We start from the raw sequence: 230686 nt of genomic DNA, 5'->3' as shown, positions 1-230686 counted from the left end.
ATTCATCAAACTTAAATCTACCCGCATCTAATTCATCATTTGGTGCAGCATCGTTTTTAGGGCCATACCAAACATTCCCTGCATCCGTGAACCAAGCGGCATGCCAGTTGGCTCCAAACAAATCGCGTATAAAAACTTGTCGTGCTTCAGTAAAAGCAGCCAATTTAATCTCACCACCGTTAATGCGGACCTCTTCGGATTTTATTCGTCCCGGACCTAACTGAAAAGGACCCCAGCCACGAATGTCGTTACTTCCACCAGCAAAGAATCGTCTATTTAAGGGTATAGTTGTACTTTTTCCGTAAGGGTGGGCAATACCTCCAAACAACCTCCACGAAAATACAGCAGAATTTGAAATAGGAATATATCGCCTGTAATCGGCTGTAGCCTTTACATACCTACTATAACTCAAACTATTTTCACTGAGCTTAAATAGGGAAGGAAGGTTTTGTTCTAGAGTATCTGGAGTAATTACAAAACGATCTAAGGCATAGGGAATATTACCACCAGCCGAGAGTGAATATTCACTGAAATAGCCATAGTTTCTTTTAATTAGATCGGTATTCTGACTTCTAAACGTATATCGTGTAACCGAAGAAACCTGTGGTCGGAAATCTTCAAGAATTCTGGTTAGCTCAATAGGATCGATAATGGTCCCATCGTTTAATGTGTCAGAGCCAAAGTCATTTCTTAGGTTATTGATAAAGGCATCCGTTGGAGATGGATCTACAATATCGAGTTCCAAGAGATCAAAGAAACTACTGAATTTGTTATTGTGCTGTACTTCATAGCGAAGGTTGAACTGCACATCAGAGTTAATATCAAAGTAAAGCTGATCAGATCTACTGTATGACAATGAGTAACGGGTAATACCGCTTGTAAAGAATCGAGTGTTATCTAAGAAAGCGAAGGGGAAGTTTAAACGAGGTACTGTGTAATCTCCTCTAAGCTCATAACTTCTGAAAACGGATGACTGTGAAGTTGTATCTGCAATGTCTTCAAGTACACTTTTACTAACAAACTCAAAGCTTGCATTAGCAGCTAATGAAAAGCTCTCTGCCTTACCAAAAGCATTGTTATTGGTGTAATCCACTCCAAAACCGGTACCAAATCCGTATCGCTTCATACCAAATAATTCTGAACTGATACGATGTTTGGTTAATGTTTGAAGGTCGAAATAAGTTGGAATAGATGATTTTGAAAAATCAGGTTGTGTGCCACTCTCATTCTGGCCGAACCTGCGAATGAATAGCATCCCCAAATTCTGATATTCCTTAATGGTGTTTAAATACAACTCATGGTTATAAGTCTCGCCAGGCTTGAATAAAATTTGGTCAGTGAGTAATGAGAATTTTGTTTGTGTAGCTGGTTCCTTCGCCAAATAAATCTTGGTAGTGTCATTCAGTGTGTAGTTACCACCTGCTAAAGTATCTCGTTCTACCAGTGTAGTTTCAGTTTCAGTATCAGCTAAGGATACTTTTACTTCACCAAAAGTATATACTTTACCCGCATTAATTTTAAAGAGTACTTTAATATCAGTAGGGATGGTTGGGTCTTTTTGCACATAGGCGATTACAGAATCTCTCTGAATAGATGCATACCCATTATTTTTTAAGAATGTGATGATGCGCTGTTGCTCATTCCCTAGTTCTTGCGTGTTATACTGTCGTTCTACAGTGAAGAGGGTATCATTCAGTCGGCCACGCGTTAGTGGACTTCCTTGTAGAAAATCGAGCCTCTTTTCGGGTTCTTCGAAATAGGGTAGACCACTATAAGCGATCGTTTTAATAGTTGAGGCTGGGCCTTCTGTAATGATGAAAGAAACTTCGACTTTATCCGTCTTATATTCTACGATTGTTGTATCAACTGCAACGTCTAAAAAACCAAGTGATTGGTAGTATAAAGATATGCGCTCCATGTCGTTAGCAACAACAGTTCGGTCAAGATATATGGGGTCTTCTCCAAATTTTCCGTTAGAGAGTTCCCACACGTAATACCAAGGGGTGAAACGTGGAATGCCCAAAAACTCTCGGTTTATTCGTGTTCTTATAAGGGTTTCGAGCGTACGATCTTTCACAAATTTATTACCAGAAAACCGAATTCGACGTACTACTTTGTCGGATGATACAGAGTCGGGTTCAGTTACCTGTTGAGCGGATAGATCGAAACTTAAAACGAAAAATATGAGAACCGAAAAGAGTAGGGTTAAGGGGCTTAAAGCTGATATTGATGATGTAATTGTTCTCAATAGATAAGGGCTACAGAGTATTCTGCAGCCGCAATAATTGGGTTAGAGACTATACGTCGTCGTAATCGAAACCTTCATCTTCTTCGTTATGGAAGAAATCTTCTTTCTGAATGTAATCTGGCCAAATATCTTCGATACTCTCGTAGATAGTGTGTTCACCTTCATCAATTTCTTCTAATTCTTCCAGATTTGTGATAACCTGAGTAGGAAGACCGTTCCTTTCGGCCCATTCTATCAACTCATCTCTACTGGCTGGAAATGGAGCTTCATCTAAAGCTGCTGCGAGTTCTACTGTCCAAATCATAGGAGTAATATTGGTTTATTTAGTGAGTGTATGATAAAATTGTATCGGAATTATACAAGTATCAGTTAAATATTTTTTGATCATAAATCGTGCCGAAAATATTGTTATCTTGGCACAAATACATCAACTAAATCCAAAGAGGATTATTTTATGTTTAGTAAGTTTGGAGCCCCCGAAATTTTGATCATCGCGATTGTGGTACTTGTACTATTTGGGGCGAAGAGAATCCCCGAACTCGCAAAAGGATTAGGGCAAGGAATTAAAGAGTTTAAGAAAGCTTCCAAAGACATTAAGAAGGAAATAGAAGAAGGTTCTAAAGATATTGAAGACGCTATAAATTCAGAAGAATCAAACTCTAAAACAAAATAATAGACGATTGAGCATCTACAGTATTTCAGAGGCTAGGCAAAAAATCCAAGACGGTGAACTTGCCTTAAAAGACCTTGTAAATCAGTATATCACAGAAATTAATTCCCAAAATGGCTCTATAAATGCCTTCGTTTCTACCTATCATAATGAGGCTTTAGAGCAGGCAGAAGAGATTGAAAAAAAGATAAAAAATGGCACCGCAGGCTCTCTAGCTGGTGCAGTTTTGGGTATCAAAGACTTAATTGCTGAGCGCGACAAGCAAGCTACTTGCGCATCAGAGATCTTAGATGGTTTCGAAAGTGTGTATGATGCTACAGTAATTGAAAAGTTAAAAAAAGAAGATGCCATCTTTATTGGACGAACGAACATGGATGAGTTTGCCATGGGTTCAACCAATGAATTTAGTAAGTATGGGGCAGTTAAAAACCCACACGATACTACCAAGGTGCCTGGTGGTTCCTCAGGAGGAAGTGCCGCTGCTGTTGCCGCAAATATGTGTAATGCTACTTTAGGTTCAGATACAGGTGGCTCTATTCGTCAACCTGCTTCATTTTGTGGAGTGGTAGGACTAAAACCAACTTATGGTCGTGTTTCTAGATATGGGTTAATTGCTTTTGCATCATCATTTGATTGCATTGGTCCATTTGCTCATAACGTGGAAGATACAGCTCGTGTGCTTCAAGCCATTGCCGGTTTTGATGAAAGAGATAATACTTCAGCTAATGTACCTGTTGATGATTATGTATCTGCTATTCAAGAGCCTAAAAAGGACATCGTTATAGGCGTACCTGAAGAATATTTTGGGGATGGCCTAGATAGTGAAATTGAATCTACTATTCGTGAGCAATTAGCTCAGTTAGAGAAAGAAGGTGCTACTTTAGTACCTATTAGCTTGCCTCATTCTAAGTACAGTGTATCCACATATTATGTGTTAGCTACGGCAGAAGCTTCAAGTAACTTAGCTAGATATGACGGTATCCGTTTTGGTTATAGAGCAGATAAAGCTACTGTTATCGACGAACTAAAAGCGGAGGAAAAAGAAATCCGCTCAAAATATGATGCCTCAAAAGCTGATGAAGCGGATAAAATGGAAGCAGAACTAGCTCGTTTAGATAGCGCGTTAATTCGTCTCTACAAAAAATCTAGAACCGAAGGTTTTGGTAATGAAGTGAAGCGTAGAATCATGTTAGGTACCTATGTGCTTAGCTCAGGTTATTACGACGCTTATTATGCAAAAGCACAAAAAGTTCGAAGACTTATTCAAGAAGATTTCAAAAAAGCATTTGAGAAAGTGGATGTGATTGTAAGCCCTACAGCACCTACTACTGCTTTTGATCTTGGTTCAAAATTAAATGATCCTGTTCAAATGTATTTGAACGACATTTATACTACATCAGCAAACCTTGCAGGTATCTGTGGTATTAGTGTTCCTGTTGGTACGCATTCGAATGGTTTACCATTTGGAATTCAGTTCTTGGGTGATACCTTTCAGGAGACGAAAATTTTGAATGCAGCAAGGCTGATTGAGTTACAAACTAAGTAACAAATCCCTTCAATACTGAGCTATGAAGAACAGACTTGAACAAAAAACAGTACTGATTACCGGAGCTACATCCGGCATAGGAAAAGCAACCGCAGAAGAATTCGCCACACTAAAAGCGAATTTAATTCTAACGGGTAGAAGGGAAGAGCGACTTAAAGCTTTAAAGGATGACTTAGAGGCAAAATATTCGATCTCAGTAAAAATTGAAGCCTTTGATTTAACCGACACACAAGCATGTGAACGTTTTGTGGCTTCCATCGATACTCCTATTGATGTACTAGTAAACAACGCAGGCTTAGCATTAGGTGTGGATCCAGTCTATGCCCTACAAGAAAGCGATGTTGAGCAAATGTTTAGTGTGAATGTGAAAGCACTATTAACACTCACAAAGCTAATTTCTCCACAAATGAGAAGTAGAAATGAAGGACATATTATAAATATCAGTTCTACAGCTGCTCATGAGGCTTATGCAGGTGGAGTGGTATATTGTGCTTCGAAACACGCAGTTAAAGCAATTACAGAGGCTACAAAAAAAGATCTTCATGGTACCAATGTAAGAGTTAGTATGGTTTCACCAGGATTAGTTGAAACAGAATTTAGCCAAGTTCGCTTTAAAGGTGATGTAAGTAAAGCTGATTCGGTATACGCTGGACTGAAGCCATTAGTGGCTGAAGATATCGCTGAAATTATTACTTTTGTTGCCAATCGTCCTGCACATGTAAATATAATGGATACTATCATTTACCCGGTATATCAATCTTCCCCAACCATGGTTCATAGAGATGAATAAATTAACATTACTCCTTTTCGTTACTGCTTGCTTAGTTTCGGCATGTTCTCAAAAAGAGGGACTTACTTTTAAAGATAAAAATAATGCTGTTCCGGCTTTTTCGAGTGATTCAGCGTATGTATTTACAGAAGTACAGGTAAATTTTGGTCCACGAGTACCAGGCACCTATGGGCATGCACAAACAAGAGCTTATTTAGAGCAAAAGTTTAGAACTTATGCTGGGCAGAATAGTGTGTTTTCACAAGAATTTAGCAAAGAGGTTTATGGTAAAAACCTTGAGATGGCAAATATTATAGCCGCATTTAATACTTCAGCTACTGATCGAATCATGCTGAGTGCCCATTGGGATACGAGGCCTAGAGCTGATCAAGATACAGCACGGACATCAGATTTTATTTTAGGTGCTGATGATGGTGCAAGTGGAGTAGGAGTTTTAGTAGAATTGGCACGCATATTCTCAGAAAACCCACCGCCCGTTGGCGTTGATATTGTTTTATTTGACGGCGAAGATTATGGTAGTTCTGGTGATCTTCAAAATTACTTCCTTGGTTCTAGGCATTGGGCAAATAATCCACCAGTACCGGGTTATAGTCCCAGGTTTGGAATCCTTTTAGATATGGTAGGAGCCGAATATGCGGTGTTTCCTAAAGAAGATTATTCTACAAGGTATGCGCCTAATCTAATGGATGAGATTTGGAATATTGCGGCCGATAAGGGTTATGGCGATATCTTTCTAGATGAACCAGGTGCAAGTGTACTCGATGATCATTACATCGTAAACCAAGAAGCAGGAATTCCAATGATTGATATTATCAATCATACAGTAGGTGCAGATGGGAACATTCGTTTTCCAGATTATTGGCACACTCATCGTGATAACATGTCCATAATCGACAAGCAGACTCTACAGGCTGTAGGTGACGTATTACTAGAACTTATTTACAACAGAATTTAATGGATTATATCCGACTACATATTGCGATCAAAGACGATTATCACGAACTATTAATAGCTGAATTATTTGAGTTAGATTTTGAAGGCTTTGAACAAGAAAATAACAAGGTGATTGCTTCAGTTCCGGCTAATAGATTCGATGATGTAAAGCGAGAGGAAATTGAACAGATACTTGTCAGATTTCACGATTCTCATCTTATTGAAGAGGAGTTAGTAAACCCACAAAATTGGAACCAGAAATGGGAACAATCTATTCAACCTCAGGCAATTGGGAAGTTTTATGTTCGCCCAACATGGGGTGAACCACTACCAGATAACTCAGATTTAGTAGAGTTACTTATTGATCCTAAAATGGCTTTTGGTACTGGTTATCATGCTACAACGCGACTTATTCTTGAATGGTTACCTGATATAGTTGAAGAACATGATGTTGTATTAGATGCAGGTACCGGTACTGGAATACTGGGTATAGGCGCTCTTAAGCTAGGTGCAGAATCGGTTTTTGGCTTCGATATCGATGAATGGAGTGAGGATAATTGCAATGAAAATGTGCAACTCAACCAAGTAAAGAATTTTAATGTAGAGTTAGGATCCATTGAAACGATACCTACTGATGCGAGCTATGACTTGATACTCGCCAACATTAATAGGAACGCACTTATAGAGCTCATACCAGAGCTACTAAAATATTTAAAACCAAATGGAAGAATTTTACTTTCGGGCTTGCTTGAAGATGATGAACAAACAATATTGTCGCAGTCATCTTTAAAGGCATTAAATCATATTCAAACTAAACAATTAGGCGAGTGGATCGCCCTTCTATTTAAAGCATGAAAGCAGCGATAGACATAGGAACCAATACCGTATTACTTTTGATTGGTGAAACTGATCAGGGTAAAGTAATTGTACACCACGAAGAACAGCGTATGCCTCGATTAGGGAAAGGAGTAGACGCGGATAAAACACTTCACTCAGAGAGTATAGCAAGAGTTATTGCTGTATTGAAGGAGTACAAACAAATTATTGAAAGTGAATACCCACTTGTAGACGACGTAACGGTTACGGCAACAAGTGCTGTGCGGGATGCTTCTAATCGAGATGCATTCATTGAGCAAGTTAAACAGGAAACAGGCTACAATATCATTTTAGTATCTGGAGATAACGAAGCTCGATATACCTTTCAAGGAGCTATTTCAGTTATTGATATCGAAACCAATCAAGATGTGTTTGTTTTAGATATTGGTGGTGGAAGTACAGAATTAGCACTAGGTCGAAAAGGAGACCTTTTGGAAGGACATTCCTACGATATGGGATGTGTACGATTTTCAGAACGGTTTTTAACTCAAGACCCACCATTCCAAGAACAAATTCAAGAATGTCGTGAAGCTATTCGAGAGTTACTTGAATCCAAGAAGTTTAAAACCAAGAGAGGGGTTAAAGCTGTAGGTGTAGCTGGAACTCTAACCTCATTAGCAGCTATCGATCTTCAAGTAGAAGACTATGATGCTGAAAAAATAAACATGCATGTTATCAAGCGAGAAAAACTCAAAAAAGGAATTGAGTTATTTAGCTTACATACACATGAACAACTCCTTGAAATAAGTCCAACAATCCTAAAAGGAAGAGAAGATATTTTCTTAGCTGGACTATTGATTCTAGAAGAATTTCTAAACTTCTATAATCTAGACGAGATTATGGTTTCAACAGGTGGGATTCGCCATGGTGTGCTTAGTTCACTCTTTGCAACAGCCGATTAAACTTTTATGAAAAAAGGATTTTCATTTACGCGAAGCTTTGTATTTTAGCGCACCATACTTTTTCAGTTAATGTCGAACACTATCTCAGAAAATAAAGCTACATCACCCCGCGAAAATGCCTCTGCAAGCAGTATAGAGGATGATAAATTCGTTTCTCGTGCTCTAAGTGGCGACGAGTCCGCTTATAAAGATCTTGTGAATAAATATGATCGCCCGATCTATTTTCACATTCGCAAAATGATCAAAGAGCAGGAGCTGGTTGAAGATTTAGTACAAGAGGTGTTTATGAAGGCGTTCAACAACCTTTCTACGTACAGCAACGAGTATGCGTTTTCAACATGGTTGTATCGTATTGCTACAAACCACACCATCGATTACCTGCGAAAGAAGAAGCTTCAAACGCTTTCTATAAACGACCCCTATAAAACAAAAGATGGGGAGTTTGAGATTCAGTTGCCAGATGAGTCGTTCGCAACGGATAAGCAGGTAATGAAAAAGCAACGTAAACAAATAGTTCACGAAGCTATAGATGCGCTACCTGAGAAGTATAAAGCGGTGATTCAAATGCGTCATATGGACGAATTGAGTTACCAAGAGATATCGGATGAGTTGGATCTGCCACTAGGCACTGTAAAAGCTCATATTTTTAGAGCACGTGAGCTTCTATATAAGGCCCTTATCGAGAAAAAAGAGACTTTTTAAGCAACGGATTTAAATCCCTTTCTCTTTAACGGCCTTTATATTTCTTGAAAGTCCTGAATATTTAGTTCGCTTTACGGCACTTCCTTCGAATATTTGATCAAACTGCTCAGGGGTAAGTAATTCCCATTGCTCATTCGTCATTGAAGTCACTCGCTCTCTGGGGTGAAGGTCTACAAAATTAGAGATTTGGGAATGGCGGGTCCATGGACACACATCTTGGCAAATATCGCAACCAAAGATCCAATTGTTGAGCATTTCTTTTTGAGAATCATTAAATGACTCTCTATGCTCTATGGTTAGATAAGATATACATTTAGTTGCATCCACACGGTAAGGCTCGTATATCGCATTTGTAGGGCATGCATCTATGCATCGCGTGCATGTACCGCAGTGATCGGTTTCCGTTTGGCTATAGCTTAATGGTATATCAATAATTAGCTCTCCAATGAATAGATAAGAGCCCAATTCTTTATTGATTAAATTGGAATGTTTACCAATCCAGCCTAAACCCGCTCGTACTGCCCAAGCTTTATCAAGAACAGGCGCTGAATCTGTAAAAAAACGACCTTCAACACCACCATTGATTTCACCAATGTATTGAAAGAGCTTCTTTAGATTGCTCTTGAGCACTTTATGGTAATCACGACCATGCGCATACTTTGCAATCTTCATTTCATGTGCATCATACTGTTGGCGATGGGAGGGGTGATGATAACTTGCCAATACAGATACCACTGTTTTAGCACCTGGAACGAGTAAACCTGGGTGGACCCGTTTATCGAAATGATTTTCCATCCACTGCATGGATGCATTCCTTTTTTGATTCAGCCATTCTTCTAAACGGCGAGCTTCATCTTCCATGAACTCAACCTTGGCAAAACCACACGCATCAAAACCTAACTGTAAGGCACGGGTTTTAATGGCCTGTGTTAGTTGGGCTTGATTCATATTACTAAAGGGTTATTGAGTTTTAACTGGGATTAATTTATCGCCTTTCCATTGTAACTCTTGCAGTTCACCATCAATAATTCGCACCGTTCTAAAGGGGTATTTCTTTACCAATGCATAATCGTGGGTGATCATTAAGACAGCCATCCCGCGATTGTTGATTTGCTTTAGAAGCTCCATAATGTCTTTACTAGCACCAGGATCTAAGTTTCCAGTTGGCTCATCAGCTAATAAAATACGAGGCTCATTTGCTAGTGCTCTTGCAATCACAACACGCTGCTGTTCACCCCCAGATAGGTCACTTGGCATATGCTTTCTTCGGTGGCTTAGCCCGACCATTGTAAGCACTTCTAGAACGCGTTGTTTTATAAATTTCGTTTTTTCGCCTGTTACTTGAAGAGCAAATGCTACATTATCAAATACATTGCGATCTTGTAGAAGCTGAAAATCTTGAAATACAATACCTAATCTTCTGCGAAGCATAGGCACTTCTTTCATACTGATCTTATTTACAGGATAATCGGTAACGCGAACTGAGCCCGTATCTGGAACAATGTCTCGGTATAGCAATTTTAAAAACGAACTTTTACCGATACCGGTGGTACCTATCAAATAGGTAAATTCACCATTATGCAGTTTAAAATTTATGTTGTTGAGTATTCTGCGATTCTCAAAACTTAGGCTTACGCCTCGTAATTCAATTACTGCTGTTTCTGACATTTAAGTACTAAGGTTATGCGTGCACTATTTTCATCGGCCTCGTCGAGGTCGAAATCTCCATATTTTGCAACTAGATGATAGGGCGTTTGTTTCAAAATTAACAGCATTTCATCTAAAGTATAAATCTTCTGCTTATGCTCTTCTAAATAATTACCAATTATGTTCTTTTTGTCGGTTGACAACCGCTCAATATTGAAGCTGTTGGTATGAATTTTAAGATGAGGATCATAGTTACTAGTTCTGAAATACCTAAAATCAGCGGTGGAGCCTTCTTCATTATTTAAATAATCTACCGCTTCCAAAGAATTCCGAGGGGTACTGAAATCAAAAATGAGTAATCCTTCATGCTTTAAAGCCCGTTCACATCCCTCTAGCATTTTTAAGATATCCCGTTCTGAATGCAAATAGTTCACACTATCGAATACTGAAAATATCACATCATACTCGCGTTCAGTTCGGATATTCAAAAAGTTCATGGGTTTGAACTTTACCGAGGAGTTTTGCTCAATTCCTTTTTTTATGGCTACTTCAATCATCTCAGGAGATAGGTCAGTAGCTAAAATGCGATAGTAACCCAATTCATCGAGCGATAAAGAAACAGACCCAGTGCCACATGCAAGTTCTAACAAATAAGTTGATTCAGGGGCATGTTCTTGAATAATCTCATCGATATAATCTGCCCATGCCTCATAATCCACATCTTCCATTAGTTTGTCATAAAGTGGAGCTAAATATGAATAGGGTGCTGTTTGTTTCATTTAGAAGAGTTTAATTGAGCTAGTTCAACGGCTAAATTATAAGCTTGTAAAAATGACGATGGATCTGCTTTGCCTGTTCCAGCAATATTAAAAGCTGTTCCATGGTCTGGTGATGTGCGAATTATCGGTAAACCCGCAGAAAAATTTATTCCTTTACCAAAGGATAAAGCTTTAAAAGGCGCCAACCCTTGATCATGATACATCGCTAAAACACCATCATAGTTGAGATACTGTTTTTGGCCAAAGAAACCATCAGCTGGGAAGGGGCCATCCGCTTGAATGCCTTGTTGATTTAGCGACTCAATAGCAGGATTAATAATCGTTTGTTCTTCCTTTCCAATAACCCCACCATCCCCGGCATGCGGGTTTAATCCTAAGAGAGCAATACGTGGACTATTAATCGCAAAATCATTCTTTAAACTCTCATTTAGTAAAGTTGATTTTCGAATGATTCGATCAACGCTGAGTTCATGAACAATTGAACTGATTGGAATATGAACCGTTGCTAAGGCGACTCTCAGATTACCATTCACTAGCATCATAAGTACATCTGACGCATTCGTTTTTTCTGCAAGAAACTCAGTATGGCCTGGAATATTAAACCCTGCTTTATTTACCGCTTCTTTTGAAATTGGTAAGGTTACCATCGCATCGATGTATTTAGCATTGCAAAGATCTATAGCTAATTGAATGGATTGCATCGCAATTTGACCCCCAAACACAGTTAATTCTCCAGGTTCGGGCAAGTATCTCTGAGTTTGATCAATCTGAAGTACATTCAGTGAATTCGGAATAGCATCATTCACCTCTTTTATCAAGTGGATAGAAGGAGAGAGGTCGAGTAACTCTGAATAAAACTTTAAAACTCTTAATGGTGAAATAAGAATGGGTATAGACTGACTAAAATCTATTTGCTGAACTGCTTTGAGAGCTAGTTCAGGCCCAATTCCGTTAACATCACCAATGGTAATTCCAATTTTAGGTATCATGGGGCTAAGTTAAAGTTTTAGCCCCTAAATCTCAGAATTTATTCTTTGCCAAGTAGAATGAAATCTGAGAATCCTGTTCCTTTTTCAAATACAAAATTACGGTTCGGGTAGGTCCATGTCTCAATGACTCTTCCTTTACTAGGAAAGCTGCGCTCACGTGCACTTGGCGGACCATATTTTATGTAGATTTTACCACGATCTGTTTCGTGTCCATCAGGATTTTCAGGGTTTCTATATTCTCTAAAAGCAAAATCGATTCTTCGATAATATTCCGTCATTAGTTCATTGAACTCTGAGTCTGGAGTTGGATCTCTTTGTTCCCAAAATGCTCTAAACCGTTTTTCCTTTTCTTGGGCATTTCCATCCTTCATTGCCTTAATTCGATCTTCGGGTAATATGTACATAAGTAGGTCTATGGATACATCAAGATTCAATAGAGCAGGAGGGATATCAGGCCAGAATGAACGAACCACTTTTGTGGCAATGGGCTTTTTAGACTGACCTTCCTTTACAATGATCTTATACACCGAATTCTCATAATTTTTATTAGGTACTTCAATCAAAGCGTAGGTGAAAGATCCATTTTCTTTGTTTAATGAAAGTGAAGGTGAGTTCGTGTCATTAATGGTTAATTCACTATTGGAAAAAATGTTATCAGCTGAGATAGGAAGGTTTTCTCTTACACTAACAACGGTAGTATCTTTCCTACCAATGTTTGCCTTGCTTATTTCAGCACTATAGGATGAGTTACTGTTATAATTCGGAATTCGAATGAGCAAGTGATAATTCTCTCCATAACGTACGCTATTGCCTCTATTCACTAATTTAAGATCAAATTGGCTTCCATTTTGCTCAGATGTAACTTCATCAATTAAATAGATTTCGCCCATTTTCTTAGTCTTGAAATCTGGTATTTCAATATCCTGGCGTTGTGAATTTCGTTCATTGGTTTCACCCATAGTACTTAGTTGAAGTACAAAATTATAAGTGCCGGGATTTAAGGAAGCTTTTAGCACACCGTCAGAGAAAAGCATTTCAGATTTAGTGTCCTCAAATGATGCTGCGTAGAGGGTATCTTGCCAAACATCTCGTGCCACTGTGGCTAAGTTTTCTAACTCTTTTTTGGAGGCTTTTCCTCGAAAGATATCAGCACTGAATCGTGCAGTAGTATAAAATTGATTGCCACCTAATTTATCTACTTCATCATTTAATGTAATTTTCTTGAAGGGTAAGAAATTATTACTCATGCTAAAGGTTAATAACAACTGATGATTGTCTGAATTGGAACTCGGAATGATCAATTCATCAAAGAAAAGGGTAGGCACCGAAGCTCTATTTACAAGTGATGTGTAGGTAACGTCGCCTCTGCGTTGGGCATAAAGGTCAGTTCCAAGAAGTATGATTAAACCAAAAGCTAAAAGTGTATTGGTGATTTTATTCATTGTAAATCTTTTTTTAAATAGAATTTCAGACTATAACATCCATCAGTGTTAGAAAATGCCTATACTCAACGCAATTATCATCAAGTGTATTATATAATAACAGATTTCTAGCATAATGAGCACAAATTCTACAGGAACAAAACAAAATTGGCTTTCTGAACTACTTGCAGAATTTAAAGATCAAGAAAAAACCATAAAACTGGGTGGTGGTAAGGCTCGCATCAATAAAGAACATGGTAAAGGTAAGCTTACCGCTAGAGAGCGCATAAAGAAACTGATTGATAAAGGCTCTGACTTTTATGAGCTAGGTCTTTGGGCTGGCTATGAAATGTATGAAGAACAGGGTGGATGCCCAGCAGGCGGTGTAATAACTGGGATTGGAAAAGTGCATGGACGTGAATGCATGATTGTTGCCAACGACGCCACGGTAAAAGCTGGAGCTTGGTTCCCAATTACAGCTAAAAAGAACTTAAGAGCGCAAGAAATAGCGATTGAAAATCATATCCCACTCATCTATTTAGTGGATTCAGCTGGGGTTTATTTGCCAATGCAGGATGAGATTTTCCCTGATAAAGATCACTTCGGAAGAATGTTTAGAAATAATGCAGTGATCTCTGCCAAAGGTATACCTCAGATTGCAGCTATCATGGGTAGTTGTGTAGCAGGTGGCGCTTACTTGCCAATAATGAGCGATGAAGCCCTTATTGTAGATGGTACTGGAAGCGTTTTCTTAGCCGGAAGTTATCTAGTGAAAGCGGCTATAGGTGAGGATGTAGATAACGAAACTCTTGGAGGTGCTACCACTCACACTGAAATTAGTGGTGTTACCGATTATAAAATGGAAGACGATGTTGAATGCTTAAAAACCATTCGAGATTTGGTGGATAAATTTGGTCCACAACCAACTGCCGGATTTAATAGAGCTGAACCTGTAAAACCCGCTAAACCAGCGAGCCATATAGCTAATGTTTTACCGGAGTCTAGAACGTCTCCTTATAATATGCACGACCTTCTGGAGTGCATAATTGACAAAGATTCGTTTACAGAGTTTAAAAAAGGCTATGGCGAGACTATTATTACGGGCTATGCTCGTATTGATGGTTGGAGTGTAGGAATTGTAGCTAATCAACGAACGGTATCTAAAACTAAGTCTGGTGAGATGCAGATTGGTGGCGTTATCTATTCGGATTCAGCGGATAAAGCCGCACGTTTTATCATGAACTGTAATCAGAAGAAAATTCCGTTAATCTTCTTACAAGATGTAACAGGGTTCATGATTGGCAAGCGTAGTGAGCATGGCGGTATCATCAAAGATGGTGCTAAAATGGTGAATGCTATGAGTAACAGTACCGTACCTAAAATTACAATCGTTGTGGGTAATAGTTATGGGGCCGGTAATTACGCTATGTGTGGTAGAGCTTACGATCCACGATTTATGTATGCGTGGCCAACAGCAAATATCGCTGTTATGAGTGGAGCTTCTGCTGCAAAAACACTTACTCAAATTCAGGTAGCCACTCTTAAAAAGAAAGGCGAAGAGATTAGCGAAGAACGTCAGGCTGAATTAGCTAAGGAAATAACTGATCGATATAATAAGCAGACAGATGTGAGATATGCTGCTTCTAGATTATGGGTTGATGGAATAATAAATCCTGAAGATACTCGAGCAAGAATATCAAATGCCTTAGCTTGCGCTAATTTAAATCCAGAAATTCCTGAGTTTAAAACAGGTGTAATCCAAACCTAGAGTAATCTAGTTAGTTTATTAGTCGACCGTATACTGAAACTATTTGAGCTACTTAATGGTAAGGAGATAACATTATTTAAAGCTCGATAGTAATGCGGTATCAGTTCACAGACCAACCACCTAAACTAATTGTACAAATTGAATCAAGGTTTACCTTAATCGATTTTACTGTACTGTTGGTGTGTTTTATACTGGGATTTATATTCGCACTTTTCTTTTGGATTTTCTTCGTCGCTGTATTCCTAAAGCTGTTTGTTTCTTTTGAATTTGTGTTCGATTCAGAGGAAGAAAAAGTGCTGCACTTCATTAAACTATTTAGCTATATAAAGTTTAAACGAAGGGAGTTTCAATTTGATGAAGTCTCTGAGATTCGACTTAGTAATGAGGATAGTGGCCCCGCCCTTCAACACAAATTAGTGAACAAAGATTGGTACTCGCTTACTATTCTATTGTCTAACTCCTATATAAGGATGGCAAAAGTCCAAATGGATGAGTTCGAAGAGCTATATCATTTGTATACCCAACTACATCAACATTTAGGGCATCATTTATTATTTAAACTCCAAATTAGTCACATCTCGAGTTTAGAAGACCACGTTTAAGTAATGAATTTTAAATACTTATAGAAATTAAGCTGTATGTATTAGAAAATGGTAACTAGGGAACATTTAAATACTCTTTAACTTTAAACATGCAGGTCGATTGCTTTGAAAGGTAATTTGACCTGAACCATAAATAAATATATAGATTATGAACTCTCTAAGATTCTACAAATTAAAATCATTTTTAACAGTATTAACTGCAGCTTTTGTATTTGGTGCTTGCTCTACAAGCGATTCCGGTGATTCCGCACAAATGCGATTAAATGCTACTTCAAAAAGTAATAACTCTGCTCAAAAAGCAAAATCTCAAGCAGATACTTTAATCATAACGGAAGCAAAATTCAGAATTAGTGAATTAGAAGTTGAAAGCGCTCAAGCAGATTCAGCTGATTTTGAAGGCGGCCCATTTATATTAGACTTGAATATCTCTGGTGGTATAACAGAATTAGCTACTACTGAAATTAAAGCTGGTATTTATGAAGAACTAGAAATTGAAATTGAAAAACCAGATTCTGGTGAAACTCCAAGTGATCCTGATTTTAAAATAGGTGAAGGCGAGAATGAAAGATTCTCTTTAATTATCCGTGGTACTTATAACGGAAATGAATTTACATTCCGCTCAAGTAAGGATTTTGAAATCGAAGTTGAATTCGAACAAGGTGTAGAAATCCAATCTAATACTGAAGGATTGATAGACGTTACCCTAAGTATTGATAGTGCAATTTGGTTTGTAGATGCTAATGGCAACACCTTAGATCCAACACTAGTTGAAAACCAAGCAATGATAGAAGCGGCTATAGAAGCATCATTTGAAGCATTCGAAGATGACGACCGCGACGGTGAAATTGACGATTAATCGTTGAGCTCCTAAAAAACAAAAGCCCCAAAAGTGATTTTGGGGCTTTTTTTTATGCAATGTATTTGAATTCAACTATTAGATATTGGAAAGGATTGTATTAAGTGTTGCACTAGGACGCATAGCATTTGATGCTAATTCGTCGTTAGGCTGATAATAGCCTCCAATTTCTACAGCATTGCCTTGCACTTCTATGAGCTCAGCATTAATGCTTTCTTCATTGGTTTTTAGTGCAGCCACAACTTCAGCGAATTTAGCTTTTAATTCTGTATCCTCAGTTTGTTCAGCTAATGCTTCAGCCCAATAAAGCGCTAAGTAAAAGTGACTTCCACGGTTATCAATTTGGCCTAGTCTGCGAGCAGGGGACTTGTCATTTTGAAGAAACTTTGACGTCGCTGTATCTAAAGTGGTAGCTAATGTTTTAGCTTTTGCATTACCAAATACTTTAGATAGGTGTTCCAGAGATACAGAAAGTGCTAAGAATTCACCTAATGAATCCCAACGAAGGTAATTTTCAGCAACAAATTGTTGAACATGTTTTGGAGCTGAACCACCAGCACCTGTTTCGAATAACCCACCACCGTTCATAAGTGGAACGATAGAAAGCATTTTAGCACTGGTTCCTAATTCAAGAATAGGGAATAGATCTGTTAGGTAATCTCGGAGTACATTTCCAGTAACAGAAATCGTGTCTTTGCCTTCACGAATACGATCTAATGAATACTGTGTCGCTTTTACTGGCGACATGATATGAATTTCTAATCCTTCAGTATCGTGGTCGGCTAAGTAAGTGTTTACTTTTTTGATGAGTTCAGCATCATGCGAACGTTCTTCATCTAACCAAAATACCGCAGGAACACCGGTATCTTTAGCTCTAGAAACAGCTAATTTTACCCAGTCTCTAATAGGAGCGTCTTTCACCTGACACATTCTCCAAATGTCGCCTTCATTCACTTCGTGTGAGAGAAGTACATTGCCAGCTGCATCAAGAACGTTGATGGTTCCAGAGTCACTTAATTCAAAAGTTTTATCATGAGATCCATATTCCTCAGCTTTTTGAGCCATTAAGCCCACATTAGGAACACTACCCATTGTTGTTGGGTCAAAAGCACCATTCTTTTTACAGTCATCAATAACTACCTGGTAAATACCTGCATAGCTACTATCTGGAATTACGGCTTTGGTATCCTGAGTTTTACCTTCTTTATTCCACATGCAACCCGAAGTACGAATCATAGCTGGCATTGAAGCATCTATGATTACATCACTAGGCACGTGCAAGTTGGTAATGCCTCGGTCTGAATCAACCATGGCTAAATCAGCACGCTCTTCATAACAAGCTTGTATATCCGCCTCAATAGCACCTCTGTCTTCATCCGAAAGTTCTTGAATTTTAGCTAAGAGATCACCAAATCCATTATTGGTATCAACACCAATCTTGGCAAGCTTAGTACTGTGCTTTTCAAATACAGGCTTAAAAAAAGTATTCACGGCATGTCCAAAGATGATAGGATCGGATACCTTCATCATAGTAGCTTTCATGTGAAGGGAGAACAGTACCCCTTGCGCTTTAGCATCCTCGATTTGCTCCTCAATAAAACGAAGTAATGCTTCTCGGTTCATTACCGAAGCATCAATCACTTCACCTTCTTGTAGGTGTAATCCTTCTTTGAGAATCGCAGTTTCACCATTTGATTTCTCAAACTCGATGCGAGCAGTAGTCGCTTTATCTAAGGTGGTTGACTTCTCGTTGTTCCTAAAGTCACCTGCTTCCATTGTAGCAACGTGTGATTTAGAATCGGCACTCCATTTCCCCATAGAATGTGGATTTTTGCGCGCATACTCCTTAACAGCTTTTGGGGCACGACGATCCGAATTCCCTTCACGAAGTACAGGATTAACCGCACTACCTTTTACTTTATCATAACGTGCCTTTACTTCTTTTTCTTCATCACTCTTAGGCTCTTCAGGGTAGTTTGGTAAGTCGTATCCTTTAGATTGAAGCTCTTTGATGGCTGCAACCAATTGAGGAATAGAAGCACTGATGTTCGGAAGCTTAATGATATTTGCTTCAGGTTTTTTAGCCAGTTCACCTAGCTCAGCAAGTGCATCTGAAATTTTTTGGTCTTCTTTTAAATACTCTGGAAAATTTGCAATAATTCTTCCAGCTAAGGATATATCTCTTGTTTCTACTTTTACGCCAGCCGCCTTGGTAAAAGACTGGATAATTGGTAAAAGTGAATAGGTAGCAAGTGCGGGAGCTTCGTCTGTCTTGGTGTAAATAATTCTGGCGTCGTCAGTGGTCATTCGTCTCAAGTAGTTTGTTACCGTTAAGTCTATACTTTAAAGGGTAGTAGTTAAGGATTAATTAAGTGGCATGAGTTTACGAAAAAAGTCGTAAGGAAAGTAGGGAATGAAGGAATCAAATTCGTCTCTGGTCATTTATTCTTTTATATTAAAGACGAACTTTGAACTTAATACGTTGGAGTTTTAAAACCACAAAAAAGAGGTATAATTATGATTAGACCAATGTTTGGTTTTAGGCCAAAACCGAAAAAATTTGATTTACCATTTCGCTACTACGATCCTGAGCAAGAGGAACGTGAAAATGAGCGAAGAAAACGACGCATTAAGTTCGAAACACACAATAGAGTGCGACCAAAACAAAACTTAAGAGTGTTATCTCTAGCTTTACTATTAGCTTTGGTTGTCTATATCATTTCACTTTAATAATTGGACTTTTTTTTGAGCGAGACGCAAGAAAGCACCTCTATCATACATCAATTACCCCCAGAAATAAGTAATAAAATTGCAGCTGGAGAGGTAATACAACGCCCTTCATCAGTAGTTAAGGAGTTATTGGATAATGCCATTGATGCTGGTGCAGATTCTGTTAAGATTTTAATTGAACATGCAGGCCGTACTTTAATTCAAGTTATTGATAACGGTTGTGGTATGAGTGCAGAAGACTTACCTCTTTGTTTTGAACGCCATGCCACGTCCAAGATTAATACAGTAGACGATTTATTTAAAATTCGCACTTTGGGGTTCAGAGGCGAAGCGATGGCTTCCATCGCATCCGTATCTCAAATCACGGTACGTACAAAAAGAGCTGAAGATGAAAGTGGTTGGGAGTTCGAATTAGATGGAGGAAAAGATAAAGGCATTCAGCCAGTTGCTACCCCTGATGGAACTTCCATTTCAGTACGAAATCTGTTTTTTAATGTACCAGCAAGGCGACAATTCCTAAAAACGGATGTCACCGAATTACGCCATATACTCAGAACGGTACAGTACGCAGCCCTTTCGAATAGCAACATTGGTTTCCAGGTAATTGCGGATAATGAAGAGATTTATAATCTACCCCCTCAAACATTAAAAGAACGTGTAGCGGGTATATTTGGCTCAACTTACAAAGCGAGCCTAATTAGTTTTGCAGAAGAAACAAGCTACGTTCGAATTTACGGTTTTGCTTCTGATCCTAAATTAGCCAAGAAAAGTAGGGGAGAACAATTTCTCTTTGTGAACGGTCGCCCATTTCAGCACCGCTACTTAACCCACGTTATACTAAGTTTGTACGATGCGTGGACGAAAAATAATGAATATCCCTTTTATACTCTTTTCTTTGAAATAGACCCTTCTAAAGTAGATGTAAACGTTCATCCATCAAAGATGGAAGTTAAGTTCGAAGATGAGAGAAGTGTAATTCAGTTAGCTCGTTCTGTAGTGAATAGAGCTCTAAATGAACATTTTAAAGTTCCAAACTTGCCTCAACAAGAGGATACATTTTTATCAGATCACCCTACTCAAGGGTTTGATTCAGTTTTTGGTTTTAATACCGAGCAGAAAAAAATCACTCAGAATGAAACCGGATTTCAGATTCCTTCTAGAATAAATAGAAGTAGTTCTCCGGCACCGCAAAGTTCTTCTTTTGGGAATAGTGATTACTCTGATTTGCTATATGGAGATTCAGGAAGCAAACACCGCCCAAATGAAGGAAGCTTCTCAGGATTTTCAGAGGAAGAAAATGATAAAGCAAAGCCAACCGAAAAGAACGGGTTTTTCCAGTTGCATAATGGGTACATCTTAACACAAACTCGAAGTGGTGTTTGTATCATAGATCAGCATTTAGCCCATAAACGAATCATTTTTGAAAAGGCTCTAACCGCTACCGAAGAAGCTCTTCCTAGTACGCAGCAATTACTGTTTGCTCAAACTATGGAGCTTTCTGCAAGTGATTATACGCTATTAAAAGAATTGCATCCCATTCTACAACGAATGGGGTTCTCCGTTCAATTAATGAGTGGGAATACGGCCATGATTAATGGGGTACCTGCTGATATTGAGATCGGAAATGAGCAAGAAGTACTGATTGCTATGCTTCATCAATATCAAGAACTGGGACAGAAGCTTCAGCTCGAAGCTCGCGAAAAAGTAGCCATTTCTTTTGCTTCAAAAGCAGCTATTCAACGAGGGAAAAAATTAACTCCTGAAGAAATGGAAGCTCTTGTAGACCAATTGTTTGCATGCGATCAGCCGTATATAGATCCTTTACAAAAGCCGACAATCGTTTATCTTTCACTGGACGAAATTCAATCCAGATTTAGATAAGATGAATATACTTGCTATCGAACCATTCTACAGTGGCTCTCACAAAGCTTTTTTAAAAGGTTTGATAGATAATTCTTCGCATAACATCATCCCCATAAAGTTGAACTACAAAGGATGGAAGTGGAGGATGCATGGGGATTCGGTAACCCTAGCTCAGCTTACCAACCAAGTAACAGAAGAAATTGATCTACTCGTTACGAGTAGTATGACCAACTTGCCTGCGTTTATTGCCCTTACAAATCCTCGATTTGCGCATGTACCTAAGTTGATGTATATGCACGACAATCAGTTTACGCGTCCAATTCCAGAAGGAGAGACTCGTGATCTAACATACTGCTACATAAACTATTTAAGTATGTTAGTGGCCGACAAACTATTGTTTACATCTCAATTTCAAATTGATGATTTGCTAGAAGCCTTACCCGGTTTTTTAGAAAACTATCCTGATGACAAGCACTATACGTATGTGGATGAAATCAGAAAAAAGAGTGTGATTCTTCAGCCTGGCCTAGATTTAAAAGCCTTTGATGAAGAGCCAGATAGTAGAAGTAACAATAAAAATCCAGTGATTGTCTGGAATCAACGTTGGCAGTTTGATCGAAATCCAGCCATGTTTTTCAGAGTTTTAAATCGACTCAATGACATCGACTTAAAGTTTGATTTAATCTTAGCCGGAGATACGAAACACGATAAACCAGCTGAGTTTGAAAAGGCATGGCAACGCTTTGGTCAACAGATTACCCATTTTGGATATGTTGATGACAAAAAGAACTACAGCAAACTATTGCATTCAGGTGATATCGTAGTATCAACAGCGACTTATGAGTTTTTCTGTACACCTATTATGGAGGCGGTTTATTGCGGATGTCATCCTCTCGTGCCTAATGCACTCCATTACCCAGAACTGATACCGGATGCTCTGCACAAACCATTACTTCATGCTCCTACATTATACCAAACAGAAGATGAGTTATTCCATCATTTGAAGGATTTATTGATGGGAAAAACAAAACCGCTCCCCAAAAGCTCTCTTCAAACAATTAATAAGCATTTCGATTGGTCGCGAAAAATTAAAGACTACGACAAATTATTTGAAGAGCTAGTTGATGACTTTAATTAGTTCGGACTATTTAAAGCTTTCAATAAATTGAATCATCAGTTTTGAATAATCTTCGAATTCTGTGAAGGGCAAGGTTTCAAATTTATCATGTATATCATGATACGCCTTAATGCCCCCTAAGGTGTAGATATAAAAACCAGGGACACCTGCTTCATCAAAAAAGCAATGATCACTATTACAGGCTTTGCCTCTAATTTTTACTTGAGGTAATAGATTTTGATTAGCATTCAGTTCAGTAAGTAGGTCGAATTTGTTTTTAAATACGCTACCATTTACTACTTGAACCCCTTCATCACCTGTACCCGCTAAATCAAAATTGAGATAAAATTTTATATTTGATAATTCTATAGTCGGATTTTGAACAAAATACCTTGAGCCCATCAATCCAAGTTCTTCAGCACCAAATGCGATTAGCACTATATCAAATGGTGGAGGGTTAGTGCCAAAATGTTTAGCCATAGTTAGAAGCATAGCAACACCACTACTGTTATCATTGGCTCCATAAAAAATGGTTTCTTTACCTATTGTACCTAAATGATCGTAGTGAGCCATGAGTACGATTGTAGAATCAGAGCTCATACCTTTTACTCTGCCCATCACATTTTGTGTAGGATAATTCAATGTATACTCTTGCTCAATATGTAGCTTGATTTGAGAATTTGGTTCTATCTCAATTTCATCGGATAAAATGATTCCAGCTTTTTCATCCAGAATGGAGGATGGTCGCCAAGTCAGTTTCCCATTGGAATGATATATAAATCCCTTCACAGGTAGGTTGGGATTTCTCTTTATGAATTGGATAAAGCCATTGAGTAGATCTGTATTCTCCTTACTTGTATTATCTTTATTGAGTTCAGGTAAGTAAATGAATTTATTAACGGAAGCTTTTATTGCTTCAATCATGTCCTGCTGACTAACTAAGTCATTGAAATAAATGCTATGAATCTCAAAACTACCATTAATTGTTGGTGAGCCAGGTTCAACGAGATAATCTATTCCAGGGGTGAGTTCTTTGTCATTCAGGTTTAGTTCAACAGTTGAGGGAAATGAATTTATGGAAACCTCGAAATTCTGATAAAACTCACCGTCAATAGGTTCAACACCATGTTTTATAAATTCATCTTTTATAAAACTGGCTGCTTTTTTGTCAGCATCGAAAGTGTACCCTCGACCATAGTATTCACTAGAACTTAAAGTTTTAACGACGAACTTAGCGTAATCTAAATCTTGTGCAGTTGTTTTTGTTGGAATAGCACAAAAGAAGATTAGTATAACTGTAGTAAGTATCGACCGCATAAAAACCATTTTAGAAAGGGGCGTCTTCGTCGGGAGCTGGGTTATGAGGCATAGGTGGTGCTCCAGAAGGAGAGAAATCATCTGGGAGGGCAGGAGTGTTGCCACCACCTCCATCATTGAGGTAGCTATCCCCATGATCGGCGGTTGTTAAGTTCTCAAACCGAGCATAATCTTTAACGAAATAATGCATTTTACTACCTACCGGTCCGTTTCTTTGCTTACCTATAATTACCTCTGCTAAACCAGCCGTTGATTGTCCCTCAGCGGTGGTTGTAATTCCATAGTATTCAGGACGATACAGGAACATCACCACATCGGCATCCTGCTCAATAGATCCAGATTCACGAAGATCACTTAATTGTGGTCGCTTATCACCACCACGTTGTTCTACGGCTCTAGAGAGCTGAGATAAGGCGATTACTGGGACATCTAATTCCTTAGCTAGCGACTTCAACCCTCGAGAGATAGAGGCAATTTCTTGTTCACGATTTCCAGAATCCTTTGCATTGCCCTGCATAAGCTGTAGGTAATCAATTACGATTAACCCAATATCATGTTCACTTTTCAGTCTTCTACATTTAGTACGCAATTCCATTAATGTGATAGCTGGCGTATCATCAATAAAAATACCTGCAGTAAATAAGCGACCTGCTGCTTCAATCAGTTGTTTAAAGCTGTCATCATTTAAAGTACCTTTTCTAGCTTCATCAGCACGAACGCGAGCTTCCATGGTGAGTAAACGTTGAACTAGAGATTGATTTGACATCTCTAAACTGAAGATAGCGATAGGGGTTTTAAGCTTTTCATCAAGGTGCATAGCCGCATTTCTAGCAGCCGTTAATACAAAGGCCGTTTTACCCATAGATGGTCGCGCGGCGATGATTATAAGATCACCTTTTTGCCAACCAGCAGTCATTTGATCGATAGCCAATCCAGTAGGTACACCAGTAATACCACCTTCTTTGCCTCGCATGTCTTCTAAATAGGCTAGGGTATCTTTTAAGATTTCTGAAACAGGTTGAGAGGCATTTTTTGTCTTCTGATTCGCTAAATCAAAAATACGTTGCTCGGCATCATCTAAAACATCATAAGCATCTGAAGTTGAATCGTATGATTCTTTAATAACATCCGTACAGTTCAGAATCAGGTTTCTTTTAATAGCTTTTTCAATGATAATTTGAGCATGATACTCAATATTAGCCGCCGAACTTACAGAACGTGTTAAATCAGATAAATAGGATGAACCACCACAAACATCGAGCAAATTGTTATCGCGAAGTTCATTCTCAACTGTAAGAAGATCTAAAGGATTATCTCTTTCAGATAAGTTCGATATAGTTTCGAAAATATGACGGTGGGCAGGCTTATAAAAGTCATCCGCTTTCAGCATACCAATAGCGATGGTAGCAGCGCCCGTTTCGATGAGCATGGCACCTAATACGGCTTCTTCAACTTCAACCGCTTGAGGAGGCACTCGGCCTTCTTTCTCTAATATGCTAGATGGATCTTCGTAAGTCTTCTTTTTGTATGCTGAACCGTTTTTTGCCATTTCCTTTTTATTCCCTGAATCGACCTAGTAATTGCCTATAATTTTTTAAAGTAGAATTGCAGTGCGTTGATCTTACTGTATAAAATTCAACGTCAGTAATTTAGTTAAAATATGCATGCACTGTAGATTATTTCCCCACAACTTTTAAACAAAATTGTTAACAATTGAAGTGACTTTAGCGCCTGTTCAAATGCTCTTTTAAAATTTTTAAGTCTTCCCAACATGGTCGCTTTAACGACTCATCCAATAGTAGTTGTGCGGGGTGATAAGTCGCAAAGTAGTTTTGCTCCTCTACAGTATGTAAACGACCTCGAAGACTGTCAAAATCCGATGAATCATTTATTAGTGTTTGCGTTGCAAGTTCGCCTACACAAAGCACAATATTCGGTTGAAGGATGTCAATTTCCTTCTTAATGAAAGTGGTGTTCATCTGAGTGAATTCAGCGTTGTCTAGTTCACTCTTAGAAGGTCTAAATTTTAAAATATTGCTAAAGTATAAATCTGATTTACTAAGACTTATGGCCGTTAATATCTTATCTAATAACTTACCTACCTTTCCTGAAAAAGGTCGCCCATCTTTATAATCGTTTTTACCTGGAGCTCCTCCAATAATCATAACTTTTGGGGAGTTGCTACCTTTTCCAAATACGAAATCGTTGGTGTTTTTAATTAGCTCTGAATAAAGGCTATTCAATGCTTCTACACTTGAACAAGCGGCAATTCTTTCTTCTGAAGATTGCTCATCATTGGTTGGTTCAATTTGCTCAGTTACACCTTCTGACTTTGATTCCGGTACTACGTGATACTCTTTATTCCCATTTGAAGCAGATGGAGTGGGTACCGGAGCAGGAATAGCAGGTTCTTCTCTAGTGTTTAGGTCTACTGATTTAACAGAAAAATCGCCAAACAACTCTCTTTGTTGTTTCAAGAAACGTATTACTCTGTCGGTTATAAAAGCTGTGTTTGTAGAATCACTCATTATCCAATAAGCTCTTCAATTACTTGCTCTTCTGCTAATATTTTTTGATTTAATTCCCCTTCATAATATCCATCTGTAGTAAGTGTATTCAGCCTTACGGGTTGAATGGTGTTCGCTAACCTTGGATTGTGTGGGATTGCAACACGAACATAATTGTTGGTCCAGCCAAACATGAGCCCATCTTTGTTTTCTTCTTCGAATAGGGTAGGGCGTATTTCGCCTTCGAATCGACCATCAAAATTAAATCGCTTCTTCTTTGATAATCTTCGAAGTTTATGTGTACGCTTTTTTCTCTCTGGCTTAGGTACTATAGGGCTTAAACTTAATGCATGAGTATTAGGACGTTCTGAATAGGTGAACACATGTAAGTACGATACATCTAGGCTATCAATGAATGCCATGGATTCTTCGAATAAGGCTTCTGTTTCGCCAGGGTGACCCGTTATTACATCTACTCCAATACATGCATCTGGAATAAGCTCACGAATAAGTTCAACACGTCCTCTATAAAGATCCGATTTGTAACGCCGACGCATTGTTTTAAGCATCTTATCCGACCCACTTTGTAATGGAATATGGAAGTGAGGCTGAAGCTTAGTTGAAGTAGCTGCGAATCGAATAATTTCTTCAGTAAGTAAATTTGGTTCTATAGATGAAACTCGGAGTCTCTCTAAGCCTTTTACATCTTCTAGTGCTTGTAGTAATTGATAGAAATTTTCATCCGTACCATAACCGAAATCACCTGAGTTCACTCCAGTAATGATGATTTCTTTAAATCCTTCTGATACCAGCTGTTCAGCATTCCGTACAACGGTAGCAATTTTAGGGCTACGACTTGCACCCCGTGCTAGAGGAATAGTGCAAAATGAACACTTGTAATTACACCCATCCTGTACCTTAAGAAAAGCACGCGTTCGGTCATCCGATGAAAAAGCATTGTGGAAGTCGACTGCTTCATTAACATCGGTATTGTGGATGATGGTTTTCTCTTGTTTAACAAAATCGTCAAATAGGTCTAATAGCTTGAACTTGTCTTTGGCCCCTAAAACAACATCAACACCTTCAATTTGAGCAATTTCTTCTGGTTCAAGCTGAGCATAACATCCAACAACAGCTACAAAGGCATCTGGGTTACGCTTTAAGGCTTGTCGAACTGTTTTACGGCAAGCACTATTAGCATCTAAGGTTACTGAACAGGTATTAATGACATAGATATCTGCTTTGTCATCAAATTCTTTGAGTTCAAATCCTTCAACCTCGAAATCTCTCCTCATAGAAGAGGTTTCTGAGAAATTTAATTTACATCCTAGAGTTTCAAATGCGGCACTTTTCATGCGCCAAAGATAAGGAGAATCGATAGTGTTTGCAGAGATAAATTGAGTAGAATCTATTAATCAATATCTATTTATCACTTAGCAATAAATATTGAGAGATTATCCCATTTTGGGATGGTAGATTAAGTTTTTGTAGGCATGTACCATCAATTCTTGAGAGGCTCCAGCAAAATACATCATAAACACAACTAGGTTCGCGAAGTTAACTTGGAAATAGCCATTGTGATCATATTTTCGAGCTGATACAAAGGCATCTTTTTGAATGACTCTGAAGCTTTTCCTATTCATTAGTTTCTGAATAAAATCATAATCTTCCATAATCAGATAATCTTCCCTGAATCCACCTAATTCATTAAATAAATCTTTTTTGATAAATAAGGTTTGGTCTCCACCTCTACACATTATCCTTTTAAAGCGAGTACAGTAGGCATTAATGCGTAATAGTGGCGTAGGATAATCCTTGAACTGATAGCGATAACAACCTGATTCATAGTTTGAAGTAAAGCTTTCGAGAATATCATCTACAAATGTTAAAGGGGGCTGAGTGTCGGCGTGAACAAAATAAAGGATATCATTCTTAGCAATTGATGCACCGTAATTCATTTGTGCCGCTCTTCCTTTTGAAGGGGAACGAACAGCCGTTACATTCTTTGAACGTGCTTTGGCCGTTGTTTCATCACTACTACCGCCATCAACAATAATTATTTCTGCCTTTGATAGCCCCTCAATCCCTTTAAGTAAATAATCAATTTGATCCGAAATCGTACATTCTTCGTTATAAGTTGGTACAATGATACTTATTGCCATATTAGATGATCGATAATGCGTAATTAATTGTAGAGATAGTAAATTAAAAAACGAACTCCTGCCAAATATGGATGTAACTTTTATGAAATTAATATCGACTTCTTTTTTGAATCTATTGATACTGAGTGGACTTAGCCTCAGTTCCAATGCCCTTGCTCAAGGAAATTCGTTTGATGAATTGCCTGATTCATTGAATTCATATACGGAAGTTTCCATACAACTTTTGAATCATGTTCGAACTGGAAAACCCACTCTTGAGCTACAAAAGCTATTGGCTGATGTTTCTAAAGAAGATTTAAATGCTGATTTAGACACAGAAGAAGAGAAGAAGGCATTCTGGCTCAATGTGTATAATGCCTATGTTCAAATTCTATTATTAGATAACCCAGAATTGTTTGATGATCGTGCATCATGGTTTGGTTACAACTTTTTTTCCTCACCTCAAGTTACCATTGCTGGACATGAATTAAGTTTTGATGATATAGAACATGGAATCATCCGCCATTCAAAGATAAAGCTATCTATGGGTTACTTAGATAAATGGTTCCCTGATGAGTTTGAAAAAACTTTCAGATGGAAGGAAGTAGATCCGCGAATTCATTTCGCGCTTAATTGTGGTGCGAAATCATGTCCATATATTGCAATTTATGAAGCTGACAGGGTAGAAGAACAATTGGATATTACCTCAAAACAATATCTCGAACGAACCACCGATTTTTTAGAAGAAGAGAATAAAGTATTTGTAAATCGCTTAATGAGTTGGTTTAAAGCAGATTTTGGCGGAAAGAAGGGAAGTATTCAGATGCTTAAGAAGTATGGGATTATCCCAGAGTCAGCTAATCCAAAAATCAGTTATATAAAATACGACTGGACCCTTGAATTAGATAACTATAAAGACATATAACTATTTATTTCGAATAAATACGAACCGGAAGCTCCACTTTAATAGAAGTTCCTTTATCGATTTCTGACTCAATATTTAGTTTTCCATTCATCGATTGAACTAAATGATGTGCTAACTGAAAACCAAAGCCAAACCCGCGTTCATTGCTGGTGCCTTTGGTAGAGAATGATTTATCGCCTAAAAGCTGATTCTTCTGCTCTTCACTGATACCTATTCCAGTATCTTTCACTTCAAAATGGAGTTTCCCACTATTTACAGAATCTTCAATCATTTGAAGGTTTACATGCACTGAACCGCCATTGTCAGTGAATTTTATGGCATTAGTAATGAGGTTGCCAAATATCTGCAGCAGCTTTCGTTTTGGGATGTTTTCATTAAACTCATTGTTAGTCAATGTTACATCAAAGCTCACATTTTTTAATTGAGCTTGAGGCTTATATAAATCAACAAGTTTTTCTTTGAGCTGAGTTAAAGCTAATGATTCACTAGAGGAAATGGGGTCTTGCTTGATTTCTTTATGTGTAGATAGTATTTCATCCGCTAATTCTAAGACGGTTTTACCACCCCGATTAATCATCTCAATCAATTCGATGATATTAGTTAAATCTTCACGTTCAGCATTCTCTTTTATGAGTTGAGATAATCCAATAATACCACCAATTGGGCCACGGATATCATGACTCACTTTCCGTGATACTTCATCCGCTTCATCTAATTTCATTTTTAATTCTTTGATGAGCTTCAAATGTTCTAACCTTCTCATTACCTCCTCAGCAATGATATTGAACATTTCAACTTTTTCAGGGGTGATGGATCTAGTCTTGGTATCGAGTACACATAATGCACCAATTCTATGCCCATCTATGCTTTTTAAAGGGACGCCAAAGTAATATCGAAGATTGGGATCACTTGTAACATATTCTTTTTCTTTAAAGCGATCATCTTTGTCTAGTTCAGGAACTTCGAAAGGTTCGTCATCCTGAATAGTATGATTACATATCGACTCTTCACGTGGCATTTGATCAACATCAAACCCATAATTTGAGATAGACCATTGGGTATGTGGACCAACTATATTTATGAGTGATATTTCAGTTCCTACTATATGAGCTGCTAATCTAGTTAAATCGTCTAAGTCTTTGAAGTCCTTAGAGTAATCTAAATCATATTCAGCTAGTTTAAGTATACGTTGGAACTCTTCTTTTTCCTGAACCTCTTTAACCGTCATGATACTTTGTTAGTTATTTTTCTTCTATAAGCTTATATCGCTTGAGTAATGTAACCGATGAAGTGTAATTACAATATTAAACTATGTAACTAATCTGAATTCAAGTTATAAAAACAAGAACAGCCTAGATGGCTGTATCATCAGTTCTTAGTAGAGGATAGAGACCAAAAGTCAACTCTATCAAATGCTATATAGGGTACAGCAATTATTAAGTTCCGATTATCGAGGCCAATATCAGCGGGTCGGCCTGGTGTGTTAATTAGAACCTGATCCAGTTCAGAACGGTTTATTCGAATACTTTGATCCACTTGGCTAGCTATAATTAAATAGTCTTCAAAAGGTTCAATACCGTCAAAATTACCACCTTTTGAGCTGGTGAATTCGGTTACCATTCCTGAAACATCAAAGGCGTAGAAAGTAGTGTCACCTCGCCAAGGAGCGAGTGTAAAAAGTTCTTCTTCTGCTAAATAAGTAATCCCATTTGGGTAAACAGGAAGTGAGTCAAGAAACACAGATGCTGTTTGGTTTTCAATCTTATAAACCACAGGCTTACCGGTGTCGGTAACATATAGAGTACCGGAGCCATCTCCTGAGATGTCATTTAGAAAACCTGGTTCAAAACCTGAAAAGTCTATAAAGTTTAGATGATTGCCTGTATTTATATCAAAGGTATGAACACCAAACACATCGGCTACCCATAGCTGCTCATTTTGTATGAACATGCCACGAGGTGCATGAAGAGGGTAGGAGTCGGTACCTGTCATGTATTCCATTTCAACAAGGGTACCATTGGCATCTACTTTTGTTATAAAGCCATTAGCGTCGGCGTCATTACCGCCACCATTGAAATTGGAGATGTAAAAGGAGTTTGTTATTTCATCAAAACGAACCGCTTCCGGACCTTTTAAATCTTCTACACTAAATAAAATGTTGGTAGAATCTTGAACAGCATCAAGATTTATAGAAGGTGTTGTTTCAGTCGACTGACAAGCAATGCCTGAAAGTCCTAACAATGCGAAAGCGGCTATTTTGATAGAATTCATTTTATACTCCTACGGGTACATGTTCTGGTTTAGCATCTTTATACGCAGGACGAGGGGTTAATCCAAATAATTCGAACATATGCATATCTTCATCAAGTTCGTTGTTATTGGTTGTTAACAGCTTCTCGCCTGTAAAGATCGAATTAGCACCAGCCATAAAACACAGTGCTTGTTCTTCGAAATTCATTCTAACTCTACCTGCAGACAGTCTAACCATCGATTTTGGCATCAATATTCTTGCAGTAGCAATCATGCGTGCCATATCCCAAGAAGGTACTTTAGGTTGGTTTTCCATAGGGGTTCCTTCTACAGCTATTAAAGCATTTACAGGAACTGATTCTGGGTGTGTTTCTAAATTTGATAGTGTGTATAGAAGTCCAATTCTGTCTTCATGCGATTCGCCCATTCCAATTATACCGCCTGAACAAACAGATATGTTATTATCCTGAACTTTTTTAATGGTATCTAAACGGTCTTCATAGGTACGAGTAGTGATGATTTTTTTATAGAAGTCTTCACTTGAATCAAGGTTATGATTGTATGCATATAACCCAGCTTCTTTTAGCTTAGCTGCTTGTTCATCATTAAGCATACCTAGAGTAGCACAAACTTCTAAGCCAAGATCAGCAACAGAAGACACTACATCTAATACTTCGTCAAAATCTTTAGTTTTACGTGCGCTTCTCCAAGCAGCGCCCATACAAAAGCGAGTAGAACCTGCATCTTTTGCGCGTTCAGCGGCCGCTAAAATCATTTCTTTAGGCATCATTTTTTCAGCCTTTACTCCCGTATCGTAACGTGCAGATTGAGGGCAGTAAGAACAATCCTCTGAACATCCACCTGTTTTAATAGATAAAAGGGTGCAAACTTGAACTTCACCTGTTTTATGATATTCTCGGTGTATAGTAGCTGCTCTATAGATGAGCTCCATTAATGGAGTATTGTATATTTCTGAAATTTCTTCTTTGGTCCAGTCGTTTCTAATTACTGACATAAATAGGTGTTTAAGTGATCTTGTAATTCCTCAAAAGTAAGGTGAAAGAATTCAAATGCCAATGTACATTTCCATTTATTTAATCCTTAAAAAACGGTATAGTCTACCAAAAAGTAAATGAAAGAAGTACTCATCTCAGGCAAAACTTCATTTAAAATTGAAGTTCCATATAAACTATATGAAGTAGGCGAGAAAGGTGAAAAACCTTTGATAATCTATTTACATGGATATAGGCAGAATATTGAGAAGTTTGAAAAATTAGTAGAGCCAATGCTTTCCTTGAAAGCCTATCATTTATTTATTCAAGGACCTTATCCAATCTATGATGAGACTAGATCCGTAAATGTATCTCAATGGGGTAGAGCTTGGTATTTGTATGATGGCAATAGAGGTCAATTTACAAAGTCGTTAGAGCTTGCCTCAGAATTCATTCAAGAAATAGTAGATGGGTTACTTCCCAACATCGACGTTAATAAAATCACTTTATTCGGATATTCAATGGGTGGTTATTTAGCCGGTTACTTCGCTCTTTCTAGGTGGAAACATGTAAACGAAGCTATTGTAGTAGGTGCTCGCATAAAAACGGAAGTGTTTGAAGATCGGTTGGAAGATGCAAAACATATTCATTTTTTGGCCCTTCACGGCAAAAATGACCAGAGTGTATTTCCCGGTCCTCAGCAACAAGAAATTGAAAAATTGAAGGCATTAGGTTATAGTGCTGAGTTCGTAGAAATTGACGACGCACACAAATTAACGGAGCCATTTGTTGTTGAAACAATCAATTGGCTTCAGAAACATGAATTCGAATATTCAAATTAGAAAACGTGTTAGGTTTTCTTTCTAATGTTTATTAAGTTTTTTTAACTTTGATCGGTTGAAAGCTGATAAATATCAGGGTTTTGCAAATAAAAATAATAAGTTAAGCTGTATATGAATATACTAGTTGTTGAAGATGATCCATCCGTAAGAACGCTTGTTAAAGCAGTTCTAGAGCACAATGGAAATTCGGTAAGTACTGCCGAAACAGCCCATGATGGACAAACAATGGCTGTAGAGAACGACTACGAAATGATTGTTCTTGACTTGGGATTACCAGATGGAGACGGGTATGAAGTTTGTAAACATCTTCGAGATGAAGGGATTACAACTCCAGTATTAGTTCTTTCAGGTGAACAAGAAACAGACGTCAAAGTAAAGTGCTTAAAAGTAGGTGCTGATGATTATCTCACCAAGCCATTTAATACGGAAGAACTTTTAGCCCGTATGGAGGCGATTAAAAGAAGAACCGAATCTTCTGGTGATCAACTTCTTACATGTGGCGAACTCAAAGTTGACCTGCTCAAGCGTGAATTCATGGTTAACAATGAGAAAGTACAGCTTACTAATAATGAGTTTAATTTATTGGTTTACTTCTTGAAGAATAAAAACCGAATTATTACTCAAGAAGAACTTGCTGAAAAAGTTTGGGATATTCACTTCGATACTCAAACCAATTATATAAATGTGTACATCAGCTATTTGAGGAAAAAAATACGTGAGTACACTGAAACTGATTACATTGAAACAATCAGAAAAAAAGGATTCACATTTAGATGTGAATAATTGAGATTATTATTAGGCCGCCATTTGGTGGCCTTTTTTATGTATTCTTATGAATAAGGAATTAGAAGAGTATTTACGTGAATTCATCTCACTTGAACGATGGGATCGAATAAATAACGTATTAGAGCAACGGACTCGAAAAATAACCGTTGTACTTGAGGATATCTATCAACCGCATAACGCAAGTGCGGTATTGCGTAGTTGTGATGGCTTTGGGATTCAAGATGTGCATATCATTGAAAATCGAAATCAATTCGATGCTTCATCTGAAGTAACTATTGGAGCTGATCAGTGGCTAGATCTTCATAGATATAACAAGACTAACCATGATAATGTATCTGAATGTTTTACTGAATTAAGAAATAAAGGCTATAAAATTGTAGCTACTACGCCTCATGAGCAGGATTCTAATCTGAATGAATTAGCCTTATCTACGCCTATTGCTTTAGTATTTGGTACCGAACTTGAAGGGGTGACCGATCAAGTAAAAGAACAGGCGGATGCTTTCGTAAAAATCCCAATGCATGGTTTTAGTGAAAGTTTTAATATTTCAGTGAGTGCCGCTATATGTTTATATGATACTACCACACGTTTAAGAAAAGAACGTTTGGATTGGATGCTATCAGAGAATGAAAAATCTGAAATCAGAATTGAATGGTTGAAGAAATCTATTAAAGCGGGTGATCAGCTTGTTAAGAGATTCATGGAAGAGCATAAAGAAGCTCATTAATAACATAACGAGCTTCTTTTACTGATTTCTTATCGTGGTAATGTAATAGTGATATCAGCAACTAATGCTGCAAAAACGGCCATGGTAGCAACCGACTCGTTAAAATCATCAATGTTCAGTTTGTCGATCGTATCAGCTGCGGTATGATGAAACCAGAAGTATTTACTGCCATCCACAACTAGTCCCATTCCAGGCACGCCATCTTGCATAAGTGGTCCAATATCAGCACCACCGCCGCCTTTTCTTACTTCACCTGAATCGGCTTTGCGTAATTCTTTTCCAATTTCCACTAGTATATTATAGGCTTCATCGCTGCCACTAAATCCAAAACCAATGGGGTCAAATACTCCACTATCTGATTCTATAGCTAGTATATGTTTGTTTAAACTTTTCTCTTCCTCTTTAACCCAGCGATGATATTCATTAGCCCCACGCAATCCATTTTCTTCGTTTGTCCATAGCACAACCCTGATTGTTCGTTTAGGCCTGATACCACTTTGCTTGATAAGTCTAAGAGCTTCCCAAGCAGCTACACAACCGCCACCATCATCCATTGCACCTTGGCCTACGTCCCAAGAGTCTATATGTCCACCCATTACAATAATTTCATCAGGGTACTCACTACCTTTAATTTCGGCAATTACGTTATGGGATAATGCATCTTCTAAAGTTTTTGCTTCCATGTTGAGGGTGATTTCTACAGTTTCACCTCGTTTAGAAAATCGCTCAATGAGATTCGCATCCTCTACAGTAATTGCAGCGTGTGGAATTTTAGCTACACCATCTTCATAGTTCATAGTGCCAGTATGAGGCGTTTGCATTGAATAAGAGGCTACAGAAGCGATTATGCTTGCTATAGCACCATGTTTGGCTGCCGCTGAAGCACCATTCATTCTATATTGAACCGTTTTGCCATAACTTGTGAAGGGAGCATTAAAGAGTACTATCTTACCTTTTGCTAATTCAGATTTATTCTCTAGATCTTCAAAAGATGTAACTACTAACACCTCAGCGGTAAGGGCTTTCCCATTTGTCCCAGCACTGCCGCCCATACTAAGCATGGGTAATTCTTTTTTTATGGGTGTGTTTAGAATTGCAGATTCTTTACCTCGAACCCAATGTGGAACCATTACAGGTTGTTTCCAAACACGGTCAAATCCATCGTTTTCCATTTCTGAAACGATCCAGTCAATTGCATCTTCTAAAGTTTTTGAGCCACTTAATCTGGGACCATAGTAATCGGTTAAGTGCGTAAGTCGATTAAACCCAAAATTACTTTTTAACGCATCTTTGATTAGGCTTTGAGCCCAATCACTTTGTGGTTCCGAGACGTGAGATTGGGCAACTGAATTAAATAGAGAAGTACTAAGAAATAGTATTAGAAAGGGGAGGAGTAGATGTTTTCGCATTCTTCAACGTTAATTTTTTGATTAGCTGAAGAAAGTAAAAAGAAGAATTAATTGCTTGGATTAGGAGACTTAATCCATTGATTTAGTATTTGTCTTAGCAAATTCTTTGAACATCAAATATTCCTCAGGTGAGATATCCGCAAATAGGTAGTTGATAGGATCTACTTTGATATCATTAAGATGTACTTCATAGTGAAGATGCGGACCTTCTGTTAACCCTGAATTACCAGAATATGCGATTAGATCTCCACGGTTTACTTTATTTCCTTTTTTCAATCCTTTTGGAACCGAAGAAAGATGGGCATAGAGTGTTTCGTATCCATAACCGTGATCTATCACTACAATACGACCAAGAGTACCTCTTAAGCCAACATATTTGATGGTACCGTTTGCAGTAGCATATACTTCACTTCCGATGTCTGCTCTAAAGTCGGCAGCGGCATGCATTCTTGTGTAACCTAACACTGGATGATCTCGCATTCCAAAGCTACTTAGAAGAATACCTTTAGTAGGTTTAATTGCAGGAATGTGTTTTAATTTCTCAGCATTATTATTGTAGGCTTCCTTCAATTCTTCAAAGCTGAGTTTCTGAATATTTATTTTACGCTCTAGATTATTCAGCTTATTAGTGGTCCAACGTAATAACTCTGCCGTCGATTCTGAAAATACATCAAGTTCTTCATCTGGGAGCGCACCACCTGTACCTGCTTCTCGTTCATCAGATGAAATATCTTCTAGTCCGAGTACAGATCTATATATTTCGTTGTCATTTTTAGCTATTTCCTGAAGCTGTTCATCAATGGAAAGGATCGACTCTTTTGTCTCTTCAAGTTGTGCAGCAAGGGCATCATTTTCAGCCTTCAATGCTAATTCAGCAGGTGTACCTACAAAATTGGATAATAGCATTATCCCTAAGCCGGATAATACCACACCCGTGAGTATCCATACAGATAAGTTATATACGACTTGCTCTGCTTTATTATACTCGATAGGTATAAATTCACATTTTTGTTCGTCGTAATAGAAATGATTCTTTAATGGCATAAACTAATTTTAATCCTCGAAAAGGTACCAACAACCTCGCTTCTTATCAAAGAGTGTAAAAGCATTCTAATGTTACTCCAAATCACCTTCAAAGTATTCAATAGCTCTTTTAGGTCCTTGATGCATTCCTTTAGTTTTTAAAGCAATTTGAGATTGAATTCTATCTTGGAAGGCTTTTGCGGGATCGTAGCCATAATGTTTCAATAAATAATTCATGGCTATTACTTCTGCAATTACGGTGATGTTTTTACCAGGGGTGATAGGGAGTTGAATTAATGGTATGTCTAAATCTAGAACAGATACAGAGTCATGGTTTAATCCTGTTCGTTCAATGTCTTCGGTTTCATCCCATAAAGTTAATTCTAACACTACCTCTAATCTTTTTTGGTATCGAATAGATCGAATACCAAACATCGACATTACATCAACGATTCCTAACCCACGAATCTCCATAAAATGTTTACTCATCTCCGTTGCCGAAGACATTAACACATTACTCTTTTTGGTTAACATCACAACATCGTCAGCCACTAAGCGGTGCCCACGTTCAATTAAGTCTAAAGCGACTTCACTTTTACCAATACCTGATTTACCTGTAATAAGGATTCCTATACCATAAACATCAACCATTGCTCCATGAACCATTGTTTGCACAGCAAACTGGTCTTCTAGAAAATCTCTAAGAAGAAACATGAATCGTGTGGTTTCTAAGGATGAGGTATAGACGGGTATACCTGCGTTATTGGCCATTTCTATGAGCTCAGGTGGGAGTGTGTTACCATCAGTTAGGAATATTACAGGTATATCAAATTTAGTGATGAAGGAAAAGGCTTCTTTTCGCTTATCAATGTCTAAATTATTTAAGAACTGAGATTCGGTATTCCCAAGAATTTGAATTCGTTGGTAGGTAAATAAATCCACATACCCTGCTAGCGCCATTCCCGGCCGATGTAAATCGGCCTCGGTTACAAATTTATCTTCTGAAGTTTCAGTGTTTGTACATGCAATCAAATTAATTTGAACACGCTGTTTCAATTTTTGAACAATGTAACTAACACTAATTTGTTCTTTTTTGGGAATGGGCTGGCTAGGTGAAAATGGCATGTATGTGGTTAATTAATGTACAGCGTGTAGTTTTTCTTTATATCGTTTGATTTGACGAGTGGCTACATCCACCGCATCTGAAATTGCTTTTTCGTAGGTCTCGGCTTTCTCATTAACAGCAATTACTTTTCTGGGCACTTTAATAATGATCTCAGCTTTTTGAGGGTGCTTGGGATCAGAAGTTGGTTCTAATATAATATCGCAAGAGACAATTCTGTCGTAAAATTGTTCGAGTTTTTCAACGCTTCCAATACTAAATTCTTTAAGATTCTCGCTTGCATCAAAATGGCGTGATGTTATTGAAATATTCATAGTGTCTCCTAGTTATTTTTATTTTGTTTTAGCTCTCGGATGTGCATGCTCATACACATTCTTGAGGCGTTCTACACTTGTATGTGTGTAGATCTGGGTTGCTGATAAATTGGAATGACCCAGGAACTCCTTAATGATTCTGATGTCTGCCCCGTTATTAAGCATATGCGTTGCAAAGCTATGTCTTAACACGTGAGGGCTTTTTTGTGTAACCTCGCTTGTTTTACTTAAATATTTCTCAACTATCCGTTGAGCGTATCGTGCATACATTCTTTGTCCGTTTCCAGCTAAAAATACAGCCTTCAAAGCATCGTTATCCGTTCTGCTTCCAAACAATTTTTCTTTAGTCTCAAGATGATCTTTAAGAGCTTCATAAGCTCTATTACCTAATGGGATGATGCGTTGTTTATTGCCTTTACCAAGTACGGTTATTTGTTTTTTATGTAAATCTAAATGTGATATATCTAAACCAATTAGTTCACTTAAACGAATACCCGTTGCATAAAAAAGTTCCAATACAGCCCGACTCTGCTTTCCTTTGGGAGTGTCTGTGTTTACTACATCCATCATTCGTTGGATGTCTTCCGGCGTAGTAGTTTTAGGAAGTGTCTTGTCTTTTTTAGGAACCACCAACAGATGAGCTGGATTTTTTTGGATATACCCTCGACTAAAACTGTATTTAAAAAATGATCTTAGAGAAGCTACTTTACGAGCTATACTACTTTTTGCTAATCCCTCTTCAGATAAATTTCCTAACCAAAGCCTAATAGTAAGTCGGTCTATCTGAGCTAGATCAATTTTATCACTTTCTTTTTCAAATTGATGGGTACAAAAATCGAGAAAATTGAGGAGATCATTTTCATACGAAGTGATGGTGTGAGGAGAGGCATTCTTTTCAACACTCAAATATCGGAGATATTTATCAATAGTCACTTTCATATGTTGGAATATGTATAACCGTACACAAAAAAGAAAACGATTATTAAAATATAATGAAGTCTAAAAATTAGACCTTACGGCCTTTCCAAGCTACTTTTTTGCCTGTTATACTATCTATCAAACATCGAATACCAAGGAGTTGAAACCAGAGAACTCCAATACTGTGTGTAAAAGCAGAATAAATCTCCCATTTATAGATATAGTTTAGAATCATACGGTGTATCCAAGGGATTAAAATTAGTATGGATGAAAGTATGATTATAGGGGAACTGGAAGATTTGAAGCCAACCCAAAACGCATAGTAGGGGAGAATAAATGTAACGAGATGAAGTATGCCCATCACTATAAATAGAAAGGTACTATTAAAGCCCAATAAAAAGTTTTTCCGTAATCCATTCCATATTTCTGAATAGCTGGTATACATTCTACAGTAAACGGTATTGATTCCAGATAACATTCGAAGTGAAAATCCTTGACGTTTTACTTCTTTAGCAAGTTGTACATCATCTAAAATATATTGTTTAATGCCTTTATGACCACCAATTTCTTCATAAATGGATTTCTTAAATGCGATAAATTGTCCACATGCAGCCGAGAACTCTGGACCTAATTTGTATTTTAATGACTGAGGCATCCATTTAGGATCTCGTTCAACATATTTGGCGGGTAGAAGAGTGTACAGGGCGTAGTATATATGTGGAATTATTTGTCGTTCCCAATAGGATTCTACTATCTGTTGTGGCCAAACAGTAATGGCATCAAATTGATTGAATTGAGAACTCGCCTTCGTTAGTGCATTACGTGCAAGCCATACATCCGCATCGATGAAAACGAGAACATCGCCTGTAGCTGCTTCACTAAGCTGATGGCATGCCCAAGGCTTGCCTAACCAATCATCAGGTTTAGCGGCTCCGTTTAATATGGTAAGATTTGGGTGTTCGTTTGACAGCTGCTGAAGAATGGAATTTGTTTCATCTGTTGAATGATCGTCGAGAACGAGAACTTCAAGATATGGGTAGTCTTGATTTAAAATCGATTCAACACATCGCTTGATTACTTTGGCTTCATTCCGCGCAGGTATGCATACACTAATTGCTGGCTTAGTATCAATATTAGTATTAGGTAAATCTTTTATTTTGTTGAACTCAAATAAATTACGGAGCAGAACAGTGCTCGTAAATAATAGATACCCTAAAGCGATATATAAAAATATTTCAAACATATAATGAACGTAATGTAAGATTGCTTTGGTTAAGCTTCACTTTATTGTAAGTTTTAAGCTATGAATATATCTACTGATTTTAAGGATGAAAGCCCTTTTCAAAATAAGCTATCTGGTGCTTATGAATGGTGGTATTTCGACGCTCTTACTAATGATAAAAATTGGGGAATCGTTGCAATATTTTATGAAGGTAACCCATTTTCCCCAAATTATATTGAAGGGATAACATCTAGAAATGCCACTCCCAATAATTTCCCTGCAGTAAGCATTTCTATTTATCACAAAAAGCAGACCGAATACTATAGTTTTAAAGAATATTCAGCTAATGATTTCGAATTTAATGAAGTAAGCAATGAATATAAGATCGGTGATTGTGCATTTCAGAGGACAGTAGGTCAAGATGGAATCAGCTATAAGCTTACTTTTGATCAGTTTTTAGTATCTGGGTTTAGCTTAGTAGGACAGTTAACATTTAAGTCTCCTAAATTATTAAAGGGCACTATAGCTCAAAAGTCTTCTAACGACCATCATCTTTGGAATCTGATACAACCGCAAGCTGAGGTAAAAGGAGACTTAACAATTAGTGGTAAAACCAAAAACCACGAAATTCAATTTGAAGGGCTAGGGTATCATGATCACAATGTTGGTTTTAAACCAATGAAAGATGATTTTGAGGATTGGTATTGGGGGAGGTTTCATTTCGACGATGCTACTCTTATTTATTATATCATGAATCAAAATTCTGGGCGTCAGTACCAAGCTTGGTTAATTGATAATAAAGACCCTAGTTCCATTAATGAGTTCACGAATATTGAATTGAAAGAAGAAGGATTAACGCCATTTGGACTTCGTTCTTCGAGAGTAATAAGTTTGAGTTCAAAGGAACTACAAGTTCATATACAGCAAAGCCACTGTGTTGATTCTGGCCCATTCTATCAACGGTTCATAGCTGAAGCGGTGCTAAATAATGGAGAATCGTTAAAAACTAGTACGGGAATATCAGAATACATTAAACCTGAAAGAATTTATAACAAGATATTTTGGCCGGCAGTCCGAATGCGTTTACAATTTATGAACCAAAAAGCACACTGGGTTCAAAAAAGCAAACGAATGTATCCTTGGACTTGGTAAGCTAAATAGGTTTAAATCCTTCATCTGTAAAGCCAGCCACATTTCTAGTTTGAGTTAGAAGATGTTGTAAGGCTAACTCAAAATGATTTGTGAGTTTTTGATTGGTGAGATTTTTTGTGGGTTTCGTAGACTCACCAATATAGATGTATAACTCTGGTTTGCTGTCTCTAAAAGTTTGTTGATATAAGGCAATTGGTACAAAATCTACTTCTGCTTCCATTTGTTTGTATAACCAACTTAAGCCTGATTTGAAAGTTGGTTGATTAGAACTAACAGGGGTTATTTCACCTTCTGGATAAATAAATAAACTCGAGTTAGATCGTTTCATTGAATTAATGGCATATCTCAGTGATCTTATAGTTGATTTTGAATCCTTTAGATTTATAGAAAAGGCACCAATTTTAGAAAAGAAAGGGTGTTTAATCATTTGTTCATCTTCCATGATAGCTCGAGCATGTTGCTTAAAATGATAGCTATTCAAATACAACGGTATTAAACCATCCCACCAAGAATTGTGATTTAAGTAGTACACAGTTTTTGAAGCCTTCGAAGGAGTATAGTGCTGCTTTATATAAACTCTTTTAAAACGTCGCTTCATTAGCCATTTCGTGTATAAACTAAAGAAGTGGATATAAAACTTAGATTCTTGTGAAGGTATAAAACTCAATGTGATACTTTTATTGGTGATGATAGGGGCTTCTGCCTTATCTTTGATGCATGAAGAAACACAGAGGAAAACCTATCGTTCAAATAACTCATCCAGAAATTGAGCAATATGCTGAAAATCACACAACGGATGAAAGCTCGGATATTCATAAACTCATTTCATCAAGCGATGATAAGTTAGAATATATTGATATGCTAAGCGGAAAATTAGTGAGCCAAATATTAAAAATGCTCATTAGAATTTCGGGAGCAAAGAATATTTTAGAGATTGGTACTTTTACAGGATATTCGGCATTGGCTATGGCGGAGGCGATAGAAGAAGGAGGAAGGATAACCACCATAGAGATGAACCTTCGTTACCAAAAAATTGCAGAGGAACATTTTGCTGAATTTGATAAAAAAGGTGTAATAAAATTATTGAAAGGTAATGCTCAGAGCTTAATTAATGAGCTAGATGGACCATTCGATATAATTTATATGGATGCGGATAAACTAAGATACGCCTATTACTTCGAACAGTCGCTACCGTTATTAAAAGAGGGTGGGTTAATGGTTATTGATAATGTGCTTTGGGATGGTACAGTTCTTGACCCAACAGATCACAAAGCCGAAGCCATTGCAAACTTTAATAAACTTGTGGCCGATCACCCTGAAGTTGAACAAGTGTTGCTACCTATTCGGGATGGATTACTAATAGCTGAAAAGCTAACTAAATAGATATCATCATTTAAAACATTCGTAGATCACAAAGCGATCGTTCTCTTTTAGAATTCTTGTGGATGTAAATAAAGGGTCTAGATGAGTAAATAGGTTTAAATGTTTACTCGTAACCATAGCAAATCGACCATTTTCTTTTATTATGCGTTGCACTCCCTTGAACAATTGAATGGCCACTTCAATGTTGTTTTCATGACCGAAATGGAACGGGGGATTAGAAACAACGAGGTCTATACTCTGATCTTGGAACACTTCTAAACTGTCGGAATAGTGAAATGCTTCATTCGGTAAATCAGGTAGATTCATTTTTGATGATTCAATAGCTAAGAAAGAATCATCCATCAAATGCAGTTCATTAGGCTTAAAGGAATCATATAATTCCTTGGCTATTATCCCATTTCCGGAGGCTAAGTCTAAAACACTCTGTTCATTTTCTTTTGCTTCAAAATGCTCTAAGAAAAATTGAGTTGCGAAATCAATATGACCAGATGAAAACACACCTTTATATTGCTTAATATCATAATCTTTATAAAAAATGGATTCAACTATGTCTTTAGCGGGTTGGTCTTTTTTCCCCTTTAGAGTTAATACTCTAGCTTTCTTTTTCGCTTTTGATTGTTCTACCGAGTCAAAATAATACTCAGCTATCTCTATTAATCTTGGCGAGAAATGGCGGGTCATAAAACCGGCAAAGATTACGCCTTCATCTGCTATACCACTATGAAGTTGTTGAATAAGTAGTTCAAATAGATTCAGTGATTTTGGGATTTTCAATAGCGCAAAATCAAAGGTATCAATCGTATCAAGTGGAGATCTAAATTGTAACCGCTCAACCGGGATATCATTCAACTTAGCATTCTTATAGAGTGCCTTTTCTTGGCTTTTGTATGCAATGATATGCTGAGTTGGATTGGTATTGAATAGATTCGCTAACACTCCAAAACGGTCATTCGATATACATAACTTTGAATGAGGCTCTACCTGGTTTTCAAGAGTTTGATGGAGCAGCTCATCGGCGGCATTCCATGCTCGTAATGATTTATTCGTGGTTGAAGGGTAACGTTTAAAATTGAATGTTCGGTCTTTAGTTTTATAGATCATTCCATGATTGACTTACATACATAATCTGGGATAATACCCGTGGCTTCAATTTGTGACTTATAAGTGTCTTCTCTGGTATTTCCAGATAGTACTAACATGGTTTTTATACCAAATTTGTTACCACCAAGAATGTCAGTTTCTAATGTGTCGCCAACCATTAAAATTTCATCTTTATTGATAAAGCCATCCTTTGTTAACTGTTCATAAGCAAACATAAACATTTGAGAATCAGGCTTACCGTAATGAATGAATTTCTTACCTAACATATTTTCCACCAACTTAGCTATTCCTCCAGTTGCTATGGCAATATCATTGGATGAAACAGGATAGTAGTAGTCAGAATTAGCTAGTATTACAGGCATATTCTTTTTACGAAGAAGGTTAACCACTTTATTGATATCAGTATTCCAGTCGAAGCCTTCATCATCTAGGAAAACACAGGCAGATATATCTTCTATATGGTCTAGATCTATATCTTTTACCGCCACATGTTCCAGCCCAGATTGGAGTATGTAATCAGCTGAGTTTTCAGTGCCCAAATAAGCAATTCGTCCTTCAGTAATTTTTTGTTCTAAGAAATGCTTAGCCATCATACCTGAAGTGAGCATTTCATGAAGTTCAATACCATGAAGTCCTAATTCGTTATACTTTTCAATTTGCTGTATAGGACTTCGGGAAGCATCGTTCGTCAAAACTCTAAAGAGCTTTTTCTCATCACGAATAAATTTTAGTGTTCTTTCTGCTCCTTCTATTAAACCATTGTGATTTTTTATAACGCCATAAGAATCTAGCAGAATTGCTTTAAACTGTTTGGCAATGTCAAAGAATGAAGGGTAACTCATTTTATAGATCCAGAGCTTTTAATAATGGTTCAGGGTTGAATGTGTTTTCAAGAGAGGGTAGATGCGTTTCTAAAGCCTCTTTTTGTAATTTTGTAGCAAATATCTCGTGGAAAAAGAATCGACCATACTTAACAACATAGTTGAGTATGAAAAAACGATAGGCATCTTTAAGAAATCGTATTTCTTTTTCTGTAAGTGGGAATTCTTTGTGATAGGCTTTTAGAAAGATGATAAAACGATCTTCCATCATAACATCCACATTGTAGGTAAAGACGGTTTTATCACCTATGTCGGATGAAACGCGTGCAAAGAAATAAAAATCAAGCATTCGAGTACTCATCCTAAACCAATCATAATCCCACCTAGAATAAAGTTTAAAATTGGGGGTGACTGAGAAGTTGCCAATATTCCAATCTACAAACACAGGAATAGACTCGAGTTTGTCAGCTCCTATGGTATCATAATTTGCTAAAAAAGCATCGCAATGGTTTTTAATTAGCGATCGATGCATGGGATACTCATATTTGCTTGAAGTGTCGTCAAGTATTTTTATGAGATCATTGATATCATCCTTCATGGTTTTAGAAGACCGAGGAAGGGTCGCTTTTACCGTATCACATGCCTTATGAAACCGAGCGGTTTGCTGCCCAAGTTTAGCTATTTGGTCTTCGTCTAATCGCTTAGGTAACTTTTCTTTTATATGAATAGGGCGATAGAACACTACCCAAGCATCAATTACTTGGCTCTGATAGCGATACACGTATAATTTATTTCCTTTCATTAATGATCGTGCAAGGAAATTTTCGAATGGAAACGGAAGGTTATTCGATAAAGTATTTATGATGCTATGATCTTCAACAAAATGGTCATATTTACCGAAGTAGGAGAGCTTAGCTACTATGTAATTTCTATCTTTTAAGGTAATTCTATACACATGGTTGGTAGATACTTTTGCACTTATATCTACGATATGAGCGATCTCTCGACTAGGGTCATAATCGTTCCACGCTTCTCTGATGATGGTATCAAAATCTATAAACGCCATTAGATCAACTCAAAGTACCTTTTAAGTTCCCAGTTATCAATTTGTGGCTCGTATTGCTTCCATTCCCATTCTCGAGTGCGAATAAAATGATCTACAAAATTTACTCCAAAAAGCTCATTGGCAATTGGTGATTCCTTCATAGCCTTGGTAGCTTTGAATAAATTGGTAGGGAGTGATTTTAATTTCTGATTATCGTAAGCATTACCATTTACAAAAGTATCATCTTCTAACTTGAGCTTATGTTTTATGCCATATAAACCTGAAGCTAATGCAGCAGACATCGCTAAGTATGGATTAATATCCGCACCAGGAACACGGTGTTCAATACGAGTTGCATTACAATCAGGATTGATGACTCTTAATGCCGTTGTTCTGTTCTCAATACCCCAGCTGATTGATGTGGGGGCCCAAGAGCCATCTACAAATCGCTTGTAACTGTTAACAGTAGGAGCAAACATGGGTAGTATATGAGGTAGACAGTGTAATTGCCCAGCAAGAAACTGTTTCATTGTTTCACTCATATTATTCTCATCATCCGAATCATAAAATAGGTTCTTTGAGTCTTTAAGATCCCACAAGCTTTGATGAATATGTGCACTACATCCTGGCAATGCAGCATTCCATTTCGCCATAAAACTAGCTAGTATCTCATACTGATAGGCAATTTCTTTAACAACAGTTTTAAAGATAATGGCTTGGTCGGCAGCCGTTGATAAATCGTCATAGGTGATACAGGCTTCATAAACCCCATGGCCAGTTTCAGTATGTAAGCCTTCTAAAGGAATGTTGAGCTCTTTAAGGGTATCAAATATTTCGTTAATGTATTCTTGATTTAATGACGATCGCAGAAGTGAATATCCGAACATACCCGGTGTAAGTGGGGTAGGGTTTCTATAGTCTTTTTCATAAAGACTTTGCGGTGTTTCGCTGAAGTTGAACCATTCAAATTCACAGGCATATTTTGGAAGTAATCCTAAATCAAAAGCTTGTTTTTCGATGTTCTTTAATAACGTTCGAGGACATATATCTTTAAAAACATCGTCATGCCGAAAGTCGCCAATTAAGAATGGTTTGTCATCATCCCAAGGAATAGAAATTAAGGTATCAACATCAATGAAAGCTTGTGCATCTGGGTATCCTGTATGCCAACCGCTTGCTTCGGTATTGGTATAGCACGCATCATTGATATCCCAACCAAAAATGACATTGCAGAAACCAATTTTACCGGATTTGAGGGCTTTGAGTACTTTATCTTTGCTTAGAAATTTACCCCTTAATACACCGTCTATATCAGTTACGGCAAATCGAATGTTATTAGCACTCGATTTTTCAATGCGATTTATAACTGCTTCTTTGTTAGATACTTCCGTTTTAACCATAACGGAATATAGAAAAGCTTTAGCTAGATATTAAGCCTAATCACAGCTTAAATACATAGCTTAAATAGAAGTCTACACCTGAACCATCTAGCCTAGGAAATAAAGTGTCGCCAGAAGCTTGTTCGTATTCAACATTATAGTATTTAACTCCAGCTGTGAGCAGACCTGTAGGGTAGTTTTCTTCATATTCTAAAATGAAATGAAGCCCACTCGTGTTTTCGTAAACCGTGTTAATGGAGTTTTGAGTGTCATCATTGGAATCCACAACAAGCTTTCCATTCATATATAATCCAACCCCACCACCATAATTAATAAAGGAGTTGTCTTTAATTTTGATGGGTAGCTTAATTTCGGGTAAGAAAGCAACACGTTTAAATGACGCACTTCCGTTTTTAGTAACTGGGGTTAGCTCACTAGTGAGATATTGAACCGACGCACCAACCGTAATGTTTTTTTCTGTTGTATAGTAGATGCCTGAGCCAAAAAAGAGTCCACCACCGGCACTTATAGTTGCTTCATCACCTTTAGGGGTAGTAAGTACTGGATTATTTTGTGAACCCATACCACCACCAAATATTAGTGGAACAGTAAAGCCTGAAATACTCAAAGGTTTCTCAGGGACATTAATTAAAGAGTCGAGAGGAGTAACTTCAACATCTTGAGCAATCAATGAAGGATAAATACAGAATAGAAAGAGGGAACTCAGTAATAGCCGCTTAAATATCATTGCCAGTTTTGGATAAATCGCGTACGCATGTACGTCTATAGATAAATTTTTAAACTGAACGGGTTTACTTCAGACTTAGTACATCATAATTCTTAAATCTTCGGAATGACCCCCGAAAAGTTCGGGGGATAAGTTAAAACTCTGAGCGCTTAAATGAAGGAGCTTTTCGTATTTTTGTTGCTTGTTCAAAAGAGTAAGCGATTTCAATAAGTTGAGGCTCCGACCATGCCTTACCAAAGAATGATATACCTACTGGAAGTCCATCAATAAAGCCCATTGGTACGGTAATATTTGGGTAGCCAGCGCGAGCTGCAGGGGAACTAGATGATGTCCCAAAGTTATCACCATTGGTATGATCAATTTTCCAAGCTGGACCACCTGTAACCCCTATGAAGGCATCAAGATCATGCTCGGCCATTACTTTATCTATTCCATTTTCACGAGAGGCTTTAAGCATATTAGCCCTAGCATTAATGTACTCTTCAGAGTTTAAATCACCTTTATTCTGTGCTTGAATTAGAATGTCGTGGTCAAATTTCATTTCTACTGAATCAGCCAAAGTCTTTTCTATAATCTCCTCTAAGTTAGCAACAGGTGCGTTTTCACCTAGCGATTCGAGATACTTATTAACACCGTCTTTGAATTCATATAGCAGAACATTGTAACTATCTCGACCTGATACATTACCAATTCTGTCAATCTCAACAATGGTGGCTCCTTGTGCTTCTAAAAAACGAATAGTTTGATGCATTAAAGTGTCAGTTTTATGATCACTACCCAAAGAAGGTTTATACAATCCGAGTCTTTTTCCATTTAATGCACCTGTTTTTAGGAAAGGAGTATAATCAGTGTGATACATGCCTTCACTTATGTCGGTATAGCTATCTCTACTGTCAACACCAACCATTGTGCCCAGCATAATGGCTGCATCTGCAACCGTTCTTGCCATAGGACCTGGTGTATCTTGAGTTTCCGAGATAGGTATAATTCCAGATCGACTCAGTAATCCAACTGTTGGTTTAATTCCTACAACACCATTGGCTGAAGCAGGGCATGTGATAGAGCCGTTGGTTTCAGTCCCAATTGCTAACATGGTAAAGTTAGCGGAAACTGATGCACCAGATCCAGCACTTGAACCGCAGGGATTGCGTGTAATATCATATGGGTTGCGAGTTTGCCCACCTAAGCCACTCCATCCAGAGGAAGAATTATTACTATGGAAATTGGCCCATTCACTTAGATTAGCTTTACCAATTATCACAGCACCACTTTCTCGAAGCTTCTCAACTATATAACTGTCTTGAAGGGGCATAGATTTCGCCATAACACGTGCACCGGCAGTATTAGGCATCTTATCTTTGGTATCGATGTTATCTTTCAATACCACTGGAATTCCAAAAAGTGGTCCTTTATTTGCACCATTTTGTAATAGCTCATCTAATGATTTAGCAATATGAATAGCATCAGGATTAATGGTTATGATCGAGTTAATTTTTGGACCGCTTTGATCGTACTGCTCAATGCGCTGGAGGTAAGCTTCAACAACATCTGTTACGGTATATGTGCCATTGTTATAACCATCATGAAGTTCTTGAATTGTAGCATCTTCTAATTTTAGATCATCAAATTTAGATTGAGATGGTTGTACAGAACAGGCAACAGTTAAAAAGAATATCCCCAGTGATATTCGATAGAATGCTTTCATTTTTAGATACTTAGTGCTTAAAAATTTAAAAAAGAATATACAGCACTTTATCAAATTTGAAAGAATGATTCTAATACCAATCTAAGTCCATCATTCCGCCTTTTAAAAAGGCGGGGTGATGGAAGTAGAGTAAAGCCAGAGTAATTTATAACTTGAAAATGTTTCCTCAATTGAACTCCATCAGCCGGGGTACCGACAGATGGATAGGTAGTTTCTAAATCAATCTCACTCCATCATTCCGCCCTGGGTAAATTTACATACAGGGGATAAAATCAAACTTAAGGGATGTTAGTTTATATAGTGCAATTAGGCGGGGTGATGGACTCTGAGCAACGCCTAGTCACATTCAATCTTGAAAATGTTTCCTCAATTGAACTCCATCAGCCGGGGTACCGACAGATGGATAGGTAGTTTCTAAATCAATCTCACTCCATCATTCCGCCCTAGGTAATTTACATACAGGGGATAAAATCAAACTTAAGGGATGTTAGTTTATATAGTGCAATTAGGCGGGGTGATGGAAATTGAGTAAAGCCAGAGTACTTTATAACTTGAAAATGTTTCCTTAACTAAACTCCATCAGCCGGTGTACCGACAGATGGATAGGTAGATTGTTAAAAGCTTGAATTTCCTATTCAAATAACTGTTATTACTAAATGCAATTCTTGCCAAGTCATATCTATCACGTATATAATCAAGGAAATAACAGAACACAGATATTCTTTGATCAATCTGATTATTTATTATTCCTCCAGAAAATGAAAACAGCTTTATTACCTCATTGTTCCATAATTGCATGGTGTTTAATGCCTAACCATTTTCATTGGCTCATATTGATTAATAATGACTATGAAGCAGAGTATGATTGTAATGATAGAACGAAAAAATTAAACCCACTGAACAAGAGTATTGGCAGTTTATTAAGTTCATACACTCAACGAATCAATAGAAAACGAGGTAGATCAGGATCCTTGTTCAGAAAAAGAACTAAAGCCAAATCCCTGAATGATAAGATGAATAAAGATGATGATTATTTGCTGAATTGTTTCCTATACATTCATCAAAATCCAATTAGAGCAGGATTGGTTTCTAAGTACGAAGATTGGGAATTTTCCTCCTATAAAGACTACGCAGGGTTAAGAAATGGGAAACTTTGTGATAAAGACTTGATGTATGGTTTTGCTCAAATACCAAGTTCATTTTTAGAATTTCAAAAGCTGTCTATACAGACTATTCCAGAGTTTTATTATCAAAAAATTTCAAAGCATAGTTGAGTCCATCATTTCGCTTTTAAAAAGGCGGGGTGATGGAAATTGAGTAAGGATGGAGCTCTTTATAACTTGAAAATGTACCCACAATTGAACTCCATCAGCTTGAGAACCGACAGATGGATGGGTAGTTTCTAAATCAACCACAACCGGGGAACCGACTGATGGAGAGGCTAATTAGTAAAGCTCATACTCCAACAATCGGCACTCGATTGTAGAGTTATATAGTTCAATACGTTGACTTGTTCTAAGCCCCACTTTCTTGGCAAGGTCGAAATTACCAGTGAAAACATATCCCCATTTACCAGAACATTCTTGCTTAAAGAAATCACCAATAGTTTTGTATAGATCATAAAGTTCTTGATCATGACCAATACGTTCCCCATAAGGTGGATTAAACACTACCACACCATCACCTTCGGGAATAGGGGTATCTTGAAAGTCACAACGGTGAAATTCAATTAGGTGATCAACACCGGCAGTTTGAGCGTTTTTCTGAGCTGCTTTTATTGCTCTATTATCAATATCGGTAGCAATAATTTTTCCTTTAAAATCTTTATTCGCGCTATGCTTTAAGTCTGAACGTAAGCTGTTCCATTCTCCAACATCAAAGCCAAGAATATGTTTGATTCCATAGTTTGGGCGTAATAAACCTGCGGGTCTTCCAAGCGCCATTAAAGCTGCCTCAATAGCAAGGGTACCACTACCACACATAGGGTTTATAAAATGTTGACCTACTTTCCATTTACTTGCCTGAATAATGGTAGAGGCTAAGGTTTCTTGCATAGGTGCAGTATGATTTCTAACTCTATATCCTCTCCTTGATATCGATTCACCAGAGGTATCTAAATATATACTAGCTTCTGTTCCTTTCCAGAATAAGAACACTACTGTTTTATTTAAATCTGAACCAGAATCGGGTCTACTTCCTGTTTTTTCACGGATTCGATCTACAATGGCATCTTTTACCTTTAAATTGGCAAACTGGGTGTTATTGATGGTCTTATTTTTGATAAACGAAGTAATACTCACATATCCATGCTTATCTATATAATCTTCCCATGGAATAGTAACGAGTTCTTTATGTAGTTCGTCGGCATTATTTGCTGTGAATGTTTTTAGCAAATAGTGAACTCGATGTGCAGTACTTAAGCACAGGTTAAGCTTCATACAATCATGCAAACTTCCCTTTAACTCAACACCAGCATAGCGTTGATGTTGAACGGTAAAACCTAAATCCTCTACTTCTTTCTTAAGGAAAGGAGAGATCATTTTAGGGCAAGTGATAGAAATAGTGGAGGGTTTATGAAAGTCGGCCATAGTAAATTGAGTATAGTATAAAAAAACAGGCTACAACAAATAAATGATGTAGCCTGAGTAATCGATTTAAAACAGGATTATACAATCTCTACTACTTCAATTTGAAAAGTAAGATCTTGACCTGCTAATGGATGGTTCGCATCCAAAGTTACTTTATCGTCTTCAATACCAGTAATTTGTACAGGAATAGCCTGTCCATCAGGTTGGTTTAGTTGAAGCTGCATGCCCACTTGTGGCTCCATTTCAGCTGGTAACTGATCTGCAGTAACTTCAACAATCATTTGTGGATTTGGCTCGCCGTAAGCTTCAGCTGCAGGAATATTTGCAGTTGTTGAATCGCCCACTTCTAATCCTTCAATAGCTTTTTCAAAGCCTGGAATCAATTGTCCTGAGCCCATAGTAAATTCTAAAGGTTCTCTCTGTAAAGAAGAATCAAATACTGATCCGTCGTTTAATTGACCAGTGTAATGAACTTTTACGGTGTCGCCGCTTTTAATTTTTGACAAAACGTTTCTTTCTTTTGGAATTATAATATTGATTAAGACCTTTAAGATAAGGAAAGTATCATACAATATTTGAAACTCTAATCATTAATCATCTAGGGCATGCCTTTAACTATTCCACCTATCAAAGAGGTTCTTAATAATTCTAAAACTATTGCTGTAATTGGATGCTCAGCCAATCCTTACCGAACAAGTAATTACATAGCTAAGTTTATGCAAGAAAGGGGATACGAAGTGATACCGGTTAACCCAGGACATGATGAGATGATTGGGACTAAATGCTATCGTTCTTTAAAAGACATCCCATCTGATGTTCAAATAGACATTATTAATGTGTTTAGGTCATCCGAACATACGGCATCTGTAATGGATGAAGTTAAAGAGTGGAACGCAAAAACAGGTCAAAACCCTGTTGTGTGGACTCAGATGGATGTTTCATCCCCTGAAGCGGAGGAAATTGCGGAAGAAGCAAATATACCCTACATCCCTAACAAATGCATAATGGTAGAGAGGGAAAGAAACTAAAAAAGGAGCATTAGCTCCTTTTATAATCATTATTTCATATTGGTGAATTGAAGAGGGACTCCAAAATCTTTGGACTTCATTAGTCGTATGATTTCTTGAAGGTCATCAATTTTTTTCCCCGTCACTCGTACTTGATCGTCTTGAATCTGAGGCTGAACTTTAAGCTTTGTAGCTTTAATCTCTTTAACGATTTTTTTTGCCGTTTCTCTATCAATTCCTTCTTTGAGAGTGGCATCCATCTTTAAATATCCTTGAGAAGTACCTTCTTCAGTACCAAACTCAAGTACTTTTGAATCAATGCCTCGTTTGATAAAGTTTTTAATCAGCATCTCTTGTACAGCTTTCATCTTCATACTTTCGGCTGCTACAATATGAACTCTATTCTCTTTGCTATGAAAGGTTACTTCAGTATGTAATCCTCTAAAATCGTAGCGAGTACTGATCTCTTTAACGGTATTGTTGATAGCATTATCTACTTCTTGTTGGTTTATTTCGTTAACGATGTCGAATGAAGCCATAACTTGTATTTATTTAGAGTTCTTCAGGGAATATACACACACTAATGCTACTTAGTCATCCTCTGTTTCAAGTTTCTCCATCATTTTTCCATTCAATAACTTTTCCACGCGAACTTGATCGGATGTTGGGATAATAGTTTGATATACCTTGATAGTATCATTCATTTCATATTCTATTTCAATGGTTTCTTCTGATACCCATTTATAACTCGTTAAGGCTTTCCATTCAATCATCTGATCTATAATCACAATTCCTTTCTTTTTGAATTCAGGTACTACACTCAATGTGATAATTAATACTCCCAAAGAAAGAATCGATATTGCAGAGGATACACGAATAGGAGTGATGGGTAATTCGTTAAAAATACCAGTACGTGCAAATGACAGAATAAGTAAAGTAACAGCGAGTAGGGAAGGTATTATATCGGTGACTAAGTTCTTATTTGAATACTCTAGTTTTCCAGCTTTTTGCTTTAGTGAATAGATGTCATAAGCCGCACCAAATAATATCCCACCAATACAGCTATAGGTGTTGGTCAGAATAGCCGCAGCTAGATGATCAGAAATGAACCCTAAATCATTTACTATTCTCATTATTAGTAGTGTAAAACTCGCTCCAATAATAAAGAGAAAGAAGCCACGCGCTGTAATTTGATATAACTTAATAGGACGTTTTTTACCTATCCAAATACTAAGTATAAACACTAAAACACTAGAGATAATAATCCAGATCATTTCTTAAGTTTGAACAAAAATTATAGCATTATGAATGAATCCATTTTTCCAACAGGTATCGAAGTTAGTAACAATGACCAAGTTCTCGAAATTGAATGGAGTGATGGGCTAAAATCAAGTTACCCATTGTTTGGATTACGCCAAAATTGTCCTTGTGTAATGTGTCGAGGAGGACATGCTCACATGAGTGAATTCAATCCAGAGGCCTTTTTTGAAAAACATCCGTCTAAAATTGATATCAAAGACATTCAGCAAGTTGGGAACCATGCCATTCAAATTACTTGGGCCGATGGCCACAATAGCGGAATGTACCGATGGGAGACTTTGAGAATGTTAGACCCTGCAAATTACTCTAAAGACCATAAATCGTAAAAATACTTTACAATCTTTATTTAGATTATTTCTATATAAGCCTTATTTTGGTGCCGAATTAACTATATCACCAAACTAAAAATCATGAAATTTCTACAGTTTTCATTTTTCGCACTTCTATTAGTTATAAGTGCTTGTAACAACCCGAAAGAATTAAATATTTATTCAGCTCGCCACTATGATACCGATCAGGATTTATATGCTGATTTTACTGCTGAAACTGGTATCAAAATTAACTTAATCGAAGGTGGGTCTGATGAACTCATCGAAAGAATTAAGAGTGAGGGTATAAACTCACCAGCTGACATCTTAGTAACCGTTGATGCAGGTAGAATTTGGAGAGCTGAAGAGAATGGCATTCTAGCTTCCGTTGAATCTGAAGTATTAGAAGAAAGAATTCCATCAGCTTTACGTCATCCAGATGGATTATGGTTTGGGATCTCTAAACGAATTCGTGGGATGGTTGTGAATCCTGAGAAAGTAGAAGATCCATCAACACTTACTTACGAAGACTTAGCTTCAGAAGAGTGGAATGGTCGAGTATGTATCCGTTCTTCAAATAATATTTACAACCAATCTTTAGTAGCATCTTTAGTTGAAACCATTGGTGCTGAAGCAACGGAAGAATGGGCGAAAGGCCTTGTTGAAAATATGGCTAGAAATCCTCAGGGTGGAGATCGTGATCAAATTAGAGCGGTTGCAGCAGGTGTATGTGATGTAGCCGTAGTAAATCACTATTACTTTGCTATGATGCTTCAAGGTAATGATGAAGATGATAAGGCTATTGCTGAAAGCTTACAGTTTGTGTTTCCTAACCAAGGTGAGAATGGCCGTGGAGCTCACGTAAACATCAGTGTTGTAGGTGTGCTTGAAAATGCTCCTAATCGTGATGCTGCTGTTAAATTTGTAGAGTACATGACCAATGAAAAAGCACAAGAGTACTTAACTGTTGGTAACAATGAATACCCAATTAATGACAATGCAAACATCAACAGTACACTGGAGAGCTTTGGTAGCTATAAAAGTGATGCTGTTAATGTTTCTGCTTTAGGGCGTAATAACCCAGAAGCTATTCGAATTATGGATAGAGCTGGTTGGCAGTAAACCACTTTTAATAACCTATTGCAAAAGAGAAGCTTAAACGGCTTCTCTTTTTTTTTGCTATAGATTTTTATCTGTTTTACGAGTTTTAGTAATGGTTTTACTAAGTAGTATAACAGGAATTATACCAACCAATACAATGGCAAGAGCTGCTCCAGAGGATTCTCCGAGGCGTTCGTCTGAAGCTAAGCGGTACACCTGAACGGCTAAGGTATCAAAGTTAAATGGCCTAATAATGATGGTAGCAGGTAATTCTTTCATTACATCAACAAATACTAACAGAAAAGCTGATACTAGACTTCCTGATAGTATAGGTATATGAATTTTGCGAAGTATCTGAGTGAAATTATATCCCATGCCTCGTGATGCTTCATCTACATTAGAGGATATTTTTTGAAGACTAGAATGGATTCCATTATAGGATACCGATAGAAAACGCACTACATACGCAAATATCATTGCGAACAGAGTTCCACTTAATAATAAACCAGTAGAGGTTTCAAAATTTGAACGAGCGAATGAATCAATGGTATTATCAAGCCAACCAAAAGGGATAAGAATTCCAACAGCAATTACGGAACCTGGTATCGCATATCCTAAGGCACCAAACTGATTCAAGCCTCTGATTAATTTCGTAGGATTTAATCGCGATGAATATGCCATTAACAAAGCAAGGCTTACAGTAATTACCCCAGCTATAGCGGCTACGCTTAGTGTGTTTAGTGCATAGATTATAAATCTCGTATTTACGGAATCAAGATTATTTAAAAACATGAGTATGAGCAATACTACAGGAAGAATAAAACCAAGTATTACCGGTATGGAGCATAAAACGATGGCAGCATATTTTTTTACTCCATTCAATTCAAATTTTTGAATGCGCTTAAAGCGTGCGGTTACATTAACTTGGTCTTTTATTTTAGATCTTGACCAGCGTTCTACAATTAAGAGCACTATGATAAATAATAATAGAAAACCAGCTAATTGGGCCGCAGTTGGACGTTCTCCTAAACCAAACCAGGTTCGATAAATACCTGTTGTAAATGTTTGCACACCAAAGTACTGAACGGTACCAAAATCATTTAACGTTTCCATTAATGCGAGTGCTAATCCTGCAGCAATTCCAGGGCGTGCCAACGGTAAAGCTACCTTATAAAAACTTTGTGTTGAGCTATAACCCATGATCCTACTTGCTTCGAATAATGAAGTAGATTGGTTTAAAAATGCTGATCTGGCCAACATGTAAACATAAGGGTAGAAGGCTAGTGTCATAATGAGCACAGCGCCCCATACTGAGCGAATTTCTGGGAAAAAATAATCACCAATTTCTAAGCCAAAATTTCCCCTTATAAATGATTGAAAAGTACCTGCAATACCTAAAAAATCAGTATAAATGTAGGCCAATAAATAAGCTGGAATTGAAAAGGGTAGTACCGCAGCCCATTCAAAGTACTTTTGCCCAGGGAAAGAACACATGGTAATAACCCATGCTAACGATACACCAATTAAAATTACTCCTGTTGATACTCCAACGATCAATATGAGTGAATTGATCACATAACTACTAAGTACCGTACTCGCTAAATGACTCCATATTTCACCCGATGAGATGAAAAATGAGGATAGCACAGATAGTATGGGAATGGATACAAGAAGTGCTATAAATCCAGATATAAAAGCCCATTTTTTGGATAAGCTAATATTGCGGGAATAGGATGGAGTTTTGGAGTAATTGCCAGTTAAGTTTTTAAGTGCTTTTAGCATGCCTAAAAATACGAGAATCTTTACTTAGAGCGTAGTCTTAATCCCATATTCTTTACGTAAAACACTTTTTGCAGCGTAGAATCCACTCATGCCATGAACACCGCCTCCTGGAGGGGTAGAAGAGGAACATATATAAAGGTTTTCGACAGGTAGATCGTAAGGATCCCACTTTAATAATGGTCGACCAAAGAGCTGTGAGAGTGTTTGAGCTCCTCCGTTTATATCGCCACCAATATAATTCGGATTATATTTTTGAAACTGAGTGGCTGACATCGAATGTGATTCAATAATAGTATCTCTAAAACCGGGTGCATATCGCTCAATTTGTTTAATAATAGCCTCTTTCATATCAGTTTTACTTCCATTGGGTACGTGGCAATAACTCCATAAAACATGTTTGCCTTCAGGGGCTCTACTGGGATCAGAAGCAGTTGGTTGTGCGATTAACACATAAGGGTTATCTGGGTGAATGGCATTCCATACTTCCCGTTCAGCTTTTGCAAGTTCATTAAAAGTACCTCCTAAGTGAAGAGTACCTGCTTTTTTACACTCTTCGTTCACCCAAGGAACAGGTTCAGAAAGCGCAAAATCTACTTTGAATGCACCTGGTCCATATACATAATCACCTAATTTTTTCTTGGTAGATGATGGAAGTTTATCTTCAACAATATCTACTATTTGATGTGGAGTAAGGTCAAAGAGAATTGGTTTTCCTTCCGGCAATTCATGAATGGATGTTATAGGTCTATTTAACTCAACTTCGCCTCCTAAGCTTAGAAAATGAGCCTGTAACGCATTGGTAATAGATTGTGAACCACCTTTTGCAATGGGCCAACCAACAGTGTGCACAGAGGTTCCTAATATTAAACCAAATGAAGCCGTAAATGCTTTTTCTAATGGAATGATGCTGTGAGCAGCTAAACCTGCGAAATAAGCTTTAGTGCGTTCATTTTTGAAAAAACTATCCGCTATAATTTTAGCTGAAAACATACCATACCACCCAAAGCGTGCCATAGTAAGTGGGTGCGATGGTATTCTTAAATTTGAGAACACATCTGAAGAGAGTTTATCCCAAGAGTTTATAAATCCTTGGAAGAGGCTTTTATAACCTTTTGCATCTTTGCCTAAGCGAGCTAAAGTGTTCTCAAATGATTTTTCAATGATAACCGCATCCCCATTATCCAAGGGATGAGCAACACCAATCTCTGGTTGAATCCACTCTAAGCCGTGTTTTGCTAAGGGTAATTTATTGAAGATAGGCGAGCCAGCTGCTGTAGGGTGTACGGCTGAACATATATCGTGTAAAAAACCTGCTGAGGTTATTTCCTTAGTTCGCGTACCTCCACCAATAGTATCTTTGGCTTCAATGATTTTTACTTTTAATCCTTGTTCAGCTAAAGTAATAGCAGAAGAAAAGCCATTGGGACCTGATCCTATAACAAATGCATCAAAATAAGAATCGGCTTTACTCAAATCAGTGGGTGCCTAATGTTTTATTCTCAGACTTTAAAAGGGCATTATATATATTCAATAGTCCACCTGAGGCTGATAAACTTCCGAAAGGTACGGCCTCATCAGTACCAGGCTTATAAACAATTCGATTAGAATGATTTGTAGCGCTACTGATCAGTAATTGCTTTACCTCTTGAGCACTTAATTCAGGGTAATATGCCATTATAAGTGCTGCAGCCCCCGCTACCACTGGACTAGCCATACTTGTACCGTCTTCTGCTTTGTAAGTATTCTCAGGGTAAGTTGAGTATATAGATACACCAGGCGCGAATATATCAACTCGATTGCCGTAATTTGTGAAAGAGGACGCTAGGAGAGAATCACCTTCCCAAGAGGATGCTCCAACTGTGATGTAGTTTTGCATACTACCACCTTCTGTATAAAACTTGTTAGGAAAGTTGTTTGTAGAGTCAATGTTCGCACCTGAATTTCCTGCTGCATGAACAACAAGTACGCCTTGTTCGTCCGCAAACTTTAACGCTTCATCAACATAAAATTTACGGGGCGAATAATCTTTTCCGAAACTCATATTGATAATGTCAGCCCCGTTTTCAACGGCATACCGGATAGCATTACCAACATCTTTATCTCGCTCATCACCATCTGGAACGGCACGTAATACCATAATCGAAACATGGTTCGCAACACCATTCATGCCTTTATTGTTATTTCTTACGGCCCCAATAATTCCAGCTACATGAGTACCATGATTACTTCTAGGACCTTTAACATCATTATTACCGTAATATCGGTTCGATAAATCTGAAAAATCATCACCTACAATATGCCGAGGGTCAAAATCTGTGTTATAGGCATAGTTATACATTTTATCGAAGTGATTATAAGCTTCTTCAATATCCTCTTCCTTTACACCATTGCTTTTAAAATACATGAACATCTGCTTCGCTTGTTGTTCATAGGCATTATCTGAAGGGGAGGGCTTTAATTTGTCAACTGAAATAGAATCAATTGAAGACACACCAAGCACACTTTTTGCACCCTCTAAAGCTTGCTTAACTTGTACTAAATTATTGTAGTTTTGCTTGGCTTCTAAACGGTTTTTTTCTAATTCAGCCTTTACTTCCTCATATAAGGCAAATTCTTCTGAATCCTTTTTAGATACAATTACAAAGTCGTCATCTTTAAATTTTTCATGAAGCCTATTATATATGCGGGTTACTTCGTAGGTATCTTTATTTACATGACTCCCATCTTTACCACCAATGAAATTCCACCCATGGATGTCATCAACGTAACCGTTATCGTCATCATCTATGCCGTTTCCAGCAATCTCATCTTCATTTATCCAAATATTCGCACTTAAATCTTCGTGTTCAATATCTACGCCAGAGTCAATGACCGCTACAACAACTTTTTTCTTCGGGCTTTTATTGACTAATAATTCGGAATAAGCTTTTTCTGAACCAATTCCTTCAAAACCATTTTTACTGTTAGGATCTGTGTGATGCCAGTTTTCTGTGGCTTCATTTACCGTAATTTCTACAACCGGTTCAGTTGATCTATTTTCAGAAGTGTTTGAAGGGTTTCTTTTTACCGTGTTTTGACTAGAAGAACAACCGATTACTAAAATTAGAGCAATCAGTGAGATATAATTTTTGAACATATCTGTTAGTTAAGCAATTTGTTAGTCGACGACCTCTGTAGATGTACTCTTTTTTTGATAGTGAAATAAAAGAGTATCGACTCCAAAAGTAATCGAAATTATTACTACCAACAACAAAAGGCTACCAATTGGTTTCCAAATAATAAAACCACCTAAAGTTCCTAATACGGCCCCTAAATATTGAATGTATTGCAGTTGATCGTTACTGGCGTTTTTTATCAATCGCTCAAGTCTTTTTTCGTCGTATTCACGAAGATTATCTTCAACTAAGGCATGAACATCTAATTGATTTACAAGTTTATATAGTAAAGTGGTTACAAGATCCTCAATGGTGTCGCTATGTCGATTAATTTTATCTGGTAACTCATCCAAGAATTCGTCCATTTTATCTAAACCTTTTTCAACTCCGCCTGGTAACTTAGTGAGTGCGTCCTCAACCAAATCTTGCATTTCCTGACCTTTCAAAAATGAATAGGCCTTCAAAGCTACCTTTTCAAAGGTGTTTTCTTCTATGTTATCCTCAATTTGCCTCATTATAGATTTTGCTATCGTAGCTCTAACCTCAGGCTGTGCTACCATTTCGTCTACATAGTTAACGGCTAAGGCTTTTAATTCCGTCCTAAAGTCTGGGTCATCAATTACTTGCCGGATATATTCAGTTGCTTGCTCACGGTATTTGGCAATGGCATTCGACTCATGAATCTTACGCTTAATGATCTCTGGGTTGATTAAATCTTCACTTACAGCGGCTGCAAGTCGATATGAGATACGATCTTTTTGAGCAGGAATCAGGCCTTGACCAAATATCGGTCTTCTTTTATTGGGCCTAAATAACATGGTAATGGCAAGCCAATTTGTTAAAAAGCCAATCAATCCACTAATGCTCAATATCCTCATGAGTCCTTCAAATTCAATTAAGAAGCCAAATACTTCTGTTTGAAGTCCATCAAAATCCCAATAAAATGAAAAGCTAAATGTAATTACTAAAAGTACAGGGAAGAGAAAGAGTAGTTTTAGAAGATACTTATGTTCTGACTCTTTTTTGGGAAGGGGAGTTCGAGTTACTTTTTGTTGATCGGAATCTGACTGATTATCGATCTGTTTTTGAATAAGTGACCAAAGTTGTTTTCCGTATTCTTTGGATCGGTCTTTTATAATACTTTTGTTTTGTTCTGCCATGCTAAAGATAATTTTATGGCCACTACGAGAGAATCAGATATGGGTTACTTTAAAATCAAAGATAAATACAGATTTTCAAGTTCAGTCATCTTGGCTTTTTCTGAATCGGTTTGGTCATCATAACCACATAAATGCAATAATCCATGCGCCAATATACGATAGGTTTCTGTTGTTTTATCTTCACCGAATTCATCGGCTTGTTCAATAATTCGAGGTAAACAGCAGTATAAAGTTCCTTCTATGCCTTCATTGTCGTAGGAGTCATCATCATACCTGAAGGAAATGATATCGGTAATATAATCTCGGCTTAAAAACTCTTTATTGATACGAACTATTTCTTGTTCATCAACATAGGCTACTTCAACCGATTCAAAGAGTATTTCTTCACCTTTTTGAATTGCTTCTAATAATTTAAAAGCCGTATTCTCGCTTATTGGCAGCGCTAGTTCGGTAGTATTAAATATTTGCAGGTTGTGGGATGTAGGCACGGCTTACATTAAAAGCTGAAGTCATCATCCATAGATTCTGTAAGTGACAATGCAATACCGCACATCATCAAATCTTCCGGAAGTTGAGTGAAATCTCCAGTTAATAAGGCTTCATCAACATTAGCATATAGAGAACATCCAGCCGCTTTCTCAACGATTAAGCCAGAGGTTTTATCTCCTGATTTCCCAAAAAAGGTTACCTGTTGAAGGATGTCACTTGCCACGAATGCAGTACAATTATGTAGCTGTAGGAATGTATTATAAGCGTATACCGACACCATATTCATTTCTTCGCCATTTACATCAAGACCAAGGTGAATCTCTAGCGCTAGCTTACGATTTTCTTCTTCATTTTTAACTTCAATACGGTATACGTCTTTACCTAATGGTTTTGGCTCTGCGCCTAGTACTTTACCGATTGTGGATATGTTTTCTGCTGTAAATTGGTGAATCATAATGGTCTAATATTAGCTCCCGGCAATATACGATACCGGGAGCTAAGTAAAAATATACTGATTAATTGATTCCGTACTGTGTAGTTACAATACGCATGGTTTCTTCTTTAGTAGCTGGCACAGGGGGTATTTGTGTGCCTTCAAACTGACTGTTTGTCGATTCAGCAATAGCCAGTGCTTTCTCGTCATTACCTGATTTGAAATACACATATTGAGACAATACAAGTACTTGACGTTCACGCATCACCGTTTGTGATTGCTCTTGTGCTCGTCTAATTGTTGCATTGAGTTTGGTACGTAACGTACGTTGCTTCTTAAGATCTGCATTACGACGTGCTTGTTCGTATTCAGCATTTAGCATATTCATTTCATCCTGAAGTCCAATGAATTTGTAAAATGCGTCATTCATTTTCTTCTGAATTTCATCAATAGATCGATCCATGATGCTATTAGCTTCATCATACATGCCAACGGTAGCATATTTATTAGCATATAGTATATGAACAGTTGTAACCTCATCATCAGGTCTGAATGGAACTTTTTCTTCCCCGTATTTAAGCCAGTATTTAGCACTATCAGGTTTTCCATCAGCTATAAATTGCTCAGCTAGTTGTAAGAAGCTATAACGGTAGTTACCCATCATTCGTCGTATGTTTTCATCCACATATACGTCAGGGTCGTTCCAGTTGCGGAATGAGAAGTTTCTCATACGTTCAGCATGAACTTCAGCGTCGATGTAACCGGTATACGTACGGTCCATTTTTTTCGGAACTAAACGATATGCCTTTCCTTCTGCTCTAAAATAATCCTGAAGATTTAATTGGCTTTGAGAAGAAACGGTGTTAGCAAAGTAAATGGGGCGCAACCAGTTATTGCTTTGAATTAACTCAAGTATCATACGGTCTTGAGTTTGAAGGAAGTAAATACCATTGCCTTCAGCATCGGTACTATATCTTCGCCCATCCAATTGCCACGTCATAACATCATCTAGCGAGTCAACTGGAATTGTAAATTCTGTTCCTGTTTGTAATATTGGAATGTCTGCTTGTTTTACACCAATAGCTTCTTTGTAATTCTGGTCTTCTGAAAATGCTTTTTTTAACATCTCCTTATCTACCGGAATTTGCATTTGTTTAGGCTGCCATTGTGTAATTGACCCCGTTATTGCTTCAACTTCCTTATCCGACATATTAATTGGTAGGGGAGCTGATTCATGCGACCATTGATCACGTAGCTGTTTTATATACCAATCAGTATTCAATAAACTCAGGCATACAATTCGAACATCTGTTCGGATGCCTTCAACTTCCTGAGCATACCATAATGGGAAGGTGTCATTATCACCATTAGTGAACACGATAGCATTTGGTGCTAGTGAATTTAATAAGTTCTTGGCATAATCTGGCGCCACATAACGTTCACTTCTGTCATGGTCATCCCAGTTTTGATAGCCCATCCATACAGGGGACGCCAATAAACATACCCCAACTACTGCATAGGCTGCTATACTATTTTCTTTGATATAGGACTTTAAAAGATCAATTAACCCTGTAACACCTATACCTATCCATATGGCAAAGGCAAAGAATGAGCCAACATAGGCATAATCTCGCTCCCTTGGTTGAAAGGGTGGTTGGTTTAAGAAGACAATAATTGCGAGGCCTGTGACTATAAATAATGCCATCACAGCCGAGGCTCGTTTCCAGTCGGCACTGAAATGGTAAACTAACCCGAATAAACCTAAAACGAAGGGTATAAAGAAAAAAGCATTATTGGCTTTATTAGAGGGATATTTGGCTGGTTCAAATCCAGATTGCCAACCAGTATCTTGTATATCTGATTGCCTACCTATGAAATTCCAATTGAAATATCGGATATACATATGGTTGACTTGATAACTCCAGAAAAAGTCCCAATCACTATCATAACGTGAGTAGAATTCAACATGGCGAGGGTCAGATGAATGCCTACGTGGGAATAATACTTCGTTGTTTTCGCCACGAGTTACTTGCCCCGTTACTTCATCAAATGTATTACCCTTAAGAATTGGAGTAGAACCGTATTGCTCTCTCTTAAGGTATTTTACGAATGCTTCTACTGTTTCAGGATCGTTTTCATCGATAGGAGGGTCAGCGATTGAACGAATCATTATGATTGAATAGGAAGAATATCCTATTAAAATCATCGCATAACTTATCATAACTATATTAGCGAAGCGGTAGCGTTTTTTCTGAGTATAGTAAATACCCCAAGCTACAGCGATCATGATTAATGCAATAAAAGTTAAGGGACCTATAAGTCCGTATGTAGCATCACCAATTTTTGATGAAAAATCTGGAATCCATTGGATGGTAACTGGATAAATTAGGAAGAAAGAAATTACAGCAGCTACACCAGTCCATACAAAAGACATCAAGCTTAAATCTTTTTTCTTGAAGTAAATGATAAGGGCTACAAAGAAAAGAGCTAGTAAATTGAGCAAATGCACCCCGATTGCAAGGCCAAACATATAGGCAATCATTACCAACCAGCGTTCATTATAGGGCTCTTCATGGCGTTCCGACCATTTTAGAGCTAACCATACTACAATAGCTGTAAAGAACATGGAAAGCGCGTACACTTCGGCTTCAACGGCGTTAAACCAGAACGTATCCGTTACTGCAAATGTGAGCGATCCTACTAAGGCACCACCGTACATTCCAATCTTATCCATTAAACTGTATTCGGATACCTCACCTTTCCATTCTCTTATTAAACGAATAATAATGAGGTAAAGAAGCATTACTGTAAGCGCAGAAGCTAATGCACTAATGAAGTTTATACTCAGTGCCACATATTCGGTAGGCATAAACATTGAAAATATTCTACCAAGAATACTATAAAAAGGAGCGCCAGGAGGGTGGTTAACTTGAAGCCCGTGAGCTACGGCAATAAACTCACCCGCATCCCAGAAACTTGCGGTAGGAGCTAATGTAAGGGTATAAATGATCAGCGATATTGCAAAGGTAAATAACGCTAGATATTTATTGGTCGTTTTATGATCTGAAAACATCTAATAGGATGACTTATTATTTTTTTTGGAAACTCAATTTTTACCAGTAAGATTGGCAGGCAATTATAGGCATAGCCTGTTTGTATTCAAAATAAATGACGCCTCTAAGTCAAAAATCTTAGACGCGATTAACGGGAAAGTACAACAGGTATTATTTAAAAAACTAAACAAGCACATATGGAAAAAAATAAAGAGGTCTTTTCCTCTAAATTAGGGATGATACTTAGTGTACTAGGTATAGCAATTGGAACAGGAAATATATGGAGATTTCCAAGAATAGCAGCTCAAAATGGTGGTGAAGAAGGAGCGGGTGCTTTTCTGATTGCATGGATAATATTTTTATTCATATGGAGTATTCCACTGATAATCGCTGAATATGGATTAGGTAGAAATGGTAGAAAAGGGGTCGTTCAATCATTTTCAGCTCTAATTGGTGAGAAAAAAGGATGGCTAGGTGGTTTCGTGGGTTTCGTTGCTACCGCCATTATGTTTTACTACAGTGTAGTTGCTGGATGGTGTTTATACTATTTATCACAGTCTTTATTCAGTGAATTACCACAAAACTACGATCAAGCAATGGGTATTTGGAATACCTTCCAAAACTCAAATATGCCCATCCTTACGCATTTTGTAGTAATGCTAATTGGTGGATACATAGTTCTTAAAGGCATTAAAAGCATAGAGAAGGTGAATAAAATTCTTATTCCTTCACTGCTTCTTGTGTTGTTAGTGTCGTTGGTAAAAGCACTTACCTTAGAAGGCAGTGGCTTGGGTATTAAATATCTATTTACCCCAGATTGGAGTTCTCTTGCCAACCCGAACTTATGGTTGGAAGCATTAACTCAAAATGCTTGGGATACAGGTGCTGCTTGGGGTTTAATCTTGACTTACGGTGCGTACATGAGAAAGCAAGATGATATTACGATCAGTGCCTTCCAAACAGGACTAGGTAATAATATGGTGTCTCTAATTGCCGCAGTAATCATTTTTTCTACTGTATTTGGAAGTTTAAGTAGCTCAATGAGCAACGCTGAAATTTTGGATGTAATGAAAACCTCCGGACCTGCTTCTACAGGTTTAACATTCGTATGGATGCCTCAGTTATTCGCGAGTATGAGTGGGGGTGGTATTTTCTCGATCCTATTCTTCCTAGGTCTCACTTTTGCAGCATTTAGTTCTTTAATTTCTATGATTGAATTAGCTGTAAAGGTATTTGTAGATGCTGGAGCATCAAGAAAAAAGGCTACGATTATAATTTGTGCTACTGGTTTTGCACTCGGAATTCCATCTGCAATGAGTTTAACAGTATTTGCAAATCAAGATTTTGTATGGGGTGTTGGCTTGATGGTATCAGGTGCATTTATTAGCTATGCAGTTATAACCTATGGGGTAACCAAATTCAGAAATGAAATGGTTAACACAAACGAACGGAGTGCCACTTTGGGTGCTTGGTGGGATATTATACTCAAATACATTGTGCCTGTAGAGGTCGTTACTTTGCTAGGGTGGTGGATGTATTTAAGTGCTGCAGAATATGCACCAGATAGTTGGTACAATCCATTAAGTGCATTTTCTGTAGCTACGGTACTTGTACAATGGGCAATTGCTATGTTCTTAGTGAAAGCCTTTAATTCAAAGTTGACTAAATCAGCAAAAACTGAATAGTTAGCTTTTCATTTTTTCAATGCGAGATAAAGAATCTCGTATATCTGTTAATACTTTAAGCATAGTTTCATCATCACTTGATGAAGCTGTGCTTTTTTTATTGTCGGTTACAATGTCTCTCTGCTCAAAAACCTTATCTCTAAATGAAGTGGCGTCAACAATCCCAATCAACGTTAAGTCGGGTGCACCAGCGGCCGAATTACCAGCTGTTTCAATTTTTAGAATGCTTAATCCAAATGCTTTTAAAAGAGGACCTTCCTTAAAAGTTAAATCTTGAATCTTATCCAATGGAATAGTCTTTTCCGTTCTGAAGATATATCCTTTGTTGAATTTCAAAGACCGAGTTGTTAGTTCACAATGAAGTCGTTCATAGTATTTATTCACAAAAGTTGGAGCCAAAACTAACCAGATGGGAAAAAATGGGATTGTTATCACCATCACGAGGCACATAAACAATCCATACCAAATTAAGTAGCTCTTTATCTTAGGATTAAACTGTGCTGTAAATAAGGTCTTTGACGCTTCGTGCATATAAGTAGTAATTAATTAAATCTTAAGTGAATATAGAATTCCTACTTATATAATCTTAGGTAAATAGGCTCTATTTATTGATATCCTCTTTTGGGATAAAATTCATTGCCGCTGAGTTCATACAGTATCTTAAACCAGTGGGTTCAGGTCCATCATCAAATACATGGCCTAGATGCCCACCACAGTTTGAACATACAATTTCTGTTCTTGTCATAAAGTAGCTGTTATCTTCAAGTTCAACTACAAGTGAGTCAGATATAGGTTTCCAAAAACTAGGCCACCCCGATCCACTTTCATATTTATGGTCTGAACTATAAAGTTTTTGCCCACAACCAGCACAAACATATAAACCCTCATCTTTTAGATCATTGTACTCATTGAAGAAAGGAACTTCGGTGCCTTTTTTTCTCAGAATTCTAAATTCTTTTGAGGTTAGAATTTCCTTCCATTCCTTTTCAGTTTTTTGATAAGGAAATTTTTTCACTGGGTCAGGTTGTTGATGTATGCTATGATCGTCTAAATGATTTTTGACGGAACTATTATTTACACTTGAAAATGCAAGAATAGTAACTAAAGCAAGTAGGGAACCAAGAAAGATGGCCAATTTCATAAATAGAATATTTTGTTATACAGTCGCCTTATATAACGTAATAAATTCAGAAACAGTTTACTCTTTACCAATCAAAATCAAAGTCGTCATCAAATCGTGGTAATTCTTTTTGTTTGAACAGTCGAATTCCACCTGTAAAACCTACCCAAAAGCGGTACTGACGCCCTTTAGCATCTGGACTCCATAAACTATACCAAGTATAATCATTAGCTTCGTTTACGCGCGTTATCTGAGCATTAAAAGATGGGCCTGCGTAAAGAGACATTCCTGAGTTGAATCGTTTTCCAACTAGAAATTTATAAGCATAGATGAGGTTCGTTTTTTTAGTCCATTTTTCTTCAAAGTGATGAACTACGCTAAATTCCTGATTCACGAATAAACTATTGTCATCAATTTTTTCAAATGAATCGTTGATGTGCTTCTCAAGACCTACGGCTAGTCCTAAGCGATATACATTTCTATCTAGTGAAGTGTTATAGCCTAATATGGCCATGTTATAAACTCTATAAGTTCCCAAATTGATACCGATATCAGTAAAACCACCATCGCTATATCGCACGTCAAAGTTCTTTCTACCATTTCCATACAAACTGATTAGACCTACAGGAACACCTTCAAATTCTTTGGCAATGTTTATTAACCCAAATTGTACACCTTCAGCTGTATGGGCATAATTCAATAATCCAGCTATTTGTAATCCATTCAACTCACCAGTAACATTAGCTCCCCCAATCATTAGGCCTTCTTGAAATTTTGAGTAGTTTAATCCACCTGTGATAAGTAAGCCACTAGCATCTTCTTTAGCGACGTTGAATAGGGAGGAGATCATTAGGCCTTCTAGGTCTTCCATTCCAATATTTCCACCACCAGTTATTTGGAGACCCGATATATCATCTTGAGCAAAGTTTAGCACACCAGATATTTGAAGTCCTTCAACATCACCCAATGCGATATTAGCCCCTAGGGTACCTTGAGCGCCTGATAAATTACCTCTAGAAATGTTAAATGCACTAGCTCCTTGTAAGCCTTCAATATCATCACCACTTATATTTCCTATACCAGCAGCTTGAAGCCCAGAAATGTCAGCATTAGATGCATTTACACCACCTGCTACTTGAATACCTTCTATGCCGGAACCACTGATATTGGCTAAACCAGCAATTTGAATACCAGAAATATTGGAAGAGGCTTGGTTTAGCAAACCAGCTATATTTACACCTTCCATAGGACCACCTGTAGCGTTAACTCCTCCTACAATCTGAAAGCCTGACGCATAGTGCTTGTTGTAATTAAAGAGTGTACCTATTTCTAAGCCATTTAACCCACCGTGGTAACCTCCAATTATGTTGATAGAATATTTAGCGGTGTAATTTTTAGCAGCTACACCATTAGTACTTAGAGGGGGGAAGAGGGTTATTCGCCATTTTCTATACTCAAGATCTGAGTTGTAAGATTGAGCTACTAGTTGATTGGATGATACTAGTAAAAAAGCTAATAGAACGGTGCTGTATATTGTTTTTTTCATACCCTTAAGATTAATTTGGGCACAATTACGCAAGCTAATAGAGAAAGTTTCTAAAAAAGCCCAAAGTTACCTTTGGGCCTTAGAAATTACTTTAAGTTGGAGAAGTTATCATCTAATACTTCATTCCACATAGATACTTCATCTACTGAATTTAATAAGGCATCCGTATCTCCATCAATGGTAATGCTATTAATTGTATCACCTTGAGCAATGGAGTTTACTACAGCTTGGTCTGATTCTGATATCACTTTACCAAATACAGAATGCTTACCATCTAACCATGGAGTAGCAACATGAGTGATAAAAAATTGACTACCATTGGTTGAAGGTCCGGCGTTCGCCATAGATAGAACCCCTGGTACATCATGCTTTAAAGTAGCATCAAATTCATCTTCGAAAGAGTATCCAGGGCCACCACGACCATCACCATTTGGACAACCACCTTGAACCATGAAGTTATCAATTACACGATGGAATTTTAAATTATCGTAGTATCCTCTTTGTGCTAAATTCACAAAATTAGCTACGGTTTTAGGAGTCTTCTCGTTAAAAAATTCTAGGTTTATGTCGCCTTTAGAAGTCGATATAGTTGCTTTCATATCTTGAATTATTTAAAAATTAAACTGAGAAATAGAAAATTAGAGTCGATCCCTGGATTTTCTTTTCCAGTTTGAGCATTTGATATATGATGAAATTTGTACCCTAAGTTAAGGCTTAGATTAGAATTTAACTTAGTATTTAATGCAAAGGAGGGATCAAATGTGAAATTTAATTTACGCCCTTTGTCGGTTGGGAAAGTGTTGTCCATGATAATAAATGAACCCGAAATACTCATTGAGTATGAAACTTGTGGCGTGATAGAATTCATTAATTGAAACCCAATCGGGGATATGCCAAAGCCTTTTGCAAAATGAAAATTATCCCCATCATCTCTTTTGGGATATTCATATTCAACAAACGGTATTACATCAGCGGTGTAGTATAGTTTAGCACCAGATTCATAATTCCGAATATGTCGTTTGAAACCTATACCTATGATTTTAGATATGGTGTTTTTCGTTTTTCCAAGTAAATAAACGGAGTTGAACGAGTATCCAGTCCATAATCTAAACTGAAGTTCTTCAAAGTTGTCGTGATCTGATTCAATTTTATCTTGTCCTAAAACGGTATTAGTAGTACAAATCATTAAAGCCAACGAACAGAGCAAGAATACACGCATGTCGATCATTTTGCCTTATTCTTCTGGGCTAATATTGATGAAATAATCCATATTACTAACCATGTTCCGGCCAAATAATACTCTTGAGCCACACTTAGAATTAAAACAGACAAAAAGTAGATAAGATGATATACCCAATTTGGGGTAGTGGTTTTAGCAGCCTGTTTTTGAAGCATTGGCATAAATAAAGCCAATATTTTACCTAATAAAAGAATGCCGGTGTATCCCCATAAAACCCAGAAAAGGACGTCCGATTCAATAAATAATGAAAGAATGATTAATCCTAAGAATAGGATGTCTACAATAATTTCCTTTAACCAATTCATCGTATTTTTTAATGAAAAGGTAGTTGATTAGCTTCTAAATCAACAGTTAAAATTATTTACTTTTTGGTAAGGCTTGTTACTAGAATGATTTCATTTATAGGGCGCTCTTTATCTCTTCCTACTAGTTGTTTAGAAGTTTGCCAAGTAAACCCATTAACGTCTACCACATCTACAATATGACCTTTGATGGTAATGATATGTCCATTTCTTAAGCTTGCTAAGCCTCGTTTAATTTCATCTGTTGAAGCAATCATATGCCACAATGCTGTTTGTTCATCAATTACAGATGGTTCAAGGGGTAAGCGCGCTTTATTATATTTAAAGGATCGATCTTTAATTTTGAAATGTAGGTAATCTAAATTTCGTTGATCAGATAGTTCTGACCAGCCTACTAATACATCGTATTTGGAAAAATTTTTCATTCCATCGAAGAAATAGCGCTTTTTGTCTAGCACACGTACTTCTGCAGATATTTCACCGAGTGGTTTTAACGTAATATTAGAGTAACTGATATCCTCAAGATCTCTTTGAAGAATTAGTTCGGGTGTTTTGTTGGCTGTTATTCCCGGACCGCGATCAACGGGCACTTCAGACCATGCCATTACACCTAAGGCAATTAGTAAACAGAGTAGAAAATACTTGACCATTTTATGTCCTTTTGATTTCTCAAAAGAGTATCCAAAAATGGTTAGTGTTACAGATTTATTGCAACGATTTGTAAAACACTAGTTAAGTGTTAAGGGTTGTATTTTTTGTAAGTAAGGTAGAACAGTTCAAGATCTTCTAAGTAGAAGTTTTCTAAGGCAGGCTTACCGTCAGTACCAATTATGTCTTCAAATTTGAACTCTTTGTCCGAGTCGTAGGTGAACTTCAATTTCCCATTTTCAAAGACTACATCTCGAATTTCATCCGTTTGATATTCAATTTTATCGGATTCTAAATAGGTAATATTTCCAAGTAAAAATTGACCTTCTGAATCAATAAAATGTTGGGCATCTTTTTGATGTTTATGCTCTAACTCTTGATTAATCAGGTCGCGTACAGAAGTGTCGAATTGCATATATACTGAGGTGGAGGTAAGGCATAATTTTACTTGATGGTAACGGTCGTGTATTTCCATCAATGTATTTTTCTTCTTCTCATCATCCACCGGGTCCGTATTCATGGCTGTGGTTGTCAATGATGAAAGTGATATCACAGATAATAACACGCAGTATGTAGAAAATTTCTTAATCATAAGTGTTGATTTAGGTGAAATCTTATTATGCTTAACTCCTCAAAGACGCTTCAAACTAGTGATAGTTTCACATTGTTTTTACGAACATTAAAATAATATATTATTTCTTAATCTAAATTAGAATACATGGCAGAAAAATATGTCAATCCTGTTGAGTTCCTTATTCTCGTAGTAGACGACTCTGCTCAAAATAGATTGATCATCAGTCATGTTTTAGAATCAGAAGGGTTTAAAGTCGAAAATTGTGAAAGTGGAGAGGAGGCTCTTAAGAAGTTAAAGAAATACGAGCCTGATTTAATACTACTCGACATTATGATGCCTGGTATGTCGGGCTATGAAGTGGGAACACGAGTTCAAAAAAGTATCTTCAAAGAAACTCCCATCATTTTTTTAAGCAGTCTCAAAGAATCTTTAGATAAAGTAAGGGCATTTGAAGCTGGTGCTGTAGACTTTGTTACTAAACCTTTCGATAAAGAAGAGTTAATAGCACGTGTAAGAACTCATCTAATGTTGCGAGTACTTCAAAAGGAAAGGAAAGAGCAGATTCGAATTTTAAAAGATCGAGAACTTGAACTAAGCATGGCCAACAAGAAAAAGGATGAGCTCATGCGCATGTTAAGTCATGATATAAAAAATCCTCTTTCTGGCATCTTAGGATTGGTCCAAATTCTGAAGTCTGATCCCTCCATGTCTGAAGATGACAAAAATAATATGCTGAGCTTAATCATCGAGAGTAGTGAGAAATTGCACCAAATTGTAAAAGATGTCTTAGACAAAGAAGTACTAGCTCAAAAGGCTAAATCTTCAAAAATCGAAAAGGTTGATATTGTTCACCTAATAGAAAGTGTGATAACTGAATTCACTCCTAAAGCTACGCTTAAAAAAATCCGCCTATCGTTTTATTCGAACAAAAAAGATATTCATGCTTATGTAAATCCACAGCAGTTTATGTGGTGTTTACAACAGCTAGTTCAATTGTCGTTAAAGTTTACACGTTCAGAAGATTCAATTAGTATAATTATTGAGCAAGACTCGCACGATAAATTTATTGTCAAAATTGCTGATACTGGAGTAGGACTTCCAGTTAAACACATACCAAACTATTTTTTGAATAAAGAATTACCATTAGATGATGGTGAAATAGAAAATTTAGAACTAGATATTAATTTCAATCAACTAAAGGATATATTGAAAGCACATAACGGGAATATGTGGATTAATACTGTCACAGAAGTTGGCACTACTTTCTTTGTAGAAATTCCCGTTGGGTTAAATAGATAAATAAGGGAAAAAATTTAATATGACTTATACAATCTTAGTCATCGATGATGATGAGCCAATTCATATAATGGCTAAAAGCTTACTGGGTAAAGAGTTCAGCCTGTTACATGCTAGAAACTCTCAAGAAGCAATAAATATACTTTCTGAGTCTGCTGTAAACCTAATTTTGTCAGACATCCATATGCCCGGAATAAGTGGGCTAGAGCTGTTGGAGTCGATTAGGGATGATGAGAATAAGAGCAAAATACCAGTTCTTATTATGACAAATTTACCCACCATCGAAAAGGAACAAAAAGCGATGGATTTAGGGGCTGCAGACTTCATTAAAAAGGAGCGCTTTAATTTTGATCGGGAGGGTATTTTAAACCTGGTCCGCATGAAAATTGTAACGGATATCCAGATTTCTGGATTAGAAAATGATATAGAGCAGAATAAAAATAAGCTAGTGATGAAGCTTATGGAGTCGGCCATTAAAGGGTCTTTTGATGATACTGCTTCAGTATTATGTGATTACCTCTATGAAATGGTGGATGCTGATTTAATGAGTTTATGGGTCTTAGAAGGTGAAGAACCCATCAATATTGCAATGAAGGGAGATAACCTACCTTCAGAAGAGGCGATTTCCAATTTCTCGAATACCCAATCATTTTTACACCTATCAAATACCAAAGAGCCTTTCTTATCGAATCATATATATAATGAAGAATTAGGGTCATTTATAGACTTTTCAGTTGCGAATGAGATGCCAGCTGAAATTGGAGTTCCTCTATTTTCTGTGAACGAAAAAGCAATGTTGATGAATAATCTATCAGTACCAGAAGATTCGGCATTGTTTGCAATGATTACCATTAAACGATCTAAGCTATTCACTACAAAAGAATATGAATTAATATCACGGCTGATAACCCAAACAGGATCCATACTCTGGAGGTTGTATCAACAAACTCGAAACTAGTATGAAACCTCGTATACTATTAATTATTGAAGGAACTTATCCATGGTATAGAGGAGGGGTAAGTGAGTGGGTATATCAATATTTGTTAGGGCTGAGTGATTATCACTTTCATATTCTTCAAGTGGCCACGGATGAATTTCTTCAGTTAGATCCTTATCAGGCATTATATCCTATACCGGATAATGTTCGATCATTTTCACGTGTTCATCCTCCTAAATTTGAACAGAGTTGGCAGTATGAGAAAGATGCTTGGTTTGCATCCGTGGCTCCTAATCTTTCAAATTTAAGTTTCGAATTAATTCATGTAACCAATACCGGTTTTGCGGGTTGGTTGGGAAGTGAAATCTCTAAAATTAGACAAATTCCCTTGGTTCTAACTGAACACGCATTGTATTGGAAAGAGGTGGAAAAGGGTGCGGTAGCTTTAGAATGTGGGTTTAAAATTGAAGGTTCTGTTATTGGTAAACATCAAATAATGGAAGACTTTAAAGAGATCGCGTCGGAAGTATATGAACAAGCCGAAACAGTTGTTTCTGTATCAAAAATCAATATAAATGAACAAAAAGCATTAGGGGCAAAAAGTCCCGTATATATCCCAAATGGCATATCCACTGATTTGATTGAGAAAGAAATTCAGCTAAATAATGACCCAGTTATCGGTTGGGTAGGCAGGTGTGCTGAAATGAAAAATCCACTTCGTTTTTTTGATCTTGTAGATGATTTTAGAAAACAGGCTACCCATTCACACCCTCAGTTTATCATGATGTTAAGTGACGCAAATGAGAAGAAGCTACAGCAAGAGGTTATACAACGAGGTAAGTGCTATGATGAAGTTGAGTTGATTTGGAATACTTCAGCAATTGAACATATGAGCAGAATGGATGCTTTAGTTATTACAAGCCATAATGAATCTCAACCCTTAGTCATGTTTGAGGCTTTAGCTAAAAACGCACTTCCATTTGGATGGGAAGTTGGTGACGTAACAAATGCTTTTGCTATTACTGTAGATAGTAGCACATCGGATGCTGAGCTTGTTCAAAAGATTGACCATGTTATTACGAACCCTAACATCTTAAAAGAATTGATTGCAGAGCGAAAGGTTACGTTGATGGAAAGTCATACTTGGGAGATTATTTTTGAAGAATATGATCAGTTATTTTCAACAATTGGAAGTGTGATTAGCCAATGAGTGAATTCAAGCCTGTTGTATTATTTGAGACCGAAGGTTCCTATCCATTTAGTGGTGGTGGAGTTAGTACATGGGCTCATATTTTATGTACAGAGTTGAAAAATGAAGTTGATTTCCAAATACTTGCAGTTACGGGTTCTCCCTTTGTGGAACCTAGGTACAAAATTCCTGACAACGTTACCGATATAATACACATCCCACTATGGGGTGTAGAAGAACCTATACAATACTTTGATTTTAATCATAGCTTCTCAGAACAAATAGGTCGTAAGTCTAAAACCACAAAAGAAGCCATTAGGAGTCATTTTTTACCCATCTATAATGATTTCCTTAAATGTCTTTTAGATCCATTTATGGATGTGCAAGTAATTAGTGATGTGATCTATGGCTTCTGGAAATATTTCCAACATTATGACTATAAAATCACTTTAAAGGACCCCATTCTGTGGGCTCAATTCAGAGAGCTGTTAATTTCTACCTATGCCAATGATTCAGAAGATGAGCTTGGTGAGATACCTAAGGTAATTGACATGACCAATGGGATGCGGTGGTTGTATCATTTTTTAATGCCTATAGCTTGTCCAATTCCAAAGAACGTCAATGTTTGCCATTCTACTTTAGCGGGTTTTCCTGCACTTACTTCGATTGCGGCTAAATATGAATATGGTATCCCTAGCATGGTTACAGACCACGGGGTGTATATGCGAGAACGATTGATCAACATTGGTCGATCGGATATGTCTTTTTTTTCTAAAAAACTGCTCGTTGATCTCTCAACCTTAGTAACTAGAGCTGTTTATGCTACTGCAGACCAAATTTCACCAGTAACTACAGCTAATCAGAAATGGGAAGAACGATTTGAGGCTGCTCCAGAAAATATAATCCCAATTTATAATGGGGTTGATACGGATTTATTCAAACCAACTCCAAAACCAAAACATACTGAAGGAGTCCCTACAGTAATTGCAGTAGCTCAAGTATTTCCCTTAAAAGACATCGAAACTATGATTCGAACTTGTGATTTGGTTCGTAAGGAAATTCCCGAAGTTCAATTCATAGTGTACGGTAGTTTGGACGTGGATAAAGAATATGTGGAAAAATGTAGAGCCTTAATAGATGAACTTAACTTAAGTGATAATTTTAGGTTTGGTGGGTTTCATAATAACCCGAGTATGATTTTTAATGAAGGAGATATTTCCATATTAACTTCAATTTCTGAAGGCTTTCCATACACCGTAATTGAAAGCATGAGCTGTGGTAGACCGGTTGTTGCAACAGATGTTGGTGGTATTAAAGATGCCCTAGAAGGATGTGGTATTCTATGTAAACCTCGTGCCCCCCAAGAAATAGCAAATGGTGTTGTTAAGCTATTGAATGATGTAAACCTTCGAATTGAATTGGGTAATAAATCTCGTGAGAAGGTTCTGTTGAATTTTACTACCGATCGTTCGGTAAATTCATATCTGACTTCTTATAAAGTATTGGCGAGTAAGGATAGAAATCCATTGAAGTCTACAGTAAGAACCCAATCTGTATTAGATCTACTTCACGAATTAGAGGAGGTTGAAACAGTAAATGCTTGAAAGCTCGTCTCATATAAATGAAGAGGTAAAAGAAACCAATTTAAATGAACTCACCCTAAAGGTGAAGGAACTGATTGGGAATCCATTGAGTGTTTGGGCGGTAGCTGCAACCATTGAATCATTAGGTATAAGAGATATAGATGCCAAAACAGATTTCGGATTTGAATCTGTTTTTGACCTAGCAAAAGTTGTATTCACAGATTTAAAAACTGCGATTAAATCTGAAGCAAAAGGGAGAAATAAAGAAGAGAAGGAAAAATTGGGTGATTTCTTTACGAGCTCAAAGTTATTCGTAAAGCATTATGGTATTGGTTTACTCTTTACTATGCCGATGCTATCCCAAATTGCTGCAATTTTATTTTTCGAATATGCATTATGGGCTTGGTTTAGATTTAATGAAGCTCAAGCAACAATGATTGCCATTGGAACCATTAGTTCATTTGTGCTAACGGGTGGATTTATTCAAGTATTAGGTCGACTAGTTTCTAAGTACATAGGAGAGGATAATTACTATTTATGTTGGAAAGCCATTAAAGCCGTTCTTAAAATGGCCCTTCCAATGATGTTATTCCTTGGTGCAGCATTCTATTTATTGAACTTAATCTTACCGCTGTATCCTCAGTTGATGGTAACCATTGGGCTGGTTTATTATGTATTAATATCCACTATGCTTCTTTCAGCGGCTGTTTTATATGCCAGTGGTCAAAAGATTGTAATCCTTATAAGTATTGTGACGGGTACTTTAGGCGTTGCCTTTGGAATGGAAGTATTGGATATAGGCATCTATGTATCTCAGTGGGCGGGTATATTGCTTACTACACTTATTCAATCGGTATACTGTATAATATTTTATTCATTTAAGATTCGAACGAAAAATCAGAAAATGTATAAGCAAAGCCTTCCCAAAGCTGAGGTAAGTTTTTATACAACCTATCGCTACTATATATATGGGCTGTGTTACTTTAGTTTTTTATTCATTGATAGGGTATTGGCGTGGTCGGCAGGTATACCACCTCCACCTTATATAATTTGGTTTAACACACCGTATGAATTAGGAATGGATTGGGCGTTAATCAGTTTAATTGTAACGGTAGCTGCCCTGGAGTTTAGCATACAGTTGTTCAGCCATAAAATTATGCCGGCTCAGAAGAAGACTAAAATCTCTAATTATAAAGGCTTTAATAAGTACTTCAATAGATTTTATAATGCACAGGTATTCCTACTATTAATAATTGGTGTGATCTCAATTATAGGCACATACTATGGAGTAATGGCACTTAGAGTATTCGAAGATCAAATACCGGAGATCAAAGATTTCTTTGCAAACCCCATTACTTTTAAAGTGTACTGGATAGGCAGTATTGGGTACTTTTTTCTAGTATTTGGCCTACTTAATTCATTGTTCTTTTTTACAATGAATCGTCCTGAATTTGTTATTTATCCCATAATTATAGCCATACTCGTAAATGGTATAGTTGGGTTTTTATGTAGCCGACTTTTCGGCTTCGAATACGCGGTAATTGGACTCGTTGCAGGCTCATTCGCATTTGCATTCATTACCTGGGTGATTGGCAAAAGATTTTTTAAACATTTAGACTATTTTTATTACTCTGCATATTGAGGACAACTATGGGAAAAGACGTTAAAAAATATTTTAGTACACTAGGTAATAGATTAGGCAAAGCCTTTTCCATAGAGTCGTTTGGTACGGAAGAAGAATTGGAATTTTGGTCATTATCCGCTGAACACCTTTCTAGAAAAGAGATTCCTTCTTTTCAAAATCTAGTAGAGTGGATGGATTTACTTTACTCTGCCCCTGTTCATTTTGTGTATAAGAAAGAAGGGGATCAATTAGTACTCACAAAACGATTTGTAATTTCTGAAAATCTATACAAATCAAATACTGAAGATTCAGATTCAAAAGAAGCGAAAGTTCAAAGGCAGCAGTTTGTAGAAAATTTCGAAAATCAATTTCAAAATCTACAAAAGAAGAGAGAGTGGGAAGATAGTTTTAATGAGTTTGGCGTTTCAGCACATACCATAGGTAACTGCGAACATATTCCATTATTCACAAAAGAAGGCATTGTCTGGGGGCTTTATGTAGTAGGGCCTTATCAACAAAGCCCTGAATCGATGCGATCAAAACTATCGATAGTCGGTAGACTGCTTGCTAATTGGCTTATTGAGTTAGATGAAGAAGAACAACGATCTGCACATGATTATGAGAACAGGATTAAAGGGGTTGTTGGGGATTTAGGTTCTGGTGCATTGAATACCAAAGGCATCGCTGAACTAATGGTCCTTTATATTTTGAATTCTATTCATGCCAGCTCAGGTGCCGTAATTGAATACAAGGATGACAAACCAACCATCATTACTTCCGTTAATGTAAATGAAGAAGTACTTAAGCATCTATCAGCTACGGGTGTAGAGCCACTTTATACCTTTAATAATTCTGACAACACCTTCAGCATAAATGAAAATGAGAAGCATGTATTAACAGAGCATCAATTAAAACCCCTTATAAAGCCTTTTATCGATGCTGAGATTAAAGGATTGCTTTGGCTTTGTTACGAAGGAGATAGTCAACCTGATTTTGACCCAGAGGTGTTGAACACTATTAACTCTATACTTGGTAATCTTTTATCATATAGGAATCAGAATCACATATTTTCAGATCAACTGATAGAGTCATTCTATCTGTTGTTACGTGCTTTAGAGAAGAAGAGAAGCAAAACATATTATCACACACCAAGGCTCATCGGATTCGTTTCAATGTTTGGAGTGTTATTTGGGTTAGATCAAGATGAGATGGAGACCATCAAATTAACGGCAAAGTTACATGATATAGGTTATGTAGGAGCCGCCGGAATTAGTTCTATTGCTAGTGTGGGATCAGAATTGGCTCATCCTATTGCAGGCGCTACCATGTTAAGTAGTTTGCCCGTGACTTCAGATGTAATTGAGGGTATCAAAACGCATCACGAATGGGTAAATGGGCAAGGAGCTCCTAATGGTTTAACTGGGGTTGAAATTCCTTGGACGGGTAAAATTATCGGGGTATTTGAATACATCGTTGATTTCATTGAGAGTAGTATTGAGGATTCTCAAAAAACAGACGATGAGTATTTACAACAGTTAGCCGATAATTTAATTGAGAGAGCAGATAAACAGTTTGATATGGTGCTTATACCAACGGTTATTCAATTAATTCAAAGCCTAGGATGGCAAGGCTGTGTGGAGCTTGGGGTTGAAGAATGAATGAATATTCAATGATATTAGTAATCATTGTTCTCTGTTCTGCCATTTTTCAATCTACATGCGAAGACGAGCAAATTGGACAGAATAGATTAGAGGACGAAGATATAAACCCATTTGGGGTTATATACTCAAAGGTGTTTCCTCATGAGGTACAAGGATATAAGGCACTTATATTAGAGTCGCAGTTATATACTTCCGAAGAAGTTCAACTTATCAAAGAAAAAGAAGTTAATGCCTTTGCATACTTGTCGCTTGGAGAGGTTAATGAATCCCAGTGGTACTTTGATGAACTTCAAGAAATAGGATTTCTAGGGCAAAATGAATTTTGGGGTTCTTATTTCATTGATTTAAAAAATGAAAGAGTAAAAAATTTATTTATAGAAGAAGTCATCCCGCGCATCTTAGAGAAAGGTTTCGATGGTTTGTTTTTAGATACTATAGATGCGGTATCACCTTATACACCGCGTTCAGAGTACAAAACCGTTATGGTGAAATTGATTAATGAAATTAGAGATCAATTCCCCGATATCGTGATGATTCAAAATGGAGGAGATTTCTTACTTTCGGAAGTAAAAAATTCAATTGATGGCTATGCAAAAGAAGATATAGCAAGTGCCTATGACTTCAATACTTCGAGTTATAATCTTGAAGAAGAAGGTCCCTATAATGTTTCTATAGCAAGTATTAGAGCTATTCAAGAAAATTTTAAGCTACCCATCTTAATTATCGATTTTGCAGACTCTGATAGCTTAGCTACTCAAATCACCCAGAGGCTAGACACAACGGGCTTTAATTACTTTATAAGCACTATAGAGTTGAATAAGCTTCCACTAATTCATAACACAAATAGATAAAACTAATGTTACCCTATTGGACACTAGTATTATTTTCGGTGACTCGCATTGTGTTATGCTTTGTGATTCTATTTGTGTGGGTTGGTCCAAAGTTTTTGCCTCATGCACGTAAATTAAAAGGTATTGACCGGATGCTCTATACTTGGGTGGGTGTAGGGGGTACAATGCTAACCTGTATCTTCCTATTGTGCATCGCTCATCTATATGATTTGATCAGTTTATTTAGTTTCCTGATTGCCGTTCCTATTATCGTATCGATTTATAAGGAATTAAAAAAAGGTACATCTATTAGATCCATCCATCATGTATTTGAAAATAGAATCGTATCTGGCTTTGTTAAATTTATAGAAACCATTAGGGACTTTAGTTTTAAGGGGCTTAAAGAGCAGTTTAAGCCATCATTCGACTATTCAATCATAGAACGTAGATATACCATCTCGGCAATTCTAATTGGGGTATCAGCCTGTATAATCCGATTGATCCCTATTCTTATAAATGCCTCACCATTTAGTAGGGCATGGTATTTTGAACTTGAGGCCATAAAAAATATAAGGCTCCAGCAATATTTTGGGGATTTACCGGCACCTAGAGGGATGCATGCTTTGGTTGATATGTTTAGCTCATTAACTCAAGTGAGTGCAGAAATGACATTAAACCTTTTGGGTAGTATCACTAGTTTCTTTTTAACCCTTATTGTGTATTGGATTATTCTAGAAATTACCAAAGGGAAGAGAAGAACTGCTGCATTATTTGGGGCGAGTGTGTATGCTTTTTTCCCCACGTTATTACTACCAATTACGCTAGGGGCCGAGAATGGATCCAACAGTTTATCATTGGCTTTGTGCTTTGCACTTCCAACAGCATTTATATTTATCAGAAACATTAGAGCTATTGATAAAGCACCTTGGTTCTATGTTTCAATGGGTATTATAGCTACTGGCCTAACCAATGTGTTTGTACTCTTAATCGTACTATTACCCTTCCAAATATATGCCCTGTTAGGAATACCACGTAGAAGGTATCTCCAGAACTTCATAAAACTAGTTTCATATTTAGCAGTTAATTACGCAGTAGTTTTAGCTCCATACATCATTCATCTCCTTTTAAAAGGTGGTAATATACTTAGCTATTTTGATAGCCAGCTTCTAGATACGATGATCTTTAGTTATTTCCCGCATCTGGTATTAGAGCTAAGTGCTCTTAGTGAAGTGTATTTTTTCATAGCAATTGGATTGTTAACAGTATTCCTCATACTGAACCTCATTGACAAAGAAGAGCATTTCGTTGATGAAATGGTCTATTTTGCACTATTTCTAACGGTATCCGTGCTATATACCTCCTTTGTTAATATTGATATCTACTTCTTAGATCTTGATCAATTAAATGCATTTTATGCCATTTTGATATCAGTACTCTTTGGTCTTGGCTTCTATGGATTTTTTACCATTGTATCTAAGATTTTTGATAAGGCGAATGATTCTATCAGGTATGTACAGCCCGTTGCATTCTTACTACTTTTAGGTAATGGTATATTTATTACGGGAGGTATAAAGGTTGAAAAAACTCTTCCTCAAACCATGCCAGAGGGTTTCTTTAATGCTTATTACAACATCATTCATGATAGGCTTCCTTATACATATGCTACTGTAAGTCCGCCAATTGATGATGCGTTAGCTCAAAACCGTCATTACTTTATGAACTATGAGTTTTTTCTGAATTCATATTCAGAAATTGATGAAGAATACAATCAGTATTTAGAGGTTCCCGAAGAACTTAGAAGTGATTCCGTTTCGATACCACCTGCTAGTATTTTTGTGTTCGTACAAAAACCACCTTATACCTCGATCCAACAAGGTATTTTATATGATTCTCAACGCTTAATGACCCAACTTGATGACTGGGTTTTAAACTATAGATCAATGGATGGTAGGGAAGTTGAAATTTATTACGAAGATGAATCTGCACGTATTTATGAATTGATTAATCGACGTGGTGAATCTTCATTAAATAAGATCCTGATGAATGTATATCCTAAGAAGGAGGGACGTGCTGCAGACTTATTTAAATAATATTGTATTCAAAATAAGCTTTGGCCTTGTTGCTGTACTTTTGTTTTTCTCAATTGAAGCGAAAGCACAAGGCATGGTAGAACGGTTTAAAAACTCTGAAATCATTGTTATATCTGATTCCAACGATGAGTTTTCATTTGAACTGTCTGAGCAGTTATCACAAATATTTAGATATACAAAGTTTCCTAATAAATTTATAGACCTATATAAAGGTGATACGCTTAAAGTTAACACAGATACTCCATTAGTGATCTCAACGGCTTATAGTTTATCGGAGCTGCCAAATACAAAAATTTTAGAACTCGAAAATTACATTAGAAAGGGCGGAAAACTAATATTTCTAGGACCTATAACAGATATAAAGCTCGCATTTCTTCAAGGAATAGAACAAGAAGCTGAATTTTCAACAGATTCTACTGTACGGGGTATCACAGCAATTCATGATATATATCCATCATTTAAAGGGAAATCATTTTATAGTCCAAATACGATTGCACATAAAGGTTTAAAGCGTGAAAACCTGCATTCATCCATCAGAGTGTTAGCTACGGGTTACACCAACACCCAATATCCCTTTATGTATGAACACCAGATAGGTAAAGGGCATGTCCTGGTGGTGAATAGTTTATCTATTTACGATAAAATGTATAGAGGTATCATGTTTTCAGCCATGATTAAATACCTCCCCAATATGCCCTATAGAGTAGCAAATGTAGGCACTATATTTTTAGATGATTTCCCCGCGCCTCTATACAACGTTAAAATAGAACCTATTGCTACAGAGTATGGTATAGAACAAGCAGAATTTGTGGTAAATGAATGGTGGCCTGATATGAAATATGTAGCCGATTCATTATACATTACATATTCCGCTATGACCGCCTTCAATTATAATGCCAATGTGGTTCCACCATTTGATTTTAGTGAATGGGAATCGGGTAAATTAACTGTAAAAAATAAAGCAGTAGATGCCAGTGTCTATGTTGCTCAAGACATCCTCAAAACAAGGCATGAGTTAGCACTTCACGGTTATAACCATTTTTCATTATTAACTTCCGATTGGCCTAATAAACAATTCATGGTATCGAGTTTAAAGGCCACTGATAAAAGATGGAAGATAGATGACTTAGGTCCATTACCTGTAAGCTATGTTCCCCCAACAAATTACATCGATTCAGTTGGCGTTCAAGCTTTAAAAACAGGGATGCCGTCTATTAAGTATTTAAGTTCCCTTTATTTAGGGGATGTTGAATTTGGGGGAGGTCGTGAATTTGGAATAGATCCATATCACTACGGTATTTTTGATTATCCACGAAGTACCTCTGGTTTTACAATGAAAGAGAATTCCTTATTCGATCAACATGGGATGCAATTATTAACGGGTATTTGGAATCATTTTGTTCACCCCGATGATGTTTTCCAAGTAGTACAAAGAGATGCTGATGCTTTTGATAGTAGAAACCCAGATGGATTAGGGTGGAAAACGAGTTCAAATAGTCCTACTGGTTTATATCATGAATATCTTAAGAGACTAAGCTATACAAGAACTAATTATCCCTTTATTAGATTGGTATCAGCTTCGTATGGTGCACCCATTGCTAGATCGTTTGTTAACTCAAATTCATCCTATTATCGAAACAACGATGAGTTATTGGTTACGGTCAATAAAGCTTCTGAAACTATAAAACAGAATAAGTCCAATCGCGAAAATCATTGGTTTATGTATGTGCATGCTCAAGATTTTCAGAAGGCCCGAAATATATTATCACAACAAGTTGAAGGAGTGGCATTTTCTAAAATTTGGGACGGTTATCTGGTACAATTTTATGAGTCAAAAAATGTAATCAAAGTACCTTTACCAACCATTATTGATATTAAGCCTTTTATTGCGAAAGAATATATAGCAGAACCAATAGTATTCATTGATCCAGAAACCCTATTACAAGAAGCTTTAGATAAGTATGCGCAAAATTCGAATAGTAGAAGCCTTCAAAATAGGATTATTGATCTTGGTTTAGAAACAGGTAGTTATAAACCCGCTATAGAAATTTTAGAAAAAAGAATTCTTTCAACAGGTAATTGGGTACTGAGCGATCAATCCCAGCTTATTACTTTTTATGGATATACAAGTGATTTAGAACGAGCCGAAAATTTCTTAGAACAACTATGGATGCGCTATCCAACTCAAAGAACAATTGCATTTAAGAATGAAGCGGTAAATAGAATTGGTGTTTATTCGGAAGGCTTTGAGGCGAGATGGGCGAAGAGAGAGATTGAAGTGTTTGGCTTCACAGAAGAGCATGTAATGCCTTATATACGCCTTATAGAGTCTCCAAATACCTGGCCTGAAGTGAAACCTATGCTTGTTGAACTTATAGATAAGAATGCAACGAGCGATAGTTTATACGCTTACACCTTACAACGTTCGTTTTTTTATGATTCAGCGGATGTGACCATAGAGTTACTAGAAACATTTCCTCCATCTTCACACCCACAACTATCTACATTCGCTACTTCGTTAGCTAATATTTATGCATATCAGTTAAGTGATTTTGAAAGTGCATTGTATTGGTCTAATTATGGGGCCGATATACCCGTATCCGAAAAACTTAATTGGATTGCTGAGTTAGGACAATTCGAACGTTACTATTTAGAATCAAAATCTCAATTGAGGCAAAACCCGAATAATGATTCCTTGAGGGTTCAAACAGGAACTCGCCTTTATTACGAAGGATATCAGCAACGAGCATATGAATTATTATACCCCTTATTTGAAGCTAGAGACCATAAAAATACAGCAGCGGATACGCTAATTACAGAAGAATTAAGATTCAAAAGTTATGATGAGCGCTTAGCTTTTTATGATACATATCCCGCATTCTTTAGTAGTACTGAGCAAACAAGATTATTAGACGATTTACGGTGGAATGAAGGTCTCAAAGCTAGTATTGGGGGGAGTTACTTCTACGACAACTTTGATAACTCAACTTTAGAAGGAGACTTATCTATTCAGTGGGGGAATAGAACCGATATCACTCATCAGTTAAGTACTAGGGAAATCATAGTGCAAAATAGAAGAAATAATACTACAGCTACATCTAATTTACATGGACTGGGTTACTTATTTGAACATAGAGATTCCTCACAGACCAAAACCTTTAAATTTGGCACCTCCATTTCTGCAAATACATCCAGCGTATTTGGTTCAACACTTATTGGTGGTACCATCAGTTACGATTCTACCTTTACCTCTGCAACCTTATCATTTGAGCCGGTTTTAACATTAAGTGCTATAAATAGGAATATTTATAAAGGTAAATTGGAATTCTATAGAGAAGATCCGTGGCTCAATTCAAAGGTTTTAACCACTGTTTTTGGGAATACACAGTACTATACCAATAATGTATATGATGGTACCGTAAGTGGTAGGCTATATATTCAGCCTAGCAATCGTTCATTTAGAATGAGAGCCATAGCCGAATTAAGTTATGCGGATGCTTCTAAAGAGTTTTTAAATGCCATTCCTTATTTCACACAGAATGATTATTTCTTGAAAGGAATGGGCTTAGATCTTCGTTACAGATCACCAAATACTTTTGATTATAAAACTTTATTTGAAGCAGAGCTGATGGGAAAGCATGCTCAACGGGATGGTTATTTTATGACGGGTAGAGTAAATATTGAACACAAATTCGATAACTATTGGTTCTTAAAGCTTGGAACGGAATATTCTACAAGTTCAATCTATCAATCCAATAGAATCTTCCTTACTATCTCTCATTATTTTCGAAAAACATTGAAATAATCTAAACATCGTAGGAAGTATCTCGTAATTGGACTCATGAAAAAGTTTAAGGCACATATTGAATGGATGGTATTCTTTTTTGGCTTAGTTGCATTAGCCATGATGGATCCCACTACTAAAGGAACTTCATTTTGTTTGTTCGACTTAGTAGGTATTTCATTTTGTCCAGGAGAGGGCTTAGGGCACTCCATCGCATACTTTTTTAGAGGCGAATTCTTGATGTCTTTTAAGACGCATCTTTTTGGTCCATTGGCCGTAGCTGTGCTATCGTTTAGAATACTAGCTATTTGGAAAAATTTATTAGAAAAAAATCAAACTACAGGAGTAAATGATGCCACATATATATGATTACCTACCGGAAGTAGAAGGGGACGAAGCTCTATACCTCGATAAGTTAATTGCAGACCTATCAGATGATGAGAAAAATAAATTTTCAAATATCTACAGAAATAGAAGAAAAGACCCACAAACTATTCTCTTAACCTGTTTACTGGGTTTGTTTTTAGTAGCTGGTATTCACCGCATACTGCTTAACCAAGTTGGAATGGGAATACTCTATATTTTAACTGGTGGTTTATGCTTAATTGGTACTATCGTAGATTTAGTGAACTACAAAGATCTAACATTCCAATATAACCGAGAAATCGCTCGCGAAGTAAGATCACTCTTATAATAGACCAAATACTCTATTTACATTGAACCCGAATCTAAAGTCGGGTTCAAATATATTTGTGGTAGTACGAGTTAATAAATGTTGCTCGGTAAACCATCTACCACTCATAAAGAACATTTGAAATACATGTCCGCCCGTTTCTATTTCATAGACAATGGCTCCGTGTGCTTGGGTACCCGACCATTTATTGTAAACAGGAGGGATAAACTCAAATGAAATGGCCTTTCTTTCTGATAACTTAATGACACCCCCAATTCCCAAACCAACGGTTGTGTTATAAAGATCGGAGTTATCGTCTTCGCGTACCACTGTATTAAAATGGGCCACCATAGGTGTGGTGAACAAAGATACATTCTCACTAAATGTTCTACCGATAGTAAGTGAGCCCAAATAGTTCAGTCGTTCTGTAAAGTTTAAAGAATAAGATTCCTTTTGAGTACGAATTCCCATATTTGTTTTAAGTACCACAGATAATGGAGTGGAGTTACTTTTTGTTTGTTGAATAAGCCCATACCTCATAGTGAAATCAATATTGTCTTCCCGACTCGTTCGGCCTATTCCAATATTCAACTTATCGGTCAATCCATACCCAAATGCGATTCTAACAGCAGCTCCTTCATCTAGTCCAAAAAAGGTATCAATTCCACCCGATACAGTTCCAAAGTTATGCATAATCATGGAGTTCAGATCGCCTTTAGCCAGTAGTTGAGTAGTACTTAATCCCGCAATATTTGTAGCAAAGTATGCATCCTGTATTGGAGCATTAGGGTTGGCTCTTGTTCTTTTCATTTGGGCATCTACGCTGCTAACACTAAGTAAGTGCATACTTATACATAAACTAATTACAACTATCTTATTCATTGATCTAAGGGCTTTAATAGTGCTTCAATTTCTATTTCTTGGTTTTCATCTACTTTGATGAAAAGAATTTTGGGAGGTACAATGTTGTAGTCTTTTAAATTAAGAATCCACGAAGCATTGAGTTTAAGGCCTTCATTTGTTCGGCTCAGCGTTCCTGAAACCTCAATATTTCTCGTTACTCCGTGTATGGTGAAATCACCTTTTACTGTTACTACTGTTGGAGTATTGTCTAATACTAAATTTTGATTTTGAATCTGACCGTAAAACTCAGCAAAGGGGTATTCCTTTGTTTCTAAGGTCAACCTCATATCTTTATCACGCTTACCATTGCCCGTGTCTAAGGTCTCCAAATCGATATAAAAATCCACAATCAGTGAATCTAAATCTATGAGTCCAACAAGCTTATCTGAATTTCCTTCAAAACTGTGTAATGGTACTTTAGAATAAAAAGTAGCTCGACCGTTTTCGGTTATGAATTTTTGAGCTTGGAGGGAAGTAGACCCAAGTGCAATGATGAATATGGCAAAAAATAAATGTCTCATATCAATTATCCTCCGCTCCTTGATTAATCCATGCTTTTATTAGGGCAATTTCAGTTGCAGATAAACTACCACCTAACGGCATTCTAGATCCAAATTCAGGATTGGCTTCTATTTTATCTACCAGCGGACTATTTGCAGCATCATCGGGTACCACAATCAATCGATTATAATTTGCTCCTACGCTCGCCATCGTAGCTTGATAACTGCTTAGGTTAACTCCATTTTGATTACCGCCATTGGTATGGCACGAGCTTCCGCCACAACTAACATTGAAAATGGTTTGAACTTGAGCACTATAGCTAACCGGTTCTGTAATTTCATCCGGTACTTGGTCTTCAACATTGTTAATGCAAGACATAGAAATGATAAGAATGCAAGAAATAAAGAGCTTGGTGGGTCTCATGACAATATATATTTGAATAGTAGTGAGAATGATTATGGGTTAACTATACTCATTCTATTTCACTATTCAATAAAAAAGAAACCCGTGCCGTTCAAAGCACGGGTTTTTCTTTAGGGCATTTGGTGCTTGTGCAGCATCCAAAAGCTCGATTGCTCTTCGTGGGCAACAATTACGTGCTAACCCTTCTTTAGTTACATACTTTTTGTTCTTCATAAGTTTTAAATCATAAACATTGTGTAGTTATTCCAACTCATTAGTATCTTTTGGCATGCATTATTTCATGAAATTTGGTCTTACTATAAAAGAGCTAGTTCTACTGGCCTCACTTTTTGTAGGTGTATGTATACTCACTTTTGGAAGCCGTACACTACGATTATCTAGTTCTGCACTACAATTTGACCAACCCGTATCTATCTACCTTGAATCAAGTACTGATTTAGATGGTTTAATTGACACGTTAACTTCCGCTTCAGCAGAGATAAATGAAGATGAGTTTAGATGGGCAAGTAGGCTTCTTGGTTGGCGTACCTTTAGAGCAGGGCATTACAAATTTGAGGGTGCTTATTCCTATGACGAGGTGTTAACTAAAATCGCTTATGGAAGTCAAGATCCAGTAAACGTCACCATACTTCCTGGTTTAACTAGAAACCGATTAGCTCGTGATTTAGGAAGACAGTTAAAATTAGATAGTCTTGATATAGAACAGGTATTTGAAGACTCGTTGTATTTAAATGATAAGGCATTGAGTAAGGAACAATTGTTTGGTAGGATGTTACCTAATACTTATAGCATGTATTGGACGAGCTCAGCATCAAATGTAATCGATCGTGTATTGACGGAATTTGAAGATGCAGTTATTGAAGCTTATGCCACTGAATTTTCAAATTTAGAATACACGGTAGATGATATAGTGGCATTAGCTAGTATCGTTGAGTGGGAAGCCAATATAGAGGACGAGAAACCAATCATAGCTGGCTTATATTGGAATAGATTAAAGAAACGAATGCATTTAAATGCCGACCCTACTATTAATTTTGCTGTAGGTGAGAGGCGAAGATTACTCCTCAAAGATTATAAGGTCGAACATCCCTATAATACCTACATCCATTATGGCTTACCTCCAGGACCGGTTACAAACCCGTCGTTATCTACGATAAGAGCAACATTAAATCCACAAGACCATGATTATATCTACATGGTTGCTAGCCCAGAGGGTGGACATGTATTCAACAAAACTTACCAAGGTCATTTAGCCGATTCTGAAAAATGGAGAAAATGGATACAAGAGCAATACAGAATCAAGAGGCAAAGAGAACGCGAAGCAACGGGCGGGTAGAGGTTGGTTGTTTTTCAGATATATAGTTTCTGGATTAAATTTCTACCTATTGTTTAAAGGGATAGTTAAAAAACAAATATAACTAGCAGGTACCTATAAAGTCAGAAACTAAAAATCTGACTTTTGAAGAGATTTAATTTTCACTGCTTGGTTAACCTGATAGCCATTAAAATCTACATCGGTACTTAAACCCATATAGTTGCGTAGGTTTCTTAATCCTTCTTTCAAGTTTCTAGGATTTTGGACGCGTTTAATGGTATCCAGAACTACTTTTCCTACATCATACCCTATATAAGCAAAGCGAGTTGGGTCTGTTTGAAAGCGAACTCTAAAATTACTTTCAAAATTTTGAGTAGGGGAGTCTTCATACTTCACTTCAAACCCTTGAGAATAATGAATGGAAGTATTTTCTAATCGAATTCCTTCTACATCAGTGTCTTCCCATTCTTGTGAACCAAGTAGCGTATAATCGCTTCGTGTGGCTTCTAAATCGGTAAGTAAGTTACGTATTAGGGTTGGGGCTGCGGAGCCCGTAAATGGCGCATATACTGCATCTAGGCCAGGGGCAGGGTTCAAGGTATCAGTTTTTGATAAATACGCGGTGTATTCAAAAATATCATATCCATTCGATTCAAGATCTTCTAAAAAGAAATGTTGAATTACGGCACCTAGTCGTTCGGCTTCATGCCTAAAAGCGAGTGCTGATGCTTCTCCTAATGAATTTAATTCAGCTAACACAGCTAGTGTATCAAAGCCTAAAGTATTAACGGCATATTGAGCCATTTTTTTCCCACGTGCTGCGAAGGTAGGGTTCAATTGAAAGAGGTAATTATTAGACTCGTTAATCTCATCAGAATTGGCTAATGGTGTGATTACAGGAACTTCATACTTTTGAGCCGTTTCAGCAAAAACTTTGGCCTTTTCCGAGAATAAAGGACCAATGATAGCATCTACATTTTTATTCCAAATTAGATCAGCTATTTGTTCATCGAGGCTAATAGATTCTTGATTGGTATTCTTGTAATGTAAAAATGCTTTTTTATAGCTCTCTTCAGAATTGAATTCTTCAACGGCTAGTTGAATACCAAAATATAGGTGCTGAGCAATTTCATATTCCTGCTCATTCATCTCAAATGCAGGTAAGGCCACCCCTAGATGGTAAGCCATGCCTTTAGGAGCAGTAGGATATTTAGGAGCAGAAGCATATCGACTATTGTAGGTAACAGAATCTCTTAATTGCGACTCAATCTGGTATAGATCAACTTCTGTTTTAGGTGGACTCATCTCTTTTAATTGAGCAAGTACTGCTTTTGCAGAAGAGTAGTCAATTCGGCCTAATGAGGCAGTAAGTGCATCTACTTTAACATCCAATTGAACAGACTGATTTATCACTTCTTTTAAATCATCTTCACTTAAATAATTTAAAATTTCATCATACAGCGTCGCTGATCTAGCATAAATTCTACTCTGGGTATAAGTAGTGTTGATGTAGTATAAGTGATCTAATACCTGAGCATAATTCTTTAGCTGAAATTGAACCAGAGCTTTTGTGTATGCAGCCTCAGCAATTACTTCAGAATCATTGGTCTCTGCATTAATAGCAGATAGGTATGCGTTGGCTTTATAATAACGACCTAGGGCATATAAACTTTTAGCGGCGAATAAATGCGCTTCTGTTGATTCAGATTGTTCAAATATGCGTAAAGCTCTTTCGTAATCTCCATTTCTGTATAACTCAATGCCCGAATCCAATGATTGAGCCTGAGATATTGAACACAAGAATAGTGATAAAAAGAGAGGGAGTAGTATTCTTTTCATAATGCTTTAAGATTGATACACCAGCTTACACCTAAGATAAGCTAAAATGTTCACAGTTATTCCCACTCGATAGTAGCGGGTGGTTTAGAACTGATATCATAAACTACGCGGTTAATGCCTTTCACTTCATTAATTATTCGCCCAGAAACATGACTTAAGAACTCGTAGGGTAGATGCGCCCAATCTGCAGTCATTCCATCAATACTAGTTACAGCTCTTAAGGCTACGGTGAATTCATAGGTTCTTTCATCACCCATAACACCTACACTTTGAACTGGAAGTAATACAGCTAGTGCTTGCCATACTTCATCATATAGGCCATTGTCTTTAAGCTCATCAATGAAAATACGGTCTGCATTGCGCAATAAGTCTAATCTCTCTTTACTTAAATCACCGATTACTCGGATACCTAAGCCAGGACCAGGGAAAGGATGACGCGAAATAAAGTGCTCAGGGATGCCAAGTTCTCTACCTACGTCACGCACTTCATCTTTAAACAATTCACGAACAGGCTCGATTAAATCCAGCTTCATTTTTTCGGGAAGTCCACCCACATTATGGTGAGATTTAATGGTAGCTGAAGGCCCTTTAAAGGAAATACTTTCAATTACATCCGGATATAGAGTTCCTTGTGCTAAGTATTTAAAGTCGGCATCGTCGCCAATTTCTTTTTCAAATACATCAATGAAAGATACACCGATGATCTTGCGCTTTTTTTCTGGGTCTGAAACGCCTGTTAAGCGACTCAAAAATAATTCTGAAGCGTCTACACCACGAACGGGTAACTTTAGATCTTTGATATATAGATCTAACACTTCGTTGAATTCACCTTTCCGAAGTAAGCCATTATCAACAAATACACACTCGAGTTGATCGCCAATGGCTTTGTGAATGATGGTAGCCACAACAGTAGAATCAACACCACCTGACAAGGCACAAAGCACCTTATCGTTACCTACTTTTTCACGTATTGCTTCAATTTGTTCATCTATAAAAGAGGATGCGGTCCAGTCGCCGGAAAGTCCACAGATATCAAATGCGAAATTATGCAGAATTTGCTTACCACAAGCTGTATGTGCAACCTCTGGATGAAATTGAACACCATAGATTTGCTCTTCTGTATGGCGAACAGCAGCTACACTCGCATTATTAGTATGAGCTATAATCTTGTAGGAGGAGGGAAGTTCTTTAATATGATCACCATGACTCATCCATACAACGGCTTGGTCGTCTACATCTTTTAAAAGACCACCTTCTTCATCAATAATTAGATGTGCTCTACCAAATTCACGCTTTTCGGCTTTTTCAACGGAACCTGGAATCTCGGTGTGAGCAAGAAGTTGTAATCCATAGCACACACCAAGAATAGGAACGCCCCATTCCTTAATTTCAGTTTGAAGGTGAGGGGCGTCAGTGTCGTTTACACTTTTAGGGCTACCTGCAAGGATGATTCCTTTGGGTACAGGTTTAGAAACTTCTTTGAGATCGACATTGTAAGGATGAATTTCACAGTAAATGTTGAACTCACGTAATCTCCTAGCGATTAGCTGTGTGAATTGAGATCCGTAATCAAGGATTAAAATCCATTCGTTATGTCGACTCATTAATTTCTAACTATTTAACCTATTATTTCTTTGTAATCGTCTGCAGATAGTAGTCCTTCTACTTGAGAAGGATCTGATACTTTAATTTTAACCATCCATCCGTTGCCGAATGGGTCTTCGTTTACGATTTCAGGATTATCTTCGAGTTCTTCGTTGATTTCTAAAATTTCACCATCTACAGGGGCAAATAATTCAGATACTGTTTTTACAGCTTCTACGGTTCCAAAAGTGTCATCAGCTGAAAACTCAAACCCTTCATCTTCAATCTCTACAAATACGATATCACCTAATTCGCCTTGAGCGAAATCCGTAATACCTATTGTGGCGGTACCATCACCATTGTCTTTAATCCACTCGTGTTCGCGTGTGTATTTTAAATCAGCAGGTACATTCATTGTTATTTCTCCACGTTAAATTTGAAAGAGTTTTCGAGATATTTGGTTGTAAATTTTCCAGCGATAAAATTCGGGTCATCCATCAACTGAATGTGATAAGGAATCGTAGTTTTAACACCTTCGATGATGAATTCTTGAAGAGCACGTTTCATTTTTGCAATCGCTTCATCACGCGTTTTAGCTTTTACGATGAGCTTTGCAATCATGGAATCGTAGTTAGGCGGAATTCTATAGCCTGAATATGCATGAGTGTCTAATCGAACACCTAAACCACCAGGAGGGTGGAATACGGTAATTTCGCCAGCTGATGGTCTGAAATTAAACTCAGGGTCTTCAGCATTAATTCTACACTCGATAGAATGGCCTTCAATTTCAACTTCACGCTCTTCGAGCTTATGACCAGCTGCAGCTTTAATCTGCTCTTCAATTAAGTCATAACCCGTTACTTCTTCAGAAACAGGATGCTCTACCTGAATACGAGTATTCATTTCCATGAAGTAGAAGTTGTGGTTGTCGTCAACCAAAAACTCAACGGTACCAGCACCTTCATAATTCACAGAACGAGCAGCATTAATTGCAGCATCTCCCATGCGTTTTCTAAGTTCTGGTGTCATCAGTGGGGAAGGAGCTTCCTCTAAAATCTTTTGATGGCGACGTTGTAACGAACAATCTCTTTCACCTAGGTGAATAACATTGCCATGTTGATCTGCCATTACTTGGATTTCAACATGATGAGGGTTTTGAACAAAACGCTCGATGTATACTTCAGGATTGTTGAAGGCAGTCTCAGCTTCGTTACGACACATTTCGTAACTCTTTTTAAGCTGTTCAGCTTCTTCTACAACACGCATCCCACGGCCACCACCACCGGCAGATGCTTTGATGATTAATGGGTAGCCAATTTCATCAGCTACTTTCTTAGCATCTTCAAATGAGTCTACAACACCATCGCTACCAGGAACTACAGGAACGTTATTAGCAATCATTGTTGCTTTAGCTACTGCTTTATCTCCCATTGAGTTAATGGCTTCAGGTGATGGACCAATAAACTTAAGGTCGTGTTCAGAACATATTCTTGAAAACTCAGCGTTTTCTGCTAAGAACCCATAACCAGGGTGAATAGCTTCTGCATTGGTAATTTCTGCAGCGGCTAAAATACTTGGGATTTTTAAATAACTGTCTTTACTAGTAGGAGGGCCAATACATACGGCTTCATCGGCAAATTTAACGTGTAAACTGTCTCTATCTGCTGTTGAGTAAACCGCGACCGTTTTGATACCCATTTCGCGACATGTTCGAATGATGCGTAATGCGATTTCGCCACGGTTGGCAACTAATATTTTTTTAAACATAATTGTCTAGTCTTTACTGATGATGAAAAGCGGCTGATCAAACTCAACTGCTTGTCCATCAGATACAAGAATTTCTTTTAAGGTACCGTTGAATTCTGCTTCAATCTCGTTCATAATCTTCATGGCTTCAATGATGCATAAAGTTTGACCTTTAGCCACTTTGTCGCCCACTTTAATAAATGGATCTGAATCTGGAGATGGTGCTTGGTAATACGTACCAACAATAGGAGAGGTAACAGTTTCGCCTGCTGCTGTAGGTGCCTTATCTTCTTGAGCAGGCGCAGCTGGAGTAGCAGGTGCCGCAGGTTGAGCGGGAGCACTTTGCATCTGAGGAGCAGCCATTGGTTGTGTATATGTAACCTGCTCTACAGTTCCTGTTTTCTTAACTTTAATTTTAAAATCACCTTCTTCGATAGCTACTTCATCTACGTCGCTATCAGAAATTAGATTAATGATGTTTTTAATTAGTTTTAAATCCATAATATATTATTTAGCTCGTTCTATATAAGTTCCTGTTCTAGTATCTACTCGAATTTGTTCACCTTCGTTAATGAATAGAGGCACATTAACTACAGCGCCAGATTCTAAGGTTGCAGGCTTACTACCACCTTGGGCTGTGTCACCTTTTACACCGGGGTCTGTTTGGCTTACTGTAAGCACTAATTGATCGGGTGGCTGAGCGTATAGTACTTGCTCATCATCTGCATTAAAAAGTATTGAACAGGTTTGCCCTTCAATTAAATAGTCTTGGCGCTCTACCTGATTTGAGTTCACGGGTATTTGTTCGAAGGTTTCGTTGTTCATAAAGAAGAACATCTCACCATCTTGGTAAAGAAATTGGTACTCACGGTTCTCAACACGAACGGCTTCTGTATTTTCACCAGAACGCCAGGTTTTATCGATGTTTTTACCGTTTACAATTCCCCTAAGTTTAGTACGAACAAAGGCCGGGCCTTTGCCCGGCTTAACATGTTGAAACTCTGTGATTGAATATAACTCGCCGTCCATATTCAGAACCAATCCGTTTCTGAAATCGGATGTTGATACTTTTGCCATTAAATAAGATCTCCGTTATTAATTGCCCAAAAATACTACGAGTCTATTATGATAACAAGCTAATTAAATAAAATTGGTGATGATATTATATAAAATTGCCAAAGGGCAGATTACATAGATAAACATTGGCCAAACTTTAGAAAACAAAGTTTGACGAATGCCCGCGAAACCATATTCCATTTCTGTTATAGCTGAGTCTGTTTTCCATACAAAGGCAACAAAAATACAGGTTAGCAAACCACCAATTGGTAATCCCAGATTGCTAAAGATGTAATCAAAAGTTCCGATTAGTGAAGTATTAAAAGCCACTATGGTAGAAACTACCAATACTCCAAGGCCAACGCCCCAAGATGCTTTCTTTCGTGGAACTTTATATTCATCAATTACAAAAGATACTGGAACCTCAAGTAGAGAGATAGTAGAAGTTAATGCGGCGATACTTAACAGTAAGAAAAATACAACACCGAGGATTAAGCCTGCAGCGCCACCAATAGAATGGAATAAAGCAGGTAGAATTTGAAATACAAGATCAGTACTTGAAGCGAGTTGGTCACCTACAAAAATTTCGATACCAGCATTTTTAGCCACATACATAGCTGGAATAATCAATAGTCCGGCTAGGAAAGCAATCCCAACATCAGCTAATGTTACCATTGCCGCCGCTTGTGGAATATTCTCTTTTTTGTTTAGGTATGAACCATAAGTGATAAGTGCACCCATACCTAATGATAGAGAGAAGAAAGCCTGCCCCATAGCAGAAAAGATTAAACCAGTTGTAATCTTAGAGAAGTCAGGTAGTAAATACTCACGAACACCTTCAGTAGCACCTGGTTGAGTCATTACATAACCAATCATGATGATGATGATACCAATAAGAAGAGGCATCATAGTTTTGGTAGCTTTTTCGATACCATCACTTACACCACCAACAATAATTTTGATGGTACCAATCATAAATACAGCAGCTATAATAGCATTTCTGAAGCCATTACTCGTGTCTGTAAGCCAATTAGCTCCAGCATCCCATCCGAAATAAAAGAAAATCTCTTCGAAAGCATATCCAAAAGCCCAACCTGCAATAACGGTGTAGAATGAGAGAATCATTACACCACAGATTACTCCCCATAAACCTACAAGAGGGAAGAATTTGTTGGAACTCAATGATTTGAATGCTCCAACTGGGTTTTTACCAGACTTTCTACCGATAGCTAATTCTGCTACCATTACAGGGAAGCCGATTAAAAATGTACAAACCAAATACACTAATAAATATGCACCACCACCTTCAGTGGCTACTTTTGTTGGGAATGCCCAGATATTTCCTAAACCTACTGCAGAACCTGCTGCAGCTAAGATAAATCCCAATTTTGAATTCCATGAACCACGTTCAGTTGATGATGTACCGGCCAAAAGTTGTCCTCCTATTTGGTTGTTTTAAATTTCTAAAATATTTGAAGAATGATTGATTAGCAACAGTCTTCAAATAACATCTATTGATGAAGGCAGAGTATAAGAATTTTCAATACTTAATCTATTTTTATTTAAGACCCTTTCATTTTTGCTCCTAATAACGAAATTCTAGTTTCTGTTGAATTATGTTATCACCATTTGTTTCCTATATATGACTGTTTTATTCACCCTAATGCCTTATATATTCTTGAATTCCACAATGGATCAGTTGTAAATAGAGGGCAATAAAATCCTTTTGAAGTGGGTGGTAAATTTTTGTAAACAGAATAGAATGTAGCGTATAAAAAAAGCCTTCACTCGATGAATGAAGGCTTATAAGAATACTCTTAATGTGTTTAAGTAATCGTGCTACCTGCTTCAGATGCAGTTTCTACAAACCATAACTTACCCTCGGAATCTTCAGCCATTAGAATCATACCTTCGCTTTTAACACCCATAAGTTTCTTAGGAGCAAGATTTGCCACCACACTTACTTTTTGCCCTTTGAGCTGATCTATATCTACGTGCTTTGCGATACCTGAGACTATAGTTCGAGTCTCTACACCTATATCAACGGTGAGTTTTAGGAGCTTATCTGACTTCTCGATTTTCTCCGCAGTTAAAATCTCCCCAGCACGAATGTCCATCTTCATAAAATCAGGAAATTCAATGTTTTCCTTAAGTGGCTCGAACTTGGATGCAGGGTTATTAGCCGCAGCTCTTTCTTCTAATTTGGTCATTTGTGATTCGATTTCAGAGTCTTCGATTTTAGAGAATAATACTTCGCCTGGCTGAATGTCATTTCCGCTTGTTAGCATTGAGCTATTAACCGCATCCCAATTCACTTCACCTTCAAAGCCTAGTTGTTGTCTAAGCACCTTCATTGAATCAGGTAAAATTGGATCCATTAACACAGAGAGCGCTGCACAGATTTGCAAACTTACATATAAAGAATTGTTGCATGCTTGAGGGTCTGAATTTCTCGTTTTCCAAGGCTCTGTTTCGGTAAAATATTTATTACCAATACGAGCTAACTGCATAGTCTCTGATATCGCTTCCTTGAATCTAAAAGCTTCATAAGCTTTAGTAATTTTTTCTTTTTGAACCTCGATAGCGTTAAGAGCATCGTTATCTATCTGCTTTAACTCATTGCTGCTGGGTACTTTAGAGTCGGCATATTTGGATGTAAACGAAAGTGCTCTAAATGCGAAATTTCCTAGCACAGCAGCTAGTTCATTATTAACACGTGCTTGAAAATCTTTCCATGAGAAATCGGAGTCTTTACTTTCAGGCAATGTTGCCCCTAAAGCATAGCGTAGTAAATCTGGACTGAAATCTTCTAAATACTCGTGCAGCCAAACAGCCCAACCTCTAGATGTTGAAAGTTTTTGGCCCTCAAGATTTAAAAATTCATTCGCTGGTACATTTTTAGGAAGCACATAATCTCCATGTTCCATTAACATGATAGGAAACATGATGCAATGGAATACAATGTTATCCTTACCTATAAAGTGGTATAACTCGGTTGATTTATCTTGCCAGTAGTCTTTCCAAAGCTCAGAATTACCTTGTTCCTGACCCCATTCCTTTGTGGCAGATATGTATCCAATAGGAGCATCAAACCATACATATAGTACTTTGCCTTCCGCACCTTCAATTGGCACAGGTACACCCCAAGTTAAATCACGAGTCGCGGCTCTATCTGCTAATCCATCATTGAGCCAGCTTTTTATTTGGCCCATTACGTTAGGTTTCCAATCAGATTTATCTTCTAACCATGCTTCAAGCTTTGGTTGAAGGTCACCTAGTGGCATATACCAATGTTCTGTTTCTTTTAATTCAGGTTTTTCGCCTGAAAGTGCACTAATTGGATTAATCAACTCAGTTGGGGATAGGGAAGAGCCACATTTTTCACATTGATCGCCATAGGCCTCTTCATAACTACAATTCGGGCATGTTCCTTTTACATAACGATCCGGTAAAAACATGTTTGATTTCGGATCATACAACTGTTGCTCAGTCTTCTTCTTAAAGAAGCCTTTGTCATATAGATGTTTAAAAAACTCTTGAGAGGTTTCATGGTGTACTTTAGAGCTAGTACGACCATAGTAATCGAATGAGATTCCGAATTCTTCAAAGGCTTTTTTATTGATATTATGGTAACGGTCTACAATATCTTGTGGTTGAACACCTTCTTTTTCTGCTGCAATAGTAATTGGAACACCATGTTCATCAGAACCACAAATAAAGGCTACATCAGCTCCAGTTAGTCGTTTATATCTTACGTAGAAGTCTGCTGTTAAGTAAGCTCCTGCTAAGTGCCCAAGATGTAAGGGGCCGTTTGCATAAGGGAGGGCAGAGGTAACTAGAATTCTTTTATTATCTGACATTCGGGGTATAAAATTTTTTATTTCGTGGAAGATAAAGAATGGTGAACAGAATTATGAGGCTGATCTCATAATCAGATTATTTAATGACTCATTTTTTCAAGCAATGCATACAGCATCACTGCGGCAGCTACCGATACATTTAAGGAATGTTTTTGGCCGAATTGAGGAATCATTATGAATTGGTCTATATGACTAAGAATGTCCTCATCAATGCCGGTTACCTCATTTCCCATAACAATGCATATATCTTCATATTGCTGAGTGTCAAAGTCTGTTAGAGGAATACTATTGGTAGTTTGCTCCATTCCAAATATGGTATAGCCTTTCTTTTTAAGCTCATAAAACGTATCGGTTGGGTCTTCTACATACGACCAATTCACAAACTCTTCTGCTCCAATAGCCGTTTTGGTTATTTCAGGTCGTGGAGGAGTGGGTGTGTAGCCAGATATGATGATTTCAGAAATCCCAAAGGCATCCGAGGATCTGAATACAGACCCTACATTGTGTAAACTCCTAATATTATGCAGTACCACCTTTACCCTTTGGAGCTTTTCGGGAGCTGCATTAGCTAGGTTTTCTTCAAGAATCTCTTTTGTAGATAATTTTTGAGCCATATGAATACATTTAAATCTTTGGCGCAAAGGTAAACAATGTTTTACTGATCATCAGTGGGTTTTTAATTCGAATTTTTACTCCTTTAAGCTTCACATTAGAATGAATAAGGGGTATCATTGGAGCTTAAATTTAGCCTATGTCAAAAGAACCCCGTAAGGCCGCTTTAGCCTTTATATTTGTAACCGTACTTATTGATGTCACAGGACTAGGTATCATCATACCGATTATTCCCGCGCTCATTGTTGAATTAACAGGAGAGGGTTTAAGTAAAGCGGCGATATATGGTGGCTGGTTGATGTTCGTGTATGCTTCAACTCAATTTCTATTCGCGCCTATTATTGGTGGACTTAGTGATCGCTTTGGCCGAAGACCTGTACTACTGTTTTCGTTATTTGGCTTTGGCATCGATTATATACTAATAGGTCTTTCAACAAATATCGTGTGGCTGTTTATTGCACGATTAATATCTGGAATCACAGGAGCTAGTATTACAACGGCTAGTGCGTATATAGCAGATATTAGTGCTCCTGAGAAGAGAGCTCAGAACTTCGGATTAATTGGTGCTGCATTTGGCTTAGGCTTTATAATTGGCCCAGTGATAGGAGGGTTATTAGGTCAGTATGGAACTAGAGTTCCGTTTTTTGCTGCAGCTGCGCTTACACTAGTTAATGTACTGTATGGATTTTTTGTATTGCCAGAATCGCTTCCTAAAGAAGAGAGAAGACCTTTTAATATTAAAAGAGCGAACCCGCTTGGTTCATTAAAACAATTCAAACAATTCCCTGGGATAATGGGATTGGTAGGTGTATTTGCACTCATTTACTTAGCAGGCCATGCTACAAATAGTACATGGACTTACTACACCATGCAGAAATTCGAATGGGACGAGAAAATGGTGGGTATCTCATTAGGAGTGGTAGGTTTGTGTGTGGCGGTAGTTCAAGGTGGGTTAACGCGTATAGTTATTCCAAAGCTTGGTGAAGTTAAATCCGTCTATTTTGGGCTATTGCTCTACTTTTTAGGGTATATCGGCTTTGCGTTTTCACCAACAGGTTTATTCATGTTAATCATGATTGCGCCATTTAGTTTAGGGGGCTTTGCCGGTCCATCACTGCAAGGAATAGCTTCAAATAAAGTCCCCGCTAATCAACAAGGTGAGTTACAAGGAGCTTTAACGAGTTTAGTAAGCTTTACCTCCATTTTTGGTCCACCTATGATGACAGGGTTGTTTGGGTACTTCACTTCCTCAGCATCACCCATTTCATTTCCAGGAGCTCCTTTTTTAGCGGGAGGAATTCTGATGTTACTAGCACTTATTTTAGCTTATTATCAGTTATCAGTACTTAAAAGGGTATCAGCTGAGGCTAATACAGAAGAATAGAATTTCCATTATTTATTAGAAAAACACTTCACTTACTCTTATTTTAACTGAAGTATGAAGAGCGGCTCTAAAGGCATGCTCTTCTTTTATTTCAGAAAATGAAGAAACAACAGAGTTATGAGCAATATTCAATATTTATCTCAAGAAGGTTACGATAAATTAGATGCTGAGTTAAAGGATTTAAAAACACGTGGAAGAAAAGAAATTGCAGCTGATATTGCTGAAGCACGTGCTAAAGGGGATTTAAGTGAAAATGCAGAGTACGACGCAGCAAAGGAAGCTCAAGGGCATTTAGAAGACCGTATTACGAAATTAGAAGACATTTTAGCCAATGCCCGTGTATTGGATGCTAAAGATTTAGATTTATCTCAAGTGAGAGTGTTAACAAAGGTTACCATTCTGAATAAGAAGATGAATAAAGAAATGCAGTATACCCTCGTATCTCCAAATGAAGCAGATTTCAAACAAGGTAAGATTTCCATCGAATCTCCAATTGGTCAAGGACTTATGGGTAAAGCCATTGGCGATGTAGTGGAAGTTAAAGTTCCTGCTGGCACCTTAGAATTAGAGATCAAGAATATAGAAATCTAAAGAAAATCGGCTTTGTATGAAGAAACTTATAGATGTATATCCATACCGAATTGAAGCCGGAACCATTTCTTTTTTATTACTTAAACGATCTGAGAAGAAGATATATGCTAATCAATGGCGAATGATTGGCGGTAAAGTTGAAGATGGAGAGGCCTACTGGCAAGCAGCATTTCGTGAACTTAAAGAGGAGATACATGCATCTCCTTCTTTATTTTGGACGGTGCCTTCAGTAAATACATTTTATGAAGCTAAGTCTGATACCATTCATCATATTCCTGCTTTTGCAGCTGAAATAAATGAAGATCAGATGATTCGCCTAGACGATGAACATACTGGCTTTGAATGGGTGAATGCAGCAGATATAGATGATTATATCAATTGGCCCGAACAAAAAAGGCTAATTAGGCTAATAGATACTATTATATCTAACCAACAAATCCTACCCGAGTGGATTATAGAAGAACGCCTTTATTAATCGTAATAGTCTTATTACTGATACCTGTACATACAATCGCACAGGAAAAAAACTCCTATCAACTAATTCCTGCACCCGATCTCTGGTATAACACCATTGACGGAGTTCGAGTAGGAGTGAGAGTAATTGGGGAAATGGAGGATTCATTTAAAGATGGGCCTCATCGCCTAGATGCGGGTGTATGGCTTGGAACCAACTTTCCGTCTAATCCTATTTCTTATTATTTAAACTATACTGAACCTATTCCAGCTATTTCCACATTTGGGAATGAAGGGAGTATTGAGGCTAGAAGCAGTATTCGTACAGGCTTTTCAAAGCATATGTTAGCATTAAACAAACGTTGGCAGAAGGGATTTGATGAGTTGAAGTATCAAGAAATTCAGTTCTTTATCTCTCAAGAAAAGATGTATGAAAGTGCATACAGGCCCTTTCCTACTACATGGAATACGAATTGGAATAGACTTATTGGCTTAAACTATCGAAATCATATTCAAGACGAGCAGAATCAATTTGAAGCCAATGTTAGAGTTCAGCAACAGCTCAATGATCAATCACCTCAATTCTTTAACGCTGAAATTGAAGTTTGGAATCAGCATTCCTTCATGAAAAATGTGAGCCTAAGCAATCGAGTTTTCTTTGGTACGGTTTCTGACCCATTAGCCCTTCAATATCAGTACACAGCTTCTCATGCGGCTCCCATTTCGTGGCTGTCGAATGGTATAAGTCGTGCAAAGGGAACCATTCCTCAAACTTGGATAGAAAATGGAATAGTTCAAGTATCTGGAGGAGCCAATCTGCGGGGATATACTGACACTAAATACGGTAATCTTCAAAATTTTAGCACAGAAACAGTATTAGCTTTTAATAATGAATTTGAATTCCCTAACCCTATTAGTTCCTCACTTTCAGAAGGAATACTAGGTGATTTCGTGTTTCTTAAGAGTTACCTATTTACGGATATAGGTACTGTTTTTAAAAGTGAACCTGTTTTAGCTGATGCAGGCATCGGATTACAATTTTCTATCAATATTCCTGACTTCTTGGGAAAACCTCGAGGTTTTGCATTTAGATATGAAGTGCCTTTTTGGATCTCGGAACCCGATCTAGGTGAATCGAATTTTAAATACCGAAATGTAATTGGTTTCGGTGCAGTTATAGCTTTGTAATATGAAAGTACTTGTTATCAATTGCGGAAGCTCTTCTATCAAATACCAACTGATTCATTCTAAAGAACAAGAAACTTTATGTAAAGGACTTGTTGAACGGATTGGTGCAGTAACATCCATTATCAAACAAGAATGGAAGGGAGAGAAGGCTGTAAAGAAGTCGGTTGCACTTGATAACCACGCAGCTGCACTCAAAATGATAATGGAATTGCTATTAGAAGCAGATAACGATCATTTGAAGTCATTAGATGAAATTGAGGCTGTAGGCCATAGGGTAGTTCATGGCGGCGAGACCTTCAAAGATTCTGTACTTATTGATCAAGCTGTAGAAGACGCCATCCAAGAAGCATTTGATATAGCTCCATTACATAACCCACCAAATTTGCAAGGAATCAAAGCAGCGAAGCAACATCTACCGGATGTTCCGCATGTTGCAGTTTTCGACACCGCATTTCATCAATCCATTCCATCGAAGGCATTTTTATACGGTATACCGAATAGATTATATAGAAGGTATAAAATTAGACGCTATGGCTTTCATGGCACCTCTCATTATTACGTTAGTAGGCGCTACTTCAAACTTACTGGGAAACCTAAAGAAGGCTCAAAGTTAATTACTTGCCATTTGGGGAATGGTGCATCTATAGCCGCTATTAAAGATGGGGAGTCTATTGATACCAGTATGGGTTTTACTCCGTTAGAAGGCTTAGTGATGGGTACACGATCAGGAGATATAGATCCGTCCATCTTATTTTACCTTATTGAAAAAGAAGAATTGTCACTAGCTAATGTGCATGCTCTATTGAATAAGCACAGCGGCTTGTTGGGTTTGAGTGGTTATGCAGCCGATATGCGTGATTTAATTGAAGAAGCTGAAAATGGCGATAAAAGATGCCAAGAAGCTATCGATGTATTTTGCTATCGCGCTAAAAAATACATTGGTTCCTATTTAGCTAGTTTGAATGGAGCCGATACGATTATTTTTACTGGCGGAATCGGTGAGAATGCCTCACTAATTCGGAAAAAAATATTAGATGATCTACAAGGACTAGGCATTGAATTGAATGAAGAAAAGAACCAAGAAGGTCTTTTTAACGAAGATATCAGCACAGAGAAATCATCTGCCAACATTTATGTAATTCCAACCAACGAAGAATTGGTAATCGCTATTGATGCGGCTAAAATTGCAACTGCTGCGAAGCAAACCCCATGGGCTTAATGAGTAAATCATACATTCATATCACATTATTAACCGTTGGGTTATTTTTACTTTTAGGATGTTCATCAACTACATGGATCGTTGAAAGTACAGCCGAAGTAGACAGGGGAGATTATAAATTATTGAATTCGGAATTGTTTCTTCAGCAAACCGATCAACTATCTCCTGAACAGCCTGTTATTCAAATCAGGCTAAAGTCTGCCAACACCTATGAATATGTTCAGCGTGTTAAAACGGATCGATACATCCAAAAATATAGGCCTAGAGCAGGTTATGTAGCCTTTGGGTTAGCCAGTGCGGGTTTAGCTGGGTATTCAGCTCTAGAATTTACTGATGATGATAAAGTGGGCCAACAAGTAGCATTGTTAGGTGCTGCTGTAGCCTTAACAGGGGTCTCTTTTTTAAATATGAAACCGGTAGGCGAACCTCAGCCAACAGGAGAGAGTCGATTGCTTAGGAAAACGGGTTCCTTTGTTGAAACCGATACTTTGGATGCCAATAATAGCTCGGTTCCAAATGCCACTTATTACATTCGCTATAACGACGAATTTATTATTGAACCCACACAACGCGAATTAACAGATAACATTCTATCCATTAATTTAGCAGAAGAAATCAACCCTGAAATCTTCGAAGAAAATGAAAATCCAGAAATTGCTCTAGATATAAGTTTTCAAGACAGTACATATAGTTATAACCTCAAGGTCAGCGACTTTTTCGAACCTTTTGTTGTGGTAACTAATAACATAACGGCCTTGAGAAACGAAGCTGAAATTAGTTCCACTAACATCCTCACAGACCTAGCCAAGGGTAGCCAATTAAAGCTGGTATCAAAGCAAGGTGACTGGTATAAGGTTCTGTATGGTATTTCTGAAAATTGGGTATCAGCTAGTGATGTTGAACAAATTTGGCGTCCCTCTCAATTCACTCAACAACTGTCTGTTATCGCCATTCCTAATGTACCTTTCGGAAGTGTAGATGTGGAAAGGGACATCCCGCGTTTATCTCCTGATAATAGAGATCGGTGGGGTTTCATCATCGCAAACCAGAATTATAAAGGCGACTATCCAGAGAAATCTTTTGCGCATAGAGATGCACTATTAATGGAGCGATATATGAATAATGCCTTAGGTATTGTTACCAATCAAACCATTAAATTTTTGGATGTAAGCGGTAATCAAACGGCTAGAAACGGCTTTAATAGATTGAGTACTCGCATGCAGAAGTCGAATTCTGAATTAGTGGTTTACCTTTCGGGCTATGCTCAAATTGACCCTCAAACAGACCGCATATACTTCTTAGGTACTGATACTTCCGACTCAACAAGTGCACTCATTGATTTGAACTCTTTATTCGACGGCCTTGCCAATTTGCCAGCCAATAAATTAACGGTGATTGCAGATCTTGATTTCACAGATCAAACTGAAAAAGCAGCCTCCCTGGAAGTGCTAGCAGCAACTATCACTGTTAAAAAGCCAAATGCTTTGGTGGTTTTTGCTTCAAATGTAAATCAACAGTCTTATATATACTCTGAACCAAATGGGGTTCAGAAGCGGCATTCCATTTTTAGTTATTACATCGCTGATGCAATTAAAACAGGTCTTACCAACTGGCAAGATATTCTATCCTATGTGGAAAGAAATGTGGCTTTTACTTCCCGTAGCCTATTCAATAGGCCACAAGACATTCAGTATTTTGGTTCTACTACTCTTGATTTAATCGACTAAATGATGGGTTATTTATTCATCACTTTAAGTGCTTTTTTTTCTATCAGTGTTGCGCAGATATTAAAATTAGTAGAAATAAAGTCACTGCGAGTGTTGAATGTACTCGTTATTAACTACCTAATTGCGGTTGTAGTGAGTGCGTTATCAACCGACTGGTCAAACATTGCTGAACAGAAAGCCTTTCTACCTATCATTTTACATTCTTCATTTTTGGGTGTGCTATTTATCGTAAACTTTCTGCTGTACAGTAAAAGCATCGACAAAAATGGAATGGGTATTAGCATCACTGCAATGCGCATGTCGTTAGTATTCCCCATTCTTTTAAGTCTGTGGGTATACCAAGAACCCTTTACTCTACATTTGGGGATAGGGATTCTACTTACTTTTGTAGCGTTAATCTTATTAATACCGCGATCTAAGAAAGGGGAGAAAGTTCAATTAAAATATATGCTGTTACCTGTTTTTCTCTTTTTTATATCAGGGATAACAGATTCAGGGTTAAAGGTATTTGAACAGGAATTTTCCATATTCTTTGATGAACCAAAGTTTCTAACCGCTCTTTTCTTCTTTGCTTTTTTAACAGGCAGTGTTGTATTGTTAGCCCGAAAACAATTTAACTTTAGAAAGAAAGAATGGGCATTTGGAACGATACTCGGTATCGTTAATCTATATTCATCTTACTTCATTCTATTAGCACTTAAAGAAATACCGGGGTCAATAACATTCCCTGTAGTCAACTTAAGCATCATGTTTATTGGAACATTGATTGGTGTATGGATGTGGAAAGATAACCCTCAAAAAAGACAATGGATTGGCTTATTTGTAGCCTCAATTGCAATTCTTTTATTAGTAGTATAGAATGGATATCATCTCAAAATTTAGAAAATTAGCGCGCAAAAATAAGATGCGCATTGTATTACCTCGTGCATCAGACGAACGAGTACTTAAGGCAGCCCTTCACTTAACTACCGAAGGTTTAGCGGATGTAATACTCATCAAAGATCATGAGTTAGCAGCTGAGATAGGGGGGATTACAATGATTGATCCCAAAAAAGATGCTCACTTAAAAGACTACGCTAAATCTTTTTATGAGCGTAGAAAGCATAAAGGCCTTAGCCTTGAAGAAGCAGAAAAAATCATACAAGACCCTCTGTATTTTGCCGCTTCAATGGTTGCACATGATGATGCCGATGGTTGCGTAGCGGGTTCCATAGCAACAACTGGAGATGTTATAAAAGCCGCCATTCACGCTATTGGATTAAAAGCTGATTCAAAGGTAGTGTCTAGTGTGTTTTTAATGAGCTTTGAAAATGGGAAGGTCTTCACCTATGGCGATTGTGCAGTAGTACCATACCCTAATGAAGATCAACTTGCTAGTATCTGTGTAGACTCAGCATACACGCATCAGACACTTATTGGTAATGACCCAAAAGTGGCTATGCTGTCCTTCAGTACTAAAGGAAGTGCGAAACACGATCGAGTTGAACTTGTATCGAATGCTTGTAAAAAAGCCCAGAATCAAGCGCCTAATCTACATATTGATGGTGAACTTCAGTTTGATGCCGCATTTATGGATGAAATTGCGAAGCGTAAGGCTCCAGATTCAACCGTAGCTGGACAAGCCAATGTGTACATATTTCCAAATCTAGACGCTGGTAATATTGCTTACAAAATCACAGAACGCCTTGGCCATGCAACGGCAACGGGTCCTATTATTCAAGGATTAGCTAAACCAATGATGGATTTATCCAGAGGTTGTAGCTGGGAGGATATCGTAAATACGGTCTGTGTATGCTCTATTTTAGCGAATAGCCCTTCTTAAGAGCACTTTTACTAGTACTGTTTCATTGAATACCTATCAATATATGTGATAGGTATTCTCAATCACTTCTGATTTAGTTCTGAAGACAATATTTCTTATCTTTTGACAGAATCTAAATAAGCATGTAAATCGTTGAACGAGCTACCAATTAGGATGGTTCTAACAACATTGAAAAAGTTAAAATCTAAGATCGCTAATGAGTGAAGAAACTAAGGCTTTAGAGTCGATGATCGGTGAAGAATACAAATATGGATTCACCACCGATGTTGAATACGAAGATTTTCCGAAAGGAATCAGTGAAGATATTATTCGTGAATTATCAGCTCGTAAAGAAGAACCAGAATGGATGACGGAATTCCGTCTCAAATCATACCGTGCTTGGCTTGAAATGGATGAGCCAACCTGGTTCAATGCCACATACAAAAAACCTGATTTCGAAAACCTTCTGTACTACTCGGCTCCAAAAAAGAAGCCACAATTAGACAGTATGGATGATGTTGATCCGAATATCCGTGAAACCTATGAAAAGCTTGGCATTCCTCTTGAGGAACAGAAAATGCTCGCAGGTGTTGCTGTAGACGCTGTATTCGATAGTGTTTCTGTATTTACATCATTCAAAGAAAAGTTAGCGGAAGCAGGTGTAATCTTTTGCTCTATGTCGGAAGCAATTAAAGAGCACCCTGAATTGATCAAGAAGTATCTAGGTTCTGTTGTACCTGCCCGTGATAACTTCTACTCAGCTTTAAACTCTGCTGTATTCTCAGATGGATCATTCTGTTATATCCCAAAGAATACAAAATGCCCAATGGAGCTTTCTACCTATTTCCGTATTAACAATATGGAATCAGGGCAGTTCGAGCGTACACTTATTGTTGCAGAAGAAGGATCAAGTGTAAGTTACTTAGAAGGTTGTACTGCTCCTATGTACGATGAGAACCAGCTTCACGCTGCCGTTGTAGAGTTAGTTGCTTTAGATAATGCGGATATCAAATACTCAACCATTCAGAACTGGTATTCAGGCGATGAAGATGGTAAAGGTGGTATCTATAACTTTGTAACCAAGCGTGGTATCTGTAAGGGTAAAAACTCTAAGATCTCTTGGACACAGTTAGAAACGGGATCTGCAGTAACTCTTAAGTACCCAAGTGTGATTCTTCAGGGTGATAACTCAGTTGGAGAATTTTACTCTGTAGCTGTTACTACGAAAAGACAGCAAGCAGATACCGGTACTAAGATGATTCACTTAGGGAAGAATACTCGTAGTACTATTATTTCAAAAGGTATTTCTGCCGGCCGTTCTAATAATAGCTACCGTGGTGAAGTGAAAATTGGTAAGAAAGCCAGCAACTCAAGAAACTATTCAGTGTGTGATTCAATGCTGATTGGCCAAGAGTGTGGCGCCCATACCTTCCCATATATCTCATCCGAAAACCCTACTAGTAGTGTAGAGCATGAAGCTACAACTTCAAGAGTAGGTGAGGAGCAAATCTTTTACTTAATGCAACGTGGTATTAGTGAACAAGATGCCATTTCCATGATTATCAATGGATTCGTAAAAGATGTATTGAAAGAGCTACCACTAGAATTTGCCGTGGAAGCGAATAAGCTACTAGATGTGAAGTTAGAAGGTAGCGTTGGTTAATTAATAACCAGTTACATCAAAAGAAATTAAAATCATACAAAAGTAAAATTATACAATCGTGTTAGAAATCAAGAACCTACACGCCAAAGTTGAAGGCGAAGACATTGAAATCCTTAAGGGCGTTAACCTCAAAGTAAATGCGGGTGAAATCCACGCAATCATGGGGCCTAATGGAAGTGGAAAAAGTACGCTCTCTAAAGTTGTGTCAGGTCACCCTGAGTATGAAATTACAGAAGGTGAAATCCTATTTGAAGGCGAAGATATCACTGAAATGGATGCTGACGAAAGAGCTCACCTTGGCTTATTCTTAGCTTTCCAATACCCGGTTGAAGTTCCAGGTATCACTAACAAAACTCTGCTTCGTGAAGCATACAATACTATTGCTCGCGCGAATGACAGAGATGAATTAGATCCATTAGAATTCGAAGATTACATCACTAGTAAATTAGAAGTAATCGAAATGAAGGATGAATTCTTAGAGCGTTCTATCAACACTGGTTTTTCTGGTGGTGAGAAGAAGAAGAATGAAATCTTCCAGATGGCAGTGCTAGATCCAAAATTATCTTTCTTAGACGAAACAGATTCTGGATTAGATATCGATGCTCTTAAAGTAGTATCTGATGGTGTAAATAAGATTGCTAGCGAAGAGAACGCAATTGTGATGATTACTCACTACCAGCGTTTACTTAACTACATCAAGCCTGATCATGTACATGTTATGATGGCCGGCCGTATCATCAAATCTGGTGATATCAAACTTGCTGAAGAACTAGAAGCAAACGGTTACGATCAACTAGAAAAGGAACTGTTACTAAATGGCGAGGCTCAGTAATGAGTGAAGTATTACAGAAAGAAACTATGCTTTCTTACATCGATGGAGCTATCGAAAGTAGCAGCGATGCGGAAGCAATAAAATCGATTAATGAACGAGGATTAAAAGCATTAAATAATACTGCTTTTCCTACTCGAAAAGATGAAGAGTGGAGATTCGTAGATTTAAAATCTATTACAAAGAATCAGTTTGTAAGTCTAGAAAACGCGAATGCTGCTGAATTAGGTGATATCAGTGATCATTACCTACCTGAAGCAATGCAAAGTAGACTCGTTTTCGTGAACGGTGTATACAATGCTGAGTTGTCTGCTGTTGAAGGCTTACCTGCGAATGTAATTGTAGGTAATATTGCTGAACACGCTGATAATGATGCTTTAAAGCAACACTTAGGTACTATTACCAACTACGAAGATGATGTATTCGCTCCACTAAATGACGCGAATTTCAACGATGGTACCTTTATTTATGTACCAAAAGAAACCGTAGTAGAAACACCTATTCATATCTTGAATGTGTTTACTGACGCTGATAAAGCATTCTATGCAACACCACGTTTATTATACGTTGGTGAAATGTTCAGTAAGTCTACCATCATTGAAGAGCATATTGGCCTTGCAAACAATGTGTACTTAAATGTACCGGTAACTGAATTTAAGATGTTTACGGGTTCTAATGTACACCATGCAAGAATCCAGCGTGATAGCAAAGAAGCGTCTCACGTTTCTAGACCTATTGCACAATTAGACAAAAACGCTGAGTACCACTCATATACAATTTGTCTAGGCGCTAAACTTTTTAGAAATGATCCTCGAGTTATTCAGGATGCAGAAGAAGTTGATTTCACAGTAGATGGCTTAGTACTTATTGATGGCGAGCAAATAGCTGATACCCATTCAATCATGGATCACAGATTTGCACACGCTACAAGTCACCAGCTTCATAAAGTAGTAGTGAATGACAGTGCTCATTCTATTTTCAATGGAAAGATTTTTGTAGCTAAAGACGCTCAAAAAATTGATTCATTCCAGGAAAACAGAAACTTATTGCTTTCAGTAGATGGTAAAGTGAATACCAAGCCACAGTTAGAAATCTTTGCGGATGACGTACGTTGTTCACATGGTGCAACTATTGGTCAACTTCAGGACGAAGAAGTATTCTACTTACAAAGTCGTGGGTTAACTGAGCAAAAGTCACGTGAACTTCTTGTTTATGCATTCGCACTTGAAAGTGTAGAAAGCATGGCCGTGGAATCTGTAGAAAAATTACTTCTTGATGAAGTAATCAAGTACACAAACAGAGATAATAAATAAGCACTTTTAGAAGTCACCCATTTAAGTATACCTCACTTAATGGGTGACATTAGATTATGAGTAATACCATCACCGACATATCATCAAGTATTAACTGGGACGAAATCCGTAACGATTTTACTGTATTAAATCAGTCTATCAACGGGAAACCACTAGTATACTTAGATAACGGTGCTTCAAGCCAGATGCCCCTCAGCGTAAGTGATCGAATTGATGCTTACCATAAAAACGAACATGCTAATGTTCACAGAGGTATCCATTCATTAAGCCAAAAAGCTACCGATGCTTATGAAGCTACGCGTTCAATTGTTCGTGATTTCATCAATGCAGGTAGTTTAGAAGAGGTTATTTTCACTACAGGAACAACCGATTCTATAAATTTAGTAGCACAGTGTTATGGCCGTAAATTCTTCCAAGAAGGGGATGAAATTATAGTTTCAGAAATGGAACACCATGCCAATATTGTGCCTTGGCAAATGATAGCTGAAGAAAGAGGAGCTACCCTTAAAGTCATACCAATGACTGATAGTGGTGAACTCGATATGGATGCATATTCCTCAATGCTTTCTGATAAGACAAAAATGGTAGCGGTTGTACATATCTCGAATGTACTAGGTACCGTTAATCCTGTTGAACAGATAATTAAAGAAGCTCATAAGCGAGATATTCCAGTACTTGTGGATGGCGCGCAAGCAGTACCTCACTCACAAGTTGATGTACAAGCTTTAGATACTGATTTTTATACCTTCTCAGCTCATAAAATGTGTGGACCTACAGGTTTCGGAGTATTGTATGGCAAAAAGGATCTATTAAACAATATGCCTCCATATCGTGGTGGTGGTGATATGATCGACAAGGTAACCTTCGAGAAAACGACTTGGAATGACCTTCCATTTAAGTTTGAAGCAGGTACACCACCTATTTCAGCCGGGGTTGGATTCGCAGCAGCAATTCAATATTTGTCAAAGATAGGAATGGATAATATTGCCGCGCGTGAAGCGGAACTCTTACTATATGCTACCAAAGCAATGAGTTCGATTGAAAGACTTAAAATTATAGGAACAGCTAAAAACAAAGCATCTGTAATATCTTTTTTACTGGATGGTATTCATCCAACCGATGCTGGCACCATTCTTGATCAAGAAGGGATCGCTGTTCGAACAGGTCATCATTGTGCTCAACCTATAATGCAGCATTATGACATACCAGGTACTTTGAGAGCCTCTATATCGTTCTATAACAATGAAGAGGACATCGATAGATTGGTTGAAGGAATTAAAACTGTAAAAGAATTTTTTGGATAAACTAGGAGAACAAAATGGCTAAAATTAAAGAAATCGAACGTACTCCAAATCCTGACGCAATGCGCTTTGTTTTGGATGAACCACTTACCAATGGGGTAACTCGTTCATTTGAAAATAGTGTAGAAGCTGAAGGTGATGAGCTTGCAAGTGCTTTATTTGCAATCGATAGCGTAATCAATGTTTACTATGTAGACAAATATGTTACCGTTACTCAAAACGGTAAAGCAGTTTGGTCGGAATTACTACGTAAACTCGCTCCTCCAATTCGTGAAGCACAACCACTTACAGATATTGAAGAAGATTCTGAAGTTCATGTAAGTAAAGAAGCTCAAGAGTCTAACGACCCTCGTTTAATCGAGATTAATAAAATGCTCGACGAACAGGTAAGACCATACCTACTAGCTGATGGTGGTGGATTGAAAGTATTAGGTCTTGAAAACAACCGTTTAAAAGTTCACTATCAAGGTGCATGTGGTACCTGCCCAACAGCAACAACAGGAACTTTATATGCTATTGAAAGCATGGTAAAGCGTGTTGACCCTGAAATTCAAGTGATCTCAGTATAGGTAATTATGGAAATTTCGATCAGCGACAGAGCTGCAAAACGTATTCACCAAATCAGAGAGGAGCAAAATGTTCCTAGAGATGCTTTCCTCAAAATTGGTGTAGTTAGTGGCGGCTGTTCGGGGCTTACTTACGATTTAGATTTCGCAAAAGATCTACAACCGCAAGAAAATGATAAAACCTTTGAGATCAACGATTTAAAAATCATCGTTGATATGCGAAGTTTTTTATATCTAGCCGGTACCGAACTTGACTACACCGATGGTTTAGAAGGGCAGGGGTTTCACTTTAATAACCCTAATGCCTCAAGAACCTGTTCATGTGGAGAAAGCTTTTCTATCTAACAGATTTAAAGTGATTTTTAAATCAAGCTATCAATAGTGATGCAAGAACCAATCGTTAACAAAGTTAAGGCCAATACAAAGCTAGTGACTATAGATCTAGCTAAGCTTTTTCATGATGATACCCCCATTGTAGAATTAGATATCAAGCAATTCTTGCATATGGAGTTATTACTGAAGGAGAAAGACTTTAGGCAACACCTTAAAGACTTTGATTGGGCTCAATTCGAAGGAAAGAATTTGGCACTAATCTGTTCAACAGATGCTATTATTGCCCCTTGGGCTTGGATGGTGTTAACCGCTCATGCTTCAAAATTTGCAAAAGAAGTTTTTCACTTAACAAAGAGCCAGGTGTACCATGAACTTTTTAGAAGAAACATTGAAAACTTCGACTGGTCGGTATACCAAGATAAATTTGTACTCTTAAAAGGATGTGGAAATATCCACGTTCCTGATTCTATTTATTTGCTGGCTACCAATAAGTTAATGGGTTTATCTAAAAAGATTATGTATGGTGAAGCATGTAGTTTTGTGCCAGTTTGGAAGGGCTGATACAACAATGCATTAAGTTAAATATTCAAGTTATTAGGGGAATACATTGAGTACAAAGGTATTATTAACGGGGTCGTCTAGGGGTATAGGGAAAGCAATTAAAGATCTTTTATTGCAACATGAATACTCTGTAATTGGAACTTCTACTTCAGAGATTCAAGAATCTAATTCAAATCACTCATACAAGCACCTAGTCTGTAACTTGGAATTAGAGGAAGAGTTAAAAAGCAAAATAAAGCCTCTTTTTGAAGAAAATGAAATTCCTGAAGTTGTTATAAATAATGCAGGAATATTTGTTGAAGCTCAATTTACCGACACTGATGAAGAATGGATGCAAACTTGGGATTTAACGCAACAAGTTAATCTCAGAGCAACCGCACTCATTTGTAAATGGGCAATCAATAAATGGCTAGAGAAAGGGATAAATGGCCGTATAATAAATGTAGCTAGTAGGGCAGGGGTTAGAGGCGATACAGGTGAGTACGCCGCCTACGCAGCTTCTAAGGCCGGAATGATTGCATTCACAAAAAGCATTGCTCGTAGCTTGGGATCAGCAGGTATAACAGCCTATTCCATAGCACCAGGTTTCGTAAATACAGATATGGCTAAAAATTCCATTGAAGTGTATGGAGAGGATCATCTCACAAAAGACTTAGCACTCAATAGTATTGCTCCCCCTGAACAAATAGCCGAAATTGTTATGTTATTAGCTAGTGGTAAACTAACTCATGCCACAGGTCAAACTTTTCATGTCAACTCGGGCAGTTATCTAGTTTAGTTCTAGCTTAGTCAATCAATCGAGCTATTTTAAATCTCTGTTTTGTGTTCTCCAACAATTGTCGGAACTTCTAGCATGAGCAAGATTCAAAACAGAAAAAAAGACCACGTAAATCTTACTGTTACCAATGAAACCCAGTACCAGTTAAGCTCGGGTTTTGAACGCTATAGATTTATTCATAATGCGCTTCCAGAAGTAAACCTCAATGATATATCTATAGAGGCAGAATTACTCGGTCATACCTTTTCAGCACCATTATTTATTTCATCTATGACAGGTGGATATGCTGATGCGGGTCCAGTAAATGGCATTATTGCCGAGTTTTGCAATCAGCACAACCTTCCTTTCGGAGTTGGTAGCCAAAGGGCTATGTTAGAACAACCTGAACTGACTTCTACCTTTTCAATTGTTCGTAAAAAAGCACCAAAGGCATTTATATGCGCAAACATTGGAGGTGTTCAACTCATAGATGGATTCTCAGACGATTATTTAAAAAGACTAGTTGAAAGCATTGAAGCCAATGCGATAATCGTTCACTTAAACCCACTTCAAGAATTAGTACAACCAGAAGGTGATAGAAATTTTAAAGGTGTACTAAATGGCATTGAAGATCTGGTAAGAAGAAGTGAAGTACCTGTTATCGTAAAAGAAACGGGTGCAGGAATATCAAAATATGTAGCTAAGAGATTACTAAATATCGGAGTTTCAGTAATTGATATTGCCGGTGCTGGCGGTACAAGCTGGGCCAGGGTTGAAAACGGTAGAACTGATGACTCAAACCGTTATAATCACTTCAATGAATGGGGAATACCTACAGTAGATTGCTTAAAAGATCTTTCAGGCCTGCATTGGGAACGTGGCTTCGAACTAATCGCTTCCGGCGGAGTACGTTCAGCCCATGATATTGCAAAAGCGATGTGCTTAGGTGCTACTTTTTCAGCAACCGCTCAGCCTATTATAAAAGCCGTTGTTGAGGATGGGTATGAGGGGTTGGAATCCCTTTTTAATACCTGGAGTAATGAACTTAAAATGATACTATTACTCCTTGGCTGTTCTAATTTAGCTGAATTAAATCGCTCTCATTTAATGGAGCGTATTTAGCTTTAATGCTGTTAGCTAATCCATTATATTAGGCACTTAAATCAAGAATAGAACGCACTTGGCACCTACAAACTTACAGTTACAATTACAGACGCTCATTGCCGAAGGATTAAATGAGCTTGATATTCCCAAAGAACCCGCATCACTTTATGAACCTTATAGGTATTCGTTAGACATTGGTGGCAAAAGAATTAGGCCATTACTCACTTTATTAGCTTGTGGGCTATGTAATGGCAAAATTAAAGATGCTTTACCCGCTGCCTTAGCCGTTGAGATACTACATAATTTCACCTTGGTTCATGATGACATCATGGATAGTGCAGATACCCGAAGAGGAAAGGCTAGTGTATTTAAAAAGTGGGATCAAAACATAGCTATACTTTCAGGGGATGTAATGTTTGCAGATGCTTTTACGCATTTAGAATATTATGGACTTAAAAGTGATTTTAGTAAAAGCGAATATTTAAATGTGCACCAAACATTTACGCAGGCCACAGTAACTGTTTGCGAAGGACAAGCCCTAGACATGGATTTTGTTGAACGCGAGCAAGTTTCGCATCAGGAGTATCTAAAAATGATACAAGGCAAAACGGCTGCTCTTCTTGCTGGGGCTTTAAAATTAGGAGCTATTGCAGCGCATGCTACTTCAACTCAACAAGAAGCCTTATTTAATTTTGGCATGGAAATGGGAGTAGCTTTTCAAATTCAAGATGATTTGTTAGACGCTACCGCCGACCCTGAGAAATTTGGTAAAAAGGTTGGGGGAGATATTTTTGAAGGCAAGAAAACATATCTTACCATCCTTGCGTTAGAACGTGCAAATGAATCAGATAGCTCGTTCATACAACAAGTTTTAGATTCAACACAACCATCACAAACGGATGTAGATAAAGTATTAGATATCATGCACTCATTAAATGTAATCGATGATATTGCTGAAGAGGTGAATCAACATTACAATTCAGCACTGCATGAACTAGATGATTTTAATGACTCAGAATACAAACATGAGCTTAAAAATCTCCTTATCTTCCTCCAAAATCGCGATCACTAATAGATCTTATTATTCCAAGAATGAAGAAATACTCTTACTTATTTTTTGCCCTTTTACTAACCTTTACTGCTTGCAAAAATTCTGAATTAGTACGCCCTGGTGACCCTATAAACGTTTCTTACCAAAAAGGGATGAATCAATTTGAAAGTGGCGACTACAATAAAGCTGCTGAAATATTTGAAGTTGTAACTCGATCGGGAAGAGGAACAAACTTCGCTAAAGATGCTCAATACTACCTAGCAGAAAGCTATTTTAATGCTAGGAGATATATTTTAGCTGCGGCTGAATACGAAAGATTTTCAAATTATTACCCGCAGGATGAACGTCGACAAGAAGTTGATTACAAGCACGCTTTAAGTGTGTATGAGCAAAGCCCACGTTATCGCTTAGATCAAACACAGACGCGAAAGGCCATTGAACTCTTTCAACTCTATATAAGTAAGTATCCAAATTCTGAATTCATTAGTGAAGCATCAGATCGTATCACAGAATTACGTAGCAAATTAGCTCGTAAAATTTTTGAATCTGCTGAGTTCTATGCTAGAACAGATATGTTTAAAGCTGCTACTATTTATTACGATCAAGTAATCGATCAGTATCCCGAATCTAAATGGACTGAACTAGCCTTAGTTAAGAAGATTGAGACTTTTGTGCGTTATGCTGATAATAGTATCGTAGAGCGCCAAGAAGAGCGTTATGGTGAAGCTATAGCTGCATACGAGACCTTTGTACAATTATTTCCAAACAGTGAATACCGTCAACAAGTGGAAGACTTACGCGACCAAGCGGAGCGTGGTCAAAATCAAGCTATTTCGATCTTAGCTGATCAAAGTGGCGACGGAACCAACCAATAGTTTTGAAAAAAGTAGGTTTATTAGGGGGTACTTTCGACCCCGTTCATAACGGGCATGTTTCTATTGCCCGTTCTTTTTTTGAGTCCTCCTATATAGATGAATTGTGGATTATTCTCACTCCATATCCACCTCATAAACAGAAAGAACATAAAGTTTCTTTTGAACACCGTCTCTTAATGTTGAATGCGGCATTTCAACAAGATCCCGTTACAATTATTACCGTAGAAAGAGATTTACCCAAGCCTTCCTATAGCTATAGAACCATTCAGCATTTAAAAAAACAGCATCCGAAGTACGAGTTTTTCTATTGTATGGGGGAGGATAGTCTTACCAATTTTCACTTATGGAAATATTATGAGCTGATCCTAGAAGAAGTTGACTTATTGGTAGCTCACCGACCTGATTCTAATCACGAAGATGTAGATTCGCAGATCTTATCTCAAACCACATTTGTAGACCACCATCCCGTTGATATTTCGTCATCAGATATCAAACATAAACTTCATAATAACATTGAAGTAGAGCATTTACTTCCACCAAAGGTGCTTAACATTATTGATAAAGAGAATTTATATCGCTAAATACAGCGAAAATAAATTCTATGTCTATATCTCGAAAACAGTTTTTTAAACAGGCTAGTTTAGCCTCCGTTTCAATGGCGGGTGTACTTTCCGCTTATTGTGATGAACCAGAATCATCACCAATCTCACAATCCTTACTATTACCTAATTCAATAGATTGGAATAGTACCATTGGTTTAGTCGCACCTGCTAGTCCAGTGTATGACTCATCCCAGTTTGATGAAATGTTGATTAATCTTAACAACTTAGGATTTAATCTTGTATTAGGGGAACATGTAAGAAATAGAAATGGCTACTTAGCTGGCACCGATGAAGAACGAGCATCAGATTTAATGGCTATGTTCAAGAACAAAGAAATCGATGCTATTCTATGTGTTCGAGGAGGGTGGGGATGTAACAGAATTCTTCCTCTTTTGGATTATGATGTTATTAAAGCCAATCCCAAACCCTTAATTGGTTTCAGTGATATTACCTCACTTCATATGGCCATTCATCAACACACAGGGTTGGTAAGTTTTCATGGACCTGTTGGTAAATCTGATTGGAATTCATTCACAAAATTAAGCTTTCAATCCATTGTAATTGATGGCAAAAAAAGCATCTATAACTTACCTCCTAAACAAAACGACTTTTTTACTATAACACCTGGGGACGCAGAAGGTAAGCTCTTAGGCGGTAACCTAAGCGTGTTAGTTGCTATGATAGGATCTGATTACTTACCCGACTTTACAGACTCTATTTTGTTCCTAGAAGATGTTGGGGAAGATGTGTACCGAATAGACCGAATGATCACTCAACTGAAGTTAAGCGGTATACTAGATCAAATAAGTGGCTTTATTTTTGGGAAATGCACTAATTGTGATGCAGGTTCAAATAGTTTATCCCTTGCAGAAGTATTTGAGGACCATATTGCGCCATTAAATATTCCAGCTTTTTATGGAGCTATGATAAGTCATGAAGATTTAAACGTAACCATACCTGTTGGTATTCGTGCTAGCATGGATGCTTCTACAGGTACATTCAGTACTTTAGAAGTAGCCGTTCGCTAAACAAACTGTCGATTTTTATTCCGTTCAACACTTAATGCTCTCACTATGAAAAAACATCTATCCAGTAAATTACTACTGATTGGGATATTCCTTATAAGTAGTACAATGCCTAATCTTCTTGTTGCTCAAGATGCAGCTGATTCAGATTCTTCTGGTATTGAAAAGAAATCTAAAAAACTACCGCTTGATCCAGGCAGGTTAATAGATATCGAAACATCAGAGGGGACATGGATTTCTGTAGATGTAAGCCCTGATGGATCTAAAATCACCTTTGACTTATTAGGTGATATCTATGAATTGCCTATCACTGGTGGAAAAGCAACGCAAGTTACTGATGGGATGGCCTTCGATACGCATCCTCGGTATAGCCCAGATGGTAAATACATTCTTTATACCTCTGATGCTGATGGAGGTGAAAACCTTTATTATATAAACTTAGAAGATACCTCTGACGTGACACAAGTTACGAAAGGGAAAACGAATGGATATACTAATGCTGACTGGACACCTGACGGCAAGTATATTGTAGGCTCAAAGGGTAAGCGTACACCAAAATTATGGTTATACCATGTTGATGGAGGAAGTGGTGCACAGTTAATTTCAAGTCCCAACAATTTAAAAACCATTGATTTAGCAGTGGACCCGACGGGGCAATATATTTATTACTCTCAACGAAATGGAGCTTGGAATTACAATGCTCAGTTTCCACAATACCAAATTGGTAGATACGATCGTGAGACCGGTAAAACAACATCTGTAACCTCAAGGTATGGTTCTGCTTTCACCCCAACCTTATCAGATGATGGAAAGTGGATGGTTTATGGTAGCCGTTATGAAGATAAAACGGGCTTGGTATTACGTGATATGGAATCGGGCGATGAACGCTGGTTAGCGTATCCCGTTCAACGCGATGAAATGGAGTCTATAGCCTCAATGGGTGTTTTGCCAGGAATGAGTTTCACACCCGATAACAAAGCCGTGATTGCTTCCTATGACGGAAAAATCAAGCGTATACCGATAGATGGTTCTCCTGCTACTGACATTCCATTTAGTGTTTCAACAAAGTTAGAAGTGGGACCTGAAGTATTATTCAAATATCCAATAAGCGATGAAACAGAAGTTGTAGCAACTCAAATTAGAGATGCTGTTCCATCACCAGATGGTAAATGGTTGGCCTTTACGGTTTTAAATGATCTATACGTTCAAGAATTGCCCGATGGTACTCCAAAAAAATTAACCGATTCTGACGTAACAGAAGCACAACCTGCTTGGGCACCAGATGGTAAAAGCTTGATTTATGTGACTTGGGATGAAGAAAATGGTGGAGCAATAAACTCAATAAATCCATTTGCTCGTAGACCAAAATCTACAAAACTCACCTCAGAACCTGGTATCTATACAAACCCAGTATTTAATACTGCAGGTGATAGAATCGTTGCCTATAAAGGCAGCGAACAAACATATAAAGATTCATATGGACCTGGTTCATTTTCAGCGCTTACTGAACTGATTTGGATTCCATCTGGTGGAGGCGAATCTACTTTGATTACTAAAGCAGATGGCCGATCAAACCCACATTTTATCGAATCTGATGATAGAATTTATTTTAGTCGTTCTGGAACTTTATCCTCCATGCGATGGGATGGCACCGATGAAAAAGATCATGTGAGCATTTCTGGAATTAAGACCTATTCCTTAGCTGATTTAGAGGATGATGTTAAAAAGGCTAATGGCATGAAAACTCCTATGGAATTACTACATCCTGAAGAGCATGATGCTAAAGAGAATAACCCACCATCTAGGGCTTCTGTAATTTACATGGCTCCTAAAGGTGATCAAGCAATGGCTCAAATTAATAACAATATCTACGTTGTTACGGTGCCTAAAACTGGTGGAAGTACGCCTTCTATTTCAGTAGCAAATGCCGCAAATGCTGCTTTTCCATCTAAAAAGTTAACAACCATTGGTGGTGAATTTCCATCATGGAGTGCTGATGCCAATAAAGTACACTGGTCAATTGGTAACGCTCATGTGATCTATGACCTTGAAGAAGCTAAAGCATTCGAGGATAGTGTAAAACAAGCCAAGAAAGAGGAGGCTGAAAAGAAAGAGAGTGAGGAAGAAAAAGATGATTCTAAATCTGAAGAGGACGATTCAGATAAAAAAGATGACTCTAAGAAAAAAGAAGAAGCCACTTATAAACCTCAAGAAATTGAGATCAAGGTTACTTACACAAAAGATATCCCTAGCGGCACTATTCTACTTACCAACGCTAGAATTATTACTGCTCGAGGAAATGAAGTAATTGAAAGTGGTGATATTCTTATTGAGAATAATAGGATAAAAGAAGTAGGGGCTAATTTAAATGCTCCATCAGGTGCTGAAGTAATAGATCTTAAGGGCAAGACCGTTGTACCTGGCTTTATGGATACTCACGCTCATATGTGGCCAAACTGGGGTATTCATAAGCAAGAGATCTTTAATTATGCTGCAAATCTAGCTTACGGTGTTACAACTACACGTGATCCACAAACAGCTACCACAGATGTTTTAACCTATTCTGATATGGTAGATGCGGGCAAAATGCTAGGTCCAAGAGTTTACTCTACAGGACCGGGGCTCGGCTTCTGGGGATACAATATTAAAGACCTAGATGAAGCCAGAGAAGTTATGAAGCAGTACAGCAAGTATTACGATACTAAGACCATTAAAATGTATTTAGCTGGTAATCGTGAACAACGCCAGTGGATATTGATGGCTGCTAGAGAACAAAAAATCATGCCCACAACAGAAGGTGCACTTGATTGGAAATTAGACATGACTCAATTAATTGACGGGTATCCAGGTCATGAACATTCGCTTCCAATTTATCCAATCTATAAAGATGTAGTTCAAACTGTAGCAGAGACAAAAATGGCCGTTACTCCAACCTTATTGGTGTCCTATGGTGGGCCTTGGGCTGAAAACTATTTCTACTCTAGAGAAAACCCTTTTAATGATCCAAAACTAGCTCACTTCACTCCTTATGAGGTATTAGCTAGTAAATCTCGTAGAAGACCAGGTTGGTTTAGAGATGATGAACATGTATTCCAGAAACACGCAGAAAGCATGACTAAACTAGTGGAAGCAGGTGCATTAGCCGGAGTTGGCAGTCATGGCCAACTAGAAGGTTTGGGCTTTCATTGGGAATTATGGGCCGTTGCAGCCGGCGGTATGAATAACTTAGATGCTATTCGAGTGGCTACGATTATAGGGGCAGAAGCAATTGGACTAGATCAAGACTTAGGTTCTATTGAAGCTGGGAAACTAGCTGATTTAGTAATTCTATCTAAAAACCCTTTGGATGATTTACGAAATACAAACTCCATTACTCATGTAATGAAAAATGGCAGACTGTATGAAGCGGATTCGCTTAGAGAAATCTATCCAGAGAAGAAAGAAAAACCGGTTTTTGATTGGAATAAAACTCATCCTGCTAAACAAGGTATACCAGGAATGGATAAGTAATGACCTAATTTATTTATCTATGAAATTACAGAGGCTTCAATTCGAAGCCTCTTTTTTTGAACCCTTATTTATAGTTTGCTGACAAATGGGATATATGTTGCCCATCTAAAGTATAATAATGCCCCATCAAATCAGCTGTTAAACAGGAGTGAATGGGATAAATATGAATGGATTCTCCAATTATAGTTTGGTCAAAATATTCGGGCGTACATTGAATTATTCCATGTTCTTGCGATACAGATTTTAATATCACTCCTGGAATTACTTCCCAATTCTGATCTATCACTTGTCCGAAATAAGGTAATCCTACCGCTTGCATATCGGAATCTTTAGAAAAATGTACGGCACCACCATGAATCAATATTTCATTTCTATTTTCATATTTAGTTACCACATCACATTGCATGGCCACTGCAATTTTTGAAGGGTCACAAGAACCAATTTGAGTTTGTATCCAATCATAAAACACAAAATTACCCGGGCTTATTTGGTCTATATCAGTAAAATCATCTAACACAGAACATGAGGGTGTATCACCAAAACAGATAGGGTAGGGGAATTCCTTTTTAAACTCTTTGATTCTTTGTACTAATGCATTTGAAAACAAAACAAGCTCTTTTTTTCCTCTATTTCTATATGAATGTCCGGCATGCATATAAAAACCTTCAAAACGGAATGCTTTAGAAGCTTTTATATAATCAATGATAGAAATGATATCAGAACTCGCGTTCATATCAACTCCACTTCGGCCATAAGCAGGGTCCAATTCGATGTAAATACCTACTTCATGTTCTATTACTGGCTCAGTTATTTTCAAGGCATCAACAGAAACAGCAAGTACACGTAAATCAATATTGCTTGCTAATTTATTAATGCGACCTACTTTATTAATATTCAACGGAAATGCCACGGTAATACTTTGCCAGCCGTATCGTGCAAAATATTCAGCCATACTCACCGATGAAACGGTTATTCCATCAATTGGGTATTCCTTAAACCAATTCCCAATTTCATGCGATTGATGTGTCTTAAAATGTGGCCTAAATTTTAGTCCATTCTCTGAAGCTTTATCAGCCATCATTTGAATATTATTTAGAGCACGTTCTGTGTGTAGTAATAGCTTTGGCATATAACAGTATTATCAATTAGTTCGTGAATATAACCTACCTTTAAAATGATTGCTTAGATAATATGTAGGTGACCGGATAATCTCTTATTTTTAGCTATGAAAATTTTGGATAAACATGTTATTGGCCGCGTAGAAAGTGTGTCATTACCTGAATGGAACATTGATGAAATTGACGCAAAAATTGATACTGGAGCCTATTCTTCTAGTTTACACTGTCATAAAATTGAACAATTTAAACACCATCAAGAGAATTGGGTAAGGTTTAACCTTTTAGATCCCGATCATCAGGCTTATAATGAGCAACTCATTCAATTGCCTATCCATGATATTCGATCGGTAAAAAGTTCAAATGGTATCGCTCAAGATAGATTTTTTATTAAAACAACAATTACGTTGTTTTCCACTATCTACGATATTGAACTATCACTCACAGATCGCTCAGAAATGAAATACCCGTTACTACTAGGACGTAAATTTCTTAAGAACAAATTTCTGGTAGATGTTTCCCAAAAATATGTATCAAATTCCGAACAATTAGATCAAGGAAGTAAATAATGAAGATTGGAATCCTTTCCAGAAATGCCGCACTCTATTCAACAAAAAGATTAGTTGAAGCAATTGAATCAAGAGGTCATGAAGCTAAAGTAATAGATCATTTAAAATGTGATATCGTAATTGAACAGGACAAACCCGCTATCTACTACAAAGGGGAAAACCTAGACGATCTAGACGCTGTTATTCCAAGAATTGGGGCATCTGTTACCTTTTATGGAACTGCAGTAGTTCGCCAATTTGAAATGATGAATATCTTTACTGCCGTTCAGTCTCAAGCACTCGTTCGTTCAAGAGATAAGCTACGTAGTCTTCAAATTATGGCTAGTGCTGGAGTTGGTTTGCCAAAAACCGTTTTCACAAACTACTCTAAAGAAGTTGATAAGTTAATCGATTCGGTGGGAGGAGCGCCTCTGATTGTTAAACTGTTGGAAGGTACTCAAGGCTATGGCGTGGTACTAGCCCCAACCAAGAAAGCAGCTCAGTCCATTATCGAAGCATTTCATAGTATGAAAGCACGAGTGATAGTACAGGAATTCATAAAAGAAAGTAAAGGAGCCGATATCCGAGCATTCGTAGTAGATGGAAAAGTAGTTGGAGCTATGAAGCGACAGGGTAAAGAAGGTGAATTTAGATCCAATTTACACCAAGGTGGTACCGGAAGTTTGATCAAACTAACTAAAAAGGAGAGAGAGGCCGCTCTTACAGCCGCTAAATCAATGGGACTTCCAGTTGCGGGTGTAGATATGTTACAATCAGCCCGTGGTCCACTTATTTTAGAAGTTAACTCTTCACCCGGTATTGAAGGAATTGAAAAAGCCACCGGTAAAGATATTGCAGGCAGTGTAATTAAGTATGTAATATCTAAGGTTGAAGCTGTAAAAGCTAAGCCTACAAAGCGTCGTAAAATAAAAAGTGATGCCTGATTCAATTATCATCAATAAACAGAAAATTAGACTTGGTGAACACGCCAAGTTGAGTTTCAATATTGCTCGATTACCTACCTACACAGATATAGACTTACCCATTCATGTGTATAGAGCTAAAGAACCAGGACCTACTTTATTACTAACCGGTGGGCTTCATGGTGATGAAATTGATGGTGTAGAAATCATCCGTAGAATGATTGCCAATGAAAAAATCATTCCACAAAAAGGTACGGTAATAGCTATACCTATAGTAAATGTGTATGGATTTATTCAAAACTCTAGAGGTCTTCCAGATGGTAAAGACATCAATAGAAGTTTTCCTGGACTAAAAACAGGAGGGAGCCTCGCTAAACTAATTGCCTATAGGCTTCTGAATGAAATTGTACCACAAATAGATTATGGAATCGATTTCCATACTGGTGGTGCTAGTAGATCTAACTATCCGCAGTTAAGAGTAGACTTTACAAACACTGAGGCACTAGAACTAGCAAAAGCATTTGAACCACCATTGATTATAAACTCTAAAGTGATTCCTAAATCGTTTAGAAGTGCGGCTCAAAAGAAGAATAAATCAATCTTAGTATATGAGTCGGGAGAGTCGTTAAGATTTAGCGAGCAAGGTATTCAAGAAGGTATCAATGGTACTTTAAGGTTGATGCATCATCTTGGAATGAAAAAAAGTAAACCATCGTCTCAAAGTATTCATATCTTTAATACCTCAGCTTGGATTCGCTCAAAGTATGCCGGACTATTTTTACCAAAAATAAAATTAGGCGACTTTGTAGAAAAAGGTCAGTTAATTGGATATATCAATGATCCATATGGAGAGTTAAACTCTAAAATTATAGCTCCCAAATCAAGTTGTGTGATTGGCATAAACTATTGTCCTGTAGTAAATAAGGGCGATGCAATAATTCATTATTCATTTAATAAATAACAGTGGAATACGATCTACTTTTTACCGTAATAGAGCAAAACACCTGGAAAGCAAGAACTTCTGAAGGCAGATTTGCGCCAGAATTAGAAGAAGGTACTAATCAAATTGAGTGTATAGCTGAAAACCAGTTATCTGATTATGTAAACTCAGATAAATTTGAAGGCAAGGAATTAACCTTAGTAGTAATTGATCCGCTTAGAATTCAAGAATCAATTAAGGCAGGAAAGAAGGATTCTTGGAATATGGTGTTTATTCATGGTTCCATAGCATTAGATGCTATTATCGATCGAATCAAAATTGGAAGAGACGATAACGGAAAGTTTGCACTTAACGTGCGACACTATGATTAGAGTCTAGAAACTCAATATTCTCGATAGACTGCTTTAGGTCTCTAAAACTTATTGGCTTAATTAAGTAGTCTTCGTGAATAGTTTCTTTAGCTCTATTCTTGTTATAACTGTCGGAATTCCCCGTTACATATATAACTTTGGATCGTACAGACTCATCTTTTTGAAATTCAATGGTTGCGGCAATTCCATCAATATCATCTTCTAACATGATATCCATTAATATAAGATCTGGCTTTAAACTTTTAGCCATTTCAATTGCTTCTGAACCACGCGCAGTTGTTCCAACTACATTGTAGTCCAACTTTTCAACCATTTTTGTTATAAGCAACGAGAGAACTTTGTCGTCCTCTACAATAAGTACATCCATTTTATAAACACCTTGATTTAACCGAAGATAGCAAACCACATTGGTAAACAATGTTAAGTGTTGCTCATCTAAATTAGATAGTTCTAATCTGAAGTAACAAACGATATTCTTGTCATATAATTTATATTATGTAAAGTTAAGATAGTTTCTTTACAATAAACTATCTTGTATTCCCTTAAAGTCTGGTAATTCCGATGCGTTTTCTAAGACTTCAGCATACTGCACTACCCCATCTTGATCGATAACAAATGCTGATCTTTTAGATACTCCAAACATCCCAAAGAAATCTTTATATAAAACACCATATGACTCTGAGGCTATTTTATTGAAATCACTTAGCAATTGGAAGTTTAAATTCTGCGCTTCTTTAAATTGTTTTAAACTGAAAAATGAATCGACACTAATGCCTAAAACTTCGGCGTTTAATGAGTTATATATTTTCAGATTATCTCGTGTTGTACAAAGCTCTTCTGTACACGTGCCAGTAAATGCTAATGGAAAAAATAATAGCACTACATTTTTCTTACCAAAATAACCTGAAAGCGTGACATCTTCTCCATTGGTATTCTTAAGAGTAAAATCTGGCGCCTTATCCCCTACACTAATTTTCATCGGCTATTCTTTTAAAATTGTTTCTGTATATATCGTAACTAAAAATTAAACTCGCAAATCCTATTAATAATTCAGTAGTTACGTGTGTACTGAATTCAAAGCTAATTGGAAACCAGAAAATGATAAAAGCAATTAATAGGACTAGAATACTCACTATTCTATACCCATAATTCTCACCCATAGATTGCTTTAAAGCGTAGATTAACAAACTTGTGATTATAGCCCCTGCTTGAAATGTACCCAATACAATATTAGATATTACGTGGGTATTCATTATTAATGGATAAAATATCAATGTAATAAACGGCAGGTATACTAAATAAAGTGGGAAGCGTGCAAATACTGGCTTAGATTCGCGAATTAAACTAAATATTGAAGAGACTAAAAACGTAGTGGTAAGTATGTTTCCCCATCTGATATAGAGTACTAATTCGCTATCAACTAGGTATACAATATTGGTACCTAATAGAACTATAACCCCAAGACAGATAAATAAATCGGCTAAGGCTTTTTTAAGCGTATATAATTTAGCGGTATAGAAAATGAGAAAGGTACAGCAAAGTATTAACCAGATACTTGTCCAATCAAGTATTGCCATGATCAATTACCTTTTCTTTGAGCGACCTCACGTTGAAATTGCTTTTCGTTCTGAAAAGTCAATATAAGATCAGCAATCTTTTTAAGGAGTGCTCTCTCCTGCTTCACCATCGATTGGATAAATTCAAACAATGTAATTTTTCCTTCATTTGAAATAACCTCTTTCTCCCAAACAACGATAGGTTTGTCTTCAATAGTTGTAATAAAAGCAGCTCTGTGTTTAGCAATCTTGTGCAATACATTTTGCACATCATGTTCATCAGACTTTGAGTATTCAAATGAATCGCTTGGAGCTATATATGACCTTGAATTTATAGGCCTATGACTGTTTATGCAGTCGTCAACAATCTTTCTATAATACTGTTGTTGTGAATGATCTAAGAAAAGAAGCGTTTCAATAATAGACATACCGTCAAGGGGTTCATCCGTTAATGGAACGCTGTCGATAACATATTTTAAAGCTTCGGCTTCATGTTCAAGATATGCAACATCACTAATAAGATTAGATACCTTTTCTTGTGTGATCAAAATAGATGTGGTAATTGGTTTATTTCCAAACTTTTGACGCTGGAGTAGCATCATTTTCATTTTGTGTTTGAATCATATCCACAAGCGATAATCCAGTGTTCCAATCTCTGTCTCTATCACGAACTGAATGAATATTATTTTCTTCCTGGAAATCCCAGAATGAACCAAACTGTGCGTTTTTATACTCTTTTAGATACTCTAGTCGTTCCTCTAAATCTTCTTTAGGAACCAATAAACGATCTTTATCATATATTGCATCTTCTCTAGATTCGAATACGATATCATAATCTTTACTCATTACGATAGCTTCTTCCGGACAAACTTCCTCACAATAGCCACAATAAATGCAGCGTAACATGTTAATTTCGAAAAAGTCTGGGTATCTCTCCTTTTCATCTTCAGTTTCTGAAGCTTGCATACTAATAGCTAAAGGTGGGCATGCTCTTGCGCACAAACCACAAGCAACACAGCGCTCGCGACCATGATCTTCAACTAAAACAGGTCGACCTCTAAAGATGGCCGGTGGAGTCCATTTTTCTTCCGGGTAGTTCATAGTGAACTTTGGCTTAAACATTTGTTTAAATGTATAAGCGAGCCCTTTAAAGATCTCTGGTAAATAGATACGTTCTAGAAAGTTTAACTTTCTTTCGTTCTTATAGTTGCTACTTAAAGCGTTTAAAACTGGTTTTTCGAGATTCTTAGCCATCTAAATTGGTTAGAAATGTGGTTCGAATTAAAGTGCAAAAATAAACCTTTGTACCATCACCATCAAAGTTTATTCTAACTTTTATGAATTATTTTTGACGGAATACCATCGTTATCGGAACACCTGTAAATTTATAGCGTTCCCGAATCTTATTTTCGAGATATCTACGATAGTTTGCAGGTAAATCTTCGGGTGTATTCATGAAAAACTTAAATACAGGTGGGTTCGTTTTAACCTGTGTTGCATACTGAATTTTCAACTGTCGCCCTCTTTTCATTGGCAACGGTCGTTCTCTTAATATGCCTTCTAAGAAATCATTGAATGCAGAGGTTGTAATCTCTTTTTTACGTTCTTGAATTACTTGCTCAGCTACATCCATAACTTTGTGAATGCGTTGTTTGTTCAATGCAGAAATGGTCAAAATCGGAACATAATCTAACATCGGTACCGACTCATAAATGTACTGTTCAAAATCACGAACTGTATTTGTGTCTTTTTCTGTAACCAAATCCCATTTATTTAATAGGATAATGAGCCCTTTATTGTACTTCTCAGCTTCTCTTAATACGCGTTTATCTTGATCTTCAAAACCACGCATGGCATCTAACATTAAGATGGCTACATCACATTCTTGAATAGCACGAGCGGTTCTAACTGTACTATAGAACTCAATATTCTCTTTAACTTTGGTTCTTTTTCGAAGTCCCGCAGTGTCAACTAGGATATAATCCTTGTTGTTGTAGTTAAACTTACTGTTGATCGTGTCGCGTGTAGTACCCGCAATATCGGTAACTATAGACCTTTCATCATTTAACAGTGCATTAACTAAGCTACTTTTCCCAACATTAGGCCTACCAATGAATGCCAATTTAGGAGAAGGGTCTTCAATTTCAGGATCTATTACTGGAAGTAATTCCGTGATTCTATCCATCAACTCCCCTGTTCCGGTTCCACTAATGGCCGAGATTGGGAATAATTCATCTACGCCTAGTTCGTAGAATTCAACAGCATCCATCCTACGCTCTTCATTGTCGGCCTTATTAGCTACAAGAAGCACAGGCTTATCTTGCTGGCGAAGTAAATTGGCCACTGCTTTGTCTAAGGTATTAATACCATGGTCTGCATCTACAACAAATAAAATCACATCCGATTCTTCTAAAGCAATATGAACTTGCTCTCGAATACCAACTACCATCACATCCATATCGTCGGGGAGGTAACCGCCGGTATCAATTACATTAAAATCTATTCCATTCCAATAGGTCTGGCCGTAGTGCCGATCTCGGGTAACACCATATTCATCATGAACGATGGCCTTTCTCTTGCCAATTAATCGATTAAAAATGGTAGACTTTCCAACATTGGGTCTACCTACTATAGAAACTACTGGGAGCATTTAACAATCCGTCTTTATAAATTAAGGTCGCAAAAATACACAATTATTCGCACATTATAAGCTATGCTTAAAGCCTTTTATAGTTCCCTCGGATTTTTTGGTGCACTTTTATTATCACTTGGCCTCTTTGTGTTTTTTATACTTTGGGTTGCCGGTATTGCAGGTATCACTTTACCTGTAGATGGTGGCAAGCCTAGAGGTTCTAAATGGCAAATTATTTGCGCTATTCTCATCCCTATATACCCTGTAACTTGGATTTTTTATGAAATGTATCACCAAAGAGAGTTTCTTAAAAAAGGAGAAAACGACTTAAAAGTCTAACTCAGTGCTACTATTTTCATCTGTTAAGAGCGGCGTACTCTCCTCTTCCAACAGCCAGGGCTCAACAACAGTTTTATTTAATTCTGCAATAAATCTAGTGGGTTTGGTGAAATAATCGCCATAATGCGATTGTGCGAGCGTAGGATATGTGTAATACAGCATCTCTTTTGCGCGTGTAGTAGCCACATAAAGAAGTCTTAATTCTTCATCAAGTTGTTCGGTATCATCAACGCTATAGGCAGATGGAATAATCCCATCTAAACATTGAATGATGAAAACGTGCTTCCACTCTAATCCTTTTGCCGAATGAATGGTACTTAACACCAAAGGAGCTTCCTCCTTCTGCTTTTCTTCAACATCGATAACCGAAGTAGAAATGGGATCTAATGCTAGTTCTTCAAGTAATTTAGGTAGTGAAGTGTAGTTACCTGAGATGTGAACAAAAGCTTCCAAATCTTTGAGCCTCTTAGGGTAATCATCATATCTTTTTTCACAAAACAACTTATAATATTCTACAATTTGCTCTACCGTTTGCGATACAGAAAGTAAATTTTCTTTTAATGAAACCAATAATTCACTTAACGCTTGAACTTGTTTATAGTAGGCTTTGCTTACCGCATCTTGAGGATTTAATGAATAAGGATTCTTAGCCAATCGTATCCATTCGAATAAATCTTGTGCTGTTTTAGGTCCAATTCCTTCCATTAATAATAATACCCGATTCCATGCAATGGTATCTAATGGGTTCACTAAAACTCTAATATGGGCTAATACATCTTTAACATGTGCAGCTTCCGTAAACTTTTGCCCTCCATACTTAACAAATGGGATATTATTTTTATTCAATTCAATCTCTAGATCGAATGAATCCCTCCCATTTCTAAATAATACGGCAAGGTCGCTTAACTCGTACCCCTGCTCCCTTAACTGCAACACAACCTGGCTTACAAACCGACTCTGATCATGCTCACTCGGGGCCTGAACGATTGCAGGCAGCTCTCCTTCCTCATTATTGGTAAATAATTGTTTATTGAATTTGAATGTGGCTTGATCTAATAATTGATTCGCTGCATTCAAAACTTCAGGTGTTGACCTATAATTCTCTTCAAGTTTAATGAGCTTTGTGTTTTCAAATAAAACCGGGAACTCCATAATGTTTTGATGATCAGCTCCTCTAAAAGAATATATGCTTTGTGCATCATCACCCACTGCCATAATGTTTTTATGAACGCTTGAAAATAATGCCGTTAAAGAAGCCTGAAGTTTATTGGTATCCTGATATTCATCCACCATAACATGCTTGTTTCCTGAGGCCACTTGAAGACGTATATCTTCATGCTGTTCAAGCAGTTCCTTTGTTCTTATGAGCAGGTCATCGAAGTCCATTACAAAGTTCAACTCTTTGTACTCTTTATACCCATCCGCTACGGCTTCAATTTTATCTATCAGCTCAGAAAATTGAGGATACATTTCTGTCACAACCACTCGCATATCCAAATGTTTGTTTATCGAGGTGCTGATCATACTAAGCAAGGTATTCTTATTCGGGAAACGCTTGGCTTTTTTATGAAGATTCAAATTCGTGCGAACTAACTGAATCACCTCTAATGCATCGGCAGTATCAATAATGGTAAAATTGTTAGGAAAACCTATCCTATCAGCATATCTATGCAGTAATTGACTACAATAAAAATGAAAGGTCCCCCCTTTTATCCCTTTACATCGATCATCAAGTATTTCACTGGCTCGATGAATCATTTCCTTAGCTGCTCTACGAGTGAAGGTCAGCAATAGTATTTGCTCAGGACTAACACCGCTCTCTACTAACCGCGCTACTCGATGAATAAGAGTTCTTGTTTTACCCGTCCCTGCCCCTGCAACAACTAATGCAGGACCATTATCATGAAATACAGCCTCTAACTGCTGAGCATTTAGCAGATCCTGATACGGAATACTATAATCTTCGGGACGTCGCCTCGGCTCTGATTTTTTTAAAGTGAACTTCTTCATGTCGAATGATAATAGATATCCGCCTATATGTAAAATAAATGTGCATGATAATTACAACACGCCCCATATTTATATAAGTCAATAATTATCAATACCTAGTTTGTAAAAAACATAGCCTAATATTTAAACTAAAAACTATGTTAATTATCTACTTAGGTGAAAATACATCAATCAAAGTATGGATATGATCTTCCAAACTTTTTCCTATTAACTCAGCACCTTTCCGAATGTCTTCTCTAGGTATACTTTCAGCAAATTTTAAAGTCTTTAGCTTCTTTTTAACAGACTTCACTTTCATCCCTTCAAAACCATTTGGCCTCATTAAAGAAACCGCATGCATAAACCCAGATAGCTCATCACAAGCAAAAAGGTACCGTTCTATCTCACTTTCGGGCTCTTTTCCCGTTCGTTCAGGTGCATGAGCCTTAATAGCCAATAGAACATTCTCTGGATAATCATAGCTTGGCAGTATTTCATTGATAGCTTTATGGGGATGCTCATCAGGAAATTTCTCCCAATCGAGATCGTGCAGAAGCCCAGCTGTCCACCACTCTTCAACTTCTTCTGCCTCCTTCCCCTGTAAAAGTGCATAGTGCTCCATTGCCTCTGCTACCATAAAACAATGATGCCTTAAGCTTTCATTTTCTACATATTCCTTTAATAATTCTTCAGATTCTGTTCTTGTATTCATATAGCTTTATTTAATTGTTCGAAATAAAATACAAAACCCACTTTTAAATGGGAGTTCACCTTTCCTTTTGTTCGAACCCCTGATATATTCCATTTCATTTTGATATTAAACCGACTAGAAATTTTAGATGATTAACGAACCCTCATTTGCTCCTAAAGATTACGGCTGGATAGAAGTAGTATGTGGAGGGATGTTCAGTGGTAAAACTGAAGAATTGATACGTAGAGCAAAGAGAGCTCATATTGCTGGACAAAATGTAGTAGTGGTAAAGCCAGCAATCGATAAAAGATATAGCGATACAGAAGTAGTTTCTCACAATGAAACAGCCCTTCCAAGTATTTTAGTAGACACTGCCGATCAAATAGTTTTACTTACCTCGAACGCAAAAGTAGTTTGTATAGATGAGGCTCAGTTTTTTGATGAGCGCATTGTGGATGTAGTAAATGTACTAGCAAATGATGGCAAACGAGTTATAGTAGCTGGACTCGATATGGATTTTGAGGGCAAACCATTTGGGCCTATGCCCTACTTGCTTGCAATTGCGGAGTACGTAACAAAATTGCATGCTGTTTGTGCTGAAAGTGGTGCAATGGCTAATTTCTCCCAGCGTGTTGTTGAAAGCACCGAAAAAGTGTTAGTGGGTGAATACGATTCTTATGAGCCTAGAGCCCGGCATTGCTTCCGCCCATCGATAGATCGAAGAAGAGGTCGCCCCATAAGGCCATTTACCACCCCAAAAGTGGCTCCACTTGAAGAAGAAAATATCAATATAGAACAGTCCTAATGGAAAATATACTTCGTGGTTTACTAGGCATGGCGGCTATTATCGGAATAGCCTTTTTGCTTTCTAATAACAAACGCAGAATAAACTGGCGACTTGTAGGAACAGGTCTTGGTATTCAGTTTGTGCTAGCAATTTTTATTCTTAAGTCTGAAGAACTTTCGGCTTTTTTCAGCCCATTAGGTTGGCCAAAGTTACTGTTTAAGTTTATAGCAAAGTTCTTCGTAATCGTACTTCAATATACTACTGAAGGTGCTTCTTTCTTATTTAGTATGCTTGGTAAAGGGCCAGAATATGAAGAAAGTTTTGGGGTTATCTTTGCTTTCCAGGTACTGCCAACCATTATATTCTTCGCTTCGTTAACAGCGCTTTTATATCACTATGGTGTTCTACAGTTTATTGTGAAAATACTGTCGAAAGGTATGCAAAAATTACTCGGCACTTCCGGTGCTGAGACCTTATCAGTGATCTCAAATATCTTTGTGGGACAAACTGAAGCCCCGCTTGTTATTAAGCCATTTATTGAAAAGATGACCAAGTCTGAACTTTTAGCAGTAATGACTGGAGGAATGGCTACGATAGCCGGTGGCGTAATGGCCGCTTATGTAGCTATGCTTGGCACCTCTTTCGCAGCTGCCAATGGACTTGAAATACAGGTAGCTCAGCAGTTATTTGCTGAACGTTTATTAGGAGCAAGTTTGATGGCAGCTCCAGCCGCTTTAGTGATTGCGAAAATTCTCTACCCAGAAACTGAAGAACCAGCTACCGCTGGAGACGTTTCAATCTCTGTAGAAAAGACCGATGCAAACGGTATTGATGCCGCTGCTTCAGGGGCCTCAGTTGGTTTACAGCTTGCCTTAAATGTTGGTGCTATGCTATTGGCATTCATTGCATTACTAGCAATGTTTAATGGCTTTTTTGGATGGGTTAGTAATCTTACAGGACTTACATCTTTACTTGGTGCTCCATTAAGTATTGAAATGGTATTAGGCTGGGCATTAGCACCTATAGCCTGGTTAATTGGTGTACCCTGGGCAGATGCTACAACGATGGGTTCTTTGATTGGTACTAAAATCGTTTTAAACGAGTTTGTGGCTTATCTCAAATTAGCCGATGAAGTAGCTGCATCTAATATATCTCCAAAAACAATTGCTATGGCTACCTTTGCGTTATGTGGCTTTGCAAATTTCTCCTCTATCGCCATTCAAATTGGTGGAATTGGTGGATTAGCTCCTAACCGTAAATCTGATTTAGCTAAATTCGGCCTTAAAGCCGTTTTTGCAGGTACTATGGCCACTATGATGACAGCTACAATCGCAGGTATGTTATTTTAAACAACTACACCATTTTATGAAATGATACATCAATTCTTGAAAGTAGTTTTTATAGCTTGTTGCGCACTTATTTTAACACCGAATAAAACTGTAAACGCTCAGAGTTACACTAGTACAGTTGTAGGAGAAGTAGGTGAAGTAAAGATTACTTTTCAAGATTTATTAGATCGTTATCAAACAGGGACCTCTGAATACCCTACCCTAGATGAATTGAGTACATTTCTAGGTATATATATTGAATACCAGTTAAAACTTCAGTTTGCTTATGAAAGAGGATACGATAACGATCCAGAATTGAAGACCGAATTCGATCAGTACGCTAAACAAGCAGCTTTCTCTTTTTTGGTTGAGCAAAAGATTAAACCCTCTGAGTTCAATAAGTATTATGAACGAGCACTAAAAGAAATTAAAAGCTCGCATATTTTAATAGAAATAGACAAAAACGACACACTCGCTGCTTATAATCAGATAACTGAAGCAAGAAATGAATGGCTTTCTGGTAATAAAACTTTTGAGGAATTAAACGAAACATATTCATCTAAGAAGAATGGTCGTTTAATGGGTGGGAAATTACCATGGGTTTCTATCGGTACAACGGTCGCTGAGTTTGAAGATCAATTATACTCATTGGAAGCCGGAGAACTCTCTCAACCTTTTAAAACCCAGTTTGGTTACCATGTACTCAGGGTTGATGAGATTCGACCAAGAACATCACCCAGAATGGTTTCACATATATTTCAGCCGAATACCAATAAAGCTGACTCTATAATGAATAAGGCCTATATCGAGCTGAAATCAACAGGTAATTGGGATAATGCTGTAAAGCAATACTCCGCTGATAAACCTTCTGTAGCAAATAATGGATACATAGGTTGGGTTCAACATGGAAAATTTAGACCCGATTTTGTTGAGCAAGTTTCTCAAATCGATCCCACTCTGCCATTCACTAAGCCTATTCAAACAGCCTATGGCTACCACATCTTTAAAGTAGATTCTGTTCAAACTTTTACTTCAGAGGAACACCGAAAAAGTATATTAATGCAAGAGTTCCTCGACTCTAAAAACTTTAGTAAAAGTAATGCCTTTATATCACAGTGGTTAATTGATAACGACTATGCTAAAGTTAATACAGAATTGATAAACGAATTAAGTAACTACATTAAATCACTTGGGTCAAATACGTTAAAGGATTTACCAAATAATGTATTCACCTCTGAAATAGTATTCACTTTTATAGATAATGAATACAAAGCTTCTGATTTAAGAAGTCATTTAATTGCAGAATACAGCAGCATTCAAGGGCAAAATTTTAACGATAAGATTCTGCAGAATTTTTATACCAAGTTAGTAAGTAACCATATTGTTGAATTTACTCGATCAATGTTTGATGCTTTCAACCAGGATTTAAACAATTACAGAGAAGGGTTAATTGTATATAAGGTGAATGATGAAGAACTCTGGAGTGCTGCCACCGTCGACACCTCCAAACTTGTGGATATATACCAACGGAATAAGAATGACTACTCCTACCCTACTCGATACCATTACACGCTTATTAATGCAGTAAATGACAGTACTCTACATCAAGCTGCTAAAGCACTCTCTAATGGCGTATCGATAGATAGTTTGCGATCACTTGTTCCTGAAATAGCTATTACAACCGATTCCACTTCTTATATATCAGATGAACCATTAACTAAACTTACCGAAATGAAAATTGGTGAGACATCTGATAAATTCTTATATCGGAAAAGACCTTCACTGTTAATTTTGCATGATATTTTACAGCCAAGAACTATGACTTTTAAAGAGGCTTTTTCACGATTACTCAGCGAATATCAGCCTGAACGTGAACGAAACTGGTTAATTAATACCGAAAAACAATTCCCCGTTAAAACCTACACTAAGAATCTTGAGAGAGCCTATAACGAATATATGAAGGATCATTCATGAGAAGATTACCTGTTCAAGTCTTATTAGGTTTAATGATTGCATTTATAGCATGCTTAGATGCTCCTGTACCTGAAGGTGTTCAATTCGCTAAAGTTGGAAACAAAGTTCTTACACTTGAAGAGGCTAAAGCTCGAATACCTGATGCCATATATATGCAAGATAGTGTAAGTGCTCTCAATGATTACCGTGAATCTTGGATAAGAAAGCAATTGATATTAGAAGAAGTGGAACGACTCGATTTAGAGGAACTTGAATCGGTTCAACAAAAGTTAACTAGACTTAAAGAAGAAGTATTGATCAGTAGTTTTCAAGAGGCTATTGTAAGTACTCCAGAATTAAATGTAGCCGTTACCATTGAAGAGGCTCGTAATTACTATCAAGCCAATAAAGAAAAGTTCTTATTAAACGATCGCTATATTCGTTTTCGACATGTAATTGCAGCCACACAATCGGATGCTGAAAATGCTAAAAGAGACCTTATGAGAGGAATTGATTGGGAAACAGTGGCAAATCGGTATTCTATCTACCCTGAATTAGCAATTAAAGAATCCAATCGCTTTTGGCCTGCTAGATCAGCACTGAGTGATTTTGAAACCTTAAATAGATATTTACAGATTATAGGTTTTTCAGAAATTTCAAGAATAGAAGAGATTAATGGACGTTACCACTTCGTTCAACTTTTAGAAGAACGCACTGAAGGGGAGCATCCAGATTTAGATTGGTTAACCGAACAAATACAAGATTGGTTAATCATGGAAAAAAAGAGGATCGCTTACAATACCTACATAAAGAATCTTTATCTTGCAGCTCAAGCTAATAATGAAATAGAGATTTATAACGTTCTACCAGAACAAATTAAAACGGATACTACCTCCGACTCATTGAATACAAACTAGATAATGAAGAAAGCATTTTTATTATTCCTGTTATCAGGACTCGCATTTACCTCTCTAAACGCACAAAATACCCCTACTACTGCCGATAGAATTGTGGCAATGGTGAACGATCACATTATCCTTAAATCAGAGATTGACCAAGGTATTGCCGATTATATTCGTCAGGCACAATTCAATAACCAAGAAATTCCGTTCTCAGAAGAACTTTGGTATTCCTTTCTTGAAGCAGAAATTGATAACTACGTATTACTTGAACAAGCCAGAGTAGATTCAATCACTGTAACAGATAGCGAAGTTGATCAACAAATGGATCGACGTATCGACCAATTAGTTCGACAAGCAGGTAGTGAGCAAGCAGTTGAACAAGCATTCGGTAAAAGTATAGTACAGCTAAAAGCTGATTTTAGAGAAGAATTCAGAATGCAAATGCTTACAGAGCGCGTGCGTCAAACAAAATATCAGAGTATTAAAATTACTCGTCCTGAAGTTCAAGAGTTTTTTGATTCTATTCCAACCGACTCCCTCCCTACTATTCCAGAGCAGGTTGCATTATCACACATTGTTAGGTTACCTAAACCTAAGAAAGACGCAAAAAAAGCTTCTTATGATTTCGCAGTTTCATTAAGAGATTCCATTATAAATCATGGCGTACCTCTTGAAGATTTAGCAAAACGACATGGTATGGATGGTTCGGCTCAACGAGGCGGCCAGTTACCTATGATGGGCTTAAATGAATTAGTGGCTGAGTACTCTGCTGCTGCTTCAGCGCTGAAACCGGGTGAAATATCAGAAGTTGTTGAAACTGAATTTGGTTTCCATATCATTCGACTAGATGAAAGAGTTGGCGACCAAATTAAAACGAGTCATATTCTAATTAGAGTAGATTCAGAACAACTTGATGATGCAACTGCAATTGCAGAATTAGAAAGCATCAGAGATAGTTTACTGACGCAAGACAACCTTTCTTTTAGTGATCTAGCTAAACGTAATAGCGAAGATCCATCTACGGCTACTTCAGGTGGTAAAATTATTGATCCACAAACGGGTGAACGCCTTATCCCATTATCTCGATTAGACCCTGCCCTTTATCGTGTAGTGTTATTAATGGAAGAAGTTGGTGAGATCTCCGAGCCAAAGCCATTCAATCCGAACAATGCTAATGCTGGAAAAGCCTACAGAATTGTTCGTTTAGACAAACAAATTCCAGAACATATCGCAAGTATGGAAATGGATTACGAGCGGTTGAAAAACATTGCTTTACAGCAAAAACAAACACGTGTTTTCCAAGAATGGTTAAATGGATTACGTGAAGAATTCTATATCGAATATCGCATTCCTAAAATGATGGCAGAAGGAAACTAATATGCAGGATACCGTTAATTCAGTCGAACAAGCTACACAGTTTACAGCATCATTTGAAGCTGTAAAAAATGAAATTCACAAAGTGGTGATAGGTCAAGATGATATTCTTGACCTACTCCTTATTAGTCTTTTCTCGAAAGGACATTGTGTATTAGTTGGCGTTCCTGGATTAGCCAAAACTCTGTTGATTAGAACTCTTGCTCAAACACTTGGACTATCCTTTAATCGAATTCAGTTCACTCCAGATTTAATGCCTGGAGATATAACTGGAACCGAAATTATTGAAGAGGATAAAGAATCAGGCAAAAAGGCTTTTAAATTCATAAAAGGGCCTATTTTTTCGAATATAGTTTTAGCTGATGAGATCAACCGTACACCACCTAAAACTCAAGCGGCACTCTTAGAAGGCATGCAGGAGTACCATGTTACTGCAGCAGGTGTTACCTACGATTTAGACCAACCCTTTTTTGTGTTAGCTACACAAAACCCAATTGAACAAGAAGGTACTTACCCTCTTCCGGAAGCCCAATTAGATCGCTTCATGTTTCATATTTGGGTTGATTATCCTTCTTTTGAAGAGGAAAAAGAAATTGTTAGCAAAACTACATCTTCCATTACAGCAACAGTTAACTCGGTATTAGACAAACAAACAATCAACGATCTTCAAGAATTGGTTAGAAAAGTTCCAGTTCCTGATTCAGTGCTTGATTACGCTGTTAAAGTTGTATCAGCTACTCGCCCAAATGCATCAGAATCTCCTGAATTTGTAAAGAAGTATCTTAGCTGGGGTGCAGGCCCTAGAGCCTCTCAGTACCTAATTTTGGGTGGTAAAACCAGAGCTTTATCTAAGGGGCGCTTTAACGTTACCATCGAAGACATTGACGCTTTAGCCGTTCCTGTGTTAAGACACCGTATAGTGAACAATTACGCTGCCGAAGCTGAAGGCTATACCACTGAAAAGATTATTGGAATGATTCTAGATCAATTGAAGTAAAGTGGATTTTCAAGGATTTCAGTCAGGAATTTCGTTTTGGTTTGTTTTAGCCATCTTAGTTTCTGTTGTCTTAATTTCTTGGATCAGTTATCGTAACTATTCTTCAATCCCTCCTCTTTACAAAGTAGTATTAAGCTCACTTCGGGCATTAGCTCTACTAATCGTATTTGTACTACTATTAAACCCATTCTTTACTTCTAATAAAACTGTTCAGGTAAAACCGAAAATAGCCTTACTTCTCGATTCTTCGGTTAGTACATCTATAAACAAAGGTGATTATAACGGAACACAGACCTACTTAGAGTTAATTGACGAGATATTCACCTATAGTCAAAACAACGATATTAATCTTGAGACTTATAGTTTTGGAAATTCAGTTAGCCCTGTAAGTATCAAAGATTTTACTAATACTTCTGCGGTAACCGATATATATGAAGCGATTGATTATTTAAATACCTCTGATCAAGATTACACATCAGCAATTTTAGTGTCGGATGGAATCATAACTCGTGGTAAAAACCCCGTAGTTGAAGCTGGTAATAGCCTATTCCCTATTCATACCATTGCTATAGGTGATTCTCAACAGGTTAAGGATATTCGTATTTCTGATTTAATATCGAATGAAACTGGTTTTACCAATACCGAACATTTAGTGAACATTGATATTAGCCAATATGGGTTTAGTAACTACAACATTGATGTTGTTCTACAGAAAAATGGCACTCAAATTGATCGGAAGTCAATTAATTTAGCTAATCAATCCGTTCAGTCAGTTGAATTCACTATTCCATTAAATGAGGCAGGGCTACACCAGTATCAAATAGAAATACCTGCAGAATCCAACGAATGGAATAATGATAATAACCGCGCATCTTTTTCTATTGAAGTCTTAGATAGTAAAACAAGAATACTGCATTTAGCTTCAGCTATTCATCCAGACATAAAAGCGTTCAGATCAATTTTAGCTACGAATGAAAATATTGAATTAGAGGAGAGAACGTATCTTGGCAATTCAAATTTGGATCCTCCAGTAGACCCTAATTCTGAATATGACTTAATCATTGTTCATGGAGCACTGCCTTCAAGCTGGGTAGCTAAATACCAACAGGTATTAAGTGAAACATCCACTTTATACGTTTTACTTCCTAATCAAGGGAGTATCAACTACGAGTCTAATTTTACGATCATACAAAATAATGCTGTTGATTTATTTGATGTTACACTATCCATAAATGCCTCACAGAGTGACCACCCAATACTTGATATAAGTGAAATTGACTTACAACGATTACCGAGTTTAATAGCTCCAATTCGAGCTGAGAAAAGTGACCTTTTAGTTCGTTCATTGTTAAACACCTCATTCCAAAGAATCGAGACTGATTCTCCATTATTGGCAATTTCCGAAACGGCTAATATTCGAAGAGCACACCTGAACGCATCGGGTTATTACAGACTTTATCAGAGTACGAATGAGGATATTCGAAATTTCACTATAGAACTAATCACCAATATTGTTAATTGGGCATCTACTAATCCAGACAATCGATTACTTAAAATTCGCTCTACAAAAAATGATTATTCCACCGGTGAAAACCCACTCTTAAATGGAACCTTGATTAATGAATCAGGTGAATTAGAAAGTAATGGAATCATTGAGGTAAATATTCAAGGTGATGATTACAACTCGGACTTTACCATGAATAGCGAAGGCGATGGTAGCTACAGACTAGAATTACCTAGCCTATCCCCTGGCAGATATAATTACACGGCCATTGCTTCCAAAGGGTCTCGAGAAATTGACACTCAAACTGGTCAATTCCTTATCAATGAAACAAATTTAGAATTAGCCAATACTGTCCGCAACGACTTACTTCTCAGATCGATTGCATCCAATAGTAATGGGCTTTTTATCGGTTATAAACAGATAGATAGCTTCTGGGATCAATTATCAAGTCAAAGCGATTTTTCAATACGAACAGAATTATCTGAGTATTTTATCTATCCAGTCTACTCACTCATCTGGTTCTTAGTAGTAGTTACACTGCTTTCGGTAGAATGGATTCTTCGTAAGAAATTTGCCCTTCCTTAGTTATCCTCAACATCTGTGGAGTGAATGGATACCTCTGCCTCCCCGTCCTCAGAAATTCTTACAATAAATAATTTACTATAGTCACTTTCATCTAATGCGGAGTACTTTTCTTTATCAATTGCAAAGTTTACTAAAGTTGGCGTTGTGTTGGAGTGCCCAACAATAAGTACCGTATTTCCTTTATATGATTCGATAATACCAGATACCAAACCTTGCGGATTTTTAAGTCCATATTTTGTGATTGGGACATTAAATAAGTTGGAGGAAAACTGTGCAGTTTCTAAGGTCCGCTTATAATTCGTAGAATATATTGCAGATAACTGTCCATACTCTTTCTGAATCCAGTTTGCTATACGTTTTGCTCTAGCTTCGCCTGCAAGAGTTAAAGATGGATTTTTCGTACCATCCGCCATTTTCTCAGCATGGCGTACAAACAGCAGCGTGGTAGTTTCTTTCTCTTGAGCATATCCAACGCTTGATAGGGTAAATACTGTGATTAATAAGACGAATAGTTTTTTCATAATATTTTCTTTTCAGTATAAAAAAAGGCTAACCTATTGGCTAGCCTTAATTTATTAAATAATATTTCGGTCAATTTTGCTTTACTAGAAGCACTATGAAACCTATAACTGCTAATACTGCGATTCCAAATAGTATTATGAATGTTGTAGATAATGGTTTTGATTTATCTTCCCAATCATCCACTTTATTATCAATAGTCGCTATTTGATTAGTTGTAAGTACTTCTGCTTCAACTAAATATTGATTCCAGTCATTTAAGACTTTAGTGCTCCAAAATTCTCTAAAGGTTTTATAGTCTTCATAAGTAGTGTTGTTAAGGATTTCACCTTCACTTTGATCTCTAGCTTTACTTACAAAGCTATCTAATGATTTAAAGAAGCTAGAGTTACTGTCGAATGCGCCTAAATCTACATCTTTATTTTCAAGATAATTATCTAGCGACTTCCACATACTTAATGATGCACTAGCTTTCCATTCCTTGAGATTATTTTCGATTTGTGCATTCCACTTATTTTTATTCTTTCCACCATAAATAGCTATTAAGTCGTCTCCAATGCTATTCCAAACCTCTTCTACTTTGTGGTGTAAAGCATAAATTCGAAGATAGTCTTCTGTATTAAGAGTATTCGCTTCAGCCTTTAAGGTCTCGACATTTTCTTCTAAGATTAACTCAATAGTTTCAAGTGGATTATCTCCAGAAGCTAAAGTTCCTGTTTCATTTTGTTTGGATAGCTCATCGATTGATTCAGGAGCTAACTGCTTGTACGTGATGAATAATGAGTCTACCATATCAAAGATAAATTGATCTCTTTGTTCAACACTTTGACGGTAATTTCGAACGAGTCTAGAAAGATTCTCTTCGCTTTCTTGCGAATTTGAAATGGCTAATCGTAATGAGTCACTTCTTTGGGTAAGTAATGCTAATTCAGATTTGTACTGATTTAACTCATCCGTTAGCATACTGAGCTTTTCAGACTGATTCTCTATCACGAGTAACTTGTGTTCAGCGGTTCTCGCTTTACTGCGTAAATCTGCAATCTTAGATTCATAAGATTCAGGATAGAGTGCATAATCTAACATCTCTTGATGCTCATTGTATTCGTCTTGAAAGTTATCGATAGCTAAAAGTAGACTATCAATAGTATCTACACTTTGAGCATCTTCAATGGCTAATGATAAGGTCTCATGCTTAGCTTCAAATGCTTCCTTTATTTGAAAATCTGATTGCTGTGCAAACGAAACTTGTATACTAAATAGGGCTAAAAATACCGCTAGAGTTGTGCTTAACTTCTTCATGATGCGTTCTCCTGATTATAAATTCCTTTTTCATTCAATGTAAAAACCTGAGAGGTTTCAGTATCTACCAGTTCTATGTAAGGAGTGCGTAGATTAAAGGCGGGTGATATTAATCCTTCCTCACTCACTTCAATTTTTTCTTTAAGTTTCAGTCCACTTTTGATGGGCTCCATCACATATACACTAGAAAATCCATCAGCTGTGATAAAGTAAAAGCCTTTAGAATTTCTGATTAGTCGAACTTTATCTACCATTACAGAACTAGAGTCATTGAGTTCCTGAAATTGAAACGGTAAAATATTAAACGCTACGCCGTACCTTGTATCCTTTACTTCACCTTGCTCGTCTGGTGTAAGTACACTTTCTACTTGTTGGGCATAATTAACATTCTTTACAACGAAAGTTTTGCAGGCGGTTCCAAAAAACAGAACTAAAACAAAACTCAACAGGGATAATCTTGCGGCAGTCATAATCTTCTCCTTATTACTTGATAGTGCTCTACCAGTTTTAATCTCTGAAGAAGAATTATGTTCCCTATTATATAATTAAAATACTCTCGACTTTTTGATGATTTAGATTCTCACGGCCATTCAAAAATGAAAGCTCCATAATGAATGAATACCCGATTATTTCGCCCCCTAATCGTTCAACTAGTTTCTTTGCAGCTGTTGCACTCCCACCGGTAGCAATCAAGTCATCATGAATGATCACTCGGTCTCCTTTTTTAATAGCATCAGCATGCATTTCTAATTGGTCGGTACCATATTCAAGCTCATAAGATTCAGAAATTGTTTTAGCTGGTAATTTCCCAGGCTTTCTAACCGGAACAAAAGATGCGCCAAGGCTTTGAGCTAAGTTAGTTCCAAATAAGAAGCCACGTGATTCTAAGCCAACTACAACATCTACACGTTCATTTTGATAAGGCTTTGTGAGTAAATCCGTTGTTAACTTTAAAGCTTTTGGATCTGCGAGTAATGTTGTGATGTCTTTAAACTGAATACCTGGTTTAGGAAAATCAGGAATATTTCGAATTACCGACAATAAGTATTCTTTTGTGCTTTCCACTAATGGGTGTCTTATTTTATGAGTTAATGCTCCTGCAAATCTAATACTTTTTTTACTTATTCATGAACCCAATTGATCCACTGCTCTGGCAACCACATCAACAATTTATGGCTCAAGCTCTCCTTCTTGCTGAAGAAGCTGCGAGGAATAATGAAGTACCAATTGGGGCTTTAGTAGTAAAAGAAAATAGAATAGTTGGGAAAGGTTACAATCAAGTGGAGCGCCTCAATGATCCTACTGCACATGCTGAAATGATTGCCATATCAGCAGCCTGCGAAACGCTCAACACCAAATATTTAACCGATTGTACTCTATATGTTACACTCGAACCTTGTTCTATGTGTAGTGGTGCTCTCGTTTGGAGTAAAATTGATACTGTTGTGTTTGGAGCTACAGATCCTAAAGCAGGTGGATGTGGTTCTTTATTTAATATCACTTCTAATAACGCTCTCAACCATCAGGTAAATATCATTCAAGGTATTCTTGAAAATGACTGTGAATTTCTACTAAAAGAATTCTTTGCTAAAAAGCGCTAAACCGTTATTTCTGTTTCATACAATGAAACAAACTCATTAGCATCAATAACTGAAGTGAAATGCTCCGAAACCTTTTCGTGTAATTCTGTAGCAAGCTGTTTCCTATCTGTGTTTAAAATTGGTTTTTCACAAAATGTAATGGTCCCTTCAATTGATTTTAACTGAAGCAATGAAAGGAAGTGTGGTAAAAATGGTGAATCTCCCCACCAACAAACCGATTTATGAGCGTGGACTTCATCTTCTGGTGTTTGATAAGATATAGAAGCAAAATGAACGGGTATGGGTTCTTGTGCAGGGTAAGCTAAAAGCGATGCCTTAAATGGTAGCACTTCCACACCGGCACTAGTGGTGCCTTCAGGGAAAAGTAACACTCCCTGGTCTTTGCTAATATTCTTGCGAATCAAATCATTAACTCTTTTAACATCTGTTTTCTTAGACCGATTCACGAATAACATGCCCACAGTTTTTGTCATAAATCCAAAAATAGGCCAACTCATCACTTCACTTTTTGCAACAAACACACACCTAAGTTTAGAGATCAGCATCATGATATCGACATAACTCAAGTGATTTGAAATGAAGAAAAAAGGAGGTTTTGGGGCCTCCCCATGCACTTGTATTTTTAAACCCATAATTCTACAAGTCCATTTCCCCCAAAAACTTAGAAAGTAAGTAGACCACCTTCTTCCTCTTAGTCCAAGATAATCGGCGATTACACCTATTAGTACTAATAAGTATGAAATAACAGTTACTATAATAAATGCTATAAGCTTAAAAACTGCCCTAACTTTCCTCATGAATAAAAGGTAATAAAAGTAATTTTAAATCTTAGATTTTTGTCTAATCTAAACTGAAATTTCAGTTAATATTGTTATTCAAATTTAATCGATTGAAAGCATAATGTTTGATACCTTACCCGTCTATTATGCTTTACTATAAGGAATATATTAAATCAAAAGATTCAGATTGGGTTGTGTTTATTCACGGTGCCGGCGGAAGCTCTAGCATCTGGTTTAGCCAATTAAAATCATTTCGTAAAGAATTCAATGTTCTCTTAATAGATTTACGAGGACACGGGAAGTCTAAGGATTTACTACAGAAGTATTACGAAGAGAATTATTCTTTCGAAAATATCAGTAAAGACATCATTGAAGTTGTAGACCACCTGAACATAAAGAAAGCTCACTTTATAGGAGTTTCATTGGGTACTATTATCATACGTACTATTAGTGAAATCGCACCCGAACGTGTTCAATCGGCTATTTTATGTGGAGCTATAACTCGCTTAAATGTTAGAAGCCGAATTCTAGTTTTTCTCGGTCATATGTTTAAGCGATTTATTCCATATATGTGGTTATACAAGTTTTTTGCTTGGATTATCATGCCTCGAAAACGACATGAAAAATCAAGGAACCTGTTTATAAGGGAAGCTAAAAAACTCTATCAAAAAGAGTTTTTAAGATGGTTTAAACTAACCAATGAGGTTAATCCCCTACTCCGGTATTTTAAGGAGAAAGAGGTGTCTATTCCAATGCTATACGTAATGGGTGAAGAAGATCATATGTTCCTTCAACCAGTTAAAAACATTGTGGCCTCTCACAAAAAGGCTTTTCTAGAGGTAATTAAAAATTGTGGGCATGTCTGTAATGTAGAAAAACCTGATGTCTTCAATGAAGTGTCCATCAGGTTTTTAAAATCACATTCAATCGCTAAGTAATCTTTTTTACTTATTAGGTAAGGTAAATAACCAAGTCTCTGGGTTTATTTCCGCCCTTAACTTCTTCGTAGTAGCTACAGCTTCTTCATAGTTATCAAAAGCATAGTATGCTACATAATTGAATCTTGAAGATTCATGAAATAAGATTCGAGGAGTATAGCCTTGGTTTTCTAATACCTTCTCAAAGTTAGTAGCGTTGTTTGGAACGATGAAGGAACCACCAATTACAAAGTATTTCGCATTACTTTCCACAGATACCTCTTCAACGGTAAGCTCTCCATTTTCTTTCTTACGGAGGTATTCATTTAAATCAAACGCTTGAGGAACCACAACCATTAACTCAGGATCTTTAATTGGCATACTCAAGTCTTCTAATTCTCTTTGCTGTTCAGGTGTTAGCTTCTCTTCCTTCTTAGGCTGTTCTTCTTTTTGAACAGGAACCATCTCCTCCTCTTCAGTTACTACAGAGTCTTCAGCTTCAATTAAACCTGCTTTATCATCAACTAGTGTTACAGGTGTTTCTTCTTCCTTATCTATTACATAATCCATTTCATTTCTAAATCGATTGCGCTCATCAGACAATACATTTCCTTTTGATCGGATTTTGTCATCCATACGCTCTTGGAGAGTTTTTTCTAGTTCAGCCTGAATTATAATCACTAATTCATTCTCAATAATATCCGTAGAGTTGTAACCGAATAGATATTTAAGACCTAAGAACCAACCTGGTAAATCTTTTAAGAAAGGAATACCACGTCGAACTCTGACTTCTGAAGTTCTATATAAACCAGCAATGGCCGTTGCTTCCCCATCAAGAACTAAAGTCTGAGTTGTAACCTGCTGCTTGTTAATAATGGTACTTACGGCATCAGGCTGCGCAGAAGAACGTTCCGCCTGAATATCTAAATGAATGAATGTACTATCATTATACTCGATAACCGTTGGAGTAACTGTTAAGATGGTACCTGTACTGAAAAAAGCATCCGTTACATTACCTGCAAAATCACGCTGTTTAACAGAGAAATCTTGACCATCTTGAATTTTACCTTCTTGTCCGTCTACAACTTTCACCGATGGAGTAGCAATAACACTACCCATGTTATTGGATTCGAATGTACTGAATAAAGCTTGAACACTAATTCCAGGACCAATTTCACCTAGATTTACTAGTGCATTAAATACGTTTTGAGATACTTGATTCGCATTTTGTGAATTAATCGACACAAATTGATCACTAAATGTTGTCTGAGGAATACTTTCTCCCCCATCAGATCCTACAAAATCATCAATGTTCTCTGGAACATTACTAGTTAATGTAGACCAATCAATTCCAATTTCCTGTAAAGCACGTCTATTACCCTCGAAAAAAGTAGCATTGATTCGAACTTCACGTGTCTTAGTACTAGCTAGCTGATTAAGTGGAGTGTTATTTTGTGCCGCATTTGTTCCTTCTTGAGCAACAACATTGTTGTTATTTGTTTGAACAGGAACTCTTACTTCATAGTATTCAGGGAATTCAACTAACTCTAAATTTCTAACCTTTAAGATATACTTTAAGGCATCTTTCCAATGCATGGCAGGCAATGAAACACCAATTTCCCCTTCATAATTAGATTGATCAACGAGAAACTTATTCTCGTACTCTTGCATAAATTGGTTGATAATTTCCAAAGCTTCCACAAAGGAAGTATTTCGATCAAACATGACGATTTCATCAGGGTTCACGTATTCCCTGAATGGTGCACCGTCTTGAGCGAAGAGTTGAGCACTAGTAAAACTTTGTCCTATTAAGATTACTAGAAAACTTACTATAAATACTGATTTCTTCATTATTGATTTCATTGCTCCACCTCTAAAGTGAATAATTCCTGTATACCGCCTTTGTTCAAACTAAATATAACCTGTCTGTTTTTAGTATCTATCGATTTTAAGTACCCTAAGTAAACCTTATCACCAATTTTTAATGTCTTACGTTCACCATTTTGATCAACTAAGAAAATACGTGTACCTGTGTAACCTAATAATCTTGAACGTTCAACGTCTGTTAAATTATCGACATTTTCAGGTATATCATTCAGTATTAATGGTTTAAACGGATTAAATATTGATATATCTGGATTAAACCTAACCAAATCCTCTTCCAATACATTAGTATCAAAGGTTGTGCGCTGATAAAAACTCTGTAGTTTTAACGAGAAGTTCACATAGTTTTCATTTTCTAAACCTTCTAAACTAGCACCTGATGCTGGGGTAATTTGGTTAATACCCACCTTATTCAATAACGCGCTATTCTCGATTCGATTAATGAATGTGACCAGATCTGTATATAAACTCGTTCCAGCAATAATAGAATTAACAACCCCATATTGATCATTCTGAACAGAATCAACAAAAGTGAAGTCATAAAAAAGCTCTAAATCACTGTCGTTAAGTTCAGATAAGTAATCGTATACATCATCTGGATTATTCGAGGTGTATAACATTTTATCATAACCTTGAACTATATCACGAGCTTTAATATAACGCTCTTGCAATGCCGGATACTGATCTCGTATTTCAGCTTTTGTATTATAGTCTTGTTGCTGTACTTCAAGCTCTGTTTGTAGCTCTTCTATTTGCTTTTCCTGTACAAATTTTATGAATGCAAAAGCTGATCCTGCAAACAAAAATAAAGTAACTAGTAAAATGATTGTATTTCTTAGTGCGTACGACATTATTGAGCACCTCCTAAAATTTCTTTCAAGCCTTGAGCACTTTCAGGAGTGTAAACATCTTCATTAGGCACTACCTTGCTTATGCTATACGTAAAAGCATAAACTTCTTTTTCTCTTATCAATGTGCGTGTCACATCAACTAATACAGCTGAACTAAAAATATCAGCTACCATTGGGATACGATTTCTATAAAGTGAATAACCCGATAACTCAACATTGCCTGTACTTTCATCCACAACCAATGATGTGAACCAAATTGAATCAATATTATCAATACCTCTATTGATCAGATCAAGATTCACCGTCCATTTTAACGTTTCACCACTTAATGCATCTAGTAATTCTAACTGAGATTGAATACCTGATAACTCGGCATTAATTCTGTTATAATTTTGAACGGTAGACTCCATAGAAGCTATTTGAGCCTTTGTTGAAGACACACTTGCATTCAATGTTTCAATTTCAACTGAATTCTTTAAATAAAAGTAATTGGAAATTGGGAATACCGCTAAAATTAAAGCTAAAAGCACATAACCGTGCCACTGTAGCTTAAATATCTTTTGGCGCTCTTTAATGTACTCTGGTACAAATGATATTTGTGGGAAGTACTCTTGTTCGAAGTTCGCATCTGCCCAGGCTACGCCTATAGCACTTGTGAACGTAGATACGGTTGAATGATCAAAATTTTCGTAGTCGAATTTTTCTTCATCAAATTGAAAATCTGTTACTTCAATATCAGGGAATCTGCTTTCGAAAAACTCAATGGATTCTTCACCTAGTGAATTATTACATAAAATAATTCTATCCAGGTTCGGAACTTCTCCTGTATCTAATTGGAAAAGAATCTTACTAAATAATGTATTTAAGAATTTTCTAGAACTTGTTCCTTCAGGTATAACTGATGAAAGAATCATCAGTTCCTTGCCTTGCATGAATACTATTCTACAACTCTTTTCACCGTATTGAATCAAAGCGGTTATAGTACCGTCTTCGATTTCATAATTAGCTCTATAAAGACCTATTAATACAGCTTCGTCTGGTTGAACCTCATTTACGAAGACCTTACCAGAGTATATGTTTTCCGTATTGTTTAATAACGAGAGTAAAGGAGCTTCATCTTCTATCGATACAAGTACAAGAGAACCATCTTCACGAACTACATAGGAATAGTAATCTTTTCCTTTAGGAGCTCCATAAAGTGACTCTAACCGGTCATCAATAATGATTTGAAGGTCTTTTTTCTTCGTTTTCTTAAAGTCGACATCTTTTAGAATCTGTACAAAGGCAGAACCAAATGGCACATTAATACTTAATTTGACCTTTTTAGGGTCGATGTCGCTTAACAGATTGTATAGAAGTAGCTCATTGGATGCAGCCCCATCATCTCCATCGGCATCCGCCATATCAGTGATGTCGCCAAAATCATTGTCCTCATCTCCTTCATCAATTCCTAAATCTAAATCGAGATCTAAATCATCATCATCATCAGTGTCGGTATCAAATTCGATTTCATCATCGGTATCTTCTTCAATACCAAAAATGCTTTCATCTTCTAATTCAGTATCAAAAGCATCGAATATACCATCATCAACAGGCTCACTAGATGTATCTCTTTCTAAGGTATTTACAAGTTTAATCTTATCAAGTTTTACTAAACTCGCTTTTTTACCAGACACTTCTATTCTAGCAACTTTTATGAAGTCATCTTCAAGAACAAGACTGGTATATAATTTTTTGCCTGCCATATAATTAGTAGTTCACTTCACTTAAAAGTTGAAGAATCTTAGTCTTATTATTTGAATAATTTACAGCATTTTCTTTTGAAATCTTTCCTTCAGTATACAATCGTTTTAAATCTTGCTCTAAAGTATTCATGCCCCTTTCACTTCCTTCCATAAGCATCTGATAAATTTCGCCAATATTGTTATTTCTAATGGCTGCTTTTACCGATGAATTCGCAATTAAAACTTCCTTTGCAAGCACGCGTTTACCATCTAAACTTGGAACCAGTTTTTGACTAATTACACAAGTTAAAACATCCGCTAATCGTGTTCTTACACGGTTTTGTTCTTCAGTAGGTACTTCACCAAGAATTCTATCGATACTATCCATAGCACTAGAGGTGTGTAACGTGCTAAATGTCTTATGCCCAGAATCTGTAATTTCGAGTGCGGTCATAATTGTTTCAGGGTCTCTAAGCTCACCAATAACAATTATATCAGGATCCTGTCGTAATGCTTGAATGGCCCCTTCTTTAAACGACTCAACATCTCTTCCAACTTCTCTATGCCTAACAACAGATCGAACGGGTGTATGTATTAATTCAACAGGAGAAGCAATTACTACAATATGAGAATCAACGGTTCTGTTGTTTGCATCAATGATAGTATCTAGTGTTGAGGACTTACCAGAACCTGTAATACCTGTAATTAAGCTCAAGCCATATTTGTAATACTTAAGGCTTAATGCTTTAGCAACTTCAGGGTGAACATTTAAACTTTTGAAAGGGCGAATGGTATTATCAATGCGACGCATATTTAATGCGAGGTGCTCCATATCAAAGTAAAGATCTGCCCTAAACCTTTGATTAGCTCCGCCATCTAATTCAATGCCGTAAGAAAAATCAAGATTACGGTCTTTAATAAGTTTCTTTAGTTGGCTACCTACAAGGATGTTTACTAATAGGAAATCAGTTTCATCTACAGTAAATGGAGGTATTTTTTTATCTGGCCTTTTATCACCAAAAATACGGTACCAAACTCTACCATTACATCCAGCGCCTCCTAAATCAATATCTGAAGCTTGGTTTTTAAGCATTCGTTTTAAGAAACTGTCTAATACATCTTTCAATGCAATTCTGGTTTCTTCAGATTGTTGATCTAAGATTTCTGCAATTTTAATAAACAGTTCATCTCCACGGGCAGTAAATGGTATCTGCTCGATAAGTGGCGCTGTTATTGCACTTAAGGTATGTTCTTTGTTAGCCGTCGTCTGCATAAATTCACATTCTAATAGAATGCTTGAATTAATAGATACTGTTAATCGATAATTGTTACGTAAATAACTTTATTTAAGATTATTTACCAATTATTATCGTTTAATAATCTCTTCTTAAGATTCAATAATTGAACATTCATATTACTGATCTTACGCTGCTGTATTTCGATGATATTTTTTGTAAAGATATTAAAGAGCTTTTCGGGTTTTTTACGGAAAAAATTAAGCGCGTCGTATCTTTCATAGCGTAATAGAATGCAATCTCCTTCGGCTGTTACTTTAGCCATTCTACTATTTTTGCTAAATAGAAAAGCTTCACCTAGAAAATTACCTTCAGATAAAGTTGCTAACTGTATGTTATCCTTCCAGATAGCTACTTTTCCATCTGCAACTAAGTATGCAGAATTTACATTTTCAGACTCGTTAAGAATAGCATCACCAGAAATGTAACGCTCTTCAACCCCTAGTTGTAGGAATTCTAAGACGTCTTCATAGTGAAAATTTCTTAAAAGAAGTGGTGGTTCCTTTAAGAACTTTTTCAAGTATTCCGACATCATTTCATTGTTTTTATTTTGCATATCCATTCTTATGATCCCCTTCGAGCAAAAATGTTTTTTAAAAACATTTGTTCAATATTTAATAAGATAATCATTATTACAAATTAATCTTCAATTGTACCGGCTATTACTTCTTCAATAGTAGTAATTCCTTCTTTAATTCTTTCACGCCCTGATGCCCTCAATGTAAGCATACCTTGCGACACAGCAATCTCTTTAATTGAGTTTTCATCAATATCTCCACCTGATTCTAAGATCAGGTTTTTAATTTCTTTTGAGAAATAGAGTGCTTCATGGATGGCCGATCTTCCTTTAAATCCTGAAGTTCCACATTTTTCGCACCCAACGGCTTTATAGAAAGTAGTTTCTTCGATTTCTTCTTCCGTAAAACCAATTCCTTTTGCTATCTCTGGGTGAGGCTTATACTCCTCTTTACAACTACATAATCTTCTTATCAATCGCTGTGCCATTACTAAATTCACAGCATTTGCAATTAAGAAAGGCTCAACTCCCATCTTAAACAAACGAGATACAGCACTTGGTGCATCATTGGTGTGAAGAGTTGAAAAGGTTAAGTGACCCGTGTTTGCTAATTTAATTGCAACCTCAGCCGTTTTTAAATCACGCATCTCACCTACAAGTACAATATCAGGATCATGTCGAAGGATACCTCTAATAGACTGGTCAAAGGTCATATGATGACTAATCTTTAGCTGACGAGCACCTTCAATGATATATTCTACCGGTTCCTCAATGGTTAGTACATTCTTTGTAGGATCTATAACAGAGTATAATGCAGCAACTAGAGTTGTAGACTTACCACTACCCGTTGGACCTGTTATAATTACGATACCTGAAGGTTGGCTAATAGACTTTACAAAATTCGTTTTAGCAATAGGCTGTAAACCTAAAAGGTCCAGGTCTCGAATTACTTTTCTATCATCAAGAATTCGAATCACAATCGACTCAAACTTTCGATCGTATTGGTTACCTACAATTGGCATGATACTCACACGATAACGTATACCTACGCCATCAATCTGTCTTTGAATGAAACCATCCTGAGATGCGTCTCTTTCGAATCTATCAACGTTTCGTGTTTTATCCTTAATTACTGCTGAAATGGCTTCAGGCTTAACATTTTTCTGTTGATACCACAGTTGTAGTTTACCATCAATCCTGAATCTAATATCTGTAGTTGTAGGCCCACTTGGTACAATATGAAGATCACTTACCCCTTGGCGAACAGATTCAACGAGCATCCCTTCAATAAGGGAGTTAAGCATACTTTGATTGATCTCTGCATCAATTTCTTCCTCATCTATAGCCTCTTCTTCTTCAGCCTCTAGTTGAGTCTCGTCATAATCAATCTCTTCAAGCAAGTCTAAGAATTCATTCTTTTGCTCGTAAACTTTAGAAAGAATGAATTCAATCAATTCATATTTACAATAAACTAACTCTGTTTTTTTGAAGTTTAGTTTTTGAATTACCCCTTGAATGTTAGGATCTGATGGGTCTGCAGCAGCAATAGTAATAGATGAAGCCGTTCTATGAAATGGAATAGCTTTATGAACTACGAGTTCATCAATTACCTCGGTATTGAGATCCTCAACATTCTTATTAATATGATCTACAATATCGCTTGGAACTTCATTTACACCTTCAAGAACTTCGCGGAACGCGTATATATCCGCAATTTCTTTCATAATGGTATGACGATTCATACCAAGATCTTGAAATAGGATTTGACCTAGCCTTCTTGAACTGTTTTCTGGCTCTTGTTCAAGAATTTCAAGTGCTTGTTGCAAGTGGTCTGAGGTAATAATACCCTTTTTAACAAGTATATCCCCAATATGTCTACGTATATTTATTTTACCCATTTGGTTGTATTACAGCTGATTCTGATGAAACGACAGTAATTCCGATCAATGCAATCATAATAAATAAGTTTACAAATAAACTAATTGTATCAATAACCGATTGCATTTTATAAGTGGTTTGTACCTCGTAATATTCTGCTAATTGTCTAGCATTTTCTCTTAATGAACCTGATTCAGCTCCAAGTCTAAATCTACTTAAAGCTGTTCTTGTAAACACGCCAGTGTCTTCCATAGATTCAATCAGTCCCGCACCGTCCTTTAACATTCGCTTTATAGCAATATCTTTAATCTGCTTTTCCATGTAAGTATTTCTACATGCTTCACTGGCTACCTTAATAACTTCAATATTTTGCCCAGATCCACTATAAAGTGTGTAAAATACTCGTGCAAAAATCTCAATACTGGTTTTATGTAATAAGTCACCAATTACAGGGATCTTGATGATATACTTATCAATGAAGAGTTTTCCTTTTTTAGTTTTACCCCAATAGATAAAACCAATAATTGGAGAGAGCGTTACAATCAAAAGCATAATCCAATTTGCCTCTAACCAGTAACTAATAGCTAATGTTTTTGCAGTCATTGGTGGGAGTTTAATACCCATATCAACAAATAACTCAGCTGTAGAAGGGAAAATATACCCCACATAAAACAGAACTACACCAATTACAGCCATTACCGTAATTGCGGGCATCATTAATGACCGCTTCATATTCTTTTTGAATTCAGCATCCCGTTCTAGAAACTTGGCTGTACTTTCAAAAACAAGTCCCATGTTACCTGAAGTAGAAGCTACACTAAGCATGTAGGCAGCAAATTTACCGAATACATCTTCGTGCTTTCCATACACCTCAGAACCTTCTTTACCGTCCTTAAGATCTTTCTGGATGGTCTTAATAACCTCCTTCATCCTCTTATTACCAGTATCTTCATAAAGAAGATTTAGAATTTCATCAAAAGTTAACTGTTGTTTTAGTAGATCGGCAGACAAACTAATAAATGTAACAACTTCCGTATGAGGTACCCCGCCTTTCATGGCAAGGAATTTCTTGTTAATACTAACTACCTGATACCCAAGTTTTACGAGTGCCTTTTCTACTTCATCTTTTGAATATGCTTCTTGTTCTCCCGTTAATGCGGGTTTACCTGGACGTTTTACCTTATACATGAAGGTAACTTTCTGATCTACAGCCTGAACATTAAGTCCATTGGCTTTAGACAAGCGATCTACTTTTAGCTGAGCATCTTTTTTATTTTCCGCTTCAAACTCTTTTTGAATAACTCGACCGTTACCCGAAACTGCTTTTAATCTAAACTGAGGCATTTTTTATTCGTTAATTCCAGGTTAATCCAAATTTAGTAACAGTGGCTGAAATAGTATCCGCCCTATCTCGCGTAATTGCTGACATTGTAAAAGATGATACTTCTGTATTTAATATAAAATAGTATCCATTATGTGCCAGCGTATCAATATTTAATTCTCTGTATGTAATATTTTCAAAACTTCCTTGTCCACCACCCAAAATTACTGGTCTTGTGAAGTAAGATTGAGCATTTGAAGCGCCAACAAGCATTTCTTGCCGTATTGCATCTTTATTGGATTCATTATTGAATTCCTGAAGTACATTAAATGCAACTACTATGGAAATTCCAACGACGATCAACACTAATATCATTAATAGTAACTCCTTATTCGCCATTTTTTTCTCTCCGTAAAAAAAAAGGCTCCAAAGTGGAGCCTTTTAGATAATGTAAGTTCTACATTACTGGTTGTCAGTCCAAGATAGTCCGTTTGGAGTAATCTCAGCTACTAACTCAGCGTTACCTTCAGTTGCAGTAGCAGTTAAAGAAACAGTACCTGCAATTCTTGAAGTTGGGTGAGCGGTTAAAGTAATCGCAGAATCACCTACAGTTGTAAGAACGTAAACACCGTTTGAGTTCATAGCTGATAAGTTATCACCAGCGTAAGAATCAGCAGGGAATGAAACGTTAGCAAACGTTAGTCCTGTGAATGAGTTACCACCACCACCAAGCATAGTTGGCTTCATGTAGTATCCTTGTACTGAAGATGCAAAAGTTGCAACATCCTGTCTTACAGCGTCTACGTTTGCACTATCAGATGCAGAAGAGAATGTGTTAATTGCAACTACAGTTGCGATACCTACGATGATTGTTACTAGAATTACTAGAAGTAATTGTTGTTGACCCATAATGAGCTCCTATTTATTGTTTTGTTTATTATTATTTGTTCAAAATTCTGAAAACAATGCCTAAAAGAAAATTAGAAATTATTTAGCCGTTGTTATATTCTTTGTCAGTAAGAGTAACTGACTGCGTACATATTACACAAAAAAAAATCCAAACAAACAATTATTGGATTAATGTAATAATTAGTTAACCTCTTACGCCAAAGTTTATCGACATTTTTTTGTACAACTTTAGTTGTTATGTTAGCCGGCAATAATTTTATATGAATTCACAGAAAAGCACGTCTTATTTTATTCTTTTTTCTCTGTGGCTGCTGGTTTTTTCTGCTAGTAGTCAGATAATGATATTAGCCCCAATACTACCAGAAATAGGCAAAATGCTAGATACCCCTACTGAATATCTCGGGAATCTAATTACAGTTTATGCAATAATGGTTGGAATATTTGCCATTATTATGGGGCCCTTTTCTGATAAAATTGGTCGTAGAAAGATATTATTAATAGGATCTGGAGGTATGGCTATATTCCTATTTAGCCATCAATTAGTTTACGATTTTAAAAGTTTTCTAATAATTAGAGCTATGACGGGTATGGCTGGTGGCGTACTTAGTGGTGCTGCCGTTGCCTATGTGGGCGATTATTTCCCCTATGAAAAACGTGGGTGGGCAAATGGCTGGGTAATGAGTGGTATTGCTGTTGGGCAAATATTGGGTATACCATTAGGTACTTTTATGGCTGAACATTTTGGTTTTAGATCACCATTCATTGTATTCGGTGTGGTAATGACCTTAACATATATCATCATTTACTTTAAAGTACCTCAACCGAATGTAGAATTGCATACCGATAAATTAACCGTATTCAGTTCTCTTTCTAAATACGTGAAGCTGCTAAAGCGTCCTGAGGTTTCATTTGTAGCTCTCTCCTATTTATTAATGTTCTTGAGCTTATCCGTCTTTATAATTTACCTACCAACTTGGTTAGAGGACAGTTTTGAAGTCAATCTGAGTACAATTGGCTATATATTTGCTGTTGGTGGTGTAGCTAATGTAATTGCTGGGCCAAGTTCTGGTTGGCTTTCTGATAAAATAGGCCGTAAGAATATGATTATCTTTTCTTGCCTAGGATTATCCTTATTAATGGCATCAACTACTTATATAGTTCAAAATGTAGGCCACGCTTTTTTGCTTTTTCCAGCAGCAATGATTTTAATTGCCATGAGAATTAGCCCCTTTCAAGCTCTCTCCTCTGAGTTAGTAAAATCTAATAATCGTGGAACCTTAATGAGTTTGTTAGTAGCTATTGGTCAAATAGGTTATGGAATTGGGGGTACCGTTGCAGGACCTCTTTATTCGTTAAAGGGATATGCTAGTAATACATTTTTTGGTGCTATTTCTATTTTAGTGATGGCATTAATTGTATGGAAATTTGTACCTGAACCGAAGTTAGATACAAAACCAGTTATAGATCCATCCTTTATTGAATAGATATATCTGCCGATATTTTCTTTCATGACCATAAAAATTATGTGTAACTTTGCACACCTTATAATATCTCTATAGGAAAAAGCTATGAAAAAGTATCATCTACTAAGCCTCTCAATTCTATTATCATTTTTATTTGTTTATACCGGATGCGAGTCAACAAGTAAAGATGTTTCCATCACAGGGCAGGTGGTTAATAACACTAACGGCGATGCTATTGATGAAGCAGTAGTCGTAATTTTAGAACCTGCTGTTTATACCAATGAGTCTAAATTAACCGATGAAAATGGATCTTTCACTTTTTCAGGGCTAACGATAACTGAAGCAACAGACTTTGTTATAGAGGCTAGAAAAACTGGATTCGATAGAGTAACGGTTACTGTTCCTGGCACCCCTGGCCAAGATGTTACTATAGATTCTCCTATTTCATTAATTCCTGAAAATACTGGTGGTGGTGACGGTGGAGGCGATACTGGTGGTGATCAGGTATCTGGCCCATCATCTGGACCTGCCCAAATCATTTTAACAAGTATTCCTAAGCAAGCCATTAACATTGCAGAAACTGGTGATGAAATTAGTGGTACTTTCACGTTCCAAGTACAGGATTCAGCTGGCCGACCTTTAACCTTATCGAACCAAGCTACTGTTAATTTTCAGATTTTATCAGGTCCAGGAGGCGGGGAAGAAGTTACTCCAACCTCTATTAATACAAATGCTGATGGTAAAGTAACCACTTCACTATTTAGTGGTAATAGAGCTGGTCCAGTTAAAATTCAAGCAAGTATTACTAGATCGGATATTGGCTTAACCATTAAATCTACTCCTGTTTTAATTGCCATCCATGGCGGGTTCCCTGATGCTAATCATTTTAGTATTTCAGCAGAGACTAATAACATTGAGGGATTCAATATCAATAATATCCGTGATAACATTACTGTAATTGTTGGGGATGAATTTAGTAACCCCGTGAAACCTGGAACTGTAGTTTATTTTGAAACTGACGGTGGCGTTATTCAAGGTTCAACTACCACAGATGAAAATGGTGTTGGTACCGTACAATTAATTACAGCAAATCCACGTCCTGCTAATGGTTTAGTAACTGTAACAGCAAAAACATTCGATAAAAACGACAATGAGATTACGACATCTACCAATGTTCTCTTCTCAGGATTCCCACAAATTTCAAATGTATCTCCAACCACCTTCGATCTACCTCCGAATGGTGGTGAGAACTTTACGTTTACAGCTACTGATGAAAATGGAAATCCGTTAGCTGCAGGAACTCAGTTTAAAGTTGAAGTAGGTGAAGGTTTAGATGCAACGGGTGATGCAGAATTCACTTTAGGTGATTATCTTTCTCCCGGTATTGGGTCTACTCAATTTTCATTCTCCATCTCAGATACAGATGAAGATGCAAATGATAGAGGTGGTACTACTATTACAATTAGGGTAACTACTCCTTCTGGTAAGCAAGCATCCTATGCTATATCAGGTTTCAGATCAAAACGTATAAACAAATAATTTCTTCACTACTTAGATGAGCAATAAGATTTTTGACTTTAATTCAGCGAACTACAATTCTTTTTTAGAGGACTTTAGAAATAATCCCAATCAAAAAAGAACCATTGTACTTGCTGGGAATTTCAAAGAAAATAGAACCTACGCCCTTTCACAATTCCAAAGTGAGACCCTAAGCGAGGTTCATGAAATTTCCTTAGCTAGTTATATCACTAAGTTTGAAGATGAGTCATACGAGCAAATTGACGCTCTATTCGAAGAGTTACAAAAGGTGAATGGACTAATCGTATTTAAAGACGCAGAACAGCTTTGTGGAGTATATACAGGCCATACTTATTCTGTGGTAAAGTATGCTACTCCACAGGAGAAATATTTCATTCAGAAACTTAAACAATTAAAAAATCCGGCAATTCTGGAGTTTAACAACGAACAACATCTAGACAAAGCTATCATTCGCGAAGCTGATGCTGTGATTCGCTTCCCTGTTCCTTCATCTTTATTAGAAAGAATATTTTTTGCAATCACTCAGTTTAGAATAAACGGTTCAAATTTACCCTCCCAGCGACCGGTTTAATGGATGTCGCAAACTACAGAAGACCAAAACACTGAACTCAGTTTTTGGTCTGATATAAAATCATCTTTATCTGGCTCTACTAGAGACTTCACCAAAGGAAGTATCAGTAGAGCCATTCTTGTTTTATCGATTCCGATGGTGCTTGAAATGCTCATGGAATCCATATTTGCTATAGTAGATATCTTCTTTGTATCCAAGTTGGGAGCCGAAGCTATCGCTACTGTTGGTATCACAGAATCATTACTTACACTGATTTACGCCGTTGCTATAGGTTTTTCGATGGCAACCACCGCAGTAATTGCTCGCAGAATAGGTGAGAAAAATAATGACGCAGCTTCAATCACGGCTGTTCAAGCTATTGCTGTAGCGTTAATTGTATCAACACCAATTGCGCTTTTAGGAGGATTCTTTGCCCCTGAGCTTTTGAGTTTAATGGGAGCAGAAGGCGATATAATTACAGAATACTCAGTTTATACCTCTATCCTATTCAGTACCAATTCTGTAATAATGTTAATCTTTATTATTAACGCCATATTTCGTGGTGCAGGGGATGCAACTGTTGCCATGCATGCACTATGGATAGCAAATGGTATTAATATAATTCTTGACCCAATATTGATTTTCGGTTTTTGGATTATCCCTGAAATGGGTATTAAAGGGGCCGCAATTGCCACATCTATAGGTAGAGGCATTGGAGTTTGTTTTCAGCTATATAAACTATTTGATGGCAAAACTCACATCAATCTTATGTTTAAGCATCTGCAATTTAGGTGGGACATCATGTGGAATCTGATAAAAGTATCCCTTGGTGGAATTGGTCAGTTTATAGTGGCTACCAGTAGTTGGATTGGCTTAGTAAGAATCATTGCTGTATTTGGTAGTGTATCTCTAGCGGGATATACCATTGCTGTAAGAATACTTATTTTTTCAATTTTGCCTTCATGGGGAATGAGCAATGCCGCGGCTACATTAGTTGGCCAAAACTTAGGGGCCAATCAACCTGAAAGAGCTGAGAAATCTACCTGGATTACGGCCATCGCTAATATGATCTTTTTAGGACTATTAGGGGTTATCATATTTTTCAATTCAGAATTCTTGATGAGTATTTTCACCCTAGATCCTGCTGTGATTGAAATAGGTTCTCAGTGTTTGCGAATAATGAGTTTAGGGTATATCGCATATGCTTTTGGTATGATTATAACTCAAGCATTCAATGGTTCAGGAGACACCCTTACCCCTACCCTTATTAACCTTATCTGCTTTTGGATTGTTGAAATCCCCTTAGCGTATTACTTAGCATTAATTGTTGGGCTTGATGAAAAAGGTGTGTTTTATTCTATTATAATTGCTGAAACACTTTTGGCTATCATTGGCTATATATTATTCAAGCGAGGAACATGGAAACTCACAAAAGTTTAATAACGATATGAAACTTAGTATCAGCGTTGAAAAATCAGGCCGACGTGGCAAACAAGTAACTGTAATACGGAACATTCAACACAACCCTCAGCACATTGAAAAAATAGCTAAGATGTTGAAGAGTAAATTAGGTACTGGTGGTACCGTAAAGGGAAAGGTTATCGAAATTCAGGGAAGTCACATCCCTAAAATAAAAGAGATTTTAGAAAAGGAAGGTTTCTCTTTTTAGAGAGAAACCTTGTTTTCCTGCCTTGGATCTAAATCATATAACGATGAAGCAGTAGCTTGCACTGTTTTATACCATTCATTTCCGTATTTGTCGTTTATAGTGTAGAAATCTGAGAAATCAGGTTTTCTCAAGTTCATTTTCCACTCTTGAGTTTTGGACTTGAAGGTAGGGTCGATGTGTAATAACTCATGATACAGCATCATCTCTTTAGTCTCGTTATCCAGCATATCCCATAGCTCACCAGATATTTCGATGAGGTAGTCGTTGCCCGAGTAGTATTTCACCTCTCTCGTGGCTTTCATACACTTTGCAGCTCGTTGCTTAGAGATATTTGGGTATACCAAAAAGTATCCTATCTCAGCTGGACCAAACTCCATTTTATTCTTTTCGATTACTGTTTTAGCTATAGACTCCACTTCAGGAGATTCCATCAATTGTTTTTCGCTTGATGTTACTTCGACTGGCTTTAATAAGTCGTTATCGTTCATTTATATCTTTTTCTATTTTTCAATTTTTACAGAAGTGGCAACAATTGAATACTCAACTTGGTCGCCTTTAATACCGTCAGGGTCTGCCCCTGCATCTTCTGCATAATGTTTTGCTTTAGATTCTGTGATTATTTTCTTTTCAAATACACCTTGAATTGTCACATTCTTTCCCGATGATTTTGTTGGTACGAAGAAACTATAATCCTTAAAGGTAATTCGAGCTGTTAACTCACCATCTTGTGCAATGAAGAAACAGCCTTTTTTCTGACAAACTTTACTAATAGTTGTTGTGATCAATACTTCTTTTTCATTGTACTGATTGCTATTAGAAATAACAGAATTCAATGAAAGTGGCTTATCAACTAGTGTAAATTTAGAACCAAACACCTCATAATTTTCAGTGACTTCAACGGGTTCAGATAAACGAATTTCTTTTGATTCACTTTGAGCAAATAAAGCTACTGGAAGCATGAATAAGGTTAAAGTGATAAATAGTTTTCTCATAAGAATCTCCATTTTGATTTGTTTTAAAATAGGCAATGCACATTCAAATATTTAATTAAAAACTACAAAGACGAAGAAATAATATCTCTTATATTCTATGGCTTTTTTAATTAACTATGGATGATTTGAAAACCCTACTAATATCATTATTTGGATTTTGTTTTGGCTTATTTGTTGAAGGATTTTCCAGAATCATAATCACTTTCTTTCACAAAACTGAACTCTCATTTTTCGGAACCATTGGATTACCTTCAACTAGTTGGGTAATTGTTATTTTTGTTGTTTCCTTTGTGGGTTCATGGCTAGGATCTATGTTAGCTTTTAGTTTTGCTAAAAATAAGACTCAAAAGGTTTTTACTATCCTACTAGTAATACAGATTTTATGGATCGCATTTGAAACCTTAGCCTCATTTAGTGTACTCCCTGCTTGGTATTTAATTACTTTTCCCATTACTTCTATACTCGCAATTTTCACAGCTAAATACACCTACCAACTAAATGAGATTTCTACCAATACTGTCGATTAGTTTATTGATTTCATTCATTATATCATGTTCCTCAACTACTAATAATACATTTGAAATAACTGCTATTCAGGCTCCTTCACAAAACGAAGCCGCACTCTCAAACATAATGTCTGATGAAGATGGAAATGTATTTTTAAGTTGGGTTGAAACAAATGACAAAGTAGCTTCATTGTACTATTCAAAACTTGATAGTAACAGATGGTCGAGCCCTACTTTAATTTCATCTTCAGATAATTGGTTTGTGAATTGGGCAGACTTTCCTTCAGTAATTGCTCGAAATGGTGAAATCCAAGCAGCACACTGGTTAAATAAAAGTGGACAAAGCACCTATGCTTACGATGTAAATATTGCAACTCCACAAGCGGGTTGGACCAATGCTAAAGCACCACACTCGGATGGTACAAAAACGGAACATGGTTTTGTGAGTATGGAATCCTTAAGCGACTCTACATTTCTTGCTGTTTGGCTTGATGGTAGAAACACTGATGGTGCAGGTCATGGTATGCAAGCTGATAATAAACTTGATCATGCAATGACGATTAGATCAGCCGTTCTAAACAACAATTTAGAAGTTATTGAAGAACACGAAATTGATGCAAGTGTATGCGATTGTTGTGGTACTAGCACAACAGTACTTCCAGACGGTAGTTTTATTTCAGCATTTCGAAACAGAACTCAAGATGAGATTCGAGACATTTATGTTTCAAAATTTGTTGATGGTAATTGGACAGAGTCTAAAGCTGTTCATAACGACAACTGGAAAATAGCCGCTTGTCCTGTTAATGGACCTATGATAAAAGCTAATGAAGAGATCGTTGCTGTTAGCTGGTTTACTGCTGCTAACAATGAATCAAGAGTTAAAGTAGCTATCTCGGAGGATTTAGGAGATTCTTTTTCTGCACCCATAATCGTTGATAAAGGAAACCCTTTAGGACGTGTAGATCTCGAGGTCTTCGACGATAACAGTTTTTTTGTTACTTGGGTTGAAAGAAAAGAAGATCGCACTAAGGCGACCTTCATTGGTAAGCATTATAAAAAAGATGGGACTTTACTAAACGAATACGATATAGCGGAAATGTCTTCTAGTAGAAAAAGTGGATTTCCTCGTATTACCCAGTCGAATGGTAATTTAATCGCAACTTACACTCATATAAATGAGGAAGGGCAAACTACCATTAAGACGCTTATTCTAGATTAATTGGAAATTCACCGAAGTTCATTAACTCTGCTATTTTAATACCTACATCGGTATTGTCTTGCCATCCAGTGAATTTAATCGCGTGTGGACCATAAGCCATTAATGGAATTGGAACACCAGTATGATAATCGGTAACCCAATTTACTTGTAAAGTATGTGGGTCTTCTGAATCTGTCATCATGGTAAGTCCACCGGTCTCATGATCGGCAGTTAATACTACTAGTGTTTCACCGTCTTTTTGGGCGAATTCTAGTACACGTTTAACGGCATCATCAAAATCCTTAACTTCACGGATTACATACTCAGAATCATTTCCATGACCACCCCAATCAATTTGGCTCCCTTCTATCATTAGGAAGAAACCATTTTCATTGTTGTTCAAAGTAGAAATGGCTTTATCTGTCATTTCAGCTAGAGTTGGAGTTCTATTTTCAGAATCTAGTCCACCATCGGCAAATAAACCTAAAAGCTTATCACCATTGGTAGCTTTGAGTTCTTCAGCTGTTTGGAGATAGCTATAACCTTTTTCTTCAAATTTCTCTACAAGATTGAAATCATCACTCCTTCTACTGCCTTCTTCCGTTTGTGGAATGAAAAACGAACGACCACCACCTAAAAATACATCCGTATTAGATTCTAGGAAGTGTTCAGCTATCACATCTTCATCACGCCTAGATTCTACGTGAGCTGCAAAACTTGCCGGCGTTGCATGAGTAATAGTAGAGGTAGCAACTAAACCAGTTTTCATCCCCTTGTCGATAGCTAACTCTAGTAATGTTTTACAATGAGTGCCATCAGGTAGGTAACCAATCATACCATTATCTGTTTTTTGTCCGCATGAATAGGCCGTAGCACCTGCTGCAGAATCGGTAATTAATGAACTGGATGAATGGGTTTTTACTATACCAGTAATAGGCATTGTTTGTAGAGCTAGGTAATCATCAGCACCAACCAAATTTAGTTGACCTGTAGATATTTGTCCTAACCCAGTTCCATCAGCTATTAATAGTATGACGTTTTTAATTGGCTTATCTGCCACCAAAGGTAACATTTCAGTATTAGTGCCTTTAGAAATAGGTACTTCTACTTGTGATTTTGGTTGACAGTTAGCAGCTACAACTGCAATAATTATAAGACTTAGTAATCGTTTCATGGTGTTCATTTTTTAAGAAAAAAGATATAGTCTGTTTATAAGCAAATTGTGAACTACTTATTACCAAATTTAGGAATCATACTTTTAATAAGACCCCATAACCCTTTTGATGGCTTGCGAACTTTCTTAGTTCTTTCCGTAGCTCGTTCAATACGTTCAATTTGATCAAAGTTCATTTTAGGTTTAGAACCCTTTTTAGACTCTTTAGTCTCTTTAGGCTTTGATTTAGACTTATTAGACTTTGCTTTAGGTTTAACCGGTTTGGGAGCTTCCTTTTTTGCCTTCGGTTCTTTCTTCGGTTCTTCTGGTTTAGATTCCGGAGTTTTAAACCCTTCGCCATTAATGGCTATGCGAATTTTCCCATCTTTAGAAACTTCAATTTCTACAGTTTCTTTTTTGATGAGTCCTGGCTTAAGGCGAGCATCTGCCTTCTTTTTAGCTGCTTCTTTGGTAACTACTGTTACAGAAGACTTTTTCTCTGAATTCGACTTTTCAGAAGAAGGTTCAGATTTTGATTTTTGAGATGAATCATTCTCATCTGGTAAATCAATTATCTTTAAATCATCACCTACTTTCTTCTTTATTGGAGTAAAGAATTTTTCATCGGCTTTACTAACAAAGGTAATGGCGATGCCTTCTTTGTCATATCTACCGGTTCTACCAATACGATGTATGTAATCTTCAACTGCTTTGGGTACATCATAGTTGATGATTAGAGACACGTTATCGATATCGATTCCACGTGCCAATACATCCGTAGCTACAATAACAGGAACCGTGCCATTTTTAAATGCTCTTAAAGAAGCGGTTCTTTCTTCCTGAGATCGATCACCGTGAATACTTCCAGCATTAATGCCCTTACCTTTTAATAGGCGCTCTAATTCATTAGTACCCTTTTTAGTAGCACTAAAAATAATACAGCTTTGCCAATCTAAATCGTCTAATATGTGCTGTACAAGACCAAGTTTCTTACGAGGCGGTGCAAAGTATGCACGTTGATCCACTTGCTTTGAAGTAGTAGAAACTTCGATTTCTACTTTAATGGGATCATTCATTACACTCTTCATGAGCTTCTGTAATTCTTTAGGCATAGTAGCCGAGAATAACATCGTATGCCGATCCTTAGGTAAAGTGTCTATGATATGATTTACATCCGGTAAAAAACCCATATCAAGCATTCGATCGGCTTCATCTAATACCAAAAATTTGATGTTAGAGAAATCAACGTCTAATACTTTCATTTGATCAATGAGCCTACCGGGCGTTGCTACAATAATATCTACGCCTGCTCTTATAGCATCGGCTTGGCGCGAGAAATCTTCTCCGCCGATGATTGTTGCTGAGCTAATCCCAGAGTGATATCCGAGAGCAAAAATCTGCTCATCTATTTGCTGAGCGAGCTCGCGAGTAGGTGATAATATAAGTGCTTTTGTACCCGTGCTTGGGCTGCGTAGAATTAATTCAATAATGGGGATTACAAATGCCCCTGTCTTTCCAGTACCAGTTTGTGCCGCTCCTAATACGTCTTTGCCTTCTAAGGCATGAGGAATGCTTTGTTCTTGAATGGGCGTTGGACTTGTATATCCAACATCGTTCAAACCCATCATCAAAGATTCCTGGAGCTTAAAGTCTTTAAATGTCAAAGTGCTAATAACTTAAATGTTCCAAAAAGTATAATATACATAGAAACTGCAGAATTTATATTCCACTTTGGCACTTATTTACACTACTTTTAAGTATTCGAATTTTAAACAATAACAAAAAACAATTATGAGATTTAACACATCAACCATTCTTTCCATCTTTTTAGCTGTATTTGTGATTACAGGATGTAATGATTCAGCTAATAAAACTAGCTCAGCTAATGTTGATCTTGAGACTAAACAAGATAGTATAAGTTTTGTTTTAGGGTTTCAAAATGGAGACTTCTTAGCAGCTGAAGGTGCAACTGATTTTAATTATGATGCATACATAGCAGGTTTTATGAACGGTATGGAAGGCAATGAAAGCATTGATGAAATGACAAGAAATAGTCTTATCAATGATTTTCGTATTCAACTTACAGAAGCTATCAAGACAAAAAACTTAGAAGAAGGCCAAGCATTTTTAGCTGAAAACAAAACTAAAGAAGGTGTTGTTGAAACAGAATCGGGTCTTCAATATAAAGTTGTTGAGGAAGGCACGGGTAAATCTCCTAAAGCTGAAGACACTGTTGAAGTACATTATGAAGGTACTTTAATTGATGGTACTAAGTTTGATAGTTCATACGACCGAGGTGAGCCAATTGAATTTCCGTTGAACCGAGTTATTCCAGGATGGACTGAAGGCGTTCAATTAATGAAAGAAGGTGCAACTTACATGTTCTACATCCCTTCTGATTTAGCGTATGGCGAAAATCCACGTCCAGGTGGTGTAATTAAACCAAACCATACCTTAATCTTTAAAGTTGAGCTTATTTCAGTGAAATAAAATTCAATAACTTATTGATATAAAAAAAAGCCCTATTCGATGAATAGGGCTTTTTTTGTGTAATTTATTCTATTGCTTACGACTGTAGGCTAGTTAGAATAATAATCTTAGTTACCGCACTTAGAGTTGCATCACTCATCGTTTGGGTATCATTATTCTGTGCGCTTGATTCTACACTACTAAAGAAAGTTGTATATACATCAAGTGCTACGTCAGCTGTTACTGCAGATGCTACTGCGCTATCAAAGATAGTTTTCGCACCAGTGGTTGCATTAATTTCAGTATCAACACTCACTACAAATTCAGAACTTACGTTCGCGTCGTTTTGCATTGTTGTGTTAACTTCTTCTTTATAGCTCTCAAAAGCAGCTTCTACATCAGCTTTAACACCAGCAGCAGTTCTAATATTTGCTTTTAGTGTCGCACCAGCGTCAGCAATTGCTTGCTTAGATTCACTACTCATTTCAGAAGCTTCAGCTTCAGCTCTTACGGCAGCATCAATTGCGATTGCAGCCATCATTGAAGTTTGTTCTCTTACAGAGTTTTCAGCTTCAGTAGATACAGAGCTTACATTGTTTACTGCAAGTCTACCCCATAATTCGATAGCTTGAGCAGCTTTATTTGCTTCAACATCCGCATTAGCATATGCATTTGCAGAAGTTTCTACGAATAATTCGTATGCAGCAGCTTCTTGTTCAGCAGTTGATGCAGAGTTAAGATCCGCTTCTAAACGTGCTTGAGCGTCAGCAAGAATTTGCAATGATGCTTCAAGTTTTTCTTCAGCGTTTCCTTCTACTTCACTACGGAAGAATTCAGCTCTTGCTTCTGCAGAACTTTTAAGTGCAGTTGCAAATTTAGCAGCAGCACTTGTACTATTATTAATTTCAGATGCTACTCTTGATGTAATCATAGCTTCGATATCATTCTTAGTTACGATATCAGCACTACCATTAGCTACAAGTTCAGCATATACGTTAGACTCTGCAGTAGACTCAAAGTCGATTGGCTTAATGGTTACATTATCACCGTTTTCAAGCGATGCAGATACAAAGCCCATTGTTTCAGAGCTACCATTTTGAGCTACAACTACATAGTGTTGTGCAGTGTTAGCATCAAAAGAAAGATTAAATTCACCAGACGCATTCGTCGTTGTCTCAATATCACTAATCTTATTAATTGAACCGTTAGATTCAACAGTAGCTAGTGTTACAACTGTTCCTTCGAGGTCTGCTGATTTTTGTTTTGCTTGACTTTCTTCAACTTTACCGTTTACCGTAGCCGAGCCGCCGCTATTGTTAGAGTCAGAGCATGCAAGCCCTAAAGTAGCAATAGCGAGTGCCAGAATTGGAAGTTTTAGTAATTTATTAGTCAACATAATTGATTATTTGGTTATTGTTAATTCACTTTTTTTAACCAAACATCTCCTCTGTTGTTCCGAATTTTCTTAAGAAATCCACTTTCTAGTCCATATACGTATTAATCACCTTATATAGGGGGCATATAAACAAATAGGAAACTGGATATCCTCCAATTTCCTATAAATACGTTGGCTTTTTCGGGGTACATTCAAGGTTAATCATACTTGTATGAAAACACGATTTATGACAACAACTTCTCGCGTAATCCGCTACTACGTTTAATTGAGTTTTCAATACAATAGTCTAAAACCTCGTTTGAACTAATAACAAGAAGATTTTGCCGGGCTCTTGTTACACCTGTATATAAAAGTTCTTTTGTTAATACAGGATTTATATAGTCTGATAACATGATAATTACCGAGTTGTATTCAGAACCTTGACTCTTGTGGATGGTGATAGCATAAGCTGGCTTGTAATCCTTTAACCTTGTTATTGGTATTTCTTTATCTGGCCCAAATCTCAAATAATACTCTCCCGATTGATGAACAAAGCACGTGCCTACTTCACCGTTTCTTACACCAATACTTGTGTCATTTCTGGTAATTATGATCCTACGCCCTTTATACCATTCACGATGTACCGGTAATCCATACCTTTGCTTCATACTTTTTTCTATCCAATCATTGATAGCATCTACCCCTAGCCTTCCACTTCTATTGGAGCATAATATTTGAGCATTCATATCACCACGAATTATCTCATCCACATAGTTCGCAAGAAGTGACTCTATTTTACCTTTTGAAGGCTCTTGATGTTCAATTGAGGGCAAAGTACTCATCAAGGGCCTAACTTCGCTTAGACGTTGATTATTAATGGCTGTGGCTAATTCATTAATCCCTGAGTGCTCACTGGCTCTATAATACTTTGTTAGTAGAACAATATGGTCGTTCAATAAGTTATTGGTATCACTCTTAGGCAGATTGACGAATGACGACAATTCATTATTTAAGATTGTTTGTGAAAAACCCGTATCTGCTTTATAACATATATCCCCTAATATGGAGCCTGCTTCTACAGAAGAGAGTTGATCCTTATCTCCCAATACAATGAGTTTCGTGCCTTTTTTTATTGCACGGACTAAGTGTATCCACATTTTTAGATCTAGCATGGAGGCTTCATCAACTACAATTACATCATAGGGTAATTGGTGATCTTCATTAAATCTAAATTCTCCTTTCCTATTAGCTCCTAGTAATCGATGCACTGTCATCGATTCAATATCATCACTTAATTCCTCGATAGATTCAGACAATCTTTCGGCTGCCTTACCTGTTGGAGCAGTTAGGGCAATCTTCATGTCATTATCGATATGAAGTAGTTGTTTGAGTATGTTCTTAACTGTATACGTTTTCCCCGTACCTGGTCCACCCGAAATAATCAATAAGTTCGTTGAAAGACTTAAAGCGATGGCTACCTTTTGGAAATCCAACTCCTCACCTACTTTAATTGGAACAGGCTGCTCCTTTGGAATATCCTTCATTTTATTGAGTAACCATTCAACCAACTCAACTTCGTAGCACCAATATTTTTGAATATATAACCGGTTTCCCTCAAGAATAAATGGTGTTTGCTCACCTACACCCCCAATAGATTGAATGCCTTCTAATTCCTGAGTGAGTGCTTCTATACTATCAAATTGAAAATCTAGGTGTTTGTATAAAGAGTGTTGTTCTAGTTCTGAAAGGTCCACACATATATTTCCATTTATTTCATCATGAATGGCCAATACTATTGCTTTAAGTCCATTCTCAGTAATGGTGGAGTCTCTTCGTTTGAAAAACTTAGCCATCTCAATCTCAAACGAGGTGAGATGTTCGTCGTTTTTAAGTTGAAGTAAATGTGGAATTAGTTTTTTCATTGATGAACCCGGTTACATATTTCATCTAACCGTTGAATCTTAGACGCATTCGGAACATCAAAATAAATACCATTTAATCGTTTGTCTGGATGCATACCTCTCAAGAACAAATAATACACGCCCCCAAAGTCTCTTTTATAATCGAAATTTGGGTCTCTGGCCTCCAAATATTTCTTTAGTGCCAACACATATATATGGTACTGAATATCATAATCTGCATGTTCCATCGCTGTTTTAAGATGTTCAGGTTTATAATCATCATAAGTATCGCCTAAGTGATTACTTTTATAATCGAGAATATAATATCTCCCATTATGCCTAAATATTAGGTCGATAAAGCCTTTCATATAACCACGAATTACACTCTGAGTATGAAGGGGCAACTGATTTTGTTCGCGTATTGTAGTCGCCAATTCAGCTGGATCTAATTCATTTATTGTGAAATGAAATTCCATTTCCTTTAATACATCTTCCTTAGATAGATTGGACAGCTGTAATTCATCATTCAGAGACGTAGTTAGAACTTCACTTACCCATTCTTGTAACATGGACTCCCATTTATTGGCAAAGCCCCATTCCCCCATTTTCTCTTTTATAACCTGATTAATGTTGGTTGATGAATCATCAAAGTTTATATACTCAAAAATGTCATGTAATAGATTTCCTGCATCAGCCCCACGCGGGAAGGAAAAACGATCAATTTGTTGATCCTCCTGGGTTTCATGAATCGATACTCGTTCATCAAAGTCGAAATCAAAACCGTCTGAATCCGTTTTCGAATGTTGAGACAGTGATGAGAAGCTGACAACTTTGGTTAGTCTATCTAAGTCATTTCGAGTAAAGCTTTCAGTGCTTAAATCTGAGGTTGAGTAAGAAGTTTTTTGAACATGCTCTTTTAAAACCAACTCTTCTTCTTTTTTAATAACTAATGTAGCAAGGTCTTTAAGTTCATTAAGTTTCGACAGACAAGCTTCATAGTTAAATGCAGGGTCTTTTTTGGATGATGAATAAGCTTCTGCACCAAATAACAACGTAGCTATGGTGGATTTATACATGTTCATATCCAACAGAGGAATAATATTAACCACCTCTGCTCTTGTAAGGGCTACATATGCCAACCGCATTGCATCGGCTATGCTTTCTAGTTTTTGTTGTTCTTTAGCATCTTCACTAACAGAGCCAATATTGATGACCAAATCATCTTCATCATTGTGATATTGAGACACTTTATTTTTGTTGGAAGAGTACAACATGTCATCCCACAAAAACGGCAATACTACAATAGGGTATTCGAGCCCTTTACTAGAATGCATGGTTGTAATAGTCACTAAATCATCATCACTTTCTAAGCGTAATAGTTCATCATCCGTGATTTCCCCTACATTATTCAACTTATTCAAATAAATTCTAAAGAGATTAGATGGCGATGATTTGTGCTGTTTTTCAATATTTATGAGCAATTCTTGGAGATGATAATGATTGGTAAGTCTTCGTTCAGCGAAGCTCAATACTGATAGTTTTTCTTCAATGTGAAATTCAGTATTCAGAAGTTCTAAAGCCGCTATTATCCCTTTTTTACTCCACGTTTCTCGAGCGCTTTTAAACCAATTTACTAATTCACCTAAAGCCTCAGGATCATCATTCAGATTTGAAATTTGATTCGCCTTATATCCAATGTATTCTGTTGAAAGTGCTACTTTTACAATCCCATCATTCGATGAGTTGAGCATTGCTTTCAAAATATCTTTGAGCTCAATGGCTTCTTGGCTCGAATAAATAGATTCTTTGGATTTCAATAAACTTGGGATGCCAAGATCGTATAAGCTTTGATGAACTAACTCAGCTTCTGCATTCTTCTTTACTAATACAGCAATATCACTTGCTTGAACAGGTCTATCTCCAATTTGATAATCACCAGATAGCAAATCTGATATCTGATGAGCTACATAATTACTAACTCTTCCCCTTGTATCACCAATGCTGTTACCGTCTCGGTCTTCATCGTAATCAATTTCGATAAATTGAGTAGACGCCTGAGTTTCGGTGCCCTTTTTTAAAGTTAATGACGTTTTACTATCTGGAAAATTAGCTTTACGAAATGCCGGGTTTTCTAATATGAATGGATGTTTTTGAACACTAAATAATTTATTCACTCCTTTAATTAAGTGTTCATCTGAACGGAAATTCGCACTTAATGAATATTTCTGTTCATCCGGCACTTCCTTTGTTGCTTCGAAGTAGGTAAATAAATCGGCACCCCTAAAACTGTAAATGGCTTGCTTTGGATCACCAATCATGAATAGTGCACTTTTACTATTCATGTATATTTTTTTAAAAATCGAATACTGAATTGGATCTGTATCTTGAAACTCATCTACCAGAGCAATTGGGTATTTCTGAGCTAATTTTGTACTTAACCTTTTATCTAAATTCAGATCTACGAGTTGAAGGAAGTCATCAAAACTAAGCACGTTAATCGCTTTTTTATAAGCCGTAATCTTTACTTTAATTTCGTTAAGTGCATTTAAAATGAACCATTCTTTATAGGAAAGAAATTGTTCGTACTGTTGCATGAACTCATCTAGTATGAAAGAAAATGGTGGAGGATCTACCGTCTTCCCTTTTTTTACTCTCTCATACAGTACACTAGATGTAAATAGGTTTAACTTTTCTGGAAGACAAAAGATCTCGTTTTCGCCTTCAAGCCAGTTATTAATTTTCTTTAGACCCGTTGTCCTAACATTTTCCCTATACACATTTCCATTGAGCACCCCACTATTCAAAATATCCTGTAATAGAGCTCTATCGTTGTGCCACTCTGCTCTTAATTGATGGTATAAGCCAAACAGGTTTTCTATTACTTGATCAATTTTATTCTGTTCAATGTTCTGTGGTTCAATAATAGCATAGGGCTTACTGAGTATGGGTAACACAAACTGGGATAATTCATCCATAGATAGTTTTTGTTGAATCAGAAAATTCAATAAGGCCCTACCCTTTCTATCAGACGAATACTGCTGTACAACTTCTCTCCAGTAATCATCTATAGCGTCTTGATATAGTTCAAGTGGATCTTTTAAGACCTCAAAATCAGGCTGCACCCCAAACGAGATACTTTCTTCACGGAGCAGCTTTTGGCAAAAACCATGTATGGTAAAAATAGAGGCTTCATCAAATGCCTGAAGCGCTGTAGTTAATAAATCAATCCAATTTGGTTGCTTTCTTTCTAATAGCTGAACTAAAAATGGATCGTCGTCTTTAGCCTTATTACTTTTGAGTGATTCAAGACTATCCTTTATTCTCTTTCTAATTCTACTTTTTAGTTCAATAGTAGCCGCATCCGTATAGGTGAGCACCAGAATTTGCTTTGGTAATAGCTCATGTTCAACAATGGCTCTTATATAAAGAGATGTGATGTTATAGGTTTTACCTGTACCTGCACCCGCTTCAACTAAACTCAAGCCTTGTAGTGGAGCCTCAAAAATCTGCAGTGCTTTCATCATTTAGTCACCAAATGTTTGTGCAGTGGTTCCCAAAGACTTTGCACAATTGCATGAAAATCACTCTTCGCATAAAAATGATGATCACTTACCAATAGTGCGTGGTAACGGTCTTGTGATTCAACATTATAAACCCCTGAAAAAGAATCCCCTAACCATTGAGTTTCTGCCTTTTTAATGGCTGCTTGAATATTCTTTTCATTCAACGTTTTTGAATATATATAAGCTGTTTCTATTGGCACAAAATAAGAATCTGGATTTTGAATGGCCTCTTTATATCTAGAAACTAATTCATTCAAATATATAGAAGCATCATCAACGGCTTCGAAAAGGACACTTTTTAACTCATCTTTTTCGATATAGTAAATTACTGTAGGTCTATTATCCTGAGTATTCAATACTAAATGCTTAATCCAAGCTGTCATTAGGTGTTTGCCCTTTAATGAACTTACAAGCACCTCTAAGCGAGCATTAGGATAAATCTCCTTTATTTTAGCAAGCAGCTTTGTCTCATTTAAATCTAACGTTAGATCTAATTCTTTCTCTTGATCTATTGGATACTCTGCTAGTACATCTTTATACAAATCGAGGATGTGAACAGCTCTTTCATATTCTAACTCACCTGGAAATCCACTAGGTAGTACTCCTCTACTATGCAACTCCGTGATCGTTAATTTATGCTGGTTTGAATTTAAAATATCATCCACTAACTCAAACCTTATCTTATATTTATCTAAATGATTTATATTAAATGGTTCTCTGTTTTCAATGACTTCAAATTCCTCATAAAAATTTAGTCCCAGTAAATTAACACACATATATTTGGATGGATGTGTGTAGAATTGAATGAGCTCATCTACACTTACTTCATCAACTAGTTCTACTGAAGGGGTAAAATCTTGAATAAAACTAAGTGAGCTGTCTCCAGAGTTTGCTAAACGTTCACTGATCTTCTTTTTCAGTTTACTGAAACTCTTATTTTCCCCTGTAAAATATTGCGAAGAGAACCCATGTAAACTATGTTCATGAATAGGAACTTCAATGGAATAATTCTGAGTGATATCTAATAACTGATCGAGTAGAATGGATGGTGCTTTTTTATTTTCTGAATAGAGGTCTTGCCCAATAAAACTTAAGTATAGTGTTTGCTCTGCATTCTGGATTAGATCATAGAATACATGCCTATCTTCTTCAATTTGTATACGGTCTCCTACTCTCGGTTTTTGATGTAATAAATCAAAATCTGGACGAACAATCTTCCGTGGCAAAGCTGATTCATTTAAACCTAATATCGCTACAAACTTATGGGGATTCCTTCTATTGGGAACATACTCACCAATCTTTATTCCATTCCCAAAAGCCGTAGAAGCGGCTTTAGCACTCGTTATAACGCCTTTCAGCCAGGTACTTACGGTGAAGTAGTTGACTTTATCAGTAGCTATTGAAAGTTTAGTATAATCTTTTAAATCCTCTAGTTTCTTCAATAAAGATTGAGAATTAAAATCGACTTTTGCAGGTACAGTTAATAGCTGAAGCGCTAAATCTTTGAACACATTCAACCACTCCGAAAGTCCCTGTTTAGCACTTATTCTATCTCTGAACTGTGATAACTGATCTAGAATACCTGAAATGGTAGCTAACAAATGTACCGCTTCATTTTGATTCCCAGGACTGAAGGCTGATAGCTCATAATCTTCGAGGTAACTATCCTCAAGCATACAGTAGCCTAATAAAAGTCGATCAATTCCTTCTCTCCAACTAAAAACATCACCATCAAAGCCTCTTCGAATTTTTAGTTGAATCACCCATTCTCGAAGTTGTTGGATATGTTCATCTGTGAGTTTCCACTTGGCTCGAATGATCTCCATATCTAGGAAATCGATGAAATCATTGGCTTTGAACTTTGAACTCAATAAGCCTATTAACTGAATAAATGCTTCTTCAACTTGTTCAGATATATTTTGATGAATGTATGAAACGGGTAAAGGGACTTCCTGATCTGATCCTTCTAAAATTGGTACAATGAGTGAGGCATAATCAGCCAGATTAGGTACTAGCACTAATATATCTTCTGCCGCTAATTCTGAATTGTTTTCTAGCTCTCTTAATATGTTATCACGAAGCACCTCTACTTCCCTTCTAATGCTATGACATGAATGAATAGTAAAACTATTATCAAGAGAATTACTCACTGCTTTATTCCCGTTGCAGATACTCTGAATGCTTTTCAGTAGTGAGTTAGAAGAGCTTGAAGCCTCAATCACTTCTTCTTTTTTGGTCTGAATGATCTCCCTAATTAAATGATCCGAATCGATAGCTGGTTTTGTTAAAAACTCATGATAAGCTTTTAAATCAGTTTCCCCTTCAGACCCATTTACATCATTGTAATAATATATATCTATGTGTTGTGATAGTTCATTTAATAACTGAACAAACGGCCTAGACATCTGAGGCAACCGGTATATCCAAATTTTTGTAGGCAACGTTAAGAATGGAAATTCATCGTTTTTTATCCAATTGATTAACTCGGTAAAAGCCTCTGCTCGCGATTTAGGAAGTGAGTTATTTTGTGGAATGTTTTTTCGAACTGCATTCCATAAAATTGCTTGCCAATGTAAATGATCTGGCAGTCCTTCGTAGCTACCTCTTTGCCACGAATCAATCATTTCAGGTCTATATACTTGATACAAATCAAATACATCCGCGATTTGTCCTGCAAGTTGAAGCAGAACTAATTCCTCTAATTCACTTTTACCCGTTACTTGTAAAAGTAAGTCAGGTTTTTGTATCAGTACATGATAAATAGACCACTGAAGGGAGATTAAATCAAATGGTAGTTTTTGAGGAACGTCAGGGTTTTTTAAACGATAAAGTTTCCAAATTAACTCTGAGGGGAAGATGTACTCGTTGTTTGCACTAACTTTAATCTTATCGCTTTCTTGAAAACTCAAAAAGCTTGCCACATCTTTATTTTGAACAATCACCCATTTTTTTTGAAATGGATCACTTGGATTAGCTTTAGTAAAGCTGTCTAAAAAATGATCTAATAAATGTGTGGAAGAAGGTGAACGAGTATCGTAAAACATAGGCCAATTATCTGGCCGAAGTATAACAAAATAAGTATGCTATTTCCGAACTATTCCTCTTCAGATTCTTTGTTTTTTTGCTCTAGTGCATGTTTGAGAAGATCATTAGCTATATGACTGAATGAGTCATTTTTTTCTTTAGCTAAAGCACGAATTGTATTAATGATATCTTCTTCGAGATAGTAACTGGCAACTTTTTTTTGAGGCGTATTTTTCTCCATATCAGGTGTAGACTCCTGATTTTCAGTACTACGAATAAAATCAAATGAAGCATCACCCTTTAGGCTATAGGCTAAAGGATTATGCCCCATGCTTTTCTTTTTGGTCATTGTTTAATGGCCGTTCTTAATTTCCTTTGCTAAAGCGAAGTAATCTTTTGCACCATTACTGTTGCCGTCGTATTCAAAAATTGTTTTGTGATGACTTGGGGCTTCAGCTAAAGCTACATTATCTCTAATAATGGTCTTAAATACTTTATCTCCAAAATAATCTTTGATATGCCCTACAACTTCCTTGTTCAGGTTTTTACGATTATCGTAAAGCGTACAGATGATTCCGCCTACTGCGAGTTTATCGTTCAATCGTTGCTGAACAATTTTAATCAAATCTAGCAATTTCGATAAACCATGAAGTGCTAGATATTCTGACTGCAAAACGATAAAAATATCCTCTACTGCCGTGAATGCATTCAGAGTTAATAGGCCTAAGTTTGGCGGGCAATCAATCAATACATAATCGTATTCACCTTCTTTAAGCGTCTCTAAAGTATTACGTAATAAGCTTTCTCTTGCTGGTTCATTTGCTAATTCTAACTCAGCCCCAGATAATTCAAGCGAGGATGGAATAAAATCGAACCCATTATGCTTGATAACCGCTTCTTGTAATTTCACTTGTCCCTTTAATGCATGATAGATATTCTTTTCCATTCTATTCGAATGCATTCGAAGTGAGTAGGTTAAATTAGCTTGTGGGTCCAAGTCTATTAATAAAACTTTTTTTCCAAGCTTTGCTAAACCTGCTCCAATATTAATAGTGGAAGTAGTTTTGCCTACGCCGCCCTTCTGATTTGTTAAAGCGATGGTTCTCATTTTATAAGCCGTGTATTATGCCAATTGTTGCAATTAATGGTATGTGAATAGAGAAATAATAGCTTGCTTTGTTACAAAGCCCCATGTTACCCCTAATTATGTGAACGGTGTTAATCTAATTAATTTCGACAAAAAAGGAAGCGCTTTTAATTTACTGTTACAATTAAGTGATTTATTAGAATCATCATAAAAAAAAGGGAATATTGGTTCTGTTTTTAGAATCATCGTAACTTAAGTGAAAAATGATATGAGATTCTTCAGCCGCAAATTAATCAAGCCTCAAGATTTAAATGCCCATGGCACCCTTTTTGGTGGTGCGGTATTAAGCTGGATTGATGAAGAGGCTGCAATATTTGTGCTTTGCCAGCTCGGTAAAGGAAATATTGTTACTAAATATATGTCAGAGATTAATTTTGTTAACTCAGCCCCTTTAGGTGAAGTTATTGAAATTGGTATGGAAACTGTTAAATTCGGGCGGACATCAATTACAGTTAAATGTGAAGTTCGAACGAAATTCGAAAAGAAAACCATTATCACTATAGACGAGATCGTATTCGTTCATGTAGATGAGTTTGGTAAACCTACCCCTCACTTCATTGACCAAGCTGTTAACAATTAAATAAGTATGACGTGAGTACTCTAGTTGATTTTACCTCTTTAAATGAAATGCTTTACGGCGATGATAGATATATCAAAGAATTTGCCGAAGCGGCTATCATTTCATTCAATGAATTTAATGAGAGTTATAAAACTCACTTAACAGCTCGTGATGAAGAGAACTTTCGGAAAGCTGGGCATAAGATTAAACCTGTTGCTCAAATGTTGAGTCTGCAAGTTATCATAGATGAATACGAAAGCGGTAAAGCTTTAATCTGGGATAAGAAAAGTGATAAAGAGATACAGGAGTCTGTTAAAAAAATAGACAAGTTATGTACTCAAGTGCTCATGGAATTAGACAATATCGTAACGGCTGATTAATTCTATTTTGTTGTTTTATTAGTGATTAAAAATCACAACCTTCCTTAAAAACAACAAAACACTTCTTATGACAATACTCGTAACAGGTGGGGCTGGATATATAGGAAGCCACACCGTTCTTGAACTTTTATCAATTGGCCACCAAGTTATTGTAGTTGATAACCTTTCTAATAGTAGTCAAGAATCCTTACACAGAGTTGCATCAATTACAGGTAAATCGCCCGTTTTCTACGAAGTTGATATACTAAATAAAGAAAAGCTAGATGCCATTTTTCAAAATCACGATATCGATTCCGTTATTCATTTTGCTGGATACAAAGCCGTAGGCGAATCGGTTCAAAAACCTATGATGTATTATCAGAATAATATTGATAGTACACTTATTCTTTGTGAAACAATGAAAAAGCATGGTGTAACAAACATCGTTTTTAGTTCATCAGCTACTGTTTACGGGGATCCTGAAACGGTACCAATTACTGAAGAATCTCGCCTTTCTGCCACGAATCCATATGGAAGAACTAAGTTATTCATTGAGTACATACTCCGAGATTTATATGTATCGGATAACACTTGGAATATTGCATTGCTACGCTATTTCAACCCCGTAGGTGCACATAAAAGTGGTTTAATTGGCGAAGACCCGAATGATATCCCTAACAATTTAATGCCATTTGTTAGCCAAGTTGCTGTAGGAAAATTAGAGCAGCTTTCTGTATTCGGGAATGATTACCCTACCCCTGACGGAACAGGTGTTAGAGATTACATCCACGTAGTAGATTTGGCCATTGGTCATCTAAAAGCCATTGAGAAATTAGAAGAAGATCCGGGATTAGTAATTTACAACTTAGGTACAGGCAAAGGCACAAGCGTTTTGGATATGGTACAAGCTTTTGAAAAAGCTTCTGGTAAAAAAGTGCCTTACAAAATTGCTCCTAGAAGACCTGGTGACATTGCAACTTGCTATGCAGATCCTGCCAAAGCTGAAAAAGAATTAAAATGGAAAGCTGAGCGAGGCATTGAAGAGATGTGTAACGATGCCTGGAAATGGCAATCTGAGAACCCAAACGGGTATAACAGTTAACTAAAGAATTATACAGTTTTTCTAAAATGAACTTTGTGAATTACCTCAAAGCTGTCGTATCTTTGCGGTCCTATTAGCCAAAGTGGCGGAATTGGTAGACGCGCACGACTCAAACTCGTGTTTCTTCGGAAGTGAGGGTTCGACTCCCTCCTTTGGTACAAAAAAAGCACTGATGATTACACCAGTGCTTTTTTTATGGGTATAAGTTTCGTTTTAGTCGCCTATATAGATTGCAGAAGTTCCACTATTTTTTTCAGTATGAAGTGGGTTTTCATTACCACTTGCTGTGGGCATTCTAAACACTACTAATTTGCCCCCTTCTACCGCTCGCTCTGCTACATAGATTAGCTCCGAAGATCGATCGTATGACACTCCAACCGGGTTACCTAACTCAGTATTGGATCCAGAGATTACAATTTGATCTGAAAGTGATATAGTACCTCTATCTCCAGCAGCCGATAGTTTAGTAGAGAAGTCCTGAATAATATGAATACCACCATCTGAATCGCTACTTGCTTCCCCAATGTCCGTCATAAACATGATGTCTTCTACTTCATCATAATACAAGGCGTGAGTTCTAAGTATACCTTCAATCTGAACTTTTTGATCCGCATTCACAGCTCCACCCTGATTCGCTAAAATATTATTAAACACGGCAAGTGAGTCAGAATTATCAATGATTGCATACAGCTTTTCCCCGTGAAACTGCATGTCCCATAAATTGATTTGAGGGTCGTAAGTGGTGATTAATCGAATAGTACCACCGGTAACATCATAGGCATAAAACCTATTCTGTTGATCATTAGTAGCCGCTGCATCTTGAGCTACTAGTACCGTATTTCCAGATACCGCAAGTTTTCTTCCATTCGTAAAATCTGCAGCACTACTAGCCAGCAAATTAAGATTCGTCCCGTTTAATGAGGTAGTTAACCCATCATAAATTTCTAACCGGTTATTTGAACGCGATACTAGATATAAACGATCAGTGGTTGAGTTGTAATAGATACCATCTGCATCATTTGAAGCCGTTCCAAATTGAACAGAAGTTATATTTTCTAAATCTGAAAAGTTAAATACGCTAACTATCGATGTAGTATTACTTGAAGCAAAGATATTTCCGATATCTTCGCCATTCGTTCCTTCATCGTTACTAGAATTACTTCCACATGATATAAATATTAATGAAGTAACTATTACTAATCCAATTTGTTTGATAAATGATCCCATACCTTTTTAGTGTCCTACTTAGTCTTTTTAGATAATTGAATGGTTGATAATATTATTTGAGTACAAAGTTACAAATAACATCACCTATTACGAATTATCCTATATAATGGATCATTTTGGAACAGATAAAGCTGAAGCTGCTTTATGAAATATATTGACAGTTGGTGTTAGATTTATTGAGCTATTAGAACCCACTACATCAGTTAAATTATATCCTAAGATGCGCCCTCCCCCATTTAAATTTTCAGCTACCACTATTAGATTGCTTCTTTTATCAAATACGATATCACATGGATTACCTATAAAGGTATTGGTTCCTTCAATCACACTCTGATCTAATAGCGATATGTTTCTCGTATCTAAAATGGCTTGGGTAAACTTGTTATAGAACCCTTCGATTACATGAATAGAGCCATCAGAATCAGATAGCACATCCCCAGAATCAGATATAAACATGATATCAGATGAGGCATCGTAAAACACTCCACTCATATTCTGAATGCCTTCAATTTGAACTCTTAAATCTGGTTCGATATTAGACTCTTCTTTATAGGGATATGAATTAAAAATGGAAAGGGAATCTGAATTTACTTCAGATACAAAAAGAGTGTTCCCTGAAATAAAAACATCCCATGGTTCAAAGGATATGTTTTTAGTGTTCAAATATTTTAGCTCATTAAAGGAAGTGTAATACGTAATCAACTGATTTTGAAAGTTATTTGCTGCATTTGCTACTTGAGCTAGAATGACAACACTCCCAGTCCCAGTCATACCTTGAACTTTTGTAATCTCAGTTCTGGAATAGCTAAAGGGTAAAATGGTTTCAGATGTATCTTGATAAGCTAAATTTGCAAATACCACTAACTGATTCGAGCTTGCATCCACTTGGTATATTGCATCCACGTCGCCATCATACATTAAGCCTGTGGCTTTATTATGTGGAATTTTAAAAGATATGGATTGGACGTCAAGAGGATTTGAAAAGTCGTAGCTAGTAAGTGCTTGGTTATCCACACTAGAAACAAAGACGCTCCCAAGATTCGCTGTCATTTTAGGGGGTTCAGTTATTGAACATCCCCCCAAAAAAATAGCAAGTGCACTTACACTCAAATTGCTAAATGTACTCCGAACCTTCATAATAGATTTTTAAAAGAATCTTTCCCCTAGGTTCAGAATACTAAAAAATAAACCCCTACAACATTAGAAGTTTAGGCAATATGGGTTTAAACATTAAATCTAAAAAGCATCACATCACCATCGGCAACTACATACTCTTTACCTTCTTGACGCATTTTGCCCGCTTCTTTAGCTGCTTTTTCTGATTTAAGTTCAGCAAAGTCATTATACGCTATAGTCTCTGCGCGGATAAAGCCTCTTTCGAAGTCGGTGTGGATTACTCCTGCAGCCTGAGGAGCTTTAGTTCCTTTTCTAATAGTCCAAGCTCTAGCTTCTTTTGGCCCTACAGTGAAATAGGTAATTAAGCCCAATTCTTTATAAGCAGAGTTAATCAAGCGATCTAGTCCAGCACTTGTTAATCCAAGTTCTTCTAGAAACATCTCTTTTTCTTCCGCATCTAGTTCAGCAATTTCTGCTTCAATTTTAGCACAAAACATTACCACTTCGTCATCATGCTGAGCTGCAATTTTTTTAACCGTCTCAACATAATCATTCCCAGAATCCAATTCTGTTTCACCAACATTGCAAGCATAAAGCACCTGCTTAGATGACAATAGCATAAGGTCTTTGTATGCTTCTTTTTCATCTTCGTTTGCTTCAAACAATCGTGCTGAGTTTCCATTTTCTAAATGCTCGCGTAATCGTTCAGCTACCGCTAATTGCGCTTTAAAGGCTTTATCACCGCTTTTAGATTGCTTCTTTAACGTATCTACACGCTTTTCAACACTCTCTAGATCTTTTAAAATCAGCTCTTCTTCGATGATTGCAATATCACGTTCTGGATCTACTCCACCTTCAACATGAATGATGTCATCATCATCAAAACAACGAACTACGTGAATGATTAAATCCACTTCACGAATGTGAGATAAAAAGGCATTTCCCTTTCCTTTTCCTTCTGCTGCTCCTTTTACCAAGCCAGCGATATCAACAAACTCTATGGTTGCAGGAATTACACTAGCTGATTGAGCTAGGTTGGCAAGATTTGTTAATCTCTCATCAGGTACAGAAACCAAACCTACATTCGGATCGATTGTACAAAATGGGAAATTGGCAGACTCAGCGCCTGCGTTACTTAATGCATTAAATAATGTTGATTTACCCACATTTGGTAAACCTACGATGCCACACTTTAAACTCATAGTTGTTCAGAAATTGAAGATATTATAAAATTGATGATCTATTTATTCACGGAATGGTCGATCAGACCTCGGCCTTTTTTAGATATTTTGCCTTCCCTATTTAATTCCTCTAAGGATGCATCTAAAATACCATTAACAAATCTGCTAGATTTGGCCGTCGAAAATTTCTTAACGATTTCAATAGCCTCGTTAATGGTTACTTTGGTTGGTATTTCTTCGAAATTCAAAAATTCACAAAGCGACATACGTAGCACGAGCGTATCGATGAGTGCTAATCGTTCAATGTCCCAGTTTTTGATATGTTTTTTGATGATTTCGTCAAGCTCGTTCTCAGATTCGAGCGTGGTAAAAAATAGTTTCTCAGCAAAACGACGTGCTTCTTTCTCACCGCCTGCTTGCTCTTTGATGATAGTGTCTGTGATATACTGTACGCTATCGCCACTTTGCTTATATGCGTATAGCGCTTGTAGAACAGTTTCTCTTACGTGTCTGCGGTTGATCATGCCAAATAACTTAAAATTGGCTGCAAAGATACGCAATCAAAAAGAATAATGATTGAAGGATTGCAAGAAACTTATCTATATTTGGCACTTTCTTAAAAATGCGTCCGTAGCTCAGTTGGTTAGAGTATCACATTGACATTGTGGGGGTCGCTGGTTCGAATCCAGCCGGACGCACTCCCTCCACAACTTGCCCTACTCCTTTTAGACCTCAACCCTTGGCTGAATCACTTTTTTTTTAAACCTAAATTCGAAAAGTACTCCATTTTCACTTCGAATTTCTGTTTCAGCATGAAGCTGTTTACCCAAGGTTCTGATTAACGTCATACCTAGTGATTTCCGCTTCTTCTCTTCTTCATTCGAAGGCAACCCAATTCCATTATCACGAATTGAATAGACCAAGTCCTCTCCAACTTTCTTAAAACTCACCCAAATTTGACCTTCGTTCTTACCTTGAAATGCGTGCTTATAACTATTGGTCAAAATTTCATTTAAAAGTAGTCCACATGGTATAGCTTGGGTGATCTCCAATTCAACCTCATCTAAATCAAAGGCGATATCGATCGGGACAGTACGATTCATTAGTGATAATGAAATAACCTTACTTAATTCACGTAAGTAGTTCTGAATAGATACTTGAGAGAAATCTTCACTTTGATACAACAGCTCATGCACCATTGCAATTGAGTTCACTCTCATCTGACTGTCTTTAAGCACCGTTTGAGCACTTGAATTATCTACCGTAAGCGATTGTAATTCTAACAAGCCTGTAATTACTGCCAAGTTATTTTTTACTCTATGATGGATCTCAGCAAGTAATACTTCTTTCTCCCGAAGATTTCGCTTTAGTTTTTCCTCAGCATCTTTCCGATCGGTTATATCTACATAGATACCATAAACGGCTATTACTCTATTATCTACTATTACAGGAACAGCACATACAATTACATCGATAATAGAGCCATCTTTAGTCTTTCGTTTTCCAGTGTATACCTTTGCCGTTTTGCTGTTAGATAACTCTGTGGCATCATCGATCCCATCATCAGGCACAATGAGCTTATCTAATTCCAGTCCTTTAATTTCCTCTTCCTTATACCCAAAAATATTCGCAAAGCTATCATTAATGCGATCAATTTCATGGTGGTTATTCAGTAATGCTATACCAATTGGACTAGAATGAAATAGATTGCTAAATAAACTTTCTCGATGTTTTAAAACTTCATGAGAGAGCAGCCGTTCAGAGATATCCCGTTCCACTACAATCAATACCTCTTCATCTAAAAACGAACCCGCATTTATAAGAACTTCTGTTGGGAATACCTCTCCATTCTTTTTCTTACCCCATCCTTCATACTTGATGGATTCACCTTTTTGGGCTCTAATTAAATACTTTCGAACTTTTTCCTCTGAAAACTTACCCCCTGCACCTAGGAAACGAATATCCTGGCCAAGCATCTCCGACCTAGAATACCCAAACACTTCCTCCGTTCCGGTATTAGCATCGATGATAGTACCTTCGAAATTCAGCAAATAAATAGCGTCGCTAATAGAATTATAGAGATCACGAAAACTTCCCATGGTCTGCTCATATTTCCGCAGAGCTGCCCGCACAACCGTCACATCCTTGATCACTGAATAAATGGAAGAAATTTTTCCATTTTTGTCGTGTAAATAGGAGTTATACCATTCACATTCGACGATATCCCCATGCTTATTGCGATTCCTTAATCGAATAGTTCTAGTGTTTCGATTCGAATAGGTTGAATCCTTTTCTATACTTTTAACCAGTAATTCGAAATCTGGTTTAAGAATATCCTTGAGTACGTATTGATTGTGGAGTATTTCTTCTTGAGTGTACCCAAATAGTTCGGATGATTTTTTAGACCAACGTAGTATCTTGAGGCTCATATCCCATTCTAACTCGGCAAGTGGGAAATCATGAAACCCTATTGGGTACGAGAAAGGCACTTTATTTACTTCCTTTTCTCGGATGATATCAGTGATATCATGAGCAACCACAACTTTAGCGGGTTGGCCCAAATGCTTGATTAGATGCGATGAATACTGAAAATAAAGTAACTGCTTATCTTTAGTTTTAATCTCCCAGGTTTCATTTGAAATAATTGTGCTATCCTCTACTTGATCTTCAGTTAGAACAATTTGCTTTCCCAGTAGCGTAAGTGGACGTCCCACTAATTCTTTTAAATTGTACCCTAATTTAGATACTGCAGCTTCATTTGCACACAATATCTTTAGTGTTAATTGGTCGCAAACAAACATTGGTTGCGACTCAAAAAAAGATATACCCATTATGTCCAGTTAATTTAGTGCTGTGAATATGCATTATCTTCATTATTTAATCCAATTTTACTTTTGAATATGTAACAATTTTCTTCGCCCCAATGCATATTATTCCTATCTTAGAAGCCTAATTAAAGCAGTTATAAATCATTATAAATGTCTGAACAACATATTACTATCACCCTTCCCGACCAATCAAAGCGTGAATACCCAAAAGGTACCACGGGGTATCAAATTGCAGAATCTATATCGTCAGGACTAGCGAGAGCCGCACTTAGCATTACCGTTAATGGCGATATTATTGATCTAGATCATGTTATTAATGAAGACGCAACGATCGCTATCAATACATGGGATACGGAAGATGGTAAATATACTTTCTGGCATTCTTCAGCACATATTTTAGCTGAAGCCATTCAAGAACTTTATCCGGAAGCAAAGTTTGGCATTGGTCCTCCTATCGAAAGTGGGTTCTACTACGATATTGATTTTGGTGACAAGAGTATCACTCAAGATGATCTAGCTCAAATTGAAAAGAAATTTATTGAACTAGCTAGAAATAAAAATACGTTCGACCGAAGAGAAATTACGCAGCAAGAAGCTCTAGAATTCTACAAAGATAAAGGCAATGAGTATAAGGTTGACTTGATTGAAGGTTTAGAAGACGGGTCAATTACTTTCTATACTCAAGGTTCATTTACTGATTTATGTAGAGGTCCTCACATCCCTAATACGGGCATTGTGAAAGCCATTAAGCTAACTAGTTTAGCCGGTGCTTATTGGAGAGGCGATAATAACAGCAAGCAGCTAACTCGTATTTACGGGATTTCTTTCCCTAAACAAAAGATGTTAGAAGAACACCTAGCCATGGTTGAAGAGGCTAAGAAGCGCGACCATAGAAAACTAGGGAAAGAGCTTGGCATCTATATGATCGATAAGATGATTGGTAGTGGTTTGCCCGTTTGGTTACCAAAAGGAACAAGACTACGCCGAACTCTAGAACAATTTCTAAGAGACGAACAATTCGAGCGTGGTTATCAAGAAGTAATCACCCCACATATTGGAAGTTTAGAGCTTTATAAAACTTCAGGGCATTACCCGTATTACAAAGACTCTCAATACGATCCTATTGAAGTAGATGACGAAGAGTACATGTTGAAGCCGATGAACTGTCCTCACCATCACCGTATTTATTCGAATGAAATGCGTAGTTATAGAGACCTACCGCTACGTTTAGCTGAGTTTGGCACGGTATACCGCTATGAGCAGTCGGGTGAATTAAGTGGCTTATCCCGTGTAAGAGGTTTCACTCAAGATGATGCTCATATTTACTGTACTCACGATCAATTGAAGCAAGAAATTAAACACACCATTGACCTAACCAATTACGTGTTCGACACATTTGGTATGCCTGTCGACATTCGTCTTTCTTTCCGTGATGAAAATGACGAAAAATACGGTGGAGAAATGGAATACTGGGAACGCGCACAAAGTGAGATTCAAGAAGTTGCCGATGAAATGGGATTAGATTATACCATTGCTCCAGGCGAAGCTAGTTTCTACGGACCTAAAATTGATTTTATAATTCGAGATGCTATTGGCCGTAAATGGCAACTAGGTACCGTTCAAGTAGATTATGTAATGCCAGAACGATTCGATCTTACTTATGTGGGATCTGATAATGACAAGCATCGCCCGGTTATTATACACCGTGCTCCATTTGGATCAATGGAAAGATTCACGAGTATCTTGATTGAACATTTTGCTGGAAACTTCCCATTATGGCTCTCTCCGGAACAAATTCGTGTGCTTCCAATATCAGATGATCAGAACGAATATGCACAGAAATGTGTAGAAGCTTTTAAAGAAAAAGGTGTTCGAATAACCCTTGATGACCGTAGCGAGCAGATTGGCGGTAAGATTAGAGATGCCGAAACTGACAAAGTGCCGTACATGCTTATAGTAGGTGCTAAGGAACAAGAAGCTGGCACGGTTTCTGTACGAAGACATCGTAAAGGAGATATTGGAACTTTCACTTTTTCTGATTTTCTTTCTGATACGTTGAAAGAGATTGAACAAAAAAGACTTCCTGAAGATTAACTAAACCGAAGAGGATAATATCGCAAGACGACCAATGGGCAGGCCAGAACCTGCTGATAAGACCAGAATTAATGAGAACATCAGAGCCGCGCAGGTACGAGTAATAAAACCTGACAATGGCCATGAAGTAACCACAACAGATCGAGCACTTAAGCTTGCTGAATCGTACAACCTTGATCTTGTGGAAGTTGCACCGGATGCGAATCCACCTGTATGCAAGATCATTGATTACGGTAAGTATATGTACGAGAAAAAGAAGAAGGAAAAAGAAGCTAAGAAAAAGCAACATACCGTAACGGTAAAAGAGCTTCGCTTCCGCCCTAACACCGATGATCATGATTTAGAGTTCAAGACTCGTCATGCCAAAGAATTTCTTGAAAGTGGTGATAAGGTAAAAGCAACTGTGCAATTCCGTGGCCGTGATATGCTATACACCGAGAAGGGTGAACTGCTTCTATTACAACTTGCTAAAAGCTTGGAAGACATCGCTAAAATTGAGGCAAAGCCGAATATGGAAGGCCGCCGAATGATTATGATGTTGACCCCAAAATAAAGACACCTTACGTATTGATATGACGGACTATTCTGTCTATCTTTGTAGTCTTTAAATTTTCACAAAGCAGGTGTAGTAACAATGCCAAAAATGAAAAGTAATAGTGGTGCTAAGAAGCGCTTTAAGGTTACCGGTTCTGGTAAAATTAAGCGTAAGAAAGCTTTTAAGCGCCATATTCTTACTAAGAAAAGCAGTAAAACTAAGAGAAAGCTCGGCGAATCTACCATCGTGACTGATGCGGATACACCAAAAGTAAAAGAGCTTATTCCTTACAAATTTTAATCCTAAAATCTATACAAAATGCCACGTTCATCAAACTTAGTGGCTTCCCGTCGCCGTCGCAAAAAGATTCTGAATCAAGCGAAAGGTTACTGGGGCAAGCGTAAGAATGTATACACGATAGCGAAAAATGCGGTAGAGAAAGGTCTACAGTACCAATACCGTGATCGCAAAAACCGTAAACGTACATTCCGCAGATTATGGATCGTTCGAATCAATGCTGCTGCTAGAATTAACGGAATCTCATACTCTCGACTCATGCACGCCATGAAAGAGAAAGACATGCAGATTAACCGTAAAGTTCTTGCAGATCTAGCGGTTCACGATGCCGACGCGTTTGCTGCCATTGTGAAGGAAGCTACAGCTTAATTGCAATCTTGCTTATTATAAAGCCGGTAAATCTTATAAATTAGGTTTACCGGTTTTTTTATTTTCAGACCTAGCTAATAATCTCGAATCCCAAATAAATTTTATGCTTGAACAAGTAAAAGCATTAATAGATGAAATCAATTCTTTCTCGGTAACCAACTCCGATGAATTAGAAAATTTCAGACTCACTTTCCTCTCAAAAAATGGAAAAGTGCAATCGCTCTTCAAAATGATGGGTAAAGTGCCAAAAGAAGAGAAAGCTGCTTTTGGTAAAGCCATGAACGATGCAAAGAACATCGCTCAAGCTCGCTTTGACGCTCTTAAATCAGAATTTGAATCGTCAACCACTAGCGCCAAAACTGCACTCGATGATATTACGCTTACCGCCCCTACTCTGCCTATAGGATCTTTGCATCCACTCACGCAGACGCTAGAGGACATGAAAAAGATTTTTTACCGTTTGGGATTCACCATTGCAGATGGGCCTGAAATTGAAGATGACTTTCATAACTTCACCGCACTTAACTTCCCTCCTAACCATCCTGCAAGAGATGAACAGGACACCTTTTTTATTAGGAAGTCGGACGACCCAGATGTTGATGACCTAGTACTTCGAACACACACTTCACCAGTTCAGATTAGACTCATGGAGAAACAAGCTCCTCCTATCCGAGCTATTATGCCAGGACGTGTATATAGGAATGAAGCAGTAAGTGCTAAATCCTATTTCTTATTCCACCAAGTTGAAGCCTTGTATGTTGATAAGAATGTGAGTGTAGCCGACCTCAAAGAAACTTTAATTACTTTTGTTAAACTTATGTACGGCAGTGATGTAAAGTATCGCTTACGCCCTGGGTTTTTCCCTTTTACTGAACCAAGTTTAGAGATGGATGTTTGGTGGGAAAGCAATGGTAAAGGAAAATGGCTAGAGATATTAGGTTCTGGTATGGTAGACCCGAATGTATTCAAAGCATCTGGAATAGACCCTGAAGTTTACACTGGTTTTGCATGGGGAATGGGCGTTGAACGCATCGCTATACTCAAACATGGCATCGATGATATTCGCTCATTTTATGAAAATGACATCCGCTTCTTAGAACAGTTCAATTAATAAAGACTCGATTACGATTTAATGAAAATATCTTATAACTGGCTTCAAGAATTTATTGACTTAGACATTAGCCCAGATGAATTAGCTGACAAGCTTACTCTTATTGGCTTAGAAGTTGAAGGGATCGAAGAATACGGCAGTATGCTAGATGGTGTTGTAGTTGGGCTTGTTACTTCAACGGTTCAACACCCGAATGCGGATCGTTTAAAAGTATGCCAAGTAGATTTAGGTGATGAGACCGTACAAATTGTATGCGGTGCAAAGAATGTAGCGGAAGGGCAAAAAGTGCCTGTTGCAAAAGTAGGCTCTACCCTTCCTATTAAATTAGATGATGGTAGCAACCTAACTTTAAGAAAAGCCAAGCTTCGTGGTGAAGATTCATACGGAATGATTTGTGCGGAAGACGAACTTGGTTTAGGTACCGATCATGCTGGTATCATGGTATTAAATGAGGATCTCGAAGTTGGAACACCAATAAACGAGATATTTGACCTCTATCAAGACACAGTAATAGAAATTGCAATTACACCCAACCGCCCTGATGCAACGGGACATTTAGGAGTTGCAAGAGATATTGCGGCAGCTTTAAACCTTGAGCTCGTAAAACCTTCTGTAAATGATAGCAAAGTATCTACAAACTCACCTTCATACACTATAAAAGTAGAAAGTGACAAGTGCCATAGATACGCAGCCAAGTTAATTCAAGGCGTGACTATTGAAGACTCTCCAAAGTGGCTACAAGACAAACTACAAGCCGTAGGTGTTCGTCCAGTGAACAATGTGGTAGACATCACGAACTATGTGATGCTAGAATTGGGTCAACCACTACATGCCTTCGATTTTGCTGAAATCAGCAATAAAGAGATTATTGTTAAAGAGTTCGATGAAGAGATTGAATTTGAAACACTCGACCATGTGAAAAGAAAGTGTGCAGCGGGCACCCTCTTTATTTGTGACGGAAGTGGTCCTATTGCCATTGCTGGCGTAATGGGTGGTGTGAACTCAGAAGTAAGTGAAAACACCACTGATATCTTAATTGAAAGTGCTTATTTCGATCCGGGCTCTGTACGAAAAACTTCAAAGCTTCAGCAGCTGCAAACAGATGCTTCCTATCGCTTTGAGCGTGGCATCGATCCTCAATTACAGGCTTTTGCAGCTCAAAGAGCGGCCGATTTGATATTAGAAGTATGTGGAGGTACTGCTGAAAAGGAACTAGTAGATATCCACCCAATTAAAACAGAACCTAAAGAAATCACGCTCAGAAAGGAATACGTTAATAGGCTTCTTGGTACTTCATTAGAGGTAAATGAAATCTTAGATATCGTTAACGGCCTTGAATTAGAAGTACTAAACAGCAACGAAGATACAGCGACTTTTAGAATTCCTACTTTCCGCCCTGATTTAGAGCGCGAAGTGGATTTAATTGAAGAAGTAGGTCGATTATTCGATTACAACAAAATTGAATCCCCAGGACATGGTATTTATGTATCTACCGAGCCATTAACAGATTGGGAGTTATTAGTTTCAAAAGTTAAATCAATCGGAGTTTCATTAGGACTTAGAGAGATTTACACGAATTCTCTTATTTCAGAAAAAGAGGCCATGAATTTTGTGGGTGAAGATGAAATTATAGTTTCATTGAATCCTTTGAATCGTGATATGAGCACGATGAGACCAACTTTAAAGCATGGATTTTTACGCTCAGCTGAATTCAATTTTAATAGAAGCGCATCGAATATTCGATTTTTTGAAGTAGGAAATGTATTCCTTAATTCAGAAAACGCTTCTTACCACGATGGTATCAATGAGCAAACTCATGTGTTATTAGGGCTATCAGGTTTTAGGCATCGAGAACATTGGACAGGAAAAGCAGAACCATATAGTATCTTTGATCTCAAAGCTCTGGTAGATGCGTTCTTCACCAAATTAGGATTAGCTTCGTCTATCAAGATAAAGAGAGTTGATGACCAAACATTAAGTTACCAATATAAAAAGCGTGAGCTTGGTAGAGTTAATGTATTAGATAAGAAACTTCGTGATGCTTATGATGTTAAGCATGAGGTATATATTGGTGAATTTAGTTTAAATGCTATCACTGATGCATTGAGCACCATTAAAGAATCTACCTTTACCCCTATTCCAAAATTCCCTAGTTTCGACTTTGATGTTGCCTTTGTTGTGGATACAGACACACCTGCAGATAGCATGATGGGTGACATCAAAAATAACGCAGGAAACACCCTTAAGAGCATTGATATTTTTGATGTGTTTGAAGGTGAATCTATAGGGAAAGGAAAGAAAAGTATTGCCTTCAGGCTGAATTTCATTGATCCTAACAAAACCTTGAATATCAAAGAAGTAGAACCTATTATTCAACGTATAGTTAAATCAATGGAAAAGAAATTTTCTGCTAAACTTAGATCATAGGTTTAAAATTGCATGAATCAACTTGGTAAACAAAGCGAACGATTTAGGGAGCTACTAGAATCTATTAGTGAAGAGGTTGCAGGGTTGAAGAACGAGGTGAAAGAACTGAAGCGTGAGAATGCAAAGTTAAGATCCAAGTTAGTTGAAGCCCAGGATAAACAAACCGATATCTTTTCTGCTATTAATGAATCTGAAAGATTGGCTATGCGACAGCATATCAATGGACTTATCCAGAAAATCGATCATCACCTAAGTTCTGAGTCATGAAATCTATTAAAGTCACCATTTTAGGCAAGCAGTACCCGCTTAAAGTTGAAGACAGCGAAGAAGAAAACATGATTCGAATCTGTAATTATGTTGATGAGCGCTTCAAAAAGTATAGAGAACAATTAGTAAAACAACCTGAATCAACAGTGATGTCGTTAGCCGCTCTGAGTATTGCCGAGGAGCTTTTCGAAGCTAGAAGTAATACTTCTGAATTAGAGAAAAACGAACATCACATGATGGAGAGAGTGAATAAAAGTCTTGAACGTTTATTAGAAAGCATCAAAGACGAGTAATATTATAAATAGAAGGAAATTATTGTGGCTGAAACTATCAGCATCTTGTTTGTAGGAGACATTGTTGGCTCTCCAGGACTTAGTTTAGTAGAAACCGTTTTACCCAGTATAATTAAGAGATACGATGCAGACTTTGTTATAGCGAATGGAGAGAATTCGCATGAAGGTCATGGCATCAACGACTCTATTATTAAAAGCTTACATAAAACGGGTGTACATGTTATAACCGGAGGCGATCATTCATTCGATAAATGGAAAGTCTTCAATTACATGCGAGAGAATAACACCATCCTTCGCCCTCTCAATTATCCAAAAGGAAATGTAGGTTTTGGTTACGGAGTATATACTATCCCAAACACTTCCTTGAAGATTGGTGTATTGAACTTACAGGGTCGAACCTTCATGAAGCCAATTGACGATCCTTTTAGTGCCGCCGATTGGGCGCTTTCGAAGATTAGTGAAGAAACGAACATCATTTTTGTAGATATGCATGCGGAAGCAACTGCAGAAAAAATATCACTAGCTTGGCATATTGATGGAAGAGCTTCTGTGATGGTGGGAACACATACCCACATCCCTACCGGAGATGCACGAATATTTCCAAAAGGCTTAGGATATCAAACTGATGCTGGAATGACGGGATCATTTAATTCTTCTATAGGCATGGACAAGAAAGTGGCCATTAAGCGGTTCATGACAGGTGTTCACCAAAAATACCAAGCAGCAAATGGCGATAATCATTTATGTGGAGTATTTGCGAAAGTGAATACAGAAACGGGTAAATGCGTTCATATCGAACAAGTGACTTACCCTGAGTTTAATTCAAGCGAAGAATAAGATGTCGAACTCAATACTTCTATCTGCCAAAGGCATCCATAAGAGTTTCGAAGATGAAAACGGTGGAGCTCCTTTAGAAGTACTTCGAGGTGTTGATATTGATGTACCAGAAGCAACAATCACTTCCATCGTAGGCTCTAGTGGAAGTGGAAAAAGCACCCTACTCCATATAGTTGGTGGGCTAGACAAACCTGATTCTGGCTCGGTACTTTGGGGCAATACAGATATTAGTTCATTGAAGAATAATGAGCTCGCTACCTTTAGAAACAAGAACATTGGCTTCGTATTTCAATTTCATCACTTGCTACCTGAGTTCACAGCAATAGAAAATATTGCCATGCCAGCTCTCATATCCGGCAAATCGATAGAAGAGGCAACTGAACGTGCATTGAAGCTCATGGAGCGATTTGGAGTGGCCGAACGACGGAATCATCGCCCTACTCAACTCTCGGGTGGAGAACAACAAAGAGTATCTATGGCTCGGGCCTTGATGAATGAGCCTAAACTGATATTAGCTGATGAGCCCACTGGTAATTTAGATGATGCCAACACTCAGATTATCTTAGATATGTTGTTTGAGTTACGTGATCGTGATGGGGTTTCGGTACTATTGATTACCCATGAAAAAAGCATCGCCCAGCGATCCGATATACTACTCGAAATAAAAAGCGGTACTATCTCTTAATTCCATTTTGGATATACCATAAAAGCCTTATTTTTGAAAATTGAAGCAAAAAATTAACTAGAATAAAATCATGACTAAGAATTTCACAAAAGAAGAGTTGGAACACGATCCGTTACTTGATAAATACACGCAAGCGGTTGGTTACTACAATCAGAATAAAACGACTATTCTATCTGTTCTAATCTCATTTGTAGCCATTATTGGTATCTACATTGGCTATAACTATTACTCAGGCAATCAAGAAGCTGAGGCTCAAAACTATCTTGCTACAGCTGAAAAGAGTTACTCTGAAGGTGATTACGCAACTGCATTAAATGGTGACGAGTACACACTAGCTTTTGGTTTTATTCAAATAGCTGACGACTATGCTGGCACTAACGCAGGCAACTTAGCAACATACTATGCTGCTGTATCTCACTTCAAGCTAGATAACTACCAAGATGCCTTAGCATACATCAATGAGTATGAGCATTCAAAAGGTATTATGGGTGTTGGATCAAAATCATTCCACGCTACCCTTTTAGAACTCAATGGCGACTTAGAAGCTGCAGCAAAGAAATTCGAAGAAGCTGCTAACTGGGATGTAAACAACTCAACTACTCCTTTTAATCTTCTGAAAGCTGCTGAAGTTTATATTGAACTAGGTAATGAAGATAAAGCTAGCTCGCTTTTAACAACCATTACTGAAGAGTATCCTCAAAGTGCTGAAGCTACTACAAGTATTAAGCTTCAAGGGTCTTTAGCTGTTAATTAAGCTGAAACTTTTAGTTTTTATGTATTGAATTAAAAGCCTCCTAATTGGAGGCTTTTTTTATGCCCTTCAATCAGGTCAGTTGCTTTGGTGGTACATGCTGATGACGTCCGTAAAACTTAGCTCATCTAATAGATCCTCATGATCAAGCTCGGTGAGATATGATTTGGGTACACCGCTGGTATATAAACCAATAACTCCCGCAAAATTGATTTCGTCTAAGTAATCTAACTCCTCTAAGTGAGCGATATAATCTGATTCCACCCCATTTGAATACATAGCTATCAGTTGGGCAAAGCTTAAGTCTTCTAGATAATCAATTTCTTCTAATTCGCTCATATACTGCGTAGGAACCCCATTCGAATATAATCCTATTATGGCTGTAGGTGAATGAACGTCTAGGTAATCTAGGTCAGATAATTCCGACAAATATGCAATGGGTACACCATTGGTATATAGTGCTGTGACTTCAGTTGCACTTACTTCACTAAGGTAATCGAGATCTTGAAGTCCTTCTAAATAGGCTTGAGGAATTTGGCTAGAATAAAAGGATTGAAGGTTAGCAGCACTAAAATCAAATTCCTCAAATAAAGGCTCAAGACTTTGGCTGTATGTTTCAAAATTTTGATCAAAGTCTTGAGAAGGAATGATTGGTAATTCAGTTCTATCAGATGTTCTTGCTTGAGCCCGTTCCGAGATTCGGGCTTCAACATTACTAGCAATGTTATCTGCAACCTTAGCCGTGGTATTGAACGGATTGAGATCTAAATACCATAATGCAGCTCCAATACAAAAGATGGTGAGCACCCATCGGTTTCTCTTTTGAATTTGATCTTCACTCAGTGAAAATTCCTTAGTCGGATTTTGATAGTCGTTTTTATCCGTATTCTCCTCATTGATTGACTCAAAATCATCCTCACCTCTACTCAAATCGTTGGTAAGTTTAGTTCGATTTTGTCTTGATCTACTCATCTATTCTATAACCCTCATATAATAGTTCTACCAAATGTACTAAAAGACCTACTATTTTTTATTCTTTTCTTCTATCCATTTCGACAAATACTTATAGGCCCCTGCTGTATGGTGATGCAAAATCTGACCTAAAAAATTTCTATCTCTATGACGTTTCAGGTTCTGTTTTAGTTTGTCCAAGCTTGAACTAAGTGTTTGATAGTGAACATCTTTATCGAAATTAGCCTTCAAAATAGAATTGGACAGTGCACTTTTATTGTTCCATAGTGGTTCATCCGCGTATAATTCAACAGCTTTATCAACGAATAGATCGATTTCGTCTTCAATAAACCCTGGCCATTGCTGCCCTTCTACAATCATCCCTTCAGCCCCTATAGTACTTGTAACAGAAGGCGTGCTACACAACATTGCATCAAACAACTTTCCTTTTAGTCCAGCACCGAATCTAAGAGGTGCTAACATGACTCTTGAATCATGTATGACCTCCAATGCTGAATCTGCTCTACCTTTAATTAAAAACCCTTGCTTTGGATTATGAAGTTGTTCCACTTTTGGGGAGGTATATGCTCCAAAAACCGACAACTTTGCCCATGGTAATTTTGCTCGAATTGCTGGCCAAATCGTTTCTTTTAAATAACGAACTGCATCCCAATTTGGGGGGTGCAAAAAGTTACCTATGCTTATAAAATCACTTCTCTCACTATACGATTTAAATGAATTAAAACCTTGTTGTTCAGTTGAATACAAAAACGGTACATACACTAATAATGAACTATAAACATGGAACACATCCTTTAAAATGTTGATTTCATATTTAGAAATCATAAGGGTTAAATCACATCTAAGAATACTAGCAATCTCCCTTTTTGCCTTTTCATTATAGAGGGACTGACTATCAAAATCCTCATTAGCTTTTAATGCTTGTTCACGCGCAAACCGCAAACAATGTAAATCTTCAGTATCCAATAGTCTGATAGCCTCAGGTAAATGTTCAGCAACCCTCCACCCGAATTGTTCTTCCGTCATAAACCGATCGAACAACACATAGGTTGGGTTCAGCTTTACAAGAAATGAATCAAAAGAAGAATCATTAAGCTTAATGGAGTATGTAGTGATGTTTAATGCTGGTAAATCCTCTGAAAACTCCATATTTGAAGCAGAACACGCAAAGAACACCTTTACTCCTTGCTCCTGAAAGAACTCGATTAATTGCATCATTCGTGTGCCAGCGGCCGATGATTTAGGCTCGGGCCAAACAGAGCCAAGAATTAAAATACTTTGTGGTGACGGCATATATACCCGTTAAGAATTGAAACGCTGTAATGATAAGAACTCAACGGGTAAACTACTGCTACCACCTATCACAAGATCAGCTATTATCTCACCAACTACGGGTATGAACTTAAACCCATGCCCACTAAACCCAGAAGCAATCACAAACTTTTCATTTGAATTGGGAATAATATCCAATACAAAGTGCCCATCTTTTGAGTAGGTATAAAAACATTCAGATACTGATTTTATTTGATTTATATAATTACCCATGTATTTATTAACTATATACTCAATTTTATTTAATTCTTTATCTGATATAATTCTTTTATCATCATGTTGTTCAACGGTTTCACCATTTACATGATGTGCGATCTTAATTAGCTTTTCACCTTTCTTAAACGGCGAATTTAATAAGGGAAAACCATAGAAGAGTCCATCGTAATTTTCATCAGTTATCACCCAGCACGGCAGATCACTAATTTCTGAGTCAGGTCTATCTGAGCTAGCCCAACAAAGCGTTTGTTGTGTAACTTCAAACTTTGAAGCAGGAATTTCTAATAATTCGTTTATGTATGCTCCAGCTGTAAACACCACCTTTTTTGCTTTGTAAACCCCCTTATTGGTAATCACATCACATACACCCTTCGATTCTGTTACCTCTTCTACTTTCTCATGATTAAGGATATTCGCACCCTTTAACTTTGCGGCTTCTACATAAGCTTGTATAGCTTCAATCGTGAAAACATAGCCCGCATTGCCCTCTAAAAATGATGTGTAGTGAGCTGGGGTATCTATTAGTCGCTCAAAATCACCTGGAATATCACCAAGTGGTATATTGTATTGGGTAGCAGCATCCCGAACCCCTCTTATGATTTCGTTTTCGGGATCTCCGAAATATGCGATTCCGGTAGGATAGTACAATTGCTTGCCCGTTATAGCCTCTAAATGATCCCATCCTTCATAGGCCCTGTTTAATAATGGGATATAGTCGGTATGTTCGAAATATGCCTTCCGAACCAACCTGCTCTGCCCTGAATGAGACCCTTTGCTGTTTCCAATACCGAACTGCTCAATCCCTAACACCTCCAGTCCCCTTGAGGCTAAATGGTAAATGGATGAAGAACCCATCGAGCCTAATCCAATTACAATCACGTCATATATCTTTTTCATAGGAGTCCATAAATTTTTACAACATCAATCAACACTATCTCCTTTTCGTGGTTTACTTCAAGCTTATTTAATCGTAATATTGCAATGTAATTATCATCTATAAATTTTCAACGGTAGAATGGCCTCCAAAAAACTAAATTTTTTAGACTCTTACCTAACTGTATGGATTTTCTTAGCCATGTTTGTAGGAGTTGGAATCGGATATTTCTTCCCCGACTTCCCAAATACAATTAACAATTATTCAAGCGGTTCAACTAATATCCCAATTGCAATCGGGCTGATATTGATGATGTATCCACCATTAGCTAAAGTGGATTATGCATTGTTGCCCAAAGTGTTCCGTAATGTTAAGATATTGTCCATTTCGTTATTCCTGAATTGGATAGTAGGCCCCATTTTAATGTTTTCATTGGCTGTTATATTCTTAAACGACCAGCCTGAATACATGATAGGCTTAATACTAATTGGCCTTGCACGGTGTATTGCCATGGTTCTAGTCTGGAATGATTTAGCTGAAGGAAGTAGTGAATATGGTGCCGGCCTGGTTGCACTGAATAGCATCTTTCAGGTATTCGCATACAGTTTTTATGCGTGGATATTCATAACCATTCTTCCACCCTATTTTGGTTTCGAAGGCGCTATCGTCGATATATCCATAATTACCATCGCTGAAAGTGTAGCTATTTATCTGGGTATTCCTTTTGCCTTAGGCGCTTTAAGTAGAATAGTATTAGTTAGAATGAAAGGTCGTGAGTGGTATGAAAACCAATTCTTACCACGCATATCGCCCTTAACGCTTATCGCACTCCTATTTACCATTGTGGTAATGTTCTCTCTGAAGGGTGAGATGATCATTCAGATTCCTATGGATGTTGTTGAAATTGCCATCCCACTGCTTATTTACTTCACAGTTATGTACCTAATCGGGTTTTTTGTTAGCAAAGCCTTAGGAGCTGAATATGATAAGAACGCCGCGATTTCATTCACTGCTGCTGGTAATAACTTTGAATTAGCCATTGCTGTAGCTATTGCCGTGTTCGGTTTGAACTCGGGCCAAGCATTTACTGGAGTAATAGGTCCACTTGTTGAAGTACCCGCCCTAATTCTACTTGTAAGAGTTTCATTCTGGTTAAAAGACAAATACTACCAAAACAAAGCTTCAGTAGCTTAGAAGTAAAATATCACCACATTACTTACTTGATACAAAAAAGGCTTCCATGTGGAAGCCTTTTTTATTGAAATGTAATGCTTGTTACATATTTCGGCGATATTGACCACCTACTTCATACAATGCATGGGATATTTGACCCAATGAAGCCACTTTAACAGTCTCCATTAGTTCTTCGAAGAGATTACCGTTGTTCCTAGCCACTTCTTTTAATCGTTCGATAGCTGCAGGACTTCTATCCTCATTGCGTTTCCAGAATGCTTCGAGGTTATCAATCTGTTGCTTTTTCTCCTCTTCCGTAGAACGGATCAACTCGATTGGCTTTTGCTCCTCTTCCACACCTTCTTTCAAGAATGTGTTCACACCGATAATAGGAAGCTCACCGGTATGCTTCTTCGTTTCGTAATAGAGGCTTTCATCCTGAATCTTGCCACGCTGATACATACTCTCCATAGCACCGAGTACGCCACCACGTTCCGTGATTCTATCGAATTCAGCCAAAATAGCTTCTTCCACTAAATCAGTAAGTTCGTTAATAAAGTACGAACCTTGATTTATGTTTTCGTTTTTAGCCGTTCCCATTTCTTTATTAATGATCATCTGAATGGCTAATGCTCTACGTACTGACTCCTCAGTTGGTGTGGTAATTGCTTCATCATAAGCATTGGTATGCAATGAGTTACAATTATCATAAATCGCTAATAATGCCTGTAGTGTTGTACGGATATCGTTAAACTGAATTTCTTGAGCATGCAATGAACGTCCACTAGTTTGAATATGATATTTCAGCTTTTGCGAACGGTCGTTGGCTTCATATCTATTCTTCATAGCAACGGCCCATATCCTACGAGCAACACGACCAATTACGGCGTATTCAGGATCTAAACCATTACTGAAGAAGAATGACAGGTTATGCGCGAAGTCATCAACGCTTAAACCACGTGCTAAATAGTATTCTACGTAGGTAAAGCCGTTTGCGAGTGTAAGTGCAGCCTGCGTTACAGGATTGGCGCCCGCTTCAGCAATATGATATCCAGAGATTGAAACGGAGTAGTAATTCCTCACCTTGTGTTCTGTGAAATACTCCTGAATATCACCCATCATTTTAAGCGCAAACTCAGTAGAGAAAATACAGGTATTTTGAGCTTGATCTTCCTTAAGAATATCCGCCTGAACAGTTCCTCTAACTACACTTAGAGTTTGAGCTTTAATCTTATTATACACCTCACTGATCACTAACTCATCTCCTGTAACTCCAAGTAGCCCAAGACCAAACATGTCATTACCAGCAGGAATATCATTCGAGTATTTAGGAACAGGCACTCCAATTTCTTGGTATTTCTTTTCGATCTTTTTAAGTGCTTCTTCCCACTTCCCTTCGGCTTTCAAGTAGCGCTCTATTTCTTGATCGATAGCTGTATTCATAAACATTGCTAAGATCATTGGAGCCGGACCATTGATGGTCATCGAAACAGAAGTAGTCGGCTTTGTTAATTCGAATCCAGAATACAGTTTCTTCATGTCATCGAGTGTACAGATGCTTACCCCAGAATTACCAATCTTTCCATAGATATCAGGACGGTATCCAGGATCTTCACCATACAGAGTCACCGAATCAAAAGCCGTTGATAATCGCGCGGCTTCTAAACCTTCACTTACAAAATGGAATCGTTTGTTGGTTCTTTCTGGAGTTCCCTCACCCGCAAACATTCGTGTGGGGTCTTCTCCTTCCCTTTTGAATGGAAACACACCTGCTGTGTAAGGGAAGTAGCCTGGTAAGTTTTCTTTTAGAGCGAACTTGAGACGATCACCAGCACTTTTAGTATCTGGAAGGGCTACTCTTGGGATTTTCAATCCACTTAAGCTTTCACGATACAATTGATTTTTAATCACTCGATCACGGATTTGAACATCAAAAGTCTCTTGCTTGTAACGATTATACAGTTCGTCCCAACCATCAAGAATCTTTTTCGGAGTTGAGTCTAATTCAGAAATCCAATGTTCTTCCATCTTGGTGAGGTCGTTCTCTAGAACCTCTTTATTATCAGGTTTCCAGCTCTTTAGTTGATCTAAAGTCCCTCTTACCTGATCTAATTTCGTTGCGATCTCCGCTTGTTGTTCAGACCATTCATGATAGCCTCTAACAGTTTCTGAAATCTCAGATAGATATCTAACTCTTTTTCCTGGGATGATAGCTTGTGCTTGAATATTCTCGGCTGGAGTAGGATCAGTATAGATTTTTGGTGCCCATTCAAACGAATACTTCGCATTGATCTTTTCAACTATTGCAGCAAATAGGTTATTTACTCCTTGATCGTTGAATTGAGCAGCAATTGTTGGGTAAACTGGCATTTCTTCAGGTTTTGCATGCCATTCTCCCCTATTTCGAATCATTTGCTTTCTAATATCACGAATAGCATCTAATGATCCCTTCTTCTCAAATTTGTTTAGTACTACGATATCGGCTAAATCCAGCATGTTAATTTTTTCAAGCTGAGTTGCTGCACCGTATTCTGAGGTCATTACATAAATCGGAATATCTGCAATATCAACGATTTCTGTACCGCTTTGACCAATACCACTCGTTTCAACAATGATTAAATCGAACCCCGCTTGCTTATACAGCTCTATAGCCCCGTTAAGCGCTGCACTTGTACTCCGATTAGATGCACGGGTGGCTAAACTTCGCATATAAACACGTTCAGTGTCTATACTATTCATCCGGATTCTATCGCCTAATAAAGCCCCACCTGTCTTAATTTTAGAAGGATCCACAGAGATAATACCGATGTTCATCTCCTCAAATTCTGTTAAAAACCTTAGAACGATTTCATCTGTCAATGAACTTTTACCAGCACCACCTGTTCCTGTAATACCTAACACAGGGATTGTCTTTGCAGCTTCGGATGCTAGTTCTGTACCGTCAGCTAATATGAGTTGACCATCTTTAAAAGATAGAACCTCTTCATTCTCATTTTCTAAGGCTGTAATAGCCCTTGCAAGCGCGCCTGGATCTTTTTCTACAGCTTTACTTAAGTCTACATTTTTTAAGCTTACAGGGTCATAATCACATTCGTGAATCATGTAGTTAATCATTCCCTGAAGCCCCATATCACTTCCATCGTCTACAGAGAATATTCTAGAAACGCCTGCTGCATGTAAATCGTCAATTTCATCCTGAACAATTACACCACCTCCACCACCAAATACTTTGATGTGGCCCGCACCTTGTTCATTGAGGAGTTCAATCATGTACTTAAAGTACTCAACGTGACCACCTTGATAAGAACTGATGGCAATCCCTTGCACGTCTTCTTGAATTGCACAGTTTACAATTTCATGAACAGATCTGTTATGCCCCAAATGTATAACCTCAACACCAGAGCTTTGCAAAATGCGACGCATGATATTAATACTGGCATCATGCCCATCAAATAAACTTGCAGCGGTTACAAAGCGCACTTTATTTGTGGGCTTATGTGGTTCTGTTAAACTAAATGGATACTTATCGTCTTTAGAATCGTTCACAGATTTTTCGGTTTGTACTGACATACTTTACTTTAAATTATCTTTTATGGAAGCGATTCCACAAAATAGTGAAATCTTAGGGTAGATGTAATTTTTCTGAAGCTTAATCCTATTTATCCGTCACTACCCGGCTTTTCTTTATACACAATGGTTCGGTGTGGATATGGAATTTCTACCCCTTCTTTGTCGAATCGTTTTTTTATGCTTTCTAGGAGTTCAGTTCCCATCACAAAAGCTTTGGATGGCTCCTCGGCCCAAGCCCATGCTCGTAGGTTAACCGATGATTCTCCCATCGACATAACCCTTACCGGCACTAGTGGGTCTTCATTAGCTAACTGCTCAGGTGTTCGCCCATCAATGAAGTTTGGATGAGCTTGCACTTCCTCTTGCATGATTTTTCTAGCTAGATCTATATCAGAGTCATAGCTAATAGACATATCAATCCATTTTATAATCTTACTGTCAGCGTAGTTAGAATTAATAACTACTTCGTTACTGATTACAGAGTTAGGAATGATAATGCGCTTATTTTCATAATTACGAATTACCGTGTGGCGAAGGTTGATATCTTCAATTACCCCCATTAAATCTGTTTTTACCTGAATACGATCGCCAATTTTATAAGGCTTAAATATTACAATGAAGATTCCACCAACAATATTTGAGAGGGCTTGTTGAGCCGCAAAACCAATGGCAATAGCTAAAAGCCCAGCACTGGCAAACATCGACTTAGCTAAAAAACGAAGCGATGGAATTACATATATCGCTAAACCTATCCCAACAATGTATATAAGTACATTTATACCTCTTTTTAAGAACTTCAAATTGGTAAGGTTTGAATCCCCTACTTCCTCTGATTTCTTAATAGCCATTCTAAACAATCGAGTTGAAAGCATTGCTCCAAGTACAGTAACCAAAAATATGGCACCTATACTCAATAGGAGTGTATAATTGTCGAGAATGAGTTGTTTAATTTCTTCTATCATCTAAAATCTATGCTTACATCTGAGGTAAAACCTTTTTGTACATTTAAGGAGTTTTGAATGTAAAAAGGCTCAGGTTTAATAAAGGGATCAACAGAACCTGCATCCCAAATCCCGTTTCCATTTTGATCTGCAAAAACAACGAGTGTATAACTGATGGGAGGCAAATTATCCAAGAATAAGGTAGATGTTGTTGAAGTATCGACATCTACTAAGTTAGTTTCATCGAATAACAACACTCGAAATGACTCACTACTATCAGCTGATTCAATATTTAATTCCACGCTACCAAAATCTACCACATCCCATATATCAATGCTTATCAATTGTCGCCTTTGAGTCCCAGGGTTCCAAACTAAAAACTTGTAATCTACCCCTTCAAGCCAATTCTCTTGTGGAGGAATGGTTAATTTATTATCGAGTATAGAAACATTGGGCCAGTTTTTGAAATCCACTTCCCCTTCCACTATAACCGTTGAATCGGTCACCATTGGGTCGGTTATAGGCTTTGTATATTCTATTACTAATGGCTGATTAGGATATAAGCCGTTTTCACCATTGAATGTGATAATATCTTGCCTAACGGTATCTGCTTGGTTTGAACCCATGAATGGATCTAAATCCGCTATAGCTTCATTACCCGAAAGGTCCATAATACCTTCAACTTGAATATTATAAACCTCATCTGCATTTAAGTTATTTCTAGCATAAGCAAAAGCGATATAGGCCTCGTCTTGGGGAATATACAGTGGGAATGCCGTGGTATATGTTTGTCCAAGAGTGTCTAATACTTGAATATTGGTTGAAGGAGTAAATCGCACTTCTTCACTAAATCGTAAGCGTAGTCTGTTTGTAGATAGCAGGCCTACACCTTGCAATTCAGGACGAGTTGTATCAGCATCAACCCAATAGGCTACATCTAATGTATCGGTAGCGCCTTTTTCTAATTCCAAGAACTCGATATTAAATGGAAGTGCCTTTTCTCTACCTCGATCCCAAGTTCGGTTTATATTTCTGTCATCCACCATAATGGCTTTGTAGGTACCTTCGCGTAAATAACCAAAATTAAATACACCACCCGTATCAGTTTCAGCTATATAGGTCGCTGCGTTGTTTAAGTCTACTGGGCTTCTATACAATAGAACCTTTTGACCTGCTCTTGCCTTACCATCTTCGGCATTCTTTATTTGCCCATATACCCTTCCATCATCAATGTCATCTCCCGTTGAAATGGCCAACTGAATGGGGGCTCCCATTTTATTATTCCTCATATCGGTGGTATTGGCACCAACGGTCAAAATAATGGTAGTGGAATCAGGAAAAGCTTCTTTAAACTCGACGGTAGCTCGTTTACGCTTCCAATTTACCTCGTACTCAATGCCTAAATCAGGTTCTATCGACAGCTCTTTTTCAAACGTACTTCGATTTACAAACTCTGAAAAATGGAACTCAAATTTTTGGTCGGTATAATTAATCGTACCTGTTTCTGGTACAGTTTTCTCTATCTTAGGTCCTTCTTTGTCGGGTGGTCCACCTGTAGGCCGAGTAGGCGTTGCGCAAGAAAGTATAAGTGCTACAAACAGTAACACGTTTATGTGATATATCCGTCTCAAAGATTTAACGTACTATTAGTCTAAAATTAAAACTCTGCTGAATATACTAAGCAGGCACCAACTTATTGTATCTGATTTGAAAGTCATTGCAAGTTCATATAAAAATTTATCATTGGTCAAGCAAAGCGCCTTTTTCTCACTGCTTCTAGGGGTGTCTATTTTACTAAGTGGTTGCCATTCTTATATGTTAGATCATGCCCAAGATGATTTAAGGAGAAGTTTTGAAGAGGGAAATTATCTCGAAAGTGAAGCGCTGCTGAAGAAGTACAAACAAGATGACATTTACAGAAGCAAAGATCAGGTACTATATAACCTTGAAAGCGGCATTATCTATCATTTTTCAGGCAAATATGATTCTAGCAGCATGTATCTAACCGAAGCTGAGAACTTAATTGACCAGAATTACACAAAAAGCATCAGTAGAGGCGTAGCTAGTTTTTTAGGCAACGATAATAACCTTGTGTATGATGGCGAGCCGTATGAAGATATATACCTAAACAGCTTTAAGGCACTCAATTATATTCAGTTGCAAGATTGGGACGCCGCACTTGTTGAGACGCGCAGAATGGTGTACAAAATGGAGCAACTCGATATCAAGATAAAAGGTATTGCCGAAGCGTTTGCGAAATCAGACTCGAATAAAACCACTGATTGGAGTTCGAAAAAGATAAACATTCAAAACAGTGCTTTAAGCCATTACTTAGCGGCTGTATTGTATGCTAAATCTGGAGACTTTGATGATGCTCGCATTGAAAGTGAAAAATTAAGCATAGCCCTTCAAGAACAGGAATTGCTTTCAGTCTCACGAAGCTCCTCTTCTATTGATCACACAAAGTTAATCTCCCCAAATAATTATAATGTACTACTTGCAGGCTTTACAGGTCGTGCTCCCGTTAAAGTAGAGTCCACCGCACGTATTTTTATTGATGATGACGAAGAGGACAGTGATGATGATTTTTATATCAAGTTCGCATTCCCAAGTATTCAAGTACAACCATCGGAAGTGCAGTTTGTGCGAGCAGTAATAAACGACACCCTAAATATTCATTTAGATTTAGTTGAAGAAATGGATAAAGTTGCTGCAGAAGTATATTCAGCTAAAGAACCAATCATATATGCACGCGCACTTACCCGGGCTCTAGCCAAAGCAACAGGTACTAAATGGGTATCGAATGTGGTTAAGAAAGAAAAAAAGTGGTTAGGAGAACTTATCTCGCTTCTCGGATTTATTGGACAGGAAGTAAGTGAGAAAGCCGATTTAAGAGGATGGCAAACTATGCCGGGCCAAGCTTGGCTACAAGTTATTCAACTGCCTGAAGGTGAACATACAGTACGTATAGAACACCTGAATCATCGAGGACGAGTACTTTATTATGATGAATATATCATAAAGGTATCCCCTACTACTGAACTTGAATTGATCGAATCTATTTACGCGAATTAAGAACTTAACTTTTAAACAAACACCATTATGAAGAAATATATAATACTAAGTTTTATCACTGCTTTTTTAGTGATAGGATGTCGACCCTCACAAAAAATAACTCGCATCGATACGGATACCACTACCGACTTTTCAGGCCGTTGGAACGACACTGATGCTCGATTAGTAGCCGAAGAGATGATTGCAGATGCTTTAAGCAAGCCATGGTTGAATCGATTCAATAGATCGAATCAAAAGCCTCCAGTGGTTATAGTTGGAAGAGTACGCAATGAAAGCATGGAGCATATCGATACAGAGGTATTCACAAAAGAGATGGAACGTGCTTTTGTAAACTCTGGGGAAGTATCGGTAGTAGCAAACTCTGAAGAAAGAGAACAAATTCGAGATGAGCGATTAGATCAACAAAGCAATGCATCGTACGAGAGTACAAAAAAGATGGCTCGCGAACTTGGTGCCGACTTTATGCTTATTGGCAATATAAATTCTATAGTTGATGAAACTGTTGATAACCGTACTCTTGCAGTATTCTATACGGTAAACTTAGAATTCGTGAATGTTGAGACCAATCAAAAGGTTTGGATCGGCAATAAAAAGATCAAGAAGTTGGTTGAACGAAGAAACTATAGAGGTCAACCTTAAGCGATTTATTTCATATTATTTATAGTTTGAAAGGCTTTCATATTCTGAAAGCCTTTTTTTATTTTTTGAGTCAATAAAACTCCTTTATGTTTCATAACTACCCAGCTACCTACACCGATTTATATGAGCTCACTATGGCTCAAGGCTATTTTTTATCGGGACGGCAAAACGACACTGCAGTATTCGATTATTTTTTTAGAAAACTCCCATTTAAAGGCGGTTATGTTGTTTTTGCAGGTATCTCAGATTTTCTAGAAATCCTTGCTGATTACCATTTCCATGAAGCAGAATTGGATTATTTGAAAGAACGCGGGTTTCACGATGCATTCCTTAGTTACCTCAAAGACTTCCGATTCAAAGGAACTATAAGAGCCGCACGTGAAGGCGAAATTATCTTTAATAACACCCCTGCCATCATAGTTGAAGGCAATTTGATTGAAACTCAGATTATAGAAACCCTTCTACTCAATTTGGTGAATTTTGAATCTCTGATTGCTACAAAGTCGGCCAGACTCAAACATGCCGCTGGAGAGCGTACTGTATTAGACTTTGGGTTACGAAGATCGCAAGGCTTTGGTGGCGTTCAAGCTAGTAAAGCCTCGATTATTGGAGGACTTGATGGTACCTCGAATGTTTATGCTGGATTAGCCTATGGTCTTAATATAAGTGGGACCATGGCGCATTCGTGGATTCAATCCTTTGAGGATGAACTCACCGCTTTTAGAACCTATGCGAAGTATTATCCTGAGCTTTGTGTATTACTAGTAGACACATATGATACACTAGAACAAGGCATCCCTAATGCTATCACTATAGCGCAGGAATTAAAAGATCAAGGTTTTGCTCTACAAGCCATTCGATTAGATAGTGGTGATTTAGCCTATCTATCCAAAAAAGCGCGCAAACAACTTGATGAAGCTGGTTTTCCAGATGTTAAAATTGCAGTTTCGAATCAGTTAGATGAGCATTTAATCAAAAGTTTACTTGATCAAAAAGCCCCTATTGATATTTTTGGTGTAGGCACAAAATTGGTCACAGCCTATGATAACCCTGCTTTAGATGGGGTTTATAAGTTGGCTAGTATAAATGGCAATCCGACGCTTAAAATCTCAGAGAATATTGAAAAAATAACGCTTCCAGGATCAAAAAAGGTTATGCGTTATTTTAACAAAGATGGTTCTATTTACGCAGATGGTATCATGTTGAAAGACGAAGAGTTGCCAACACATATTGAACATCCTTATTTCCCAACCAAGCGAACCAAGGTTCAAGACTATGTAGCCCAAGAACTTTTACAGAAAGTGGTAGATAAAGGTACTATACTTGTAAAACCTAATACGGCGGTACAAAGTGCTACTTATTTTAAGCAACAGTATCAGAAATTAGATCCAGAGTACAAACGATTCGATAATCCCCATGTATATAAAGTTGGAGTATCGAATGCATTAAAAACATTAAGAGACAAACTTATCACGTCAAACAAAAGATAAAATATGTATGCTCTTATTATTATAGATGTTCAAAATGATTTTTGCCCTGGAGGTGAACTAGCTGTTCCATACGGCGACACTATAATTCCCGTAATAAATAAGCTAACACCAAAGTTTAAGTACATAGTCCAAACTCAAGATTGGCACCCTATCACGCATAAAAGTTTTGCGTCCAATCATGAGAATAGAAACCCATTTAACTCTATTGAAACCTTTTACGGGCAGCAGATACTGTGGCCTAATCATTGTGTAATGGGAAGTCGAGGCGCTGAATTTCATCCTAAACTAGACACTATTCGCACTAAATTAGTTATTCGCAAAGGATTCAGACCCGACATTGATTCGTATTCTGCTTTTTATGAAAACGATAAAAAAACATCTACCGGCTTAACGGGATATTTAAGATCGGTTGGGGTTGAAACTGTTTTTGTTTGTGGACTCGCTACCGACTTTTGTGTGAAATGGACCGTACTTGATGCCATTAAAGAAGACTTTTTTACTTTTGTTATAAATGATGCCATTAGAGGAATTGATATCAATCAATCAGTTAATGAAGCTATTAAAGAAATGGTTGATGCAGGCGCTTCCTTTATTGATTCTGATGATATTGTAAGCAATATGACCACTTATTAATGACTGTTGATTATTGCATTTTAGGAGCCGGACTTGCTGGGTTGTCTTTAGCTAAAAACCTCTCTGATTTATCTCAAAAATCTATACTTATTCTAGATCCTAACGACGTAGCTGCAGGTGCATCGGGAACGCCTATGGGGTTAATTAACCCTGCTACAGGACGATTTGCTCATAAAACATGGAGAGCTGAAGAAGCCGTTGATCTAGCCGTTAAAAATTTAGAAGTAGCTCAGTCCTTTTCTGAGACCTCTTTTTTCAAAAAAACCGGGGTGATTCGTCCAGCAATGGACCAAAAAATTGCCCGGAGAATGCAGGAAAATTTCGTGAAAGACGGTTGGCCTGATAACTGGTGTAGCTGGCTAAATGAAGCTGAAATAAAGGACCAGTTCCCCGATTTAAGTTGTACTGAGGGAGCTGTATATGTTCACGAAGCCTACACGGTATGCATTCCAGATTATTTAATGAGTTTAAAGGATTATTTAACCCACCGAAATCTACAGTTTAAGTTAGGTACTGATTACACCTTAAGTGTACCTACTAGCAAAGAAGGTACTTGGACTATCACCTGTTCCGATGGTTCAGAAATTAAAGCTTCCTGTGTTATTGTAACTGCAGGTATAGAAAGTACATCCCTAGATGTATGGAATGAATTACCTTTACACCCCGTTAAAGGTCAAGTTGCTGAATTGAAGTGTACATCCCCTTTTCCATATCAATCGGCAGTATCAGCTCTTGGCTATTTTGCATCCTTAGATACGAATAGCATGGTTGCAGGCAGTACCTATGAGCATAACTTTGATCATACTGAAACGGATGAACAAGGACTTGCTTATATACTTGGAAGAATGAAAAGAGTAATGCCAGAGTATATGGATCAGATAGTACTTGAGAAACAATGGGCAGGTGTTCGAGCCTCCACTCCAGATCGGATGCCAATTGTAGGGGCACATCCTAAATATCGTAATTTATTCGTATTAACTGGGCTGGGTTCAAAAGGATTGCTTTATAGCGGACTTTTGGGATATGATCTAGCTCGTCATATTGTTTCTGGAGCTCCACTATCGGAAGAGGTGTCCGTTACTCGTTTTCTAGAATAATCATCCGCTATTTTAAGCTCACCACTATCCGTTACAATGTAGTGGCTTTGATAATCTTGCTTGTTCAATAACTGAAGCTTATTGATAATGTACTTTATCTTCTTTCGACTACCTTTTTTTGAGCTAATTAACTGAAGTACTCTTAACCAAGCATTCTGTTCATCATAGGCTTCGCCATTCCAGTAAAAGTAGAATAAGTGATCTAGTTCTTCTTTATAGGTGATCGTACTAAATTTTTTCGCAAGTGCAGCCATAGTGTAGCTTAATGGTAGCGCAATGATTAATCCTACGATCTCATAAATAGCAAAGCTCATTATCTCATGATTTAATTTCATGAAATAACGAGCTTTGAAAAAATTTAATTCAGTATATGAATTAATGAATTAGAAGCGGAGAACTAAGCCACTCCAAGCAGCTGCTACTGAACCACCATTTTCTGTATTGTTTCCAACAAAGGAACCTGCTACAGAGAATTCAAGGAAATTCAGATCAATTCCAATACCAGCTGAATATGCCTGTGAAGAGTAACCACCCACTCTAGTACCACCGCGAATAGGAATAAATCCTAATAGTCGGTACTCAACTCCTAAGTTCATTGAGCTTCTTTTAGAGTTATTTCCTTTTTCATTAAAACCAACGCCATAATCTAAGGTTGTAGTAAGTTTACCCATCACTAATGAGGCACCAAAGTTATACATAGCTGGTAATTCGTATTCATAACCAGTAGTCTCTTCAGAATCGAAGTCACCATATACATCATTCATCAAACTATCCGCTAGTTCTTCGAAGTAATCGCCTGGCTCATCATCATTTCCTGCACCTGAGTAATCAAATTGACCATCAGCGAAAATAGACACTGGAGTTTTATCGAATGTCATTGAACCTAAATCAGTTAATGACATTGATACACGAAGTGTTTTCTTCTTACCGAAGAAACTATCAATGATTGGCACACCTGAAATATCCATTTCAAGGGTAGCACCCATATCAAAGCCCCAACCAGTTGCATTAACATCCGCATACTCGCTTTCGCTAACTAAGTAATCATCTAGTTTAGCATCTTCATCTTGCTCGTTTGCACGCTCGAAAGCACGAAGATCTTGAGCAAGTGCGCCCACTGCATCTAAACGATAATTGAAGTTTTGCAGAATGCGAGTAGTTACCTGCTCACCATTCACAGTGCTTTGTTCCATCAATAAATCAGAATTGAAATCTAGATTCATGTACTGAACACCAATAAGGTATTTAGGAGCGATACCAGCGTATAACTTTACATTTTTAGCGAATAGTAAATTAGGTAACGACAAAATTTGACGTGCATACCCAACTGATACTTCTGTAAAGGCGATAGTGCCTAAATCGAAGTTAACAGGTGTTCTTGAACCGAATTTATCGGGGTCGATACCATATACACCCAATTCAGCTAAGCCACGGTTAACCGTCATTTTTTCGGTCACTCTAACTCGAGTTGCAACACTAATCGCTGATTTCTTCCCTCTATTTGAGAAACCAAATGGGATGATATTAGCGGTTGTTGAAAAGTCTCTAGTGTTTTCCACATCTGCGCCAAACCAATCGGTAAGCATATCTTCAGCAACTTGGCCTTCGATAGTTAAGCCTTTGGTTAGATACTCGTTGTATACATCGATATTAATCAATGTACCACCGGCTCTAAGGCCTATACCGCCTAGAATTCCAACATTACGCTTTGGGCGTTTTCTAGTAGGGTTAATCATAAGGTTAGCTGGGTTGATGAAGTTAGCGTGGTAACCATCAACGATAGCTGTTCCACCTCCACCCATGCCTAAACTCATGGAGTTGTAATGTCTAGATTGACTGAATACCTCAGCAGAGGTAAACAGCAAAGCAAAAATCGTAAGTACTAATAATTTCTTCATTCTATTTACCTCTATTTAACTTCAGTTTCGAGTTTAGCACGAATCGAAAGACTTAACGTAATCGAATCGGTAGCTCTAATTTTAACAGACTCATTATTTGTGGTTTGCATACTTGCTGAAAGCTCCACAAAAGCGATGTTTGAAATTTGAGACAACTGATCTTCATTGAAGTTAATCACGATAGCGTCTTCTGTTCCTCCAGTGCTAAATCTTGTACCTGCATCAATTGGTGATGCCGTCATAGAAATTTGATCACCAGCATTAGGTAGCGTAAACACTTGGTTATAATTCTCATCCATGAAAATTAAGTCGATGTCTACACCAAGAGGTAAATCGTTTGTATAGGTCAAGAATATGCGACCTTCCGTTAACGTTTGCTCTTCATCTAGGCCAAGATCCATATCCAACGTATCCGTTACTGAAGCAGGGCTATTCACATCCGTGCTAAATGCCAATGGCAGATCTACAACGATACTAGGATCGAAGTTTAATGGAGCAGAAATCATCCCTTCCGCCTCACTTTCATTTACGATAGCACGTCCCACAAACCTGATTTCACTTGGTAAATTATTCAGGAAATCATCTACGTTAGTAGTAGTGGTGTTAAAAGTAATTTGATCGTTGATCGGATTACCGTCAGGTGAAGTACTGATGTTGAACTTGATTAGGTTACTTGCATCAAGTTGTACACCGTTGGCATATAAACCATCAATAGGATCCGTTCCTGTAACTTCATATGGACTTCCGGCTTCTCCACTTAAGTACACTTCATTTCCTTCAGAATCGACCCCAACTAGCACACCATACACCGTTGTTTCAATACCGATATTGGTAGAGTAAGTGATATTAATTACCGGATTTGAAAATTGTAATCCATCTACTTGCTCAGATAACTCATCTAAGCCGTCGATTGTAGTTAACTCAGCTTCATTATCGTTGAATGCATCAAGAATTTCCGAAGCGCCGTCATTTGAAAGGTCGTTATCCCCTAGTAAAACATTTTGTTGTTTTACAATACCTAGTGCACTGCTTAGGTTTAGGCTTGAAATCTCAACGGTTGCTCCAATGGCATCCGTTTCAGCAATAGTTACTGCACCTGCGCCCGGTCCTGTTTGAGTATTCTCGGTAGCAGCTACAATGTTATACTCAACTTCGTTATTGAGTGCATAAATTCTATAGCCTGTTAAATCAACATTGATGTTACTTCCTATAGTGTTTGCTGGAAGTGCTGGCAATGTTACCACTAATGAATCTTCAGCGCCGAAATCATCATTTCTAATACCCGGGAATGAAATAGTAGCTGACTCAATACCAATACCCATGTTGTTTGCAAGGTTGGTAATAGAAATCGTACCACCACTTAATTCTGCATAATGAGAAGCATCGGTGAATTCAAACTCACTCGTACTAAATGTTGAAGTGTTAGAAGTACTAAAATCTTGTGGCTCTAAGTTGGCAGTTACAGAAGAGGCAAAAAGATTTGTACCGTTTGCTGAATTAATAATTAAATCGCCAGAAGTTGCTGGATATGTAAAAGCATCCCAAGCAATTACTACATCAACAGATAGGTCGCTTAAGGCATCACCATCACTAAAAGCAATAGATCCCGTTTCAGTGGCACCATTCGTTAAGTTATTGAAAGTAGCCGTGCTACCTACTTGAACTCCACTAGCCAATAGTGTTAAGGTCATCGTTGAGATATCGAAGCCAAGCTCATTGGTTACTGTGATATCCAATTGACCACTTTTGATAGTTGCGCTAACAAAGTAATCGGTGTTATTCCCGATTGGGATATTCACCGGCTGAGCAGAGTTATCACCAGCTGGAATTGGTGTACCCGCAGGAGGCTCTGACGCACCTGAAATAGTTGCGAAATTCGTTGAACCAAGGTCTCCTCCGCCTGATGAAAAACTACCCAATTCAATTTCACCAACAGCGGATGAAAATGAAGTTGTAGAACCATCGATTTCAGGAATGGCATCGTTCAGATCGCCAAAATCAAAATCTTCTTCCGTTGAAATTGTAATGAGGCCATCTCCACCTACAGTAAACAATGAATCCATGTCTTCTGCTGTAGTGTCGATGAGTGCACCTGTACTATCGCCTAAGAAAACATAGGTCTTATTATTTAGTATAGGGGCTTCTATAGTGTGTGATGTGGTAAAGTTTGGCTCGTTAGGTACATTACATGCTGTAATGATAAGTGTAGCCACAATGAGACAAACCTTAAGCTTATTTCTAGTCATCTGTTGCCGTTTTGTTGATAATTGTGAAATGGGTAATAATTCTTAAAAAAGTATACGTCTTTCTATCGGTAGGAACATTAAAAAACTGGTTTGAAAATTAAACGCCCATTTAGGTAGTATTCCTAAAAGACCTATAAGTTTTCGGCCAATACAATTAATTATAAAGTATCATCAGTACCGTTTTTGGTAAAACTGTACGTCACTCCATTTTGATAAGATCCCTAATCCTAGCTCTCTATCTGTTTCATTCTGAAACAGTGCACCACTCCAACATAAATCCCTTTTCTATTGGAGTTTTCATTCTGTAAAGGCAACCTATAATGAACTCATTATAAACTCACCAATACTCCATTAAATATGCGGAGAGGGAGGGATTCGAACCCTCGGTACCCTTGTGAGGCACACACGCTTTCCAGGCGAGCCCGTTCGACCGCTCCGGCACCTCTCCGTTTTTGTCAGCAAAATAGATTGGCAATAATAGAGCTATTATTGCCCGATTTCAATACAATTAAAAGCCAAACGAAAATACCTGAACGCTATAAGTCTTAACAGGCTTGCCATTATTCATTCCAGGCCTAAACTGCCACTTCTGAGCCGCCTTCAAAGTAGTTTCCATAATATTGTACCCGATACTTTCTACATTGGTGAACCGATCCCCATTTTTATCATACTGGCGAATATTGGATATAAAGAAATCCTCTACATTCCCATCTACATTTACAAGGAAGGTCACAAATACTTCAGCTTTAATTCCTGCAGCACGGGCACTTTCTGGCGTCGATGGTTCTATGATTCGAACTGGTACAGGCGCACGTTGGGGGCTTCCTACTATTTCGTCTGAATTCCCCGTTTGTCCAACGTCGCCCTCTCCTATTGTTTCGAGGTTCAATGAGCTTTCGAAGTCTAGAAACTCTAGTTCATCATCAATTACTTCATCCGTTGGCACAGGAATGGGTATCTGAGGTTTTGGAGGACTAGCTGGCGTATTTTCGTGTCGAGTAGCGATAGTTTGTTCTAAAAAAATCTCTTGATCTTGAATCTCATAAGATGAGATTGGACTATCTAATTCCATGGCGGGCCAGAACTTAAATACACCAATTAAAATGAGCTGAGAGAGTATAATACAACTCATCATCTTATGGCGATAATGAAGTTGTTTGTACAGCTTATTTAAATTAATTGATTTCAAGAAGTTCGTATTCGTTGCAATTCCTCGTCTATTAACTGATATGCATGGTCTTTTAATGTGTTGAGATCCTCAAAATTTTTAGTCTCGATTGGATCTAATACTGAAACCGTAAAATTAACCTTTGGGTTTAGCACTTTAGCCCCAGACTTCATGGCATGATATCCTCCATCTATAACCATAGGTTGAAGGCGGAAACCATACTCCATAGCTAATAGGAACGCACCATTTTTAAAGCGTTTGAGTTCTCCGTCCAAAGAGCGTGTGCCTTCTGGGAAAATCATAACAGGCACATTATCGCGCAGTGGTTGAACTAGATTACCTAAACGTTTAATGGCTGATTTACTTTTACGATTAATGGTTAAGTGCCCTGTGAGCCATACCAACCAACCCATCACTGGAATCAAAGCTAGGCTTCTTTTGGATACCCATTTCATTTGCCATGGTAATTGATAGGCTAATGCCATATCTAAAAAACTTTGATGATTGGCGATGAATATCGTAGGAACTTCAGGGTCATATTTTTCTTCCCCATGAATACTGACTTTCCAACCGGGGCTGGCTTGTAGTAAAAACCAAGCTAACCATGAAAGTACTTTATTGGGGACTTTTCGATATTTATCGAATGGAAAGGTAAACACCCATACGGTGGCTATGAGTATGAAAAAGACCAAAAACAATACACAGTAATACAACCATACAAATAGACTAAATATCGCTCTCATTAGTTTTTCAATTCCTCAATCGCTTTTCTTATAAATCCTTGATGCTTTTTTAATAGTGTTTGTGCTTCTTGGGCACTGGTTTTACCAAGCGACATAACCAATGCTACTTTTACATGATTCCCTGAAGCCGCTAACACTTCAGAAGCTTCATCATAATTCAATTCTGTGAACATCATAATGATACGCTTTGCACGCTCTACCAACTTTTTGTTGGATAGCTGAAGATCAACCATCACGTTTTCATACACTTTACCCTGCCGAACCATAGCGCCCGTTGTAAGCATATTAAGAACCATCTTTTGAGCGGTACCACTTTTCATTCTTGTGCTACCCATTATGACCTCTGGCCCAACAGGAACATCAATGATGATATCCGCTTCAACATTAAGCTGTTCTTTTGGAACCGTAGTAATAAAAACGGTTTTACATCCTCGCTTGCTAGCTTCTTTAATGGCTCCAATTACATAAGGGGTTCTACCACTGGCCGCTATTCCACATACGATGTCGGGAGGAGTTACATGGGCTTTATGTAATTCCTCTTGCCCAAACTCTTCACTGTCTTCAGCTCCTTCTTGGGCTGCATACATGGCTTCCTTCCCTCCTGCGATGAAACCTTGCACTTGCTCGGGATTTGATCCAAAGGTAGGCGGGCATTCTGAGGCATCAACAACTCCTAAACGTCCACTAGTGCCGGCACCTAAGTACAACAACCTTCCGCCAAGTTGAAATGATTCGCTAATGAGCTCTATAGCTTCAGCGATTTCATCTAAGCGTAGAGCAACCAAATCAGCAACCTTCTTATCCTCCTGATTTATAATTTCGGCAATGCGTTTTGCATCGGCTAAATCGATATCAGTGCTATTAGGATTACGTTGTTCGGTTGCTAATTTTTTTAGCTGATCGAATAAATCTTGTTCGGGAGTATTCACGGCTCGAGGTCCGTTAAAAGTTATCTACGTTGTCTCCACCACTCCGACTCAGCATTTACTGAACCATTGAGTACTTTTGGCTTTGAATCCGACTCTTGTTGTTTTCTCAATAATACAGCGGCAAGTGCAACCACATTATCTTCTGTTTTTGGTGCTAATGTTTCTTCCGTAAAATGATCTTTTACGAAATGAGTGTCATACTTAGCTTCAACAAAAGCGGGGTGCTTTAAGGTGTATTCACAGAATGGAATAGTCGTTCTACAACCTGCAATCTCATATTCTTCTAAAGCACGAAGCATTTTATGAATAGCAGCTTTTCGATCTTTGCCATGCACAGTAAGTTTAGAAATCATGGGATCGTAGTTGATCGTTACTTCTTGACCTTCTTCTACCCCACTGTCTACACGGATGCCATCACCTGTTGGCACTCTGTGTTTGTGAAGCATACCTGTACTTGGTAAGAAGTTATTAGCCGGATCTTCTGCATAGATTCGACACTCAATGGAATGTCCATTTATAGCAAGGTCCTCTTGAGTGAAAGGAAGTTCTTTACCTTCGGCCACTAATATTTGAGTAGCTACTAAATCCACTCCAGAAATCATTTCGGTTACCGGGTGCTCTACCTGTAAACGGGTGTTCATTTCAAGGAAGTAGAAATCAAGGTGCTTATCTACTAGAAACTCTATAGTACCTGCGCCAACATAATCACATCCTTTTGCGGCTTTAATAGCTGCTTCAGCCATTTTTTCACGCAACTCAGGAGTTAAGAGTGGGCAAGGTGCTTCTTCAATCACTTTTTGGTGGCGACGTTGTACTGAACACTCTCTATCAAAAACATGAACTACATTGCCATGCGTATCTGCCATAATCTGAAACTCAACATGGCGTGGCTCTTCGAGGTATTTCTCTATATAAATACGATCGTCTCCAAATGCGTTCTTCGCTTCCGATTTAGCCGCTTTGATACTGCTTTCAAATTCATCTTTCTTATGAACGATACGCATCCCTTTACCACCACCACCTGCAGCAGCCTTTACTAGTATAGGGTAACCAATTTCATCAGCCACACGAGAAGCTTCTTCAATATCTTTCAATTCAGATTTCAGCCCTGGAGGGGTTGGTATTCCTAACTGAGTTACCAACTCACGTGCAGCGGTTTTGTCGCCCATTACCGTAATTGCGTGAGGCTTTGGGCCAATAAAGATAATGCCTTCTTTTTCACAACGCTCCGCAAAAGATGCATTCTCACTTAGGAACCCGTATCCCGGATGTACCGCATCGGCTCCAGTTTGCTTTACGGCATCTATAATCTTGTCGATTACTAAATAACTTTCTGAGGAAGCTGCCTCACCGATAAACACAGATTCATCGGCATGAAGAACATGGGGAGATGCCGCATCTGGGCGTGAGTAAACAGCTACCGTTTTGATACCTAGCTCTTTACATGAATGAATAACTCTAAGGGCAATTTCGCCACGATTGGCGACTAAAACTTTCTTTATTTCTGGCATAGTTAAGCTAATTTCAATTTGGAGCAATAATACTGCTTTAAAGTATGATTCTCCAAGCCGATTTAGCTTGCTTTCTGTAAATCCAGAAATACTTGGGGAAGAATTGAGAGTTTCTCGCTTTGGTTCAGGTAAGCACGTTGTGAATACACATCGTAATTGTTCTCTTCAATCTTTTCAAGAATACGGCTGTAGTTACGATGGGCTAAGTATACTGGCAGTCTACTATCCTTATTTAGCTTCTGAATGCCTTGAAAAGCGGAGTCGTAATAACTCTTCGCACGTTCAATTTGAAACTTCATCATCGACTTAAATGAATCGTCGTTCACTTTGTTGATGATCATCGCTTCAGTAACATTGAACTCGACGAGCTCATCTTGTGCCAAATAAATGCGATCTCGGCTGAGGTCTTCGCCAATATCTCTAAGGATATTTGTTAACTGCATAGCTATTCCTAAATCCACGGCTTGATCTAAAGCATCTTTTGTTGAATAGCCAAATATTTCACTTGTCATAAGTCCAACTACAGATGCTACTCTAAAACTGTAGTCGTACACTTCCTGAAAAGTTTGAAATCTATTTTTTGTTAGATCTTGTCGGACCCCTTCAACCAAAAGCATTGGATACTCTATTGGAATCTGATAGGAATTAATGGTATCCGCTAATGCTATGAGAATTGGATGATCTACATGAATGCCTTTGTATATTTTTTTCAAATCGGCAACAAATAAATCTAGACGTTCTTGAATTTGTGCCTCGCTTAACGAATCACCATATATCAAATCTTCAGCGTCATCTACCAAGTTATCTAGGTATCTACACATTCCATAAATGGCAAAAACCCCACGTTGCTTCTCGTTGGGTAAAAAACGCGTGGCCATATAAAAGGTTTTTGCATGAAATTTCGTAATAGCTCTGCAATGGCTATATGCATGACGCAATTCTTCATCACGAATGTCCTCAATTACCGAACGGTGGAATGAGGTCTTTTCATAGAAAGGGCGAATTAAGGAAAATGGGAGGTTCATTAAGTTTGTCATAGATATGAGCTAAAATCACAAACCAAGTGTTAAAAGTTCCCGATTGCATTTGAAAATTTTATCAACAGAATACATCTTAGGAAAAGATCATTATCTTTTGCAGATAAATTATTTCTTAGAAGTTATTCTTGTTTAAGTTCAATAACGACTATTACCGACTTGATATCAATATTGCATGAATAAAAAAATTACGATTTATGAAGTAGCCAATCAGGCTGGAGTGGCTATTTCTACGGTGTCGCGTGTTTTAAATAAATCGCCGAATGTTTCTCAGGAAACCAGAGATAAAGTAGATGATGCGATCAAGTCACTGAAATTTCGACCCCAAGCGAATGCGAGGAAGCTAGCTCGAAAAGAACCTCAGATGCTAGCTATTGCTGTTCCATCATTCACAACCCCTTACTTCAACGAGGTATTGAAGGGAGTGAAGGATGAACTCATGAAAATGGATTTAGATATCATCATCTACAATACAGGCTCACGTAATCCTGAAGATGCCGTGCCTTCATTTTTTGATCGCGGAACCGCCGATGCACTGATTATTCTTTCGATTGAAGTAACGACGGATATCCATGAATTGGTTCAAGCTACCCAAACCCCAGTAGTTCTCGTTAATTCTCATCATCCGGCCTACAACTACTTTATGATGAACGATTATCATGGTGGTTTTATAGCGGGCGAGCATCTGGTTAAAAAAGGCTTCAAGAAAATAGGAATGATTCGAGCATTCACTAAAAACCGTGCAGCAATAGCTCGTGAAAAAGGTTTTAAAGATGCCCTACAATCGAATGGAATTGAAATAGAGGATCGTTTTTTTATAACTGGTAAATCCTCAAAACACGGTGGCTTAACTGAAGAAGCGGGCTTTGAAGCCATTCATTTATTGCACAATCAAGGCGAAATGCCGGAAGCCTTATTCTGTTCAAACGATACCCAAGCACTTGGAGCTATTCATGCCCTCAATGGACTGGGATTATCAGTACCAGACGATATCGCATTAATGGGCTACGATAATATTAAGTTATCGAAGTATCTTGATCTTACCACGGTAGATCAGCAGATGCATACTATAGGTGTTAAAGCCACGCAGCGTTTGGGTGAAATCATTAAAAACCCTGCTCAAAAAGCACTTCAACAAACTATCGACCCTGTTCTTATTGAACGCGGTTCAACCAACAAAATTTAAATCAACTTACTCTGTGAGTACCCTTTTAAAAGAAGCACTTAATCATTGTATCACTGATACCAACGTTTCGAATATACCTGAACCTTATAAAGGAAAAGTTCGGGAAGTTTATACGCTTAATGATGACACTTTAGGCATCGTTGTAACCGATAGAATTTCAGCATTTGATTATATCATGCGCCAAGCCATTCCTTTTAAAGGA

The 230686-nt window shown here is 37.4% G+C and carries 214 protein-coding genes and 3 tRNA genes (2 of these 217 cut by a window edge); 104 read left to right on the top strand and 113 right to left on the bottom strand.

The genetic code is table 11. The features are described from left to right. Positions 1-2248, bottom strand: the 5' portion of a protein-coding gene (locus B155_RS0101880) for a BamA/TamA family outer membrane protein (protein ID WP_018126540.1). It extends 161 nt beyond the left edge of the window; only the first 2248 of its 2409 coding nucleotides appear in the window; the start codon lies at positions 2246-2248; its stop codon lies off the left edge, out of view. A gap of 49 nt (positions 2249-2297) precedes the next feature. Then, on the bottom strand, positions 2298-2552 hold the full coding sequence (locus B155_RS0101875; protein WP_018126539.1) for a DUF2795 domain-containing protein: 255 nt from the start codon (positions 2550-2552) through the stop codon (positions 2298-2300). Positions 2553-2702: 150 nt separating this feature from the next. Here B155_RS0101875 and B155_RS0101870 point away from each other — a divergent pair, with 150 nt between their 5' ends. From B155_RS0101870 to B155_RS0101840, 7 genes are all read left to right on the top strand, one after another. Beyond that, positions 2703-2921, top strand: a complete 219-nt coding sequence (locus B155_RS0101870; RefSeq protein WP_018126538.1) for a Sec-independent protein translocase subunit TatA/TatB — start codon at positions 2703-2705, stop codon at positions 2919-2921. 7 nt (positions 2922-2928) lie between these two features. Continuing rightward, entirely contained in the window at positions 2929-4464 is a 1536-nt protein-coding gene (locus B155_RS0101865; RefSeq protein ID WP_018126537.1) for an amidase family protein, read from the top strand. Between the two features lie 22 nt (positions 4465-4486). After that, a complete protein-coding gene (locus B155_RS0101860) occupies positions 4487-5254 on the top strand; it encodes an SDR family NAD(P)-dependent oxidoreductase (protein ID WP_018126536.1) in 768 nt (255 codons plus the stop codon). Next, positions 5247-6209, top strand: a complete 963-nt coding sequence (locus B155_RS0101855) for a M28 family peptidase (RefSeq protein WP_018126535.1) — start codon at positions 5247-5249, stop codon at positions 6207-6209. Before B155_RS0101860 ends, B155_RS0101855 begins: the two co-directional genes overlap by 8 nt. Next, positions 6209-7042 carry a 50S ribosomal protein L11 methyltransferase gene (prmA, locus tag B155_RS0101850; RefSeq protein ID WP_018126534.1) on the top strand — a complete coding sequence of 278 codons (834 nt, stop codon included), beginning with the start codon at positions 6209-6211 and terminating at the stop codon, positions 7040-7042. The genes B155_RS0101855 and prmA overlap by 1 nt, the downstream gene beginning before the upstream one ends. Continuing rightward, positions 7039-7965, top strand: a complete 927-nt coding sequence (locus B155_RS0101845; protein ID WP_018126533.1) for a Ppx/GppA phosphatase family protein — start codon at positions 7039-7041, stop codon at positions 7963-7965. The genes prmA and B155_RS0101845 overlap by 4 nt, the downstream gene beginning before the upstream one ends. Before the next feature lie 69 nt (positions 7966-8034). Continuing rightward, on the top strand, positions 8035-8667 hold the full coding sequence (locus B155_RS0101840) for an RNA polymerase sigma factor (RefSeq protein ID WP_018126532.1): 633 nt from the start codon (positions 8035-8037) through the stop codon (positions 8665-8667). Positions 8668-8676: 9 nt separating this feature from the next. Here B155_RS0101840 and queG read toward each other — a convergent pair whose 3' ends face one another. From queG to B155_RS0101815, 5 genes are read right to left on the bottom strand one after another with little or no spacing between them, the layout of a single operon-like run. After that, positions 8677-9615 carry a tRNA epoxyqueuosine(34) reductase QueG gene (gene queG / locus B155_RS0101835; RefSeq protein ID WP_018126531.1) on the bottom strand — a complete coding sequence of 313 codons (939 nt, stop codon included), beginning with the start codon at positions 9613-9615 and terminating at the stop codon, positions 8677-8679. A 12-nt stretch (positions 9616-9627) separates the two neighbouring features. Beyond that, positions 9628-10335: a cell division ATP-binding protein FtsE gene (ftsE, locus tag B155_RS0101830; RefSeq protein WP_018126530.1), complete on the bottom strand. Its 708-nt coding sequence runs from the start codon at positions 10333-10335 to the stop codon at positions 9628-9630. Continuing rightward, a complete protein-coding gene (locus B155_RS0101825) occupies positions 10317-11093 on the bottom strand; it encodes a class I SAM-dependent DNA methyltransferase (protein ID WP_018126529.1) in 777 nt (258 codons plus the stop codon). Before B155_RS0101825 ends, ftsE begins: the two co-directional genes overlap by 19 nt. Continuing rightward, on the bottom strand, positions 11090-12082 hold the full coding sequence (gene pdxA, locus B155_RS0101820; RefSeq protein ID WP_018126528.1) for a 4-hydroxythreonine-4-phosphate dehydrogenase PdxA: 993 nt from the start codon (positions 12080-12082) through the stop codon (positions 11090-11092). Before pdxA ends, B155_RS0101825 begins: the two co-directional genes overlap by 4 nt. Before the next feature lie 38 nt (positions 12083-12120). Continuing rightward, on the bottom strand, positions 12121-13524 hold the full coding sequence (locus B155_RS0101815; RefSeq protein WP_018126527.1) for a GWxTD domain-containing protein: 1404 nt from the start codon (positions 13522-13524) through the stop codon (positions 12121-12123). 115 nt (positions 13525-13639) lie between these two features. On the opposite strand from B155_RS0101815, the gene B155_RS0101810 reads away from it, so the two are divergent. The 3 genes from B155_RS0101810 (at position 13640) to B155_RS0101800 (ending at position 16729) form a co-directional block, all read left to right on the top strand. Beyond that, on the top strand, positions 13640-15271 hold the full coding sequence (locus B155_RS0101810) for an acyl-CoA carboxylase subunit beta (RefSeq protein ID WP_018126526.1): 1632 nt from the start codon (positions 13640-13642) through the stop codon (positions 15269-15271). A gap of 92 nt (positions 15272-15363) precedes the next feature. Then, positions 15364-15873: a hypothetical protein gene (locus B155_RS0101805; protein WP_018126525.1), complete on the top strand. Its 510-nt coding sequence runs from the start codon at positions 15364-15366 to the stop codon at positions 15871-15873. Between the two features lie 148 nt (positions 15874-16021). Continuing rightward, positions 16022-16729 carry a hypothetical protein gene (locus tag B155_RS0101800; RefSeq protein WP_018126524.1) on the top strand — a complete coding sequence of 236 codons (708 nt, stop codon included), beginning with the start codon at positions 16022-16024 and terminating at the stop codon, positions 16727-16729. Between the two features lie 78 nt (positions 16730-16807). Here B155_RS0101800 and B155_RS0101795 read toward each other — a convergent pair whose 3' ends face one another. Beyond that, positions 16808-19036 carry an NADP-dependent isocitrate dehydrogenase gene (locus B155_RS0101795; RefSeq protein ID WP_018126523.1) on the bottom strand — a complete coding sequence of 743 codons (2229 nt, stop codon included), beginning with the start codon at positions 19034-19036 and terminating at the stop codon, positions 16808-16810. 210 nt (positions 19037-19246) lie between these two features. Between B155_RS0101795 and B155_RS0101790 the strand changes: the two genes are divergently transcribed. Genes B155_RS0101790 through B155_RS0101780 form a run of 3 tightly spaced genes read left to right on the top strand, consistent with a single transcriptional unit; the run spans position 19247 to position 22460 of the window. Then, entirely contained in the window at positions 19247-19459 is a 213-nt protein-coding gene (locus B155_RS0101790) for a hypothetical protein (protein WP_157464698.1), read from the top strand. 15 nt (positions 19460-19474) lie between these two features. After that, the gene (gene mutL / locus B155_RS0101785; RefSeq protein WP_040368023.1) at positions 19475-21340 is read left to right on the top strand and encodes a DNA mismatch repair endonuclease MutL; all 1866 of its coding nucleotides are present in this window, start codon (positions 19475-19477) and stop codon (positions 21338-21340) included. A gap of 1 nt (position 21341) precedes the next feature. Further along, on the top strand, positions 21342-22460 hold the full coding sequence (locus B155_RS0101780; protein WP_018126520.1) for a tRNA-queuosine alpha-mannosyltransferase domain-containing protein: 1119 nt from the start codon (positions 21342-21344) through the stop codon (positions 22458-22460). A 6-nt stretch (positions 22461-22466) separates the two neighbouring features. On the opposite strand, the gene B155_RS0101775 is transcribed toward B155_RS0101780, so the two are convergent. The 5 genes from B155_RS0101775 to B155_RS12745 form a co-directional block, all read right to left on the bottom strand. Continuing rightward, positions 22467-23756, bottom strand: coding sequence for a M28 family metallopeptidase (locus tag B155_RS0101775; protein ID WP_169331256.1), 1290 nt, complete (start codon positions 23754-23756; stop codon positions 22467-22469). A 10-nt stretch (positions 23757-23766) separates the two neighbouring features. Beyond that, entirely contained in the window at positions 23767-25305 is a 1539-nt protein-coding gene (gene dnaB / locus B155_RS0101770; protein ID WP_018126518.1) for a replicative DNA helicase, read from the bottom strand. Positions 25306-25480: 175 nt separating this feature from the next. Then, the gene (locus tag B155_RS13505) at positions 25481-26284 is read right to left on the bottom strand and encodes a uracil-DNA glycosylase (protein ID WP_018126517.1); all 804 of its coding nucleotides are present in this window, start codon (positions 26282-26284) and stop codon (positions 25481-25483) included. Further along, entirely contained in the window at positions 26284-27618 is a 1335-nt protein-coding gene (gene mtaB, locus B155_RS12750; protein ID WP_018126516.1) for a tRNA (N(6)-L-threonylcarbamoyladenosine(37)-C(2))-methylthiotransferase MtaB, read from the bottom strand. The genes B155_RS13505 and mtaB overlap by 1 nt, the downstream gene beginning before the upstream one ends. A 99-nt stretch (positions 27619-27717) precedes the next feature. Further along, positions 27718-28425, bottom strand: a complete 708-nt coding sequence (locus tag B155_RS12745; protein ID WP_018126515.1) for a TIGR04283 family arsenosugar biosynthesis glycosyltransferase — start codon at positions 28423-28425, stop codon at positions 27718-27720. An 82-nt stretch (positions 28426-28507) separates the two neighbouring features. Here B155_RS12745 and B155_RS0101750 point away from each other — a divergent pair, with 82 nt between their 5' ends. Beyond that, positions 28508-29329 (top strand): DUF547 domain-containing protein, encoded by an 822-nt coding sequence (locus tag B155_RS0101750; protein ID WP_083902115.1) that lies wholly within the window; start codon positions 28508-28510, stop codon positions 29327-29329. Positions 29330-29333: 4 nt separating this feature from the next. On the opposite strand, the gene B155_RS0101745 is transcribed toward B155_RS0101750, so the two are convergent. The 3 genes from B155_RS0101745 to bioB form a co-directional block, all read right to left on the bottom strand. After that, complete coding sequence (locus B155_RS0101745; protein ID WP_018126513.1) at positions 29334-30557, bottom strand: GAF domain-containing sensor histidine kinase; 1224 nt, start codon at positions 30555-30557, stop codon at positions 29334-29336. A 140-nt stretch (positions 30558-30697) separates the two neighbouring features. Continuing rightward, positions 30698-31600: an NHL repeat-containing protein gene (locus B155_RS0101740; RefSeq protein ID WP_018126512.1), complete on the bottom strand. Its 903-nt coding sequence runs from the start codon at positions 31598-31600 to the stop codon at positions 30698-30700. A 1-nt stretch (position 31601) separates the two neighbouring features. Continuing rightward, a complete protein-coding gene (gene bioB, locus B155_RS0101735) occupies positions 31602-32594 on the bottom strand; it encodes a biotin synthase BioB (RefSeq protein WP_018126511.1) in 993 nt (330 codons plus the stop codon). A gap of 117 nt (positions 32595-32711) precedes the next feature. Between bioB and B155_RS0101730 the strand changes: the two genes are divergently transcribed. From B155_RS0101730 to B155_RS0101720, 3 genes are all read left to right on the top strand, one after another. Beyond that, the gene (locus tag B155_RS0101730) at positions 32712-33413 is read left to right on the top strand and encodes an alpha/beta hydrolase (protein ID WP_018126510.1); all 702 of its coding nucleotides are present in this window, start codon (positions 32712-32714) and stop codon (positions 33411-33413) included. Between the two features lie 111 nt (positions 33414-33524). Beyond that, a complete protein-coding gene (locus tag B155_RS0101725) occupies positions 33525-34196 on the top strand; it encodes a response regulator transcription factor (RefSeq protein ID WP_018126509.1) in 672 nt (223 codons plus the stop codon). Positions 34197-34245: 49 nt separating this feature from the next. Beyond that, positions 34246-34926, top strand: coding sequence for a TrmH family RNA methyltransferase (locus B155_RS0101720; protein ID WP_018126508.1), 681 nt, complete (start codon positions 34246-34248; stop codon positions 34924-34926). 29 nt (positions 34927-34955) lie between these two features. Here the strand turns inward: B155_RS0101720 and B155_RS0101715 are convergent, their stop codons facing one another. From B155_RS0101715 to B155_RS0101690, 6 genes are all read right to left on the bottom strand, one after another. Then, positions 34956-36335: a M28 family metallopeptidase gene (locus B155_RS0101715; RefSeq protein ID WP_018126507.1), complete on the bottom strand. Its 1380-nt coding sequence runs from the start codon at positions 36333-36335 to the stop codon at positions 34956-34958. 69 nt (positions 36336-36404) lie between these two features. Further along, the gene (locus B155_RS0101710; protein ID WP_018126506.1) at positions 36405-37379 is read right to left on the bottom strand and encodes a M23 family metallopeptidase; all 975 of its coding nucleotides are present in this window, start codon (positions 37377-37379) and stop codon (positions 36405-36407) included. Positions 37380-37451: 72 nt separating this feature from the next. Further along, the gene (gene hprK, locus B155_RS0101705; RefSeq protein ID WP_018126505.1) at positions 37452-38483 is read right to left on the bottom strand and encodes an HPr(Ser) kinase/phosphatase; all 1032 of its coding nucleotides are present in this window, start codon (positions 38481-38483) and stop codon (positions 37452-37454) included. 12 nt (positions 38484-38495) lie between these two features. Then, complete coding sequence (hpf, locus tag B155_RS0101700) at positions 38496-38795, bottom strand: ribosome hibernation-promoting factor, HPF/YfiA family (protein ID WP_018126504.1); 300 nt, start codon at positions 38793-38795, stop codon at positions 38496-38498. Positions 38796-38813: 18 nt separating this feature from the next. Then, positions 38814-39734 (bottom strand): tyrosine recombinase XerC, encoded by a 921-nt coding sequence (locus B155_RS0101695; RefSeq protein ID WP_018126503.1) that lies wholly within the window; start codon positions 39732-39734, stop codon positions 38814-38816. 67 nt (positions 39735-39801) lie between these two features. Beyond that, complete coding sequence (locus tag B155_RS0101690) at positions 39802-40956, bottom strand: glycosyltransferase family 2 protein (RefSeq protein ID WP_018126502.1); 1155 nt, start codon at positions 40954-40956, stop codon at positions 39802-39804. Between the two features lie 60 nt (positions 40957-41016). On the opposite strand from B155_RS0101690, the gene B155_RS0101685 reads away from it, so the two are divergent. Continuing rightward, positions 41017-42087: a lipocalin-like domain-containing protein gene (locus tag B155_RS0101685; protein ID WP_018126501.1), complete on the top strand. Its 1071-nt coding sequence runs from the start codon at positions 41017-41019 to the stop codon at positions 42085-42087. Between the two features lies 1 nt (position 42088). On the opposite strand, the gene B155_RS0101680 is transcribed toward B155_RS0101685, so the two are convergent. Beyond that, positions 42089-42685 (bottom strand): lysophospholipid acyltransferase family protein, encoded by a 597-nt coding sequence (locus tag B155_RS0101680; RefSeq protein ID WP_018126500.1) that lies wholly within the window; start codon positions 42683-42685, stop codon positions 42089-42091. Between the two features lie 119 nt (positions 42686-42804). On the opposite strand from B155_RS0101680, the gene B155_RS0101675 reads away from it, so the two are divergent. Beyond that, a complete protein-coding gene (locus B155_RS0101675) occupies positions 42805-43470 on the top strand; it encodes an O-methyltransferase (protein ID WP_018126499.1) in 666 nt (221 codons plus the stop codon). Between the two features lie 6 nt (positions 43471-43476). Here the strand turns inward: B155_RS0101675 and B155_RS12740 are convergent, their stop codons facing one another. From B155_RS12740 to B155_RS0101645, 6 genes are all read right to left on the bottom strand, one after another. After that, complete coding sequence (locus B155_RS12740; protein WP_018126498.1) at positions 43477-44571, bottom strand: class I SAM-dependent methyltransferase; 1095 nt, start codon at positions 44569-44571, stop codon at positions 43477-43479. Next, entirely contained in the window at positions 44568-45413 is an 846-nt protein-coding gene (locus tag B155_RS0101665) for an HAD-IIA family hydrolase (RefSeq protein ID WP_018126497.1), read from the bottom strand. Before B155_RS0101665 ends, B155_RS12740 begins: the two co-directional genes overlap by 4 nt. A 1-nt stretch (position 45414) precedes the next feature. Then, positions 45415-46458: a hypothetical protein gene (locus B155_RS0101660; protein WP_018126496.1), complete on the bottom strand. Its 1044-nt coding sequence runs from the start codon at positions 46456-46458 to the stop codon at positions 45415-45417. Then, entirely contained in the window at positions 46458-47837 is a 1380-nt protein-coding gene (locus tag B155_RS0101655) for a glutamine synthetase family protein (RefSeq protein ID WP_018126495.1), read from the bottom strand. The genes B155_RS0101660 and B155_RS0101655 overlap by 1 nt, the downstream gene beginning before the upstream one ends. A gap of 40 nt (positions 47838-47877) precedes the next feature. Continuing rightward, positions 47878-48564 (bottom strand): hypothetical protein, encoded by a 687-nt coding sequence (locus B155_RS0101650; protein WP_157464696.1) that lies wholly within the window; start codon positions 48562-48564, stop codon positions 47878-47880. 133 nt (positions 48565-48697) lie between these two features. Continuing rightward, the gene (locus tag B155_RS0101645) at positions 48698-50269 is read right to left on the bottom strand and encodes an amidase (RefSeq protein ID WP_018126493.1); all 1572 of its coding nucleotides are present in this window, start codon (positions 50267-50269) and stop codon (positions 48698-48700) included. An 806-nt stretch (positions 50270-51075) separates the two neighbouring features. Between B155_RS0101645 and B155_RS12735 the strand changes: the two genes are divergently transcribed. Further along, on the top strand, positions 51076-51543 hold the full coding sequence (locus B155_RS12735) for a hypothetical protein (protein WP_240386234.1): 468 nt from the start codon (positions 51076-51078) through the stop codon (positions 51541-51543). 171 nt (positions 51544-51714) lie between these two features. Here B155_RS12735 and B155_RS0101635 read toward each other — a convergent pair whose 3' ends face one another. After that, the gene (locus tag B155_RS0101635; RefSeq protein WP_018126491.1) at positions 51715-52857 is read right to left on the bottom strand and encodes a THUMP domain-containing class I SAM-dependent RNA methyltransferase; all 1143 of its coding nucleotides are present in this window, start codon (positions 52855-52857) and stop codon (positions 51715-51717) included. A gap of 77 nt (positions 52858-52934) precedes the next feature. After that, on the bottom strand, positions 52935-53363 hold the full coding sequence (locus B155_RS0101630) for an FKBP-type peptidyl-prolyl cis-trans isomerase (protein WP_026167134.1): 429 nt from the start codon (positions 53361-53363) through the stop codon (positions 52935-52937). Positions 53364-53462: 99 nt separating this feature from the next. On the opposite strand from B155_RS0101630, the gene B155_RS0101625 reads away from it, so the two are divergent. Next, the gene (locus B155_RS0101625) at positions 53463-53885 is read left to right on the top strand and encodes a CoA-binding protein (protein WP_018126489.1); all 423 of its coding nucleotides are present in this window, start codon (positions 53463-53465) and stop codon (positions 53883-53885) included. 29 nt (positions 53886-53914) lie between these two features. On the opposite strand, the gene B155_RS0101620 is transcribed toward B155_RS0101625, so the two are convergent. Together B155_RS0101620 and B155_RS0101615 are read right to left on the bottom strand one after the other, a co-directional pair. Next, the gene (locus B155_RS0101620) at positions 53915-54403 is read right to left on the bottom strand and encodes a YajQ family cyclic di-GMP-binding protein (protein WP_018126488.1); all 489 of its coding nucleotides are present in this window, start codon (positions 54401-54403) and stop codon (positions 53915-53917) included. Between the two features lie 51 nt (positions 54404-54454). After that, positions 54455-55138 carry a hypothetical protein gene (locus B155_RS0101615; protein WP_018126487.1) on the bottom strand — a complete coding sequence of 228 codons (684 nt, stop codon included), beginning with the start codon at positions 55136-55138 and terminating at the stop codon, positions 54455-54457. A gap of 30 nt (positions 55139-55168) precedes the next feature. Between B155_RS0101615 and B155_RS0101610 the strand changes: the two genes are divergently transcribed. Next, entirely contained in the window at positions 55169-55510 is a 342-nt protein-coding gene (locus B155_RS0101610) for a DUF971 domain-containing protein (protein ID WP_018126486.1), read from the top strand. 84 nt (positions 55511-55594) lie between these two features. After that, positions 55595-56614: a Fe(3+) ABC transporter substrate-binding protein gene (locus B155_RS0101605; protein WP_018126485.1), complete on the top strand. Its 1020-nt coding sequence runs from the start codon at positions 55595-55597 to the stop codon at positions 56612-56614. Positions 56615-56671: 57 nt separating this feature from the next. Here B155_RS0101605 and B155_RS0101600 read toward each other — a convergent pair whose 3' ends face one another. From B155_RS0101600 to B155_RS0101570, 7 genes are all read right to left on the bottom strand, one after another. Next, entirely contained in the window at positions 56672-58375 is a 1704-nt protein-coding gene (locus tag B155_RS0101600) for an ABC transporter permease (protein ID WP_018126484.1), read from the bottom strand. A 24-nt stretch (positions 58376-58399) separates the two neighbouring features. Further along, entirely contained in the window at positions 58400-59848 is a 1449-nt protein-coding gene (locus tag B155_RS0101595) for a phytoene desaturase family protein (RefSeq protein WP_018126483.1), read from the bottom strand. Position 59849: 1 nt separating this feature from the next. Further along, positions 59850-61511, bottom strand: a complete 1662-nt coding sequence (locus B155_RS0101590; protein ID WP_018126482.1) for a S8 family serine peptidase — start codon at positions 61509-61511, stop codon at positions 59850-59852. 21 nt (positions 61512-61532) lie between these two features. Then, positions 61533-62690 (bottom strand): DUF445 domain-containing protein, encoded by a 1158-nt coding sequence (locus B155_RS0101585; protein ID WP_018126481.1) that lies wholly within the window; start codon positions 62688-62690, stop codon positions 61533-61535. A gap of 44 nt (positions 62691-62734) precedes the next feature. Beyond that, positions 62735-63178, bottom strand: a complete 444-nt coding sequence (ybeY, locus tag B155_RS0101580; protein WP_018126480.1) for an rRNA maturation RNase YbeY — start codon at positions 63176-63178, stop codon at positions 62735-62737. 8 nt (positions 63179-63186) lie between these two features. Continuing rightward, entirely contained in the window at positions 63187-63633 is a 447-nt protein-coding gene (locus tag B155_RS0101575) for a hypothetical protein (RefSeq protein ID WP_018126479.1), read from the bottom strand. Positions 63634-63694: 61 nt separating this feature from the next. Next, positions 63695-66685 carry a protein O-mannosyl-transferase family gene (locus tag B155_RS0101570; RefSeq protein ID WP_018126478.1) on the bottom strand — a complete coding sequence of 997 codons (2991 nt, stop codon included), beginning with the start codon at positions 66683-66685 and terminating at the stop codon, positions 63695-63697. A gap of 177 nt (positions 66686-66862) precedes the next feature. Here B155_RS0101570 and B155_RS0101565 point away from each other — a divergent pair, with 177 nt between their 5' ends. After that, positions 66863-68350, top strand: coding sequence for a sodium-dependent transporter (locus B155_RS0101565; RefSeq protein ID WP_018126477.1), 1488 nt, complete (start codon positions 66863-66865; stop codon positions 68348-68350). Here B155_RS0101565 and B155_RS0101560 read toward each other — a convergent pair whose 3' ends face one another. The 8 genes from B155_RS0101560 to B155_RS0101525 all read right to left on the bottom strand — a co-directional run bounded on the left by B155_RS0101560 (position 68351) and on the right by B155_RS0101525 (position 73798). Continuing rightward, positions 68351-68881, bottom strand: coding sequence for a PH domain-containing protein (locus B155_RS0101560; RefSeq protein WP_018126476.1), 531 nt, complete (start codon positions 68879-68881; stop codon positions 68351-68353). Positions 68882-68951: 70 nt separating this feature from the next. Then, positions 68952-69491 (bottom strand): peptide-methionine (R)-S-oxide reductase MsrB, encoded by a 540-nt coding sequence (gene msrB / locus B155_RS0101555; protein WP_018126475.1) that lies wholly within the window; start codon positions 69489-69491, stop codon positions 68952-68954. 64 nt (positions 69492-69555) lie between these two features. Further along, complete coding sequence (locus tag B155_RS0101550) at positions 69556-71016, bottom strand: hypothetical protein (protein WP_018126474.1); 1461 nt, start codon at positions 71014-71016, stop codon at positions 69556-69558. An 86-nt stretch (positions 71017-71102) separates the two neighbouring features. Continuing rightward, positions 71103-71615, bottom strand: a complete 513-nt coding sequence (locus tag B155_RS0101545; protein ID WP_018126473.1) for a peptidylprolyl isomerase — start codon at positions 71613-71615, stop codon at positions 71103-71105. A gap of 8 nt (positions 71616-71623) precedes the next feature. Continuing rightward, complete coding sequence (locus tag B155_RS0101540; protein WP_018126472.1) at positions 71624-72244, bottom strand: acyloxyacyl hydrolase; 621 nt, start codon at positions 72242-72244, stop codon at positions 71624-71626. Further along, entirely contained in the window at positions 72241-72561 is a 321-nt protein-coding gene (locus B155_RS0101535) for a hypothetical protein (protein WP_018126471.1), read from the bottom strand. The genes B155_RS0101540 and B155_RS0101535 overlap by 4 nt, the downstream gene beginning before the upstream one ends. A 56-nt stretch (positions 72562-72617) precedes the next feature. After that, positions 72618-73208, bottom strand: coding sequence for a hypothetical protein (locus B155_RS0101530; RefSeq protein WP_026167133.1), 591 nt, complete (start codon positions 73206-73208; stop codon positions 72618-72620). 89 nt (positions 73209-73297) lie between these two features. Continuing rightward, entirely contained in the window at positions 73298-73798 is a 501-nt protein-coding gene (locus B155_RS0101525) for a hypothetical protein (RefSeq protein WP_169331255.1), read from the bottom strand. Positions 73799-73924: 126 nt separating this feature from the next. On the opposite strand from B155_RS0101525, the gene B155_RS0101515 reads away from it, so the two are divergent. From B155_RS0101515 to B155_RS0101465, 11 genes are read left to right on the top strand one after another with little or no spacing between them, the layout of a single operon-like run. Further along, on the top strand, positions 73925-75079 hold the full coding sequence (locus B155_RS0101515; RefSeq protein ID WP_018126467.1) for a hybrid sensor histidine kinase/response regulator: 1155 nt from the start codon (positions 73925-73927) through the stop codon (positions 75077-75079). A gap of 19 nt (positions 75080-75098) precedes the next feature. Beyond that, positions 75099-76034, top strand: coding sequence for a response regulator (locus B155_RS0101510; RefSeq protein WP_018126466.1), 936 nt, complete (start codon positions 75099-75101; stop codon positions 76032-76034). Between the two features lies 1 nt (position 76035). Next, entirely contained in the window at positions 76036-77223 is a 1188-nt protein-coding gene (locus tag B155_RS0101505; protein WP_018126465.1) for a glycosyltransferase, read from the top strand. Beyond that, positions 77220-78806, top strand: a complete 1587-nt coding sequence (gene pelF, locus B155_RS0101500; protein ID WP_018126464.1) for a GT4 family glycosyltransferase PelF — start codon at positions 77220-77222, stop codon at positions 78804-78806. The genes B155_RS0101505 and pelF overlap by 4 nt, the downstream gene beginning before the upstream one ends. Next, on the top strand, positions 78799-80427 hold the full coding sequence (locus B155_RS0101495) for an MATE family efflux transporter (protein WP_018126463.1): 1629 nt from the start codon (positions 78799-78801) through the stop codon (positions 80425-80427). The genes pelF and B155_RS0101495 overlap by 8 nt, the downstream gene beginning before the upstream one ends. Positions 80428-80435: 8 nt before the next feature. Further along, the gene (locus tag B155_RS0101490; protein WP_018126462.1) at positions 80436-82067 is read left to right on the top strand and encodes an HD-GYP domain-containing protein; all 1632 of its coding nucleotides are present in this window, start codon (positions 80436-80438) and stop codon (positions 82065-82067) included. Next, positions 82064-82921 carry a glycoside hydrolase family 191 protein gene (locus B155_RS0101485; protein ID WP_018126461.1) on the top strand — a complete coding sequence of 286 codons (858 nt, stop codon included), beginning with the start codon at positions 82064-82066 and terminating at the stop codon, positions 82919-82921. Before B155_RS0101490 ends, B155_RS0101485 begins: the two co-directional genes overlap by 4 nt. Before the next feature lie 5 nt (positions 82922-82926). Next, on the top strand, positions 82927-84990 hold the full coding sequence (locus B155_RS0101480) for a hypothetical protein (protein ID WP_018126460.1): 2064 nt from the start codon (positions 82927-82929) through the stop codon (positions 84988-84990). Further along, entirely contained in the window at positions 84968-88795 is a 3828-nt protein-coding gene (locus B155_RS0101475) for a DUF2194 domain-containing protein (protein WP_018126459.1), read from the top strand. Before B155_RS0101480 ends, B155_RS0101475 begins: the two co-directional genes overlap by 23 nt. Before the next feature lie 36 nt (positions 88796-88831). Continuing rightward, positions 88832-89143, top strand: a complete 312-nt coding sequence (locus tag B155_RS0101470) for a DUF2752 domain-containing protein (RefSeq protein WP_018126458.1) — start codon at positions 88832-88834, stop codon at positions 89141-89143. Continuing rightward, positions 89127-89468 carry a TM2 domain-containing protein gene (locus tag B155_RS0101465; protein WP_018126457.1) on the top strand — a complete coding sequence of 114 codons (342 nt, stop codon included), beginning with the start codon at positions 89127-89129 and terminating at the stop codon, positions 89466-89468. The genes B155_RS0101470 and B155_RS0101465 overlap by 17 nt, the downstream gene beginning before the upstream one ends. Here B155_RS0101465 and B155_RS0101460 read toward each other — a convergent pair. Genes B155_RS0101460 through B155_RS0101450 form a run of 3 tightly spaced genes read right to left on the bottom strand, consistent with a single transcriptional unit; the run spans position 89463 to position 91229 of the window. Next, complete coding sequence (locus B155_RS0101460) at positions 89463-90329, bottom strand: DUF5777 family beta-barrel protein (protein ID WP_018126456.1); 867 nt, start codon at positions 90327-90329, stop codon at positions 89463-89465. The genes B155_RS0101465 and B155_RS0101460 overlap by 6 nt on opposite strands. Continuing rightward, a complete protein-coding gene (locus B155_RS0101455) occupies positions 90326-90871 on the bottom strand; it encodes a YceI family protein (protein ID WP_018126455.1) in 546 nt (181 codons plus the stop codon). The genes B155_RS0101460 and B155_RS0101455 overlap by 4 nt, the downstream gene beginning before the upstream one ends. A gap of 1 nt (position 90872) precedes the next feature. Then, positions 90873-91229: a cytochrome c family protein gene (locus B155_RS0101450; protein ID WP_018126454.1), complete on the bottom strand. Its 357-nt coding sequence runs from the start codon at positions 91227-91229 to the stop codon at positions 90873-90875. 325 nt (positions 91230-91554) lie between these two features. On the opposite strand from B155_RS0101450, the gene mltG reads away from it, so the two are divergent. After that, entirely contained in the window at positions 91555-92610 is a 1056-nt protein-coding gene (gene mltG, locus B155_RS0101445; RefSeq protein ID WP_169331254.1) for an endolytic transglycosylase MltG, read from the top strand. Positions 92611-92718: 108 nt separating this feature from the next. Here the strand turns inward: mltG and B155_RS0101440 are convergent, their stop codons facing one another. The 9 genes from B155_RS0101440 to B155_RS0101400 all read right to left on the bottom strand — a co-directional run bounded on the left by B155_RS0101440 (position 92719) and on the right by B155_RS0101400 (position 103288). Continuing rightward, positions 92719-94428, bottom strand: coding sequence for an ABC transporter substrate-binding protein (locus tag B155_RS0101440; protein ID WP_083902092.1), 1710 nt, complete (start codon positions 94426-94428; stop codon positions 92719-92721). A 56-nt stretch (positions 94429-94484) separates the two neighbouring features. Next, positions 94485-96032 carry a glutamine-hydrolyzing GMP synthase gene (guaA, locus tag B155_RS0101435; RefSeq protein ID WP_018126452.1) on the bottom strand — a complete coding sequence of 516 codons (1548 nt, stop codon included), beginning with the start codon at positions 96030-96032 and terminating at the stop codon, positions 94485-94487. A gap of 14 nt (positions 96033-96046) precedes the next feature. Continuing rightward, positions 96047-96427, bottom strand: a complete 381-nt coding sequence (gcvH, locus tag B155_RS0101430) for a glycine cleavage system protein GcvH (RefSeq protein WP_018126451.1) — start codon at positions 96425-96427, stop codon at positions 96047-96049. Positions 96428-96429: 2 nt separating this feature from the next. Then, entirely contained in the window at positions 96430-97779 is a 1350-nt protein-coding gene (accC, locus tag B155_RS0101425) for an acetyl-CoA carboxylase biotin carboxylase subunit (RefSeq protein ID WP_018126450.1), read from the bottom strand. Between the two features lie 6 nt (positions 97780-97785). Continuing rightward, positions 97786-98259, bottom strand: coding sequence for an acetyl-CoA carboxylase biotin carboxyl carrier protein (gene accB, locus B155_RS0101420; RefSeq protein ID WP_018126449.1), 474 nt, complete (start codon positions 98257-98259; stop codon positions 97786-97788). Between the two features lie 6 nt (positions 98260-98265). Then, positions 98266-98835, bottom strand: coding sequence for an elongation factor P (gene efp / locus B155_RS0101415; protein WP_018126448.1), 570 nt, complete (start codon positions 98833-98835; stop codon positions 98266-98268). A 63-nt stretch (positions 98836-98898) separates the two neighbouring features. Beyond that, the gene (locus tag B155_RS0101410) at positions 98899-100245 is read right to left on the bottom strand and encodes a sodium-dependent transporter (protein ID WP_018126447.1); all 1347 of its coding nucleotides are present in this window, start codon (positions 100243-100245) and stop codon (positions 98899-98901) included. 395 nt (positions 100246-100640) lie between these two features. Then, entirely contained in the window at positions 100641-102674 is a 2034-nt protein-coding gene (metG, locus tag B155_RS0101405; RefSeq protein WP_018126446.1) for a methionine--tRNA ligase, read from the bottom strand. An 80-nt stretch (positions 102675-102754) separates the two neighbouring features. Continuing rightward, entirely contained in the window at positions 102755-103288 is a 534-nt protein-coding gene (locus B155_RS0101400; RefSeq protein ID WP_018126445.1) for an RNA methyltransferase, read from the bottom strand. 137 nt (positions 103289-103425) lie between these two features. Between B155_RS0101400 and B155_RS0101395 the strand changes: the two genes are divergently transcribed. The 22 genes from B155_RS0101395 to B155_RS0101290 all read left to right on the top strand — a co-directional run bounded on the left by B155_RS0101395 (position 103426) and on the right by B155_RS0101290 (position 127139). Next, positions 103426-104670 carry a TCR/Tet family MFS transporter gene (locus B155_RS0101395; protein WP_018126444.1) on the top strand — a complete coding sequence of 415 codons (1245 nt, stop codon included), beginning with the start codon at positions 103426-103428 and terminating at the stop codon, positions 104668-104670. 117 nt (positions 104671-104787) lie between these two features. Continuing rightward, a complete protein-coding gene (greA, locus tag B155_RS0101390; protein WP_018126443.1) occupies positions 104788-105261 on the top strand; it encodes a transcription elongation factor GreA in 474 nt (157 codons plus the stop codon). 16 nt (positions 105262-105277) lie between these two features. Beyond that, on the top strand, positions 105278-105736 hold the full coding sequence (locus B155_RS0101385) for an NUDIX domain-containing protein (RefSeq protein WP_018126442.1): 459 nt from the start codon (positions 105278-105280) through the stop codon (positions 105734-105736). Then, entirely contained in the window at positions 105709-106902 is a 1194-nt protein-coding gene (locus tag B155_RS0101380; RefSeq protein ID WP_018126441.1) for a hypothetical protein, read from the top strand. Before B155_RS0101385 ends, B155_RS0101380 begins: the two co-directional genes overlap by 28 nt. A gap of 1 nt (position 106903) precedes the next feature. Further along, a complete protein-coding gene (locus B155_RS0101375) occupies positions 106904-108121 on the top strand; it encodes an acetate/propionate family kinase (RefSeq protein WP_018126440.1) in 1218 nt (405 codons plus the stop codon). Further along, a complete protein-coding gene (locus B155_RS0101370; RefSeq protein ID WP_169331253.1) occupies positions 108121-109848 on the top strand; it encodes a caspase family protein in 1728 nt (575 codons plus the stop codon). Before B155_RS0101375 ends, B155_RS0101370 begins: the two co-directional genes overlap by 1 nt. Next, positions 109849-110706 (top strand): EamA family transporter, encoded by an 858-nt coding sequence (locus B155_RS0101365; RefSeq protein ID WP_018126438.1) that lies wholly within the window; start codon positions 109849-109851, stop codon positions 110704-110706. It abuts the gene before it with no gap. A gap of 1 nt (position 110707) precedes the next feature. Then, a complete protein-coding gene (gene pta, locus B155_RS0101360) occupies positions 110708-111670 on the top strand; it encodes a phosphate acetyltransferase (RefSeq protein ID WP_018126437.1) in 963 nt (320 codons plus the stop codon). 196 nt (positions 111671-111866) lie between these two features. Continuing rightward, entirely contained in the window at positions 111867-113312 is a 1446-nt protein-coding gene (sufB, locus tag B155_RS0101355; RefSeq protein ID WP_018126436.1) for a Fe-S cluster assembly protein SufB, read from the top strand. 58 nt (positions 113313-113370) lie between these two features. Next, positions 113371-114144 carry a Fe-S cluster assembly ATPase SufC gene (gene sufC / locus B155_RS0101350; protein WP_018126435.1) on the top strand — a complete coding sequence of 258 codons (774 nt, stop codon included), beginning with the start codon at positions 113371-113373 and terminating at the stop codon, positions 114142-114144. After that, complete coding sequence (sufD, locus tag B155_RS0101345) at positions 114144-115454, top strand: Fe-S cluster assembly protein SufD (RefSeq protein WP_018126434.1); 1311 nt, start codon at positions 114144-114146, stop codon at positions 115452-115454. Before sufC ends, sufD begins: the two co-directional genes overlap by 1 nt. Positions 115455-115510: 56 nt before the next feature. Beyond that, positions 115511-116758, top strand: a complete 1248-nt coding sequence (locus tag B155_RS0101340; protein ID WP_018126433.1) for an aminotransferase class V-fold PLP-dependent enzyme — start codon at positions 115511-115513, stop codon at positions 116756-116758. A 14-nt stretch (positions 116759-116772) separates the two neighbouring features. Then, positions 116773-117324, top strand: coding sequence for a NifU family protein (locus tag B155_RS0101335; protein WP_018126432.1), 552 nt, complete (start codon positions 116773-116775; stop codon positions 117322-117324). A gap of 6 nt (positions 117325-117330) precedes the next feature. Further along, entirely contained in the window at positions 117331-117666 is a 336-nt protein-coding gene (locus tag B155_RS0101330; protein WP_018126431.1) for a HesB/IscA family protein, read from the top strand. A gap of 39 nt (positions 117667-117705) precedes the next feature. After that, positions 117706-118215, top strand: coding sequence for a DUF2480 family protein (locus tag B155_RS0101325; RefSeq protein ID WP_018126430.1), 510 nt, complete (start codon positions 117706-117708; stop codon positions 118213-118215). A gap of 46 nt (positions 118216-118261) precedes the next feature. Beyond that, positions 118262-118993 (top strand): SDR family oxidoreductase, encoded by a 732-nt coding sequence (locus B155_RS0101320; RefSeq protein WP_018126429.1) that lies wholly within the window; start codon positions 118262-118264, stop codon positions 118991-118993. 75 nt (positions 118994-119068) lie between these two features. Then, on the top strand, positions 119069-120094 hold the full coding sequence (gene fni, locus B155_RS0101315; RefSeq protein WP_018126428.1) for a type 2 isopentenyl-diphosphate Delta-isomerase: 1026 nt from the start codon (positions 119069-119071) through the stop codon (positions 120092-120094). A gap of 58 nt (positions 120095-120152) precedes the next feature. Next, complete coding sequence (locus B155_RS0101310; RefSeq protein ID WP_018126427.1) at positions 120153-121148, top strand: polyprenyl synthetase family protein; 996 nt, start codon at positions 120153-120155, stop codon at positions 121146-121148. A 20-nt stretch (positions 121149-121168) separates the two neighbouring features. Continuing rightward, entirely contained in the window at positions 121169-122002 is an 834-nt protein-coding gene (locus B155_RS12730) for an outer membrane protein assembly factor BamD (RefSeq protein WP_018126426.1), read from the top strand. 2 nt (positions 122003-122004) lie between these two features. Further along, positions 122005-122583 (top strand): nicotinate (nicotinamide) nucleotide adenylyltransferase, encoded by a 579-nt coding sequence (gene nadD / locus B155_RS0101300; protein WP_018126425.1) that lies wholly within the window; start codon positions 122005-122007, stop codon positions 122581-122583. Positions 122584-122603: 20 nt separating this feature from the next. Beyond that, the gene (locus B155_RS0101295; protein WP_026167130.1) at positions 122604-123632 is read left to right on the top strand and encodes a S66 peptidase family protein; all 1029 of its coding nucleotides are present in this window, start codon (positions 122604-122606) and stop codon (positions 123630-123632) included. 45 nt (positions 123633-123677) lie between these two features. Beyond that, a complete protein-coding gene (locus B155_RS0101290; protein WP_026167129.1) occupies positions 123678-127139 on the top strand; it encodes an amidohydrolase family protein in 3462 nt (1153 codons plus the stop codon). Between the two features lie 64 nt (positions 127140-127203). On the opposite strand, the gene B155_RS0101285 is transcribed toward B155_RS0101290, so the two are convergent. Further along, entirely contained in the window at positions 127204-128268 is a 1065-nt protein-coding gene (locus B155_RS0101285) for an alanine racemase (protein ID WP_018126422.1), read from the bottom strand. Between the two features lie 96 nt (positions 128269-128364). Here B155_RS0101285 and B155_RS0101280 point away from each other — a divergent pair, with 96 nt between their 5' ends. Genes B155_RS0101280 through B155_RS0101265 form a run of 4 tightly spaced genes read left to right on the top strand, consistent with a single transcriptional unit; the run spans position 128365 to position 131036 of the window. Further along, positions 128365-128823, top strand: coding sequence for an ATP-dependent zinc protease family protein (locus tag B155_RS0101280; protein ID WP_018126421.1), 459 nt, complete (start codon positions 128365-128367; stop codon positions 128821-128823). Beyond that, entirely contained in the window at positions 128823-129746 is a 924-nt protein-coding gene (gene rimK / locus B155_RS0101275; RefSeq protein WP_018126420.1) for a 30S ribosomal protein S6--L-glutamate ligase, read from the top strand. The genes B155_RS0101280 and rimK overlap by 1 nt, the downstream gene beginning before the upstream one ends. Next, positions 129739-130686, top strand: a complete 948-nt coding sequence (locus tag B155_RS0101270; protein WP_018126419.1) for a succinylglutamate desuccinylase/aspartoacylase family protein — start codon at positions 129739-129741, stop codon at positions 130684-130686. The genes rimK and B155_RS0101270 overlap by 8 nt, the downstream gene beginning before the upstream one ends. 2 nt (positions 130687-130688) lie before the next feature. Continuing rightward, a complete protein-coding gene (locus B155_RS0101265) occupies positions 130689-131036 on the top strand; it encodes a hypothetical protein (protein WP_018126418.1) in 348 nt (115 codons plus the stop codon). Here the strand turns inward: B155_RS0101265 and B155_RS0101260 are convergent. From B155_RS0101260 to der, 6 genes are all read right to left on the bottom strand, one after another. Continuing rightward, positions 131014-131403 (bottom strand): response regulator, encoded by a 390-nt coding sequence (locus B155_RS0101260; protein WP_018126417.1) that lies wholly within the window; start codon positions 131401-131403, stop codon positions 131014-131016. The two genes, B155_RS0101265 and B155_RS0101260, sit on opposite strands and share 23 nt — an antisense overlap. A 150-nt stretch (positions 131404-131553) precedes the next feature. Then, positions 131554-132015 (bottom strand): peroxiredoxin, encoded by a 462-nt coding sequence (locus B155_RS0101255; RefSeq protein WP_018126416.1) that lies wholly within the window; start codon positions 132013-132015, stop codon positions 131554-131556. Next, positions 132005-132613, bottom strand: a complete 609-nt coding sequence (locus B155_RS0101250; protein WP_018126415.1) for a hypothetical protein — start codon at positions 132611-132613, stop codon at positions 132005-132007. Before B155_RS0101250 ends, B155_RS0101255 begins: the two co-directional genes overlap by 11 nt. A 2-nt stretch (positions 132614-132615) precedes the next feature. Beyond that, positions 132616-133194: a hypothetical protein gene (locus B155_RS0101245; RefSeq protein ID WP_240386232.1), complete on the bottom strand. Its 579-nt coding sequence runs from the start codon at positions 133192-133194 to the stop codon at positions 132616-132618. Then, positions 133160-133846 (bottom strand): NuoI/complex I 23 kDa subunit family protein, encoded by a 687-nt coding sequence (locus tag B155_RS0101240; protein ID WP_018126413.1) that lies wholly within the window; start codon positions 133844-133846, stop codon positions 133160-133162. The genes B155_RS0101245 and B155_RS0101240 overlap by 35 nt, the downstream gene beginning before the upstream one ends. Positions 133847-133934: 88 nt before the next feature. Then, positions 133935-135242, bottom strand: coding sequence for a ribosome biogenesis GTPase Der (der, locus tag B155_RS0101235; protein WP_018126412.1), 1308 nt, complete (start codon positions 135240-135242; stop codon positions 133935-133937). 63 nt (positions 135243-135305) lie between these two features. Here der and B155_RS0101230 point away from each other — a divergent pair, with 63 nt between their 5' ends. Then, positions 135306-135563 (top strand): hypothetical protein, encoded by a 258-nt coding sequence (locus tag B155_RS0101230; RefSeq protein ID WP_018126411.1) that lies wholly within the window; start codon positions 135306-135308, stop codon positions 135561-135563. Here the strand turns inward: B155_RS0101230 and B155_RS0101225 are convergent. Continuing rightward, the gene (locus B155_RS0101225; RefSeq protein WP_018126410.1) at positions 135552-137573 is read right to left on the bottom strand and encodes an ATP-dependent helicase; all 2022 of its coding nucleotides are present in this window, start codon (positions 137571-137573) and stop codon (positions 135552-135554) included. The genes B155_RS0101230 and B155_RS0101225 overlap by 12 nt on opposite strands. Positions 137574-137721: 148 nt before the next feature. Continuing rightward, positions 137722-138264, bottom strand: coding sequence for an HD domain-containing protein (locus tag B155_RS0101220; RefSeq protein ID WP_018126409.1), 543 nt, complete (start codon positions 138262-138264; stop codon positions 137722-137724). A 127-nt stretch (positions 138265-138391) separates the two neighbouring features. Here B155_RS0101220 and B155_RS0101215 point away from each other — a divergent pair, with 127 nt between their 5' ends. The 7 genes from B155_RS0101215 to B155_RS0101185 are packed head-to-tail and all read left to right on the top strand — an operon-like array spanning position 138392 to position 147673. Then, a complete protein-coding gene (locus B155_RS0101215; protein WP_018126407.1) occupies positions 138392-139048 on the top strand; it encodes a thymidine kinase in 657 nt (218 codons plus the stop codon). Next, positions 139048-140379 carry a NupC/NupG family nucleoside CNT transporter gene (locus B155_RS0101210; protein WP_018126406.1) on the top strand — a complete coding sequence of 444 codons (1332 nt, stop codon included), beginning with the start codon at positions 139048-139050 and terminating at the stop codon, positions 140377-140379. Before B155_RS0101215 ends, B155_RS0101210 begins: the two co-directional genes overlap by 1 nt. Before the next feature lie 21 nt (positions 140380-140400). Beyond that, positions 140401-142332: a peptidylprolyl isomerase gene (locus tag B155_RS0101205; RefSeq protein WP_018126405.1), complete on the top strand. Its 1932-nt coding sequence runs from the start codon at positions 140401-140403 to the stop codon at positions 142330-142332. Further along, complete coding sequence (locus tag B155_RS0101200) at positions 142329-143228, top strand: peptidyl-prolyl cis-trans isomerase (protein ID WP_018126404.1); 900 nt, start codon at positions 142329-142331, stop codon at positions 143226-143228. Before B155_RS0101205 ends, B155_RS0101200 begins: the two co-directional genes overlap by 4 nt. Positions 143229-143231: 3 nt before the next feature. Next, complete coding sequence (locus B155_RS0101195) at positions 143232-144590, top strand: peptidylprolyl isomerase (protein WP_018126403.1); 1359 nt, start codon at positions 143232-143234, stop codon at positions 144588-144590. A 1-nt stretch (position 144591) separates the two neighbouring features. Continuing rightward, entirely contained in the window at positions 144592-145584 is a 993-nt protein-coding gene (locus tag B155_RS0101190) for an AAA family ATPase (RefSeq protein ID WP_018126402.1), read from the top strand. Position 145585: 1 nt separating this feature from the next. After that, the gene (locus tag B155_RS0101185) at positions 145586-147673 is read left to right on the top strand and encodes a hypothetical protein (protein WP_018126401.1); all 2088 of its coding nucleotides are present in this window, start codon (positions 145586-145588) and stop codon (positions 147671-147673) included. Here the strand turns inward: B155_RS0101185 and B155_RS12725 are convergent. From B155_RS12725 to B155_RS0101165, 4 genes are all read right to left on the bottom strand, one after another. Continuing rightward, positions 147670-148194 (bottom strand): SixA phosphatase family protein, encoded by a 525-nt coding sequence (locus tag B155_RS12725; protein WP_018126400.1) that lies wholly within the window; start codon positions 148192-148194, stop codon positions 147670-147672. The two genes, B155_RS0101185 and B155_RS12725, sit on opposite strands and share 4 nt — an antisense overlap. 70 nt (positions 148195-148264) lie before the next feature. Continuing rightward, positions 148265-149491, bottom strand: coding sequence for a hypothetical protein (locus tag B155_RS0101175; protein WP_018126399.1), 1227 nt, complete (start codon positions 149489-149491; stop codon positions 148265-148267). Next, on the bottom strand, positions 149488-149961 hold the full coding sequence (locus B155_RS0101170) for a hypothetical protein (RefSeq protein WP_018126398.1): 474 nt from the start codon (positions 149959-149961) through the stop codon (positions 149488-149490). The genes B155_RS0101175 and B155_RS0101170 overlap by 4 nt, the downstream gene beginning before the upstream one ends. A 67-nt stretch (positions 149962-150028) precedes the next feature. Continuing rightward, a complete protein-coding gene (locus tag B155_RS0101165; protein ID WP_018126397.1) occupies positions 150029-150556 on the bottom strand; it encodes an adenine phosphoribosyltransferase in 528 nt (175 codons plus the stop codon). 62 nt (positions 150557-150618) lie between these two features. Here B155_RS0101165 and tadA point away from each other — a divergent pair, with 62 nt between their 5' ends. Then, positions 150619-151092, top strand: coding sequence for a tRNA adenosine(34) deaminase TadA (tadA, locus tag B155_RS0101160; RefSeq protein WP_018126396.1), 474 nt, complete (start codon positions 150619-150621; stop codon positions 151090-151092). Here the strand turns inward: tadA and B155_RS0101155 are convergent. Further along, positions 151089-151724, bottom strand: coding sequence for a lysophospholipid acyltransferase family protein (locus B155_RS0101155; RefSeq protein WP_169331252.1), 636 nt, complete (start codon positions 151722-151724; stop codon positions 151089-151091). The two genes, tadA and B155_RS0101155, sit on opposite strands and share 4 nt — an antisense overlap. 293 nt (positions 151725-152017) lie before the next feature. Between B155_RS0101155 and B155_RS0101150 the strand changes: the two genes are divergently transcribed. Continuing rightward, positions 152018-152809 (top strand): alpha/beta fold hydrolase, encoded by a 792-nt coding sequence (locus B155_RS0101150; protein WP_018126394.1) that lies wholly within the window; start codon positions 152018-152020, stop codon positions 152807-152809. A gap of 6 nt (positions 152810-152815) precedes the next feature. Here B155_RS0101150 and B155_RS0101145 read toward each other — a convergent pair whose 3' ends face one another. The 9 genes from B155_RS0101145 to B155_RS0101105 all read right to left on the bottom strand — a co-directional run bounded on the left by B155_RS0101145 (position 152816) and on the right by B155_RS0101105 (position 163167). Continuing rightward, on the bottom strand, positions 152816-154639 hold the full coding sequence (locus B155_RS0101145; RefSeq protein WP_240386231.1) for a hypothetical protein: 1824 nt from the start codon (positions 154637-154639) through the stop codon (positions 152816-152818). Positions 154640-154647: 8 nt separating this feature from the next. Next, complete coding sequence (locus tag B155_RS0101140; protein WP_018126392.1) at positions 154648-155523, bottom strand: hypothetical protein; 876 nt, start codon at positions 155521-155523, stop codon at positions 154648-154650. Next, complete coding sequence (locus tag B155_RS0101135; RefSeq protein WP_018126391.1) at positions 155523-157268, bottom strand: hypothetical protein; 1746 nt, start codon at positions 157266-157268, stop codon at positions 155523-155525. The genes B155_RS0101140 and B155_RS0101135 overlap by 1 nt, the downstream gene beginning before the upstream one ends. Before the next feature lie 4 nt (positions 157269-157272). Continuing rightward, a complete protein-coding gene (locus B155_RS0101130; RefSeq protein ID WP_018126390.1) occupies positions 157273-158520 on the bottom strand; it encodes a type IV pilus twitching motility protein PilT in 1248 nt (415 codons plus the stop codon). Positions 158521-158603: 83 nt separating this feature from the next. Continuing rightward, entirely contained in the window at positions 158604-159098 is a 495-nt protein-coding gene (locus B155_RS0101125) for a Crp/Fnr family transcriptional regulator (protein WP_240386230.1), read from the bottom strand. An 83-nt stretch (positions 159099-159181) separates the two neighbouring features. After that, on the bottom strand, positions 159182-160957 hold the full coding sequence (locus B155_RS0101120; RefSeq protein WP_018126388.1) for a GspE/PulE family protein: 1776 nt from the start codon (positions 160955-160957) through the stop codon (positions 159182-159184). Continuing rightward, complete coding sequence (locus B155_RS0101115) at positions 160950-162281, bottom strand: type II secretion system F family protein (protein ID WP_018126387.1); 1332 nt, start codon at positions 162279-162281, stop codon at positions 160950-160952. Before B155_RS0101115 ends, B155_RS0101120 begins: the two co-directional genes overlap by 8 nt. 10 nt (positions 162282-162291) lie before the next feature. Beyond that, positions 162292-162657 (bottom strand): hypothetical protein, encoded by a 366-nt coding sequence (locus B155_RS13500; protein ID WP_018126386.1) that lies wholly within the window; start codon positions 162655-162657, stop codon positions 162292-162294. 63 nt (positions 162658-162720) lie between these two features. Next, on the bottom strand, positions 162721-163167 hold the full coding sequence (locus B155_RS0101105) for a hypothetical protein (RefSeq protein ID WP_018126385.1): 447 nt from the start codon (positions 163165-163167) through the stop codon (positions 162721-162723). Between the two features lie 260 nt (positions 163168-163427). On the opposite strand from B155_RS0101105, the gene B155_RS0101100 reads away from it, so the two are divergent. The 5 genes from B155_RS0101100 to B155_RS0101080 all read left to right on the top strand — a co-directional run bounded on the left by B155_RS0101100 (position 163428) and on the right by B155_RS0101080 (position 168388). Beyond that, positions 163428-164651 carry an MFS transporter gene (locus B155_RS0101100; protein WP_026167126.1) on the top strand — a complete coding sequence of 408 codons (1224 nt, stop codon included), beginning with the start codon at positions 163428-163430 and terminating at the stop codon, positions 164649-164651. An 84-nt stretch (positions 164652-164735) separates the two neighbouring features. After that, positions 164736-166169 carry a carboxypeptidase-like regulatory domain-containing protein gene (locus B155_RS0101095; RefSeq protein WP_018126383.1) on the top strand — a complete coding sequence of 478 codons (1434 nt, stop codon included), beginning with the start codon at positions 164736-164738 and terminating at the stop codon, positions 166167-166169. A 16-nt stretch (positions 166170-166185) separates the two neighbouring features. Further along, the gene (locus tag B155_RS0101090) at positions 166186-166740 is read left to right on the top strand and encodes a hypothetical protein (protein ID WP_018126382.1); all 555 of its coding nucleotides are present in this window, start codon (positions 166186-166188) and stop codon (positions 166738-166740) included. Between the two features lie 3 nt (positions 166741-166743). Continuing rightward, entirely contained in the window at positions 166744-168159 is a 1416-nt protein-coding gene (locus B155_RS0101085; protein WP_018126381.1) for an MATE family efflux transporter, read from the top strand. Between the two features lie 7 nt (positions 168160-168166). Further along, a complete protein-coding gene (locus B155_RS0101080; RefSeq protein ID WP_018126380.1) occupies positions 168167-168388 on the top strand; it encodes a translation initiation factor in 222 nt (73 codons plus the stop codon). Here B155_RS0101080 and B155_RS0101075 read toward each other — a convergent pair. Together B155_RS0101075 and B155_RS0101070 are read right to left on the bottom strand one after the other, a co-directional pair. After that, a complete protein-coding gene (locus tag B155_RS0101075; protein ID WP_018126379.1) occupies positions 168385-168876 on the bottom strand; it encodes a putative metallopeptidase in 492 nt (163 codons plus the stop codon). The two genes, B155_RS0101080 and B155_RS0101075, sit on opposite strands and share 4 nt — an antisense overlap. A 12-nt stretch (positions 168877-168888) precedes the next feature. Further along, complete coding sequence (locus B155_RS0101070; RefSeq protein WP_157464694.1) at positions 168889-169380, bottom strand: DUF4920 domain-containing protein; 492 nt, start codon at positions 169378-169380, stop codon at positions 168889-168891. A 125-nt stretch (positions 169381-169505) separates the two neighbouring features. Here B155_RS0101070 and B155_RS0101065 point away from each other — a divergent pair, with 125 nt between their 5' ends. Together B155_RS0101065 and B155_RS12715 are read left to right on the top strand one after the other, a co-directional pair. After that, positions 169506-169907 (top strand): hypothetical protein, encoded by a 402-nt coding sequence (locus B155_RS0101065; RefSeq protein ID WP_169331251.1) that lies wholly within the window; start codon positions 169506-169508, stop codon positions 169905-169907. Beyond that, positions 169879-171105: a sialidase family protein gene (locus B155_RS12715; RefSeq protein ID WP_157464693.1), complete on the top strand. Its 1227-nt coding sequence runs from the start codon at positions 169879-169881 to the stop codon at positions 171103-171105. Before B155_RS0101065 ends, B155_RS12715 begins: the two co-directional genes overlap by 29 nt. On the opposite strand, the gene B155_RS0101055 is transcribed toward B155_RS12715, so the two are convergent. Beyond that, positions 171092-172258, bottom strand: coding sequence for an alkaline phosphatase (locus B155_RS0101055; RefSeq protein ID WP_157464692.1), 1167 nt, complete (start codon positions 172256-172258; stop codon positions 171092-171094). The genes B155_RS12715 and B155_RS0101055 overlap by 14 nt on opposite strands. 53 nt (positions 172259-172311) lie before the next feature. Then, positions 172312-173901 (bottom strand): DEAD/DEAH box helicase, encoded by a 1590-nt coding sequence (locus tag B155_RS0101050; RefSeq protein ID WP_026167125.1) that lies wholly within the window; start codon positions 173899-173901, stop codon positions 172312-172314. Positions 173902-174028: 127 nt separating this feature from the next. Between B155_RS0101050 and B155_RS0101045 the strand changes: the two genes are divergently transcribed. After that, the gene (locus B155_RS0101045) at positions 174029-174727 is read left to right on the top strand and encodes a BamJ family beta-barrel-assembly machinery protein (protein WP_018126373.1); all 699 of its coding nucleotides are present in this window, start codon (positions 174029-174031) and stop codon (positions 174725-174727) included. Positions 174728-174803: 76 nt separating this feature from the next. Here the strand turns inward: B155_RS0101045 and B155_RS0101040 are convergent, their stop codons facing one another. The 6 genes from B155_RS0101040 to B155_RS0101015 form a co-directional block, all read right to left on the bottom strand. Then, positions 174804-176102 carry a hypothetical protein gene (locus B155_RS0101040; RefSeq protein ID WP_018126372.1) on the bottom strand — a complete coding sequence of 433 codons (1299 nt, stop codon included), beginning with the start codon at positions 176100-176102 and terminating at the stop codon, positions 174804-174806. A 224-nt stretch (positions 176103-176326) separates the two neighbouring features. Further along, positions 176327-178003: an exodeoxyribonuclease V subunit alpha gene (gene recD / locus B155_RS0101035; RefSeq protein ID WP_018126371.1), complete on the bottom strand. Its 1677-nt coding sequence runs from the start codon at positions 178001-178003 to the stop codon at positions 176327-176329. Next, positions 178000-181506 carry an exodeoxyribonuclease V subunit beta gene (gene recB, locus B155_RS0101030; RefSeq protein WP_018126370.1) on the bottom strand — a complete coding sequence of 1169 codons (3507 nt, stop codon included), beginning with the start codon at positions 181504-181506 and terminating at the stop codon, positions 178000-178002. Before recB ends, recD begins: the two co-directional genes overlap by 4 nt. After that, complete coding sequence (locus tag B155_RS0101025) at positions 181503-184589, bottom strand: exodeoxyribonuclease V subunit gamma (RefSeq protein ID WP_018126369.1); 3087 nt, start codon at positions 184587-184589, stop codon at positions 181503-181505. The genes recB and B155_RS0101025 overlap by 4 nt, the downstream gene beginning before the upstream one ends. A gap of 50 nt (positions 184590-184639) precedes the next feature. After that, complete coding sequence (locus tag B155_RS0101020) at positions 184640-184918, bottom strand: hypothetical protein (protein ID WP_018126368.1); 279 nt, start codon at positions 184916-184918, stop codon at positions 184640-184642. A gap of 3 nt (positions 184919-184921) precedes the next feature. Then, entirely contained in the window at positions 184922-185677 is a 756-nt protein-coding gene (locus tag B155_RS0101015; RefSeq protein ID WP_018126367.1) for a ParA family protein, read from the bottom strand. A 247-nt stretch (positions 185678-185924) separates the two neighbouring features. Here B155_RS0101015 and B155_RS0101010 point away from each other — a divergent pair, with 247 nt between their 5' ends. The 4 genes from B155_RS0101010 to B155_RS0100995 all read left to right on the top strand — a co-directional run bounded on the left by B155_RS0101010 (position 185925) and on the right by B155_RS0100995 (position 187894). Then, a complete protein-coding gene (locus B155_RS0101010) occupies positions 185925-186296 on the top strand; it encodes an acyl-CoA thioesterase (protein ID WP_018126366.1) in 372 nt (123 codons plus the stop codon). Between the two features lie 11 nt (positions 186297-186307). Beyond that, positions 186308-186655: a taurine dioxygenase gene (locus tag B155_RS0101005; protein ID WP_240386229.1), complete on the top strand. Its 348-nt coding sequence runs from the start codon at positions 186308-186310 to the stop codon at positions 186653-186655. A 67-nt stretch (positions 186656-186722) separates the two neighbouring features. Further along, positions 186723-187736 carry a UDP-glucose 4-epimerase GalE gene (gene galE / locus B155_RS0101000; RefSeq protein ID WP_018126364.1) on the top strand — a complete coding sequence of 338 codons (1014 nt, stop codon included), beginning with the start codon at positions 186723-186725 and terminating at the stop codon, positions 187734-187736. Between the two features lie 76 nt (positions 187737-187812). After that, a tRNA-Leu gene (locus B155_RS0100995) sits at positions 187813-187894 on the top strand. Positions 187895-187949: 55 nt separating this feature from the next. Here B155_RS0100995 and B155_RS0100990 read toward each other — a convergent pair. The 4 genes from B155_RS0100990 to nusB form a co-directional block, all read right to left on the bottom strand. Then, on the bottom strand, positions 187950-188963 hold the full coding sequence (locus tag B155_RS0100990) for a hypothetical protein (RefSeq protein WP_018126363.1): 1014 nt from the start codon (positions 188961-188963) through the stop codon (positions 187950-187952). Between the two features lie 111 nt (positions 188964-189074). After that, the gene (locus B155_RS0100985) at positions 189075-190013 is read right to left on the bottom strand and encodes a hypothetical protein (RefSeq protein WP_018126362.1); all 939 of its coding nucleotides are present in this window, start codon (positions 190011-190013) and stop codon (positions 189075-189077) included. Positions 190014-190186: 173 nt separating this feature from the next. Then, positions 190187-191281 (bottom strand): redox-regulated ATPase YchF, encoded by a 1095-nt coding sequence (ychF, locus tag B155_RS0100980; RefSeq protein ID WP_018126361.1) that lies wholly within the window; start codon positions 191279-191281, stop codon positions 190187-190189. Positions 191282-191319: 38 nt separating this feature from the next. After that, complete coding sequence (gene nusB, locus B155_RS0100975; protein ID WP_026167123.1) at positions 191320-191784, bottom strand: transcription antitermination factor NusB; 465 nt, start codon at positions 191782-191784, stop codon at positions 191320-191322. A gap of 100 nt (positions 191785-191884) precedes the next feature. Here nusB and B155_RS0100970 point away from each other — a divergent pair. Next, positions 191885-191958 (top strand) — tRNA-Val (locus B155_RS0100970). 27 nt (positions 191959-191985) lie between these two features. On the opposite strand, the gene B155_RS0100965 is transcribed toward B155_RS0100970, so the two are convergent. Continuing rightward, positions 191986-194091, bottom strand: coding sequence for a PAS domain S-box protein (locus B155_RS0100965; RefSeq protein ID WP_018126359.1), 2106 nt, complete (start codon positions 194089-194091; stop codon positions 191986-191988). A gap of 147 nt (positions 194092-194238) precedes the next feature. Between B155_RS0100965 and thrS the strand changes: the two genes are divergently transcribed. The 11 genes from thrS (at position 194239) to B155_RS0100910 (ending at position 203757) form a co-directional block, all read left to right on the top strand. Continuing rightward, a complete protein-coding gene (gene thrS, locus B155_RS0100960; RefSeq protein ID WP_018126358.1) occupies positions 194239-196182 on the top strand; it encodes a threonine--tRNA ligase in 1944 nt (647 codons plus the stop codon). A 34-nt stretch (positions 196183-196216) separates the two neighbouring features. Further along, positions 196217-196735 (top strand): translation initiation factor IF-3, encoded by a 519-nt coding sequence (infC, locus tag B155_RS0100955; protein WP_018126357.1) that lies wholly within the window; start codon positions 196217-196219, stop codon positions 196733-196735. A gap of 81 nt (positions 196736-196816) precedes the next feature. Further along, the gene (gene rpmI / locus B155_RS0100950; protein WP_018126356.1) at positions 196817-197017 is read left to right on the top strand and encodes a 50S ribosomal protein L35; all 201 of its coding nucleotides are present in this window, start codon (positions 196817-196819) and stop codon (positions 197015-197017) included. 18 nt (positions 197018-197035) lie between these two features. Then, on the top strand, positions 197036-197383 hold the full coding sequence (gene rplT, locus B155_RS0100945; RefSeq protein WP_018126355.1) for a 50S ribosomal protein L20: 348 nt from the start codon (positions 197036-197038) through the stop codon (positions 197381-197383). A 103-nt stretch (positions 197384-197486) separates the two neighbouring features. After that, positions 197487-198494 (top strand): phenylalanine--tRNA ligase subunit alpha, encoded by a 1008-nt coding sequence (gene pheS / locus B155_RS0100940; protein ID WP_018126354.1) that lies wholly within the window; start codon positions 197487-197489, stop codon positions 198492-198494. A gap of 21 nt (positions 198495-198515) precedes the next feature. Then, positions 198516-200921 carry a phenylalanine--tRNA ligase subunit beta gene (pheT, locus tag B155_RS0100935; protein WP_018126353.1) on the top strand — a complete coding sequence of 802 codons (2406 nt, stop codon included), beginning with the start codon at positions 198516-198518 and terminating at the stop codon, positions 200919-200921. A 12-nt stretch (positions 200922-200933) separates the two neighbouring features. Continuing rightward, positions 200934-201188 (top strand): hypothetical protein, encoded by a 255-nt coding sequence (locus B155_RS0100930; protein WP_018126352.1) that lies wholly within the window; start codon positions 200934-200936, stop codon positions 201186-201188. Then, entirely contained in the window at positions 201185-201481 is a 297-nt protein-coding gene (locus tag B155_RS0100925) for a cell division protein ZapA (protein ID WP_018126351.1), read from the top strand. Before B155_RS0100930 ends, B155_RS0100925 begins: the two co-directional genes overlap by 4 nt. 24 nt (positions 201482-201505) lie before the next feature. After that, positions 201506-202318, top strand: a complete 813-nt coding sequence (locus B155_RS0100920; protein WP_018126350.1) for a TIGR00282 family metallophosphoesterase — start codon at positions 201506-201508, stop codon at positions 202316-202318. A 1-nt stretch (position 202319) separates the two neighbouring features. Beyond that, positions 202320-203003, top strand: coding sequence for an ABC transporter ATP-binding protein (locus B155_RS0100915; protein ID WP_018126349.1), 684 nt, complete (start codon positions 202320-202322; stop codon positions 203001-203003). A 70-nt stretch (positions 203004-203073) separates the two neighbouring features. Next, entirely contained in the window at positions 203074-203757 is a 684-nt protein-coding gene (locus B155_RS0100910; RefSeq protein WP_018126348.1) for a tetratricopeptide repeat protein, read from the top strand. A gap of 75 nt (positions 203758-203832) precedes the next feature. On the opposite strand, the gene B155_RS0100905 is transcribed toward B155_RS0100910, so the two are convergent. The 3 genes from B155_RS0100905 to solA are packed head-to-tail and all read right to left on the bottom strand — an operon-like array spanning position 203833 to position 207171. Continuing rightward, positions 203833-204726 (bottom strand): hypothetical protein, encoded by an 894-nt coding sequence (locus tag B155_RS0100905; RefSeq protein ID WP_018126347.1) that lies wholly within the window; start codon positions 204724-204726, stop codon positions 203833-203835. A 51-nt stretch (positions 204727-204777) separates the two neighbouring features. Continuing rightward, positions 204778-206019 carry a glycosyltransferase gene (locus B155_RS0100900; RefSeq protein ID WP_018126346.1) on the bottom strand — a complete coding sequence of 414 codons (1242 nt, stop codon included), beginning with the start codon at positions 206017-206019 and terminating at the stop codon, positions 204778-204780. 9 nt (positions 206020-206028) lie between these two features. Then, entirely contained in the window at positions 206029-207171 is a 1143-nt protein-coding gene (solA, locus tag B155_RS0100895; RefSeq protein ID WP_018126345.1) for an N-methyl-L-tryptophan oxidase, read from the bottom strand. A 118-nt stretch (positions 207172-207289) separates the two neighbouring features. Between solA and arsB the strand changes: the two genes are divergently transcribed. Continuing rightward, positions 207290-208342 carry an ACR3 family arsenite efflux transporter gene (gene arsB, locus B155_RS0100890; RefSeq protein WP_018126344.1) on the top strand — a complete coding sequence of 351 codons (1053 nt, stop codon included), beginning with the start codon at positions 207290-207292 and terminating at the stop codon, positions 208340-208342. 81 nt (positions 208343-208423) lie between these two features. Here arsB and B155_RS0100885 read toward each other — a convergent pair whose 3' ends face one another. The 3 genes from B155_RS0100885 to B155_RS0100875 form a co-directional block, all read right to left on the bottom strand. Then, a complete protein-coding gene (locus B155_RS0100885; RefSeq protein WP_018126343.1) occupies positions 208424-211891 on the bottom strand; it encodes a methylmalonyl-CoA mutase family protein in 3468 nt (1155 codons plus the stop codon). Between the two features lie 89 nt (positions 211892-211980). Next, positions 211981-212853, bottom strand: coding sequence for a mechanosensitive ion channel family protein (locus B155_RS0100880; protein ID WP_018126342.1), 873 nt, complete (start codon positions 212851-212853; stop codon positions 211981-211983). Then, a complete protein-coding gene (locus B155_RS0100875) occupies positions 212850-214463 on the bottom strand; it encodes an Ig-like domain-containing domain (protein WP_083902091.1) in 1614 nt (537 codons plus the stop codon). Before B155_RS0100875 ends, B155_RS0100880 begins: the two co-directional genes overlap by 4 nt. A gap of 76 nt (positions 214464-214539) precedes the next feature. Between B155_RS0100875 and B155_RS0100870 the strand changes: the two genes are divergently transcribed. The 5 genes from B155_RS0100870 (at position 214540) to B155_RS0100845 (ending at position 219766) form a co-directional block, all read left to right on the top strand. Then, positions 214540-215907 (top strand): COG3014 family protein, encoded by a 1368-nt coding sequence (locus B155_RS0100870; protein WP_169331250.1) that lies wholly within the window; start codon positions 214540-214542, stop codon positions 215905-215907. 27 nt (positions 215908-215934) lie between these two features. After that, positions 215935-216546, top strand: a complete 612-nt coding sequence (locus B155_RS0100865; RefSeq protein WP_018126339.1) for a penicillin-binding protein activator LpoB — start codon at positions 215935-215937, stop codon at positions 216544-216546. Positions 216547-216632: 86 nt separating this feature from the next. After that, positions 216633-218036, top strand: coding sequence for a nicotinate phosphoribosyltransferase (locus B155_RS0100855; protein ID WP_018126337.1), 1404 nt, complete (start codon positions 216633-216635; stop codon positions 218034-218036). A 3-nt stretch (positions 218037-218039) separates the two neighbouring features. After that, positions 218040-218669: a bifunctional nicotinamidase/pyrazinamidase gene (gene pncA, locus B155_RS13840; protein WP_018126336.1), complete on the top strand. Its 630-nt coding sequence runs from the start codon at positions 218040-218042 to the stop codon at positions 218667-218669. Then, positions 218669-219766 (top strand): NAD(P)/FAD-dependent oxidoreductase, encoded by a 1098-nt coding sequence (locus tag B155_RS0100845; RefSeq protein ID WP_018126335.1) that lies wholly within the window; start codon positions 218669-218671, stop codon positions 219764-219766. Before pncA ends, B155_RS0100845 begins: the two co-directional genes overlap by 1 nt. Here B155_RS0100845 and B155_RS0100840 read toward each other — a convergent pair. From B155_RS0100840 to B155_RS0100800, 9 genes are all read right to left on the bottom strand, one after another. Beyond that, the gene (locus tag B155_RS0100840) at positions 219706-220101 is read right to left on the bottom strand and encodes a hypothetical protein (RefSeq protein WP_018126334.1); all 396 of its coding nucleotides are present in this window, start codon (positions 220099-220101) and stop codon (positions 219706-219708) included. The two genes, B155_RS0100845 and B155_RS0100840, sit on opposite strands and share 61 nt — an antisense overlap. Positions 220102-220149: 48 nt before the next feature. Further along, a complete protein-coding gene (locus B155_RS0100835; protein ID WP_040368014.1) occupies positions 220150-221664 on the bottom strand; it encodes a DUF5723 family protein in 1515 nt (504 codons plus the stop codon). A gap of 11 nt (positions 221665-221675) precedes the next feature. Beyond that, entirely contained in the window at positions 221676-223910 is a 2235-nt protein-coding gene (locus B155_RS0100830) for an autotransporter outer membrane beta-barrel domain-containing protein (RefSeq protein ID WP_018126332.1), read from the bottom strand. Between the two features lie 360 nt (positions 223911-224270). Beyond that, positions 224271-224358, bottom strand: a tRNA-Ser gene (locus B155_RS0100825). A gap of 60 nt (positions 224359-224418) precedes the next feature. Further along, positions 224419-225099 carry an energy transducer TonB gene (locus tag B155_RS0100820; protein ID WP_157464690.1) on the bottom strand — a complete coding sequence of 227 codons (681 nt, stop codon included), beginning with the start codon at positions 225097-225099 and terminating at the stop codon, positions 224419-224421. Beyond that, on the bottom strand, positions 225096-225821 hold the full coding sequence (locus B155_RS0100815; protein ID WP_071594789.1) for a lysophospholipid acyltransferase family protein: 726 nt from the start codon (positions 225819-225821) through the stop codon (positions 225096-225098). The genes B155_RS0100820 and B155_RS0100815 overlap by 4 nt, the downstream gene beginning before the upstream one ends. Further along, a complete protein-coding gene (murQ, locus tag B155_RS0100810; protein ID WP_018126329.1) occupies positions 225821-226750 on the bottom strand; it encodes an N-acetylmuramic acid 6-phosphate etherase in 930 nt (309 codons plus the stop codon). Before murQ ends, B155_RS0100815 begins: the two co-directional genes overlap by 1 nt. Before the next feature lie 20 nt (positions 226751-226770). Next, complete coding sequence (gene accC / locus B155_RS0100805) at positions 226771-228261, bottom strand: acetyl-CoA carboxylase biotin carboxylase subunit (protein ID WP_040368086.1); 1491 nt, start codon at positions 228259-228261, stop codon at positions 226771-226773. 62 nt (positions 228262-228323) lie between these two features. Next, positions 228324-229298 carry a phytoene/squalene synthase family protein gene (locus tag B155_RS0100800; protein ID WP_018126327.1) on the bottom strand — a complete coding sequence of 325 codons (975 nt, stop codon included), beginning with the start codon at positions 229296-229298 and terminating at the stop codon, positions 228324-228326. Positions 229299-229473: 175 nt separating this feature from the next. On the opposite strand from B155_RS0100800, the gene B155_RS0100795 reads away from it, so the two are divergent. Further along, entirely contained in the window at positions 229474-230484 is a 1011-nt protein-coding gene (locus tag B155_RS0100795; protein WP_018126326.1) for a LacI family DNA-binding transcriptional regulator, read from the top strand. Positions 230485-230497: 13 nt separating this feature from the next. Further along, positions 230498-230686: the beginning of a phosphoribosylaminoimidazolesuccinocarboxamide synthase gene (locus tag B155_RS0100790; protein WP_040368084.1), read on the top strand. The gene runs 771 nt beyond the window's last position; 189 of the gene's 960 nt are visible here — the first part of the coding sequence; it begins with the start codon at positions 230498-230500; its stop codon lies beyond the right edge, outside the window.

Source organism: Balneola vulgaris DSM 17893 (genome assembly GCF_000375465.1).
GTDB classification, from domain to species: Bacteria; Bacteroidota; Rhodothermia; order Balneolales; family Balneolaceae; genus Balneola; species Balneola vulgaris.
Note: the sequence above shows the minus strand (reverse complement) of the source record. Positions and strands in the feature narration are given on the sequence as shown.

Bases quoted from the DNA above. Each gene is read 5' to 3' on its own strand.
- guaA (WP_018126452.1), bottom strand. From the start codon at position 96,032: ATGAGTCGACATAACGAATGGATTTTAATCCTTGATTACGGATCTCAA.
- B155_RS0101825 (WP_018126529.1), bottom strand. From the start codon at position 11,093: ATGAAACAAACAGCACCCTATTCATATTTAGCTCCACTTTATGACAAA.
- rpmI (WP_018126356.1), top strand. From the start codon at position 196,817: ATGCCAAAAATGAAAAGTAATAGTGGTGCTAAGAAGCGCTTTAAGGTT.
- B155_RS0101385 (WP_018126442.1), top strand. From the start codon at position 105,278: ATGAAGAAACTTATAGATGTATATCCATACCGAATTGAAGCCGGAACC.
- B155_RS0101095 (WP_018126383.1), top strand. From the start codon at position 164,736: ATGAAAAAGTATCATCTACTAAGCCTCTCAATTCTATTATCATTTTTA.
- B155_RS0101570 (WP_018126478.1), bottom strand. From the start codon at position 66,685: ATGTTTTCAGATCATAAAACGACCAATAAATATCTAGCGTTATTTACC.
- tadA (WP_018126396.1), top strand. From the start codon at position 150,619: ATGAACCCAATTGATCCACTGCTCTGGCAACCACATCAACAATTTATG.
- B155_RS0101465 (WP_018126457.1), top strand. From the start codon at position 89,127: ATGCCACATATATATGATTACCTACCGGAAGTAGAAGGGGACGAAGCT.
- B155_RS0101710 (WP_018126506.1), bottom strand. From the start codon at position 37,379: ATGCCATTAAAGAATCATTTCTATTACGACGAACAAAAATGTGAATTT.
- B155_RS0101695 (WP_018126503.1), bottom strand. From the start codon at position 39,734: ATGAAAGTGACTATTGATAAATATCTCCGATATTTGAGTGTTGAAAAG.
- pdxA (WP_018126528.1), bottom strand. From the start codon at position 12,082: ATGATACCTAAAATTGGAATTACCATTGGTGATGTTAACGGAATTGGG.
- B155_RS0101690 (WP_018126502.1), bottom strand. From the start codon at position 40,956: ATGTTTGAAATATTTTTATATATCGCTTTAGGGTATCTATTATTTACG.
- B155_RS0101840 (WP_018126532.1), top strand. From the start codon at position 8,035: ATGTCGAACACTATCTCAGAAAATAAAGCTACATCACCCCGCGAAAAT.
- B155_RS0101015 (WP_018126367.1), bottom strand. From the start codon at position 185,677: ATGAGAACCATCGCTTTAACAAATCAGAAGGGCGGCGTAGGCAAAACT.
- B155_RS0101495 (WP_018126463.1), top strand. From the start codon at position 78,799: ATGCTTGAAAGCTCGTCTCATATAAATGAAGAGGTAAAAGAAACCAAT.
- B155_RS0101440 (WP_083902092.1), bottom strand. From the start codon at position 94,428: ATGAAAAGAATACTACTCCCTCTCTTTTTATCACTATTCTTGTGTTCA.
- B155_RS0101620 (WP_018126488.1), bottom strand. From the start codon at position 54,403: ATGGCTTCATTCGACATCGTTAACGAAATAAACCAACAAGAAGTAGAT.
- B155_RS0100845 (WP_018126335.1), top strand. From the start codon at position 218,669: ATGACTGTTGATTATTGCATTTTAGGAGCCGGACTTGCTGGGTTGTCT.
- B155_RS0101775 (WP_169331256.1), bottom strand. From the start codon at position 23,756: ATGCGGTCGATACTTACTACAGTTATACTAATCTTCTTTTGTGCTATT.
- B155_RS0101625 (WP_018126489.1), top strand. From the start codon at position 53,463: ATGCCTTTAACTATTCCACCTATCAAAGAGGTTCTTAATAATTCTAAA.
- B155_RS0101585 (WP_018126481.1), bottom strand. From the start codon at position 62,690: ATGGCAGAACAAAACAAAAGTATTATAAAAGACCGATCCAAAGAATAC.
- accC (WP_040368086.1), bottom strand. From the start codon at position 228,261: ATGCCAGAAATAAAGAAAGTTTTAGTCGCCAATCGTGGCGAAATTGCC.
- B155_RS0101195 (WP_018126403.1), top strand. From the start codon at position 143,232: ATGAAGAAAGCATTTTTATTATTCCTGTTATCAGGACTCGCATTTACC.
- B155_RS0101295 (WP_026167130.1), top strand. From the start codon at position 122,604: ATGTCTATATCTCGAAAACAGTTTTTTAAACAGGCTAGTTTAGCCTCC.
- B155_RS0101280 (WP_018126421.1), top strand. From the start codon at position 128,365: ATGAAAATTTTGGATAAACATGTTATTGGCCGCGTAGAAAGTGTGTCA.
- mtaB (WP_018126516.1), bottom strand. From the start codon at position 27,618: ATGAAAAGTGCCGCATTTGAAACTCTAGGATGTAAATTAAATTTCTCA.
- B155_RS0101025 (WP_018126369.1), bottom strand. From the start codon at position 184,589: ATGTTTTACGATACTCGTTCACCTTCTTCCACACATTTATTAGATCAT.
- solA (WP_018126345.1), bottom strand. From the start codon at position 207,171: ATGAAAAAGATATATGACGTGATTGTAATTGGATTAGGCTCGATGGGT.
- B155_RS0101540 (WP_018126472.1), bottom strand. From the start codon at position 72,244: ATGATCGACATGCGTGTATTCTTGCTCTGTTCGTTGGCTTTAATGATT.
- pheT (WP_018126353.1), top strand. From the start codon at position 198,516: ATGAAAATATCTTATAACTGGCTTCAAGAATTTATTGACTTAGACATT.
- B155_RS0101375 (WP_018126440.1), top strand. From the start codon at position 106,904: ATGAAAGTACTTGTTATCAATTGCGGAAGCTCTTCTATCAAATACCAA.
- B155_RS0101490 (WP_018126462.1), top strand. From the start codon at position 80,436: ATGGGAAAAGACGTTAAAAAATATTTTAGTACACTAGGTAATAGATTA.
- B155_RS12740 (WP_018126498.1), bottom strand. From the start codon at position 44,571: ATGATCTATAAAACTAAAGACCGAACATTCAATTTTAAACGTTACCCT.
- B155_RS12730 (WP_018126426.1), top strand. From the start codon at position 121,169: ATGAAGAAATACTCTTACTTATTTTTTGCCCTTTTACTAACCTTTACT.
- B155_RS12725 (WP_018126400.1), bottom strand. From the start codon at position 148,194: ATGAAAAAACTATTCGTCTTATTAATCACAGTATTTACCCTATCAAGC.
- B155_RS0101135 (WP_018126391.1), bottom strand. From the start codon at position 157,268: ATGGCAGGCAAAAAATTATATACCAGTCTTGTTCTTGAAGATGACTTC.
- accB (WP_018126449.1), bottom strand. From the start codon at position 98,259: ATGGATTTAAAACTAATTAAAAACATCATTAATCTAATTTCTGATAGC.
- ychF (WP_018126361.1), bottom strand. From the start codon at position 191,281: ATGAGTTTAAAGTGTGGCATCGTAGGTTTACCAAATGTGGGTAAATCA.
- B155_RS0101510 (WP_018126466.1), top strand. From the start codon at position 75,099: ATGACTTATACAATCTTAGTCATCGATGATGATGAGCCAATTCATATA.
- B155_RS0101650 (WP_157464696.1), bottom strand. From the start codon at position 48,564: ATGATATTTAAGCGGCTATTACTGAGTTCCCTCTTTCTATTCTGTATT.
- bioB (WP_018126511.1), bottom strand. From the start codon at position 32,594: ATGTCAGTAATTAGAAACGACTGGACCAAAGAAGAAATTTCAGAAATA.
- B155_RS0100905 (WP_018126347.1), bottom strand. From the start codon at position 204,726: ATGAGTAGATCAAGACAAAATCGAACTAAACTTACCAACGATTTGAGT.
- B155_RS0101365 (WP_018126438.1), top strand. From the start codon at position 109,849: ATGATGGGTTATTTATTCATCACTTTAAGTGCTTTTTTTTCTATCAGT.
- B155_RS0101460 (WP_018126456.1), bottom strand. From the start codon at position 90,329: ATGAATAAGATAGTTGTAATTAGTTTATGTATAAGTATGCACTTACTT.
- rplT (WP_018126355.1), top strand. From the start codon at position 197,036: ATGCCACGTTCATCAAACTTAGTGGCTTCCCGTCGCCGTCGCAAAAAG.
- B155_RS0101145 (WP_240386231.1), bottom strand. From the start codon at position 154,639: ATGAAGAAATCAGTATTTATAGTAAGTTTTCTAGTAATCTTAATAGGA.
- B155_RS0101645 (WP_018126493.1), bottom strand. From the start codon at position 50,269: ATGAAAGCATTCTATCGAATATCACTGGGGATATTCTTTTTAACTGTT.
- B155_RS0101250 (WP_018126415.1), bottom strand. From the start codon at position 132,613: ATGGCAATACTTGATTGGACAAGTATCTGGTTAATACTTTGCTGTACC.
- B155_RS0101240 (WP_018126413.1), bottom strand. From the start codon at position 133,846: ATGGCTAAGAATCTCGAAAAACCAGTTTTAAACGCTTTAAGTAGCAAC.
- galE (WP_018126364.1), top strand. From the start codon at position 186,723: ATGACAATACTCGTAACAGGTGGGGCTGGATATATAGGAAGCCACACC.
- B155_RS0100835 (WP_040368014.1), bottom strand. From the start codon at position 221,664: ATGAAGAAATTATTAGTACTTACGATTTTTGCTTTGCTGTTTACCTCT.
- B155_RS0100990 (WP_018126363.1), bottom strand. From the start codon at position 188,963: ATGGGATCATTTATCAAACAAATTGGATTAGTAATAGTTACTTCATTA.
- B155_RS0101845 (WP_018126533.1), top strand. From the start codon at position 7,039: ATGAAAGCAGCGATAGACATAGGAACCAATACCGTATTACTTTTGATT.
- B155_RS0100840 (WP_018126334.1), bottom strand. From the start codon at position 220,101: ATGAAATTAAATCATGAGATAATGAGCTTTGCTATTTATGAGATCGTA.
- msrB (WP_018126475.1), bottom strand. From the start codon at position 69,491: ATGAAATTGGCCATCTTTCTTGGTTCCCTACTTGCTTTAGTTACTATT.
- B155_RS0100910 (WP_018126348.1), top strand. From the start codon at position 203,074: ATGACTAAGAATTTCACAAAAGAAGAGTTGGAACACGATCCGTTACTT.
- B155_RS0101210 (WP_018126406.1), top strand. From the start codon at position 139,048: ATGGAAAATATACTTCGTGGTTTACTAGGCATGGCGGCTATTATCGGA.
- B155_RS0100865 (WP_018126339.1), top strand. From the start codon at position 215,935: ATGAAGAAATATATAATACTAAGTTTTATCACTGCTTTTTTAGTGATA.
- metG (WP_018126446.1), bottom strand. From the start codon at position 102,674: ATGTCAGATAATAAAAGAATTCTAGTTACCTCTGCCCTCCCTTATGCA.
- B155_RS0101140 (WP_018126392.1), bottom strand. From the start codon at position 155,523: ATGTCGTACGCACTAAGAAATACAATCATTTTACTAGTTACTTTATTT.
- B155_RS0101260 (WP_018126417.1), bottom strand. From the start codon at position 131,403: ATGGATGTACTTATTGTAGAGGACGACAAAGTTCTCTCGTTGCTTATA.
- B155_RS0101090 (WP_018126382.1), top strand. From the start codon at position 166,186: ATGAGCAATAAGATTTTTGACTTTAATTCAGCGAACTACAATTCTTTT.
- dnaB (WP_018126518.1), bottom strand. From the start codon at position 25,305: ATGGCAAAAAACGGTTCAGCATACAAAAAGAAGACTTACGAAGATCCA.
- hpf (WP_018126504.1), bottom strand. From the start codon at position 38,795: ATGAATATTTCAATAACATCACGCCATTTTGATGCAAGCGAGAATCTT.
- B155_RS0101040 (WP_018126372.1), bottom strand. From the start codon at position 176,102: ATGTTGACTAATAAATTACTAAAACTTCCAATTCTGGCACTCGCTATT.
- B155_RS0101725 (WP_018126509.1), top strand. From the start codon at position 33,525: ATGAATATACTAGTTGTTGAAGATGATCCATCCGTAAGAACGCTTGTT.
- B155_RS0101550 (WP_018126474.1), bottom strand. From the start codon at position 71,016: ATGAAAAAAACAATATACAGCACCGTTCTATTAGCTTTTTTACTAGTA.
- B155_RS0101810 (WP_018126526.1), top strand. From the start codon at position 13,640: ATGAGCACAAATTCTACAGGAACAAAACAAAATTGGCTTTCTGAACTA.
- B155_RS0101085 (WP_018126381.1), top strand. From the start codon at position 166,744: ATGTCGCAAACTACAGAAGACCAAAACACTGAACTCAGTTTTTGGTCT.
- B155_RS0101215 (WP_018126407.1), top strand. From the start codon at position 138,392: ATGATTAACGAACCCTCATTTGCTCCTAAAGATTACGGCTGGATAGAA.
- B155_RS0101870 (WP_018126538.1), top strand. From the start codon at position 2,703: ATGTTTAGTAAGTTTGGAGCCCCCGAAATTTTGATCATCGCGATTGTG.
- fni (WP_018126428.1), top strand. From the start codon at position 119,069: ATGAGCAAGATTCAAAACAGAAAAAAAGACCACGTAAATCTTACTGTT.
- B155_RS0101525 (WP_169331255.1), bottom strand. From the start codon at position 73,798: ATGATTAAGAAATTTTCTACATACTGCGTGTTATTATCTGTGATATCA.
- B155_RS0101615 (WP_018126487.1), bottom strand. From the start codon at position 55,138: ATGATCTGGATTATTATCTCTAGTGTTTTAGTGTTTATACTTAGTATT.
- B155_RS0100830 (WP_018126332.1), bottom strand. From the start codon at position 223,910: ATGACTAGAAATAAGCTTAAGGTTTGTCTCATTGTGGCTACACTTATC.
- B155_RS0101120 (WP_018126388.1), bottom strand. From the start codon at position 160,957: ATGGGTAAAATAAATATACGTAGACATATTGGGGATATACTTGTTAAA.
- B155_RS0101565 (WP_018126477.1), top strand. From the start codon at position 66,863: ATGGAAAAAAATAAAGAGGTCTTTTCCTCTAAATTAGGGATGATACTT.
- B155_RS0101600 (WP_018126484.1), bottom strand. From the start codon at position 58,375: ATGCTAAAAGCACTTAAAAACTTAACTGGCAATTACTCCAAAACTCCA.
- B155_RS0101790 (WP_157464698.1), top strand. From the start codon at position 19,247: ATGATTAGACCAATGTTTGGTTTTAGGCCAAAACCGAAAAAATTTGAT.
- B155_RS0101270 (WP_018126419.1), top strand. From the start codon at position 129,739: ATGCCTGATTCAATTATCATCAATAAACAGAAAATTAGACTTGGTGAA.
- B155_RS0101685 (WP_018126501.1), top strand. From the start codon at position 41,017: ATGAATATATCTACTGATTTTAAGGATGAAAGCCCTTTTCAAAATAAG.
- B155_RS0101715 (WP_018126507.1), bottom strand. From the start codon at position 36,335: ATGCGAAAACATCTACTCCTCCCCTTTCTAATACTATTTCTTAGTACT.
- B155_RS0101575 (WP_018126479.1), bottom strand. From the start codon at position 63,633: ATGATTCACCAATTTACAGCAGAAAACATATCCACAATCGGTAAAGTA.
- B155_RS0101470 (WP_018126458.1), top strand. From the start codon at position 88,832: ATGAAAAAGTTTAAGGCACATATTGAATGGATGGTATTCTTTTTTGGC.
- B155_RS0101750 (WP_083902115.1), top strand. From the start codon at position 28,508: ATGAAATTAATATCGACTTCTTTTTTGAATCTATTGATACTGAGTGGA.
- B155_RS0101545 (WP_018126473.1), bottom strand. From the start codon at position 71,615: ATGAAAGCAACTATATCGACTTCTAAAGGCGACATAAACCTAGAATTT.
- nusB (WP_026167123.1), bottom strand. From the start codon at position 191,784: ATGATCAACCGCAGACACGTAAGAGAAACTGTTCTACAAGCGCTATAC.
- B155_RS0101255 (WP_018126416.1), bottom strand. From the start codon at position 132,015: ATGAAAATTAGTGTAGGGGATAAGGCGCCAGATTTTACTCTTAAGAAT.
- B155_RS0101515 (WP_018126467.1), top strand. From the start codon at position 73,925: ATGGCAGAAAAATATGTCAATCCTGTTGAGTTCCTTATTCTCGTAGTA.
- B155_RS0101505 (WP_018126465.1), top strand. From the start codon at position 76,036: ATGAAACCTCGTATACTATTAATTATTGAAGGAACTTATCCATGGTAT.
- pncA (WP_018126336.1), top strand. From the start codon at position 218,040: ATGTATGCTCTTATTATTATAGATGTTCAAAATGATTTTTGCCCTGGA.
- infC (WP_018126357.1), top strand. From the start codon at position 196,217: ATGGGCAGGCCAGAACCTGCTGATAAGACCAGAATTAATGAGAACATC.
- B155_RS0101115 (WP_018126387.1), bottom strand. From the start codon at position 162,281: ATGCCTCAGTTTAGATTAAAAGCAGTTTCGGGTAACGGTCGAGTTATT.
- sufB (WP_018126436.1), top strand. From the start codon at position 111,867: ATGAGTGAAGAAACTAAGGCTTTAGAGTCGATGATCGGTGAAGAATAC.
- B155_RS0101655 (WP_018126495.1), bottom strand. From the start codon at position 47,837: ATGGTTAAAACGGAAGTATCTAACAAAGAAGCAGTTATAAATCGCATT.
- B155_RS0101805 (WP_018126525.1), top strand. From the start codon at position 15,364: ATGCGGTATCAGTTCACAGACCAACCACCTAAACTAATTGTACAAATT.
- sufD (WP_018126434.1), top strand. From the start codon at position 114,144: ATGAGTGAAGTATTACAGAAAGAAACTATGCTTTCTTACATCGATGGA.
- B155_RS12745 (WP_018126515.1), bottom strand. From the start codon at position 28,425: ATGGCAATAAGTATCATTGTACCAACTTATAACGAAGAATGTACGATT.
- B155_RS0100900 (WP_018126346.1), bottom strand. From the start codon at position 206,019: ATGCCGTCACCACAAAGTATTTTAATTCTTGGCTCTGTTTGGCCCGAG.
- pheS (WP_018126354.1), top strand. From the start codon at position 197,487: ATGCTTGAACAAGTAAAAGCATTAATAGATGAAATCAATTCTTTCTCG.
- hprK (WP_018126505.1), bottom strand. From the start codon at position 38,483: ATGCCATTTTCACCTAGCCAGCCCATTCCCAAAAAAGAACAAATTAGT.
- B155_RS0101205 (WP_018126405.1), top strand. From the start codon at position 140,401: ATGATACATCAATTCTTGAAAGTAGTTTTTATAGCTTGTTGCGCACTT.
- B155_RS0101450 (WP_018126454.1), bottom strand. From the start codon at position 91,229: ATGTCTTGCATTAACAATGTTGAAGACCAAGTACCGGATGAAATTACA.
- B155_RS0100880 (WP_018126342.1), bottom strand. From the start codon at position 212,853: ATGATAGAAGAAATTAAACAACTCATTCTCGACAATTATACACTCCTA.
- B155_RS0101220 (WP_018126409.1), bottom strand. From the start codon at position 138,264: ATGAATACAAGAACAGAATCTGAAGAATTATTAAAGGAATATGTAGAA.
- B155_RS0101230 (WP_018126411.1), top strand. From the start codon at position 135,306: ATGCTTAAAGCCTTTTATAGTTCCCTCGGATTTTTTGGTGCACTTTTA.
- B155_RS0101395 (WP_018126444.1), top strand. From the start codon at position 103,426: ATGTCAAAAGAACCCCGTAAGGCCGCTTTAGCCTTTATATTTGTAACC.
- thrS (WP_018126358.1), top strand. From the start codon at position 194,239: ATGTCTGAACAACATATTACTATCACCCTTCCCGACCAATCAAAGCGT.
- B155_RS0101245 (WP_240386232.1), bottom strand. From the start codon at position 133,194: ATGATGCTACTCCAGCGTCAAAAGTTTGGAAATAAACCAATTACCACA.
- B155_RS0101080 (WP_018126380.1), top strand. From the start codon at position 168,167: ATGAAACTTAGTATCAGCGTTGAAAAATCAGGCCGACGTGGCAAACAA.
- B155_RS0100985 (WP_018126362.1), bottom strand. From the start codon at position 190,013: ATGACAGCGAATCTTGGGAGCGTCTTTGTTTCTAGTGTGGATAACCAA.
- B155_RS0101795 (WP_018126523.1), bottom strand. From the start codon at position 19,036: ATGACCACTGACGACGCCAGAATTATTTACACCAAGACAGACGAAGCT.
- B155_RS0101875 (WP_018126539.1), bottom strand. From the start codon at position 2,552: ATGATTTGGACAGTAGAACTCGCAGCAGCTTTAGATGAAGCTCCATTT.
- B155_RS0100795 (WP_018126326.1), top strand. From the start codon at position 229,474: ATGAATAAAAAAATTACGATTTATGAAGTAGCCAATCAGGCTGGAGTG.
- B155_RS0101370 (WP_169331253.1), top strand. From the start codon at position 108,121: ATGAGTAAATCATACATTCATATCACATTATTAACCGTTGGGTTATTT.
- B155_RS12715 (WP_157464693.1), top strand. From the start codon at position 169,879: ATGAGATTTCTACCAATACTGTCGATTAGTTTATTGATTTCATTCATT.
- B155_RS0100930 (WP_018126352.1), top strand. From the start codon at position 200,934: ATGAATCAACTTGGTAAACAAAGCGAACGATTTAGGGAGCTACTAGAA.
- rimK (WP_018126420.1), top strand. From the start codon at position 128,823: ATGAAGATTGGAATCCTTTCCAGAAATGCCGCACTCTATTCAACAAAA.
- B155_RS0101055 (WP_157464692.1), bottom strand. From the start codon at position 172,258: ATGAAACGATTACTAAGTCTTATAATTATTGCAGTTGTAGCTGCTAAC.
- B155_RS0100885 (WP_018126343.1), bottom strand. From the start codon at position 211,891: ATGTCAGTACAAACCGAAAAATCTGTGAACGATTCTAAAGACGATAAG.
- B155_RS0101045 (WP_018126373.1), top strand. From the start codon at position 174,029: ATGAGATTTAACACATCAACCATTCTTTCCATCTTTTTAGCTGTATTT.
- queG (WP_018126531.1), bottom strand. From the start codon at position 9,615: ATGAATCAAGCCCAACTAACACAGGCCATTAAAACCCGTGCCTTACAG.
- B155_RS0101745 (WP_018126513.1), bottom strand. From the start codon at position 30,557: ATGACGGTTAAAGAGGTTCAGGAAAAAGAAGAGTTCCAACGTATACTT.
- B155_RS0101740 (WP_018126512.1), bottom strand. From the start codon at position 31,600: ATGAATTCTATCAAAATAGCCGCTTTCGCATTGTTAGGACTTTCAGGC.
- B155_RS0101190 (WP_018126402.1), top strand. From the start codon at position 144,592: ATGCAGGATACCGTTAATTCAGTCGAACAAGCTACACAGTTTACAGCA.
- B155_RS0101665 (WP_018126497.1), bottom strand. From the start codon at position 45,413: ATGAGTTACCCTTCATTCTTTGACATTGCCAAACAGTTTAAAGCAATT.
- B155_RS0100925 (WP_018126351.1), top strand. From the start codon at position 201,185: ATGAAATCTATTAAAGTCACCATTTTAGGCAAGCAGTACCCGCTTAAA.
- recB (WP_018126370.1), bottom strand. From the start codon at position 181,506: ATGATGAAAGCACTGCAGATTTTTGAGGCTCCACTACAAGGCTTGAGT.
- der (WP_018126412.1), bottom strand. From the start codon at position 135,242: ATGCTCCCAGTAGTTTCTATAGTAGGTAGACCCAATGTTGGAAAGTCT.
- B155_RS0101225 (WP_018126410.1), bottom strand. From the start codon at position 137,573: ATGAAGAAGTTCACTTTAAAAAAATCAGAGCCGAGGCGACGTCCCGAA.
- B155_RS0101675 (WP_018126499.1), top strand. From the start codon at position 42,805: ATGAAGAAACACAGAGGAAAACCTATCGTTCAAATAACTCATCCAGAA.
- B155_RS0101730 (WP_018126510.1), top strand. From the start codon at position 32,712: ATGAAAGAAGTACTCATCTCAGGCAAAACTTCATTTAAAATTGAAGTT.
- B155_RS0101605 (WP_018126485.1), top strand. From the start codon at position 55,595: ATGAAATTTCTACAGTTTTCATTTTTCGCACTTCTATTAGTTATAAGT.
- B155_RS0101610 (WP_018126486.1), top strand. From the start codon at position 55,169: ATGAATGAATCCATTTTTCCAACAGGTATCGAAGTTAGTAACAATGAC.
- B155_RS0101075 (WP_018126379.1), bottom strand. From the start codon at position 168,876: ATGAACGATAACGACTTATTAAAGCCAGTCGAAGTAACATCAAGCGAA.
- B155_RS0101335 (WP_018126432.1), top strand. From the start codon at position 116,773: ATGGCTAAAATTAAAGAAATCGAACGTACTCCAAATCCTGACGCAATG.
- B155_RS0101285 (WP_018126422.1), bottom strand. From the start codon at position 128,268: ATGCCAAAGCTATTACTACACACAGAACGTGCTCTAAATAATATTCAA.
- B155_RS0101330 (WP_018126431.1), top strand. From the start codon at position 117,331: ATGGAAATTTCGATCAGCGACAGAGCTGCAAAACGTATTCACCAAATC.
- B155_RS13500 (WP_018126386.1), bottom strand. From the start codon at position 162,657: ATGGCGAATAAGGAGTTACTATTAATGATATTAGTGTTGATCGTCGTT.
- accC (WP_018126450.1), bottom strand. From the start codon at position 97,779: ATGTTTAAAAAAATATTAGTTGCCAACCGTGGCGAAATCGCATTACGC.
- B155_RS0101590 (WP_018126482.1), bottom strand. From the start codon at position 61,511: ATGTTCAAAAATTATATCTCACTGATTGCTCTAATTTTAGTAATCGGT.
- B155_RS0101130 (WP_018126390.1), bottom strand. From the start codon at position 158,520: ATGCAGACGACGGCTAACAAAGAACATACCTTAAGTGCAATAACAGCG.
- B155_RS0101720 (WP_018126508.1), top strand. From the start codon at position 34,246: ATGAATAAGGAATTAGAAGAGTATTTACGTGAATTCATCTCACTTGAA.
- gcvH (WP_018126451.1), bottom strand. From the start codon at position 96,427: ATGAATGTACCTGCTGATTTAAAATACACACGCGAACACGAGTGGATT.
- B155_RS0101155 (WP_169331252.1), bottom strand. From the start codon at position 151,724: ATGGGTTTAAAAATACAAGTGCATGGGGAGGCCCCAAAACCTCCTTTT.
- pelF (WP_018126464.1), top strand. From the start codon at position 77,220: ATGAGTGAATTCAAGCCTGTTGTATTATTTGAGACCGAAGGTTCCTAT.
- B155_RS0101070 (WP_157464694.1), bottom strand. From the start codon at position 169,380: ATGAGAAAACTATTTATCACTTTAACCTTATTCATGCTTCCAGTAGCT.
- arsB (WP_018126344.1), top strand. From the start codon at position 207,290: ATGGCCTCCAAAAAACTAAATTTTTTAGACTCTTACCTAACTGTATGG.
- B155_RS0101635 (WP_018126491.1), bottom strand. From the start codon at position 52,857: ATGGCCGACTTTCATAAACCCTCCACTATTTCTATCACTTGCCCTAAA.
- B155_RS0100855 (WP_018126337.1), top strand. From the start codon at position 216,633: ATGTTTCATAACTACCCAGCTACCTACACCGATTTATATGAGCTCACT.
- B155_RS0101010 (WP_018126366.1), top strand. From the start codon at position 185,925: ATGAGATTCTTCAGCCGCAAATTAATCAAGCCTCAAGATTTAAATGCC.
- B155_RS0101560 (WP_018126476.1), bottom strand. From the start codon at position 68,881: ATGCACGAAGCGTCAAAGACCTTATTTACAGCACAGTTTAATCCTAAG.
- B155_RS0101125 (WP_240386230.1), bottom strand. From the start codon at position 159,098: ATGCAAAATAAAAACAATGAAATGATGTCGGAATACTTGAAAAAGTTC.
- efp (WP_018126448.1), bottom strand. From the start codon at position 98,835: ATGGCAAAAGTATCAACATCCGATTTCAGAAACGGATTGGTTCTGAAT.
- B155_RS0101485 (WP_018126461.1), top strand. From the start codon at position 82,064: ATGAATGAATATTCAATGATATTAGTAATCATTGTTCTCTGTTCTGCC.
- B155_RS0101855 (WP_018126535.1), top strand. From the start codon at position 5,247: ATGAATAAATTAACATTACTCCTTTTCGTTACTGCTTGCTTAGTTTCG.
- B155_RS0101455 (WP_018126455.1), bottom strand. From the start codon at position 90,871: ATGAGACATTTATTTTTTGCCATATTCATCATTGCACTTGGGTCTACT.
- recD (WP_018126371.1), bottom strand. From the start codon at position 178,003: ATGAAAAAACTAATTCCACATTTACTTCAACTTAAAAACGACGAACAT.
- pta (WP_018126437.1), top strand. From the start codon at position 110,708: ATGGATATCATCTCAAAATTTAGAAAATTAGCGCGCAAAAATAAGATG.
- B155_RS0101480 (WP_018126460.1), top strand. From the start codon at position 82,927: ATGTTACCCTATTGGACACTAGTATTATTTTCGGTGACTCGCATTGTG.
- B155_RS0100915 (WP_018126349.1), top strand. From the start codon at position 202,320: ATGTCGAACTCAATACTTCTATCTGCCAAAGGCATCCATAAGAGTTTC.
- greA (WP_018126443.1), top strand. From the start codon at position 104,788: ATGAGCAATATTCAATATTTATCTCAAGAAGGTTACGATAAATTAGAT.
- ftsE (WP_018126530.1), bottom strand. From the start codon at position 10,335: ATGTCAGAAACAGCAGTAATTGAATTACGAGGCGTAAGCCTAAGTTTT.
- B155_RS0101020 (WP_018126368.1), bottom strand. From the start codon at position 184,918: ATGACCAAAAAGAAAAGCATGGGGCATAATCCTTTAGCCTATAGCCTA.
- B155_RS0101660 (WP_018126496.1), bottom strand. From the start codon at position 46,458: ATGGCGTTTATAGATTTTGATACCATCATCAGAGAAGCGTGGAACGAT.
- B155_RS0101800 (WP_018126524.1), top strand. From the start codon at position 16,022: ATGAACTCTCTAAGATTCTACAAATTAAAATCATTTTTAACAGTATTA.
- B155_RS0101100 (WP_026167126.1), top strand. From the start codon at position 163,428: ATGAATTCACAGAAAAGCACGTCTTATTTTATTCTTTTTTCTCTGTGG.
- B155_RS0100815 (WP_071594789.1), bottom strand. From the start codon at position 225,821: ATGAGAGCGATATTTAGTCTATTTGTATGGTTGTATTACTGTGTATTG.
- B155_RS0100965 (WP_018126359.1), bottom strand. From the start codon at position 194,091: ATGGGTATATCTTTTTTTGAGTCGCAACCAATGTTTGTTTGCGACCAA.
- B155_RS0101340 (WP_018126433.1), top strand. From the start codon at position 115,511: ATGAGTAATACCATCACCGACATATCATCAAGTATTAACTGGGACGAA.
- B155_RS0101860 (WP_018126536.1), top strand. From the start codon at position 4,487: ATGAAGAACAGACTTGAACAAAAAACAGTACTGATTACCGGAGCTACA.
- B155_RS0101105 (WP_018126385.1), bottom strand. From the start codon at position 163,167: ATGGGTCAACAACAATTACTTCTAGTAATTCTAGTAACAATCATCGTA.
- B155_RS0101815 (WP_018126527.1), bottom strand. From the start codon at position 13,524: ATGAATAAAATCACCAATACACTTTTAGCTTTTGGTTTAATCATACTT.
- B155_RS0101680 (WP_018126500.1), bottom strand. From the start codon at position 42,685: ATGAAGCGACGTTTTAAAAGAGTTTATATAAAGCAGCACTATACTCCT.
- prmA (WP_018126534.1), top strand. From the start codon at position 6,209: ATGGATTATATCCGACTACATATTGCGATCAAAGACGATTATCACGAA.
- B155_RS0101170 (WP_018126398.1), bottom strand. From the start codon at position 149,961: ATGACTGCCGCAAGATTATCCCTGTTGAGTTTTGTTTTAGTTCTGTTT.
- B155_RS0101290 (WP_026167129.1), top strand. From the start codon at position 123,678: ATGAAAAAACATCTATCCAGTAAATTACTACTGATTGGGATATTCCTT.
- B155_RS0101400 (WP_018126445.1), bottom strand. From the start codon at position 103,288: ATGGCTCAAAAATTATCTACAAAAGAGATTCTTGAAGAAAACCTAGCT.
- B155_RS0100800 (WP_018126327.1), bottom strand. From the start codon at position 229,298: ATGACAAACTTAATGAACCTCCCATTTTCCTTAATTCGCCCTTTCTAT.
- B155_RS12735 (WP_240386234.1), top strand. From the start codon at position 51,076: ATGCCTAACCATTTTCATTGGCTCATATTGATTAATAATGACTATGAA.
- B155_RS0101535 (WP_018126471.1), bottom strand. From the start codon at position 72,561: ATGAATTGGTTAAAGGAAATTATTGTAGACATCCTATTCTTAGGATTA.
- B155_RS0101325 (WP_018126430.1), top strand. From the start codon at position 117,706: ATGCAAGAACCAATCGTTAACAAAGTTAAGGCCAATACAAAGCTAGTG.
- B155_RS0101175 (WP_018126399.1), bottom strand. From the start codon at position 149,491: ATGAAGAAGTTAAGCACAACTCTAGCGGTATTTTTAGCCCTATTTAGT.
- B155_RS0101150 (WP_018126394.1), top strand. From the start codon at position 152,018: ATGCTTTACTATAAGGAATATATTAAATCAAAAGATTCAGATTGGGTT.
- mltG (WP_169331254.1), top strand. From the start codon at position 91,555: ATGAAATTTGGTCTTACTATAAAAGAGCTAGTTCTACTGGCCTCACTT.
- B155_RS13505 (WP_018126517.1), bottom strand. From the start codon at position 26,284: ATGAGTGATTCTACAAACACAGCTTTTATAACCGACAGAGTAATACGT.
- B155_RS0101780 (WP_018126520.1), top strand. From the start codon at position 21,342: ATGAATATACTTGCTATCGAACCATTCTACAGTGGCTCTCACAAAGCT.
- B155_RS0101530 (WP_026167133.1), bottom strand. From the start codon at position 73,208: ATGGTCAAGTATTTTCTACTCTGTTTACTAATTGCCTTAGGTGTAATG.
- B155_RS0101200 (WP_018126404.1), top strand. From the start codon at position 142,329: ATGAGAAGATTACCTGTTCAAGTCTTATTAGGTTTAATGATTGCATTT.